The organism is Paraburkholderia graminis, assembly GCF_003330785.1.
Classification (GTDB): domain Bacteria; phylum Pseudomonadota; class Gammaproteobacteria; order Burkholderiales; family Burkholderiaceae; genus Paraburkholderia; species Paraburkholderia graminis.
This window is the reverse complement of record NZ_CP024936.1, coordinates 1-229,904: the sequence shown is the minus strand read 5'-3', so window position 1 is coordinate 229,904 and position 229,904 is coordinate 1. Positions and strand designations below refer to the sequence as shown.

General features: G+C 60.4%; 193 protein-coding genes and 32 pseudogenes (1 of these 225 running past the window's edge). 86 read left to right on the top strand and 139 right to left on the bottom strand.

Annotated elements, in window-relative coordinates:
- The 5 genes and pseudogenes from CUJ91_RS32605 to CUJ91_RS32585 all read left to right on the top strand — a co-directional run.
- Window positions 1–699, top strand: partial view of a xanthine dehydrogenase family protein molybdopterin-binding subunit gene (locus CUJ91_RS32605; RefSeq protein WP_244231173.1) — the 3' portion only. The gene continues 1,743 nt to the left of window position 1, outside the view; only the last 699 of its 2,442 coding nucleotides appear in the window; its start codon lies beyond the left edge, outside the window; the stop codon is at window positions 697–699.
- The gene (locus CUJ91_RS32600; protein WP_114158284.1) at window positions 696–1,556 is read left to right on the top strand and encodes an FAD binding domain-containing protein; all 861 of its coding nucleotides are present in this window, start codon (window positions 696–698) and stop codon (window positions 1,554–1,556) included. Before CUJ91_RS32605 ends, CUJ91_RS32600 begins: the two co-directional genes overlap by 4 nt.
- On the top strand, window positions 1,553–2,020 hold the full coding sequence (locus CUJ91_RS32595; RefSeq protein WP_114158283.1) for a (2Fe-2S)-binding protein: 468 nt from the start codon (window positions 1,553–1,555) through the stop codon (window positions 2,018–2,020). The genes CUJ91_RS32600 and CUJ91_RS32595 overlap by 4 nt, the downstream gene beginning before the upstream one ends.
- A 199-nt stretch (window positions 2,021–2,219) precedes the next feature.
- Window positions 2,220–2,399: pseudogene (locus tag CUJ91_RS32590) on the top strand (type II toxin-antitoxin system Phd/YefM family antitoxin); the annotation flags it as partial.
- Window positions 2,396–2,576: pseudogene (locus CUJ91_RS32585) on the top strand (type II toxin-antitoxin system YoeB family toxin); the annotation flags it as partial. The pseudogenes CUJ91_RS32590 and CUJ91_RS32585, both read left to right, overlap by 4 nt.
- Before the next feature lie 209 nt (window positions 2,577–2,785).
- Here CUJ91_RS32585 and CUJ91_RS32580 read toward each other — a convergent pair.
- Window positions 2,786–3,361 carry a DUF308 domain-containing protein gene (locus CUJ91_RS32580; protein ID WP_114158509.1) on the bottom strand — a complete coding sequence of 192 codons (576 nt, stop codon included), beginning with the start codon at window positions 3,359–3,361 and terminating at the stop codon, window positions 2,786–2,788.
- A gap of 209 nt (window positions 3,362–3,570) precedes the next feature.
- Window positions 3,571–3,834 (bottom strand): hypothetical protein, encoded by a 264-nt coding sequence (locus CUJ91_RS32575; protein ID WP_114158281.1) that lies wholly within the window; start codon window positions 3,832–3,834, stop codon window positions 3,571–3,573.
- Between the two features lie 60 nt (window positions 3,835–3,894).
- Here CUJ91_RS32575 and tnpA (CUJ91_RS32570) point away from each other — a divergent pair, with 60 nt between their 5' ends.
- The 3 genes and pseudogenes from tnpA (CUJ91_RS32570) to tnpC all read left to right on the top strand — a co-directional run.
- Entirely contained in the window at window positions 3,895–4,287 is a 393-nt protein-coding gene (tnpA, locus tag CUJ91_RS32570) for an IS66-like element accessory protein TnpA (RefSeq protein WP_114158280.1), read from the top strand.
- Window positions 4,284–4,622 carry an IS66 family insertion sequence element accessory protein TnpB gene (tnpB, locus tag CUJ91_RS32565; protein WP_161966615.1) on the top strand — a complete coding sequence of 113 codons (339 nt, stop codon included), beginning with the start codon at window positions 4,284–4,286 and terminating at the stop codon, window positions 4,620–4,622. Before tnpA (CUJ91_RS32570) ends, tnpB (CUJ91_RS32565) begins: the two co-directional genes overlap by 4 nt.
- Window positions 4,623–4,685: 63 nt before the next feature.
- A pseudogene (gene tnpC, locus CUJ91_RS32560) lies at window positions 4,686–6,029 on the top strand (IS66 family transposase); the annotation flags it as partial.
- Window positions 6,030–6,149: 120 nt separating this feature from the next.
- Here the strand turns inward: tnpC and CUJ91_RS32555 are convergent.
- Genes CUJ91_RS32555 through CUJ91_RS32545 form a run of 3 tightly spaced genes read right to left on the bottom strand, consistent with a single transcriptional unit; the run spans window position 6,150 to window position 9,318 of the window.
- The gene (locus tag CUJ91_RS32555) at window positions 6,150–7,145 is read right to left on the bottom strand and encodes a tyrosine-type recombinase/integrase (RefSeq protein WP_029971665.1); all 996 of its coding nucleotides are present in this window, start codon (window positions 7,143–7,145) and stop codon (window positions 6,150–6,152) included.
- Window positions 7,142–8,089 carry a tyrosine-type recombinase/integrase gene (locus CUJ91_RS32550; RefSeq protein ID WP_029971664.1) on the bottom strand — a complete coding sequence of 316 codons (948 nt, stop codon included), beginning with the start codon at window positions 8,087–8,089 and terminating at the stop codon, window positions 7,142–7,144. Before CUJ91_RS32550 ends, CUJ91_RS32555 begins: the two co-directional genes overlap by 4 nt.
- Window positions 8,086–9,318 (bottom strand): site-specific integrase, encoded by a 1,233-nt coding sequence (locus CUJ91_RS32545; protein WP_114158279.1) that lies wholly within the window; start codon window positions 9,316–9,318, stop codon window positions 8,086–8,088. Before CUJ91_RS32545 ends, CUJ91_RS32550 begins: the two co-directional genes overlap by 4 nt.
- A 124-nt stretch (window positions 9,319–9,442) precedes the next feature.
- Here CUJ91_RS32545 and CUJ91_RS32540 point away from each other — a divergent pair.
- A pseudogene (locus CUJ91_RS32540) lies at window positions 9,443–9,688 on the top strand (transposase domain-containing protein); the annotation flags it as partial.
- On the opposite strand, the gene CUJ91_RS35035 reads toward CUJ91_RS32540, so the two are convergent.
- Genes CUJ91_RS35035 through CUJ91_RS32525 form a run of 3 tightly spaced genes read right to left on the bottom strand, consistent with a single transcriptional unit; the run spans window position 9,685 to window position 12,399 of the window.
- Complete coding sequence (locus tag CUJ91_RS35035) at window positions 9,685–10,221, bottom strand: EthD family reductase (RefSeq protein WP_244231170.1); 537 nt, start codon at window positions 10,219–10,221, stop codon at window positions 9,685–9,687. The pseudogene CUJ91_RS32540 and the gene CUJ91_RS35035 sit on opposite strands and share 4 nt — an antisense overlap.
- Before the next feature lie 50 nt (window positions 10,222–10,271).
- A complete protein-coding gene (locus CUJ91_RS32530; RefSeq protein ID WP_114158278.1) occupies window positions 10,272–11,753 on the bottom strand; it encodes an MFS transporter in 1,482 nt (493 codons plus the stop codon).
- A gap of 49 nt (window positions 11,754–11,802) precedes the next feature.
- A complete protein-coding gene (locus CUJ91_RS32525) occupies window positions 11,803–12,399 on the bottom strand; it encodes a TetR/AcrR family transcriptional regulator (protein ID WP_114158277.1) in 597 nt (198 codons plus the stop codon).
- Between the two features lie 283 nt (window positions 12,400–12,682).
- Here CUJ91_RS32525 and CUJ91_RS35320 point away from each other — a divergent pair.
- A pseudogene (locus tag CUJ91_RS35320) lies at window positions 12,683–12,994 on the top strand (response regulator transcription factor); the annotation flags it as partial.
- A 218-nt stretch (window positions 12,995–13,212) separates the two neighbouring features.
- Window positions 13,213–13,734 (top strand): thioesterase family protein, encoded by a 522-nt coding sequence (locus CUJ91_RS32515; RefSeq protein ID WP_114158508.1) that lies wholly within the window; start codon window positions 13,213–13,215, stop codon window positions 13,732–13,734.
- A gap of 140 nt (window positions 13,735–13,874) precedes the next feature.
- Here the strand turns inward: CUJ91_RS32515 and CUJ91_RS32510 are convergent, their stop codons facing one another.
- On the bottom strand, window positions 13,875–15,053 hold the full coding sequence (locus tag CUJ91_RS32510) for an SGNH/GDSL hydrolase family protein (protein ID WP_114158507.1): 1,179 nt from the start codon (window positions 15,051–15,053) through the stop codon (window positions 13,875–13,877).
- Between the two features lie 181 nt (window positions 15,054–15,234).
- Between CUJ91_RS32510 and CUJ91_RS32505 the strand changes: the two genes are divergently transcribed.
- The gene (locus CUJ91_RS32505) at window positions 15,235–15,642 is read left to right on the top strand and encodes a RidA family protein (RefSeq protein ID WP_114158276.1); all 408 of its coding nucleotides are present in this window, start codon (window positions 15,235–15,237) and stop codon (window positions 15,640–15,642) included.
- Between the two features lie 155 nt (window positions 15,643–15,797).
- Here the strand turns inward: CUJ91_RS32505 and CUJ91_RS32500 are convergent.
- The 5 genes and pseudogenes from CUJ91_RS32500 to CUJ91_RS32480 all read right to left on the bottom strand — a co-directional run.
- Window positions 15,798–16,247 (bottom strand): annotated as a pseudogene (locus CUJ91_RS32500) (DDE-type integrase/transposase/recombinase); the annotation flags it as partial.
- 632 nt (window positions 16,248–16,879) lie between these two features.
- Window positions 16,880–17,254: a RidA family protein gene (locus CUJ91_RS32495; RefSeq protein ID WP_114158275.1), complete on the bottom strand. Its 375-nt coding sequence runs from the start codon at window positions 17,252–17,254 to the stop codon at window positions 16,880–16,882.
- Window positions 17,255–17,357: 103 nt separating this feature from the next.
- A complete protein-coding gene (locus CUJ91_RS32490; RefSeq protein WP_114158274.1) occupies window positions 17,358–18,569 on the bottom strand; it encodes an amino acid aminotransferase in 1,212 nt (403 codons plus the stop codon).
- A gap of 44 nt (window positions 18,570–18,613) precedes the next feature.
- Window positions 18,614–19,522 carry a tryptophan 2,3-dioxygenase gene (gene kynA / locus CUJ91_RS32485; RefSeq protein ID WP_114158273.1) on the bottom strand — a complete coding sequence of 303 codons (909 nt, stop codon included), beginning with the start codon at window positions 19,520–19,522 and terminating at the stop codon, window positions 18,614–18,616.
- Window positions 19,519–19,698: pseudogene (locus tag CUJ91_RS32480) on the bottom strand (hypothetical protein); the annotation flags it as partial. The gene kynA and the pseudogene CUJ91_RS32480, both read right to left, overlap by 4 nt.
- Before the next feature lie 449 nt (window positions 19,699–20,147).
- Here CUJ91_RS32480 and ltrA point away from each other — a divergent pair.
- A complete protein-coding gene (ltrA, locus tag CUJ91_RS32470; protein ID WP_114158506.1) occupies window positions 20,148–21,416 on the top strand; it encodes a group II intron reverse transcriptase/maturase in 1,269 nt (422 codons plus the stop codon).
- Between the two features lie 481 nt (window positions 21,417–21,897).
- Here ltrA and CUJ91_RS32465 read toward each other — a convergent pair.
- The 6 genes and pseudogenes from CUJ91_RS32465 to CUJ91_RS32440 all read right to left on the bottom strand — a co-directional run.
- A pseudogene (locus CUJ91_RS32465) lies at window positions 21,898–23,313 on the bottom strand (IS1182 family transposase); the annotation flags it as partial.
- A 422-nt stretch (window positions 23,314–23,735) separates the two neighbouring features.
- On the bottom strand, window positions 23,736–23,927 hold the full coding sequence (gene tnpB, locus CUJ91_RS32460; protein ID WP_114158272.1) for an IS66 family insertion sequence element accessory protein TnpB: 192 nt from the start codon (window positions 23,925–23,927) through the stop codon (window positions 23,736–23,738).
- A gap of 11 nt (window positions 23,928–23,938) precedes the next feature.
- The gene (gene tnpA / locus CUJ91_RS32455) at window positions 23,939–24,418 is read right to left on the bottom strand and encodes an IS66-like element accessory protein TnpA (RefSeq protein WP_114158271.1); all 480 of its coding nucleotides are present in this window, start codon (window positions 24,416–24,418) and stop codon (window positions 23,939–23,941) included.
- Between the two features lie 312 nt (window positions 24,419–24,730).
- Complete coding sequence (locus CUJ91_RS32450) at window positions 24,731–26,626, bottom strand: sensor domain-containing diguanylate cyclase (protein ID WP_114158270.1); 1,896 nt, start codon at window positions 26,624–26,626, stop codon at window positions 24,731–24,733.
- Window positions 26,627–26,907: 281 nt separating this feature from the next.
- Window positions 26,908–29,853, bottom strand: coding sequence for a putative bifunctional diguanylate cyclase/phosphodiesterase (locus CUJ91_RS32445; protein WP_114158269.1), 2,946 nt, complete (start codon window positions 29,851–29,853; stop codon window positions 26,908–26,910).
- 113 nt (window positions 29,854–29,966) lie between these two features.
- A complete protein-coding gene (locus CUJ91_RS32440; protein WP_244231165.1) occupies window positions 29,967–30,761 on the bottom strand; it encodes an N-acyl amino acid synthase FeeM domain-containing protein in 795 nt (264 codons plus the stop codon).
- An 805-nt stretch (window positions 30,762–31,566) separates the two neighbouring features.
- Here CUJ91_RS32440 and CUJ91_RS32435 point away from each other — a divergent pair.
- Window positions 31,567–31,901: pseudogene (locus CUJ91_RS32435) on the top strand (DeoR/GlpR transcriptional regulator); the annotation flags it as partial.
- A 242-nt stretch (window positions 31,902–32,143) separates the two neighbouring features.
- On the opposite strand, the gene CUJ91_RS32430 reads toward CUJ91_RS32435, so the two are convergent.
- Window positions 32,144–32,365, bottom strand: coding sequence for a hypothetical protein (locus tag CUJ91_RS32430; RefSeq protein WP_114158268.1), 222 nt, complete (start codon window positions 32,363–32,365; stop codon window positions 32,144–32,146).
- A 346-nt stretch (window positions 32,366–32,711) separates the two neighbouring features.
- Window positions 32,712–33,029, bottom strand: coding sequence for a hypothetical protein (locus tag CUJ91_RS32420; RefSeq protein WP_114158266.1), 318 nt, complete (start codon window positions 33,027–33,029; stop codon window positions 32,712–32,714).
- Window positions 33,030–33,112: 83 nt separating this feature from the next.
- Here CUJ91_RS32420 and imuA point away from each other — a divergent pair, with 83 nt between their 5' ends.
- From imuA to CUJ91_RS32395, 5 genes and pseudogenes are all read left to right on the top strand, one after another.
- Window positions 33,113–33,820 (top strand): translesion DNA synthesis-associated protein ImuA, encoded by a 708-nt coding sequence (gene imuA / locus CUJ91_RS32415; protein WP_114158265.1) that lies wholly within the window; start codon window positions 33,113–33,115, stop codon window positions 33,818–33,820.
- Window positions 33,750–35,231, top strand: a complete 1,482-nt coding sequence (locus tag CUJ91_RS32410) for a Y-family DNA polymerase (protein ID WP_244231163.1) — start codon at window positions 33,750–33,752, stop codon at window positions 35,229–35,231. Before imuA ends, CUJ91_RS32410 begins: the two co-directional genes overlap by 71 nt.
- Window positions 35,232–35,237: 6 nt before the next feature.
- Window positions 35,238–38,386: pseudogene (locus CUJ91_RS32405) on the top strand (error-prone DNA polymerase).
- A gap of 117 nt (window positions 38,387–38,503) precedes the next feature.
- Window positions 38,504–39,466 (top strand): SOS response-associated peptidase family protein, encoded by a 963-nt coding sequence (locus CUJ91_RS32400; protein ID WP_114158264.1) that lies wholly within the window; start codon window positions 38,504–38,506, stop codon window positions 39,464–39,466.
- Window positions 39,467–39,571, top strand: a pseudogene (locus CUJ91_RS32395) (zinc-binding dehydrogenase); the annotation flags it as partial. It lies immediately after the preceding gene.
- Window positions 39,572–39,609: 38 nt separating this feature from the next.
- Here the strand turns inward: CUJ91_RS32395 and CUJ91_RS32390 are convergent.
- From CUJ91_RS32390 to CUJ91_RS32370, 5 genes are all read right to left on the bottom strand, one after another.
- Window positions 39,610–41,886 (bottom strand): xanthine dehydrogenase family protein molybdopterin-binding subunit, encoded by a 2,277-nt coding sequence (locus CUJ91_RS32390; protein ID WP_114158262.1) that lies wholly within the window; start codon window positions 41,884–41,886, stop codon window positions 39,610–39,612.
- Window positions 41,883–42,395 carry a (2Fe-2S)-binding protein gene (locus tag CUJ91_RS32385; protein ID WP_114158261.1) on the bottom strand — a complete coding sequence of 171 codons (513 nt, stop codon included), beginning with the start codon at window positions 42,393–42,395 and terminating at the stop codon, window positions 41,883–41,885. The genes CUJ91_RS32390 and CUJ91_RS32385 overlap by 4 nt, the downstream gene beginning before the upstream one ends.
- On the bottom strand, window positions 42,392–43,666 hold the full coding sequence (locus CUJ91_RS32380; protein ID WP_114158260.1) for a c-type cytochrome: 1,275 nt from the start codon (window positions 43,664–43,666) through the stop codon (window positions 42,392–42,394). The genes CUJ91_RS32385 and CUJ91_RS32380 overlap by 4 nt, the downstream gene beginning before the upstream one ends.
- Window positions 43,667–43,741: 75 nt before the next feature.
- The gene (locus CUJ91_RS32375; protein ID WP_114158259.1) at window positions 43,742–44,902 is read right to left on the bottom strand and encodes an alkene reductase; all 1,161 of its coding nucleotides are present in this window, start codon (window positions 44,900–44,902) and stop codon (window positions 43,742–43,744) included.
- Between the two features lie 155 nt (window positions 44,903–45,057).
- Window positions 45,058–46,272, bottom strand: a complete 1,215-nt coding sequence (locus tag CUJ91_RS32370) for an MFS transporter (RefSeq protein WP_114158258.1) — start codon at window positions 46,270–46,272, stop codon at window positions 45,058–45,060.
- Window positions 46,273–46,404: 132 nt separating this feature from the next.
- Between CUJ91_RS32370 and CUJ91_RS32365 the strand changes: the two genes are divergently transcribed.
- Window positions 46,405–47,325 (top strand): LysR family transcriptional regulator, encoded by a 921-nt coding sequence (locus tag CUJ91_RS32365; RefSeq protein WP_114158257.1) that lies wholly within the window; start codon window positions 46,405–46,407, stop codon window positions 47,323–47,325.
- Between the two features lie 22 nt (window positions 47,326–47,347).
- Here CUJ91_RS32365 and CUJ91_RS32360 read toward each other — a convergent pair whose 3' ends face one another.
- The 8 genes and pseudogenes from CUJ91_RS32360 to CUJ91_RS32325 form a co-directional block, all read right to left on the bottom strand.
- Entirely contained in the window at window positions 47,348–48,466 is a 1,119-nt protein-coding gene (locus tag CUJ91_RS32360) for an amidohydrolase family protein (protein WP_114158256.1), read from the bottom strand.
- Between the two features lie 36 nt (window positions 48,467–48,502).
- Entirely contained in the window at window positions 48,503–50,179 is a 1,677-nt protein-coding gene (locus CUJ91_RS32355) for a cation acetate symporter (RefSeq protein ID WP_114158504.1), read from the bottom strand.
- Between the two features lie 11 nt (window positions 50,180–50,190).
- On the bottom strand, window positions 50,191–50,553 hold the full coding sequence (locus tag CUJ91_RS32350) for a DUF485 domain-containing protein (RefSeq protein WP_425273895.1): 363 nt from the start codon (window positions 50,551–50,553) through the stop codon (window positions 50,191–50,193).
- A 73-nt stretch (window positions 50,554–50,626) separates the two neighbouring features.
- Entirely contained in the window at window positions 50,627–51,853 is a 1,227-nt protein-coding gene (locus CUJ91_RS32345; protein WP_114158255.1) for an FAD binding domain-containing protein, read from the bottom strand.
- Window positions 51,850–52,341 (bottom strand): VOC family protein, encoded by a 492-nt coding sequence (locus CUJ91_RS32340; RefSeq protein ID WP_114158254.1) that lies wholly within the window; start codon window positions 52,339–52,341, stop codon window positions 51,850–51,852. The genes CUJ91_RS32345 and CUJ91_RS32340 overlap by 4 nt, the downstream gene beginning before the upstream one ends.
- A 132-nt stretch (window positions 52,342–52,473) precedes the next feature.
- The gene (locus CUJ91_RS32335; protein ID WP_114158253.1) at window positions 52,474–53,193 is read right to left on the bottom strand and encodes a TetR/AcrR family transcriptional regulator; all 720 of its coding nucleotides are present in this window, start codon (window positions 53,191–53,193) and stop codon (window positions 52,474–52,476) included.
- A gap of 71 nt (window positions 53,194–53,264) precedes the next feature.
- Window positions 53,265–53,464: pseudogene (locus CUJ91_RS32330) on the bottom strand (hypothetical protein); the annotation flags it as partial.
- A gap of 116 nt (window positions 53,465–53,580) precedes the next feature.
- Complete coding sequence (locus tag CUJ91_RS32325) at window positions 53,581–54,252, bottom strand: IS6 family transposase (RefSeq protein WP_114158252.1); 672 nt, start codon at window positions 54,250–54,252, stop codon at window positions 53,581–53,583.
- A 222-nt stretch (window positions 54,253–54,474) separates the two neighbouring features.
- Between CUJ91_RS32325 and hpnJ the strand changes: the two genes are divergently transcribed.
- From hpnJ to CUJ91_RS32310, 3 genes are all read left to right on the top strand, one after another.
- Complete coding sequence (gene hpnJ, locus CUJ91_RS32320) at window positions 54,475–55,896, top strand: hopanoid biosynthesis associated radical SAM protein HpnJ (RefSeq protein WP_006050771.1); 1,422 nt, start codon at window positions 54,475–54,477, stop codon at window positions 55,894–55,896.
- A complete protein-coding gene (hpnI, locus tag CUJ91_RS32315) occupies window positions 55,893–57,065 on the top strand; it encodes a bacteriohopanetetrol glucosamine biosynthesis glycosyltransferase HpnI (protein ID WP_114158251.1) in 1,173 nt (390 codons plus the stop codon). Before hpnJ ends, hpnI (CUJ91_RS32315) begins: the two co-directional genes overlap by 4 nt.
- Before the next feature lie 97 nt (window positions 57,066–57,162).
- Window positions 57,163–58,215: a lysylphosphatidylglycerol synthase domain-containing protein gene (locus CUJ91_RS32310; protein WP_114158250.1), complete on the top strand. Its 1,053-nt coding sequence runs from the start codon at window positions 57,163–57,165 to the stop codon at window positions 58,213–58,215.
- Here CUJ91_RS32310 and CUJ91_RS32305 read toward each other — a convergent pair.
- Entirely contained in the window at window positions 58,212–59,648 is a 1,437-nt protein-coding gene (locus tag CUJ91_RS32305) for an ATP-binding protein (protein WP_114158249.1), read from the bottom strand. The two genes, CUJ91_RS32310 and CUJ91_RS32305, sit on opposite strands and share 4 nt — an antisense overlap.
- Window positions 59,649–60,308, bottom strand: coding sequence for a response regulator (locus CUJ91_RS32300; protein WP_114158248.1), 660 nt, complete (start codon window positions 60,306–60,308; stop codon window positions 59,649–59,651).
- Between the two features lie 357 nt (window positions 60,309–60,665).
- On the opposite strand from CUJ91_RS32300, the gene CUJ91_RS32295 reads away from it, so the two are divergent.
- From CUJ91_RS32295 to hpnK, 3 genes are read left to right on the top strand one after another with little or no spacing between them, the layout of a single operon-like run.
- On the top strand, window positions 60,666–61,016 hold the full coding sequence (locus CUJ91_RS32295) for a hypothetical protein (protein ID WP_029972141.1): 351 nt from the start codon (window positions 60,666–60,668) through the stop codon (window positions 61,014–61,016).
- A 12-nt stretch (window positions 61,017–61,028) separates the two neighbouring features.
- Window positions 61,029–62,360 (top strand): bacteriohopanetetrol glucosamine biosynthesis glycosyltransferase HpnI, encoded by a 1,332-nt coding sequence (hpnI, locus tag CUJ91_RS32290; RefSeq protein WP_114158247.1) that lies wholly within the window; start codon window positions 61,029–61,031, stop codon window positions 62,358–62,360.
- A complete protein-coding gene (gene hpnK, locus CUJ91_RS32285; RefSeq protein ID WP_114158246.1) occupies window positions 62,350–63,177 on the top strand; it encodes a hopanoid biosynthesis-associated protein HpnK in 828 nt (275 codons plus the stop codon). The genes hpnI (CUJ91_RS32290) and hpnK overlap by 11 nt, the downstream gene beginning before the upstream one ends.
- A 62-nt stretch (window positions 63,178–63,239) precedes the next feature.
- On the opposite strand, the pseudogene CUJ91_RS32280 reads toward hpnK, so the two are convergent.
- Window positions 63,240–64,142, bottom strand: a pseudogene (locus tag CUJ91_RS32280) (oleate hydratase); the annotation flags it as partial.
- Here CUJ91_RS32280 and CUJ91_RS32275 point away from each other — a divergent pair.
- Together CUJ91_RS32275 and CUJ91_RS32270 are read left to right on the top strand one after the other, a co-directional pair.
- Window positions 64,119–64,697, top strand: a complete 579-nt coding sequence (locus CUJ91_RS32275) for a hypothetical protein (protein ID WP_244231190.1) — start codon at window positions 64,119–64,121, stop codon at window positions 64,695–64,697. The pseudogene CUJ91_RS32280 and the gene CUJ91_RS32275 overlap by 24 nt on opposite strands.
- A gap of 223 nt (window positions 64,698–64,920) precedes the next feature.
- Window positions 64,921–65,811: a hypothetical protein gene (locus CUJ91_RS32270; protein WP_153067658.1), complete on the top strand. Its 891-nt coding sequence runs from the start codon at window positions 64,921–64,923 to the stop codon at window positions 65,809–65,811.
- A 399-nt stretch (window positions 65,812–66,210) separates the two neighbouring features.
- Here CUJ91_RS32270 and CUJ91_RS32260 read toward each other — a convergent pair whose 3' ends face one another.
- Window positions 66,211–66,690, bottom strand: coding sequence for a 3'-5' exonuclease family protein (locus CUJ91_RS32260; RefSeq protein WP_114158243.1), 480 nt, complete (start codon window positions 66,688–66,690; stop codon window positions 66,211–66,213).
- Window positions 66,691–66,759: 69 nt separating this feature from the next.
- Window positions 66,760–67,032, bottom strand: coding sequence for a hypothetical protein (locus CUJ91_RS32255; protein ID WP_114158242.1), 273 nt, complete (start codon window positions 67,030–67,032; stop codon window positions 66,760–66,762).
- Window positions 67,033–67,645: 613 nt separating this feature from the next.
- Here CUJ91_RS32255 and CUJ91_RS32250 point away from each other — a divergent pair.
- Window positions 67,646–67,801 carry a DUF2964 family protein gene (locus CUJ91_RS32250; RefSeq protein WP_114158502.1) on the top strand — a complete coding sequence of 52 codons (156 nt, stop codon included), beginning with the start codon at window positions 67,646–67,648 and terminating at the stop codon, window positions 67,799–67,801.
- 67 nt (window positions 67,802–67,868) lie between these two features.
- On the opposite strand, the gene CUJ91_RS32245 is transcribed toward CUJ91_RS32250, so the two are convergent.
- On the bottom strand, window positions 67,869–68,243 hold the full coding sequence (locus CUJ91_RS32245; protein WP_114158241.1) for a DUF3564 domain-containing protein: 375 nt from the start codon (window positions 68,241–68,243) through the stop codon (window positions 67,869–67,871).
- Window positions 68,244–68,308: 65 nt separating this feature from the next.
- Window positions 68,309–68,644, bottom strand: a complete 336-nt coding sequence (locus CUJ91_RS32240; RefSeq protein ID WP_208716225.1) for a c-type cytochrome — start codon at window positions 68,642–68,644, stop codon at window positions 68,309–68,311.
- A 165-nt stretch (window positions 68,645–68,809) separates the two neighbouring features.
- On the opposite strand from CUJ91_RS32240, the gene CUJ91_RS32235 reads away from it, so the two are divergent.
- Both CUJ91_RS32235 and CUJ91_RS32230 read left to right on the top strand, forming a co-directional pair.
- Entirely contained in the window at window positions 68,810–69,094 is a 285-nt protein-coding gene (locus CUJ91_RS32235) for a DUF1488 family protein (protein WP_208716223.1), read from the top strand.
- Window positions 69,095–69,149: 55 nt separating this feature from the next.
- Window positions 69,150–70,142, top strand: coding sequence for a zinc-dependent alcohol dehydrogenase family protein (locus tag CUJ91_RS32230; protein ID WP_114158239.1), 993 nt, complete (start codon window positions 69,150–69,152; stop codon window positions 70,140–70,142).
- Here the strand turns inward: CUJ91_RS32230 and fnr are convergent.
- From fnr to CUJ91_RS32195, 7 genes are all read right to left on the bottom strand, one after another.
- Window positions 70,129–70,917 (bottom strand): fumarate/nitrate reduction transcriptional regulator Fnr, encoded by a 789-nt coding sequence (fnr, locus tag CUJ91_RS32225; RefSeq protein WP_114158238.1) that lies wholly within the window; start codon window positions 70,915–70,917, stop codon window positions 70,129–70,131. The genes CUJ91_RS32230 and fnr overlap by 14 nt on opposite strands.
- Window positions 70,910–71,341, bottom strand: a complete 432-nt coding sequence (locus CUJ91_RS32220) for a response regulator (protein WP_114158237.1) — start codon at window positions 71,339–71,341, stop codon at window positions 70,910–70,912. Before CUJ91_RS32220 ends, fnr begins: the two co-directional genes overlap by 8 nt.
- 132 nt (window positions 71,342–71,473) lie before the next feature.
- A complete protein-coding gene (locus tag CUJ91_RS32215; protein ID WP_114158236.1) occupies window positions 71,474–72,124 on the bottom strand; it encodes a response regulator in 651 nt (216 codons plus the stop codon).
- A complete protein-coding gene (locus CUJ91_RS32210; protein ID WP_114158235.1) occupies window positions 72,121–73,467 on the bottom strand; it encodes a PAS domain-containing sensor histidine kinase in 1,347 nt (448 codons plus the stop codon). The genes CUJ91_RS32215 and CUJ91_RS32210 overlap by 4 nt, the downstream gene beginning before the upstream one ends.
- Window positions 73,468–73,669: 202 nt before the next feature.
- Entirely contained in the window at window positions 73,670–74,497 is an 828-nt protein-coding gene (locus CUJ91_RS32205; protein WP_114158234.1) for a universal stress protein, read from the bottom strand.
- Window positions 74,494–75,000 (bottom strand): universal stress protein, encoded by a 507-nt coding sequence (locus tag CUJ91_RS32200; RefSeq protein ID WP_114158233.1) that lies wholly within the window; start codon window positions 74,998–75,000, stop codon window positions 74,494–74,496. Before CUJ91_RS32200 ends, CUJ91_RS32205 begins: the two co-directional genes overlap by 4 nt.
- A gap of 34 nt (window positions 75,001–75,034) precedes the next feature.
- The gene (locus tag CUJ91_RS32195; RefSeq protein ID WP_114158232.1) at window positions 75,035–75,871 is read right to left on the bottom strand and encodes a universal stress protein; all 837 of its coding nucleotides are present in this window, start codon (window positions 75,869–75,871) and stop codon (window positions 75,035–75,037) included.
- 223 nt (window positions 75,872–76,094) lie between these two features.
- Between CUJ91_RS32195 and CUJ91_RS32190 the strand changes: the two genes are divergently transcribed.
- Window positions 76,095–76,610 carry a flavodoxin family protein gene (locus CUJ91_RS32190; RefSeq protein ID WP_114158231.1) on the top strand — a complete coding sequence of 172 codons (516 nt, stop codon included), beginning with the start codon at window positions 76,095–76,097 and terminating at the stop codon, window positions 76,608–76,610.
- Window positions 76,611–76,632: 22 nt separating this feature from the next.
- On the opposite strand, the gene CUJ91_RS32185 is transcribed toward CUJ91_RS32190, so the two are convergent.
- Together CUJ91_RS32185 and CUJ91_RS32180 are read right to left on the bottom strand one after the other, a co-directional pair.
- Window positions 76,633–77,931, bottom strand: coding sequence for an NRAMP family divalent metal transporter (locus tag CUJ91_RS32185; RefSeq protein ID WP_114158230.1), 1,299 nt, complete (start codon window positions 77,929–77,931; stop codon window positions 76,633–76,635).
- Between the two features lie 74 nt (window positions 77,932–78,005).
- A complete protein-coding gene (locus CUJ91_RS32180; RefSeq protein WP_114158229.1) occupies window positions 78,006–79,637 on the bottom strand; it encodes an oleate hydratase in 1,632 nt (543 codons plus the stop codon).
- 231 nt (window positions 79,638–79,868) lie between these two features.
- Between CUJ91_RS32180 and CUJ91_RS32175 the strand changes: the two genes are divergently transcribed.
- The 4 genes and pseudogenes from CUJ91_RS32175 to CUJ91_RS32160 all read left to right on the top strand — a co-directional run bounded on the left by CUJ91_RS32175 (window position 79,869) and on the right by CUJ91_RS32160 (window position 82,875).
- The gene (locus CUJ91_RS32175) at window positions 79,869–80,222 is read left to right on the top strand and encodes a hypothetical protein (RefSeq protein ID WP_082367187.1); all 354 of its coding nucleotides are present in this window, start codon (window positions 79,869–79,871) and stop codon (window positions 80,220–80,222) included.
- 50 nt (window positions 80,223–80,272) lie between these two features.
- Window positions 80,273–80,746, top strand: coding sequence for a universal stress protein (locus CUJ91_RS32170; protein ID WP_114158228.1), 474 nt, complete (start codon window positions 80,273–80,275; stop codon window positions 80,744–80,746).
- Between the two features lie 42 nt (window positions 80,747–80,788).
- On the top strand, window positions 80,789–81,829 hold the full coding sequence (locus CUJ91_RS32165; protein ID WP_114158227.1) for a zinc-dependent alcohol dehydrogenase family protein: 1,041 nt from the start codon (window positions 80,789–80,791) through the stop codon (window positions 81,827–81,829).
- A gap of 51 nt (window positions 81,830–81,880) precedes the next feature.
- Window positions 81,881–82,875 (top strand): annotated as a pseudogene (locus CUJ91_RS32160) (bifunctional enoyl-CoA hydratase/phosphate acetyltransferase).
- A gap of 53 nt (window positions 82,876–82,928) precedes the next feature.
- Here CUJ91_RS32160 and CUJ91_RS32155 read toward each other — a convergent pair.
- Genes CUJ91_RS32155 through CUJ91_RS32140 form a run of 4 tightly spaced genes read right to left on the bottom strand, consistent with a single transcriptional unit; the run spans window position 82,929 to window position 86,447 of the window.
- Entirely contained in the window at window positions 82,929–83,606 is a 678-nt protein-coding gene (locus tag CUJ91_RS32155; RefSeq protein ID WP_114158226.1) for a nitroreductase family protein, read from the bottom strand.
- 30 nt (window positions 83,607–83,636) lie between these two features.
- A complete protein-coding gene (locus CUJ91_RS32150) occupies window positions 83,637–84,671 on the bottom strand; it encodes an Acg family FMN-binding oxidoreductase (protein ID WP_114158225.1) in 1,035 nt (344 codons plus the stop codon).
- A 37-nt stretch (window positions 84,672–84,708) separates the two neighbouring features.
- The gene (locus CUJ91_RS32145) at window positions 84,709–86,157 is read right to left on the bottom strand and encodes an MBL fold metallo-hydrolase RNA specificity domain-containing protein (RefSeq protein ID WP_114158224.1); all 1,449 of its coding nucleotides are present in this window, start codon (window positions 86,155–86,157) and stop codon (window positions 84,709–84,711) included.
- Between the two features lie 50 nt (window positions 86,158–86,207).
- A complete protein-coding gene (locus CUJ91_RS32140) occupies window positions 86,208–86,447 on the bottom strand; it encodes a hypothetical protein (RefSeq protein WP_114158223.1) in 240 nt (79 codons plus the stop codon).
- Between the two features lie 301 nt (window positions 86,448–86,748).
- On the opposite strand from CUJ91_RS32140, the gene CUJ91_RS32135 reads away from it, so the two are divergent.
- Window positions 86,749–87,195 carry a hypothetical protein gene (locus tag CUJ91_RS32135; RefSeq protein WP_114158222.1) on the top strand — a complete coding sequence of 149 codons (447 nt, stop codon included), beginning with the start codon at window positions 86,749–86,751 and terminating at the stop codon, window positions 87,193–87,195.
- A gap of 33 nt (window positions 87,196–87,228) precedes the next feature.
- On the opposite strand, the gene CUJ91_RS32130 is transcribed toward CUJ91_RS32135, so the two are convergent.
- The gene (locus tag CUJ91_RS32130) at window positions 87,229–88,347 is read right to left on the bottom strand and encodes a PAS domain-containing sensor histidine kinase (RefSeq protein WP_244231161.1); all 1,119 of its coding nucleotides are present in this window, start codon (window positions 88,345–88,347) and stop codon (window positions 87,229–87,231) included.
- Window positions 88,348–88,685: 338 nt separating this feature from the next.
- Between CUJ91_RS32130 and CUJ91_RS32125 the strand changes: the two genes are divergently transcribed.
- The 4 genes from CUJ91_RS32125 (at window position 88,686) to CUJ91_RS32110 (ending at window position 91,538) form a co-directional block, all read left to right on the top strand.
- Window positions 88,686–89,432, top strand: coding sequence for a beta-ketoacyl-ACP reductase (locus CUJ91_RS32125; RefSeq protein WP_114158220.1), 747 nt, complete (start codon window positions 88,686–88,688; stop codon window positions 89,430–89,432).
- 582 nt (window positions 89,433–90,014) lie between these two features.
- Window positions 90,015–90,440 (top strand): Hsp20/alpha crystallin family protein, encoded by a 426-nt coding sequence (locus CUJ91_RS32120; RefSeq protein WP_114158219.1) that lies wholly within the window; start codon window positions 90,015–90,017, stop codon window positions 90,438–90,440.
- Window positions 90,441–90,530: 90 nt separating this feature from the next.
- Complete coding sequence (locus tag CUJ91_RS32115) at window positions 90,531–91,181, top strand: BON domain-containing protein (RefSeq protein ID WP_114158218.1); 651 nt, start codon at window positions 90,531–90,533, stop codon at window positions 91,179–91,181.
- A gap of 90 nt (window positions 91,182–91,271) precedes the next feature.
- Window positions 91,272–91,538: a UDP-glucose 4-epimerase gene (locus CUJ91_RS32110; RefSeq protein ID WP_114158217.1), complete on the top strand. Its 267-nt coding sequence runs from the start codon at window positions 91,272–91,274 to the stop codon at window positions 91,536–91,538.
- 36 nt (window positions 91,539–91,574) lie between these two features.
- On the opposite strand, the pseudogene CUJ91_RS35030 reads toward CUJ91_RS32110, so the two are convergent.
- Window positions 91,575–91,718, bottom strand: a pseudogene (locus CUJ91_RS35030) (zinc-dependent alcohol dehydrogenase); the annotation flags it as partial.
- A 527-nt stretch (window positions 91,719–92,245) separates the two neighbouring features.
- Here CUJ91_RS35030 and CUJ91_RS32100 point away from each other — a divergent pair.
- Window positions 92,246–92,494, top strand: coding sequence for a hypothetical protein (locus CUJ91_RS32100; protein WP_114158216.1), 249 nt, complete (start codon window positions 92,246–92,248; stop codon window positions 92,492–92,494).
- Between the two features lie 197 nt (window positions 92,495–92,691).
- Here the strand turns inward: CUJ91_RS32100 and CUJ91_RS32095 are convergent, their stop codons facing one another.
- Window positions 92,692–93,165: a carboxypeptidase regulatory-like domain-containing protein gene (locus tag CUJ91_RS32095; protein WP_114158215.1), complete on the bottom strand. Its 474-nt coding sequence runs from the start codon at window positions 93,163–93,165 to the stop codon at window positions 92,692–92,694.
- Between the two features lie 241 nt (window positions 93,166–93,406).
- Here CUJ91_RS32095 and CUJ91_RS32090 point away from each other — a divergent pair, with 241 nt between their 5' ends.
- Window positions 93,407–93,883, top strand: coding sequence for a CreA family protein (locus tag CUJ91_RS32090; protein WP_114158214.1), 477 nt, complete (start codon window positions 93,407–93,409; stop codon window positions 93,881–93,883).
- A gap of 345 nt (window positions 93,884–94,228) precedes the next feature.
- Here CUJ91_RS32090 and CUJ91_RS32085 read toward each other — a convergent pair whose 3' ends face one another.
- The 4 genes from CUJ91_RS32085 to CUJ91_RS32070 form a co-directional block, all read right to left on the bottom strand.
- Window positions 94,229–94,702, bottom strand: a complete 474-nt coding sequence (locus CUJ91_RS32085) for a hypothetical protein (RefSeq protein WP_114158213.1) — start codon at window positions 94,700–94,702, stop codon at window positions 94,229–94,231.
- A 702-nt stretch (window positions 94,703–95,404) separates the two neighbouring features.
- Window positions 95,405–96,367 carry a universal stress protein gene (locus CUJ91_RS32080; RefSeq protein WP_114158212.1) on the bottom strand — a complete coding sequence of 321 codons (963 nt, stop codon included), beginning with the start codon at window positions 96,365–96,367 and terminating at the stop codon, window positions 95,405–95,407.
- Window positions 96,368–96,598: 231 nt separating this feature from the next.
- Entirely contained in the window at window positions 96,599–97,975 is a 1,377-nt protein-coding gene (locus CUJ91_RS32075) for an ATP-binding protein (protein ID WP_114158211.1), read from the bottom strand.
- Entirely contained in the window at window positions 97,972–98,634 is a 663-nt protein-coding gene (locus CUJ91_RS32070; protein ID WP_114158210.1) for a response regulator, read from the bottom strand. The genes CUJ91_RS32075 and CUJ91_RS32070 overlap by 4 nt, the downstream gene beginning before the upstream one ends.
- Before the next feature lie 213 nt (window positions 98,635–98,847).
- On the opposite strand from CUJ91_RS32070, the gene CUJ91_RS32065 reads away from it, so the two are divergent.
- Complete coding sequence (locus tag CUJ91_RS32065) at window positions 98,848–99,132, top strand: PepSY domain-containing protein (protein WP_114158209.1); 285 nt, start codon at window positions 98,848–98,850, stop codon at window positions 99,130–99,132.
- Window positions 99,129–99,680 carry a cytochrome b/b6 domain-containing protein gene (locus CUJ91_RS32060; RefSeq protein ID WP_114158208.1) on the top strand — a complete coding sequence of 184 codons (552 nt, stop codon included), beginning with the start codon at window positions 99,129–99,131 and terminating at the stop codon, window positions 99,678–99,680. The genes CUJ91_RS32065 and CUJ91_RS32060 overlap by 4 nt, the downstream gene beginning before the upstream one ends.
- Window positions 99,681–99,778: 98 nt before the next feature.
- On the opposite strand, the gene CUJ91_RS32055 is transcribed toward CUJ91_RS32060, so the two are convergent.
- Entirely contained in the window at window positions 99,779–100,399 is a 621-nt protein-coding gene (locus CUJ91_RS32055) for a hypothetical protein (protein ID WP_114158207.1), read from the bottom strand.
- Between the two features lie 31 nt (window positions 100,400–100,430).
- On the bottom strand, window positions 100,431–102,941 hold the full coding sequence (locus tag CUJ91_RS32050) for a cation-translocating P-type ATPase (protein WP_114158206.1): 2,511 nt from the start codon (window positions 102,939–102,941) through the stop codon (window positions 100,431–100,433).
- A gap of 324 nt (window positions 102,942–103,265) precedes the next feature.
- On the opposite strand from CUJ91_RS32050, the gene CUJ91_RS34235 reads away from it, so the two are divergent.
- Window positions 103,266–103,427 carry a hypothetical protein gene (locus CUJ91_RS34235; protein WP_161966614.1) on the top strand — a complete coding sequence of 54 codons (162 nt, stop codon included), beginning with the start codon at window positions 103,266–103,268 and terminating at the stop codon, window positions 103,425–103,427.
- 139 nt (window positions 103,428–103,566) lie between these two features.
- A complete protein-coding gene (locus CUJ91_RS32045) occupies window positions 103,567–104,610 on the top strand; it encodes an ATP-dependent nuclease (protein ID WP_114158205.1) in 1,044 nt (347 codons plus the stop codon).
- Window positions 104,611–105,018: 408 nt separating this feature from the next.
- Here the strand turns inward: CUJ91_RS32045 and CUJ91_RS32040 are convergent, their stop codons facing one another.
- Complete coding sequence (locus tag CUJ91_RS32040) at window positions 105,019–105,699, bottom strand: hypothetical protein (RefSeq protein WP_114158204.1); 681 nt, start codon at window positions 105,697–105,699, stop codon at window positions 105,019–105,021.
- A gap of 617 nt (window positions 105,700–106,316) precedes the next feature.
- Here CUJ91_RS32040 and CUJ91_RS32030 point away from each other — a divergent pair.
- Window positions 106,317–106,610: a CppA family protein gene (locus tag CUJ91_RS32030; protein ID WP_114158202.1), complete on the top strand. Its 294-nt coding sequence runs from the start codon at window positions 106,317–106,319 to the stop codon at window positions 106,608–106,610.
- A 711-nt stretch (window positions 106,611–107,321) separates the two neighbouring features.
- Window positions 107,322–108,371, top strand: coding sequence for a PDDEXK nuclease domain-containing protein (locus tag CUJ91_RS32025; RefSeq protein ID WP_114158201.1), 1,050 nt, complete (start codon window positions 107,322–107,324; stop codon window positions 108,369–108,371).
- Between the two features lie 51 nt (window positions 108,372–108,422).
- On the opposite strand, the gene CUJ91_RS32020 is transcribed toward CUJ91_RS32025, so the two are convergent.
- From CUJ91_RS32020 to CUJ91_RS32010, 3 genes and pseudogenes are all read right to left on the bottom strand, one after another.
- The gene (locus CUJ91_RS32020) at window positions 108,423–108,692 is read right to left on the bottom strand and encodes a DUF1488 family protein (protein ID WP_114158200.1); all 270 of its coding nucleotides are present in this window, start codon (window positions 108,690–108,692) and stop codon (window positions 108,423–108,425) included.
- A gap of 936 nt (window positions 108,693–109,628) precedes the next feature.
- Window positions 109,629–109,844 (bottom strand): annotated as a pseudogene (locus CUJ91_RS32015) (H-NS histone family protein); the annotation flags it as partial.
- Between the two features lie 247 nt (window positions 109,845–110,091).
- A pseudogene (locus tag CUJ91_RS32010) lies at window positions 110,092–110,247 on the bottom strand (IS3 family transposase); the annotation flags it as partial.
- Window positions 110,248–110,320: 73 nt separating this feature from the next.
- Here CUJ91_RS32010 and CUJ91_RS32005 point away from each other — a divergent pair.
- Window positions 110,321–110,737: pseudogene (locus tag CUJ91_RS32005) on the top strand (IS110 family transposase); the annotation flags it as partial.
- Window positions 110,738–110,767: 30 nt separating this feature from the next.
- On the opposite strand, the gene CUJ91_RS34065 reads toward CUJ91_RS32005, so the two are convergent.
- Entirely contained in the window at window positions 110,768–111,109 is a 342-nt protein-coding gene (locus tag CUJ91_RS34065) for a hypothetical protein (RefSeq protein WP_153067657.1), read from the bottom strand.
- 309 nt (window positions 111,110–111,418) lie between these two features.
- On the opposite strand from CUJ91_RS34065, the pseudogene CUJ91_RS32000 reads away from it, so the two are divergent.
- Window positions 111,419–112,579, top strand: a pseudogene (locus tag CUJ91_RS32000) (IS30 family transposase).
- Here the strand turns inward: CUJ91_RS32000 and CUJ91_RS35315 are convergent.
- Entirely contained in the window at window positions 112,555–113,001 is a 447-nt protein-coding gene (locus tag CUJ91_RS35315) for a LysR substrate-binding domain-containing protein (RefSeq protein WP_114158199.1), read from the bottom strand. The pseudogene CUJ91_RS32000 and the gene CUJ91_RS35315 sit on opposite strands and share 25 nt — an antisense overlap.
- On the opposite strand from CUJ91_RS35315, the gene CUJ91_RS31990 reads away from it, so the two are divergent.
- Complete coding sequence (locus tag CUJ91_RS31990) at window positions 112,917–113,432, top strand: GTP-binding protein (RefSeq protein ID WP_114158198.1); 516 nt, start codon at window positions 112,917–112,919, stop codon at window positions 113,430–113,432. The two genes, CUJ91_RS35315 and CUJ91_RS31990, sit on opposite strands and share 85 nt — an antisense overlap.
- Window positions 113,433–113,469: 37 nt before the next feature.
- On the opposite strand, the gene CUJ91_RS31985 is transcribed toward CUJ91_RS31990, so the two are convergent.
- From CUJ91_RS31985 to CUJ91_RS31975, 3 genes are read right to left on the bottom strand one after another with little or no spacing between them, the layout of a single operon-like run.
- On the bottom strand, window positions 113,470–114,429 hold the full coding sequence (locus CUJ91_RS31985) for a dimethyl sulfoxide reductase anchor subunit family protein (RefSeq protein WP_114158197.1): 960 nt from the start codon (window positions 114,427–114,429) through the stop codon (window positions 113,470–113,472).
- Between the two features lie 41 nt (window positions 114,430–114,470).
- Window positions 114,471–115,226 carry a 4Fe-4S dicluster domain-containing protein gene (locus tag CUJ91_RS31980; protein WP_114158196.1) on the bottom strand — a complete coding sequence of 252 codons (756 nt, stop codon included), beginning with the start codon at window positions 115,224–115,226 and terminating at the stop codon, window positions 114,471–114,473.
- A 13-nt stretch (window positions 115,227–115,239) separates the two neighbouring features.
- Window positions 115,240–118,173 (bottom strand): molybdopterin oxidoreductase family protein, encoded by a 2,934-nt coding sequence (locus tag CUJ91_RS31975; RefSeq protein ID WP_114158195.1) that lies wholly within the window; start codon window positions 118,171–118,173, stop codon window positions 115,240–115,242.
- 390 nt (window positions 118,174–118,563) lie between these two features.
- On the opposite strand from CUJ91_RS31975, the gene CUJ91_RS31970 reads away from it, so the two are divergent.
- Both CUJ91_RS31970 and CUJ91_RS31965 read left to right on the top strand, forming a co-directional pair.
- The gene (locus CUJ91_RS31970) at window positions 118,564–119,124 is read left to right on the top strand and encodes an MFS transporter (RefSeq protein ID WP_244231157.1); all 561 of its coding nucleotides are present in this window, start codon (window positions 118,564–118,566) and stop codon (window positions 119,122–119,124) included.
- Window positions 119,125–119,134: 10 nt separating this feature from the next.
- Window positions 119,135–119,535, top strand: a pseudogene (locus CUJ91_RS31965) (transporter substrate-binding domain-containing protein); the annotation flags it as partial.
- 32 nt (window positions 119,536–119,567) lie between these two features.
- Here the strand turns inward: CUJ91_RS31965 and CUJ91_RS35310 are convergent.
- From CUJ91_RS35310 to CUJ91_RS31915, 10 genes and pseudogenes are all read right to left on the bottom strand, one after another.
- Window positions 119,568–121,392: pseudogene (locus CUJ91_RS35310) on the bottom strand (Tn3 family transposase).
- A pseudogene (locus tag CUJ91_RS31955) lies at window positions 121,389–122,993 on the bottom strand (phage integrase family protein). The pseudogenes CUJ91_RS35310 and CUJ91_RS31955 overlap by 4 nt, the downstream one beginning before the upstream one ends.
- Before the next feature lie 478 nt (window positions 122,994–123,471).
- Window positions 123,472–123,858, bottom strand: a complete 387-nt coding sequence (locus tag CUJ91_RS31950; protein WP_114158194.1) for an ACT domain-containing protein — start codon at window positions 123,856–123,858, stop codon at window positions 123,472–123,474.
- Between the two features lie 139 nt (window positions 123,859–123,997).
- A complete protein-coding gene (locus CUJ91_RS31945) occupies window positions 123,998–124,765 on the bottom strand; it encodes an ABC transporter ATP-binding protein (RefSeq protein WP_114158193.1) in 768 nt (255 codons plus the stop codon).
- 4 nt (window positions 124,766–124,769) lie between these two features.
- On the bottom strand, window positions 124,770–125,525 hold the full coding sequence (locus CUJ91_RS31940; RefSeq protein ID WP_114158192.1) for an ABC transporter permease: 756 nt from the start codon (window positions 125,523–125,525) through the stop codon (window positions 124,770–124,772).
- The gene (locus CUJ91_RS31935; protein ID WP_114158191.1) at window positions 125,522–126,211 is read right to left on the bottom strand and encodes an ABC transporter permease; all 690 of its coding nucleotides are present in this window, start codon (window positions 126,209–126,211) and stop codon (window positions 125,522–125,524) included. Before CUJ91_RS31935 ends, CUJ91_RS31940 begins: the two co-directional genes overlap by 4 nt.
- A gap of 75 nt (window positions 126,212–126,286) precedes the next feature.
- Window positions 126,287–127,069, bottom strand: a complete 783-nt coding sequence (locus tag CUJ91_RS31930) for an ABC transporter substrate-binding protein (protein WP_114158190.1) — start codon at window positions 127,067–127,069, stop codon at window positions 126,287–126,289.
- A gap of 251 nt (window positions 127,070–127,320) precedes the next feature.
- Window positions 127,321–128,847, bottom strand: a complete 1,527-nt coding sequence (gene hutH, locus CUJ91_RS31925; RefSeq protein WP_114158189.1) for a histidine ammonia-lyase — start codon at window positions 128,845–128,847, stop codon at window positions 127,321–127,323.
- Window positions 128,844–130,388 carry an amidohydrolase family protein gene (locus CUJ91_RS31920; protein ID WP_114158188.1) on the bottom strand — a complete coding sequence of 515 codons (1,545 nt, stop codon included), beginning with the start codon at window positions 130,386–130,388 and terminating at the stop codon, window positions 128,844–128,846. The genes hutH and CUJ91_RS31920 overlap by 4 nt, the downstream gene beginning before the upstream one ends.
- A 10-nt stretch (window positions 130,389–130,398) precedes the next feature.
- On the bottom strand, window positions 130,399–132,090 hold the full coding sequence (locus CUJ91_RS31915; protein ID WP_114158187.1) for a urocanate hydratase: 1,692 nt from the start codon (window positions 132,088–132,090) through the stop codon (window positions 130,399–130,401).
- Window positions 132,091–132,278: 188 nt separating this feature from the next.
- On the opposite strand from CUJ91_RS31915, the gene CUJ91_RS31910 reads away from it, so the two are divergent.
- The 3 genes from CUJ91_RS31910 to CUJ91_RS31900 all read left to right on the top strand — a co-directional run bounded on the left by CUJ91_RS31910 (window position 132,279) and on the right by CUJ91_RS31900 (window position 135,917).
- Window positions 132,279–133,643: a dihydroorotase gene (locus CUJ91_RS31910; RefSeq protein WP_114158186.1), complete on the top strand. Its 1,365-nt coding sequence runs from the start codon at window positions 132,279–132,281 to the stop codon at window positions 133,641–133,643.
- Entirely contained in the window at window positions 133,643–134,914 is a 1,272-nt protein-coding gene (locus tag CUJ91_RS31905; protein WP_114158185.1) for a Zn-dependent hydrolase, read from the top strand. The genes CUJ91_RS31910 and CUJ91_RS31905 overlap by 1 nt, the downstream gene beginning before the upstream one ends.
- 79 nt (window positions 134,915–134,993) lie before the next feature.
- Complete coding sequence (locus tag CUJ91_RS31900; RefSeq protein WP_114158184.1) at window positions 134,994–135,917, top strand: LysR family transcriptional regulator; 924 nt, start codon at window positions 134,994–134,996, stop codon at window positions 135,915–135,917.
- Between the two features lie 298 nt (window positions 135,918–136,215).
- Here the strand turns inward: CUJ91_RS31900 and CUJ91_RS31895 are convergent.
- Window positions 136,216–137,486: pseudogene (locus CUJ91_RS31895) on the bottom strand (transposase).
- Between the two features lie 358 nt (window positions 137,487–137,844).
- Here CUJ91_RS31895 and CUJ91_RS35005 point away from each other — a divergent pair.
- Entirely contained in the window at window positions 137,845–138,060 is a 216-nt protein-coding gene (locus tag CUJ91_RS35005; protein WP_244231147.1) for a hypothetical protein, read from the top strand.
- 178 nt (window positions 138,061–138,238) lie between these two features.
- Window positions 138,239–138,562 carry an NmrA family NAD(P)-binding protein gene (locus tag CUJ91_RS31880; protein ID WP_279635446.1) on the top strand — a complete coding sequence of 108 codons (324 nt, stop codon included), beginning with the start codon at window positions 138,239–138,241 and terminating at the stop codon, window positions 138,560–138,562.
- A gap of 129 nt (window positions 138,563–138,691) precedes the next feature.
- Here the strand turns inward: CUJ91_RS31880 and CUJ91_RS31875 are convergent, their stop codons facing one another.
- From CUJ91_RS31875 to CUJ91_RS31865, 3 genes are all read right to left on the bottom strand, one after another.
- Window positions 138,692–140,227, bottom strand: coding sequence for a sugar ABC transporter ATP-binding protein (locus tag CUJ91_RS31875; RefSeq protein ID WP_114158181.1), 1,536 nt, complete (start codon window positions 140,225–140,227; stop codon window positions 138,692–138,694).
- Window positions 140,228–140,301: 74 nt separating this feature from the next.
- Window positions 140,302–141,279: a substrate-binding domain-containing protein gene (locus CUJ91_RS31870; RefSeq protein ID WP_114158180.1), complete on the bottom strand. Its 978-nt coding sequence runs from the start codon at window positions 141,277–141,279 to the stop codon at window positions 140,302–140,304.
- 12 nt (window positions 141,280–141,291) lie between these two features.
- Window positions 141,292–142,335 (bottom strand): ABC transporter permease, encoded by a 1,044-nt coding sequence (locus tag CUJ91_RS31865; RefSeq protein ID WP_114158500.1) that lies wholly within the window; start codon window positions 142,333–142,335, stop codon window positions 141,292–141,294.
- A gap of 398 nt (window positions 142,336–142,733) precedes the next feature.
- On the opposite strand from CUJ91_RS31865, the gene CUJ91_RS31860 reads away from it, so the two are divergent.
- A complete protein-coding gene (locus CUJ91_RS31860; RefSeq protein ID WP_114158179.1) occupies window positions 142,734–143,507 on the top strand; it encodes a DeoR/GlpR family DNA-binding transcription regulator in 774 nt (257 codons plus the stop codon).
- A gap of 87 nt (window positions 143,508–143,594) precedes the next feature.
- On the opposite strand, the gene CUJ91_RS31855 is transcribed toward CUJ91_RS31860, so the two are convergent.
- From CUJ91_RS31855 to CUJ91_RS31830, 6 genes are all read right to left on the bottom strand, one after another.
- Complete coding sequence (locus CUJ91_RS31855; RefSeq protein WP_244231145.1) at window positions 143,595–144,299, bottom strand: ribulose-phosphate 3-epimerase; 705 nt, start codon at window positions 144,297–144,299, stop codon at window positions 143,595–143,597.
- A 2-nt stretch (window positions 144,300–144,301) separates the two neighbouring features.
- Window positions 144,302–145,798 carry a xylulokinase gene (gene xylB / locus CUJ91_RS31850; RefSeq protein ID WP_114158177.1) on the bottom strand — a complete coding sequence of 499 codons (1,497 nt, stop codon included), beginning with the start codon at window positions 145,796–145,798 and terminating at the stop codon, window positions 144,302–144,304.
- 30 nt (window positions 145,799–145,828) lie between these two features.
- The gene (locus CUJ91_RS31845; protein WP_114158176.1) at window positions 145,829–146,866 is read right to left on the bottom strand and encodes an NAD(P)-dependent alcohol dehydrogenase; all 1,038 of its coding nucleotides are present in this window, start codon (window positions 146,864–146,866) and stop codon (window positions 145,829–145,831) included.
- Window positions 146,867–146,918: 52 nt separating this feature from the next.
- On the bottom strand, window positions 146,919–147,830 hold the full coding sequence (locus tag CUJ91_RS31840) for a sugar ABC transporter substrate-binding protein (protein ID WP_425273897.1): 912 nt from the start codon (window positions 147,828–147,830) through the stop codon (window positions 146,919–146,921).
- 145 nt (window positions 147,831–147,975) lie between these two features.
- Complete coding sequence (locus CUJ91_RS31835) at window positions 147,976–148,989, bottom strand: ABC transporter permease (protein WP_244231142.1); 1,014 nt, start codon at window positions 148,987–148,989, stop codon at window positions 147,976–147,978.
- Window positions 148,986–150,491, bottom strand: coding sequence for a sugar ABC transporter ATP-binding protein (locus CUJ91_RS31830; protein WP_114158174.1), 1,506 nt, complete (start codon window positions 150,489–150,491; stop codon window positions 148,986–148,988). Before CUJ91_RS31830 ends, CUJ91_RS31835 begins: the two co-directional genes overlap by 4 nt.
- A 450-nt stretch (window positions 150,492–150,941) precedes the next feature.
- On the opposite strand from CUJ91_RS31830, the gene hxlB reads away from it, so the two are divergent.
- Window positions 150,942–151,517 carry a 6-phospho-3-hexuloisomerase gene (hxlB, locus tag CUJ91_RS31825; protein ID WP_153067654.1) on the top strand — a complete coding sequence of 192 codons (576 nt, stop codon included), beginning with the start codon at window positions 150,942–150,944 and terminating at the stop codon, window positions 151,515–151,517.
- Window positions 151,518–151,649: 132 nt separating this feature from the next.
- Here the strand turns inward: hxlB and CUJ91_RS31820 are convergent.
- Window positions 151,650–152,830 (bottom strand): IS3 family transposase gene (locus CUJ91_RS31820; RefSeq protein WP_114158172.1). Its coding sequence is split into 2 segments (ribosomal slippage): window positions 151,650–152,566 and window positions 152,566–152,830, totalling 1,182 coding nucleotides; the frame shifts between segments, so codons are not numbered across the junction.
- 72 nt (window positions 152,831–152,902) lie between these two features.
- Here CUJ91_RS31820 and CUJ91_RS31815 point away from each other — a divergent pair.
- A pseudogene (locus CUJ91_RS31815) lies at window positions 152,903–153,206 on the top strand (type 2 periplasmic-binding domain-containing protein); the annotation flags it as partial.
- 726 nt (window positions 153,207–153,932) lie between these two features.
- Here CUJ91_RS31815 and CUJ91_RS31805 read toward each other — a convergent pair.
- The 5 genes and pseudogenes from CUJ91_RS31805 to CUJ91_RS31785 all read right to left on the bottom strand — a co-directional run bounded on the left by CUJ91_RS31805 (window position 153,933) and on the right by CUJ91_RS31785 (window position 158,871).
- On the bottom strand, window positions 153,933–155,024 hold the full coding sequence (locus CUJ91_RS31805) for a porin (protein WP_114158170.1): 1,092 nt from the start codon (window positions 155,022–155,024) through the stop codon (window positions 153,933–153,935).
- 174 nt (window positions 155,025–155,198) lie between these two features.
- Entirely contained in the window at window positions 155,199–155,921 is a 723-nt protein-coding gene (locus CUJ91_RS31800) for an SDR family NAD(P)-dependent oxidoreductase (RefSeq protein WP_114158169.1), read from the bottom strand.
- Window positions 155,899–157,018 (bottom strand): annotated as a pseudogene (locus tag CUJ91_RS31795) (2,3-butanediol dehydrogenase). The gene CUJ91_RS31800 and the pseudogene CUJ91_RS31795 overlap by 23 nt, the downstream one beginning before the upstream one ends.
- A complete protein-coding gene (locus CUJ91_RS31790; RefSeq protein ID WP_114158168.1) occupies window positions 157,018–158,319 on the bottom strand; it encodes an MFS transporter in 1,302 nt (433 codons plus the stop codon). The pseudogene CUJ91_RS31795 and the gene CUJ91_RS31790 overlap by 1 nt, the downstream one beginning before the upstream one ends.
- Window positions 158,320–158,337: 18 nt before the next feature.
- Window positions 158,338–158,871 carry a 2,4'-dihydroxyacetophenone dioxygenase family protein gene (locus tag CUJ91_RS31785; protein ID WP_114158167.1) on the bottom strand — a complete coding sequence of 178 codons (534 nt, stop codon included), beginning with the start codon at window positions 158,869–158,871 and terminating at the stop codon, window positions 158,338–158,340.
- Between the two features lie 175 nt (window positions 158,872–159,046).
- On the opposite strand from CUJ91_RS31785, the gene CUJ91_RS31780 reads away from it, so the two are divergent.
- Entirely contained in the window at window positions 159,047–160,021 is a 975-nt protein-coding gene (locus CUJ91_RS31780; RefSeq protein ID WP_114158166.1) for a helix-turn-helix domain-containing protein, read from the top strand.
- On the opposite strand, the gene CUJ91_RS34055 is transcribed toward CUJ91_RS31780, so the two are convergent.
- The 4 genes from CUJ91_RS34055 to aldA form a co-directional block, all read right to left on the bottom strand.
- Window positions 160,018–160,551: a hypothetical protein gene (locus tag CUJ91_RS34055; protein ID WP_153067653.1), complete on the bottom strand. Its 534-nt coding sequence runs from the start codon at window positions 160,549–160,551 to the stop codon at window positions 160,018–160,020. The two genes, CUJ91_RS31780 and CUJ91_RS34055, sit on opposite strands and share 4 nt — an antisense overlap.
- Before the next feature lie 645 nt (window positions 160,552–161,196).
- Window positions 161,197–162,213 carry a 4-hydroxy-2-oxovalerate aldolase gene (gene dmpG, locus CUJ91_RS31775; protein WP_114158165.1) on the bottom strand — a complete coding sequence of 339 codons (1,017 nt, stop codon included), beginning with the start codon at window positions 162,211–162,213 and terminating at the stop codon, window positions 161,197–161,199.
- Between the two features lie 11 nt (window positions 162,214–162,224).
- Complete coding sequence (locus tag CUJ91_RS31770; protein WP_114158498.1) at window positions 162,225–163,097, bottom strand: acetaldehyde dehydrogenase (acetylating); 873 nt, start codon at window positions 163,095–163,097, stop codon at window positions 162,225–162,227.
- 217 nt (window positions 163,098–163,314) lie between these two features.
- Entirely contained in the window at window positions 163,315–164,748 is a 1,434-nt protein-coding gene (aldA, locus tag CUJ91_RS31765; protein WP_114158164.1) for an aldehyde dehydrogenase, read from the bottom strand.
- Between the two features lie 444 nt (window positions 164,749–165,192).
- On the opposite strand from aldA, the gene CUJ91_RS31760 reads away from it, so the two are divergent.
- The 6 genes from CUJ91_RS31760 to CUJ91_RS31735 all read left to right on the top strand — a co-directional run bounded on the left by CUJ91_RS31760 (window position 165,193) and on the right by CUJ91_RS31735 (window position 170,590).
- The gene (locus CUJ91_RS31760) at window positions 165,193–166,410 is read left to right on the top strand and encodes an aromatic ring-hydroxylating oxygenase subunit alpha (RefSeq protein WP_114158163.1); all 1,218 of its coding nucleotides are present in this window, start codon (window positions 165,193–165,195) and stop codon (window positions 166,408–166,410) included.
- 46 nt (window positions 166,411–166,456) lie between these two features.
- Window positions 166,457–166,918, top strand: coding sequence for an aromatic-ring-hydroxylating dioxygenase subunit beta (locus CUJ91_RS31755; protein ID WP_114158162.1), 462 nt, complete (start codon window positions 166,457–166,459; stop codon window positions 166,916–166,918).
- A 10-nt stretch (window positions 166,919–166,928) separates the two neighbouring features.
- Window positions 166,929–167,972, top strand: coding sequence for a 2Fe-2S iron-sulfur cluster-binding protein (locus CUJ91_RS31750; protein ID WP_114158161.1), 1,044 nt, complete (start codon window positions 166,929–166,931; stop codon window positions 167,970–167,972).
- A gap of 18 nt (window positions 167,973–167,990) precedes the next feature.
- Window positions 167,991–168,308 (top strand): Rieske (2Fe-2S) protein, encoded by a 318-nt coding sequence (locus CUJ91_RS31745; RefSeq protein WP_114158160.1) that lies wholly within the window; start codon window positions 167,991–167,993, stop codon window positions 168,306–168,308.
- A 110-nt stretch (window positions 168,309–168,418) separates the two neighbouring features.
- Window positions 168,419–169,732 (top strand): MFS transporter, encoded by a 1,314-nt coding sequence (locus tag CUJ91_RS31740; RefSeq protein WP_114158159.1) that lies wholly within the window; start codon window positions 168,419–168,421, stop codon window positions 169,730–169,732.
- Window positions 169,733–169,840: 108 nt separating this feature from the next.
- On the top strand, window positions 169,841–170,590 hold the full coding sequence (locus CUJ91_RS31735) for a TSUP family transporter (protein WP_114158158.1): 750 nt from the start codon (window positions 169,841–169,843) through the stop codon (window positions 170,588–170,590).
- Window positions 170,591–170,896: 306 nt separating this feature from the next.
- On the opposite strand, the gene CUJ91_RS31730 is transcribed toward CUJ91_RS31735, so the two are convergent.
- From CUJ91_RS31730 to CUJ91_RS31720, 3 genes are all read right to left on the bottom strand, one after another.
- Complete coding sequence (locus CUJ91_RS31730) at window positions 170,897–172,822, bottom strand: sigma-54-dependent Fis family transcriptional regulator (RefSeq protein ID WP_161966611.1); 1,926 nt, start codon at window positions 172,820–172,822, stop codon at window positions 170,897–170,899.
- An 875-nt stretch (window positions 172,823–173,697) separates the two neighbouring features.
- Window positions 173,698–174,621: an AraC family transcriptional regulator gene (locus tag CUJ91_RS31725; protein ID WP_114158156.1), complete on the bottom strand. Its 924-nt coding sequence runs from the start codon at window positions 174,619–174,621 to the stop codon at window positions 173,698–173,700.
- 130 nt (window positions 174,622–174,751) lie between these two features.
- Entirely contained in the window at window positions 174,752–175,102 is a 351-nt protein-coding gene (locus tag CUJ91_RS31720; RefSeq protein WP_244231140.1) for a PLP-dependent transferase, read from the bottom strand.
- Between the two features lie 118 nt (window positions 175,103–175,220).
- Here CUJ91_RS31720 and CUJ91_RS34225 point away from each other — a divergent pair, with 118 nt between their 5' ends.
- Entirely contained in the window at window positions 175,221–175,358 is a 138-nt protein-coding gene (locus CUJ91_RS34225; RefSeq protein WP_161966610.1) for a hypothetical protein, read from the top strand.
- Here CUJ91_RS34225 and CUJ91_RS31715 read toward each other — a convergent pair.
- Entirely contained in the window at window positions 175,355–176,125 is a 771-nt protein-coding gene (locus tag CUJ91_RS31715; RefSeq protein WP_114158155.1) for an SDR family NAD(P)-dependent oxidoreductase, read from the bottom strand. The genes CUJ91_RS34225 and CUJ91_RS31715 overlap by 4 nt on opposite strands.
- A 158-nt stretch (window positions 176,126–176,283) precedes the next feature.
- The gene (locus CUJ91_RS31710) at window positions 176,284–176,838 is read right to left on the bottom strand and encodes an OsmC family protein (RefSeq protein WP_114158154.1); all 555 of its coding nucleotides are present in this window, start codon (window positions 176,836–176,838) and stop codon (window positions 176,284–176,286) included.
- A gap of 275 nt (window positions 176,839–177,113) precedes the next feature.
- On the opposite strand from CUJ91_RS31710, the gene CUJ91_RS31705 reads away from it, so the two are divergent.
- The 5 genes from CUJ91_RS31705 (at window position 177,114) to CUJ91_RS31685 (ending at window position 181,755) form a co-directional block, all read left to right on the top strand.
- Window positions 177,114–177,677 carry a TetR/AcrR family transcriptional regulator gene (locus tag CUJ91_RS31705; protein WP_114158153.1) on the top strand — a complete coding sequence of 188 codons (564 nt, stop codon included), beginning with the start codon at window positions 177,114–177,116 and terminating at the stop codon, window positions 177,675–177,677.
- 129 nt (window positions 177,678–177,806) lie between these two features.
- A complete protein-coding gene (locus CUJ91_RS31700; protein WP_114158152.1) occupies window positions 177,807–178,148 on the top strand; it encodes a carboxymuconolactone decarboxylase family protein in 342 nt (113 codons plus the stop codon).
- 68 nt (window positions 178,149–178,216) lie between these two features.
- Window positions 178,217–178,897, top strand: coding sequence for a DsbA family oxidoreductase (locus CUJ91_RS31695; protein WP_114158151.1), 681 nt, complete (start codon window positions 178,217–178,219; stop codon window positions 178,895–178,897).
- 170 nt (window positions 178,898–179,067) lie between these two features.
- On the top strand, window positions 179,068–180,174 hold the full coding sequence (locus tag CUJ91_RS31690) for an alkene reductase (protein WP_208716227.1): 1,107 nt from the start codon (window positions 179,068–179,070) through the stop codon (window positions 180,172–180,174).
- A 372-nt stretch (window positions 180,175–180,546) separates the two neighbouring features.
- On the top strand, window positions 180,547–181,755 hold the full coding sequence (locus tag CUJ91_RS31685) for a MalY/PatB family protein (protein ID WP_114158150.1): 1,209 nt from the start codon (window positions 180,547–180,549) through the stop codon (window positions 181,753–181,755).
- Window positions 181,756–182,412: 657 nt separating this feature from the next.
- Here CUJ91_RS31685 and CUJ91_RS31680 read toward each other — a convergent pair.
- The 11 genes and pseudogenes from CUJ91_RS31680 to CUJ91_RS31630 form a co-directional block, all read right to left on the bottom strand.
- Window positions 182,413–182,796 (bottom strand): VOC family protein, encoded by a 384-nt coding sequence (locus CUJ91_RS31680; protein WP_114158149.1) that lies wholly within the window; start codon window positions 182,794–182,796, stop codon window positions 182,413–182,415.
- Window positions 182,797–182,848: 52 nt separating this feature from the next.
- Window positions 182,849–183,562: pseudogene (locus CUJ91_RS31675) on the bottom strand (alpha/beta hydrolase-fold protein).
- A gap of 15 nt (window positions 183,563–183,577) precedes the next feature.
- Window positions 183,578–184,684 (bottom strand): S-(hydroxymethyl)glutathione dehydrogenase/class III alcohol dehydrogenase, encoded by a 1,107-nt coding sequence (locus CUJ91_RS31670; protein WP_114158148.1) that lies wholly within the window; start codon window positions 184,682–184,684, stop codon window positions 183,578–183,580.
- A 25-nt stretch (window positions 184,685–184,709) separates the two neighbouring features.
- The gene (locus CUJ91_RS31665) at window positions 184,710–185,432 is read right to left on the bottom strand and encodes an enoyl-CoA hydratase/isomerase family protein (protein ID WP_114158147.1); all 723 of its coding nucleotides are present in this window, start codon (window positions 185,430–185,432) and stop codon (window positions 184,710–184,712) included.
- On the bottom strand, window positions 185,429–186,598 hold the full coding sequence (locus CUJ91_RS31660) for a CaiB/BaiF CoA transferase family protein (protein ID WP_114158146.1): 1,170 nt from the start codon (window positions 186,596–186,598) through the stop codon (window positions 185,429–185,431). Before CUJ91_RS31660 ends, CUJ91_RS31665 begins: the two co-directional genes overlap by 4 nt.
- Before the next feature lie 41 nt (window positions 186,599–186,639).
- The gene (locus tag CUJ91_RS31655) at window positions 186,640–188,001 is read right to left on the bottom strand and encodes a TIGR00366 family protein (RefSeq protein ID WP_114158495.1); all 1,362 of its coding nucleotides are present in this window, start codon (window positions 187,999–188,001) and stop codon (window positions 186,640–186,642) included.
- A gap of 184 nt (window positions 188,002–188,185) precedes the next feature.
- Window positions 188,186–189,301 (bottom strand): aromatic ring-hydroxylating dioxygenase subunit alpha, encoded by a 1,116-nt coding sequence (locus tag CUJ91_RS31650; RefSeq protein ID WP_114158145.1) that lies wholly within the window; start codon window positions 189,299–189,301, stop codon window positions 188,186–188,188.
- 82 nt (window positions 189,302–189,383) lie between these two features.
- Window positions 189,384–190,400 (bottom strand): PDR/VanB family oxidoreductase, encoded by a 1,017-nt coding sequence (locus CUJ91_RS31645; protein WP_161966609.1) that lies wholly within the window; start codon window positions 190,398–190,400, stop codon window positions 189,384–189,386.
- A gap of 180 nt (window positions 190,401–190,580) precedes the next feature.
- Complete coding sequence (locus CUJ91_RS31640) at window positions 190,581–191,468, bottom strand: LysR family transcriptional regulator (protein WP_161966608.1); 888 nt, start codon at window positions 191,466–191,468, stop codon at window positions 190,581–190,583.
- A 446-nt stretch (window positions 191,469–191,914) separates the two neighbouring features.
- Complete coding sequence (locus CUJ91_RS31635; protein ID WP_114158142.1) at window positions 191,915–192,754, bottom strand: fumarylacetoacetate hydrolase family protein; 840 nt, start codon at window positions 192,752–192,754, stop codon at window positions 191,915–191,917.
- Between the two features lie 116 nt (window positions 192,755–192,870).
- A complete protein-coding gene (locus CUJ91_RS31630; protein ID WP_114158141.1) occupies window positions 192,871–193,764 on the bottom strand; it encodes a TauD/TfdA dioxygenase family protein in 894 nt (297 codons plus the stop codon).
- A 333-nt stretch (window positions 193,765–194,097) separates the two neighbouring features.
- Here CUJ91_RS31630 and CUJ91_RS31625 point away from each other — a divergent pair, with 333 nt between their 5' ends.
- The 4 genes from CUJ91_RS31625 to CUJ91_RS31610 all read left to right on the top strand — a co-directional run bounded on the left by CUJ91_RS31625 (window position 194,098) and on the right by CUJ91_RS31610 (window position 198,211).
- Entirely contained in the window at window positions 194,098–195,243 is a 1,146-nt protein-coding gene (locus CUJ91_RS31625; RefSeq protein ID WP_114158140.1) for a mandelate racemase/muconate lactonizing enzyme family protein, read from the top strand.
- A gap of 40 nt (window positions 195,244–195,283) precedes the next feature.
- A complete protein-coding gene (locus CUJ91_RS31620; protein WP_114158139.1) occupies window positions 195,284–196,627 on the top strand; it encodes an MFS transporter in 1,344 nt (447 codons plus the stop codon).
- Window positions 196,628–196,662: 35 nt separating this feature from the next.
- Window positions 196,663–197,193: a nuclear transport factor 2 family protein gene (locus CUJ91_RS31615; RefSeq protein ID WP_114158138.1), complete on the top strand. Its 531-nt coding sequence runs from the start codon at window positions 196,663–196,665 to the stop codon at window positions 197,191–197,193.
- A gap of 88 nt (window positions 197,194–197,281) precedes the next feature.
- Window positions 197,282–198,211 carry a LysR family transcriptional regulator gene (locus CUJ91_RS31610; RefSeq protein WP_114158137.1) on the top strand — a complete coding sequence of 310 codons (930 nt, stop codon included), beginning with the start codon at window positions 197,282–197,284 and terminating at the stop codon, window positions 198,209–198,211.
- Between the two features lie 87 nt (window positions 198,212–198,298).
- Here the strand turns inward: CUJ91_RS31610 and CUJ91_RS31605 are convergent, their stop codons facing one another.
- The 13 genes and pseudogenes from CUJ91_RS31605 to CUJ91_RS31545 all read right to left on the bottom strand — a co-directional run bounded on the left by CUJ91_RS31605 (window position 198,299) and on the right by CUJ91_RS31545 (window position 214,182).
- Window positions 198,299–199,153: an IS4 family transposase gene (locus CUJ91_RS31605; RefSeq protein WP_114158494.1), complete on the bottom strand. Its 855-nt coding sequence runs from the start codon at window positions 199,151–199,153 to the stop codon at window positions 198,299–198,301.
- Window positions 199,154–199,434: 281 nt separating this feature from the next.
- Window positions 199,435–199,569 carry a class I SAM-dependent methyltransferase gene (locus CUJ91_RS35000; protein ID WP_341868944.1) on the bottom strand — a complete coding sequence of 45 codons (135 nt, stop codon included), beginning with the start codon at window positions 199,567–199,569 and terminating at the stop codon, window positions 199,435–199,437.
- A 540-nt stretch (window positions 199,570–200,109) separates the two neighbouring features.
- Window positions 200,110–201,134, bottom strand: a pseudogene (locus tag CUJ91_RS31595) (IS110 family RNA-guided transposase).
- A 109-nt stretch (window positions 201,135–201,243) separates the two neighbouring features.
- On the bottom strand, window positions 201,244–202,434 hold the full coding sequence (locus CUJ91_RS31590) for a M20 aminoacylase family protein (protein WP_114158136.1): 1,191 nt from the start codon (window positions 202,432–202,434) through the stop codon (window positions 201,244–201,246).
- A 97-nt stretch (window positions 202,435–202,531) separates the two neighbouring features.
- Window positions 202,532–203,989 (bottom strand): aldehyde dehydrogenase family protein, encoded by a 1,458-nt coding sequence (locus CUJ91_RS31585; RefSeq protein ID WP_114158135.1) that lies wholly within the window; start codon window positions 203,987–203,989, stop codon window positions 202,532–202,534.
- Window positions 203,986–205,263 carry an NAD(P)/FAD-dependent oxidoreductase gene (locus CUJ91_RS31580; RefSeq protein ID WP_114158493.1) on the bottom strand — a complete coding sequence of 426 codons (1,278 nt, stop codon included), beginning with the start codon at window positions 205,261–205,263 and terminating at the stop codon, window positions 203,986–203,988. Before CUJ91_RS31580 ends, CUJ91_RS31585 begins: the two co-directional genes overlap by 4 nt.
- An 86-nt stretch (window positions 205,264–205,349) precedes the next feature.
- Complete coding sequence (locus CUJ91_RS31575) at window positions 205,350–206,018, bottom strand: haloacid dehalogenase type II (protein ID WP_114158134.1); 669 nt, start codon at window positions 206,016–206,018, stop codon at window positions 205,350–205,352.
- A gap of 99 nt (window positions 206,019–206,117) precedes the next feature.
- Complete coding sequence (locus CUJ91_RS31570; RefSeq protein ID WP_114158133.1) at window positions 206,118–207,443, bottom strand: NAD(P)/FAD-dependent oxidoreductase; 1,326 nt, start codon at window positions 207,441–207,443, stop codon at window positions 206,118–206,120.
- Window positions 207,444–207,718: 275 nt separating this feature from the next.
- A complete protein-coding gene (locus CUJ91_RS31565; protein ID WP_114158132.1) occupies window positions 207,719–209,596 on the bottom strand; it encodes an ABC transporter ATP-binding protein in 1,878 nt (625 codons plus the stop codon).
- Complete coding sequence (locus CUJ91_RS31560) at window positions 209,593–210,504, bottom strand: ABC transporter permease (RefSeq protein ID WP_114158131.1); 912 nt, start codon at window positions 210,502–210,504, stop codon at window positions 209,593–209,595. Before CUJ91_RS31560 ends, CUJ91_RS31565 begins: the two co-directional genes overlap by 4 nt.
- Window positions 210,501–211,454: an ABC transporter permease gene (locus tag CUJ91_RS31555; protein ID WP_114158130.1), complete on the bottom strand. Its 954-nt coding sequence runs from the start codon at window positions 211,452–211,454 to the stop codon at window positions 210,501–210,503. Before CUJ91_RS31555 ends, CUJ91_RS31560 begins: the two co-directional genes overlap by 4 nt.
- A gap of 146 nt (window positions 211,455–211,600) precedes the next feature.
- Window positions 211,601–213,178, bottom strand: a complete 1,578-nt coding sequence (locus CUJ91_RS31550; RefSeq protein WP_114158129.1) for an ABC transporter substrate-binding protein — start codon at window positions 213,176–213,178, stop codon at window positions 211,601–211,603.
- A gap of 107 nt (window positions 213,179–213,285) precedes the next feature.
- Window positions 213,286–214,182, bottom strand: a complete 897-nt coding sequence (locus CUJ91_RS31545; RefSeq protein WP_114158492.1) for a GNAT family N-acetyltransferase — start codon at window positions 214,180–214,182, stop codon at window positions 213,286–213,288.
- 341 nt (window positions 214,183–214,523) lie between these two features.
- On the opposite strand from CUJ91_RS31545, the gene CUJ91_RS31540 reads away from it, so the two are divergent.
- The 6 genes and pseudogenes from CUJ91_RS31540 to CUJ91_RS31515 all read left to right on the top strand — a co-directional run bounded on the left by CUJ91_RS31540 (window position 214,524) and on the right by CUJ91_RS31515 (window position 220,479).
- Window positions 214,524–215,492, top strand: a complete 969-nt coding sequence (locus tag CUJ91_RS31540; protein ID WP_114158128.1) for a LysR substrate-binding domain-containing protein — start codon at window positions 214,524–214,526, stop codon at window positions 215,490–215,492.
- A gap of 140 nt (window positions 215,493–215,632) precedes the next feature.
- Window positions 215,633–216,037 (top strand): annotated as a pseudogene (locus tag CUJ91_RS31535) (type IV secretory system conjugative DNA transfer family protein); the annotation flags it as partial.
- 300 nt (window positions 216,038–216,337) lie between these two features.
- Window positions 216,338–217,468, top strand: a complete 1,131-nt coding sequence (locus CUJ91_RS31530) for a DSD1 family PLP-dependent enzyme (RefSeq protein ID WP_114158126.1) — start codon at window positions 216,338–216,340, stop codon at window positions 217,466–217,468.
- A 141-nt stretch (window positions 217,469–217,609) separates the two neighbouring features.
- Window positions 217,610–219,010 (top strand): aminotransferase class III-fold pyridoxal phosphate-dependent enzyme, encoded by a 1,401-nt coding sequence (locus CUJ91_RS31525; protein ID WP_114158125.1) that lies wholly within the window; start codon window positions 217,610–217,612, stop codon window positions 219,008–219,010.
- Window positions 218,997–219,224, top strand: coding sequence for an Lrp/AsnC ligand binding domain-containing protein (locus CUJ91_RS31520; RefSeq protein ID WP_244231134.1), 228 nt, complete (start codon window positions 218,997–218,999; stop codon window positions 219,222–219,224). The genes CUJ91_RS31525 and CUJ91_RS31520 overlap by 14 nt, the downstream gene beginning before the upstream one ends.
- A gap of 282 nt (window positions 219,225–219,506) precedes the next feature.
- A pseudogene (locus CUJ91_RS31515) lies at window positions 219,507–220,479 on the top strand (ornithine cyclodeaminase family protein).
- A 156-nt stretch (window positions 220,480–220,635) separates the two neighbouring features.
- On the opposite strand, the pseudogene CUJ91_RS31510 reads toward CUJ91_RS31515, so the two are convergent.
- The 4 genes and pseudogenes from CUJ91_RS31510 to CUJ91_RS31495 form a co-directional block, all read right to left on the bottom strand.
- A pseudogene (locus CUJ91_RS31510) lies at window positions 220,636–222,072 on the bottom strand (NAD-dependent succinate-semialdehyde dehydrogenase).
- Between the two features lie 358 nt (window positions 222,073–222,430).
- Window positions 222,431–224,005: an ABC transporter substrate-binding protein gene (locus tag CUJ91_RS31505; RefSeq protein ID WP_114158123.1), complete on the bottom strand. Its 1,575-nt coding sequence runs from the start codon at window positions 224,003–224,005 to the stop codon at window positions 222,431–222,433.
- 149 nt (window positions 224,006–224,154) lie between these two features.
- Complete coding sequence (locus tag CUJ91_RS31500) at window positions 224,155–225,219, bottom strand: NAD(P)-dependent alcohol dehydrogenase (protein ID WP_114158122.1); 1,065 nt, start codon at window positions 225,217–225,219, stop codon at window positions 224,155–224,157.
- Window positions 225,220–225,275: 56 nt separating this feature from the next.
- On the bottom strand, window positions 225,276–225,620 hold the full coding sequence (locus tag CUJ91_RS31495) for a cupin domain-containing protein (protein ID WP_425273896.1): 345 nt from the start codon (window positions 225,618–225,620) through the stop codon (window positions 225,276–225,278).
- Between the two features lie 224 nt (window positions 225,621–225,844).
- Here CUJ91_RS31495 and CUJ91_RS34995 point away from each other — a divergent pair.
- Window positions 225,845–226,144: pseudogene (locus CUJ91_RS34995) on the top strand (IS5/IS1182 family transposase); the annotation flags it as partial.
- 180 nt (window positions 226,145–226,324) lie between these two features.
- On the opposite strand, the pseudogene CUJ91_RS31485 reads toward CUJ91_RS34995, so the two are convergent.
- From CUJ91_RS31485 to CUJ91_RS31475, 3 genes and pseudogenes are all read right to left on the bottom strand, one after another.
- A pseudogene (locus tag CUJ91_RS31485) lies at window positions 226,325–226,726 on the bottom strand (beta/alpha barrel domain-containing protein); the annotation flags it as partial.
- A 144-nt stretch (window positions 226,727–226,870) separates the two neighbouring features.
- Complete coding sequence (locus CUJ91_RS31480) at window positions 226,871–228,481, bottom strand: aldehyde dehydrogenase (NADP(+)) (RefSeq protein ID WP_114158121.1); 1,611 nt, start codon at window positions 228,479–228,481, stop codon at window positions 226,871–226,873.
- A gap of 67 nt (window positions 228,482–228,548) precedes the next feature.
- The gene (locus CUJ91_RS31475) at window positions 228,549–229,904 is read right to left on the bottom strand and encodes an MFS transporter (protein ID WP_114158120.1); all 1,356 of its coding nucleotides are present in this window, start codon (window positions 229,902–229,904) and stop codon (window positions 228,549–228,551) included.

Here is a 229,904-nt window from a genome sequence, read left to right as displayed (position 1 = left end):
CTTGCGCAGTGCGCCGCCAACATCCTCGGCGGCGATGCCGAGGGCATCGTGCTGCGAGACGGCCACGCATGGCGCGAAGCCGATGGCGCGAAGATTTCAGTGGCCGAACTTGCGCTCAGCGCGCATCTGCGGCCGTTCACGGTTGCCGCCGGCGTGACTTTGCCGCTCGAAGTCACCCGTAGTTTCGCGCCTAAGAACGTGCGGGTGGAACCGGACGCGCAGGGCCGCATCGCCACCTATCCGACTTTTTCGTACTCCGTCCACGTCGTGGCACTGCAGCTCGACATGGCGACGGGCAACAGCAAGCTGCTCGACTATGCCGTCGTGCACGACTGCGGCGCGATGGTCAACCCGGCGTTGGTCGAGGCCCAGCTCAGAGGAGCGGTCGTGATGGGGATCGGCGCGGCGCTTTGGGAACAGATCAAGTTCAACGGCGAGCATCGCATGATCACGGATCGTTTCAAAAGCTACCTGTTGCCGCGTGCCGACGACCTGCCGCCGATCCGCGTCGGCCATCGGATCACGCTCAACCCGTTTCATCCTCTCGGCATGAAAGGCGCCGGCGAATCGGGCGTCGGCGGCGCGCTTGCGGCCGTCAGCAATGCCGTGGCGGACGCCCTCGGGGATGACGGGTGCGTGAAGCATGTACCGGCGACGCCCGCCCGCGTGATGGCATCCTTGATGGAGCGCTGCGCGTGATCGGACATCGCTTCGAATTTCATCGGCCTCGCGATGTCGGCGAGGCCACTGCGTTGCTCGCCAACTTCGGCGCTGATGTTTCGGTGCTTGGCGGCGGCACGATGCTGATACCGTCGATGTCGGCAAATCTGGTGCTTCCCGCGCATGTGATGAGCCTGGCCTCGCTGAGCCTCGACGACGTAACGCTGGAAGACGCACATCTGCGCATCGGTTCAATGGCGACCTACGCGACGCTGCTCGCCTCGCCGCTTGTCGCGCGCCATGCTCCACTTCTCGCGACGATGGCGGCGCAGGTAACCGGCGGCGCGTCCATCGTCAATCAGGGCACGCTGGGCGGATCCGTGAGCTACGCGAACCCGTCCTCGGATGCGCCGGGCTGCCTTTGCGCACTGGAGGCAAGGTTCGAGCTGCGCTCGGTGCAAGGCGTGCGATACGTTCCCGCTCGCGAATTTTTCGTGGATGCCTTCCGTACCGCGAAACGCGACGATGAGTTTCTGGCCAGCATTCTTTTGCCACTCGACTCGACCCTCGTTGCCTGCCGCTATCAGAAATACAAGGCGAGTTCCAGTTCCTGGCCTATCGTCACGGTGGCCTGCTCGATGCATCGCGGCGAGCAGGAGAGCGTGCGGATTGCGGTCGGCGCGGCGGGTCGCCGGCCCGCTTATCGCCACTTCATTATCGACGAGTCAGCGTCTTGCCAGATCGATGACTTCGTTGAGCGAGCGGCGGCAGGCGTGCTGGATCTCGTCGGAGAAGGGTGGAGCGATGAATTGGCCGATGCCGAATATCGGCGCGCCGTCGTGCCGGGCGTTGTGAAGAGGCATCTGCGAGACTTACTCATGGAAAGACAGACATGAAAGCCGACATCGAAGTCCAGCTCACGCTCAACGGCCAGCCGCATAGGGCGCTGGCGGATTCCCGGCTGCTGCTGGTCGAACTGATCCGCGATACGCTCGATTCGAAAGGTACACGCGTCGGCTGTCTCACCGGCGATTGCGGAGCATGCACGGTGTTGCTCGATGGCGAAGTGAGAAAGTCCTGTCTCATACTGGCCGCGTCGATTGTGGGAAACGACGTGCGGACCATCGAAGGATGCGACGGGATAGAGAAGCTCCAGGAAGCTTTCATCGCGGAGAACAGCTTTCAGTGCGGCTTCTGCACGAGCGGCATGCTCATCGCGGCAGCCGACTTGCTGAAGCGCAATCCGTCGCCGAGTCACGACGAGATTCGACATGCCATTAGCGGCAATCTGTGTCGATGTACCGGCTACGAAAGCATCGTCAATGCGATCTGGCGCGCCGCGCATGGGGGGCCCACGTAGGCGCATCGACTCGTGCATGCAGCGGTAGCGAAGAGGCCGTCTTCCACCGTTCGCAAGTAGAAACGGATTGACCGCACGTGAACGACTCCAATCGCGTGCCCGGTTTCATTCACGCGAAATTGGATGCCGGTGCGTTGCCGTTCTCGCGCGCTATTTCGCCGCTTCAGGCGTTTGATATCAACCGTAAAGCCTTTCAAGGCTTATTACCCGCCGCGATGCGCCCAATGCGGTTGTTATGTCTCAGGAGCACTACGATAGCTTGGTGGAAACGGTCCATCTTCTTCGCTCCCCGGCATACGTAGCTCATCTGGAGCGCTCCATCGCACAGGCACGCGCGGGCAAGGTAAAGCGCCGTAAGCTGGTTGATGACACCGAATGAGCGGCGCGTTGAAGATCATGTGGACCGCCGAGGCGTGGGACGATTACGTCTATTGGCAGGACCAAAACGAAAAGACGCTGAAGCGCATCAATCGAATTATCGTGGACGTGCAGGGCTCGCCGTTGGAAGGTATCGGCAAACCCGACCCGCTAATGGCCAAATTTGACCGGTTTTTGGGTCGCGTGCCGCGACCACTACTGATAGACAGAGAAAAGCGGATGGGCCCACTGAAAGGGCGTCGCGTTGCCGACGACAATCCAGTCGTGACGCGGCGTTTCTTCTCGCTGGCTATCCGCGCTCGGACCGTACGCCGGAAGGAGGGTGGGTAGCCAATGGGAGGGTTTCTGGACGCTTCGTCAATGCGTACAGCAAGCGAATTCCCAGCATCACGAATTGCTGTGCCGCATTGGCCGCACCTGCAGCCAGATGGTCGATACCAGGAAATAGAGGGCGCCGATCGCCGCGTAGGCTGCGATCTTCACGATCGCGGGCGGCACGGAAGCGTGGCTTTGGACAATGAAAAACAAGCCGGCCAGCGCCGACTGCGCACCGCTCAGGACCATCGCCCACTGTGCGCCCACATGCTTCCAACGACGCACGGCGGTGCCGAGTTGAAGCGCACCGGAGAGCATCGCCCAGATGCCGAACACCGTGAGTACCGCGTGCATGCCCGCATTCAACGCCGTAAATACCGCCAGGGTTGCGGCCGCGCTAATCGCGACGTTGACCGCCTGCGTACGGTTGGCCGCCGCCCCGCCGCTGCGAGCCAGGTCAGCGAAATTGGCGAGCGCGTCCCAAGCCGGATAAACGACTAACAGAATCGCCGCGCAGGCCGCACTCTGCCGCCCGACGGAAAACGCAATCGCGACCCAGATCAGCGAGAATATTGCCCTGGAAAAGTAGTACCGTTTCAGCCAGCCGCCGTCGGCGGGGGAATGAAATTCGGGGAGGCGGTTGATCATTTGCATTCCTTTGTACTTCGAATCGTCGTTCCGGCCGACGCGCACGGGCGGGGCCGCCATGCGAATGCGGCTCTGACCGGATATCCAGGGCGTCGAGTATCTCAATCGTCGGGGCCTGCCGCTATCGGTCGGATGTCCGATGGCGAAGGTTCGCTGCTGCCTGAACCGATGCAGGGTATCCCGCGCATCGACAATGACGGTTGTACCGTTCAGGGCGGCCCGTCGTTCTCCTGTTCCAGGCGATCCGGCGCAGGCGCGTCGATGTCCGCCGATCGGTCACCCAGCGCCACGATCGCGAAGTAGACGGCACCCATCGCTTCGCACGAGAGCAGCGCGCCGGCCAGTGCCGTTTGCGCGCCGTCGGAGATCGTTCGCCATGACGTGCCGGCGCCCTGCCGGCGACCCACAGCGATGCCGATCCGAAAGAGCCCCGACAGTACGGCGAACACGCCGAACGGTAAGCGCCCGGTCATCTCATCTTGAGTTGCGTTGAAAGTCTTGGGAGCATCGTGTGCACTTAATTAGGTGGACACGTGAACACTATTGAAGAAGGAGCGACGCCTGGCCGTCGACGACGTCGGCGCTACAGCGTCGAGTTCAAGGCTCAGGTAGTGGCAGCTTGCCAGGGGCCCGGGGTATCGCTCGCGGCCATCGCATTGCGCCACAAGCTGAACGCGAATCTGCTTCGACGGTGGGTCGACCAGGCCGAAACGAACGAATGTGTGCTGGTGGCGCGTCGCGACGTGGCAGCGCCATTGACAGCGGCGACGGCACCGGAATTCGTACCGTTGCCTCTTGAGACGCGAAGCACGCGTACAGCGGAGATTCGCGTCGAGGTTCGTCGCGCAGACCAGTCGATAACGGTTAGCTGGCCAAGCTCGGAGGCAGCGCAATGCGCTGCCTGGCTGCGCGAGTGGCTTGCATGATCCGCATTGACCAGGTGTGGCTGGCAGTTGACCCGCTGGACATGCGGGCCGGCTTTGATACGGCACTGGGTCGGGTGATCACCGTGTTTGGCGCCGCGCATCCGCACCATGCTTACCTGTTCGCCAACCGGCGAGCCAACCGCCTGAAGGTGCTGGTTCACGACGGGATCGGCATCTGGCTTGCCGCACGGCGGCTCAACGAGGGGCAGTTCGTCTGGCCGCGCGCTGGTAGCGAGCCAAAGCAACACGCGCTCACGCAGGAACAGCTGGCCGGTCTAGTGGTGGGTTTGCCGTGGCAGCGTATCGGCGCGGACGGTGTAATCCGTGTCGTTTGAAAATGCCCGGGATGTAAACGGTTGCGCTTTCGCGCCCTCCGAGGTTCTGGCAGACTCGTCTGCATGGACCTGCCAGCCGACCTCAACGCTCTTAGCCCGGAACAGTTGCGTGCGCTCGCCACACGACTGATTGCGCGCGTCGAGGACCGGGACAGGGAGATTGAGGAGAGGACCCGGGAGGTCGGTGAGAAGGACCGGGAGCTACGGTACCGTCAGACCCGCATCGACCAGTTGACCCACGAGATATCGATTCTCAGACGCCATCAGTTTGGCAGGCGCAGCGAGCAGCTCAGCAGCGATCAGATGAACCTGCTGGATGAGGCGATTGACGCAGATCTCGCCGCCATTGAAGTTGAGCTCGACCAACTTCAGCCACAAGCCACAGCCGAGCCTCTACCCCAGCAACCGAAGCGTGCAGCGCTGCCGGCGCAATTGCCGCGCACAGAGATTCGCCATGAGCCGCATAGCACCGTATGCCAGTGTGGCTGCGAGCGCGTGCGTATCGGTGAGGACATCAGCGAGAAGCTGGACTACACGCCGGGCGTGTTCACCGTTGAGCGGCATATCCGTGGCAAGTGGGTGTGCAGAAACTGCGAAACACTGATGCAGGCCGCGGTGCCTGCGCACGTCATCGACAAGGGCATTCCGACCTCGGGGCTGCTGGCGTCAGTGCTGGTTGCCAAGTACGCTGACCACCTTCCCCTGTATCGTCAGGAGCATATCTTTGCGAGAGCGGGCGTCGCGATACCGCGCTCGACTTTGGGCGCATGGGTCGGTACGTGCGGCGTGCAGCTACAACCGCTGGTCGACGCGCTGCATGAAGAAATCCTGCAGCAGGGTGTGCTGCATGCGGATGAGACGCCGGTACAGATGCTCAGTCCCGGCAAAGGCAAGACACATCGCGCTTATCTGTGGGCGTATACACCGACGCACTACAGTGAGCTGCGCGCCGTGGTCTACGACTTCGCCGACAGCCGTGCAGGCGAACATGCTCGCGCGTTCCTCGCTGGCTGGCACGGCAAACTGGTATGCGACGACTATAGTGGGTACAAGGCTGGATTCCAGCAGGGCATCACTGAAATTGGATGTGCGGCCCACGCGAGACGCAAGTTCTTCGATCTGCACGCCAATCACAGCAGCCAGATCGCCGCGCAGGCGCTGCCGTTCTTCGCTGCGCTTTACGACATCGAGCGCGACGCTGCAGTGCTGCAAGCTGAGGAGCGCCACAAGCTTCGACAGAGTCGGGCCAAACCGGTCTGTGACGCACTTTACGAATGGATGATGGCACAGCGCAAGCTGGTCTCGGAAGGTTCGGCGATTGCCAGAGCGCTGGATTACAGTCTTAAACGATGGGAAGCGTTGACCCGCTATCTCGATGACGGCCACGTGCCTATAGATAACAACTGGTGTCATGCCGCTAGCGGCATGAATGACGTTATGCCGACTCCTCGATTATGCCGCGTCATGAGTCCACGGACACAACGGTTGGCGGATCTCTATTCCCGGTCGCTCCGGTTGTCGGCATTATCAGAGAGCCTCCAGGAAGGCGAGCAACGGATCTGGAGGTTTGTAGCGTGTCGGTGCAAGACCACTCGCCGTCGCGTGCGCGAGCGCGCGTTCCTTGAGTTGCATGTCGGCGTGCAAATAGATCTGAGTAGTCTCGGAGGACTCGTGACCGAGCCAGAGCGCGATCACGGTCAGGTCGACGCCGTGATGCATCAGGCTCATCGCGGCCGTGTGCCGAAGCGTATGAGGCGTTATTGATTTCTTCTTCAGCGAGGGGCACGAGAGGCGCGCGATTTCGGCGTTACGCGACACGAGTTGCTGAAGAGCATCGGCACTGAGATGACCACCGCGCGAACTGGGGAAGACCGGATCGCCTGGTTCGCCTGGTTGATACAGCAGCCACTGTTTCAGGACGGCAACTACATCCGGTCGCAGCGGAGTACATCTCATCTTTCTGCCTTTGCCGAGGCAACGAACGTGGGCGCCTGTGCCGAGCGTCACATCCTGACGCCGGAGTGCGGTCAATTCGCTATTGCGCAGGCCCGTTTGAACCGCTACAAGAAGCAGCGTTCGGTCGCGGTTGCCGATCCAGTTTCGTACGTCAGGCGCCCCTACCAGAGCGGCGGCCTCGCTCTCGGTCAGAAACTCAACCGGGCCGTGCTCGCAGCGTTTGGATGGGATTGCAAGAATACGCTGACACTGCAGAAACAACGCAGGCTCGCTGACTGCGACGAACCGGAAGAAGGCATGCACGGCAGCAAGCCGCGTGTTGCGTGTGCGCACCGAATTGCCTCTGCCATGTTCGAGGTGCTGCAGGAATTGCTCGATCAACGACACGTCGAAGTCCTCGATTCGCAGCTTTGACGGCGCGCGCCCGATATGCTTCGTGGCGAACGCCAGCAGCAGCCGGAACGTGTCCCGGTAACTTGCCACCGTATGCGAACTCAGACCTTGCTGCTCGAGCAGGCGCTGGGTGAAGAAGCGCTGAACGAGGGCTGGGAGGCTGGCGGCGCTCACGGCCGTTCTCCCGGACAGTCCCTGTCGAGATAGGCTGCCGCGAGTTCAAGCAACTCAGGAACCGCTTCGATGTACCAGTACGTAAGGCCGATGTTGACATGCCCGAGGTATGCGGCAAGTTTCGGCAATTCCCGACTCACGTCCAGACCGGCGCGATACCATTCGACCAGCCTTCCAGTCGCGAAGCTATGCCGGAAGTCCTGGAGGCGCGGGCCGTAACCATCGCGCCCGTCCTCTGTCGCCGATCGCAGACCAACAGCGCGCGACATTCTGACGAACATGCTTCGTGCAGTGCCTGCCTTCAGTCGCTTGCCGCGCTCACTAACCAGGAACGCCTCGCTCAATCGTACAGGACAGAGTTGATCGCGTTTCCGGGCATAGTGTTCGAGTGCCACCCTGGAAGACTCTGCTACAGGAACAAAGCGGGATTTGCCGAACTTCGATTCCCGGATGGACAGTATCCCGCTGACGAGGTCAACGTCGCACCGGTCGAGCCGAAGCGCTTCGCCTGGCCTGAGGCCCGTCGCTACAAGCAGCCCTATGAGCGTCGAATAGGTCAGTGCTCGCATGCCGGTTCGGGATCGCAGTTGAGCGGCGCGGGTCATAAGCAGATCAATTTCCTGCTCAGTGTAAATATGCGGGGCGTTGCGCCGTCTTCGGGCACTGAGGAGTCCTGCTGGAGGAATCTGGTTTCGACTGTCAATCACGTTCATCCATCTGGCAAATCCTCTCACTTGAGAGAGGCGCCGCCCCCACGTGGCGCGTTCGACGAGTACGGGCGTCGTCGCCCAGCGCAGAGCCAGATCGGTTGTAATGAACTCGGCGCCTTCGCGTTCCAGCAGATCAACGAAATGACCGAGTGCCAATGCAGGCTCATAGAATGACGCCCCGAGAGCACGGCGGACTGCCACATACCGGGCGAGAGACTCGCGAATCGCAGTCATATTGCACCTCCCGCTGTGGGCCACGAACGCGCGACCCCGCGCAGGTCCTCAAACGCGACCTTTGCGTAGATCGCGGTACTGTCCTGTGAGCGATGCCGCAAGACCTCGGCTATTTCCGCCATCGACGCACCGTGACGAATCATCGTCGTCGCCAGACCGTGACGAAACAGATGTGCGGCACCACGGCACGCGGGGCGGAAACCTGCACGTGCGAAGGCCTGACAAACAATCTTGCCAATCGCCGCCGGTCCCGCCAGACCAACCCGGGGTGCCAATCTGCGAAGGAATACGTGCCGCGATGCACCTGCTCCGCGACCATCGCGGAGATAAGTAGCGATTGCTTCTCCGACCTCCGATGGCAGGGGGACGTGCTCCACCATCTGCCCCTTGCCATGAACGACGAGTTCCCCCGAACGCCACTGAATGTCGTCGAGCTGCATGGCAACTATTTCTCCGGCACGTAGACCGAGCCGCGCCAACAACAGCAGGATTGCGTAGTCGCGGCGCCCAGTCGGAGTCGACCGGTCTGCAGATGCAATGAGCGCTTCTTGCTGCTCAGGCGTGAGGAACATCGGTACCGTTGACTGTCGCCACTTACGAACCGAGGGCACTGATTCATACAGGTCTCGGATCGTATCGCCGCGCAGAAAGAGGAAATGGCAGAACGAGCGAAGCGCAACTGCCATCAGCCGCGTGTACTCCGCCGATCGACCTTTGCTGTAGGCAAGGAAATGATCTCGGATCGTTACGGCGTCAAATGCATCGGGCAAAACACTTCCGTCGCCGGCCGAGTGGCTGTCGAGAAAGTCGCGAATGAACGGACCGTAGACGAGCAGAGAGTTCTTCGCGAGTCCACGATCCTGCCTCAGATGGTCCAGGTATCGGCGATAAATGCGCGCAATCTCGGACTGGCCGCCCAATGTCGGCGAACACACAATGGCTTCCGCGCGCAGATAGGCAAGAAACTGCCCTAAGGTGGGACGCGCACGCTGGACGCGGTCTCGTGAAGCGTCGATCATGCGATTCAAAAAACGAGCCGTGACAGACTCATCGAGATCGATCAGGTCAATGTTCCTGTTCTTCATCCACCCAGAGAACGCGCACAGGACTCTTCGTTTCTTGCGAAGCGATACCTCGGAATAGTGTGCCGTCCGTAGACGATCAAGAAATGCATCGATGTGATGGGCCGGCAGCCCGCCGGATTCGCTGACTGTGCGTGTTGCATTCATCTGATCTCTCCTGGCCAGCGCGTTAGCCAGCCTGAGAAATCATATGTTTATGCCGACGCAGCGATCATGAAAGGCCATACCCACCGCCACGCGCATGCATGACGCGGCATAATCGAGGAGTCGGCATAATTGGGTCGAAAATCAGATACGTCCGTGGGCCATCGGAAGGGCGAACTGGTTGTTCGCCGGTTCGCTTCGAGCCGGCCAACGAGCCGCAGCCATCATGAGTTTGCTACGTTCAGCGCAACTGAATGGGCACGAACCACACGCCTATCTGAAAGACATCCTGACGCGACTGCCAACCCACAGGGCTAGCGATATCGCAGCCTTGCTGCCTCATCGCTGGCAGCCAGCCGTTGCTATCCGCTAGTTCAATTCGTCAAGATGTGTTTGCTGGCCGCTTACGCCGAACGCCCGGGGCAGGCCGCTCGCCAATGCAACGATGAAGCGCTGATATTCCAACATGGCAGTCGTCGTCGTGGTTCGGTCACTCGAATGATGGTTGCCTATCCTGGCATCAGGCTGTTTGCGCGGTCCATCGGACAAATGACCGGTGGAGCCGGCCGGAACTGATGCATGACGGCGCGCGACCGTCGTTACTACGCGCGCGACCACGTCCGTGATGTGCCGATCGGGCTCGATATCGGTGAACGCGTCGATGTCGGCCATGACGTCCGCCGCCTCCGCGGACGCGAACGCGGCGTCCAGCGCGGCTCGGTTCGCGAAACGGCACATCGCCACGACGATCAGCTCGCTGTCCTCTCCTGCCGGGAAGAAAGCATCGACATATTCGAGCCCGTACCGCTTCCAGGATTTTTCCACCAGCGGAAGGTGTTGCTCGACGTAATAACGGGAATCGAACCGCGTGCCCGCGGCTCGGCGATAGGAAACGACGAAATACATAAGAATCCTCCAGGTCGGCCCGATGCAACGATGAGTGTCGAGACGGGCGACTACGGCCGATTGCGTTCAGGGCCGAAGCCCGGCCGGGCGGCCGCCCGCCCCGAGGTCGGTGCGGCGGGCGCGCGTGCGAGCGAGATGCTCAGCGCGGCGCCGGCGGCGAGGAACAACGAGATCGAGAGAAGCGCGACGATGAACGCGTGGGCAATGGCGGCCGGATCCTCGCGCGTGCCGAGGACCGTATAGAAAATTCCGCCGATGATCGCGACGCTGAGCGACGTGCTGACCTGTAGCGTCGAACTGGCGATGCCGGCGATCATGCCGGATAGCGCCGGTGCGACGCGCCCGGTCACCATGCGCATCAGCGTGGGCAGCGCAAGCCCCTGTCCGAAACCGGTGACGAACAGCACAGCGGCAAGCGGCACGGCGGCGAGCGGCATACCGATCGGCGTGGCATCGATCAACCACGCGAGGCCGACGAGCCCGACGACCTCCAGCGCCATGCCGAACGGATTGACGTAAGCGCCAATGAAACGTGCGCAGAACGGAGTCGACAACGGGCCGAGCAGGAAGCCCACGCCGAACGGCAAGAACACGAGGCCCGCGCTGAGCGCGTCGACATGCAATGCATTCTGCAGATACACCGAGAACAGCAGGAAGAACGCGCCGATCGCGTACAGCAGCAGCGCGATGAGCAACGCCCGTCCCAGCCCCGGCGCGCGCAGCGCGGCCGGATCGAGCAGCGGTGCGCCGCCGCGGCTGCCCAGCCTGCGCTCGTAGTGCCAGAAGAACCCGGCGAGGGCCGGTGCCGCGATCAGCGACACCCATGCCCATACGGGCCAGCCGGCTTCGCGGCCCTCGATCAGCGGCACGATCAGCGCGCCCAGCGTCAGCATCGACAGCGCAGTGCCGCCGAGGTCGAGCTTGCGCGCATGCTGCGCACGCGTTTCCTTCAACAGGGGAATGCCGAACAGCACGACCAGAATCGACAGGGGCAGGTTGACGAGGAAGATCGTGCGCCACCCCAGGCTGAACAGGTTCAGCGAGATCAAGATTCCGCCCAACGCCTGCCCGATCACGGCGGCGAGGCCAAACACCGCGCCATACAAGCTGAGTGCGAGCGGCTTTTCCGCTTCCGGGAAAATCGCCTGGATCGAAGCGAGCGCCTGTGGCGCCATGATCGCGGCCGTCACGCCCTGCAACGCGCGACCGACGATGAGCGTCCACGGCGAGCTCGCGAGGCCGCACAGCGTCGAAGCCGTCGCAAAGCCGATCAACCCGAGAAAGAACATGCGGCCGCGGCCGAACAGGTCGCCCAACCGCCCGCCGGTGATCAGCGTCACCGCGTACAGGCCGGCATATGACGAAATGACCAGTTGCTCGGCCGATGATGAAGCGCCCAGCTCCGCGCGGATCGACGGCAGCGCGACGTTGATGATGAAGAAGTCTAGGGGCGGAAGGAACGCGCCGACGAGCAGGACAGAAAACATGGCCCAGCGACGGGGGTCGGGCGAGACGGGATCATTTCGTGACATGAACGGCTCTCCATACGGAACCAATCGGTTCCAAAGTGAGTAAAAAAACTTAGTCGAGGAGGCGCATGGTGCGGTCGACCAGCGTGAGCATGTCGCGCTCGGGCACGCCGGTTTTCCCCAACACGCGCATGCCCTCGATCTGGCAAACGAGCAACCGCGCCAGCACCTGTTCGTCCTGCTCGGCGATCTCGCCGCTCGCCTGGCCGCGGACGATCGCGCCCGCATAAAGCTGCTGCAGGCGCCGGAACATGCGCCCCGTGCGCTCCGCGACATCCGCGTCGCGCGCGGCCAGTTCGGTGGTCATTGCGACTACGAGGCACCCTCGCCGGCCCGCCTCGCCGACGGACAGGTGCGCATAGCGCAGCAGCGAGTCGCGAATCGCATCCTTCACCGGGCCGGGTTGCGACAGGATGTCTGCGGTTGCCTTGAGCCCGTCGGCCATGTACAGGTCGAGCGCTGCCAGCAGCAGCGTCTTCTTGTCGCCAAAGGCCTTGTAGAGACTGCCGCGCGACAAGCCGGTGCCAGCCATCAGGTCGGGCAGGGACGCGCCTTCATATCCGCGATCCCAGAAGACGTCCATCGCGTCGCGCGCGGCATTGCCAAGTTCGAATTCGCGGGGGCGGCCCACGCCAGCTGGATTTGCCATCGGTCGGTGTCGTAAACGATGCGGTGCTTGAAAGTGGAACCGATTATATGGACCGATCAGTTCCGATGTCAATGCGTGTCGGCAGGGTGCGGCCTTGCTCGCGAGCGCACCTTCATTGATCAGTCGCATGTCGGCCGTGGCGTCGGCGAGCCGGGCAGGCCGCAGCGTGGCGGAGGGCCATGGGTGCTGCCCCATTTGTTCGACGCGGTACGCGTTCGGGAGGCCGGGCAGCGCGCTCGCTTCCGCGCGTCGTTCGCCGACGGCAAGTTGATGCTGCCGCTCGGACGCCGCCAGGAAGATCTTGCGCAAGGAGGTCGAGCGCGGAAGGCTGAGCGACGAAGCAGTCGACGCGATCGTGGCGCAGGCGCCTGCGAGCGGACGGTCCGCGAAACGCGCCACGCATAGAGCGCGCCTGTCGGCGCGGAGATGGACGTGCTGCTTGTGATCTCGCGCAGCGCGAGTAAAGGACGCAGCGCGCGAGCTGGCAATGAGCCCAAGCACCGTGCGCACCCACGTCGAGAGCATGTTTGGCAAGCTCGATTGCTCGACTCGCGCGGCAGCCACGCTTAAAGCGTCGGCGATGGGGCTGTCGTAGCGATAAGCCCTGGCTGGTCGGGCCATATAGTGATTCGGCGATGTCGCCGTCGGGCGCGGACGGCGAGCGTCGGGCAGTCACTCGAACAGTATCGGTCATCCGACCGATAGGCGCGTGGTGGCTCGTCGCATAACGTGGAGCGCTTCGATTTCTTCCTGTTCGGTGCAGATCCCGTGATGCGCGCGCTTTTGCGACGGCACCGTCAAAACCCGTCACTCATGAATCTACTGCTGCGTTTGTGCCTTACGTTATTGCTGAGTCGGCGTCGGCAGCGATTGCACGTCCTCGACACCTGCGTCACGCCGTTCCGCGTGTGGCCCAACGATCTCGATGTGCTGCGCCACATGACCAATGGCCGATACTTCGCCATTCTCGATCTGGGGCGAATCGATCTGTTGCTCCGCTCGCGGGTCTGGCAACGCGTCAATGCGCAAAGGTGGTATCCCGTCGTCACGCTCGAGACAATACGGTTTCATCGATCGCTGCATCTGTGGGAACGTTACGACGTCACAACGCGTGTGATCGGTTGGGACGAAAAGCATGTGTTTCTGGAGCAAGGGTTCAGCCGTAGCGGCACCAAGGTCGCGCTCGGCGTCGTGCGAACGAGGTTCCTGAAACGCGGCGGAGCCAGCGTGCCGACCAACGAACTACTGGCGTGGATCGGCGTGAACCAGCCATCGCCCGATCTGCCCGAATGGGTCGTCCGATGGAGTCAGGCCGAGGTCGGGATGGATAGATGATGGTTGGTTGCAACTGCCGCATGCGCCGCCGTCGGCTACGAAAGCCCTTCGCACGTCCGCCGACGCGACGGTGTGCTGGAAGCAAGCGCCGAACTTGTGACTGTCCGATCGCAGCGCCTTTCCGAACGTCACCGTATCGATCACTGAACAGAAAGAAGGCCGCCACTGCCAAACGCGAGCTTGGCGAACCGCTCGCCGATGCGGCGGTGTGCAGTCCCATCCGGGTGCAGTTGATCGGGCAGCGGCAGATCGGCGAAATCCTGTTTTCCATAGAGTTCAAGTCCGTCAAGGTAGCGTAGATGTGGGTCGTTCGCCGCGCGCTGCTGGACAATGCGTTTCAACTCATCCCGGATGACGGTTAGCGTAAGCTTTCCGGCCTTGCGTTCGGCTGGATTACCCGTCGCCCGGAACACAATCTTTCCTGCAGCCAGCGCATTCATATCGAACGCTCCAGGACCCGGCGTATCCTCGTGAATCGGGCAATAGAGCGGCGAGATGACCAGCAGCGGCACGTCTGGGTGACCTTCCCGGATGATGTCGAGAAAACCGTGCACAGCTGGCGTGAAAGCGCGCAGCCGCATCAGATCCGTATTGACCAGGTTGATGCCGATCTTGAGGCTGATCACGTCGGCAGGCGTGTCGCGCATCGTTCGGGCGGTGAAGGGGTCCAGTAGCGCGCTACCGCCGAATCCAAGATTGACCAGATCCACGTCGCCAAGGGAAGCAGCAAGCGCGGGCCAGATCGAAGTCGGGCTATCTCCGTTGGAGCCATGACTGATGGAGCTGCCGTGATGCAGCCAGATTTTTCTCCCCTCGTCGGCGATGGGCTTCACGCTGGCGTTGGAGCGTAGCGCGACAAGCTCCGTGATTTCGTTGTGCGGCAGCCAGATCTCGACTTTCTTGTCATGGCCAGGCAGGCCTGAAAACCGTAGGGTGGTCGGCGGCCCTGACTGCTTCGAAACGGTGCCGCTGACCATGTCGATGGTCACGGTGTCGCCACCGGCCGCGCTGTTTTGATGGATGAGGCGGCCGTCGACCAGCAGGTCATACACACCGGGTGGCCGCGGCGGTACGCCCGCAAACGTGTAGCGCGTCGGCATGACATCGATTTCGATTTCTGTCGCCCGAGTGCGAAACACCACTCGTACACCCGAGGGCTGCGACTCGGCCATTGCCAACTGAGGGTCCGAGCATTGAGCGCGCGCTCGAGCAGGCAGGCGGTGCGGCATCACCCCCCGTCCGGTTTGCTCGAGTTCGAGGGCGCCACGCCAGAACTCGTGGCTAATGGGCCTGGCAATCAAGGTGCCCTGATCGAACATCATGTGATTGATTGCATGGAGAACATGCAATCTTACTCTGCTGCGACGCCTGACCTCACAAGACCTCATAGCGGACGCTCGCGACAGCTGGCCGCTTTGGCTGGGGTTTGACTAGGTCACGCTTATAGTTACGTTTCCTCGAACACCGAATCGCCCATCACTATCACGAAGGAAAGCTTGAATGACCGACCGAGAAATCATTGTTCCCCACGGAATGGAGCGGATCGTTGAACGCGCGGGGTATGCGCCAGCGGTCAAGGTAGGAACATTTGTTTTTTGCGCCGGGCAAGTCGGGCGTACACGAGAGCTTGAGGTCATCCACGATCCTGAGGCACAGTTCCTCGCGGCCTGGGAGAATCTAAAGACACTTCTCGATGCGGCAGCCTGTACATTTGATGACGTGGTCGAGATGACGACCTACCACGTACAAATGAGCGTACACATGTCGGTCTTCCGCGAGGTGAAGAACCGCGTTTTTCCGCGAGGCAAGTGTGTTTGGACCGCGATCGGCGTATCAGAGCTTGCGCACCCAGGTTTGTTGGCCGAAATCAGGTGTCTGGCGATACAACGAAGCGTGGCTGACGCGTAGCCGTCGGCTAGGTTTGAGTGCCGTCGTCTGGTGCTAATTTTTTAATGTATCAGTCGGGTCGACACCGGTCCGATGGCCGATCGCGTCGGGACGTGGTAGCGGGGCACTGTCAACTTGGCTGACTTCGTCGATGACGATCCATAACGCACTGCGGCTCAGAAGCCAGACGACGGAGTTTGGGTGACGTTAGTAAATTCGCGCCACGCGACAAACCGGGCCGCGAGGTGTTTGCGATAGAGAGAAGCGCGCAGCAAATGTCGTTTCAGTGCGAAGTGCTGCCGGATCGGACCGAAGCTCGACAGGAAGGCCTGCGTACGCTTCGGGTCGCGAAAGCCTCGCATGCGCCGCTCGCGCTCCCTTGTGGGCTGATGGCTATTCTCCGCCCGGTTGTTGACACGGGCCGCAGCCTTGACGAACACATGCTTCACGTTGAGCATCTCCGAGATGGCGGCTTTCGCCGCCGGATAGCTGCGCAATTGATCGGTGACGATCTTGCGGGGCACGGGGTTTGAACGCAGCAGCCGCCTGAAGAAACGATTGGCTGCGGCTTTGTCGCGCCGCTTTCGCAGCAAGATGTCGAGTTCGGCGCCGTGCTCGTCGACTGCTGTTGGTGTTCAGAAATGCCGCTAGCCATGTTCACAGGAATGCTAGCGGCCAAAACGCCGCATGGTTTGCTGCGTAAGGCGGTGCGTCCGGTCAGCCCCATTCGACGCCTGTAGCGACGGTACAACAATCGTAATGATGCTTGCTCAGTACGCTGCTAGCGCGGCATCGGTGCTGGATATTAAGTTTCACGGTCGACGCGATCCGAAAGGCACTTTTCACGGGTGGAGTTCAGTATCGTTACCGCCCGCATGCTGTCAGGAAGCGCTTCCGCGGTTTCTAACTTGGTTTAAGGAGCGGTAACTTTAACTCTTGTGCAAAGAGCTATTTCGATTAGCACGTATGGTAGTGTTCGGCCGCGGCCAGATTCCGCGAACGTTTCCTGTTCGAAAAGCGGTGCTATGGCTGCAAGGTTTAGCGCGATGCTCGAAGTGATTTATCAGCATATGCAAGGCACGCTAGCATAATTAATGGACATGCTAGCGGTGCTAAGAACGCTGGCTAGCGCCAATTCTGAACTCCAACACCTGCATTGCCGACGCCGCGGCTTCTCCAGGGGCTCTTCGGCGTGCCCGGCAAACGGAGTTGCGCCGGGCGCTATAAGGTGTCGGACGATGTCATGCCATCGCCGGCGTCATTGGGCGTTCACGTAGGCAACAATTTCGATTTTCATCGCCGGATGGACGAAGCCCGCGACGACCACGCTCGAGCGGTTCGGATAAGGCATCGCGAAGTAGGTGCGATAGACGGCGTCGATGATCGGCATGTGGCTTGCGTCGATCATGTAGATCAGCACTTGCGCGACGTCGTCCATGGTCCTGCCGGCGGCTTCCACGGCGAGACGCAGATTGTCGAAGGTCAGCTTCGCCTGGGCTTCGATATCCGCGTCGGCGATCTTGCCGTCGGCGGTGACCGGGCCGTGTGCGGTGAAGAAGAGGCCGGGCGTCTTGACCATCCAGGAGAAAGGCTGATTGAGCGGCGCAAGGCCGGTGTCGATTACGGTGCGCATGTCAGGTCCGATTGCGAAAGCGTGGTGAGTTGAAATGAAGTGAAGTGAGGTGAGTTGAGTTGAGTTAAGGGCAGGCCGGGCGGGCCTGCCGGAACGAAGAGGCTCAGGCCGCAACGGTGCGGCGCGTCACGACATCGGCAAACGACTGCGCGACGTAACCGATATTCGCTTTGTTGAGCCCGGCGACGCAGATGCGGCCCGAGCGGATCAGATAGATCGAGTTCGTTTCGCGCAATGCGTCCACTTCGGCCGCGCTCAAGCCGGTGTAGCTGAACATCCCGCGCTGCTCGGTCAGATAGCGGAAATCCACCTGCGGCGCGGCGGCTTCGAGCGCTTCGCGCAACGCGCCGCGCATCGTCTTCATCCGGCTTCGCATGGTGCCGAGTTCGGCGCGCCACAGCGACGCCAGCGTCGGATTGGTCAGCGTCGCGGCGACAATGCGCGCGCCGAACGCCGGTGGGCTCGAATACACCTGGCGCACCAGCGACTTCATCTGACCCAGCACGCGCGCGGCGGTCGGCGCGTCGGCGCAGACGATCGACAACCCCCCAACGCGTTCGCCGTACAGCGAGAAATTCTTCGAAAACGAATTGCTGACGATGACCTGCAAACCCGCGTCGACCAGCTTGCGCACGAGCGTAGCATCTTCATCGAGGCCGTCGCCGAAGCCCTGATAAGCCATGTCCACAAACGGCAGCAGGTTGCGGCGTTTGAGCAGCGCGACGAGTTCGTCGAACTGCGCGACGCCCAGGTCGCAGCCGGTCGGGTTGTGGCAGGAAGGCTGCAATAGCACCACGCCGCCGGCCGGCAGCGTGCCCAGCGTCGCGAGCATCGCGTCGGATTTCACGGCGTTGTTGTGCGCGTCGTAATACGGATAGGTGTGCACCTTCAGACCGGCCGATTCGAGCAGCACGCGGTGGTTGTCCCACGTCGGGTCGCTGATCCAGACCTCGGTGGCCGGCAGAAATGCGTTGATGAAACGCGCGGCCAGATAGATCGCGCCGGAGCCGCCAACCGACTGGATCGTCGCGATCCGCGCGTCGCGCAGCGCCGCAGACGTGGCGCCGAATACCAGTTCCTGTACCGCTTGACGGTAAGCGGCGTCGCCTTCCATCGGCAGATAGGTATGGGGTTTCGGCTCGGCGTTCAACTGGTCGGCGGCATGACGCACGCTCCTCATCACGGGGATGCGGCCATCCTCGTCGTAGTACAGGCCGATGCCGAGGTTGGTCTTGTGCGCATTGCTGTCACGCGAGAACGACTCCATCAGCGACAGGATGGGATCGCCCGGATAGTCGGGTATGTGTGCAAACATGATTGGAAATAAGAATGAAGTGGAAGGGCGTGAGCGCGACGCGCTCAGAGCTGCGTGCGCAAGGCCCACAATTCGGGGAACAGCACGACGTCGAGCATCTTGCGCAGATAGCCGACGCCGTCGGTGCCGCCGGTGCCGCGCTTGAAGCCGATCACGCGTTCGACGGTCGTCACGTGCCTGAAGCGCCATTGCCTGAACGCATCTTCGAGATCGACCAGTTTTTCACCGAGCTGATACAGGTCCCAGTGCGCCTCGGGATCGCGATAGACGGTGAGCCATGCCGCCTCGACCGACGCGTCGTGACCAGCCGGCGTCGACACGTCGCGCGCGAGACGCGCCGGGTCGATCGCGATGCCGCGGCGCGTCATCAACTGCAGCGCTTCGTCGTAAATGGACGGCGTGCGCAGCGCGGTTTCCATCAGCTTCATATGCTCCGCGCGATGCGCATGCGGCTTCAGCATCGCGGCATTCTTGTTGCCGAGAATGAACTCGATCTCGCGATACTGATGCGACTGGAAGCCCGACGACGCCCCGAGATACGGACGCATCGACGTGTATTCGGGCGGCGTCATTGTGGCGAGGACGTTCCATGCCTGCACCAGCTGATCCATGATCCGCGACACGCGCGCGAGCATCTTGAACGCGGGCGCGATCCGGTCCGCGCGGATCGAATGGCGCGCGGCACGCAGTTCGTGCAGCATCAGTTTCATCCACAACTCGCTGGTCTGATGCTGGACGATGAACAGCATTTCGTTGTGGTCGGGCGACAGCGGGTGCTGCGCGCTCAAGACCTGGTCGAGGCCGAGATAGTCGCCGTAGCTCATCGACTTCGAGAAATCCAGTTGCGCATCGTGCCAGCCGTCACCGGGTGCTGCCTGAGGTACGGGCTGGGATGCGGCTTCAGGTGCCGCTTTGGGTGCCGCGGGCGGCGAGCCCGCATACGGGCAACTCATGATGTGTACTCCATATCGTGCGATTCAAGGGAAAGTGGTCCGCGCAACACCGCGCGAACCGGGCTCGCGTCGAGCGCGGCAAATCGCAGCGGCAACGCGATCAGTTCGTAAAAGCCCTCGGCAACGGCGTCGAGCACGATGCCTTCCAGAATGTGCATCCGGTGCGCGTACACACGAGGTAACGAAACGGTTGAAGCCTTCGGTGATGCGTGTCACGAATTGGTGGCAGCGCGAGTGTGCAGGCCGTAACGCGAGTGAACGCCGAGCAAACCTCGAAAAGGTCGATGCGCAGGCCGACCCGGCAACCCTATCGGGGAAGGCTGATACGGCTGGGTGAATGAGCAGGCTGGACGCCCAGTCGCTGCGCCGGGGTAGTGGCGACAGCATGTACACAAGGAAAGCGTACGCAACACGGGAAGTCCCTCGGCGTGGTCAGGGATGACCAACCGGACGCCCGTGAGGGACAGGCCGGGCGCCTTGGGATGACGGAGAGGCCCGTAGTACCGATGAAGCCGGGTAACGCTGGTGGAGGGAAGGGGCGTCAGTTCAAGACAAACGCAACAAGTAGTGAGGGACCTGGAGATTGGGCAACCTATCAACTCCGATCAGTGTTCAGAAGCTGCAGATGGCGTTACACGCGAAAGCGAAGGCAGAAGCCGGGTATCGCTTCTATGCGCTGTACGACAAGATCTACCGCGAGGATTTGCTGGCGCATGCGTATGCCCAGTGCCGTTCGAACAAGGGCGCGCCGGGTGTCGATCGGCAAGACTTCGCGGAGGTCGAAGCGTATGGGGTGCAGAAGTGGCTCGGCGAACTGGCGCTTGCGCTCAGGCAGGAGAGTTACCGGCCGGACCCTATCAGAAGAGTGTTTATCCCGAAGGCCAATGGCAAGCTGAGGCCACTGGGCATCTCGACCTTGCGAGATCGGGTGTGCATGACAGCAGCGATGCTGCTGCTCGAACCGATCTTCGAAGCGGACCTTCCACAAGAGCAATACGCTTATCGCGCGGGGCGAAACGCCCAGCAAGCGGTGATCGAGGTGGAAGAGCGACTGCATCGAGGGCAAACGGACGTCGTTGACGCCGACCTTGCGGACTACTTCGGAAGTATTCCACACGCCGAATTGATGCTGTCGCTCGCGCGGCGCATCGTTGATCGGCGCGTGCTGCATCTGATCCGGATGTGGCTGGAATGCCCCGTTGAAGAAACCGATAACCGAGGTCGGAAGAAACGCACCACGGAGGCCCGGGATAGCAGACGTGGCATTCCGCAAGGCTCACCCATCTCACCACTGCTGGCGAATATTTATATGCGCCGGTTTGTGCTGGCATGGAAGAAGCTCGGACTTCAGCGCAGTCTTGGTAGTCGAATCGTGACCTACGCGGATGATCTGGTGATCCTGTGCAAGACGGGTAAGGCTGAGGAAGCCTTGCTGCGTCTGCGCGAGATCATGGGGAAGCTGAAGTTGACGGTCAACGAGGAGAAGACACGAATCTGCAAGGTGCCGGAAGGCGAATTCGACTTCCTGGGCTACACGTTTGGGCGGTTGTACTCTGCGACGACAGGGCAGGCCCGTATGGGCATGCGGCCGTCGAAGAAGAGTATTCGGCGTATGGTTGAGAAGATTCATGCGATGACCGCTCTTAAGACAGTGTGGCAAGAGACCACGGAACTGGTGGGCAAGTTGAACCGCACGCTACGCGGCTGGGCGAACTACTTCAATGTAGGCACGGACAGACGCGCGTATCGGGCGCTCGACAACTACACCGCTACGCGGTTGCGTCGGTGGTTACGCAACAAGTACAAGGTTAGACGTCGCAGGGGCGGGACTTATCCATCCCAGCACCTCTACGGGCACTTCGGTCTCGTGCGTCTGACTGGTCCCTGGTTGTGAACCTGCCGTGTACGAAGGCGTGCTGTCTTGTCCGAGAGCCGGATGCGGGAGATCTGCATGTCCGGTTCGACGAGCGGGATGTGGAAACGGAGTTAGGGCGAGGTTATTAGGGCACCGCCGAACGAAAGAGGCGGCAACAGACAAACCGAACCTACTGCTACCGCGCCACATCTCGACTCTACCGGAAGTACGCGCTGACGACTGTCCGCCCCCGGGCCGCGAGATTCCACTGGCCGCTTTCCGGCGATGAAATTGAAGAGCGGGCTGACGCAGCCCGACCCAGGTCGTGTAAAAACGCAAGGCGGACTCAATGACGACTTCACGCGATGAGCCGCAGGCGTCAGCGGCCCAATGTGGCATGTGTGACGGTTATGGGCGCTTTGCCTTCTTTGTGAGAGGAAGGGGTACTCAGGCGCGGTAATGCGCCCCGGCGCGACCTCCGTGGTGCAAGCTTATCCTCAGGCTCGCATCTTTTGCATCTCGCCGCCGTGCCGAGGATCGCCATGACGCGCCTGAGGTTGTATGCAAGGACATGAAGGCTCATCTCGGTGCTGACATGCTCGCGTGTTTTCATAAGGAAGTGCGCCGCGCCCATCCAGAATTTCAGCGTGCCAAACGGGTGCTCGACGGTCTGACGGCGTACGCGCATCATTTGTGGCTTATGGTCGAGCCGTTGCTGCATCGCTTCGACGACGGACTCATGTTCCCAGCGCTTTATCCGGCGAGCCTGCTTGCCTGATGTGCATTGTTTTCTAATGGCGCAGGTAGAACAGGCCGAGCTCGAATAGCAATGCAGCGTCATACCATGCTCGATGTTTGTGAAACGCCAGTTGAGCCGCTGCTGGGCCGGGCAAAGATACTCGTCATCTTTGGCAATGTAGATAAAATCCTGCTTGCCGAAATATCCGTCAGCGTTCTTGCCCGAAGTCAACGGTTTGGGAACGAAGGTCGTAATGCCCGCCTCATGACATTGCAGGACTTCTTCGCTCTTGAAGTAGCCCCGGTCGGCAACAACAGTCAGATCCTTGATGCCGGTAGCCGCCCGTGCCTGGCTGGCCATGTTCGTCAACTGGCTGCGATCGTTGCCGACGTTGGTGACCTCGTGTGCGACGATCAGATGATGCGTGTCATCAACGGCCGTCTGAACGTTATAGCCAACCATTCCCGTTCCCCGACCGCTGGTAGCCATTGAGCGTGCGTCTGGATCGGTCAGGGAAACCTGTCCATCTGGCGACTCGCGCAATCGCTGCTCCATCGCCTTGAGGTCCTGCATCTGCTGCCTGAGCTTGGCGATCTTGTCGCTGATCCGACTCGTCTTCGCCTCGGCAACATCGGATTGAGTCCGGTCTGCAGTCTCCATCGCGGAAAGATATCGGGCGATGCTCTCATCGATCTGCTGCAGGCGCGCCTTGACCTTCGCGCTCGTAAAGTTGCGATCGCGATTGTTCACGGCTTTGAACTTGCTGCCGTCGATGGCCACTATCGACTTTGAGAAGAGGTCCAGGTTACGGCATAGCACGATGAACTGGCTGCAGACATTGCGGATTGCCTTGCCGTTGCTGCGGCGGAAGTCGGCGATGGTCTTGAAGTCCGGCGAAAGGCGGCCCGTTAGCCACATAAGCTCAATATTGCGTTGAGTCTCACGCTCCAGACGCCGACTGGACTGAATGCGATTCAGATAGCCGTAGATATAAATCTTGAGCAGTACAGATGGATGATACGAGGGCCGCCCCGTAGCTGCGGGCGCGGTTCCGTCGAAGCCGAGATCATGGAGATCAAGCTCATCGACAAAGACGTCGACTACGCGCACCGGATTGTCCTCGGAGACATAGTCTTCGAGATACTCGGGTAGCAGGACAGCCTGCTTACGGTCTTCGCCTTCAACGAATCGCTTCATGTGGCCGCCCGATCTGAACGCGTTACTTCAGTTTAGGCGATCAGCATGCGTTTTCACACAGGCTGGACCCACTTTCGCCTTTCGAACCTGCGCGGTCGCAATGGCCGCTTCCAAGGAGCAAGGGTCATCCGTCCCCGCATTACTCGGCAGTCCATCGGCCAACCCCAGTCGGCGTCCATCAATGCCGCAACGTCTGCCAAAACGGAGTGGCAGGCCTTCGAAATACGTCAGCTTTCTCCGTCCGCGTGACATCATGATCCCCGCAGGTTCCCGCGATCGCATGCAGAGCAACAGCATCGTGCGGCGCTTTTCAGTCAAGATAGGAGAGGAACTCTTTTCTCGAGGTGATTCCTGGTACCTCCCTGTTGATCCCATCTTCCGCAATTACGCCGATAAGCTTGCCGTCCTCTGCCACGACGGGACTACCGATCACGGGACGCTGCGACCCTGAATCTAATACCATAAAAGCCGTTACGGTCCCACAGCAGCATCTTGATGCGGTCGCGCCGCTGATTGCTGAACACATAAACCGCAGGCGCGAATGGATCGAGCTTCATTGACTGCTCGACGATGGCTGCGAGACCGTTGATGGTCAACGGCGTCGCGATGTACATAGACCTTCAGTTCATCGTCCAGGCGGAACATCGCACCGTCCTAGCGTCTCGATCATGGCCGATAGCAACGGCGCGTCATTGCCGCTGCATTCAAACCGGAGTGTGACGCCGTTGGGCATCTGCACCATCAACCGCGCCGAGGTCATCGCGGGTGACGACGTCCTTGCTGCGGGGGTGTGGCGGTGTGCCTTCGCGGATGCGGGCGCGACCACCTCTTCGTGACTATCGACTTCGACTACCGGAACGAAAGCTGTGCCAGTCGGCGCCGGCTGTAGGGACGTGCCAGCCAGTCGCTGCTGATGCAGCTTGATCCATTTGCGCAGCAAGTTGGCGTTGACCCCATGCTCGAGTGCGAACCCGGCGACCGAAGCACTCGGCTCAAGACATGCTTCCACCAACTTCTGTTTGGTTTGCCGGTCATATCGGCGCTTACCGTCCCGACCAACGTTGACGACCTTCAGGCCCGTCATTTCTGAGTGTTCTTCTGTCATGAAAGGTGTCCACTGATTTGGAAACAGTGAACATAGCCTGCACGCTCAGGTCAAACAGTTCCAGACGTCCATTTCTGCGCGCTTACGATGAACTGGCCGTGACTCGTGGCAGGGCAGGGTGCCGCGAAAAATCATGCGCGGGCATTGTAGCGGGGCGGCATCAACGCTCGTCGCCTAATGTCAAAGGTTGCGAGGTAGGCGTAGATTTTCTAGGCGTTAGACGCGCAGAAAACGTATTAGCTGCTGGCGCAAGCAACAGTTCAAAGATCTGTCGGCGAGGTACATGAAGCGTGAAGCTAACGTCTCTATCCGTCACACATATTGCATTTCGCCAACACGGTTTCTTCCGAGGCGTTTGGCTGTGTACAGCGCCGAATCGGCTTTTTCGAAGAGATCGATACTGTTGACCGGCTGTCCAAGGGCTGTCTGCGCGACGCCGATGCTCAGCGTTACTATGCCAAGGGGACTTCCATCGTGTGCCAGGGCCATCTCCTCGACAGCGGCTCGAATTCTCTCTGCAGTATCGACCGACTCCGCGTATCGGCAATAGTCAAGCAAGACGACGAACTCTTCGCCTCCATAGCGAGCCAGTGTATCGCCATTTCTTATGGCAGCTTCTATGCACCTGCCCACCTTCCTGAGACATTCGTCGCCCGCTTGGTGGCCGTACCGGTCGTTGTACGCTTTGAAGTAATCAACGTCGGCGAACAGGACGGCTACGTTTCGGACGTCAGCGCCCACTGATACCGACTGCAATAGATCATTGAGTTTGCTATCAAGATAGCGTCTGTTTCTCAGGCCGGTGAGGCTATCGACAAACGCCAGATCTTTCAGCCGTTGTTCTTCGGCGCTGCGACGTTGCTCTGACAAAACATAGGTATCGATATCCCTGACCGTAAATGCGAGTGTCGCTGGGTTGTCGGACACGCTAGCTGGCATTGCGGCGACGAAGCTACGAACCCATACGTACGAATTGTCGGCGCGGCGGAGTCTGTACTGGACTGATGCCTCTGCGGATGTTGTACTTGCCCATGTGATCGTAGACCTCAATTTGTGACAATCGTCTTCATGAACAAGGTCTACTATTTCTCTGGCAAGCAGCGTCTCTGGATCGTATCCCAAGACGCTTTTTGCTCGAGGAGAGACGTACTGAAACAGCCCTTCGGCGGACAACTGCACCACTACTTCTTCTGAATGTTCGGCCAACTGGCGAAATCGTCGCTCGCTCGCTGCGAGCAGTGCTATAAGCGCGGTACGCTGAGTTTGCAGGACCGTGACAGGCAGGACTATCGACAGTGCTGCGATTGTAAACAGCTGAAGCGCAAGCACGCGGTCCTGCATCGTAGGGAAGGGAAATAGCCATAGTGGCCCAGTGCCATGCACCGTTAATGGCACAGCGATGGCTATGAACAGCAGCGTTCCTAGAAGTACGGTCGATAATTCAGCGTGAAAGGCAAGCAGGGCGAGCGGTGGAAGCATCCAGTACAACGATGGATAGCTGGTCTGGGAAAACACCAGAACGGTCACGCACGCGACCATTGCAAGGAGCCATGGCGATTTCTTTCGGTTCTCTCTGTTGAGCAGGCTTCGCCACTCTCCTGAAAGCAATACAAGCGTCACTGGGGTGAAGATTAAGATGCCCAAAGAATCGGATATCGCCCAGTTTGAGAACGACGAAAACGGGTGACTGGTGAAAATTCCTTGCAGTAGCAGCGCAGCGACGATTCCTGAGAGGGTGGGAGCAGCGATGCATGCGCCAAACACGAAACGCAGTAACGTCGCAGGCCGGAGCAGATCCCTCGCAGTCTTTACGTTTGGAAGAACCAGCGCGGCAAAAGATGTTTCGACCATCCCGGCAACGGTGAATGACAGCGCAACGTAAAGGGTCTCGTCGCCTACCAGGTTGGCAAGAAGCATACCTATGGCGGCACCGAACAGGAAGACGGGTTTCTGCCGCCGGGCGAGCAATAGTGTATGGCCAACGAGATAGCCGTCGACAATCCAGATGGCGACGATCTCCCCGGCCATTGTCTTTAGCTGACCGCTAATAATTAGCAGCACAAAGCCCGCAGCAAGCCCGGCCACGCCGACATTCAAAGTCCGCGCAAGTTGTCGGCAACTGACCAATCGCCGCGTAACTTCGCATGCGGACAGCAGCTTTGCAATACTGGCTATCACGCGGAAGGCTTTTGTTTTCGTTACCCCCATCTGATTTCCTTTCGGTCGTCTCGGCCATAGGTGGTCCGCCAGCAATACGGTATATCGACCTCTGTCGCTAAAACTTGAAGCTCGATTGTCTTCGAACTAACGAAATGCGATGTATGGACCGGCTGCCCCCGAGGCGTAGAGAGCCGGGCGACATCAATGCAGCAACGCTCGCGCCGGACGCGAGCGGGTCCGCTCGAGCGCTATTCATTGCCGACAGCCGCGGGCCGATATGCGTTGGGCGCAGAGCGACCGCAGGAGTGCATTGGTCCGCGTTGACAGCCTCAAATCGCAGTCACGCGTTTGTGGCTCAGAGTGATGCGTTGGCCCTGCGGAGAATCCTCGGCCGCCAAGTAACGCTTTACATCGGCGTCCGAAACGAAGCTCGCGGCGGAGGAGGCCGCGAGAATGTTGTAAGCTTCCTGCGGTTTAGCGATTGCAAAGCCCTGCACGTAGTCGACGCCCAACTCCTTGAGCGCCTGCAAAGTTTGTAGATCTTCGACCCATTCGGCGATGCTGCGCATGCCGAGATTACGCGCGAGGGAAATGATCGCTTCCACGATTGCGATGTCGGCCGGGTGGTTACACATAGTGCGCACAAACTCGCCGTCGATTTTGAGTGCATCTACTGACAGCTTTTTCAGGTACCGCAATGATGTCTGACCTGCCCCGAAATCGTCGATGGCAATCTTTGCGCCCATGTCGTGCACACGGCCGATGAAGCGCTCTGTATGCTCCAGGTCGTGCAGCGCGACGCTTTCAGTGATTTCGATGCACAAGTAATGGACGATGTCCTTGTACTGTGAAAATAGCGCGAAGAGTTCGTCGAGGAAATGTTCGTCATTAAGCGATCCTCCGCTGAGGTTCACGCAGACGAAGCGAGTCGTCGATAGTGACGCGCGGTTCTCGCTTAACCACGCAAGCGTCGTCGAGAGTACCCAGCGGTCTATCGCGACAATGGTGCCGGAGTCCTCGGCGGCGGCAATCAGTTTTCCGGCGGTCGCCACGGCGCCGTCTGGAGTGCGTAGGCGCAGGAGCACCTCAAAGTCTAACGCTTCTGTCGGTGTATGCATCGACATGATCGGTTGCATGACCAGGAACAGTCCCTCGGGCAGCCGGCTCTGTCCCAGCTCTTCAACCAGACTGATCTCGGCGGCGCGTTCCTTGAAAGCTGGCGCACCCTTTGGCAGTGCGACGAGGCGTGCATTTCCGCCGCGTTTTGCGGCCCGGCAAGCGCGATCGGCATGAGCAAGAGCGTCCGGAGCCCGTTCATCTTGCGAGCATTCAACTACGCCGATTGATCCCCGCACCTGAAACGCCCGCGTATCGACCTGGACTGGCGCAGAGTTAAGGGCTGTGACGAGCTCCCGGCACCGCTCTATTGCAAGCTCGATGTCCATGTCCGCTAGCACACACACAAACTCATCGCCGCCAATGCGCCCAATGCGAACCTGCGGGCCCAGCCGCTCGACCAGGCGCGCAGCAACGTGCCGTAGTATTTCGTCGCCAGTGCCATGGCCGAACAGGTCGTTGAAAAGCTTAAACCGGTCGAGATCCAGATACGCAAGTGCCCATGGTTTGCCTTCGCTGCACTGCCAGTCGATAGCGTGCTCGATGCCGCGGCGGTTCAGGAGGCCGGTGAGAGGGTCATGCCAGGCTAAAAAGTGCAGTCGCTCCACAGCTTTGGACCGATCGGTCACGTCTTCCAGCGAGCCCTCGATGAAACCGTTGGCACGGATTGCCCGCAGCGAATAGCGCCGCGCATCGGTCACAGCACCTGCCGCGCCTTCGATCTCGATCGATGCTGAGTCGTCGCGCTGCAGGAGTTCGCTAAGGTCGCGCTCGGCAGTGCCGGCAAAGTAGTCGGTCCAGCGGTACTTAGAGTAGTCCTCCTGAGGCAGGCCGAGCATCGAGTGCAGCGCCGGATTTGCGCGAATGAAACGGCCTTCTCCATTCAGCGTAAACAGCCCGATTGGAGTAAGGTCATACGTGTTGCGCAGCTCTATCTCCATTTGCCGCCGACTCGCGCGTTCTTCGCGCATGCGTTCCGCTATAGCAAATGCGCACAGCACGCTTGACGACAATGCCGTTACTACTGGGCTGTGAGTCCCTGCGAGCGTTTTCAGGCCAAACGCGGCGGCGAGGACTTCCGACAACGTGGCGAACAGGACAATACCCATGGACGCGACGTACCAGAGGACGGTACGCGACCGTGCTTTGATGACCAGTTGGACCAAGAAGTAGGTCAACACCAGTATGCAAAAGCTGGCGCTCGCCCACAGCACCGGAATGAAATGCTGGTAACTCAGTGTGAATGCCGCGGCCATAAGCAGACAGCCGCCGTACCGCACAGCGTTCAAGCTCCATCGCAGGCCGATTACTTTGAGCTCGCGACGGAATAACTCAACGAACAAAGTGGTCGTCAGTAGGTAATATGCAGCGAATGTAAATTCTCGCACCGACGCAATATGATCGGACGGGATAACACGGCCGAGCCATTCAGTATCGAAGCCCATGGCGTTGGCCGTCAACCGCAGATTGCCGACCAACCACGCGGCAAAGATCACGTAGGTCCATTCACGGTTGATGATTGCCGTAACGAACACAAATATTGCAAGCGTTAGGAGGCCACCTGTAAGCAGCGACGCTCCCTCGTGGAAATCCAGAGTTGTTGCCTCGAGCTTGTCTCCACTCAGGGCCGACGCAGTGATGTACGCGGGTCCTGAGAAGCTACCTTTGCAGAGGATCGACGCATCCGGCGCACTTTCCTCTAGCTTCAGGACGAAGCCCGCCTTGTTAAAGCGCATTGCGCCGCTCGTGCTCTGTCGGTTTCCTGCGCCTAGCAGCGTAATAGTGGGGGCTGTCCGCCAGCAGGATACCGTCTGGGCATGACGCGATGGCAGGTCGATGAACGTGGCACCCGCGCGGGCGTCAGCGGGCAGGTTCAGCGCGAACCAGAAGGGCGTTTCCGATAGATGCGTGCTGAAACGCGCAGTGGTCGGCGCATTTCGAAGGCGTGCCATGGCGGCCGTGGGTGACAGTGCTCCAGACGGGTCTGCAACCACGGGAAAGCTCAGCGGGACGGTCCCGGAGGTGTCAAACTGGTGCGGCGCCCAAAGGAGGACTGCGACGCTCCCAAGCCCAATTACAAATGGCGCGACGTAGACTGAGAATCGCTGGAAAGCCCAAGCGGTCAGTCGGTCCCAAAACACCCTTCTAACGGTTATCATTTGCCGCTTTTCCCCGATGACTTCAGTGCCGCGCTCGTTTTAAAACCTGCTACTGTGGTGACGCCGCCAATTTGTAGCGACCACCCGGTCTTCTCCGGGCGGTCAGTTCTCTGTTACTCGCTGGCCAGCTCTCGCGAATTATATGCGGCGTTGTAGATCGCCCCACCCGACTGCGCGTGGCTGCCTTTTTCGTCCCGCGCTGCTGTTACGCTCACGTCGATATCAATGTGATCAGTCTCGAAGAAGAACCCAACGAACGGATGGTTGACCTTCGTCCAACGTTGACGGACTAACGTAACCGGTTTCGCCATTACCCGGTGTGCCAACCCACCAACGTGCGTCATTGGCAGGAATTCATTGCGGCCGTAAACGTCGTCGAACAGCATCGCTTCATATTCCCGGTCAAGCGGTGAACGCGCCGTGATCAACATCCAGTCGATCCTCTGGTGGGCGCAATAGAGGTAGAACGCCTTGCACAGCGCAACCTTTACCATTCGGCCGATCGCACCGCGCGTCACTCCCAGCCGTGTCGCCTCAGCGAGCCGGGCCTGACTTAGCCAATCGGGCAAGCGGACGGACTGTTCCAAGGCAAGCGGACCGAATTCATTCGTCTGGACCCGCATGGTCCCCAGGGGCCCCCCATCAAGCCGCGATTGCGCGAGCAGTACCACCGTCCCGGGCATGGCGTCCGCCGCCTCGACGCCCATCGTTTCAGCGAACTCGGGCAAGTGACGGCCATACGCGGCACGGCGCATCTCGACGGCCTTGGCGAGTTCAGCCTGGTTGCTTGCCACCTTTATCGTAAACGGCAACCTTTCCTTTTTCTTGATAGGGCTTTGCGCAAGGCCTCCCTCGACTGACGTGTAACCAATATTTTGCGTCAAAAGCACTGAATCGATGCGATCCATATCTAACCCCAAGTGATTGTTAAGAGAATATGTCGCGATGAAGCGTCAAGTCGCGTCAGCGCGACAAACTAGATTCTCACGAACTAGCACGGGTGATCTGTGCGCTCAGGTCGATTCGGCGGGTTTTTCAGCATCGGTGATCCCACTCGAGAGATTGCGCGTTGTTTTTTGGGGCCGTTCGACGAGCGAAATGCGCCTTTGTTTGGCGGTTCATCCAGGATCTATCAGCACTGCGTGATCACCCGGTTAGTTTTGGCTGTTTCTAGGACCGACGTTTACCTGTCTCCAGGGGATCGCGTTCTACGTCGTGCCGCTTCCAGGCGGTGGCTATAATTCAGCCGCCAGTTCTCAGTTCTCAGTTCTCAGTTCTCAATGCTTAGGCAAACTTCGTGCGGCGCACCGATGCGATCGCTACGCAGCGTGCTGCAGAACGGGTTTTAGAGGGTGTTGGGCCGGTGTCAGCTAGGCCAGGGGCGATGACTTCCTCTTGGAGTCATGTTGCGTCCAACCGGGAGTAACGGTGACAGGTGTTAGGTTCCGTCATGGCGAGATTTCAAGGCGCTAGACGTCCTGTCGTACGACAGTGAGTCTTTTCGCAGCAAGCCAAAGCGAGCGTGCGCGGTAAGGATGTTGGGCCTGCTTTTTGAGAGAAGCGGCTGGCCACTGCGGCTCGAGAAGGGAAATTCGGAAATCTTTGTAGCATCGACTCATCGGAGTACCTCCGGTTCATGAAAGTCCTGACAGTCGTCATCCACCGGCTACTGGCCGTGGTCATGCTAGATCGTGAGCGGAGCGCCTTACCGATCATCTGGCGCTGACCGGAAATGATCTTCGGAACTCAAGCATTAGCACGCGGGCCCGCTGGCCGAACTTTCGCTGAGCCGTTTGAGCGTGGAACAAGGCATTTCTGGAGCCGACGGCTTCGTTGCCGGTCTCGGGCTTTGGGAGGCCAGGGTGGAGCAAGCATATTTCGAGGACCGCATCATCCGGCGCGCGGCGCAGGTCATTGTGCTCGCAGACGCCGACAAGCTTGGCTGCTCGCGGCAGCAGTATTGGACTGCCCTTGAGCGCGACTGGCGGCTTAGCACGTCGCGTGTCCTGGGCGAGCAGTGTCTTACGCCGTTCAGCGCGTGGTGGTAGACGCGCCGAACTCGAGAGCGTGCCGCTTATTGCGACGCCCGCGCGAAGCGGCGGCTCTAGGTAAGACCGCCGCTTGAGACTGAGCCCCAGGCGGTCGTCTATATATGAGCCAAGCCGTGCAGCAGCAACTCGAGCAGGGAACCGGAACTGGAGTCGCCGCGGTTGTGCGCCCGTCGCGTTTGGACTTTGTCTGCGACAGAGCAGGGTTGATGCGCGGGAGTTATGCATGCCATGTGACCGGCTTACTCATTTGCATCGAGCCAGGCGCGGGCCCAGCCCAGGCCCGCAAGCTGAGCGTCCTCTTCACTTTCAAAATCGCCCAAGACGCCCGACACCTGAATTAGCTTTCCGCCACGGGTGATGGTCCCGCTCGCTGCATAACGAGCTGGCCGATGGTCACCGTTGTTTTCCTCAACGATGGCGTGCCCCCATACGTCATAGCCGCGGTACTTCTGCGATTGCATTAGCGGACGACGTGAGCGGAAGCCGCGTGGCCTTTCACGCGAAGCACGTTGCCTTCCGGCGTGGTTTGCCGCGGAATCTCTGACATGTCCGGTTCGTCCTTGCGCAGGGTTTTTTGCGCGTTGCCCTGCTTCGCCACGAGCCGTGGAGCAGTTGCTATCGCGCGCGGCGAACGCACCTTCTTCGCGTGCAAGGCCACGTGACGTCGGACTGCGAGCCTGTGTGAAGTACCGGCCCGGTGGGGGGCAGTCGCGCGCGCCTCGGGCGGATTCCAAACTTCCGAATAGGTGCCGGCCCCGAAAGCCGTCGGCGCAAACGCCGCGGTCAGTAACGCAAGTCCAAGTTTTCTCACAATTTCCCCTTGCCCGCTTCTCGCTGCTGCCACTGTTTGCAAGCCACCGCCTGGTTGAGGCATCTGCCGTGGCAGCCTGCGCAATAGTGGCGGTCCCGAATGGCTTCGGTGACTTGCCATGCATTTGCGGCGAGCGGACTCGCTGTCCCAACGGTATGGCCGTTCTCGGCGGCGTAAAACGTCGCCTCGCCCGCCTTGCCACGACGAATCGCCTCGTTGATTTCCTGCTCGCCGAACGCTGATTTTAGCTGCGCCACAAACGCCGCAATTTCCGGCATCGGATGGCTGACGGGTTCACGCACACGCATATCCACCCGTCCCGCTCCCGAAAAAAGTGCCTGTTCGCCGCTACGGAAATCCGTGTAGGATACTGTACATCCATACAGGTTTTCTCGCAATGACATCCCCCTTGCCGTCCCCCGAAGCGATACACCCGTCCCTGTGGCGGGCGTCGCAGCTCGCGCGGGGCCGGGGCCGCGTGGTCGATACCGGCTATCCGGCGCTCTCAGGCGAACTGCCCGGGGGCGGCTGGCCGGTCGGTGCGCTCGTGGACCTGCTGGTGCAGCAACCGGGTGTGGGTGAACTGCGGCTGCTGCGGCCCGCGCTGAGTGCCGTAGACGACCGGCCCGTTGCATTCCTGCAGCCGCCGCATACGCCGGACGGCCTGGGACTTAGCTACATCGGTCTGTCGCTGGAGCAGGTGCTGCGCGTGAAGGCGCAGAAAACCGCGGATGCGCTCTGGTCTGCGGAACAGATTCTCCGCGCGGGAAGCTGCGGTGCGCTGATTTTCTGGGCGCAGTACGCGCAGGCTTCATCGCTGCGGCGCCTGCATCTGGCGGCGCAGTCGTCGGAAACGCTATTCGTCATGGTGCGCCCGCTTGCGAGCGCACAGGACGCGTCGCCGGCGCTCCTGCGCCTGGCGCTCAAACCATCGGCCGACGGCCTGACCGTCGACATCGTGAAACGACGAGGGCCCTCGCGCACGGAGCCTCTGTCGATTCCCCTTCAACCCACTCCTGTTCTGCTGTCACGACATGCGCGTCTTTCTCGCCGCTCACCTGCCGAAGTTGCCGCTCGAAGTCTTCAGACCGAGGTGGTCGCCTGAGCCGCTTCACGGCAGCGTCGTGCTCGAGAAGGACAAGGTCGTCATCGCGGACGGCGTCGCGCGCGCGGCAGGCGTGCGGCTGGGGATGAAGCGCGGCGGCGTGCTGACGCTCTCGCCGGACACGGAAATGCACGAGCGCGACTTCGCCCGCGAGCGGGCGGTGCAGCGCGATGTCGGCATTGCGCTGATGCGCTTTTCGCCCGAAGTCACGCTGCTCGATGAAGCGACCGTGGTGGTCGAGGTCGGCGCGAGCCTGCGCCTCTTTGGCGGACTGCTCGCGCTGTGCCGCGAAGCCAAGGCGCTGCTCGCCACGCTCGGTCTCACCGCGCGCATCAGTGCCGCACCAACCGGCCAAGGCGCGTGGCTGCTGGCCCGCCATGCGAAAGGGCATGGTGCGCGGCGCGTGCTCAAGCTCTCCACGCTTGAGCAGCGGCTGGCCAGTCTGCCCATGGTCGCGGTTCCCGAGGTGCGGCAGTTCGCCGACTGGTTTAGCGGGCTCGGCTGCGAAACCATCGCCGACATCCGCCGGCTGCCGCGCGCCGGACTGCAGCGGCGCTGTGGCGAACACCTGCTCGATTCGCTCGACCGCGCGTTTGGCACCGCGCCGGAACTGTTCGACTGGCTGGAACTGCCGCCCACGTTTTCCGCGCGCATCGAGATGCCGGACCGGCTCGAACACGCGGACGGTGCAGTCTTCGGCGCACACCGGCTTATCGTGCAACTGTGCGGGTGGCTCTGCGCAAAGCAGCTCGCAGTGAGCGCGGTGCACCTGTCGCTCGAGCACGAGCGCGGGCGTGACGCCATCGAACCGACCAGCATCGAGATTGCACTGGGTGAGCCCACCTGGCGCGAAGAGCACCTCGTGAGGCTGCTCAAGGAGCGGCTGCATCGCATCGAGCTCACCGCGCCGGTTATCGCATTGCGTCTGGACGCATCAAAGGTCGAGTCCGCGGCGCCAGCGTCCGACACGCTTTTCCCCGAGCCGGGGGGCTCGAAGGAAGACCACGCACGGCTACTCGAATTACTCGTCGCGCGGCTCGGTGAAGACAATGTACTGCGGCCGGCGCCAAGCGCTGACCATCGCCCGGAAGTCGCCAACGCATGGGTGCCGGTCACCCAAACCGCAAAGGCCGTGGTCATCCCGGAAGGCCTGCCGCGACCGACGTGGATGCTCGATACGCCGGTGCGCCTGCTGATGCGCCAGCACCGCCCGTTCTATGGTTCGCCGCTGCGCACGGTGTCACCGGGCGAGCGCATCGAGGCGGGCTGGTTCGATGGCGAACTGGTCACACGCGACTACTTCGTCGCGCAGGCCGACGACCAGAGCTGCTACTGGATTTACCGCGAACGTGTCAGCAGCCGCGACGCGGAAGAGGAACCGCGCTGGTTCCTGCACGGCCTATTCGGATGAAGCGCCGTGGACACCACCTTCACCGTGCTGCCGGCGTACGCCGAGCTTTTCTGCCTGTCGAACTTCTCGTTCCTGCGCGGTGCCTCGCACGCGGAGGAACTCGCTGAGCGCGCCGCGCAACTCGGGTATTCGGCGCTCGCGATTACCGACGAATGTTCGCTCGCTGGTGTCGTGCGGGCGCACGTTGCGGCGAAAGAAGCGAAGCTGCCGTTTATCGTCGGCTCATACTTCCGTCTGGTGAACGCGGACGGCTCGCCGGCATTCGGACTCATCCTTCTTGCCAGAAATCGCGAAGGATATGGCAACCTCTCCGAGCTCATCACGCTCGCCCGCACGCGCGCGCCGAAGGGCGAATACCGGCTCACGCCACAAGACCTGTCGCGGCCCGACAAGGAATACCGGCACCTGCTGGGCGTGCCGGATTGCCTGGCTATTCTGGTACCGAGCTTCGCCGCAAAGGAAGACGTGCTCGACGCGCAGGTCGAATGGCTGGACGAGACATTTCCGGGGCGCGCATGGGTCGGTCTCGTGCTGCATCAGCGCGCCATGGACGACATTCACCGTGGCGCGGTGGAGTTCGTCGCGCGCAACCGCGACGTGCCGGTGGTCGCACTCGGCGAAGTGCTGATGCACGTGCGCTCGAGGAAACCCCTGCAGGACACCATCACCGCCATCCGGGTCGGCAAGCCGGTTCATGAATGCGGCTACGACCTCGCGCCCAATGCCGAGCAGCATCTGCGCTCGCGCTTGCGGCTCGCCAATCTGTATTCACCGGATGCGCTTGCCGCAACGGTCGACATTGCCGCGCGCTGCACGTTCTCCCTGGACGAATTGCGCTACGAGTATCCGGACGAACTCGTGCCGCCCGGATTCACGCCGGGCGCCTATCTGCGACAGGAGACGTACATCGGCGCACAGCGGCGCTTTCCGTCGGGCATTCCGCATCACGTGCAGGAGCAGATTGAGCACGAGCTTGAACTGATTGGCGACCTGCAGTACGAGCCGTATTTTCTGACGGTCTACGACCTGGTCCGCTTCGCGCGCAGTCAGCATATCCTGTGTCAGGGGCGAGGGTCGGCGGCCAATTCCGCAGTGTGCTACTGCCTCGGTGTCCGGAGGTGGACCCCGCACGCGGCAACATGCTTTTCGAGCGCTTCATCTCGAAAGAGCGCGGGGAGCCGCCTGACATCGACGTCGACTTCGAGCATCAGCGGCGCGAAGAAGTGATTCAGTACATCTATCGCAAGTACGGTCGCGACCGCGCGGCGATTGCCGCTGCGGTTTCGACGTATCGTGCGCGTGGCGTCTTGCGCGAAACGGGTAAGGCGCTCGGTGTCGATATGCAGATAGTCGATGCGGTCGCCAAGTCGCATCACTGGTTCGATAACAGTGCGGACCTGCTCAAGCGCTTCGAGGAGTGCGGATTGAATCCAGACACGCCGCTCATCCGCGCGTGGGCGTCGCTCGCCGCACAGCTCTATGGCTTTCCGCGGCACCTGTCGCAGCACTCAGGCGGCTTCGTCATCAGCCGGGGCAAGCTCACGCGGCTGGTTCCGGTTGAGAATGCCGCGATGCCCGAGCGTAGCGTCATCCAGTGGGACAAGGACGACCTCGAATCGCTTGGACTGCTGAAGATTGATGTACTCGCGCTTGGCATGCTCTCAGCCATTCGTCGCACGCTCGACCTCGTGTCGGAGCAGCGCGGTGAGCGCTTCGAGATGCAGGACATTCCCGCGGAAGACAAGGCCACCTACGACATGATTTCGGCCGCCGACACGGTCGGCGTCTTCCAGATTGAATCGCGCGCGCAGATGTCGATGCTGCCACGCATGCGACCGCGCACCTTTTACGACCTCGTGATTGAAGTGGCCATCGTGCGGCCGGGTCCGATTCAGGGCGGAGCGGTTCATCCTTATCTGCGCCGCCGCCAGGGCTTTGAGCCGGTCACCTATCCGAGCGATGCTCTGAAGACCGCACTGGGCCGCACGCTCGGCGTGCCGATTTTCCAGGAGCAGGTGATGCAGGTCGCTATTCTCGCCGCGGGCTTCACCGCGGGCGAGGCAGACCAGCTGCGGCGCGCAATGGCCGCGTGGAAGCGTAAGGGTGGCCTCGGAAAATACTATGACCGCATCGTGCTTGGGATGCAGGAGCGGGGTTATGACCTTGCGTTTGCCGAAGCCATCTTCGAACAGATAAAGGGCTTCGGCGAGTATGGTTTTCCGGAAAGCCATGCGGCGAGTTTCGCGCTGCTCGTGTACGCGAGCAGTTGGCTGAAATGTCACGAGCCTGAGGCATTTCTCGCCGCGATGCTCAACAGCCAGCCGATGGGCTTTTATTCACCGTCGCAACTCGTGCAGGATGCGCAGCGCCACGGCGTCAAGGTGCTGCCGGTCAATGTGACCATTAGTGGATGGAATTCGTCCCTCGAACCTATGGCCGGCGAGAAGCGGCCCGCAGTGCGCCTGGGTCTCTCACTTCTGCGGGGCATGAAGGAAGGCACGGCCGAGCGGATTGAAAACTCGCGCGCGGTGCGGCCTTTCGCGAGCGTAAAGGACCTCGCGCGCCGCGCGACGCTCGACCGTCGGGACCTGCATATTCTCGCGGACGCGAATGCGCTCGCCGCGCTTGCCGGCAATCGGCGCGAGGCGCTGTGGCAGTCGGTGGCCGCCGTCCCTGAGAAGGACATGCTGGCCGCCGCGGCCGTCGAGGACGAAACGCCGGAACTCGGCGCGCCCTCGGAAGCGAACGACATTTTCGCGGACTATCGCTCGGTGGGCCTGACGCTCGGTCGTCATCCGCTGGAACTGTTGCGCCCGCAGTTGCTCGCCAATCGCCTCATGCCCGCGGCCACGTTGCGCACCTACCGGGACGGCCGGCTCGCGCGGGGCTGTGGTCTCGTCACCGTGCGCCAGCGGCCGGGCACGGCCAAGGGCGTGGTGTTCGTCACGCTCGAAGACGAAACGGGTAACGTGAACGTCATCATCTGGCCGACACTGCTCGAGAAGCAGCGCAAGGAAGCGCTCAGTGCGTCGCTGCTGGCGGTCTATGGGGTCTGGCAGTGTCAGGGCGAGGTGCGGCATCTGGTAGCGCAGCGGCTTGTCGACATGTCGCATCTGCTGGGCGGCCTGCATTCTGTCAGCAGGAATTTCTGCTGACGCTTGACCGCTTCATGCGGTTGCCGACGCCGACCGCCGGCGAGCAGTAAAGGTGTAGATTCCAGCTAGGGGCACTTCATCAGCCGCCCACTCATGTGATGGATACCGGAGGAACTGATGTGCTACTCGGCCCAGATAGTCGCGGACTACCGAAAATTTGTGCGGACCTTCGGCGCCATCATGGACATTCATGAGTTTGCGCGCCTGCTTTTTGAGCGAGCCGAAGACATCAGCAAGGCGAAGGTACCGAAGGCCATGGAGGCCGCATTCGCGCAACCAGAGAACGAAGCGGAACGAGAAATCGCTACCCTCATCGGCCGGTTCAATGCCGCACAGGCGACAAAGCTCGAGCAGGAGCTGTTCAAACAGCGCAAGCGGCTGGCCGATGCCGAGCGCGCTCTGGAGACCAAAGTTACGAAGGCGGCCAGCGAAAGTCGCCGCATAGCAACCGACAAGATTGCCTGGGCCAAAGCCAGAATTGACGACCTCCAGCGCACGGAGCCTGAACCGCGTGACTCGCGCATTTTCCCAGGTTACTACGCGCCTGTGATGATTTCAGAAAATGGAAAGCGCGTCGTCAAGCCGATGCGTTATCAATGCCGCATTGCTGGTAAGCCGGCGTCTTACGATAAGAAATTCCCCGGAACCTATAACGCCCGCAGGGACAGCCTGCAAGGATTCTGGAAACCGTGCTTTGGACATACCCACGGCATTCTGCTGGTCGAGGTCTTTTACGAGAACGTGAGCAAAGCTAAATTTGAAGGCACGCTTCTCGAGACGCACGAGCGCGACGAGAACGTAGTTCTCGAATTCCGTCCGGCAAACGGCGAACTAATGCACGTGGCTTGCCTCTGGTCGCGATGGACTGCGCCCGGTCACCAAGACTTACTCTCGTTCGCCGCCATCACCGACGAGCCCCCACCGGAGATTGCAGCTGCCGGTCACGACCGGTGCATCATCCCCATCAAGCCCGAAAACGTCGACGCCTGGCTCAACCCTGACCCGTCGAACCTGGAGGCAATGTACGCGATACTGGACGACAGGGACCGGCCATACTATGCGCATCGGCTGGCCGCCTGACTCCAGCCGGTGATCGACAAGGTCTTCCCGCTCGAACAGATTGTCGACGCTCATCGCTATCTGGAGTCGAACCAGCAGTTCGGGAAGATTGTTGTCACCGTGTGAGGCTTCTTGGCGGAGCTTGAGAGAAGGGATGGAGCGGTTCACGACCTCAAGCTCTCGCCGGCCAGCGGCATGTCCCGCAAGCGTTTGCCCGTAGCGTCGAACAATGCATTGCCGAGGGCGCCCGCGGTCGGCCCCATCGACGCTTCCGCTGCGCCCAGAAACGGCGCGCCCGGCCGGTCGATCAGGTGCACGTTTACGCTGCGCGGGACGGCGGAAAATCGCAGGATCGGATAACTGCTCCAGTCGAAGCTGCGAATTCTGTTCGTATCGAACTGCAATTGTTCGTATAGCGTCCAGCTTGCCGACTGGATCACGCCGCCTTCGATCTGGTTTCGAATCCCATCAGGATTGACGATCTGCCCCGCGTCGACGGCTGCTTCGGCGTGTTCGAGAATCACCTGGCCGGTTTCCGGCACCACCGAGACTTCGACCGCGATCGCGACATACGCCATCAGGTTCTTGTACCTGGCGAAAGCAAAGCCGACGCCGTGATTACGTTTGCGAGGCGGGCGGGGCCAGCCGAACTTTTCGGCGGCCAGCCTGATCACATCCCGCGCGCGCGGGTCCTGCATATGCCTGAGCCGGAACTCGACCGGGTCGGCGCCAGCCGCGGCGGCCAACTCGTCCATGAACGTCTCTATTGAGAAGACGTTCATGTGAGCGCCGAGCGAGCGCATCGCCGACGTGTGCAGCGGCATCGTCGGCGAGAAGTTGTTCATGACGTGCATGTTCGGCAACGTGTACAGCGGAATACCGTTGCGATCGCCGCCGCCTTCCGGCTGCACCATCGGCACGGAAGGCGCGGGTGCGAACGGCTTCTCGAGCAACTGCGCGGGAATCAGCCGGCCGGCGTTGACGATCCGCTCGTTATGCGAACTGCTCCACAGCGCATAGTTCCAGTCGACGATGTTCCCGCCTGCGTCGAGCGACGCCTTGACCTCGGTGACCATCGCGGGTGTGTAGTGATCCCAGGTATGTTCCTGTTCGCGCATCCACTGCACGCGCACCGGCTTGCCTTCCATTTCACGCGCGATCAGTGCTGCGTGCGCGGCGACATCGTCGGCGCCGTTGTGACCGTAACAGCCGGAGCCTTCCACGTGGATGCAGCGAATGCTGTCCTTCGGCATCGACAGCATCTCGGCCAGGCCATCGTGCAACGGATACACGCCTTGTGAATGGGTCCACACGGTCATCGCACCGTCCTTGAACAGCGCGAGAGCGCATGACGGCCCAATCGAGCCGTGCATCATGTAGCGCCTGGTGTATGTCGCGCCGAGCGTTTTGACAGCCGTTGCCGTTGCGCTGTGCGTGTTGGCGATTTCAATGTGCTGTGTGCAGAGGGTTGCGAGATCGCGATGAACCGTGGCCGGGTCCGGCAGCGCGCGGCCGGCGCTCCACTGGCTGTTCGCGGCCAGCGCCCGCTGCGCCTGCACGGCCTGCCATTCGCCGTTGGCGACCACGGCGAGCATGCTGCCGTTTCTCACCACCTTCACGACGCCCGGCATCTTCAGAACATCTGCCGTGTTGGCTTGCAATAGCCGCGCTTCATAGACGGGCGGCATCACGACGCGCGCGTGCACCATGCCGGGCATCAGCATGTCCTGTACGTAGCTGACGCCGCCCGTCACCTTGCGCGGAATGTCCACGCGCGGCAACGACGTGCCGATGACGTGGAAAGCCGCGGGATTGGTCAGCGGCGAAACAGGCGCAGCCATGCGATGCAAATCGACGAGGCCGACGGCTTCGCCGTAAGTCATGCTGCGGCCGTCGGGAGCCTTGATGATCGAATCGCGCACGGTGAGAATATTGCTACGGATGCCGAAACGTTTCGCGGTGGCATCCATGAGCAACCCGCGCACTTGTGCTGACGCGTTGAGCAGCGCGCTGCCGCTGTCGGCGATCGTGTGGCTGCCGGCGGTCAGGCCTTCGTCGGGCGACGCGCCCGTGTCGGCGGTGAGGAACGTAATGAGCGCGGGCGCCATGGCCAGTTCCTCGGCGGCAATCTGGAGCAGTGCGGTGCGCACGCCGGTGCCCAATTCCACTTTGCCGGTGTACACCGTGACCTTCCCCTTGCGGTCGATCCCGATCCACGAGTCCAGGTACGGGTTCGTCTTCAGACTGCCCGCCAGCGCCTGGGTCGCCTTGCCGATGTGCACGGCGGCGCCTTCGTCGGCGATCACTTCCTGCGCCAGCGCTTTCACGCCGGGCAACATGCTGAAGCTCACGACGAGCGCGCTGCCCAGCATGAAGCGGCGGCGGCTTTCGTCGACGGATTCGTCGACGGATTCGTCGATGTGTTCGTCGTGGCGGCTCATTGCGCGCCTCCGTGACTCGCCGCGAGTGGCGGGTTTTCGCGCGGCGCGTCCGCGGCCTGCAAATGCGCGACTTCGCGGATCGCGGCGAGTATTCGTGTGTGCGTGCCGCAACGGCACAGGTTCGGCTCCATGTGCTCGATCAGTTCCCGCTCGGTAGGACGCGGATTGCGATCGAGCAGCGCCTGTGCGCGCATGATCATGCCGGCGATGCAGTAGCCGCACTGCACCGCCTGATGCTCGATGAACGCTTTCTGCAGCGGACCGGGATGCTCGATCGTGCCGAGACCTTCGATGGTGCGCACCGGCTTTTTGCCGATCGATCCAACCGGAATCAGACAGGAAAACGCCGCCGCGCCATCGACGATCACGGTGCACGCGCCGCATTGGCCGAGGCCGCAACCGAACTTCGCGCCGTGCAATTGCAGATCGTTACGCAGCGCGTAGAGCAGCGGTGTCGAAGGATCGATGTCGAGCGCGTGCTGCACGCCGTTGACAGTGAGATTGATCATCGCGCGTTGTTCTCCTTTCTGACCTTCACCACCACCGCTTCGACGTCCGTCCACGGGCCGCGCTGCGAATAGGCGCTGCGAATGTAGGACGCGAGATCGGCGATCTGCTGGTCGTCGTAGATGTGATCGAAAGCGGGCATGTAGTTCATGCTGTCCTCGCCGTGCCATCCGTTGCCGCTCAATATCATCTGGATCGCGTTGCGCGGCGTTGCCGCGTTGATGGCGGTGCTGAATGCGAGCGTGGGGCGTTCGCCGATCGACTGCATCGGCGCAGCCGGGCCGTGGCATTGGGCACAGGACGCGGCGAAGAGGGTCGCGCCGCGTTGCGCTTCGGGCGAACCGACAGTAGACGCGACCGGCGTCGCCATGGTCTGCGGCTTCTGGATCGACAGAAGATAGGTGGCGATCGAGCGCACGTCGGCTTCCGGGACGGTCGCGAGATCGCGCGTGACGGGCAGCATCGGGCCGGCCGCTGCACCGTGCTCGCTGGCCCTGCCGGTACGCAGATAAGTGACGAGCTGTTCCTTCGTCCACGGTTTCGGCGCTGCGCCGAGTGCGTTCAGCGCAGGCGCTTCCCATCCGTCGACGATGTCACCATCGAACGCCTGACCCGACTTCTCGCCGCCGATCGCATTGAGTGGCGAGTGACACGACGCGCAGTGGCCGAGGCCATCCACGAGCAGCTTGCCGCGATTCCATTCGGCGTCTTTCGATGCGTCGGGCGGTTGCTCGCCGGGGTGCAGGAACAGCACATTCCAGAAGGCGAGCAAAGGACGGAAATTCAGCGGGAACATCAACTGGTTCGCGGGCGGCGTCGCATCGACCGGTTCGCGTGTCATCAGATACGCATAGGCCGCCGCGATGTCGTCGTCGGAGATACGCGTGAAGTGCACATACGGAAACGCGGGATACAAAAGATGCCCGTCGCGAGCGACGCCGTGACGCGTCGCGCGCGTGAACGCCTCGAGCGACCAGGCGCCGATGCCGGTTCTCACATCCGGCGTGATGTTGGTCGCGTAGATCGTGCCGAACGGCGTGGCGAGCGGCAAGCCGCCCGCGAACGGCTTGCCGCCCTTTGCCGTGTGACACACGATGCAGTCGCCGAGCGCGACGACGCGCGCGCCCGCTAGCTTCGTGCGGGCGTCGAAAGCGTCCTGCGCGGGAGGGCTGACGGGCGCGATCGCCGGCTTCCACATCAGCAGCAAAGCGACGGCGAACGCGGCCATGATCGCCATGCCGCCTGCCGCCAGCAATCCAGACTTGCGGGTCATTCGCATACCTTTCATCGAGGGGTTATGTCGAACAGGCGGCGCGCGCTGTACTGCGCGTCGAGGCAACGAGCGATGTCATGCCTGAGCCGCGCGCGGCTCGGCTCGCGCATCGGTTGGCGCATGGCCAGTTGCGCTGCCGCCGAACGGATAGTCGATGTAGCCGGCGGCGTCGCCGCCATACCAGCCCGTGGCCTTCGGCGCCGCCAGCGGCGAGCCTGTGCCAATGCGTTCGACCAGATCGGGATTCGCGATATAGGCGCGGGCGAACGCCACGAGGTCCGCGTCGCCTTCGCGGATCAATGCTTCGGCGGCATTCACGGAAATACCGCCGTTGACCATCAGCGTGCCGGAATACACGCGCCGCAGGCGTCCGATGATGCGCGGCAAATCCGGCTGCCCGCTCCAGCCGTTCGTATCCGCCGCGTGGACATACGCGACGCCGAATTCGCCGAGCATCTTGCCGACGTAATCGTAGGTGCCGTCGGGGTCCGCGTCGCGCACATTGTTGTAGTGCGCATAAGGCGAGATGCGCACGCCAACGCGCTCGAGCGGCATGACCGAGCCAATCTCCGTGATGATCTCGCGCAGAAATTTTGCGCGGTTCGCCACCGAGCCGCCGTAACGGTCGTCGCGCGTGTTGATGGTCGACGAGAGGAATTGATGCGGCAGATAGCCGTTCGCCGCATGCACTTCCACGCCGTCGAAACCCGCCGCGATCGCGTTGGCCGCGCCCTGTTTGAAGGCGTCGACGGTGAGCCTGATCTCGTCGAGCGACATGGCGCGCGACGGCGTTGCGTGGATCTTCGTGTACTGGCCGTTGTGCAGTTGCGCCCACACTTGCAACTGTTCTAGGTCGTCATTCACGCCCGAAGGCGAGAGCGGCGCGTCGCCGCCGAGCAGCGCGAACGAGCTGACGCGCCCGCCGTGCCACAACTGCATGAAGATGCGCCCGCCCTCGGCGTGCACCTGGCTCGTGACTCTACGCCAGCCTTCGATCTGCTCTGCGGTGAAGATGCCCGGCGTCAGGTCGAACGCCGCGGAAGCCGCGTTGACGTTGGTCGCTTCGCTGACGATCAATCCCGCCGACGCACGTTGCGCGTAGTAACTCGCCATCAATTCGGTGGGCCGCCCTTGCGACGGTGCCCGCGAGCGGGTCATCGGCGCCATCGCGACGCGATTCGGCAAGTGCAGACCCGACAGATCGTAACCGTCGAGCAAAGGTGAAAGTGAGGACATGGTCGTTTTCCTTGGCGATCGATGGCGTCGTTCAGGCCGGGCGCAATGCTGAGAAGCGTATCGTCCAGCCCATGAGAATTCCTGAATTCACGCTGAATTGTTGTTAACGAAGGCGGGGAGGCGGTGTACTGCCCCCTTCAAAGCGCAGTGCGACATCAGCAATGGCGCGCAGCGTGTGGGCGGCTGATCATCAGGTAATGAGCGAGTGCGATCAGCGGAAAGGCCGTGGCGACCGCGGCCACGAGCGGCCAGCCGCCGTGTTCATAGAGCGGACTCGCGAGCGCCGAACCCAATGCGCCGCCGACAAAGATGCTCGTCATGTAGAGCGCGTTCAGCCTGTTGCGGCTCGTCGCATCGAGCGCGTAGATCTCGCGTTGGCCCAACACCATGTTCATCTGCACCGCGAAGTCGAGCACGACGCCGGTCGCGACAAGGCCGGCCACGCCCCACGCCGGATGGATCAACGTAGGTGCGTAGGCCAGCGCGCCGACCACCAGCGCGATCAGCGTCGCGCGAACCGTGTGGCCGGCGTCGGCGAGGCGGCCCGCCACCGGCGCGGAGGTCGCGCCGATTGCACCGACCAGCGCGAAGATGCCGATCTGCGTTTGGCTGAGACCGAAATGGCGCGTCAGCTCGACGGGAATCGCGGTCCAGAAGAGGCTAAACGACGCGAACATCAATGCCTGGTATAACGAACGATGACGCAGTACGGGCATCGTGCGCACGAGGTGGCCCAGCGAGCTGATCAGTTCGAAGTACGTGGCCTGGTGATCCGGCTGGCGGCGCGGAATGGTTAGCGCGAGCACGGTCGTCACTATCGCCATCAGCACGGCGGCGGAGCCAAACACGGCGCGCCAGCCGAAGTGTCCGGCGAGCACGCTCGAGATCGGACGCGACAGCAGAATGCCGAGCAGCAGGCCGCTCATGATCGTGCCGACCACCTTGCCGCGCGATTCGTCAGGTGCCAAATGCGCAGCGAGCGGAATCAGGATCTGCACGGCAACCGAACTGAAGCCGACCAGCAGCGAGATGACGAGAAACGCGCCTGGCTGATGCGCGAATGCGGCGGCGGCGAGACTCGCGATCGACACGAGCGCCGTGGCGATCATCAGCTTGCGGTTTTCCAGCAGATCGCCGAGGGGCACGAGAAAGAACAGGCCGAACGCATAGCCGATTTGCGTGAGCGACACGATCAGGCTCGCCGTGCCGCCCGACATGTGGATTTCCGGCGCGATCAGTTCGGTGATCGGCTGTGCGTAGTACAGGTTGGCGACGATGGCGCCGCAGCAGAACGCGAACAGCGCGATCAGACCGTTTGTCAGCTTGATGGGACTGCTGGCGCGCGCCGTGGCGGAGGCTGGGGTTGACATGACGACTCCCGGAAGTAAAGAGAAGCGGAAACGCAATGCATGCAGCTTATGCGTTGCGTTTCTGTTGCGGAATGGGGCTAAAATGCAAGCCAGCGTTGCGTTCTACGCAACCAAACCGCCAACTGCGTAACCATGGACAAATTTCTCGCCGTCAAAACCTTGCTCGAAGTGGCCGACGCGGGCGGCTTCTCGAAGGCCGCGCAACGCCTCGGGGTTGCGACTTCGTCGGTCACGCGCCTGATGGATTCGCTCGAATCGTCGCTCGGCACCGCGCTTTTGACCCGCACGCCGCGCATGGTCAGCCTCACCGACGCGGGCACTGCCTACGTCGAACAGGTGTCCAAGGTGCTCGACGATCTGGCCGAGGCCGACGAGAGCGTTTTTGACAGCGGCGCGTCGCCGGTCGGCGCGCTTCGCATTTCGGTGCCGTCCACCTACAGCCGGTTATGCCTCGCGCCGCATCTCGCGGCTTTTCTCGCCGAGCATCCGCGCGTGTTTCTCGACGTGGTGGTCGGCGACCAGTTCGTCGACCTCGCGGTTGACCGGATCGACGTCGCGATCCGCATCGGCTTTGCCGAGCGCGACGCCAATCTGATCGTGAAAAAGCTCGCGGACAATCCGCGCCATGTCGTTGTCAGCCACGACTACCTGCAACGCAGCGGCACGCCGGAATCCCCCGCCGATCTCGCCGCGCATGAGTGCGTGCGGTTCGCCTATGGCGGCGGCTACCGCACGCGCCAGGTTTGGACCTTCCAGTGCGACGGCGCCGAGCAGCGCGTCGACGTGCGCGGCCATCTGCTTTCCAACAATCTCGACATACTGTTCGAAGCCGTGATGGCCGGGCGGGGAATCGCGCTGCTGCCCCAATGGCTGGTGGCCGCGGAGATTCGCAGCGGGCGTCTGCTGCGCCTCTTCGAGCGATTCGACGCGCGGCCGCATTCGGGCGACGCGGTCGTGTATGCCGCCTATCTGCCGAATCGCCGCCAGTCCAGCAAGGTGCGCGCGCTGGTGCAGTTTCTTGAACGGCGGCTGGATGCTTCGTTCGAAGGTTGATCGCGCACGGCCTTTGTCCATTTCAGATTTTTAGCAACCGCGCCGCGTTGCCGCCGATAACCAGGCTCTTCTGCTCGGGCGGCAGGCCAAGACCATCGACGAACGCCACCGGCTGCGCGTAGCCCATGTCGAAACAGTAGTCGCTGCCGAGCACGAGCCGATCCACGCCGATGTTGCGGATAAGGAAGTCGAGAACCGGACCTGAATGCGAGACCGTGTCGTAATTGAAGCGGCGCAAGTAGCTGCTGGGCTTTTGCGCGAGGCGCCGTGTTTCGGGGCGCACGGTCCAGCCTGCGTCGATGCGGCCCATCAGAATGGGCAGCGCGCCGCCCGCGTGAGGCAATGTAACGTTGAGCCGCGGATGCCGGTCCATCACTCCGCCGAGGATCAGATGCGAGCCCGCAATCGCGGTGTCGAAGGGATTGCCGAGCAGGTTGCTCAGATAGAAGTCGCCGAGCCGCGCACCGCCGACTGTCTGCTGTGGATGCAGGAATACCGGCAAGTCGAGTTGTTCGATGCGCGCAAACACGAGCTCGAATAGCGGATCGTCCAGATCGCGATTGTTGATGTTGGTCCCCATGTACACGCCGCGCACGCCGGGTAATTCGGACGCGCGTTCGAGTTCGTCGATGGCATCGTGCGGGTTTAACATCGGGAGGGTCGCGAGCACCACGAAGCGGTCTGGATGCCTGACGTGTATCGCGGAGGCCGCTGCGTTCCATGTTCTCGCGAGCTTTGCGTTGAAGGCGCGGTCGGCCCAATACGCCATGGGCACGCTCAACGAAAGTGCTTGCACGTCGACGCCCGATGCGTTCATGTCGGCGAGCCGTTCATCGACGTTGATGAACTTGAGCGGCAACGGCCCGAGGCCGCCGGCCGGCGTCTGGAAGGTGAAACTCGTGGCATCGCAAGTGAATTTGCCGCCGTACTTCGCGCCCTCGCTGTCCAACAACTCGCAATAGCTCTCGGGGTAGTAGTGCGCGTGAATGTCGATCGACTTGCCCACGCCCTTTGCCGCAGTCGCGGCGCGGTTTGCAGCGGTGGCACCGGCCGGCACGCCCGAAGCAAGGCCGGCTGCGAGCGCGCCCATCGTGGCGAGCATGCGGCGGCGCCGCGGCGAGATACAGCAGTTGCAATCCATGAGTCCGTCTCCGTTATAGATTTTGAGTGCCCGCTATCAGCCGCGCTTCGCCATGCCGAGTTCGCAGTCGACCAACTGATTGTGGTAAAGCGCGCGTTCCCGCGAGGCGCGCGGCGAGTTGTCGGTGACCGAGAAAAAAACCACGCCGGCGAACGCGACGATCATCGAGAAGAGCGCAGGGTATTCATACGGATAGATCGCCTGCGCGTGGCCGAGTACCTGGACCCATACAGTGGGGCTCAGCACGGTCAGCGTCACCGCGGAGACGAGGCCGAGCGAGCCGCCGATGACCGCGCCGCGGGTCGTCAGACCGCGCCAGTAGATGGAAAGCAGCAGCACGGGGAAATTGGAGCTCGCCGCTATCGAGAACGTCAGGCTCACGATGAACGCAATGTTCTGTTTCTCGAATGCGATGCCGAGCAGGATCGACAGTACGCCGAGCACGAGCGTGGTGATGCGCGAGACTTTTAGTTCTTCGCGATCGCTAGCCGCGCCCCGGCGCATGACGTTCGCATACAGATCGTGCGAAACCGCCGACGAGCCGGCGAGCGTCAAGCCCGCGACGACGGCGAGAATCGTCGAGAACGCGACTGCGCAAATGAAGCCGAGAAACAGATTGCCGCCGACTGCGTGCGCGAGATGGATCGCCACCATGTTGACGCCGCCGATTACCGCGCCCGACGTCCTGTGGTATTGCGGATCGGTTGCGACCAGCGCAATCGTGCCGAAGCCGATGACGATGATCAGCGCGTAGCCGATGCCCACGATCCCCGTCGCGTAAAGGATGCTTTTGCGGGCCGCTTTGGCGTCGCTGACGGTGAAGAAGCGCATCAGGATATGCGGCAATCCGGCCGTGCCGAAAATCAGCGCGAGCCCGAGCGACACCGCCGAGATCGGATCGGATACGAGACCGCCCGGGCTCATGATCGCAGCATGTTTCGGGTGCGCGAGGATCGCCTGTGAGAACAGCGCGTTCATGCTGAACCCGAAGCGGTTCAGCACCATGAACGCCATGAACGCAGCTCCCGCCAGCAGCAGCACCGCCTTGATGATCTGAATCCACGTGGTCGCGAGCATGCCGCCAAAGAACACGTACACCACCATCAACACGCCGACCATCACGACGGCTGCCGTGTAGTTGAAGCCGAAGAGCAATTCGACGAGCTTGCCGGCGCCGACCATCTGCGAGACGAGGTAGAGCAGCACGATCACGATGGAGCTCGATGCGGCGAACGCACGAATCGGCCGCTGCTGCAGACGGTACGACACCACGTCCGCGAGCGTGTAGCGGCCGAGATTGCGCAGCGGCTCGGCGATCAAAAAGAGAATGACCGGCCAACTCGCCAGAAACCCGACTGAATAGATGAGCCCGTCATAGCCGCTCATGAAAACAAGTGCCGAAATGCCGAGCAGCGAAGCCGCCGACATATAGTCCCCGGCGATCGCCCAACCGTTCTGGAAGGCTGTGATCTTGCCGCCCGCCGCATAGTGATCGGAGACGCTGTTGTTTCTTTTCGCGGCCCAGCGCGTAATGAACAGGGTCGACGCGACAAACAGCAGAAACATGCCGATGGCGATCGGATTATGCGAGCGGACACGCGTCGTTGTGTCGGCTGCTGTTGCTGCTGCTGCGGGTAGGGCCGTTACGATGCCGATGGCGGTGAGCGTGACGAGGGCATAAAGCGGCTTCGCGACTCGTCGATCGCACTGCATTGAAATGCGCTTCATTGCCGTGCTCCCTGGCGGATTTCGTTTGCCGCGCGGTCATGCAAGGTGTTGGCGCGCGCAACGTAGACCGCGACCAGTCCGAATGTGAAAACGAACATGCCGAAGCCGGCCGGAATTCCCCACGTCATCGGATAGCCGCGCGCAATCTGATGGCCCAGCAACACTGGTGCGAAAGCGAGCGTGAGAGTAAAGGCGAAGTACACAACCAGCATCAGGATGGTCAGCATCCACGAGAACCTGCGACGCTTATATACGAGCGCACGAAAGCGCGGATCGTTCAGCAGCGGATGGACTGCGAGCGGCGGATCGGCGGCGGGTTGCCGCGCGTTGATCGTGTAAGTCGGCGCGCCTTGTTCCACATTTATCTCCTTCAGGAAGGCTTTTTCCGATGCGGTGGCCAGCTATGGCGGTCACCGCTGCGGCAACGGATTGTCAGAAGCGCGCGGGCACGGCGGTCTCTCGCATCACCGCCTCGGGTGTGCGGTAACGCTCCGCCATTTCACGGTCCACATCGTTCTTCAATTGCGCCTGCATGTAGGCGCCCAGATGGCGCGCGTGCTGAACGATCGCCGAGCCTGCCTCGGTGCGTTCGCGGCTGTAGTCGACCAGTGCGTCGCGCACACTGTTGTCGTTCGTGTTCAGCGCCTTGACGAGTGCCACCGCGTCGCTCGCCGCCTTGGTCACGCCCATACCGCAATGCGGGCGCGCGACGAATGCGGCGTCACCGAGCAACGCTATCCGGCCGAACGCCATGTGCGGCACCTCGAGATCGAAGATCGGCTGGAATAGCGGTTGAACTGCTTTTGTCACAACCTCGCCGAATTGCGGGGCGAGTAGCGCGAGCGCCGCATCTTCCATGTCCGTGAGCACTTCGCGCCGAATCAACGTCGGCGGAATACCGCCTGGCCAGTGCTTGCCTGTTGCATCGGTCAACAGGTTCGGCAACTCCCTGGCCTCGCTCGTTGCGCGATACCAGACGAAGTTGTAGCGGCGTTCGCCTGGCGCCGTGCTGTTGCTCCGGCCCGCAACCGGATAACCGAGAATCTGCTCGCGAGGCGGCAGGCAGAAGGCGAACTTGTCGAATAGCGCCTCCCTTGTTTCTGGAGATAGCGACGTCTCCTCGACGAGACCGCGCCACGCCACGTAACCGGCGTACTGCAGCCTGGCGTCGGGCAGCAGGCGTTCGCGGATCGACGACTTGAAACCGTCGGCGGCAATCACGAGGTCGGCATGCAGCACGGAACCGTCGGCGAGCGTGACGGTCGTCTGAAGCGGGCCGTCCTCCACCGAGGCGACGAGGCCGCCGGCGTGGTAGTGCACGTCCGGCAGCGCGGCGCGCAGCACGTGATACATCTTGGCCCACGCGGTCAGCGTTTGCGGCAGACGGCGCTTGGACAGCACAGCGCCGCTCTGCGCGAACGTCACGCGCGACTCGACCTTGACGCCGATCGAATCGTCGCAGGCGATTCCCGCGGCGGTCATTGCGTCGAACAGTTCGGGGTGCGTGACAATGCCGGCTCCGCGCCCCGCCAGTTCGTCTGGCACACGCTCGAATACGTCGACGTGCCAGCCGTGGCGAACCAGCAGATTGGCGGCGAAAAGCCCACCCAGCGAGCCGCCGACGATGATCGCCCGCATGCGGGAAGGAGTGTGACTCATGACCGTTCTCCAGCGTGGTTCGAGTCTTGCGCGAGAGCCGCTCCGGCTTCGCCTAGGCGGCCGATTTCTTCAGCGGGATAGTTGAGTTCGATGGTCACGCCGGACGGGTCCGCGATGAACACCTGATGCAGACCGAGAGACGGCACCGTGCGATCGCGCCAGACGATGCCTTCTGCCTTCAGCGTGTTCCACATTGCCTCGACGCCGGTGGCGAGAAACGCAATGTGATCGACCGTGCCGGTTCCGCTGGCAGGCAGCGCCTTGTCGCCGAGATAGGCGTTGAGCCCCGCCGCGTTGTTCGCGTCGACGCCGATCAGATGGACCGTGCCGAACTCGGCTTCATCGCCGCCCTTGTAAAGCCAGGTGCCCGGAAAGTCGAAAGGCGGCCGATAGCCTTGCCGAAAACCGAGCACTCGTTCGTAAAAGCGGCACGATCGCGCAAGATCCGCCGTGCGGATCGAATAGTGAGCAAGCTTTGCAATAGGCATGTGCGACTCCGGAAACTTAATTTATCTATCGATTAGTGATCGGTTGATAAATTGTAGGCGAAGCGATGTCGCGGAGAAAAGCTCCGTAGCGCAGGTGTTTACCCTGGAGAAGAGGAGGGTTACCGCTCGATGTCAGAGCCTGGAGCCAGGCTTGGCGCGCGCCGTTTGCGTGGACGCGTGCTCCAGCGCCGCCGGCACGCCATGAAGGAATGCGTCGACCTGGCGGGCAATGTGATCGTCGATGTCGTGAGTGACGGGCAGGCCGTAAATCCACTTGCGCACGCCGAGATAGAAGATGCTCGCGTGCAGACTCCAGATCAGTTCAAGATCCATTTCGCGCTGCTGCGCGCCCGCAGGCGCCGGGAGGTTATACGCGGAACGGATTTCCGCCATGACCGGCAAGAACACACGCTCACGCAAGCGCGCGAGATATTTGGAGTTGATGCCTTCGCGCGTCAAGCCGGCGAAGATAAAGATGCGAATCCACTCGCGCCGCAAGATCACGGTGGAATACGACGAGTAGAACCTGACCATGCGCTCCTGAATCGGAATCGTGCGGTCTCTGATGAGCACTTCCCAACTCGTGTCCCATTGATAGACCTCTTCGTACACGCGGTCGATCAACGCTTCCTTGCTCGGAAAGTAGCGGTACAAAAGCGGCTGGGTCACGCCTAGTTGGCGCGCCAGTTCGCGCGTGCTGCCCGAAAAGCCGTGGGTCGCGAAGTGCTCGACGGCTTTCAACACGATCTGGCGTTCCCGCACCTCGGGAGCGAGGCGACGCGTGACAAGCTTTTCGTTGTCTTGCGGTTCGCTTTTCGATGCTGTCCCGGCCGTTGGTGCTTTTCTCGGCATGGCTTCTGGCAAGGCGAAATAGGATGGCACGCATCATACACGGCATCGCAGGCGTGACGCTCATATCGCCATCAACAGTTGTATTTCGCACTGGCCAGCACGGTCCGCTCGTTGCCGAACACGACACTGCATACGACTGGCAACCGCTCACATAACGGCGGTCGAATACGTTCGCCACATTCAGTGCGAGCCGCCAGTCGCGAGTGTCGTAATGCAATGCGGCGTCGTAAAGCGTATAGCTTGCAATCGTCAGCGAGTTGTCCGGTGCGCCCGGCTCTGTCAAGTTGGCGGGCGCAGGCTACCTGTGTGGATAAAGAGCAGTTGTCCTTATCAGATGACTTCCTTTGCGGCAGTTACAGTCCAGCCATGCTATGTGGCGAAGCGTTCCTAGAGTATGGCGCGATGACATGCCGCGTTCATTTGATGCCGGGGCAACGCGAAGTGCTGCCGGATCATGCCGAAGCATGAGAGAAACGCCTGCGTGCGACGCGCATCGCGACAGCCGCACATCTGGCGTTCGCGCCTGCGGGTCGGCTGGTGGCTGTTCTCGGCACGGTTGTTCACGCGTGCCGCTGCCTTGACGAAAACGTGCTTCACATGAGCGAGCTCGGGAATGTCAGCCTTCGCCGCCGGATAGCTGCGCAGCTGGTCAGTAACGATCTTGCGCGGCACCGAGTTTGAACGCAGCACCCTCCGAAAGAAGCGCTTTGCCGCAGCCTTGTCGCGCCGCTTTTGCACTAGCACGTCGAGTTCGGCACCATGCTCGTCGACCGCTCGCCACAACAGATACGGCTCGCCGCGCAGCCTCACGAACATCTCGTCCAGATGCCATGTGCTGCCCGGCTTGCGCCGCGCCGCCTTGACGCACTGTGCGAATCCAGCGCCGAACTTGTCGCACCAGCAACGGATCGTTTCGTACGTGACCGCGACACCACGCTCGAGCAACAACTCCTCGATGTCGCGCAGGCTCAGGCTGAACCGGAAATACCAGCGAACCGCGCAGCTGATGACAACGGCAGGGAAGCGGTGGTCGTGATAGAGCGATTTTGTCTTCTTCATCACTTCATTCTACCGCCGCCTCCCCATTGACCTGACAGTGCCTTCCCGAACGCTGACCGTGCCCGGACATCGTCGCGCGAAGCATTCTGTTTAAGGTTTCCTTCAGCTTTGCTCCGTACTATCTGCGCGAGTCTGCCGTCGCGCTCGCCATCCCCGAGTTCCAGTTCCGACAGGCTCCCGACAGAAAACCGAAAGCGTCCTTTCAGGCTTGCTGGAGCGTCCATGAAAACTCTGTTCTTGCAGGCGCCGTCGTATGACGGCTTCGATGGCGGCGCCGGCTCGCGTTATCAGGCGAAGCGCGAAGTCCGCTCGTTCTGGTATCCGACCTGGCTTGCGCAACCCGCCGCGCTCGTGCCCGACAGCCGCGTGCTCGATGCACCCGCCGACGGCCTGTCCGTCGACGCAACGCTCGACATCGCGCAGCACTACGATCTGGTCGTCATTCATACGAGCACGCCGTCGTTTCCCACTGACGCCCTCTTCGCCGAAGACCTGAAGAAGCGCAAGCCCTCGCTTGTGATCGGCATGGTCGGCGCGAAGGTGGCTGTCGATCCGCACAATTCGCTGACGGCGAGCGAGGCAATCGACTTCGTCTGCCGCGAGGAATTCGACTTCACCTGCCAGGAAGTCGCCGCGGGCAAACCGTTCGCGCAGATTCTGGGCCTCAGCTATCGTGCCGCCGACGGCTCGATCGAGCACAACGCAGCGCGCCCGATCCTCGAGAACATGGACGAGTTGCCGTTCGTCGCGCCCGTCTACAAGCGCGATCTGAAGATCGACAACTACTTCATCGGCTATCTGAAGCATCCTTACGTGTCGATTTATACGGGGCGCGGCTGCCGCTCGAAATGCACGTTCTGTCTGTGGCCGCAGACGGTGGGCGGACACCGCTATCGCACGCGTTCGGTCGAGAACGTGCTGGCTGAAGTGAAGTGGATTCGCGACAACATGCCCGAAGTGAAGGAGATCATGTTTGACGACGACACCTTCACCGACTTCAAGCCGCGCGTCGAGGAAATCGCCCGCGGTCTCGGCAAGCTCGGCGTGACGTGGTCGTGCAACGCGAAAGCGAACGTGCCGTATTCCACGCTGAAAATCATGAAGGAAAACGGCCTGCGTTTGCTGCTGGTCGGCTACGAGTCCGGCGACGATCAGATCCTGCTGAACATCAGGAAGGGTTTGCGCACCGACATCGCGCGGCGTTTCAGCGACGACTGCCGCAAGCTCGGCATCAAGATTCACGGCACCTTCATTCTCGGCTTGCCCGGAGAAACGCAGCAGACCATTCAGAAGACCATCGACTACGCGAAAGAGATCAATCCGCACACGATTCAGGTGTCGCTCGCGGCGCCGTATCCGGGCACGCGGCTGTACGACCAGGCGGTCGAAAACGGCTGGCTCGAAGAGAACAAGGTAATAAACCTCGTGAGCAAGGAAGGCGTGCAACTTGCGGCCATCGGCTATCCGCATCTGTCGCGCGAGGAGATTTATCACCAGCTGGAAAACTTCTACAAGCGCTTCTATTTTCGTCCGTCGAAGATCTGGGAAATCGTGCGCGAGATGCTGACCAGTTGGGACATGATGAAACGGCGCTTGCGCGAAGGCGTCGAGTTCTTCCGCTTTCTGCGCGCACACGAGGCGTGAACGGCGCGCATTGGGCCGCCACGGTTTTCGTTCATGCGTGCGCTTATCTCTGCGCTGCATGCGCACTGTTCGGCATCGGCTACACGACGATTGCGAGCATGCTGATCGGGCGGTTTTTCGCGCGGCCTGTCGCGGAGCCCGCCAGCTTTCCGCCGGTGACAGTCGTGAAGCCGCTGCACGGCAGCGAGTGGGCGCTGCTTAGCAATCTGTCGAGCTTCTGCGAGCAGAACTATCCGGGCCCGGTGCAGTTTCTGTTCGGCGTGCATGACCCGGCGGACCCCGCATTGCAAGCCGTCGAAAGCCTCAAGCGCCTGCATCCACTCGCGGATATCACCGTGGTTGTGGACGCGCGTCTCTATGGCCCCAATCGCAAGATCAGCAACATCATCAATATGATGCCGCACGCGCGGCACGATCTGCTCGTGTTCGCCGATAGCGACGTTGGCGTCGGGCCGGACTATCTGCGCCATATCGTCGGCGAACTGGAGAAGCCCGGCGTGGGACTCGTGACCTGCGTGTATCGGGCGCAGCCCGATCCCGGTTTTTGGCCTCGCCTGTCCGCGACCGCGACGCACTATCAGTTTCTGCCCGGCGTCGTCACCGGTCTTGCGCTCGGGCTGGCGCGGCCGTGCTTTGGACAGACCATTGCAATGCGGCGCGGCACGCTGGAGAAGATCGGCGGCTTTCTGCCGTTCGTCCGTCATCTCGCCGAAGACCACGCGATAGGCGAGGCAGTGCGCGCAATCGGCGAGACAGTGGCGATTCCGCCGCTTGCCATTTCGCACGCTTGCGCGGAGGCGAGCGCGGCGCAATTGTTTGCGCATGAATTGCGCTGGAGCCGGACAATTCGCAGCGTCGATCCGACAGGTCATGTTGGCTCCGCGTTGATGCATCCGCTGCCGTTGGCGTTGCTTGCTATCGGCTTGTCGAGCGACGCGCCGTGGGCCTGGCTAATCGCGGCGCTTGCATTGTCCGCGCGTTTCGCACTGAAGGTCAGCGCCGATCGCGCATTGCGGCAGGCGCATGGCGGCGCCTGGATGCTGCCGATATGGGATATCGTGTCGTTTGCGATCTTTGTCGCGAGCTTCTGGAGTTCGCGGGTGGTCTGGCGCGGGTTTAGCTTCGACGTCGATGGCGACGGCCTGCTGTCGTCCGCGCAGGACGAATGACGACGAGAGGAGTTTAGGCGGCGATGATGCGCACGTCTTCCGAACGGCGCGATGAGCGGCAAGCCCGTCGCGCAACGAACGCGCGAAAGGTGTCCGCATGATGAAGCATCTCGGGCGCGTGGCCGCACTGGCGGGACTGGCTGCGTCGCTGTGGCTCGTGTGGCGGGACAACCCGGTCGCGGTGCTCGGCGCGCTGCGCGCCGCGGGCGCGGGGCTTGTGCTCGCGGCACTCGCACATGTTTTGCCGATGCTCGCCAATGCCTGCGACTGGCGCTCGCTGATTCGCGGCGCGAACCGGCCGCGCGTGCTCGACATGCTGCATCTCGTGTGGGTGCGCGAATCGGTCAATAGCATGCTGCCGGTCGCGCGCATCGGCGGAGAAGTGGTGTCGTTCCGCATGCTCAGGCGCTTGGGCGTGCGGCCTTCCACGGCGGTGGCGAGCATCATCGCCGATATGCAGTTGACGGTGATCAGCCAGTTGCTGTTCACGATGGTTGGCATTGGTTTTCTGTTTGCGCACGCGCATTCGGGCACGCTGCGGCTCGCGGGGCAACTTGCGTGGGGCGTGGTCGTGCTGACGCCGCTTCTCGTTTTGTTCGCGCTCGTGCAGCACGCGAGTCCGTTCGGACGCATGACGCGCGCGCTCAATCACATCACGAGCGGCAAGCTAGCCGCACTCGTTGGACAGTCCGCGCAAATCGATCTGGCGATCAAGCTGATCTGGCGGCGTCGCGCCGTCGTGCTGCGCTATCTGTTCTTCTGGCAGCCGCTGCAGTGCCTGCTGACGTCGCTGGAAATCTGGCTCGCGCTGTATTTTCTCGGCGCGCACGTCACGCTGGTTGAGGCCGTCGTGATCGAGTCGTTGATCCAGGCCATCAGCAGCGCGGCCTTCTTCGTGCCGGGCGGCCTCGGCGTGCAGGAGGGCGGTTTTATATTGATCGGCGGCGCCTTGGGCCTCGATCCGTCGACCTGTCTCGCGCTTGCCGGAGCGCGGCGCATTCGCGATCTGCTGATGTTCGTGCCGGGGCTGATTGCATGGCAGTTCGCGGAAGGCGCGAACCGCGCGCCCTTGCGCCGTCAGGCGCAGCGGAACCCGCAACGGGCGGAACTCGCGGACACCCGCGTCGCCTGCGATACGAACCGCCGCTAGGCCGCGGGCTTCAGTCGCTCGTCAGGCGCGGCGCCAGAGGCGGGAAACGATACTTCGACGGCGAGTCCGCGGCTCTCGAGGCCGGGCCCGAAGCGCACGGTCGCGCCAAAGTGTTCGGCAATGCGCGCGACAATCGAGAGGCCAAGCCCGCTGCCGGTCGCCTGGTTGCCGGTGGCGCGAAAGAACCGGCTGGTCAGACGCGCGACATCTGCCGAGGCCACACCGGGGCCGTCGTCGCGCACGGTCACGACAACGCGATTATCGAGCGGCTCGGTCGTGCGCTTGACCGCAATTTCGATGTTGCCGCCCTCGCTGCCGTACTTGATTGCGTTGTCCACCAAATTGTCGAACAGGATACCGATCAGCACCGGCTCCGCATTGATCTCGGCCTGCATGTCGCAGTCGAGCATCGCGCGCATGTTTTTTTGCTGCAGGTTGCCGGCGTTGGCCAGCACGGCATCCTTGGCGAGCGCGCCAGGCGCGAGCGGTGCCGTCGACAGTTTTTCATGCATGTCCAGACGTGCAAGCAGCAGCAATTGCTCGGCGAGCCGCGCGCTGCGATCCACGCCTTGCACGACGCGCTCCATCGCGAGTCGCTGCCGCGCCGGGTCGCGCTCGGCGAGCGCAACCTGTGCCTGAACCTTGATGGCGGCCAGCGGCGTCTTCAGCTCGTGCGCGGCGTCGGCGGTAAACGCGCGTTCACGTTCGAGCGAATGGTGCAGACGCGAGAGCAGCAGATTGAGCGCGTCGACGAGCGGGCGCACCTCGGTCGGCGCATCGCCGATTTCGACAGGCTCGAGGCGGTTGATATGTCGCGAGCGGATTGCATCCGACAGCACGCGCAGCGGCGCAAGGCTCCAGCCGATGCTGAACCACACGAGCAGCGCGAGGACCGGCAGTGCAATCAGGGCAGGGCGCGCGATACGGCTCGCCACTCCGCTGACCAGATCGCTGCGCGTATTGGCCTGCTCGAATACGCGGACAGTGTGGCCGAGCGCCGTGCCGCGCAGCGTGAACGAGTGATACGTCTGACCGTCCAGCACGACGTCTTGCGTGCCCGTGACCGCCGGCAGCGGCAGGTCCCATGCACCGAGCACGCGCAGGGCAGGGCTGCCGGCAATCACGTCGCCGTCGCGCGTGCGCACCTGAAAGAGCGCGTCGCGCGGCAGCGAGTCGTCATCGTCGTTATCGCTCGCACTGGTCGCGCCGCCTCTCTCTTCCTCGCGCACGTCGATGTGCGCGTTGGCAAGCGTGGCGAGGTTGGCCTGATCGAGAAGCGCGAGAATCTGCGCGACTTCCGCGAGGCGGGCTTCTTCCCATTCGCCGACTTCCTGCGTGGCCTGACGATAACTCGATGCAAGCGCAATCGCCCAGACCGCCGCGATGCTGCCGAGCACGAGCAGCATGAGCCGCCTGCGGATGGACGCGCTCATTTACTCTTTCTCCACCACGTAGCCGATATTGCGCACGGTTCGGATGAGCTTTGCGCCGAGCTTTCTGCGAAGGTTCGAGATGTGCACCTCGATTGCATTGCTTTCGATTTCCTGCTGCCAGCCATACAGGCTTTCTTCGAGCCGCGAGCGCGACTGCGGAATGCCCTGGTTGGTCAGCAATTGCAGCAGGATTGCCCATTCGCGCGACGTGAGCGGCACCCGCGTGCCGGCAAGCTGGGCCGTTTGCGCCGCGGGGTTCACCGTGAGATCGCCATAGCGGATCAACTCGACGCTGCGGCCCTGCGCGCGGCGAAGCAAGGCGCGGCAACGGGCCGTCAGTTCCGTGAGCTCGAAGGGCTTGCCGAGGTAATCGTCCGCGCCGGCCTCCAGACCGCTGACGCGGTCCACCACCGTGCCGCGTGCCGTCAGCACAACCACGGGCACGTCGTTGCCGGCGTCGCGGATTCGCTTGAGCAGATCCATGCCGGATACGCGCGGCAAGCCGAGATCGAGTACGACCAGCGCGTAGCTCGTGGTGTCGAGCGCGAGGCCTGCTTTATGGCCGTCGCGCGCCCAGTCGACCGTGAAACCCGCCTGACGCAGACCCGCTTCGACCCCGCAACCGATCAGGTCGTCGTCTTCAACCAGTAGTACACGCATGGGACGCAAATTCCGTTGAGTGTTGTGATGATGATTGCGATGCATCGCGGAAAAGCGGCGCTGGAGTCCGCAGTTTAAACCGCGCTGCTCATGGCGGGTTCTACTGCGGTCTGCTTAAGGTTTCCTTCAGCTTGAATCGCTACTATCGCCCATCAACAGCTTACTGTCTTGTGAGTGACAGGAGCGTGCGGCGTTGTGTCGATTTGCGAGTTTGGCTCGACACGGTTCCAGTACATCGATGGAATGCATGGCGACCGCGGTGACGGTTTTATCGGCTGCGACGATCGTGTCCTGAAGCAGGCGCCGGTTCACCGCAAGAAGCCGTGCATGCTTTTCATCGCGCTACGAGACGAAGCCATGAAGCCAGTCACCGCCGATATGTTGCGCGCGCACCTAATGGTCGCTTCGCTCACGGCTGTCGCCGCCGACCTGCTCGCGTGCGTGACGGTCTTCGTGGATCCCGGCGCCGAGCATCTGTTTGTGTCAGCGGCTTTCCGGCTCTCTTCTATCGCGGTGATGGCCGGCGGCGTCATGGTCGCGCGCCAGTTCGCGCAAGCCGCATTCCGGGCCGCCGTCGCAGACCGCCATGCGAGCGTTGCGTCTGTCTGCAGCAGGCCGATCGATCTCGCGTCGGATTGCCCGCGGTTGTGGCTCGTCGTGCTGCATCTGCGTCTCACGGGGAAGCCGTTCGTCTTGAGCAAACGCTGACGGAGCGCGGCAATGGCATCGCATGCATTACCGGTATCCGAATGGCTTCTGCTTGCCGGCTGCGTCGGCGCGTCGCTGTATGCCGTGGTGGCTGCGCTCGCGCTGCCGTTCTTCGGGCCGCGCGGCGGCATGCGTTCACTCGATCCGTTTGCGCCGGTGCGCGTGAGCGTGCTCAAGCCCTTGTGCGGCGTCGAGCCGCGTCTGTATGAAAACCTGCGAAGCTTCTGCGAGCAGCGCCTCGCGCATTTCCAACTGGTGTTCGGTGTGGGTTCTGCCGACGATCCCGCGATTGCCGTGGTGCGCCGTTTGCAAGCCGCGTATCCGATGCTCGACATCGAACTCGTGATCGACGCGCGCGTGCATGGCAGCAATCTGAAAGTGAGTAATCTGATCAATATGGCCGAGCGCGCGCGGCATGACGTGATCGTGATTGCCGATAGCGATATCGCCGTCGAAGCCGATTATCTCCGCGCCGTCGCGGCGCCGCTGGCCGATCCTTCTGTCGGCGTTGTCACCTGTCTGTATGTCGCGCACGGCGTGAGCGGTTTCTGGTCGCGGGTGGGCGCGCTCTTCGTCAATGAATGGTTCGGACCGTCGGTGCGCGTCGCGCATATGGTCCGATCGCGCCGCTTCGGTTTCGGTGCCACGCTTGCTTTGCGGCGCGAGACACTCGAACGCATCGGTGGCTTCGGGCGCCTGAAGAACTGTCTCGCGGACGATTACTGGCTCGCCGAACACGTGCGCGCCCTCGGTTTGCGAACCGTGCTGTCGCGAATGATGGTCGCCACCGACGTCACCGAAACAACGTTCACCGGGCTCTGGCAACGCGAGACGCGCTGGTTGCGCACAATACGCTCCGTGAATCCGCTCGGCTTTGCCTTCCTCTTCATGACGTTTGCTACGCCGTGGCTCGTTGCCGGCGTCTGGCTCACGACCTGTCTTGTGGCAAGTCAGCAAGGTGCCCTGCATGGCTGGCCGGCGTATTTGACCGCGGTCAATATGGCCGCGGGCCTGGCCGCGCGCGTCGTGCTGCACGCGCGGGCAGTGCGTCAGCAACAGGCATTGCATCGCGGGTTGACGGACGGGGCAGGGGACGCGTTGTCGGCCGCTTTATCGTCCGCTTCATCGGACACATTATCGGACGCATTCGGCCGTGCTTTCTGGCGTGATCTGCCGCTCGTTCCATTGCGCGACAGCTTGCTGTTCGTGCAGTGGATCGCCAGCGCCTTCGGCTCTCATGTCATGTGGCGAGGCGCCAGAGTGCCGGTTGGAACTTCGCGTTCCGCGTCGCGCGGGGCGCAGTCGCCGTTGATGGATACCATCGAGGCGTCCGATGGCCGCTAAGCCGCGCGCACTCATCGTAACCGCCGACGACTTCGGCCTGCATTCGCGAGTGAACGCAGCTGTCGAGCAGGCTCATGTCAGCGGTGTGCTTACGGCCGCAAGCCTGATGGTCGGTGCACCCGCATCGAGCGACGCAATCGCGCGCGCCCGCGCGATGCCGCATTTGCGCGTCGGCCTGCATCTGGTACTCGCCGACGGCGACCCCGTCATGCCGCGCGCGGGCATCGCCGCATTGCTCGACGAGCAGGGGCGCTTCGGCAGCAATATGGTGCGCGACGGGATACGCTTTTTCTTCCTGCCGCACGTGCGCAAACAGCTTGCCCGGGAAATTCGCGCGCAGTTCGAGGCGTTCGCCGACAGCGGGCTCACGCTCGATCATGTCAACACGCACAAGCACTTTCATCTGCATCCGACGGTGCTCGATTTGATCCTCGAAATTGGGAGCGAATTCGGCATGAAGGCGATGCGCTTACCGTTCGAAGTCAATGCGCCATTGTGGTTGCGCCCCTGGATCGCGAGGGTGAGGGCGCGACTCGACGACGCCGGAATTCTCCATAACGATTATGTTGTCGGCGTGGCCGACAGCGGGCAAATGGATGAGCGTGCGTGGCTTGCAGCGCTTGCTGCTTTGCCGGATGGCGTGGGCGAGATCTATTGCCATCCTGCTGTTGCAGGGGAGTGCGCATTGACTTGCGCTATGCACGCGTATCGGCATGCGGACGAATTGAAGGCGCTGCTCTCGACGGACGTGGCCCTCGCGATTCGACGCCTTGGCGCGAAGACCGGTGGATTCGCCGACGTGTTGAGCGGCCTCTAGGCAAACTGAAATCCGCTTCCCACTTACCACGAGCAAATGCCGCGCCGCTGCTGTCGTGCTGGGTTGAACGCCGCAGCGCGATTCGTCGCGCCGAGGCTCGGCCCTGCGGTCATCGAGCCCAGCGTGACGATGACCTTGTCGTTTTCGCCGACCGGAATTTCTGCGCGCCCGTTACCGTGTTCACAGACGATGCCGGCAACGCGGTTCAGTTCGCCCGTTTCGTCACACCGCAGATCGAGCACTCGCGTGCCGGTGCGAAACTCCACGCCGTATTCGTCCAGCCATTTGCGCAGCGGCCGAACCATGGAGTCGTACTGGTTGTAGACCGTGCGCATGGTGCCGTGCAACTGGTTGAAGCCCGGCGTCATATGCGCGAAGCGCAGCAGGTAGCGACGGAACTCGGCAGCGCTGTGCCAGGGCTGAAAGGCGAACGTCGTGCACCACATGATCCAGAAGTTCGTCTCGAAGAAATCGCGCTCGAAATGGTCCGAGATGCGGCTGTTGCCGAGCAGTGCCTCGGGCTCGAGCGAGAGACGGCCAAGCGTCAGCAGATGCGTCTCGGCGAGCCCGTACGCAGGTGCGTCCTCACGTTTGCCGTCGCGCACGAGCCGCGCTTTCGACGACGTGCGCAGCGTCTCGTTCCAGTCGAAGATTTCCTTCGTCACGCTGCTGCGGCCGTCGAGGGTAGGAATCGAGTCGAACAGATCGTAGGTGCACAGGTACTTGCTTTCCAGCATGCGGCCGCCGCGCACGACGTAACCATCCTGTGGCGTACCCGCGCCGTCGAGGCTGCCGCCGGCCTTGCCGAGGGCTTCCAGAATCGTGATGCGGCAGCCGGGCACATCGGCGTCGCGGATCAGAAAGGCAGCGGCCGCAAGCGACGCAATGCCGCCGCCGACAAGATAGAAATGGCGGCGGCCAGTCGCTTCGTCGCGAGCCTGATGTGTCAGCGCACCCACATCGATGAAGCGCAGGACTTGACGTTCCGAGAGTGGAAATGGCTGGTCGGGCTGCAAAATGAACTGGATTACGAGGGCTACCTGCTTAGTGTGTTCTCGGTTGGCTCGCACCAGTTGGGCTACCGCCATGAGTATATGGCCGTCACTGGTAACGCTCACGTTGCCGCGCGTTTCATGGCTGCACACGCGCGCTTTCACGGCCTGTGTTCGTCGGACGAACTGTCTTACGTCCTCAACGGCTACGACGTCGATTCAGAGTGGCCCGCAGGCAGCAGCGTTTCGTACCTTGAATATTTTGCGCCGGCGGACTTTGCGGCCCGGCGACGACTGGCCGACTGCGTCGAACACCTGTGGGAGGCATTGGTGGAGCTCTCGCCGGATTCTGCCAGGCGACATCTGGAGTTTCCAATGCAGCACATCGCAACCGCGACGGAGTCGGTACTCTTCCAACTGGCCAGAGGTGGAGGCTGGGAAAGGGCAACTGCGTACGAGAACTGGCTGCGCGAACTCGCCAAGGCCAATTTTTCTGACCGTATGCGGATCATCTCGAACGGGCTATGAGATGCGAGCATATCCGTCCGTCAACTGGTGGCCCGGCAACCTACGTTCGCATGAATCCAAGGCTTGTTTCGCGGCGCGGTTTCGGGATCTTAACGGTATTAGCTCGCGGAGATGTCTCGAGTTCCTGGACCTTGGTCCGCTAGAAGGCGCACCGGCGGACGCCGGCGAGGTCGAGAGGCTGTCATCAATACTGTGCGAGCCGGCTCAAGATGTTGAGTCAATTTTGCAGCCTTCCATCCGGTTCGTCGGGTGCGGCCGATATGCTCCTCCGCCAAACACGCGTGATCGTCAGTTCATCCGTTATTGCGAAGCATGCGCCAACCTGGGCTATCACAGCTACCTGCACGAGGCCGAGTGGCTTGCGAGGTGTCCGTTCCATTTATGTGAGTTGAAAGAGGCGCTGATCAAAGCCTATACCGGCAGCATCATGAGGCGGCATTTGGACGCGCTTGGCGTTCTGATGCGCAAACACTGCCAGTCCTGGCCTCGCTGCGACAGTTCCCTTGCGTCCTCTAGCGGCGAACATCTGACCGCGCTAGGAGACTGGGTGGTTTTTGCCACCCGCGCTGCCGCGTGTCTTTCAAGCGCAGAGGTGTGGTGCTCGGCACCTGAGGGGGAGTTTGGGACGTTGTCACTGGCGCAGGCCTTTGGGCAGCTGCGCGCCATTACGCCGATGCCAGAGGCGATCGAGACGTTGTTGACAGAAGCCGGAGGCAAATGGCGCATGCGTAGCCGTCTGTTCGCTGCGGAAGCGAAACTAGAGCTTGAGCGCCTCAATGCCCTAGGCCTGAGATTCCCGCGCGTCCTGGAGGTCTATCGAGGCATCTCGGCGTTTGCCGCGAATCCGCCGTCGTTCGTCACCTGTCTGAACGCAGTCAAAGATTCACTCAGGGCCCGACACGGCAACTGTCATTGTGAATGGGGCCTTTTTCGCGGAGGATGGGAGCTTCATTGGATCAAGGTTTATCCTGACGAACAGCCGTACTTGTCAACGCCCTGTCCGTTTGAGTTCGCGCTCGCCGAGCTCGAAGGAGGATGGGGAGGTCTGGGGGCAGGCGCTGACTGGCCGAAGGGCCGTTCAAGAACAGGTACGGCTAATGTATCTGGTGCGTGAGATGTACGCTGCGGGTCTCGTTCAATACACAGCCAACGCGGAAGTGTCCGCCGAGGGGTACCTGCACATCGGACAGGACCTTCCGTCCTGCTGCCTATGGGTCGACGACTCGCCACTGACGGAGTTGCTGGACACTGCCTCGACATGGGAAATCGAGTCCGCCCACAGCGCAATATCTACCTGGCTCGACAACATTGAGCGAGGGGCTCAACCTGGGCATCGCGAAGATCCGAAATATTGCGTGCGGCTGGGGCAGACCGCTGATGGCTTACGTCTCGTTCGCTGGATTGGCGTGCCACTGGATTGACCACGACTTCGGGCACAAATCCAACCGCTAGCGAAAGCGAAGTGCCCCGGATCTTTCTGGTCGGAATGCGCCGGCTGCTTCTAGAACGTCTCTCAGATGAAAGCATGCGCGTTTGCGCGGGCATCATGCAGGGCATGGTGTTCACTGTACTCCGCAAAGTACGCAGCCAGCCGCCTGGCGTCCCGGCGCATAAGGATGTTTTCAGCCTTCCATCCAGGGGGAAGTGGACCACCGAGCAGATCCGCGAGGAGCGTGAAATCACCTTCATAATCATAGCAAAGTACGGGCTTGGGCCTGACAGGTATGCTATAGAGCCAGGCCGACAGTTGACGTTTGAGATCGTCCAGTGGCATCGAACGGTCAGGGAACTGACCCAACTGCGGCAGCACAATTTCGCGCACGAAGTCACTACAAAGCGATGTTTCAAAGTCGGAACGCTCAGCGTAAAACTCCTGGCCGTCTTCCCCTACGATCGCGACGCTGATCAGTTGGCAGGAGTCGAACGACGTGAATTCGGTATCGAGAAAGTAGCGGGTCTTCCACGGGCTCCGAGGAAAGTTTGTCTTCTGCATGGCATTGATCCGGTCCTGACCCAGCGATTATAAGCTCGCATGGATAGTCGCATGCACGCGTTCGTTCTCTCATGTCGCAATTGCGTCCGGACCGAGATTCGCTAAGGTTGACATCGCGGGCTGCAGCACTTTCCTGAACGGCGCCTGGCAATTGCCTTCGACTAGCATCCACACGTTGTCGTTCGGATAGAGTGCAGCAATGTCGCACTGTTCCCTCTCACATAGCGGACGGACCGAATAGTACAGCGCGCCAACCGGATTACTCGACGGCTGCAGCTGAAAGCTTTGGATAACTACATAGCGGTCGTCGACGCTAAATTGTCCGCCATCACCAAATTGCATGTGCTGCCATTCCAATGAGCGACGCCCGCAGCACTCTGCGTCTCGTGTTGGTTTCCGATTGCCGCGATCGCCGCGCCCGTAGCAGAGGCGATGTGAAAGACCGGGAAGGGTACAAGCCGTGAGAACGGTGGCTTTTTCGGCGGTTGTTACTGTCCAGATTTTTTGCCAGCCACATTCACCAATTATGCTAGCGACCGGACGCTGGTGAGCGGCGCAAAATGAAGCCGGGCACCGGTGCCGACCGGTCGCGCTCCCATTACAGTCGAGCAACGCGCACCCGTCCGAATAAAATCTAAGACGTGCTCTGCGTCTCGCAGGAGCCGTGAATCATGACTTCCAACCAAAGCGCACCATCGTTTCCGTTCAGCCGACCCTGAGCCCACTCACACGGCGAGGCGGACCGACTATCTGTTCTCGGATTGGCTGCTTTCTTGCCATATGCTAAGGCGCCGTCGAAGATGTGGCGCAACGCGTCGCACCGTCGTCGATGTTGGGCTTGACCTCGATCGAGTGCACCCAAATCTTCTGACCGATGATGTCGTTACCGATTTAGTCATCGCCCTGGAGGACACCATGACCCACTCGGACAGCAGAATCCGCCCTATTTTCTGCGATCGCCGTTTTTGCAGCGCTTGCGGGCATCGCGGCGTCGATCCGCGGCTCGCTCTTCGATGAGCCGTCCTTTTTCCGTTACGGCGTTGCCGCTGCGGTGGGAGGCGTGGCGTGCTTCGTGCTGCTGCTTAACCCTACGCGCAGCGGCGAGACATGACCGCTTGGGGCCTACCGAGCAATCCCTATCGACAGCTGTGCCTCGAAGCATCGCCGACTTCAGCGATTCAAGCGTCGTCGCCGTCAGCGAACAGACCATGCTCGGGCGCTGTCTGCTCATGATCGATACATTGCACATGCCAGTGTCCAGTCATCAGCGTGCGTCCGCGCTTCGCACACCACTGGGCGCGACCGGTCTCGCCTTCGAAGGGACCATCGCAACCGTTCAGGTCCAACCCTTCCAGAACGCAAAGGGGTGTGCTGTCATTCGGGCCACATACGAGCGTATTCCCGCAATCCATGTGCAGCAGACCCCACTCCGGCAGTTCCAGCCCGAGATGACCCTCGCGGGACCATTTCCGCGAGTCCTTGTCCAGCCAGAGGATGGCAAAAGCCATCGGATGTTCACAATTGAATGTGTCGAGATGAACTGTGAGGCGCATGACAATCTCCGAACGTAGCGGCGGTCAACTGACCCGGACATGTGAATCGCCGCTTTCAAGGGCAATCATTGACTCAGTACCCATTGCACCAGCGTGTGTGCGTCCTCGGCGGATATTGGGCCGCCGCGATCGGCAGGCAGCGGCATTGCCATGTCTCCCCAATGAGCTTTGCCTCCTAGCCGCAACTTGTGCTCAAGCATGAACTGCGCGTTAGGCAGATCGCGGTAGCGGGCTGCGATCTGCTCGAACGATGGCGCGAGGAAAGGCGCGTCGCGTGTATGACAGAACATGCAGCGATGCTGATCCACCAGCGCGGCCGGCTCGGGCTCGGCCTGCGCGGCGGGGGCAAACAGCACGAACGCGGCACATGCCAGACGGCAGTTGCGGCTTAAGGCGTTCATGGCACGCGCTCCTGTGCGAGGGAATGAGTTCAGTGTACGGTCGGGCGTTGCGCTGCGATTGACCTCGATCAACCGGAGCACAGCGCGTGAGTTTGACTGGCTGCGGCTAGAAACTATGCTGATGACAGGCACGCGGCGCACAGACCGCACACGCCATACAATCAGGTGGCTGTCATGAAGATCCATTTTCCCGATGAATGCCCTGAGTACTGCGCGCGCGATTTCGTCGTCGCGTTTCCTGCGGAAGTGGACGACACCCGCGTACAGTGCGCGATTTCCGCGGAGGCATTGGAGGATCACTTTGGAGCCGCATCAGTGCGCGAAGAGGATTTGCTCACCGCGTTCGAATCGAATCGACGTCGTATTGAGCGCGCGACAAGAAATGTGCTCAACGAGATCGGAGCAAAGCCCGTTCTGATGCACAGTGGTTACTTCCGGTTTTGCGACTGAATCCCGCGGCTTCGCGGAACGACACGGGTCGTCGGTGAAAAACGGGGGAAGTTCTGTGCGCGCAATGGTGTTCGACGGTGACTCACCGATCCTGAGTGAAGACGACGTACCGGATCCTAGGCCCGGTAGTGGACAGATGCTGATTGACGTTCACGCGTGCGGCGTGTGCCGCACGGACCTTCACCTGGTTGATCGCGAGCTTGATCGTCCCAAGCGGCCCGTTATCCCTGGCCATGAGATCGTCGGCACGGTAGCGGAGATGGGCGCGGGCGTGACGGGTTTCGCAGTTGGCGATCGCGTGGGCGTGCCGTGGGTTGGTTATACGTGTGGGCATTGCCGCTACTGCCTCTCGGCACGCGAGAATCTCTGCGATGAAGGCGGCTTCACCGGTTATTCGATCGACGGTGGCTACGCTGAACGCACTGTCGCCGACAGCCGTTATTGTTTTCATCTGCCGGCGCAATACACCGATATCGAGGCGGCGCCATTGTTATGTGCGGGTCTTATCGGCTATCGCACCTTGAGCATGGCGGGCGACGCGCGGAGCATCGGCATTTACGGTTTCGGTGCCGCGGCGCATATCGTCGCGCAGGTGGCGCTTCATCAACAGCGTACGGTGTACGCATTCACCCGGCCCGGCGATCAGGCGGCGCAGCAACTCGCGCTACGGCTGGGCGCGGCGTGGGCGGGCGGCAGCGACGAGGCGCCGCCTCGCGAGCTGGACGCGGCGTTGCTGTTTGCGCCGGTCGGCGCGCTCGTTCCCCAGGCTTTGCAGGCAGTCGTGAAAGGCGGCGTCGTGGTTTGCGGCGGGATCCATATGAGCGATGTTCCGTCGTTTCCGTATTCGTTTCTGTGGGGCGAACGGCGCCTGGTGTCAGTCGCAAATCTGACCCGTGACGATGGGGTCGCCTTCATGCGCATTGCGGGCGAGACGCGGCTCACGCTCGAAACCACGACTTATGCGTTGAAGGATGCCAATCGCGCGCTCGCCGATCTGCGTGACGGGCGCCTGACAGGCGCAGCAGTGCTGGCCGTCAAACCCGGATAAGGCCGTCGTGATCGAGAATCCGGATGTCCTTGCCATGCGCGTCGAGTAAGCCGTCGCGCTGGAAGCGCGACAGCATCCGGCTCACCGTTTCGAGCTTGATGCCGAGATAGCTGCCAATTTCCTCGCGTGTCATGCGCAGGTGGAATTCCGCCGGCGAATAGCCGCGCTTTCTGAGGCGCTCCGAGAGATTCAGCAGGAACGTCGCCACGCGTTGTTCCGCCGACATCGTGCCGAGCAGCATCATCTGCGACGATTCACGCACGATCTCGCTGCCCATCATGCGATGCACGTGCTGCTGAACGGCCTTCACTTCGCGACACATCGTCTCTAGCAGATGGAATGGGATGATGCAGAGCTTGCTGTCTTCGAGCGCAATGGCATCGCAGCTGTGATGACCGGAGCATACGCCGTCGAGTCCAAGCGAATCGCCGGCGAGATGAAAGCCCGTCACATGCGCGCGGCCGTCGCGGTGCATGACGACAGTCTTGAACGACCCTGCGCGCACCGCATAAATGCTTTGAAACGAATCGTTCGCGCGGAAGATCGTCTCACCCTGCCGGATGGTTCGCGACGGGTAGATGAGCGCTTCGATTCTCTGCAATTCATCGGGCGTCAGGCCTTGCGGCATGCACATCGGGCGCATCGAGCACGACGAGCAACGCAGGGCGCCCTTGCGTGGTGCGCGGTCGGCGGCTGCTGCTTGCACCCGCGCGGGTGCAACTTGCAGCGGGATGAAGTTGCGAGAGCTGACCGGATAGGCGGCAACGTCAGACATGATGTGCTCCTGATGGAAGAAAGGCGCGCGCATGATGTTCGCTGGCGATCCGCTGGATCGTGCTTCGCGCAAGTTCGAATTCGCGAGTCTTGTCGAAAAAGTAGTGCGCGCCGTTTGTCAGGCACGCGCGCCGGAACCAGGTGCCGGAACGGTTGGTCAGCACCATCGCGATCACGTGCGGCATGCGTTGCGCGAGCAAGGCCAGCAACTCCATGCCGGTGCCGCCGTTCAGGTGCAACTCCGTCACTACCAGATGAGCTGCGGCGGCCTCGATCCCCGCGAACGCCGCACTGGGTTCCTCGGCTTCGCCGACGATTTCCACGCCGTCGAGCGCGCCGAACAGCGCGGCCATACGGCGCCGTACGGGGAACGCATCGTCGACGAGAAAAACACGCAGGGCGGGGCGATTGAGGCTTGAGTTCATGCCTCGAAGTATCGGCCGCGCCATCTCAAAATAAAATCGGCGCTGAGCTAACTTCGTGTAGGCGAGTGCGAAGGTCTGTAGGGCGTTTCCTACATCAGGCGTCGTAGCCCGCAAGTGGGGCGGCGGAGACGGTCAGATACCGTCCTCTTCGTCATCGACCAGTTTGTGGCGGATCGCATAGCGCACCAGCGCGGCTTCGTGCGGCATCTGCATTTTCTCGAGGATGCGCATCTTGTAGGTGCTGATGGTCTTCGCGCTGACGCACAACTCGGTCGCGATCTCCGTGATGGTCTGGCCGGCGGCAATGCGCTTGAGAACGTCGAATTCACGGTCCGACAGGCGCTGATGCGGCAGCAGGTCGACGGGCTCGTTCAGGCTCTGCGCGAAGCGCTCGGCCATCGCAAGGCTCACGTAGACGCCGCCCGCTGCCACCTTCGTCACGGCCGCCACAAGCTCCGCGCTCGCGCTTTCCTTGGTCAGATAGCCGGACGCGCCGGCCTTGAACGCGCGTACGGCGTATTGCTGCTCGGCATGCATGGTCAGCACGAGGATACGCAGCGACGGCTTTTCATCCTTGATCTGTTTGATCAGTTCGACGCCGTTGCGGCCCGGCATCGACAGATCGAGCACCAGCACGTCTGCTGCACACGCGCGAATCAGTGCGACGGTGCTCGCGCTGTCGCTCGCTTCGCCCACCACGTCAAAGCCGCTTGCGCCCTTGAGAATATGACGCAGACCGTCACGCACGAGCGCATGATCGTCGGCGAGCAAGACCCTGGTCATGATTGCGACTCCTGCATCTGCACCGCCTGGACCGGTATCGTGACGCTCAACACAAAGCCGTTGCCTCGCGCCGTTTGAACGCCGACGGCGCCGCCGAGCATATGGGCGCGTTCGCGAATGCCGAGCAGGCCAAACGACTTGCCCACCGGTTCTTGGTCACGATGCACGCCCTTGCCGTTGTCGGCGATGCGCAACACAACACTCTGATCGCTGGCGCGCAGGCTGAGTGTAACGAGCGTGGCGTCGGCATGGCGCGCCACGTTGGTCAGCGCTTCCTGCACGATACGGAACAGCGCGGTCGCGCCTGCGGGGCTGAAACGTGCGTCGCCGGTTTCGATGTCACGCTCGACGTCGATGCCATAGCGGTTCGTGAAGTCGTTCGCGAGCCATTCGACTGCGGGTATCAGTCCGAGGTCGTCGAGCATCACCGGCCGCAGATCGGCGGCAATGCGGCGAACCGACGCCACGGTCGCGTCGATAAGACGGCGCATGCCCTGCAAATGGTCGCGCACCAGCTCGCTTGCGGAGCCGTTAAGCGCTTCTTCAACCGACGAGATGTCCATTTTCAGTGCGGTCAGCTGCTGGCCAAGGTCGTCGTGCAACTCGCGTGCGATGCGCGTCTTTTCGTCTTCGCGGATCTTCTGCAGATTGGCGGACAGTTCGCGCAGTTCCTCGCGCGCCTGCTGCTGCGCCTGTTCGGCTTTCACGCGTTCGGTGACGTCACGCAGCATGACGGTGTAAAGCCTGGCGCCACCGTCGTGAATCTGCGAGATGGAGGCCTCGATCGGGAATTCCTCGCCGTTTGCGCGCAAGCCGCAGAGCACACGTTGCCGGCCCATCTGGCGGTCGGACACGCCCGTCACGCCGAACTGTTCGACATGCCGGGCGTGCGCCGCGCGAAACCGCTCGGGGATAAAGCGCACGAGCGGCGCGCCGATCGCGTCCATGGCCGAGCAGCCGAAAATCTGTTCGGCCATCGGATTGAACAGCACGACACGCTGCTGTTCGTCGATGGTGATGATCGCTTCCATCGACGAACGGATGATCGCCATCATGCGCGCTTCGTTCACGCCGGACAGGTTGATTGCGGCATTTGCATCACTGTGCGCGGAAAAGGCTTCGCGACGAGCGCGCACAAGTATGAACGCGCTCGTCGCGACGAGCAACGCGGCGGCGATACAGATGAACAGCACCGGATCGAACCAGCGCCGCGCGGCCAGCATCACCGCCAGTGCCGCGGCAAAGGCTGCTGCTGCCGCGAGTACAGGCCGCGCCGCCAACCAGCTCAACCGCTCGTGCGACACCGCGGTGCGCGGCGTGGGCGTCTGACCGCTGACGGACATTTGCGCCTCTTCGAATGACTGCAGACAAGAATCGGTTGCGCTGCAAGACGCCGCCGCCGCAGGCAGGTGCTTCGCTTTTTGGGGGGCTGGTCCGCCCTCCGGTGAACGCTGGGCCAGCCGCGCGCAAACCTGATAGCTGCGCTTATTGTCCGCGAAACGCCGGATTCGTGCCAGTGCCGCGCCGCCGGCGGATGTCTGCAGTTCAATGTGACATGAGTACCGGCGCGGTCATCGACTGAAGCATGGTGCGCGTGACGCCGCCGAGGATGCGTTCCTGCGCGCGCGCGTGACCATAGGCGCCGATCACCAGAAGGTCGATGTGGCGGTCGGCCAGTGTGTTGAGCAGCGTCGTGCCGGCGTGGGCGTTGGATACGCTGGGTATGGCGGCGAAGCCGGCCTCGACGCCGTGCCGATCGAGCCAGGCGGCCACGTCGATGCCGGCCGGCTCGCGATGGTGCGCATCTCGCTCCATCGTTAGGACCGTCACGAAGCTGGCGCGACGGATCAGCGGCAAGGCATCCATCGCGGCGCGCGCGCTTTCGCGGCCGCCGTCCCACGCGATCATCACGTTATCCATACGGGAGCGCACGGTGCCCGCATACGGCAGGACGATTGCAGGCCGTCCGGCGCCGATGATCATATCGTCCAGAAAATGGCGCGCGACGAACGCGTTGCGATCGTCGGGATCGTCCTGGCCGAGGATCAGCAGGTCGGCATGACGCGCATGCATGATGGCCGTGGGCGTAGGGGCGCCGTCCGGCGCGCGCCACTCGGCGCTCACCGCGGCGCGCGCGGCGGCCGCAACGAAGCGCGCATGTGCGTTTGTCTTGTTGGCACTGCGTTGCGCCTCGCGGCTGCGCGACCAGATGTCCTCGCCGTCCATCAACAGCGGGTCCGCCGGCGCCTCGCAAACCGCGTATAGACAGATGAGGTGGGCGTCGTGGCGTGCGACGGTTTCCAGCGCATAGTCCAGTCTTGCCGCGCTGCGCGCGCTGTCGTCCAGGTGCACGGGCAGGGTTTTGCAGTTCATGACGGCTCCTTGACCGGTTTGCCCTGGCCTTGGACGACGCTAGTGGCGGAGGATGCACAGTGAGAGGAAATCAGCAGTACCGGGCAGGTGGCAATGCGCAGAAAGCGCTCGGCGACGCTGCCGAGCATCAGCCGCTGTACGCCGCGCCGGCCATGCGTGCCCATCACGACGACGTCCGCGTCGAATTCCTGCGCGGCGGCCAGGATGCGATGCGCAATATCGTCAGCGGCCAGTTCGGTTTCGACAAGGCGTGGTGGTCCTTTGACGCCGGATGCGGCCATCAGCGCAGCGGCGTCGGCGAGCGCGCGCTTGCCGTCCTCGACGAGCGCATTGCGCACATACGAGGGATCGTAGCCGGGCACGTCGTAGGTCAGCAGCGGCACGTCCACGACGAAAAGTGGCTGCAGTCTCGCGTCGGACTCGCGCGCCAGGTCAAGGGCGGCGGCGAGCGCCCGCGCCGAGGTTTCGCTGCCATCGACGGCAACCAGAATTTTTTTGTACATGGCGAACACTCCTGAAAAGATAAGAAGCCGGCGCTCAATGCGACATCAGTACCGGCACGGTCATCGACTTGAGGATCGTGCGCGTCGCGCCGCCCATCACCAGTTCGCGCCAGCGCGCATGACCATATCCGCCCATCACCAGCAGGTCGGCTCCTGCGTCGGCCACTTGCGAGAGCAGCACCTCGCCGATCGAGCCATCGGCTCCTGTTTCGATGTCGACCACATCGACATGCGCACCATGCCGCGCGATCACGGTGGCGATGTCCGCGCCGGGAATGCGAAGGCTTCCGCCGTCTCGCATGCCGTTGACGGTGAGAATCGTGGTGCTTTTTGCCGCGCGCATGAACGGCAACGCGTCATGCACGGCGCGCGTGGCTTCGCGGCTGCCGTCCCACGCCACCAGGATCCGGCTGCCCGTCGTCTGCTCATTGCGGGCATACGGCACGAGCAGTACCGGACGACCGCTCGACAGAATCAGGTTCTCGGGAAACAGGTCGCCGACATACGATTCGGCGTCGCCTGGATTGTCCTGACCGGCGACGATGAGATCCGCGCAGCGGCCAAGTCGCGGCACGGCAAAGCTAGCGGATTCGTCGACGGCAATCCATTCACCTTCTACTTCCGCACGCCGGAGTTCCGCATGGAATAGCCGCTGGAGCGCCGCGCTCCGCTCCGCGCGTCGCTCTTCATGCTCGCGGTAGTACTCGGCCGTACCGGCCATCACGTACAACGATCGCGGGTCGGGCGAGAACACCGCGAATACGCCGGTCAGATGCGCGCCGAACTGTTTAGCGAGAGACAGCGCGGTTTCTAGCCGCGGATGGGCGGTCGGGCTCGTGTCGAGGTGCACAACGATAGTCTTGTAGCTCATGGCGGGCGCTCCGAAAGGAATGAGTAACGACGCTGGGACAGGTGAGCTTGAGTCTAGGAATGATCGCGCCGGTCTCGTTGATGCAGATCAACGGCGGCACAGGCGCGGTGCGTCGCGGCGTGGGTTGACCTGCGTCATGAGCACGCCCGCGCCGGCCTCTATGCTCGGGACATACATGGCACGCGAGTGCGCGCCATTGCGCTTTTCATCAAAGGAGCGAGTCATGTCCGAGCCACGCGTTCTCATCGTCTTTTTCTCGCGTACTGGCACCACCCGCAGGCTTGCTGGCGCGCTCGCAGGCATGTTGTCCGCCGACGTCGAGGAAATCTGCGACTTCACCGAGCGTCGCGGAGCGTTGGGGTATCTGCGCTGTGTTATCGACTCATGGCGGAAGCGGCCGGCCGAAATCGTCCCGGCGGGGCTCGATCCGTCGCAGTACGATCTCGTGCTGGTCGGGACGCCGGTCTGGGCGGGCGCGGTGTCGGCACCGGTGCGCGCGTACCTGCTGCAAAACCGCTCGAGGTTTCGCCATGTCGGATTCTTTTGCACCTTCGGGGGCCTTGGCGCGGGGACGGCTTTCGGCGAAATGCGCGCGCTTGCAGGCAAGGCGCCCGTCGCGCAATGCAAGGTGCGGGCTGCTCAGGTTCAGCGGGGCGTGCGGACCCCGGCGCTCGAATCGTTCGCGGGCGTACTGGAACGTCACCTCGCCCACTACGTGGCGCTGGAATGGAGTTGCTGATTGTCGCGGGTCGCCGGCTTGTCTAGCGCGGCAGCAACATCATTAGCGCCGCCGCGCCCATCACCGCTGCCGCGATCCAGCCCAGCACGATAAGCGGCCGGCTTGCGGTGAAATCGCCCATCACCGCGCGCCTCGTGACCAGCAGCAGAATCACGACCATCAGCGGTACGGCCACTACGCCGTTGATCACAGCACTAACGAGCAGCGCTTTCATCGGACTGATCGATGAAAACTGGATTCCGAGCGAGGCCAGCACGCTCACGGCGATGATGCCGTAAAAGCCGCGCGCGTCGCGCAGCTTGCGCTCGAGCCCCTCCGGCCACCCCAGCGCCTCAGTCAACGCATAGGCGCCCGAACCGGCAAGCACTGGGACACCTATGAATCCCACGCCGAGTATGCCGAGCGAGAAGAGCAGATAAGCGAAGTCGCCCGCGAGAGGCCGCAATGCGCTCGCGGCCTGGGCGGCCGTGGCGATGTCCGTGACGCCGGCAGCATGCAGCGTGACAGCGGTGGCGAGCATGATGAACCACGCGGTGACGTTCGAATAGAGCATGCCGCTCCAGGTGTCCCAACTGATACGCCGCATTTCCGCAGGCGCCTCGCGCGCGTCGTCCGCGAGCGGCGCGCTGTTCGCATGGGCGCGCATGTCCTCGACTTCTTCCGACGCCTGCCAGAAGAACAGGTACGGGCTGATCGTCGTACCGAATACGGCGACCACCATCGCCGCGGCATCCGCATTGACATCGAAGCGCGGCCACAGGGTGCGCAGCGCCACCTCGCGCCACGGCACATGAACGACGAACAGCACCGCCGCGTAGGCAAGCAGCGAAACGGTCAGCCATTTTAGAAAAATCACGTAGCGATGGTAGGGCACGAAGATCTGCAACAGCAGTGTGGCCAATACAAAGCACACGGTCATCACGTGACGGTCGATGCCACTGACGAGTTGCGCGACTTCGCCCATCGCGGCGACATCGGCGGCGATGTTGAGCGTGTTGGCCACCAGCAATAGCAGCACCACGCCATAAAGCACGACGGGCGGAAAAGCCTCCTTGATGTTGGCGGCGAGGCCCTTGCCGGTCACGCGGCCCAGGTCCGCGCACATCGACTGGACGGCGGCCATCAGCGGAAACGCAAGCGGCATGGTCCACAGCATGTTCAGCCCGAATTGCGCGCCGGCCTGCGAATAGGTGGCGATGCCGCTCGGGTCGTCGTCGGCGACACCCGTGATGAGGCCGGGCCCGACGCGCGCAAGTGGATGCTCCTTGAGCCGCGCGAATATCGTGCGCTGCTGTTTCAGCGGTGTTGCGTCGAGCTCCAAGGCGTTCCCCTTAAGCAGGCGTGTGCTTCATCGCGAGTCATAGCCTCGGCACGCGGTGCACAAATGTCGGTCCGTTAGTGGCTGCGTAAAGCGGAAGCCGCGCCGTACACCACGCGCGGATCGTGGTGACCTTTGTACACAGCCGGGGCGGCCCGATCCAGGCCAAGCAGTGTGCAGACTGCGGTCTGCGCCGAGCGAACCGAATATTCGACGGTGAACACGACGTCATTCGGCAACTCGCAAAACTGTCCGACGAACGCAAGATTCGTCCAGCCCTCGGGCACGACTTGCGGCCGGTCGCCGCGCTTGCGGGGCAGGAACTGGCTCGTGATGTACGGCATCAGGCACGGAATGCAGATGGCGTCGTCGAGAATGCGCTGAGCCTGCGCCTCGATGTGCAAATGGCCGAGAAGCTCCGTCACGATCTCGCGGCCCGTGCATTCGGCCATCGGTTTGGCGACGAAATTGCCCGGCCGGTCGACGAAAAGCCCATAACCCCAGAACACTTGCACGTCCTTCGGCTGACCCATGAAATGCGGCTGATGCGGCAGCACGATCGACATGAGCCAGCTCGATTGCGGGAACGTAATCAGTCCGCCTTCGCCCGGCACATTGCCGGTCAGATCGCGGATCAGGCGAAATAACGCAGGATCGTGCAGTGTCGCGGTAAACGAAAGCCAGCGCGATTCGTCGACGTGATCGGCGAATACCGAAGGATGACCGAACTCGCCGCGTCCGGCCGCGATGGTTTTCCAGAGCGCCCAAGCGCCGCTGCTGTCGTGCTGATCGAACGCCGCAGCGCGATGCGTGGCGCCGAGGCTCGATCCTGCGGTCATCGAGCCGAGCGTGACGATGACCTTGTCGTTTTCGCCGACCGGAATTTCCGCGCGGCCGTTACCGTGTTCGCAGACGATGCCGGCGACGCGGTTCAGTTCGCCACTCTCGTCATACCGCAGATCGAGCACTCGCGTGCCGGTGCAAAATTCCACGCCGTGTTCGTCGAGCCATTTGCGCAGCGGCCGCACCATCGAGTCGTACTGGTTGTAGACCGTGCGCATGATGCCGTGCAACTGGTTAAAGCCCGGCGTCATATGCGCGAAGCGCAGCAGGTAGCGGCGGAACTCGGCAGCGCTGTGCCAGGGCTGGAAGGCAAAGGTCGTGCACCACATGATCCAGAAGTTGGTCTCGAAGAAATCGCGCTCGAAATGGTCCGAGATGCGACTGTCACCGAGCAGTGCTTCCGGTTCGAGCGCAAGACGGCCAAGCGTCAGCAGGTGTGTCTCGGCGAGCCCGTACACAGGTGCGTCCTCACGTTTGCCGTCGCGCACGAGCCGCGCTTTGGACGACGTGCGAAGCGTCTCGTTCCAGTCGAAGATTTCCTTCGTCACGCTGCTGCGGCCGTCGAGCGTAGGAATCGAGTCGAACAGATCATAGGTGCACAGGTACTTGCTTTCCAGCATGCGGCCGCCGCGCACGACGTAACCATCCTGTGGCGTACCCGCGCCGTCGAGACTGCCGCCGGCCTTGCCGAGGGCTTCCAGAATCGTGATGCGGCAGCCGGGCACATCGGCGTCGCGGATCAGAAAGGCAGCGGCCGCGAGCGACGCAATGCCGCCGCCGACAAGATAGAAATGGCCGCGGCCAGTCGCTTCGTCGCGAGCCTGATGTGTCAGCGCATCCACGCCGGCATGGTGGGATTGGTTCATTTGATGGTCTCGCAGGGTAATGGCCGTGAACGTACAGACCATACCCGCGAAGTGCGGAGGCACGTTGCGCTGGATCAACGGCGCGCACGGTGGCGCGGCCCTGTGAGCTCGTTGATGCAGGTCAATCGTCAGATAGGGATACGCGCTCATGATCCTCTCATCGACTTGCTGGTCCACGTGGCTTTTGCTGCCGCAACGGTCGACGGAAAGTGCAGTTTGCGCGGAGGTTGTATGGGAATCGATATGCAGATCGTCTACCTCGGATTTGCGGGGTCCGCGCAAATCGAGTCTGAGGCGGCCGCCCAGTTGGTGCGTCTCGAGCGGTTCGGCGGATGCATCTCCGGATGCCATCTGGCACTGGAAGCCATACGCGAGCGTGCCCCGCACGACGTAGCGGGCGCGCGCGGCGACATGCCTGAGAACCTTCGAGACGAACGCCTGTTCGACGCGCGCCTCGACCTCGTGCTGCGCACCGGAGAACTCGTTCCCATCGAACACCGGCAAAGCTCCGATCCCGATGAAGCGGTGCAGGCAGCCTTCGACGCGGCGCAGCGGTTTCTCGAGCGCCATGTCGCTCGCGCCTGATTTGCAACGTCACTTTTAACATCACGATCAAGCTTTTTCAGGAGGCAGATATGTACGCGAATATTGTGGTTGCGCTCGACGGCAGCGATGCAGCGAAGCGCGCGCTCAGCGAAGCGATTCAGTTGGCGAAGCTCTCGCGCGGCAAGCTGACCGCCGTCTACGTGCTGGATCAGTCGGCGGCATTCACCTATGCAGGTGCCTGCGATCCGCATCTTCTGACCGACGCTGCGCGGCAGGTCGGAACCACGCTGCTGCATGGCGCGCTGGCCCAGATGCGCGAGCTGAACGTCGTGGGCGACACGGAGATCGTGGAAACCCAGGGCATCGCCGAAGACATCGCCGGCGCGTTGCTGCGCTGCGCACAGAGGCGCGGCGCGGACCTTGTCGTGATGGGCACGCACGGACGGCGCGGATTCCGGCGCATGGTGATCGGCAGTGTTGCGGAGCGTTTCCTTCGCTGTGCGACATGCCCCGTTCTGCTGGTTCGCGAGCCCGCCGACGCGAAGCCCGAGGCGCCGCTTTGACGCGATCTGGCCGCTAATCTCCTCGACTATTGGAGTCATCTCGTGAAAGCACTGGTTTATCACGGCGCCGGGCAAAAATCTCTCGACGAGCGGCCGATGCCGCAACTCGCGTCCCCCACCGACGCCATCGTCAAGGTCACGCGCACGACGATCTGCGGCACCGACCTGCATATCCTGAAGGGCGACGTCCCCACCTGCGAGCCGGGCCGCATTCTCGGCCATGAAGGAGTGGGAATCGTCTATCAGGTTGGCGCTGCCGTCAGCACGCTGAAAGAGGGCGATCCTGTGCTTATCTCGTGCATTTCGTCGTGTGGCAAGTGCGACTACTGCCGGCGCGGAATGTACTCGCACTGCGCGACGGGCGGATGGATTCTTGGCAACCGGATCGACGGCACGCAAGCGGAGTACGTGCGCATTCCTCACGCGGAAACAAGCCTGTACCGCATTCCCGCAGGCGCGGACGAAGAGGCGCTAGTGATGCTTTCCGACATCCTGCCGACCGGCTTTGAATGCGGTGTTCTCAACGGCAAGGTTGAACCGGGAAGCACGGTGGCGATTGTCGGCGCGGGGCCGATCGGGCTCGCGTCGCTGCTTACCGCGCAGTTCTATTCGCCGGCGCAGATAGTGATGATCGACCGCGACCCTTACCGTCTGGAGGTGGCGTCGCGCTTCGGGGCGACGGCGTGCATCGATAGCGGCGTCGACGATCCGGTGGCAAAGCTCATGAAGCTCACCGCCGGAACGGGCGCGGATTGCGTGATCGAGGCCGTGGGTGTGCCCGAGACTTTCGAGTTATGCCAGGCGCTGGTGGCGCCTGGCGGCGTCATCGCCAACGTCGGCGTGCATGGCGTGAAGGCGGATCTGCATCTGGAATCGCTGTGGGATCGCAACATCTCGATCACGACGCGTCTCGTCGATACGGTCAGTACGCCGATGCTGCTGAAGACCGTGCGTGCCGGCCGGCTCGACGCCGCGAGCCTGATCACGCATCGCTTCAAGCTCGACGATGTACTGAAAGCCTACGAGACGTTCGGCGATGCGGCCCGATCGCATGCATTGAAGGTCATCATAGAAACGGCTTAAGGACTCGTGCAAAGGAGGCAGGGTGTCCAACATGCAAAAGGCATTTCCAGGATGAACGCATATCCGGCAGCCGCCATTCCGGTGGCGGGTTCGTTTCCCGGGCTCATGCAGGGTCTGCACGGCGAACCGTCGCCCCTGCTGCGGCTAGCGCTCGAGCGCGGTCGTGTGCGCATGGCGGTGGTGCATCCGTGCGACGTCCGAGCCTTGCCGCGCTGAGCGCGGCCTGGGGGGCCGGCCTGATAGATCCGGTGATCGTGGGGCCGCGTGAGCGTATCAAGGCGTTGGCGACGGCCGCACGCATCGATCTCGCCGGCATCGAAATCGACGATGTACCGCACAGTCATGCGGCAGCGGCGCGCGCCGTGGAACTCGCGGATCGTGGCCAGGTGCAGGCGCTGATGAAAGGCAGCCTGCATACGGACGAACTGATGTCCGCTGTCGTCCGGCCGGAATCCGGCTTGCGCACAGGCAAGCGGATATCGCATTGTTTCCTGGTGCAACTGCCGTCGTATCAGCATCCGTTCATGATCACGGACGCTGCGGTCAACGTGGCACCCGACCTGGAACAGAAGCGCGGCATCGTGCAGAACGCCATCGACCTTGCGCACGCGCTCGGCCTCGCGCTTCCACGAGTCGCGATTCTCGGCGCCGTTGAAACCGTCAATCCGCAGATGCGTTCGACGCTCGATGCGGCAGCGCTGTCAAAAATGGCCGACCGCGGACAGTTGAGCGGCGGGCTCGTCGACGGGCCGCTCGCCTTCGACAACGCCATTTCAGTCAGAGCCGCACGTCTGAAGGGAATCGCGTCGCCCGTGGCCGGGCGCGCCGATATTCTGGTGGTCCCCGATCTCGAGGTCGGCAACATGCTCGTCAAACAACTGGAATTCCTGAGCGGAGCGGCCAGTGCCGGCATCGTCCTCGGCGCGAAGGTGCCCATCGTATTGACGAGCCGCGCCGACAGCGTATCGGCGCGCATTGCCTCGTGCGCGCTGGCGGTGCTGCTTGCTCAGCAGGATGGCAGTGCAAACTGTGCGCGTTCCGCCTGAGCGAGGGCAAGCATTATGTGAAACGTTTCTGGCGCGCGGGATAGCGTCGAGGCCTAGCCCGCGTTTTGCAAATCGGTTGTATCGAAGTGGCCGACGCTTTGCACAAGGACAGGTACGCTGTCGCGCGACAGGCGCATTTCGGCACCCAGGGTGCTGCGGTTCAGCCAGCTTCTCGCCGCCACCGCCAATCCAGCAGCGGCACAAAACAGATAGACGTTCTGCACGATGGCGCCTGCGCTTGCATAGGCAAACGGCTCGCGTTGGGACGGCGCGATGTCCTGCATGCGGGCAAGGTCGGCGACATACACCAGCTCGACGGGCGCCTCGCCGACGAAATCCTGATAGCCGGTCAACGCACGCAGATCGGCTGCGATCACGAGGTCGAGGCAATGCTGCAGCGGATCGTAGCGATACATGCCGCGCGCGAGCGCCACATAGACGTGGATTTCGTGGAGTGCGAGAACGGAAGGCGCGGTGCGTCTGTCGTTTCCTTCAGGATCTTTTCGGTTCACGCCGTTGGCGGCCCACAGCATCTGCCCGAGCGTTGCGTCGTCGAGCCCGGTCTCGGCGAAGCGTCGCGTCGTGCGCCGTTTCGACAAGGCGTCCATGATGGGCATGCCGCCGCTCAGCGCGGGCTGTGGCAGCGCGATGCGCGGTGCCGCCTCGCCATGCACGGGGCGTGCCTCCGTCGCGTTGGGTGTTGTGGTGCCGAGTCTGAAATAGTGCTTCATAGCAAGCCTCGTCGGACAGGCGTTTAACCTTCAGGACACGACGTCGGCGAGCGGCCGGCGCGGTGAATGGACCGCAGGGCGTTTAGCGCGGCCGACGCGCAACACCAGCTGCGGTACAGCGTCCATTCCCAGCAGGGCGCGCAACTGCTCGCGCAGGGCGCTCACTTCGATCGGCTGATTCAGATAGGACGCCGTGACGCCAGCATTGGCCGCGACCAGCAACAGCCGCTCAAGCGCCTGGCCGGCTGCGAGCCACGCAGGCATGTCGTCCGTCGACGTCGCGAGGCAGACGAGAAGCGGCGACCCTTCAGCGAGTGCATGGTGCGCGGCGGCAAGCCCGCCACCCAGATCGAACGTGCGGACGACCGAGGCTAGGAGCGGCGCGGCGAGATCGAGCAGCGCGGTCATGCCTGCGGACAGCGCGGGCATGCCGTCTTCCCGGCGTCGCGGGTGAATCCAGGTGGCCAGCTCGCGACAAAAACGCGGGTCGTCGAACTGGATGCGGTCGGCCGCGGCGACGAGTTCGGCAACTTTCTCCCGCACCGGCGCGCTCGAGATGCAGACGGCATCCGCACCCTCGGCGTCGGCGGCGTCGACGACTTCTTGGAGGACGCCCGAGGGAAGCGGCTCATCCCTGAAGAGTTCACGAGTGGTCACGCGCTGACGGATCGCCGGGAACAGCAAGGTGAGCGCCGCGTCGCAATGACCTTCGCGGACGACCTGCACGTGTGCCAGCACGTCCGGATCGAGGCGCGAAGGAAACAGCGTGATGGCGTATGCGAGCCCGAAGTGACTGAGCGCGACGCGCAGGTTGAAGAGCGCTGCGCCGCAACTGATGATCAACTCCCGATCGAACGGATCGACCACCGGCAACGCCCGTAACCGGTCGGCGCAGAGCGTCACGCTGTCGCCATCGACGATGAAATGCCACGGCTGCGTGTTGTGACTGGACGGCGCCAGCACTGCGTAGCGTAGCGCGAATCGCAGCTTTTCGTGGGTGCCCGCGGTGCTGTCCAGTTCACGTTCGTCGACCGACCAGGCGGCCGTCTGCAGCAATGCGCTCATGTCGTGGTCTCCTTTACGAACTCATGTCCTCACTGTGTCAGGGGACGCCATAGGCGGATTGATCTGGATCAGCCGGCATAGAGTGGGCGACGCCGGCACACGACGTTGCGGCCAGCTCGTCGGCGGCTCCCGGCAATTCGACCGTTTGAAGGTAAATCGGCACTTCGCAGCGCCACTGATAGGTCTCTTCGATGTGACGTCGCATCGCGTCGGCGGCCGCCGGCTCGCCGTGGGTGACGAAGGTGCGCTGCGGCGGCTCGGGTATCGAGCGCAGCCAGGAAAGCAACTCGGCATAATCGGCGTGGGCCGATAGCGACGAGAGGTTCGCCACCGATGCGCGTACCCGCACATACTCACCGTGAATCTTTATCTCCTGCGCGCCGGCAGCGAGCGCCGCGCCGCGCGTGCCGGCCGCCTGATAGCCGACCAGCGCAATCGTGTTGCGGTAATCGGGAGCGAACGCCTTCAGGTGATGTACCACCCGTCCACCAGTCGCCATACCGCTGCCCGCAATGACTACCATCGGGCCATGCCGCCCCAGAATCGCCTTCGATTCGTCGACGGTTCGCACCATCTGTGCAGCGTGGCTTATTGCGTGAGCCTCGGTCGAGCTCACGCGGTGTTCGCGCACGTGACGCCCGTAAAGCTGCGTGACGCTCGTCGCCATGGGGCTATCGAGAAACACCGGCACGTTTGCCATCCTGCCGGCCGCTTTCAGTTGCGCAATGTGGTGAAGAATCGATTGCGCCCGTCCAACTGCGAAACACGGAATCACGACAATGCCGCCGCGCCGGAACGTCCTCGTAAAGACTTCGGCAAGTTCGGCGGCAGGATCGGTCTTCTCGTGAAGCCGGTCGCCGTAGGTCGACTCGACCACCAGATAGTCCGCATGCGCAAGCGGCATGGGCGCGCGCATGATCGGGTCGTCCGGCCGGCCGATGTCGCCCGAAAAAGCAATGACCTTGCCCTCGACGCAGAGCACCACGCTGGCCGCGCCGAGGATGTGGCCAGCGGGCAACAACCGGAAGCATGCCTGCTCCTTCAGTTGTTTCGGGACGTCGAAGTCACGCGGTTCCAGCAGTTCCAGCGCGTGTTCGGCGTCTTCAACGGTGTAAAGGGGCAGCGCGGGATGATGTTTTGACCGACCGTGCCGGTTCGCGTAGGCAGCTTCTTCTTCCTGCAGTCGTGCGCTGTCGCGCAACATGATCTCGCAAAGATCGCGAGTGCCGCGAGTGCAGTAGACCGGTCCGCGATAGCCCATGCGAGTCAGTACCGGCAGGTAGCCGCAGTGATCCAGATGGGCATGGGTGAGGATCACCGCGTCCAGAGTGCCGACGTCGACAGGCAACGGGTTCCAGTTGCGCAGGCGCAGATTTTTGGTGCCTTGAAACAGACCGCAGTCAACCAGGATTCGTAGCCCCGCGCCTTCCAGCAGGTACCTGGAACCAGTGACGGTTTCCGCCGCACCGAGAAAGGTCAGTTTCATTTCTCATACCTCGCAGTCGAGCGATAGCCGCGCGTGGCCAGCAATCGTATTCAGCGCACCGACGCTCCCGCGCATGTGTCGCTCAGTGCTTGCGCAAAACGTCGAAACGCCTGCAACGAGCCGGCAACGCTTTGATACTTCTGCCGGCCAATCTGGCCGTCGAGCGTGACGAGCATGCCGGCGTCGCGGGCAAGCGTGAGAATCCGGCCGATGTCATCGTCGCTGTCTGCTGCGTCGCGCAGCGGGCTGTCGGTCGGCGTATTGCCGGCATACGGGGCGGTGTTTGACATGGTGGTCTCCCGGTGAAGATTGCTCTTGTGGTGAGTTCAGTAAAGGCGATGGGACTGACCAGGTAAATCAGATGTCGCTGACACCGCAGTCAGTTTTCAAGTGCTCGTGTCAGCGGTTCCCTACACCGGCACGCGTAACGGATGTCAGGGAATGTTCCGGGTCGCGGGTACGGTACGCCGACGACAGACGATGATCCAGGTCAAATCCGCAGGGGCGTCCTCGCCTTACTTTTAAGGCGAGCAAGTGGTTTGCGCGGTACGTCGTACCGGAGACCGGAAACCGGTGAGGGGCGGGGTAGATATGAAAAAGGTATGGGTGCCGGTTACTGGGCTGCTGATCATGACGTTGGTGGGCTGCAGTACGCAAGGGTCCACCGCGGCATACCGCGACATGGAAATCGCACTCGGAAACGCGCGCGAGTCGGCGCGCGTCGATTGCCCGACCCAGGCCGACTGCGAGCGCTTGTGGCGGCGCACCGAAATATATGTGACGCAACGCTCTGCGACGGCGATCCGCCGTTCCGATGACTCGAAGATCGAAACGGCCGAGCCGCACACGTTCGGCGCCGTATATGTATGGGCAACCCGAACGACTGCAGGCAACGGCGTGTGGACGATTCGGGTCAGAGGCATGTGCCGCGGCATGTATCGGGCGGACGGCACGCCGGGCTTGCTGTACAGAACTTGCGCTGAACAGGTTCGCGCGGTCGAAACCGGCTTTCGTACTTTTATCGGCGCGTCATCATGATCTTGCTGACGAGATGAACTTGCGCTGTCGCACTCAGGCGGGCGGCGCCGTACCAAGACGAATTGCACCGAGCGGGATACACGCGGCGATTCTGAAGCCCATGCCAGGTGCGCTGTCGATCGTCAGCGTGCCGCGCAATTGACGCACCCGCTCACGCATCCCGAGCAAACCAAAAGAGCCGCGTCCAGAAGCGTCCTGCACCGCGGCTCCGCAGCCATTGTCCTCGACACAAAGCCTGCACGCATTGACGTCGTTCGACATGTCGATAGTCACTTCGCTTGCCTGCGCGTGTCGCGCCACATTCGTTAGCGCTTCCTGCACGATGCGGTAGAGCGCGGCGGACGCAAACGGTGTCAGCTCCATATCGTCGGTATCAATGTGCAGAATGACGTTTACATGAAAGCGCTGGGTGAAATCGTCGGTCAACCACTCGAGCGCCGCGCCAAGTCCGAGGTCATCGAGCATCGGCGGCCGGAGATTCGCGGCGATACGTCGCAGCGAGGTCAGCATGCTGTCGATCTGACGTTGTAGCGCGTTTCTTGCGCCGGGCATCGCTGGGTCTCCCCCAGGCACTATCTGTTGCTCCAGCGCGGCGACGCCCATTTTCAGCGCGCTGAGCTGCTGGCCGAGATCGTCATGCAGCTCACGCGCAATGCGCCGTTGCTCTTCCTCGCGTGCCGCTTGCATCTGCGTCGACAGTTCGTCTGCATGCTCCAGTTCGGCGAGCCGCATACGTTCGCTCATGTCGCGTGTAATTTTGGCGAAACCGAGTAGGGCGCCTGAAAGATCGTATACGGCCGTGATTGTGACGTCGGCCCAGAATCGCGAGCCGTCGCGCCGTACCCGCCAGCCTTGATCTTCCGCACGGCCCTCTGCCATGGCTAGCGCGAGTTCGCGCCCCGGTTTGCCAGCGGCAACGTCTTCTGGTGTATAGAAGATCGAAAAATGCCGGCCGATTATCTGTTCGGGGGTGTAGCCCTTGATCTTGTGTGCGCCGCTGTTCCAACTGGCCACGTGTCCTGTGGCGTCCAGCATGAAAATCGCGTAGTCCTGCACGGCGTCGATCAACAACTGATAACGGTCCTCGACCGGTACGTCCGAATCATTGGCCGCATTGGATCTGAACTTTCCACTGTTCCAGTCGAGAATCACCGGTCTCTCCAATAGAGGCTGCGAATTGCGAACTGTCACCGAACGATCCGTCGTGTTCTGCATGAACCGGAACGATCAGTTTACGCCCGTTGCTCCATTTGTGCCCGCCTATCACGAGTTCCATTTCCGTGCGTAACCAGCGTCGGACGCCCTGGCCGGGCTCCAGATCTGGCGTGAGCGACGCTCTGATTGATAAAGGTCAACCGGCTACGGACGGCCGCGCCTACATTGGACCCATCATTGCCGCGCACGGGTTCGCCGCAGTTTGTCGCTAAATCCGTGGCGAGCGCTTCATCACGTCAGGAGGTTGATCATGGCACCACAACGGGGGAAACATCATGCCGGCTAAGCGCGTTGCTTTTGTTACAGGCGGCATGGGCGGGCTGGGTGCCGCCATCAGCCGGCGTCTTCAGGATGCAGGCATGGTCGTCGCCATGTCGCATTCGGAACGAAACGACCACGTTGCCACCTGGCTTATGCGCGAGCGTGAGGCGGGGCGCCACTTCGTTGCATACGAGGCTGACGTGTCCAGCTTCGACTCGTGCGCGCACTGCGCCGAACGGGTACTCGCCGAATTCGGCACGGTGGACGTTCTCGTGAATAACGCGGGTATCACTCGCGATTCGAGCTTTGAGAAGATGACAAAGGAAGACTGGGACAAGGTGCTGCGCACCGATCTCGATTCCATGTTCAACATGACCAAGCCGCTGCTCGTCGGGATGGTCAAGCAGAACTTCGGGCGGGTCGTCAATGTCAGTTCGGTGAACGGCGCGCGGGGCGCGTTCGGACAAACCAATTACGCGGCGGCGAAAGCGGGTATTCACGGCTTCACGATGTCGCTTGCACTGGAGACAGCGCGGCACGGCGTAACTGTCAACACGGTCTCGCCCGGCTACCTTGCCACGGCGATGACCGCGGGCGTCCCCCAGGACGTGATCGAAACAAGAATTCTGCCGCAGATTCCAATGGGCCGTCTCGGGCAACCGGACGAAGTTGCAGCGCTGGTGGCTTTTCTCTGTTCCGACGATGCTGGGTTCGTCACGGGCGCCGATTTCGCGATCAATGGTGGCATGCACATGCGATGAGTAACGGCAATTCAACAAGCTTTAGGAGACCTTCGGGGAATACGTCTGCCCGTCCGGGTGAAAGCATTGCCGTCCTTCGTGCGGTTGCCGAAAGAATTGTTTGCAGCCCCAACACGCCGACAGCCCATACGAAAAGATGGACCGTGCCACGCACGCTGCCATCGCCGCGACTACCGCTCGGGCTTCCTGGCCGCGCTGTGGCTCGCCGCGCAAGATGGCCGATCCATCTTTCTATTTCACCGGGAAGAACTTCGCCTCGATTCCCGGAATTTAGCAGGCCTTACGTGGTGGCCGACGTCGCGGAGCGTGGTGTTGGCGACGCGCCAGGCAGCTACGTTCTCGAGCCGTAATGCCTTCCAAAAACTGACCTTTCGATGCGACTCACTTGACGCACGTCAACCGGTGGTCGACAGCCGAGCCTAAAGTCATTCATACAGCGTGCCCCGTACTGTAACCGGACGCGAGCCAATGCGACGCATGGGAGCACACTGCAGCGCGTTTGCCGCCAGCAACTGTCATGCAGGCGACCCGCGCAACGCGGTCCTTTTTCCTAATGTCATTGACCAGGCCAGGAGCACGACGATGAGCAACTTGACACGATTTGATCCCTTTCCGCTGGAACCCATGTCCGAACTCTTTCAGGGACTGTTCCGTCCCATGCGCGCCGCGGGCGGCGAGCCACTTGCCGATATCAAGGTCGATGTAACCGAGAGCGACAGCGGATACACCGTGAAGGCAGAATTGCCCGGAGTCGACAAGAAAGATATCGACGTGAAGATCGATGGCAACCTCGTCTCGATCAGCGCAAAAGTCGAACGCAATCAGGAAATAAAAGAGGGCGAACGGGTGATTCGCCGCGAGCGATACGCGGGCGCCGTCAGCCGCGCTTTCTCGCTTGCAAGCGAAGTCGACGAGGGTTCTGCGGCGGCGGAATACAAAGATGGCGTGCTCTCGCTGACGCTGCCAAAAAAGGCGCCGTCTGAGCGCAAGCGTCTGCAGGTCAACTAAGGTAAATCAACCGATCCCGATGTCGCAGTGCTCGCGGCAGCATTGCGCGCGCGGTGACAAGCGCGGCATTACGCCAACAAGGAGCATGCAATGAAGTCGGACTTCGAATTGAAACGCCAGGTCGAGGAGGAATTGGCCTGGGAGCCCGCAGTCGAGATCACGGACATCGGCGTCGAAGTACGCGACCGCGTCGTGACGCTGTCGGGTCATCCCGCCAGCTATGCGGAAAAACTCGCGGCCGAAAAAGCCGCGCAGCGTGTAGCCGGCGTGAAAGCCGTGGTCGTCGAGATGAACATTCGCTTGCCGCACACGGACGTGCGGACGGACGAGGAGATTGCCAACGCTGTTCGCTCGATGTTGCGCTGGACGGTCGGCCTGAGCGAAGAGGCGGTCAAGGTACAGGTCGAGAAAGGCTGGGTGACGCTGCGCGGCGAGGTAGACCGAGCGTTTCAGAGCCATGTCGCCACCCGCACCATTTCGCACATGCGCAGCGTCACGGGCGTTTCAAATCTGATTCGTATCGGTGGCAAGGCCGCCGCGCAGGATATCGGTGAGCAGATCGGCAAGGCGTTGCAGCGTCACGCCGAGCGCGAGGCGAAGCACATCGAGATCAGGGTGCACGAAGGAACGGTCACGCTCACGGGCAAGGTCGACTCGGTAGGCGAGCGCTCCGCCGTGCGCGGTGCTGCGTGGGCGGCGCCGGGTGTGCATGCGGTCGTCGACAACCTGACGGTGGCATAGACACGCCTCTGCCTGTCGGCGCAGGACCGGTGCCGCTGACGCGTCCCGGCCCGCTCATTTCACCAAACTCCCAGCAACGAGGAGCGATTCATGACGATTTCGGGCAACGTGGGCAACGTCGACTGGTCGGTTGCTGCAACCACACATCGCACGGCGGGCGGATTCGACTGCTCGATACAGCTCAGCCATCACACGCCGCAGGGCGTGTTCAAACACAGGTTCATGCACAGCAGTATTTTTCCGACGGAGCGCGAAGCGATACTGGCGGGGCTGGGCGAGGGGATGGACTGGATCCGGCTCAAGATGGCGAATACGCTTTCCGTGCATGCTGGCCAGTGTCCGGTTGAGCCTGAGTGAGCTCCATCGTGGCCGCGCATTACGCTCAGTCGAGCGCACCGTCGAAAAGATCCACGTAAAAAAATCGCCCGGCGACAAACCGTTCGGCGCCAAAGTGCCGCCACCGCGCACCATGCCGAGCGCCTGTGCAAAAGCGCGGCGTAAGACGGCGGTCAGAAGCACGCCGTGCGTCCCGCCTATTCGCGCTGGATAGCGGCTCCGGTTGCAATTGATAGCGTTGACGGTCTTCCTCCTGCCGGGCGGATATGGGCGAGGTCGCGATCAGCGTGATTGATTGGCACGATGTGATTAGCCTGTCCGGTTATGGAAGGTGATAGCGCAGGGGGCCGATGTGAGGGATGCTCCATCACTGCGTTACGCATCCCTCGAGGCGACGATTCACTGCTTCTGTGCGGTCAGCATAGGGGTATCTCCGCGCTGGCGATTGATCCCGATCAATTCCGCACGTGGCGACCGCCTGCCTTTCGATGCCCGGGCAGGTCCTGCAAGTTGAGTTGAATCAGCCTCGCGACGACGCAGGCTCGATCCGGTCATCTGCATCGGTAACCGCAAACGCACGTAAGAAAATTCCTACTGCGCAACGTCGACGACTACAACCGATTCAAGCGCCGCTGATTTAATTTCAACGGCTTTGCTCTCAATAATGTACTCAACAGGACGGCTGAACGACGCTCAGTCACCGTTGGAGACCGACCGAGGAGCACGAGATGAACCGCGATAACGTTTCCCTCAGAGCGCTTGTCGACAAATGGCTCGCGCCGACGCAGTCGGTTCCGGCCCGCATCACCCAGGTTGGCCGTTTAGGTTGCACCGGCGCGCGCTACGTCCGTCTGGAAGGTCAGGTATCGAAGAGGCCATTGAGTATTGTGTTCTTCCGGCACAGTGTCGGCGCGTGGGACGTCTTTCCGCCGGCACCGGCGGCGGCTGCGATGGGTGCGCGACTCTTTGCTAGTTGATGCTCAGTCAGTGCTCGCATCGCCGGGAACCATTCGGCTTAACAAGACGATGCTCGAACGACTGCAACGGCACATTTCGCCCGTATGGATTGTCGATGCAGGTCAAGCATGAGACGGCGCGAGCATCGAAGATAAGAAGGATCCGGCCGCGATGCGATTGCATAGGGTTGCCACTTGATTGCATGCTCCACATGTCGTCAGGGGCGCTCCATAGCCGAACAGCCTTTGCAGGTTCGTGGCGCGCCATGCGTGTCCGCGTCTTCCCAGTAGAAGCGCAATTCATTCGCGCCGCTTGAGGGCACCACGATCTTTCGGGTTTGTGCAACGTGATCTGCTTTGGCTGCAATCTGGTAAGCGCCGGCAGGCAGTGCTACAAAGAGGAAAGGGCCCTCGGTGCGGACGGCTAATACCAGCCGGCCGGATTTCGACGTGATCGTGACGTCGACATCGGACAGATAGCTGCCTGCCTTCGATGCGAGTGTCATGCGAAGGTTGTACCGGTGTGCAGCGGAGCGGAACGCCGCTACTTCGTCTTCCCCCACACCGCCGGTTATAAACGAAACTCCATTCTGGGACGCGGGCCGCGAAACAGATTGCGCTAGCGCATCGACCTGCACGCTGGCAGATATGAGGAAAGCAAGCAGGAGCGAGGAGCGGATAGTTCTGAACATGACGGGCCTCATATCGAATGGTCGGGCGATTCGCGCGGCGAACCCCGTTTATTGACGCTTCCATACGGCGTGCCCTCCGCCAAACCGGTTGTGCTGACGACATCGCCATCTTCAGAATGAGGCTCGGTCGACACATGGGCGTTGACTTGCGTCAAGCGGCTCACTTTCCATTGGCATAGCCTGAAATCATCGCGGCGCAGCGCGAGGCAAGATGCGGCGATGGAGAACCAGGAGGCGGACAATGAAACAGCGGGTTCGAGGACGACTGAGCATCGCGGGGGCGCTGTTGATCTTTTCGCCGCCCGCTGCGCTGGCAGATGAACTTACATCAATTGAGACCCACAGCCAGCGTTATGGAAACCACATCGCTATTTCCGCCTACAGCGACCCTCTTGTGAAAGGCGTGACCTGCTATGTCGCGGAATCGCATTCGGACGACGCTTTTGGAGGGGGACGGATATCGCACGCAGCGGATCTGACGGCGTCATGTCATCAGACAGGTGAGCTCAAGCTTGCGGCCGTAGTTCCAGCCCAGGCAAAAGTGTTCGCGGCCCAACAGAACCCGATTTTTAACTCCCTGCATATTGTTCGGATAGTCGACCGTGAGCGACACGCGCTCGTGTACTTTAGCTACTCGGAAGACGAGGCTGCGGGAGACTTGCCGGGCCGCCTGTATGTGATCCGGTTACCGGGGAATCTCCGGATACCGAAAAGATAGTGCATTCAAGGCGGGACTTTATGGTGAACCTTCGTGTCACACCAGCGCGGGCCACTCGCCGTTCAGTTGATCGATATCTGGCGATGGAACCCCTCCATTTCGCCGCGTTGCAAAGCGCAGTGCCGGGCCAGGCAATGTCACCAACACAGCCGCCGTCCGGTAGCGAAACGCTTCGTCGATGCCTGCGTCTTTCAAGGCCCCGATCAGCGCCGCAACAGGCGTCAAAGTGCGCGGGATCCGCTTAGCCGGGACGAACAGCACCTAGGTGGCAATCGTAATTTGCCCATTCGGTAACCGGAATTCGAACTGAGGGTTCTGACGGCTGTTGGGGGGCAGCTTACGGGTTCATAGGCCTCCACCATTGTGTGTGATGAGTGGTGGCAGACCCAGTCTCATCTGCGACTGTCGATACGCAGAGATGAATTGCGAATCACTGTTCCTCACTCGCGTCAGCCAGTAGTCGAGGTCTTTCTGACACCCATCACTATCGATATCCGCAAAGCACTGTGATTCCGCTGGCATCTGCATCGCCGCCCAATGAAACGCGAAGATCGTTTGTCGGTCGGCGAGCGCAAGCCTGAGGCTGCGCTTGTCGCCTTCCGTCAACCATTCTGTAATGGCGGAAGACAGCGTTGCTTCCGTCTCTTCGGGCGTGTAAGCGAATACGTGTTGGCCACCCTGCCGTGCGCTGCGCAAGTCACTGGTGGCGACCGCAACGACGAACGCGGTCGCCCGCGAGCTGCTAGATGTACCCAGCGGCGCACCGAACGTCACCCCTAGCCAGGCAAAGAGAGCGACCAGGGCAGCAGCGTACTTCATGTCGGCGACGTCCAGGGAAGCGTGAAATTGACAGTGGTGGTGGACCTGATACTCACAGATGCCTGCTCGGACCCGTCGCAGTTACATCGGGGAAGGCACGCAGACCAACAACCCTCGATCGCAGATCCAGTCAGCAACTCTACCGTGGCCTTGTGAAAGTGGCAATGCGCGCTAACTCAGCCACTTTAATGCGGTCATTTCGCATGGCGTACGCTCGTCCATGTGACAAGAAGTGCCGGCGCAAACGAGCTTGAGTGTCTGTTCACAGCGCCGAGCGTCGCCGTGAACGAGAAACGAATCTCTTGTGTGCAAACCGTGGGGCCCCTGCAATCCGAAAAATCTCATCGATTCATTCGCTGATCAGCGAAGCACGAAGCCTGGGCCAGAGTCGCGAATCAATAGTACGGACTGCAGATAGCGGACTGCTGTCTGGCCGCGCCTGTAAATGCAAAATGCAGACGGAGGGAGCTGGCGCAATGCCGGGCTCCAATTGCCGTGGGCCGGGATGTCGCCACCCGCCGTCGTCACCCGCTGTCGTCACCGAAAACGCTTTAGCTGAAGGTTTGCTTAAGGCGCTGCAGGGGGGTTGTGCTGCTGCCGACATACGCGTCCACGCGTCTGATAACCATCGATCTGATGTCCAAAGAGAGCGGATTTGCCTCTTCTCGGTCTTCGCGGCAGGTCGTCAGATCGTTTATTGGGCTATTTCGCGCTGCGTTGGCCGCGCGACGGCGCCAGAAGCAACGGCGTGCGAGCGAGGCGAGCAGTACGAGCGGCGACACTGCCGAGGAACCAGCGCGCGACGCCGCGCCGTCCATGTGTGCCGACGACCAGCAGATCCGCATGCCAGCGTTCGGCGTCGCGCACAATGGTGTGCGGCACGTCGTCGCTGACCGGTTCGGTTTTGACGAGCGCGGTCTCCGCGTGGTTGGACAGTTCTGCGAACGCGCTCGCGGCCGCGGCGAGCGCCGCGTGCCCCTCTTCGATAAACGCTTCCTGCAGGACGTGGATCGGCACGAAGTCGGTCAGCCGCACCGCGCGGTCGACCACGTAGATGGCGCGAAGGCGGGAGTCAGGTCGAGCGAACCGAAGCCCGAAGTGCAACGCGTCGAGCGACGCGGCGCTGCCGTCGAGCGCAAAGAGAATCCGTTGCGGCGACGGCCCGATATCCGCTTCGTAGCCGGCGGGCACGACGAGGATTGAACAAGGTGCCTGGGTAGTGACGAATTCCGATACCGTTCCTTCGATCCAGCGCAGTATGCCGTGATGCTGGCGGGCACCCATGACGAGCAGGTCCGCTTTCCACTCAGTAGCGGCATCTATCAGCGCATTCGCCGGATAACCGCCTTGCCGGGAAGTTTCGATGACGTCCGATTCGATGTCGATGCCGGCATCCGCAAATACACTTGTTGCTCGTGCCACGGCGTTTGCTGCATCGCGTGCCAGTTCGGTACGCGCGAGTTGCAGTTGGGCATCCGTCATGGAACCCAGCGGCAAGAGGGTGCGGGGATTCTCAGCGACGCTGACCACGCGAATCCGGCCGCCCACCAGTGACATGTGACACACGTATTCGACCGCGCGCGCAGACTGCGGGGAATCGTCCACGGCGACCAGGATTCGCCTGATTTCGTATGGTGCGTTGCCGCGCATTTGAGTCGGGCTCATGATCGTGTCTCCGTTTGAGCGTGACGTGCGCCTGCCGGCGTCGATGGACTCATTGTGAACGCGCCGCACCTACTTCGCTTGACATATGTCAAGCGACGGACTCCATGTCTCCCTCCACGCCAAGCGGGCGACAGCGACGCGGATGAGGGCGGCGCCGCCCCGCAGGAGGCCTGTGCCAAGGGGAGAGTGAAGAACGAGGCGCCGCCTGGCTAACGGGAGGCCTCACGCCAACTATGGCAGGTTATGGCGCGAAGCAGGCGGGAGCCGGATCTCGACGCCTAACCCCCGGCCGTCAATTCCCGTCGTATAAGTCAGCTTCCCGCCGAGATGGTCCACGATTCGCGCGACGATCGACAGTCCCAATCCGGTTCCGCTCTGACGGGCGTCTGCGGCGCGAAAGAATCGGTCGCTCAGACGCACTCGGTCTTGCTCCGTCACGCCTCGGCCGTTGTCTCGCACGAGCAGTAGCGTGCCCTCCGGCGTCTGGCGGGTGACGATTTCGACGCGACCGCCTGCCTCCGCGTATTTGATGGCGTTGTCCACCAGATTGTCCAGCATGATGCGCACGAATGCAGGCGGCGCTTCGATCGTCACATACGCGTCGCCGGACACGCTTAACTCAAGGCCTTTGGACAAAGCATCGGCCTCGCGCGCAGCGATGCATTCGCGTGCCACGGTGTCGAGTTGCACGTCTACCGCTGCTGCAGGAATGCGTTCATCAAGTCTCGCAAGCAACAGAAGCTGTTCCGCCAGGTGCGTGCTTCTGTCCACGGCCTCGACGACCCGCTGCATCGCGAGGCGCTGTTTTGCAGGGTCGCGAGTAGTAAGCGCGACCTGCGCCTGAACCTTGATTGCGGCGAGCGGGGACTTCAGTTCGTGGGCGGCGTCTGCGGTAAAGGCCCGCTCGCGATCGAGCGACGCGTGAAGCCGCGACAGCAGGACATTCAGTGCGTCGACGAGCGGAGAGACTTCGGCCGGCGTGCCTTGCAGATCTATCGTTTCCAGATTGTCGACGTTCCTCGCAGCGATTGCTCGGGAGAGAATTTTTAGCGGCGCAAGGCTACTGCCTATCGCCGCCCAGATGACGAGGGCGAGGACCGGTAGCGCGAATGCGAGCGGCCTGGCGATGCGCCTGGCGACGCCAGCGCCCAGATCCGCCCGACCATCGCTACGTTCGAAGACACGCACGCTGCGATCATGGAGTGCGTCGCGGAGCTGGTAGACGTTCCATTCCGGCACGCCCGCCGTTGCGCTGTTTCCGGCGTCCTTGCCTGGCGCTGACGGCGCAGCCGTAGGCGGCACCCCGGGCAACCCCGGGCTCTTAGCGAGCACCTGGCCATTAAGGTCGCGCACTTCGTACAGCAGGCGGCGTGACACGTCATCGTCGCCGTCGTCGTCGGAAACGTGCGAGCTTTCGTCAACGAGCGCCAACAGATCGTGCACGTCGACGAGCGCCAGCGTGCGAGCCGCTTGCTCGATTCGCGCGTCGTCCCATTCACCGGCCTCATGAATAGCCTGGCGGTAACTCGAGATGAGCGCTAAGGCCCACACAAGCGCGACGCTGACGAGCACTAGCAGCGTCAGGCGCTGACGAATCGAGGTTGTCACGATGCCTTCTCCATCACATAGCCGACACCTCTGATCGTCTTGATGATTCCGTGTCCGAGCTTTTTGCGCAGGTTGGAAATATGTACTTCGACGGCATTGCTCTCGACTTCTTCCTGCCAGCCATAAAGGTTTTCCTCGATGCGGGCGCGCGAGAGAGGGGTGCCCTGATGGATCAGCAACTCGATCAATACGGCGCATTCGCGCGAGGTCAACGGCTGACGCAAACCGCCTTGCGTGACGGTGAACGTCGACGGCTCCACGATCAGATCCCGATACTGGATCGTCTCGGTGCTGCGCCCATGCGCGCGACGCAGAAGCGCCCGGCAACGCGCAATCAGTTCGCTCAGGTCGAACGGTTTGCCCAGGTAGTCGTCCGCCCCGGCGGTGAGACCGCCTACCCGGTCCGCAACAGTGTCCCTTGCCGTCATGACGAGAACCGGCGTATCGTCGCGACGGCCTCGCAGCCAATCGAGCAGCTCCGTTCCGGACAGTTTGGGCAGACCGAGATCGAGCACGACCAGTTCGTACTCCGTTGTAGTCAATGCGAGCATCGCCTCGCGACCATCGTGCGCCCAGTCGACCGTCAACCCTGCGTCACATAGTCCTTCTTCGACACCGCTTCCAATTAATTCGTCGTCTTCTACCAGCAACACACGCATCTCACTGAACTCCCGAAGGCATGGGGTGGCCAATCAAGTCTCCCGCACGCGGGTCCATTTGATCATCGGTTTGGACTACTAGTCTAGTTGGGCGAAACTCACACACGCAAAGCTTATTTCCTTAAGATTCCCTTCAGGGTGGCGTCGCAGCATGCGGTCTGTGAGTCGGGAGAACAGACCGATTTACAAGCCAACTGACTAATGGAGTCTCAAATGCAAAAGATCAATGTTCGCCTTTGCGCGGCAGTCGCCGTTGCCGCAATCGCACTGCCGTTGTCCGCCCAGGCCACCGGGTCATGTACCACTGAGCCGAAAGCGAAATGGATGCAGGACAAGGACATTTCCAAACAATTGGAGAAGCAGGGCTACCAGGTGAAGCGGGTCAAGACTGAAGGCAATTGTTACGAGGTCTACGCGCTCGACAAGTCAGGCAATCGCCGCGAGATCGTCGTCAATCCGGTGAACGGCAAGGTTGTGAGCGAGGAGGTCAACGAATGAGTCGCGTGAACGCAGGCACAGGCGAAGCGTCCAGCTTCACGCCAGTGTGGGACCTGTTTGTCCGTGTTTTCCATTGGAGCGTTGCCGTCACATTCGGCGCAGCTTATGCGTCGAGCGACGACGGGGGCACTGTCCATCACATCCTCGGGTATGCGGTCCTTGCGCTGGTGGCATTGCGCATCGCGTGGGGTTTCGTGGGGAGTTACCATGCCCGCTTTGCCAACTTCGTGCCGGGTCCGCGCAGGTTCGCTCAATATACGAAGGCGATGTTGGCCGGCCGCGAGCGGCGCTACCTCGGACACAACCCCGCAGGCGGAGCGATGATCATTGCTCTTCTCGTTCTGCTCACCGCGACGGGCGCGACCGGATGGCTGCTTACGACGAACGCATTTTGGGGTTCGGAGGCGGTCGAAGCACTCCATGAAGCGTGCGCCAACGCAGTACTCGTATGCGTTGCACTTCACGTCGGCGGCGTTTTGCTCGCGAGCTGGCGCCATCGGGAAAATCTGGTTGGTGCGATGCTGACCGGCCGCAAGCGCAATGATTGATGAACTCGCCGGCCGATACCGTCGTGTCAGCCGGCGCATCGCAGCGCGGAATGTCTTCGGATAGAACATGCCTGTCGCGCGGAATCCGGTTGCGTCAGTCAGGTACGAGCGTTTTGAGCCGGTGTGTCGCGCTTGAAACGGAGCTTGTGCTCATTAATTGCAAAGCTCCAGTCGATTCGCATCAGCGCGAAAACGAGACATAGCAAAGCCAGTTGGGTGGCAATGAAATAGGCGCCCAGATACCCTCCCTCGAGATCGAATTCGGGGTCGAGGTACGAGTGTGCGACCTGCGCAAAGTGTGTCCAGACTGCATAGCTCGCGAGGCGTCCGCAGAAGAACGGCACGCCGATGAGCCACAGTCTCAGACCGGTCAGCCCATAGGCGATGAACAGATAGTTCGACGGGAACGGACTGAAAGCGTACAGCAGCAGCGCCCCGGCCGTCACCGCCTTCTTTCTTTGCAGCCATACCTTTATCACGTCGATGTTTTGCCGGTCAGCTTCGCGCATCAGATGGCCGCGAACGAGCCATGTCGAGCATCGCGCAAGAATCAGACGTCCTATTGTGGCGGCGGACGCAGCCACTATGGCAAGCACGAACGGGTCCGCGTCCGGCTGCTTGAATCCTATCCACGACATCGCCATCCACGTGGGTGGGGCGAAGGCCGGAATGACGTTGAGCAGCAGAATGGCCACGAACAGTGCCGCGATTGTGATCACGAGAACGTCTCCGATTTTTGTATCTGCACCGTCAGTTGTTTAGCAATGCAACCAGTCCAAACAGCTGCGCGAGAGCTGGCACTGTCATCAGAAGCAGAAGTGCAGCTCCCGTTGCGCACAGAACAATCAGGAGGTAGCGATTGCGCTCAGGCGAATTGACGCGGCCTTCCGCGCGCGGCAACGCACGGATTACAAAGATCAAAGCGACATTGCCCGCTACGAGCGAAACGAATGCAACTGTGCGGGCAAAGGGCGACGGGTAGCCATGGGTCAGCAGCCAACCGTACAAGCCCACCAACATCATGGCGCCCACCGCACCTGCGGTCGCTCCTTTGACAAGTGTCCAGTTCGACAGCAGCCTTGCGCCGATGGGGCGTGGCGGCAAGCGCATCAGGTCCGCGCGTTCGGGCTCGTTCTCAAACACGACCGAGCAGACCGGGTTGATGATCAGTTCCAGAAAGATGATATGAACGGGTGCAAGCAGCGGCGGCCAGCCGACGAAAACCGGAATCATGACCGCGGCGATCATCGGAATGTGAACGGCGACTGTATAGCTGATTGCCTGCACGAGATTGGCGTAGATACGTCTTCCGAGCCGGATCGCCGACACGATCGGCGCGAAGTCGTCGCGCAGCAGGACCAGCGATGCGACCTCGCGCGCAACTTCGGCGCCGCGCAGCCCCATCGCAATGCCGATATGCGCCGCCTTCAGCGCGGGCGCGTCGTTCACACCGTCGCCCGTCATCGCGACCACGTGGCCGCTTTCGCGGAAAGCGTTGACTAGCTGCAGCTTCTGCTCCGGTTTGACGCGCGCGAATGTGTTGACGCGCTGAATGGCATCGCGAAGCTGTGCATCGTCCATCGAGGCCACTTCCTGGCCCGTCACGATCCGTGCGCTGTCGATGCCGACTTCGGTCGCAATAGCCCGCGCCGTCGACAGATAGTCTCCGGTGATCATCACCACACGGATGCCGGCTGCCTGGCATTGCGCAATAGCACCTGCGACTTCCGGGCGGACCGGATCGAGCAGACCGACCAGCCCCACGAAAGAGAACGCGAAGTCATGCTGCGTTTGCGGCCAGTCGGGACGTGAGTGCCGTGCTTTGGCCACCCCCAGCACGCGTAGCCCGCCGGACGCCATCTGCGCGGCGTGATCGAGGACAGTCCGCGTTTCATGCTCGCTCAGGTGACATAAATCACAGACTGCCTCGGGGGCCCCTTTGCAGGCCACGGCCTGATGGTCGAGCTCCGGCGAATGCCAGGCGTGGGACATAGCCGGCAACCCGGGTGTCAGCGCGTACTCGTGCACGAGCGACCATTCCGGGTGGATGCGCCCCGTGCCGGCGAGCCCAATCCGGCCTGTTTCGTGAAACGCGCGCTCCATTGGGTCGACCGGCTCGATTTCGCTTGCAAGCACCAGACATTCGATGAGTTCGTGATACGCCTCATCAATGCGCTGCATGTCCGGCTCGATGACTTGCCGCTTTCCCTGTGCAAAGAGCATGCGCACGGACATACGGTTTTGCGTCAGTGTGCCGGTCTTGTCGACGCACAGCACGGACGTCTGCCCGAGGGTTTCTATCGCACTCATGCGGCGCGTCAGCACGCCCTCGTTAGCAATGCGGCGGGCTCCCAGTGCCATGAACACGGTGAGGATCACGGGAATTTCTTCGGGAAGAATGCCCATGGCCAGAGTGATCCCGGCGAGCACCCCCGGAAGCCATTCGCCCGAGCGCCAACGATAAGCCACGACGAGCAGCAGGCACAATGCGGCCGCAGCCACCGCAACGCGGTTGACGAACGTTCTCGTCTCCAGTTGCAACGGTGAGCGCGCTTCCGTTATGCCGCTCAATGACTTGCCAATGCGACCGAGCATCGTATTCTGCCCGGTCGCAGTCACTATCATCTGTCCCTGACCCTGCACCACCATTGATCCGAAATAGAGCTCCCCGGAAGACTGCTGTTCGGCGGATGCATCGAAGCTTGCGACGGACTTGTTCACCGAGACCGACTCGCCCGTCATGAGCGACTCGTCCACGCTCAGTTCGTGAGCTTCGGTCACCGTCCCGTCGGCCGGGACGCGAGCACCTTCGTCGACGAAAACTACGTCGCCTGGCACCAGTTCACCGGCGGAAACGAGTTGCCGCCGACCGTCACGGAGTACCTGAGCACGCGGCGCCGACAGTTCGCGAAGAGAGTCGAGTACCCGAGCGGTACGATGGCTCTGAAAGACGGTCAGCAACACAATTGCGCCGACAAACGCGAGAAGCGCCAGCGCCTCCGACACATCGCCCAGCACAAAGTAGATGCCGGTCGCGCCGAGGAGCAGAAGAAACATCGGCTCGCTTAGTACTTCCTTGAGTGTCTGCCACCACGTGCGGCGCGCTTTTGAGTCTACGAGGTTACGGCCGAAACGGGCGCGCTGCTCTGCCACCTGCGCGTTCGACAACCCACGCTGGGTATCGACGCGCTCGACCGGCGATGCGTGTTCGATATCGGCAGAGACAACATCTGGGGCGGACTCAACGGGAATAGTATGCATGCTGGTGTCAATTCCATTACGCATGTTGTGCAAGGCGACGACCTGTGGCCACACAGGCCACCGCAGCTGCGATTTTCTGTAGCCGGGACAAGAGTGCTCAATCAGCTGGCGAACGGTGCCGCGTAACCCGCGAACCATTTTCAGAATGACGCCGGCCGAACACGCGGGGGTTGACCTGCGTCAACCAATTGACATCGGGGTGACACAGATTCCCGTCCGTGACCGGTTGTTGCGACGTCGCACCATTCCACGCAACAGACGCTGCCAGCGAGGACGAGTGCATCCAGCATGTTGTGTCCGGTGTGAGGCGGAACAGGAGGGCCCATGAAAAATGCCTCGATGCAATCAGCAGCCAGCGAGCTCGTCATACGCTTACCCGGCGACGAAACGGAGCACGCGGCGCTGATCGTGTCCGCTCACGGAGCAACGCGCCATCCTGCCTGCAAAGGCCCGTTCGCGATGGTCATGCACCTCAGCACATCCTAAAGAGGGCCAACAAGCCGATCGTCGACAACCGCGCGCGGATCGCTGACAATCCGAATTCCGCGGCCCGGCTCAGTGACACCCCGGCGCCTTTGCAACAACACGATGCGTCTCTGAAGAGAGTGGCGATGGAGGAGGAGGGGTGATTCGCAAAATTAAGATTCGAGGTTACCGCATCCATAAGGACCTGACGGTTGAACCGAACCGGAAATTCAACCTGGTCGTTGGAGCTAACGAGTCTGGCAAATCAACACTCATGGAGGCTGTCACTCTTGCGCTCACGGGTCGGATCAACGGCCGGAGCGTCTGGGAAGAGCTGAATCCGCATTGGTTTAACACGGCCGTTGTGGAAGAGTTCGTCAGCAAGAGGAGCAGCGGTGTCCCGGTCGGGTTTCCGGAGATACTGATTGAGCTGTCTTTCGAGGACCTTCCCGAACTGCAGAGCCTGTGCGGCGCGATTAACTCGCATGTACCGACAACCGCTTGCCCCGGCGTGACCATGCGGATATCGGCGAATCCCGAGTACGCGACAGAACTGGAGCAATGGGCCAAGTCGCCAACATCTCTTCTGCCGGTGGAGTACTACCGTTGTGAGTGGCGATCGTTTGCAGACAAGGAGTTGACGGCGCGGCCGAAAGCCCTGGCTACGGCAGTCATTAACTCGCACACCGTCCGAACGTCGTCCGGGATTGACTATCACCTGCGGCAGATCCTTGGCGATCAACTCGAGCCCGCTGAGCGAGCACAGATTTCGCTCGAATACCGCCGCGTAAAGGCCTCGATGTCAAAGACTGCATTGAACGCTGTGAATACCAGGATGAGTTCCACGCACGCAACCTTGCACAGCCGGCCGATTGCGCTGGCAATGGACCAAAGCGCGAGAACGTCGTGGGAAAGTGTTGTCACTCCGCACGTTGATGACGTGCCGTTCAGCATGTCCGGTCAGGGGCAGCAATCGGCGATCAAGATCTCGCTGGCGATGACCCGTCATGCCGGACGCGCCAGGTTTGTCATGATTGAAGAACCCGAAAACCATTTGACGCATACACAAACCCATCTGGCCGCATCGCGCCGTCAACAGACTGCATCGCGACATCCATGTAGTACCCGAACCACTGGCACCAGTCATAGTCAGGGCTCGAAAGGTCATCGTAAATGCCGAGACGACTGGCAACGGAGCCATTGAGATTCCAGAACCGGAGCGGCCGCGGAAAGCGCAGTTCAGCGATGATGCCGTGCTGTACCGCGAACGGGTCCAAGTAGAACGTCCCCGGTCGTGTCACGTCATTTTTGCAGAACTGCGCCTCCCAGATCGCCGTTTCGGCCACGTGCGCAGCGTACAACCACCAGAACGGCATTTCGTTGCCGCCAGCAAACAGTTCGGGCGGCGGTCCGAAGCGGTACGCTCGCGCCACGCCGATCGGCAGGACACTCTCAGGTAGATACGCAGCGCGGTATAGCTGCGCCTCACCGCCGACCGCGAAAGGCTCGTTGGTGAGGCACTCCTTCAGTTGCACTGGCGAGGGCAAGCGCTCGCGCAGGTACGACGGTGGTTCGACGGTTGATTTTCTGTTGTCGCTCATTGGATAGCCGTTCAAGCGGCCATGCTTGCTCCCGGGCCGTTGATCAACGCAAGGACCTTGCGCAGACGCTCGTTTGCGGGCAGTTGCAGGAGTCTTTGCTGACTCGGATGCAGGGACGCGCGTGTCTCGAACGGGGCACCAGCCAATAGCTCTGCCGGCGCCAGTTCGTTCAGCGCGTCCTGCGCCGTAACCAGGAAAGCATGGACCTCAGTTCTCAACGCCCCCCGAAGGGCGAGAAGCACAGGCGGCAACAGTTCAGGCACCGGTCCAGCGAATTGCCACGCGGGAAATTCACGACCGTTACTCTGGCCTGACGGCACGACGCAGTAGAACTTGTTCGCTTCGACATAGCGATACAGGCTCGCGAGCGACATGCGCACCTTGCGCTGCTCGATCACCTCCGAAGGCTTCAGGTTGACAACAGGCAACGAGGAGCGGGCTTCAGATTCGTCGGCGTCACCGGACGCCAGAATCGTCGCGAAGCGCTCTTCCAGGACATGTCGCAGCAAGTCACGGATCGAACTGTCCGCAAGCTCCGGGACTTTCACCCGCAATGTCCCTTCGATATCGGAAGCAAACGACTCGGCGACATCCCGAACCAGCTGACGCGCATCGCCCGCGTAATTGCCGGTAAGCGCAGCACGGATCTTGAGAGCCGACGCGTCGTTTCGTTCTTTCGTTAGCTGTGTCATGAAAGCCTCCTTCAGGCAATGTGCGGGGGGGCGCCCAACGGGGTGAGCCGCTTCGCGATTGCTTTTGCACTGCCAGTTGTCGGCTCACCACTAACCGCGGGCGTGGATCTGAGCCTCAAAAGCGCTCGCCCGCGGAGTTCGCCGAGCCATCGACTGAGGACAGCCGCGCGCAACAGCGATGAGTCACGGCCCCACGCCGTCCGCGCTTTACTGTCGGTTAGTCCGTCGGGTCCGACAATTTTGTCGAGGTATCGGCGTAGACGAGCTTCCAGTATCCGCTCGTACACGGTGTCCCCGGACAAGTTTCCAACCAGAATCACCTTGTTCACCGAGGCGCTTTTCACTTGCGCCACAGCGCCCAGCTTGCGAAACGCGCGGGCTTCGGACGGAGTCACTGCGGTAATCTCATCATCCCAATTCAACATTCAGCGTCTCTCGAAACAGTCCATCCGACGAGGATACACCAAGTTTTCTCATTTTTCGCATTTTTCTTATGTGTCGCAAGTCGCCTTGTAGTCCTGACGCTTTAGCTTCCTGTCGACACCGGCGGACTTGAAAGTCCCGTCGAACCTGTATATATATACAGTATTGACTCATATGCAGTTCCGGAGGATGTCATGGAACATCTGGTGCGCGTACAGAATGAACGGGACCGCCGTACACTCGCGTGGCTGCGCGGACACGTCGGCGACGCGGCGATCGAGGCGGCAGCACAGCGGTATGCTGGTCCGGCAAAACCGTATCTGTCGACGGTGTGCCGCATGCTTGGGGTGACGGCGCCACGGTTCGACGGACCGCGTCGGCGGGTAGCGAGCGCGACGGCCGAGCAGTCACTGGCCACGATCCGGGAGATCCTGGCTGCCCGAAGCGGCCGGCGATCGCCGATACCCGAGGCGCTGCGGCGCGCGTGAAAAACCTTTGCCCGCCGGCGAGTGCAGTAAGTGCAGTGACTATCATGGAGAGGTGGTCGGTGCTCACGGGCACGTATCCACACACGGAGCAGAAACGGCTGGCGGGCAAACTGGCCGCCCGTCGCAGCTCCGCCACGACCGGCACGCGCCACGCGGGCCGTTTTTTTGAGGCGGTTTAATCCTGATAAGTCGTATTATCAGGATGGCGGTTAATGCCTTAAGGTCGGGGCCGTTCGTTCGCGTAATTTCGTTCCCGCTCTGGGCCACTTGTAGCAGCGGGCAGACATGTCCGCAACAAGTTTGCTTCAAGAGGTTTTGCAGAAAATTGTTCCAGACCAACGCTTGAGGCGATTTATGACTTTTCGGGCAGGCCCCAAGTGCAGTGCCCAATTGAATACCGACGAAAGTTGTCTCGTTTGACGGTACCTCGTGCGCTGACGGGGAAGCTGGGCTCGCGATATCGCACGGGGCTTGTTCGACCTCTGGAGGCACAAATTTTTGCAAGAAACGGGAACAGTTTTCCGCAAACCAACGAGACGACCACCCAATCCCTTGCTCCTGCTTCCAAATTTGACATAACATAATTTATCAACAATTTTGACAGGGTTCGACGCTATAATCGATATGCCGTTACCGGCTCCGCCTTGCCCATTGCCGGTCTCGCCATGATAATTTCTGCTCCGAGCGCGCTCATCAACGCCCACCGAACGAATGACCAAAGATCCAGACACTCCCGTGTGGGCAGAGGACTATCGCCACTGGTTCGCCGAACTCAAGCAGCGCGTCGAGCGCGCGCGGCAGCGCGCGGTAGCCAGCGCGAATCGCGAACTGGTTACGCTTTACTGGCAGATCGGCCGCGACATTCTTGACAGGCAGCAACAACAGGGCTGGGGCGCGGGCGTTGTCGACCGGCTCGCGCACGATCTCAAGGTGGCGTTCCCAGACATGCGTGGCTTCTCACCGCGGAACCTCAAGTACATGCGTGCGCTCGCGCAAGCCTTTCCGCAGCCGGAATTTGTGCAACAACCCGTTGCACAATTACCGTGGTCGCACGTCGTGACGCTGCTCGACAAGCTGGACGACTCCGCGCTGCGGCTCTGGTATGCGGGAAAATCGCTTGAGCACGGCTGGTCACGCACTGTGCTTACCATGCAGATTGAGACCGCCGCCCACGTCCGTACCGGCAAGGCTGTGACGAATTTTCCCGACCGGCTGCCTCCGGCGCAGTCGGATCTCGCACGCGACGTCCTCAAGGATCCTTATATCTTCGACTTCCTTGGCCTGACCGAAAGCGCACAGGAGCGTGACATCGAGCGTGCGCTGACCCAGCACATCACACGTTTCTTGCTTGAACTGGGCGCAGGGTTCGCTTTCGTAGGGCGTCAGTACCGGCTGGAGGTAGGTGGTGACGAGTTTTTTATCGATCTACTTTTCTACCACCTCAAGCTGCGTTGCTACGTCGTTGTCGAACTGAAAACGACGCCGTTCAAACCGGAGTACGCAGGCCAGCTGAACTTCTACCTTTCGGCGATCGACGCGCAGGTGAAGGCTCAGGAGGACCAGCCGACCATCGGTCTGCTGCTGTGCAAGGAAAAGAACCGGCTCGTGGCGGAATATGCGTTGCGCGGCGTAGCCAAGCCAATGGGTGTCGCCGAATACCAGTTCATGCGCGAAGTACCGGAATCACTGGAGACGGATTTACCCACCATTGACCAGATCGAGGCGGAATTGCGGCCCGATCTTCCTGACCCAGGCACGTAATATTTGTCGGCGGCCGGCCCTCCTCTCTGCCTACCGCAAGGCAACCGTCGGTTACCTGGCCATAAAGTCGTTCGCGGTCAGCCACAGCGGCTCGTCAGGTCGCGCCAGTGATTTTCTTTGTGCAACTGCGACGATGCGGTTGCGACCGTTTTCAAATGCTCTGAGCGTACGCGCCGGGTCAGCGCTATGCGGTAACCAGAAACAATCTTCGAGTGCGTCACGCGCAATTGCGCCTTCGACCTCGCGGCCGCGAATCGACAGCATGAAAACCACGGCGCGTCCGTCCGGCGAGACGGCGGGCGCGCGATTAAGAACTTCCATGACGTACCTCGACTATATAATTCGCGGTCTTTTCATATGTATGGCGCCGCTCATCAATCAATCTACCAGAAGTTGAAAGCAGCGCGATCGTCGATTTCGCAACGGCCCAGCCTAACCGTTATCCGCTATTGCTAACCCGCGTGGCAACGTTCGTTTGGCAAACTTTGAGGCGCGCCGCGCGTTGATGACTGCGTTCGGTTTTGCATGTGTAACGGGTGCAGACGGAGTTGCACACAGGAAGCCAACATTCTTTTCTATGGTGAGCTTTTTCGGGAACGAGGATATGCCACCGCGGGACGAGTAGTCCGGTTGTTGCAAATCCCTACTTTCGACAGCATGTGCCTGCGTCGCTTCAGCAACGTATTCGACAATCCCGAATGCTCTCTGGGACAAGCGCCGTAAATGGCACGCTGCAGGAACCAGCCCAATGAGTTGTGCGTTTGCATGACCGCGGCGGCACGCAACCAGCGCAAGGTGGTTCGCGAGGAACTGTTCGCTTGATGGCCCTGCGCCTTGAGGACCTGCCTCATTGCGAGGCCGATGCCGGATCCTGCACCGGTAATGACGTATGTTCTGAGGGTGTTAGATATGCTGAGTTCTGCATTTAAAATAGGCCGCAAGGGCAAACCAGCACATCCATTGGCGCGTAACCGTGGACGGCTTGCATTCGAAAAGATACCGGTTTCACTGAGTGAGATGAAGGCGGTTCTGGTGCTCAACAGTGCGGACAACTTGTCCGGATACAGGCACCCTTTGTGCGATTCGAATGTCTAGAGTTCGTTACAACGGGCTCTGGTGTCGAAACTGCAGATCGATGCGGCCACCGCCTTCCACTGAAATCACGCGGCCATTCACGGCAGAGGATTTCAAGCGATTCTGCGAGCGACGTGGAGCGGTGTTCACGCGAATTCATGGTGTCCCCAATGACTGCTTCACCGCGACCGCGACCGGTCTTTTGCCGGCCGCGGTTGGGCCATCGATTAGAAACTTGCTGCGGTCCTTCGCGTTAGCAATCCAAGCCGGCGGCCGTGCACGCCCACTCCAGGTCGCGCCGGTCTTGGGGTCACGATAGAGGGCCGGCTGCGGGCCTCTAACGTAGTTTCCCGCCTTCGCTGATTTTCTGGCAGCAGGAGCGGAAGACACGGCGTTACCTTTAGTTTTGCTCTACAGCTACGGACTCCCATATTCCTTCGGCATGGACGGTTTGCCCTGACCAGATAGTCCGATGGCAGCCCGGCGGCGCCGGTTCCGGGCTCGCGGGAAAGACGGGATATTGCGACGTGTAGAAATCGTGGTTGTGGGCGTCTGGATTAAGCAACGTTTCCAGGCCCTTCCAGTGAGCCTTTCGCTATACCGGGCAACTCCTCGATATGCATCTGCTGCGGCTGCTCCTTGCAGCTACCAGCTCCGTGTCGTCGGTCTGTCGGGCACGGCGGCCGTCCAGCCAGTCCGGGGAGCGGGCTTTTCTGACTGCCAGAGCAGAGCGCGCTACGCCGAGAACGTCGCAGACCGTTTTCATTGGTCGTCCCCGGGCAGTAAGGGCGAGCGCGCAATCCAGTAATAGGATGGTCCGCTCCTCTCCTCGGGGCATAATCGACGCTGACGCCGGCCCTTTTCGGAGGTGTGTCATGAGTCAATCCAGTTCCACCATTGTCGCCCGCACGGGTATTGATATCGGGAAGTCGGTCTTCCATGTCGTCGGTCTGGATGCGAAAGGCAAGCCAGTATTCAAGGGCCGATTCAATCGTGAACGGCTATTGGAGTTCCTTGCTCGCGCGTCTTCGACCATCGTTGGTATGGAAGCTTGTCCCGGTAGCAACTGGCTCGCACGCAAAGCGGCCGCCCAAGGACATCAGGTTCGCATCGTCCCCGCGCAGTTCGTCAAGCCCTTCGTCAAGTCCAACAAGACCGATATCGTCGATGCGGAAGCCATCGCTGAAGCGATTTCCCGTCCTACCATGCGCTTTACCCAGCCCAAGACCGAAGCTCAGCTCGATCTGCAGGCTCTCCATCGAGTCAGGCAACGCCTGGTGTCCTGCAAGACGGCCAACCTAACGGTGTCCGAGTGTCCTGAGTTACAGGGTCAACTCCAATGCTGCTGAACGGAACCGAAAAACAGGCATTGGAACGGGCGCAACTCGCAGGTTACGTCTACGCGACGACCAAGAGAGCACTTTCACGATGATCCGGCGCAGCGCTATCAGCGCAGATTGGGCCGAATCGTGAATACCGCTGAATGCACTTGCGCCCGGACTCGTCAAAACTGAATTGCTTTTGCGACCTTTCAAGGACCCCGATAAAAAGCGTGCAGTCAGCGCAGGCACACCCATGCCACTCGGTGGTCCGTACGAGCCCGCTGCAGCTGCCAAATTCCTCGCCTGGCGCGCCAGCGAAAAGAACAGCCAGACGATTTTCATTGACGGTGGCGCCGATGCGGTGATCCGCGGTGATTCGGTCTGGAAAATCGCTGGACGGTGTATGCCGCGCGTTAGGAGCAAGCCTGTCAGGCAATCGCCGCGACACGCACTGTTCTCATCCGCTCTTAACGGCCCTCGCGAGCGGCACGTGCTCGCTGATGAAATCTATGAACGCTCGTAGCTTCGGCGTGATATGTCTGCCGGACGACCACAACAGCTGGAAAGTGTTGTGGTCGGTCGTGTATTCCTGGCGGATTCAACCGGTCGATGCAACACACTAGAGTCTACGTAGGCAGTGGAGGTGTTGCAATGAAACAGAGGCCGAGGATCTACTATTCTGAGATCAGAAGGCACTGATGTGGGACCGTTGGCGCAAAGGCGAAACAATTCATCAGATTGCCAGACTGTTCGATCGGGGCCACTCTTCAATACAGCGGATACTCGCGGAGGCCGGCGGCATCGAGCCACCACAAAGGCATCGCGCACTGAAGGCATTGACGCTTGCCGAACGCGAGGAAGTTTCTCGCTGCCTGGTAGCCCGATTGTCGATTCGGGCTATTGCAGCCAGGCTGGGACGTGCTCCTTCCACGATCAGCCGCGAGTTGCAGCGCAACGGAGGCATGCAAGATTACCGAGCGAGTCAGGCGGACGCGCTCGCCTGGGATCGGGCACGTCGCCCGAAGGTTTGCAAATTGGTGAGAAACCAGACGCTGGCGCGAGTCGTCGCTGCAAAGCTGAAGCTGCATTGGTCTCCTGAACAGATTTCTGGTTGGCTCAAGCATGTATATGCCGTCAACAAGGACCATCTGGTGTCACACGAGACGATCTATCGGAGCCTTTACATTCAAGCTCGCGGCGCCCTGAAAAAGGGAATTGCTTGAACACTTGCGGCGCTGTCGGGTCATGCGCCGGTCCCGGCATCACACATTGAAAACTGAAGACCGCACGAACATTCGCGACGCTGTATCGATCAGCGAACGCCCCGCTACAGCGGAGGATCGCGCAATACCCGGACACTGGGAAGGCGACTTGCTGTTTGGCAACGCTACGGGCCAGATTGCAACTCTCGTCGAACGTCAAAGTCGATTCGTGATGCTGGTAAAACTAGCCAGCAAGGACTCTGAGGCTGTGGTCAACGCGCTGATACGACACGCCAGCAAGTTACCTCGGGAACTATATAAATCACTGACTTGGGACAAAGGCTCGGAAATGGCCGATCACAATCGTTTTACCGTGGCTACCGACATCAAGGTCTATTTCTGCGATCCACAGCATCCCTGGCAACGCGGCTCGAACGAAAACACGAATGGGCTTCTGAGGCAGTACTTCCCTAAGGGCACCGATCTCTCCGTCTATTCACAGGCTAGACTTGATGTCGTAGCTAGGCGGCTCAACGAACGTCCCGGAAAAACACTAAACTTCGACACACCGGCTGAGCGATTTCATCAAACCGTTGCATCGACCGGTTGAATCCGCCCCTCAAGAACGGTCACCAGCCTGCCGTCAACGAGGGCGTCACGAACCGTGAAGTCCGACATGTAGGCAATGCCGAAACCTTCCAGCGCAAAGCACAAGCGCGCCTCGTTGGTATTGCATGTCACCGTTGTGGACAGTTGCGCTTCGACTTCGTCGGTATCGCGCCGCAGTAGCCAGACCTGCAGTTTGCCGGTGTTCGGTATGCGGAATTGAATGCAGGCGTGTTCGGCGAGTTCCCTTGGATGCACGGGCTTCCCACTCGTTCGAAATAGGCCGGCGCGCCAACGAGCAAGGATCCGGAAATGCGCAGTCGCCGTGACGTCAACCGGGAATGTTCGACATCGCCGGTGCAACAGCCATTGTGCTGAACAGAATGGACTTGCTCGACGAGCCTTCGAGGGAAGCGACGGTCGCACGTGTTGAAGAACTGGCCAGTCACTGCGTCATGCTGCAGGCGACGCGCGGTGCGATACGGCTCGGCGTGATTTTCGATCAGAACGTACGGCACGCGAGGCGCGACAGCAGCGGCGCGCCACCGACGGGCACGCCTCCTCCGTTGGACGTGACCAGCTTCTCGTTCGTCACCGGCGCGCGCCTCGATCGAACTAGGCTAAAAGGAGCGCTTCGAGGTTTGTCCGCGAAACTGTTGCGAGCAAAGGGCTTCGTGCATGTGGCAGGCGGCGGCGCATTGCACGAGTTGCATGTCGTCGGCAGCCGCGTGGTAATGAGCGCGCGCCTGGATCGAACGTCTGCGGAATCTTCCATCGTTTTTATCGGCAAATTCAGCGGCGAAGTCGAATTGAGGGCAAGGGCCGCGTTGCAAGCGGCCGAAGTAGATCAGTCGTAGAAATTTTGCACCGTGGAATATCCACGGCGCAATGTCTTCAGGATGCCTGCCGATAGTAGAGATTCTGGGGATGCCGCGCCTCAGCAAAGAAAAACCACCGCTCGGCGACGAGCCCCGCATACTGAATCAAAGCGGCCGCGCACAGCAGCCACAGCGAGATGGTGGCCGATGGCACGGCGCCGCCCAACGCGATCAGCGCGAACGGCAACGCAAAGGCGGCCACGAGAAACGTGATCTTGATGCGTCGCAATGTCTGCGCGGTCCGTCCGTGAAAGAACTCACGCAAATTGAACGCGCCCGCGGTAAAGCCGCGGGACTTCTGCACCACATTCGCCCCCTTGATGCCCGTTGCGCTTTGCACAGTCGATTTCGGCCGCAAGCGCGCATTGCGCCGTAAAGACGCGACACGGCTCGCACAACCCGCCAGCGTCAGCACGCACGCGCATCCGGCAAGCACGGCGACAAGCGCGGGCGCGAGCCAGGCCGCGCAGGCCGTCGCGACGGTGGAGCCGGAGGCGCAACCGAGCAGCACGAAGTTCACCAGCGTAAGCGGCGTCGCCCATTCCTGCAGGAAGCGCAGGCACGCATAGATCATTGCGGTGCACACGAACAGCGCGGCGCCCGCGAGCACGCAAAGCGAACCGATCGCGAATGACCACGGCGATCCGAGCCAGTGCGCGATGCCGTAAGCGAACGTGCCGCCAAGAAAGACCGGCAGACACAGACATTCACGCGACAGCCAGGACGTACGCCACATCGCAATCGCTCGCCACGCGCGCTCGGGATGCCCGAGATGGAAAAACGACGCAAGCAGCCCCAATGCGCCAAGCAGTACGGACAGCGCGGCGCCGACCACAAAAAACATCTGTGACGGCAGCGCGCCCGCCGCGATCAACTCGAGCCGAGCCGCAAGTTCGACGCCGAAGAGCGCGATCAGCAAGCCCTGCGCGGCGCCGCTTAGCGTGGTCAGAAAAACAACTGAGAATGCCGGTTTCATAGTGTTTGCCTTGGGCAAGGTATCTGAACAATGTTCCCGCGTCAGATGCGTTTCGCCGCGCTCACGAGGTTCAGCATCCCGCGTTCGAGTTGGGACTCGATCGGATCGGCAGACGACAGCGGCACGCCAGCGGCCTCGGCTTCGGTGGAACCGCATGAACACGAACTGCTCGCGCAACCGCCGGTCTTTTGCCGCGGGAGGTAATGATTCGCGGGACGTGTGTCCCATTCCGGCATCAACTGATAACCGCCGCGCTCGCGAATCGCTTTCGACACGACCGACTCCGGATCGTGAATGTCCCCGAACAATCGCGCCGACGTCGGGCAGGCCAGCACGCACGCCGGCTTGCGATCCCGTTCGGGCAACGCTTCATTGTTGATGCGGTCCGAGCACAGCGTGCACTTGGTCATCTCCTTGCGTTCTTCGTCGATCTCGCGCGCGCCGTAGGGACACGCCCACGCGCAGTACTTGCAGCCGATGCAGCGGTCGTAATCGACCAGCACGAGCCCGTCTTCCTTGCGCTTGTAGCTCGCGCCGGTCGGACAGACAGGCACGCACGGCGGGTCTTCGCAATGCAGACACGACTTCGGAAAATGGATCGTGTCGGTGAGCGGATATTCGCCCGCCTCGAAGGTCTGCACGCGATTGAAGAACGTGCCCGACGGATCGTCGTCGTAAGGGCGGAAATCCGCGAGGCTGCCGGCCTCACCCGACGTGTTCCATTCCTTGCAGCTCGTCACGCAGGCATGGCATCCCACGCAGACGTTCAGATCGATTACCAGCGCCATCTGGGTCATCGCACGCTCCTTCTCATTTGGTCTTGACCGCACTGCGCAAACGCGCCGCAAATTCGCCCCGCCCGGCGAAATACGCCTGCACAACGCGTTGAACCACGCCGGTCGAACCGGGCAAGGCTTGCATCGGCGCGAATTGCGGCAGCGTGTGGTCGGCGTCCGCTTCGGCCGGATAGACGCGCACGCGCACGTCGTACCATGCGGCCTGACCGGTGATCGGGTCGGAGTTCGACACACGCGAACGATCGGGCGTGCTGCCATTCTTCACGTCCGGCAACTCGTCGGTGATCAGATGGTTGAGCAGAAAACCATGTTGCGATTCGTTCGCGCCGGGGCCGAGATTCCACGCGCCGGCCGCCTTGCCGATCGCGTTCCAGGTCCATACGGTGCCGGGCTCGACGGCTTCGCTATAGCGCGCCATGCAGCGGACCTTGCCCCACTGCGATTCCACGTAGATCCACCCGCCGTCGTCGATGCCCTGCTCGCGCGCCATCAACGGATTCATGAACAGGTAGTTCTCCCCATGAATCTGCCGCAACCATGCGTTTTGCGAGTCCCACGAGTGATACATGGCCATTGGGCGCTGCGTGATGGCCGCGAGCGGGAATTGCTGGAGGTCCGTGGCGCCGAATTCGAGCGGCGCGTACCAGAACGGCAACGGATCGAAATAACGCTCGACGCGTGCACGCAAATTGTCGGGCGGCTGACGGCCTTTCGTCTTGCCTTGAGCCGCCAGCCGGAACTTCTGCATCACCTCCGAGTAGAGCTGAATCACTATTGGCTCGCCGAACTTGCGGAAACCTTTCTCCACCGCCCACTGCAGATAAGGTCCGTTGCAGCCGCGCATATATTGCAGCGATTCAGGCAGCGCGTAGTGATAGACGCAGTTGTGTTTCGCGTACTCTTCCCACTGCCGTGGATTCGGCTCGCCCACGAGCGCCTTGTCACCGTCCTTGCCGCGCCAGCCGATCAGGAAGCCGACGCCCGACTCCGGTGCGGTTTGAAAATTAACGATGAAGTCGGGGTAATCGCGGAACTTGCGGCCCCCCGCGGGCGTAGTGAAGGCAGGCAGTTTCAGTCTGCCGGCCAGCTCGATCAGTACTTCCTGGAATGGCTTGCATTCGCCGGTTGGCGGCACGACCGGCACCCGCACCGAATCCACCGGACCGTCGAATTCGGAAATGGGCCGGTCGAGCACCGACATGGCGTCGTGTCGTTCCAGGTACGTCGTGTCAGGCAATATCAGGTCCGCAAATGCGGTCATCTCCGACTGGAACGCGTCGCACACGACAAGAAACGGAATCTTGTAGTCGCCGCTCTCGTGTTTGTCCACGAGCATCTTGCGGACTTCCACTGTATTCATCGATGAATTCCATGCCATGTTGGCCATGAAAATCATCAGCGTGTCGATTGGATACGGGTCTCCACGCCAGGCATTCGTAATCACGCTATGCATCAGCCCGTGAACGGCGAGCGGAAATTCCCACGAGAACGCCTTGTCGATGCGTACCGGCTCGCCGGCAGCGTCGATAAACAGGTCCTCGGGCGCGGCGGGCCAGCCGAGCGGCCCTGTTGCGAGTGGCGTGTTCGGCTGCACCGCATCGGGGCTGTTCGGCGGTTTGGCCGATGGCGGCACCGCGCGCGGATACGGCGATTTGTGGCGGAAGCCGCCAGGCCGGTCGATCGTCCCGAGCAGCGACATCAATACGGCCAGCGCGCGAATCGACTGAAAGCCGTTTGAGTGCGCGGCGAGCCCGCGCATCGCGTGAAAAGCGATCGGGTTGCCGGTGACGCTCTCATGCTGCTCGCCCCAGGCGTCGGTCCATTGGATCGGCAAGGTGATCTTGTGATCGCGCGCCGTTTGCGCCATTTCGGCTGCGAGCCGGCTGATCGTATCGGCGGCAATGCCGGTGATCTCGGCCGCCCACTCCGGCGTGCAGTCGGCGACGCGTTCACGCAGCAATGCGAACGATGGCGTCACCGGCGTACCGTCGTCGAGGGTATAGCGGCCCGTCAACGCCGGCACCGCGCCAGGCGTGTGATGCCTCACCGCGCGCTGCGTGTTCGTGTCCCACCACAGCCGGTTTTGCGGAAACAGCGGGTTGCCTTCGGGGAGCGCGGGATCGGCCACGAAGAGGCCGAATGCATCGCCTTCGCCGTTCATGTTCAGCAGTTCAGCAGCGTTCGTATAGCGGGTGACGAATTCGTCGTCGTAAGCGTTGGCTTTAAGCAGTTCGTGGATCAACGCCATGAACAACGCGCCGTCGGTGCCCGGACGGATCGGCACCCATTCGTCGGCGATCGCAGCATATCCGGTGCGAACCGGATTGATCGCGATGAACCGGCCACCCGCACGCTTGAATCTGGAAATTGCGATCTTCAGCGGATTTGAATGGTGATCCTCGGCAGTCCCAATCATGAAGAACAGCTTCGCACGGTCGAGATCTGGCCCGCCGAATTCCCAGAACGATCCGCCGATCGTATAGATCATGCCCGCTGCCATATTCGACGAACAGAACCCGCCGTGCGCCGCGTAATTCGGTGTCCCGAATTGCTTGGCGAAGAGACCGGTCAGTGCCTGCATCTGGTCGCGCCCGGTGAAAAGCGCGAATTTTTTTGGGTCGGTGGCGCGAAGATGGGCGAGGCGCTGTTCGAGCGTGTCGAATGCCACCTCCCACGACACCGGTTCAAACTCGCCACTGCCGCGCTCGGAACCGGGCTTACGCATCAGAGGCTGCGTCAGGCGGGCCGGCGAGTACTGTTTCATGATGCCCGACGAACCCTTCGCGCAAATCACTCCCTGGTTCAGCGGATGGTCCGGATTGCCGTCGATATAGCGGACTTCGCCGTCCCGCAGATGCACCCGAATACCGCATCGGCACGCGCACATGTAACAGGTCGTCGTCTTGACATCGAGCGTTTCATTCTGGGTGCGGGCGTGGTGTTCCATAAGCCTCCCTCGGCTGAGTGCTTACCAGCGTATAGGGGCTCAACGCAAAATAAAAATCGCCATTCCGGACGAAATGTATCGGCTTTCCGGATACTTTCCGCCAACGAGCGATGTTGTCCGCTCAGGCCGCATAACGCCTCGTTTAGTGCAAACGGGCACTAGCGCTCCGCTGAAGTAAGTCAGCCTGACAAACAAGTAGCCGATCCTGAGCAAGCGCAAAGGCTCGGACGGGTCAATCCGATGGTCGGCATTCTGACCGTAGGTGCTCACGAACATGGGATCGAATACGAGCCCTTCGAGACTGCACGCAATATTGAATAACTGGCGGATCGCCTTGGTTACAGATACATCATTTTCTTCTTTCTGACATGGTTTCCGAGCTTTCTGACGATGGCCCGCCATTTGAGCCTCAAGAGTATGAGCCTCGCGACGGTGCCGTGGTTGCTGGAGTTCATCGGTTATGGCTTGAGCGGTGTGCTGTCCGACCTTATTTTTCGCCGCACGGGCAATGCGTTGTGTGCCGGCAAACGGGTACTGATCGTATGCCTCGGGACCGCGGGAGTTTGCGTTACGCTGGCCGGCGCGGTGGCCACGACAGTCAGCGCGCTGCTGCTGCTGACGGCCATTGTCGTGTTCGCGCTATATCTCAGCGGTAGCACCTACTGGGCGCTGATTCAGGACACGATCCCGGGTCGAGGCTCGCCAGCGTCGGCGGATGCGTGCACGCCATTCAAACTGCGCAGGCATCGTCGGCCCGGCTGCAATCGGATTTCTCGTCGAGCAAAGTCATACATTCTTCAGCGCGTTCGTCCTCGCCGGCGGCATTGCGCTTGCCAGCGCGCTCGCCGTGGCGATACTGCTGCGGCCGCGTTCGTCGACGAAGTTTCAGTCGAGCAACGCGCGGGTCTGCGGCTGAACGCTCATGCTCATCCACGAATTCCAATCTCCTGACACTCTCACCATGAAACCCGATCTATCCGTCATTCGCGAGTTCGCACCTACCGGCAAGCTGCGCGCATCGATCAATCTTGGCAACTCTATTCTCGCGGGCAGGACACGTCCGGCGCACCGACCGGTGTTTCGGTCGACCTCGCGCGAGCCTTGGCAGCAACCCTCGGGGTGGACCTCGAACTCATGGTTTGCGAATCGGCGGGCAAGTCTGCCCAGGCGGTCGGCGAGGAACGAGCGGACGTCGGCTTCCCCGCCGTGGACCCCGGACGAGGAGAAACCATCGCGTTCACCGAGCCATACGTTTTGATCGAAGGCTACTACCTGGTCCGCGATGCTTCGCCGATTCGCCGCAACGAGGACGTCGATCAGCGGGCCGTCCGTGCGGCCGTCGGCGAGCGAAAGAGCCCTGACCGGGATTAGTTAAAAATCCGCCGCATCTCAGACTAAGCTGCTGATTTAAATGCAAAATCGATGGTCGAATCTAGCGGTGGAACGGGGCGCTGGAGATCCAGTAGATAGTCCCCGAACCGGTTAATGTGCTGCCGCCGGTACGGCGACAGCACCTTGATCACCTCGGCGTCGACCGGATGCCCCTTCTCCTGCAGTTCCTTTAGCTTGCGCGACATCCACTGCACGTTGTGCAGGATCACCATGTTCGCGACGAGGTGGTTGTACTTGATTACCTTGCGCTGCTCGTGCCGGACGTTTTCGGCGATGACGCCTTCGCCGCCGAACATTAGCCACTGCGCGAAGTCGTTGAACTGCTCACGCCGGAATTCCTCATCAGTGACCTGATGCACCCGATAATCGTCGAAACGATCACTACCTTCGACGTAAAGATCGCCGCATTTAGCTCCCGCATGATCTGGCTGAAGACCCCAGCTCGAAGAACCGGCGGTGCAGCATCCGGCTATCCCGGCCGTGCGGGAACACCGCGCGCCCCCATTTTTCCGGAAGCCAGTCTAGCGGCAGGTTCGCGAGGTCGTTCTCCGTCAGCAGCAGGTATTCGCGGTGCGCGTCTCGAAAGCCTTCTAGCCACGCGAGTGCGACCAGTACCGCACGGTCCTGCGAACTCGATCGCAGCGGCAGCCCGTCCAGACACTGGAACAGCAGCGCGCGCGGGTTGCGGTATGGCACGAGCATGAATGGCAGGTCGAACTGCCCGGCATAGGCGATGTGCTCGTTACACTGCGCGAGCGCCTCCGCCGGGTCGCCGAGCGTCCGCGGATTTTCGGCAACCGTTCGCGTTCCGATACCTCTTCACCCTGAAGGATCTGCAGGACGTCCCGAAACTGGCCGACCAGTCCCTCGAGTACGTTGGTGTGTTCGAGCTGATATTTTCGCAGACGGACCTTCGCGTAGGACTCCAACTTGCGCACCACCTTGATGAAGATCTCGGCGACGTCATCGAGCGCCTTCTGCAATTGCGCCTGGATAAACAGCACAGCAAGCACATGACGCTTCGCGGCCTTGAGCGAACGCAGTTCCGAGACGTCGAGCGTCCGCGCTTCGGTGACTAGTTGAGCCCGCTTGCTGACAGAGAGGATCGCGGGGCGGCTCCGGCAAGCCTTCCGCCAGTTTCCTGATCCCGTTGATATGTTTGAGGAAGCTGGCGATCGCCCGCGCGGCGGGTCGCTTCGGCTCCTGTTTCAGATCGTCCCGACCGGATTTGCCGGCCTTGACGACGAGAAGCGCGTCGATGCGTTCGACGAGTGCTGCTTCGAGTGCGCCGGTGATGGCCTCATAGATCGCTTCGTTGAGATCGTTACGCGCCTGCTTGGCGATGCGCTGCAGCGTCGCCAGCGGCGGTAGCTCGTACCGGCGCCGGACCAGTTCCTCGATCAGCACGTTGATGATATCGGGCAGTTCGATCTTTGTCCGGGCTTCCGCCGACGCCAGTTCGGCAAGCGACGCCGCCTCATTCGCATCGAACGCCCGGATATCGAGCCAGCCGCGCAGCAGCTTCTGGTGACGGATGCGGGCGCCCGACACGTCATACCGTGCGATCGCCGTCCGGGACAGGACGCGGGCCCGCATCGACGTCCGGATGTGATCGATAGTGGCGGGCGGTACTCCACGAGCATCGGGAAGTAACCGAGACGCTGCAGCAGCTCAGCTGCACCAGATCAATACGGCAGAGGCTTCCTGCCGGGATTGCCCGCGCACGAAGCGGATTTCCGCGGCGCTCGGCGTGAATGCCGCTTTCAGCTCCGTCGCGCCCGGCTCCGCAGGCAGCACCAGATAGATGGTCTCCTGGACAGTCATCACGTTGGCTGCCGCCGTGCAAAGATCTGCTCGATCTGCCGGGTACGCTGAACTTCGTCGTCGTCCAGGTAGATCGAGGTCGTTGTGATCGACGCGTGACGCAGATTGTCGCGCGCTGCAGCTTGTCGGCGAGTGCCGGGTGGTCGGCCCGAATTGCGTGGGCGGTGGTCCGGAAGAACCGGCGCAGCACCTCCCTCAGGCGCGGCGTGGTGATGCCGCCGGGTTCGTCGAGGTGGCCGAGCAGTGGCGTATCGGGTGACCAGCGTGCGGGGCTCACGGGCAGACCGCGCTGCATCAGGTACTGGTCCAGCGCAAATCGAGCGAGCGGCGGCAGCACCACCTTGCCGGCCTTCGCACCCTTGCCGGTGAGGTGAAGCCACCGCTCGCCGCGCGTGCCGGTCATGATGCCGCCGAGTGTAACGCTGACCAGTTCGCCGGCGCGCAGGCCGGTCGCGTAACCGAAATCGAGCAGGAAGCGCAGACGCTGTGCGGCGGGAACCGCCCAGCCATACGACCATTCGAGGCCATCGGCAATCGTGCGGATCAACTCCCACTCTCCGGCCGTAAAGGCGCGCGAGATGTCCAGCTCACCATTGCGCTGCGCGCCGCGCACCCTGAGGCCGGCGAACGGATTCGCGAGCACGTAGCGCTGTTCGATCAGCCAGCGAAACATTGCACTCAGAACCGACAGCGCATAGGCGATGGAATCTGGCGATAGCGCGCCCGTGAACGGCCGCCACTCGGACGACGATCGCGGGCGCGCCGGCGCGACCCACCGGGCGCGGGGTGTGGGATGGCGCAGGAAGGCGCGATAGGCGGTCGCATCCTCGCTCGTGGGCGACGACAGCGCGCGGCCGCGCTCGGCAATCGCCCACAGCAGCAGGCGCTCGGCTTCCCGGCGATAGGCTCGCTGCGTTTCGGCGGCTTCGTGCCGGTCGAGCCAGGCGCTGATCGCCTGATAGTCGTTATCGGCCTCGAGCGCGCACATCGGCTTCGGTGCGCGGAAGGCGCCGCGCGAGCCGTCGACGTCATGTGGCACGCGGATGTTTTCCCACGGCACCACGGGTTCCGGCGTCGCCACCACGATCAGCGCGCGGGCGCGTTCGGTGAGCGCCGGGTGGGCGGCAAAGAACGTTTCAATATGCCGTGCGCTGCGCACACCGAGTCCGGGAATCGTACGCCACCAGCGCCAGCGACGAGGGATGCGCACGGTCAGATCAGCCAGCGTCCGGATGCCATGCTGATGCAGCACGGGAGCAACACGGGCTGGCAGCCAGACATCGACCGTATCGCTCACCTGCGGTTGCGGAATCGCAAGCGTCGGCAGGATGTCCAGCGCCCGGGTCGCCGCCTTGCGGTGTCGGGTCCGTTCGCGCGCCGCGCACTGGAACAGCTGGGCCAGATCGGCGCGATGCCGGCTGAGGGCGAAACCGGCGAGCTGCCGACGAATCCGGCCAATCACGCCGCGCGCCGACTGGCCGCCTACGAGCGCCAGCGGGCAGTAGCGCTCGACCGCCTCGCGCGAACCGACGCCCGCGTCACGCGCGCAGCACAGACAGGGACGCGGTGTCGGGAAAGGATGGTGGCGACGGAACGTTCGGCATCCAGGGATTATAGGCAACGTGATGGCAGCGGAGCTGCGGGTCAGGTGCAGCACGTTTCCCGAAACGGGAGTTTGATCCAGAAATGTGGCCCGATCGATAATAGGAGTTAGCGATAGGGATGCATGGAAATTCGTCGGTGTGTCAACCGTCAGTTCGATTCACACATCGCACCATCGGGTGAAATGTCGTCGTCCCGACGCTCGCCTGAAATGATTGCGTGCGAGCGCTGCAATATCTCGTCCGCCGTAAGGAACTCGTTGTAACCAAGTTCAGGATGCGCGTGAAGATCTCGACGAAAAGCATTAAATGGCCCCATCGACTGGGATAAACGCGGATTGGGGGGAGGTCGAATTGTCAGTCATTGGACGATTTATAGGCTTAGCGCCAGGGTCGACGTTTCAAAAAAGCGGATGGACCACGTCGCCATGGCGAGCGCTATGTTGGCGTCGGGCGATTAGGCCAACGCTGTGGACAGCAGTTAGGCGACTACTGTGTGCCCCGCAGCCTCAAGGAGTCTGGTAGCCTTTTCAAAGTCGGTTCGCTTGAGCAGCATACAATCTGCGTCGAAGGTGGAAACCACAAAGATGCCAAGGCCATTCTCTGAAAGCGGCTTGATGACGGACAGCACAATCCCCGTCTCACCGAACGCAAAAGGTCCGATAAATTTAATGCAAACCCATTCTAGATCAACTCGAGTATCGGACGGAACACGCTCTTGCCGGCAAACGATCGAGAGTTCATCGCCGTTGCGTGAGATCGAGACGAACCCTTCTCCGTCTGCCCATGTAGGAATAGGCGAATCCCCGTTGAGCCTCGATATGCAATACGTACCTTCCATTACTTGTAGCTTGATATTTTTAGTCATGTTTTTTCTCTGTTGTGCGACCGGCGGATGCCGGTCATGGTTATAGGTGGATTATGAAAATCCGTGGACGCAATAAAAAGAAAGGGCGCTACCCGAAAACCACTGGGCTCGGATAGGCTGCGGCAGAGTGCGGTAAGAGCTATTTTACGTTGCAAGACAGAAACTGCTTGAGTCGCTCGCTTGTTGGGTGCCCAAAAACATCGTCCGGCTTACCCTCTTCTTCTATCCTGCCGTTGTGGAGAAAGATACCGTGGGTTGATGCGTGTCGGGCGAAACCCATCTCGTGAGTGACCACGATCATTGTTCTGCCCTCTTCGGCGAGCTTTTGCATGATCCGCAGCACTTCGCCAACCAGCTCAGGATCAAGCGCCGAAGTGGGTTCGTCGAAAAGCAACGCGTCCGGCTCCATCGCCAGTGCCCGGGCAATTGCTACACGCTGCTGTTGGCCACCAGACAAATGCGCCGGATAGCTTTTATGAACTTTCGAATCAAGGCCCACTTTCGCGAGATAGTGCCGCGCTTTCGTCTCCGCTTCCGAGCGCGTGATGCCGAGCACATGCATAGGCGCCACGCAAAGATTTTCGACGATGTTCAGGTGCGACCACAGGTTGAAATGCTGGAACACCATGGCAAGCCGGGTCCGAAGCGCTCGCAGCGTTTTGCGGTCAGGCAGAGTGGCTCTCATACCGTTGTTAGCTTGCATGGAAATGTTGAGATCCCCCAGTTGCACACGACCTTGGTCGGGCGTCTCCAGGAAGTTGATGCATCGCAAAAACGTGCTCTTTCCGGAGCCACTCGATCCAATGATGCTCACCACGTCGCCCGCGTTCGCCGTGATCGAAACGCCTTTGAGGACTTCGTTGTTGCCGTAGCTTTTGTGGATGCCGGTAACGTCCAGGGTATGCATGATGTCAAGCCTTGCTTGGAAGGGTTGAGAGCAACGCCACATCGGCTTTCGCCTGTCGCGGACCCAGATGGTCGAGCCAGCGAATTTCCGCACGCCTAAACCCGGCAATGAGGACCAGTGAAATCGCCAAATATAAGATTGCCGCCAGCGTAAAGACCTGAAACGACGCATAAGTCGCGGCGTTCGCGTCGCGCGCCACTTTTAAGATGTCCGGGACCGTAGCCGTAAAGGCGACCGTGGTTCCATGAAGCATGAAGATAGCTTCGTTGCTCAAAGTGGGTAGAGCGCGGCGGAATGCGGAGGGCAAAATCAGGCGAGTGTAGAGTGTGCGTGGCGACATGCCAAAAGCACGCGCCGCCTCCACTTCTCCGGCTGGCGTCGCCCTGATTGCCCCAGCGAGAATCTCCGTGACATAGGCGCATTCGTTAAGAATGAACGCGAGAATCGTGCAGTTATAGCTGCTGCGAAAAAAGCTATTCGTAAACTCGTGTTGCTGCACTAGATCGAGGCTATAAATGCCTGTGTAAATGATCAGCAACTGGACATACAGAGGCGTGCCGCGAAACACATACGTGTACAACCAGACCGGTGCATTCAGGTATCGGTTTGAAGACGCACGGACAATGGCAAGCGGAATCGCCAGAAGAAATCCTCCTACAGTGGAGACCAACAAAAGAAAGAGGGTTACTGCGACGCCGCTATAGCCTTGCCCATCAGTCCAGAGGAACGCGCGCCAGTATTGTTGGGCGATATCGATCATAGTCCGGCCCCCCTGGTTCCCAAGGAATAGCGTCGGCTAAGCTGTCGGAGCAAAATCCCGGACAACGATGCCCAGAAGAGATACAGGCTGGCTGCGAGCAGCATAAACAACAGCACGTGATAAGTGCCCTTGCCGGCATCCACTGCGGCCTTCACCACATCGCTTAGGCCAATAATGGAGACGAGCGCAGTCGACTTGACGAGGACCTGCCAGTTGTTGCTTATCCCTGGGAGCGCGAAGCGCATCATTAGCGGGAACGTGACCAGTCTGAAAGTCTGAGAACCGGTCATGCCGAAACTGGTGGCGGCTTCACGTTGTCCGCAATCCACTGACGTAAATGCACCTCGGAACGTTTCTGCAAAGTACGCGCCGTAGATGAAGCCCAGCGTCGTGACACCCGCGGCGAACGGATTGATCTGGATCAACTCGACACCGCAGCGATCGGTCAACCAGTTCAGACCGCGCTGGATACCATAGAACAGGAGCAGCATGAGCACAAGGTCGGGCACGCCCCGAATAAGCGTTGTATAAAGTCTGGCCACAAAGATCGCAGCCGGACGGCCGCTCAGTTTCGCTCCTGCAGTGGCTAGACCCAGCAGGAATGCAATAACGAGCGCCCACAGCGATAGTTGCACAGACGTCCACGCACCTCGCGCGATAAGTGGAAGATAGGCTTGCCAGGACATGATGAACCCCCTCAAAAACGCAACCCTTCGGACCGGACCTGCAACCCGCGCTATGTTGAGCGCGGAACGACGCCCTTAGTCACTGTAGACATCAAAATCGAAGTATTTTTTCTCGATCCGCTGGAAGGTTCCGTCCGCGTGCATATCGTGCAAAGCGCGGTTAATCTTGTCACGTAACTCGACGTCGTCTTTTCGAAGCCCCACGGCCGTAGCGCCATCACCAAGGACCCTGGTATCTCTAAGCACGGGGCCCGCAAAAGCGAAGTCTTTGCCTCGGGGGGTCGTAAGAAAGGCCACGTTGGCCTGGACCTCATCCTGAAACGAAGCATCAAGACGCCCAGCCGTCAGATCGGCGTAAACCTGATCCTGCGATTGATATGCCTGGATGTGTGCGCCTGCGGGCTGCCAGTAAGTGCGTGCAAACGTCTCCTGGATCGTGCCCTGCTCAACCCCGACCGTTTTGCCCTTGAGTCCTTGCTCGGTCGGCGTGATCCCGCTTGTACGACGCGCGACGAGTCGAGACGGCAAACTGAATAGCTTGTCGCTAAAGCTGATCTCCTTCTTCCGTTGCTCGGTCACCGACAAGGACGAGAGCACGCCGTCGAATTTCCGGCTCAGTAATGCCGGAATCAATCCATCGAAGCTCATGTCAACAAACTCGCAACGCGCGTTCAGACGCCGGCAGATTTCGGAGCCTAGATCGATATCAAAACCGGTCGGCTTACCTTCGGGATCCTTGAACTCGAGTGGCGGGTAACTGGCGTCCACACCGAAGCGAATCACGGCCGCATCGCTGGCCATACTTACGCTTGAATGAAGGACCAGTAGGGTCATCGCCGCCACAAAAAATCTCTTCATGATCTTCCTTTAGTCGTTAGGGTTGTTGCCACCCTCTGCCTATAAACCGGCATTCGGACGGAGCGGGTGGAAGAATTATTTGAGCGTCAAAAAGGGTCGATCAAGCCAGGATATGGAAACTTTACTTGCCTGACGGTGCGGGCAACGTAAGCACGCCGAGTGCCTCATTAAAGCGAGCGCAGGCGTTCACACCGCGGTCCGTCGGTGTGAACGCTGTGTAGCGATTGGGGATGGCCCAAAGGCCGGTCAGATCAACTGAAAAATGATGCGAGTCCCGTCTGTTGAACTAGCTCGCCACTGCGAATCGACTGAGCGATGCTCGCCATGTCTGGTGCAATCGGACGGTCTTCCGACATGAAGGGCACCCGTGCACGAATGGCGTCGAAGGCACTCTTCAAGGGCGGCGAACAGCAATCGCCGCCACGCAGGTCTAGCGCCTGCGCCGCGCACAATGCTTCAATTGAAAGTATTCCCCGCAGCGTGTCGTTCATCTCCAGCAGGCGACGCGCGCCATGAGTCGCCATCGAGACATGATCCTCCTGGTTGCCTGCGGTCGGAATGGTGTCAATGGACGCCGGGTGCGCACGCTGCTTATTCTCCGATGCCATCGCAGCGGCAGATATATGCGCGGTCATGTAGCCAGAATTCAGGCCGGCGTCGGGCGTGAGCATCGCTGGTAGACCCGAGAACGATGGGTCCAGCAAGAGGTTGCAGCGCCGCTCGGACAGGTTACCTATTTCAGTGATGGCAATGGCGAGCATGTCTGCAGCAAACGCGACCGGCTCAGCGTGAAAGTTGCCTCCGGAGATTACTTCACCCGTGTCAGTGAAGATGAGTGGGTTGTCCGAAGCCGCATTGCTCTCTATCTCGAGTGTCGCGCTGGCGTTGCGGATGAGGTCGAGACATGCACCGAGCACTTGCGGTTGACAGCGAATACTGTATGGATCCTGAACTTTGCCGGACGATTCGCTAATGGCACGCATCGGACCATTGTCGAGGAGCGTTTTCATCGTACGCCCCACCTCGATCTGTCCAGGTTGGCCACGAAGCGCCTGGATGCGCGGGTCAAACGGACTCGCCAATCCCGCAATCGCCTCTGTTGCGAGGCACCCAATGGCCATTGCCGCCGTGAACGATTTTTCCAATGCAAACAGTCCGCACAGGGCTAGCGCAGTGGACACTTGAGTTCCATTCATCAGCGCAAGCCCCTCTTTTGGCGCGAGCGATATGGGTGCGAGGCCCGCACGCGCCAGCGCCTGTGCCCCGGAGAGCACTTCGCCTTGGTACACGGCCTCGCCACCACCGGTGAGCACAGCGCTCATATGCGCGAGCGGTGCGAGATCGCCCGACGCGCCGACCGAGCCTTGCGCGGGAATCACCGGCACCACGCCGCGCTCGAGCATTTGTTCAAGCAAATGAACGGTGCGCAACTTCGCACCCGAAGCACCGCGGCCAAGGCTTGCGATTTTCAGCGCCATCGCAAGCCGTACTACGTTCGCGTCGAGGGGTGGCCCGTAGCCGGTCATGTGCGACATGACGAGGTTCTGCTGGAGCTTGGACAGATCCGCATCGCTAATGCGCACGTGCGCGAGCTTACCAAAACCAGTGTTGAGGCCATAGACCGGTTTGCCGGCCCGCACTAGTTGCTCAACCATTTCAGCCGCGCTTTCAACACTCCCTTGCGCACTTTGATGTAGCCGCGCTGCATCGCCTGAGAGCACGGCACGCCAGATGCCAAGCTGCGTGTGGCCGGGAGAAATTTCGACGATCGAGTTCATATGCTTGTCCAGTTGAAGGGGGTATGTTTTTGAATGAGCGGCGCCGGGTCCAACAGCGCCCGATGGCGACTTAGCCATGGTTGCATCAACGGGTCAGCAAGGCAGTCCCTATAAGCCGCCTCGAGAAATGGCCTCAGGTGAGCCGCCGCTGCTTCGCCCTCCTGGATGCGCTGTTGCACGAAGGGCATGTGCTCGTCCAGTTCGGCGAGCATGGCGCTTTCGTCAACACGCGTGATCCGCCCGTTGTCCACCCGCTTTTGGCCGGCAACGTAGACCTCGCGAATAGACTGCCCCTGCTCGCAGAACACGAGTTGTGTGAGTGGATCATTGAGCGGCAGGAAAGCATTGCTCGATAGATCCAGCAGAACGAAGTCGGCCTGCATTCCGACGCGGATGCTGCCGATTGTCGTCTGCCCGATTGAACGTGCGCCGCCAGCGGTTGCCATTGAGAATGCCTGTGACGCGTCAATGCCAGCCTCCAGGCTTGCGTCCCCCGTGCCGCTGACCAACGCGGCGAGACGCATTGCATCGAGCATGGAATTCAGGTCATTGCCATTGTTGTTGTCCGTTCCGAGCCCGACGGCAATACCCCGGCGCAGCATCTCGCTGACAGGCGCAATACCGCTTGCAAGCTTCAGGTTGCAGGCAGGATTATGGATGACGCTCGCATCCGCGCCGGCGATCAAGTCGAGTTCACTTTCGCTCAGCCAGACACCATGTGCCAGCACGCTATGGTGATCAAGTAGACCATGGCAATTCAAGTATTCCACCATCGGCATGCCGTAGTTCTTGCTTGCGGTGAGCGCCTGTATTCGCGTCTCAAGCACGTGCAACAGCACTGGACGGTCGTGTTTTCTTGCAAGTTCGCAGGTCTTCTCGAGAAATGCCGTCGAGCACCGCTGAGGAGCGGAAGGCGAAAAAACAAAGCGCACCCGGCCCTTCCATTCCTGCGCAAGCTCCTCCCAGAACCCGAGCGTCCAGTCGCCAGTCTGTACGGGGCATGTTGATCCCGCATTGGCGGCCAGGTGCCGGTCAAGATAGGGAATGGAGTCACGAAATGCGCGATCGCCCCATGCAACGCTCACGTCCGCACGCATGCCGAGATCGGTGTATGCCTGGAACGCAGCAGACACGACTTCAGGATCGGTACAACCGCCGAAATGAATGTCATCGACGACCGTCGTAATACCGTTCCGAAGCATCTCCGTACCGTTTAACAAGGTTCGCAGGTATACCTCCCGCGCCGTCCATGCGCGCGGACGCGTGGGTGGGTTGTACAAGCTCATCCAAATCTCGAGCGGCAAACCGGAGAAGCGGCCCTTGTCAAACCGGTCGTGAGAATGGTGATGCGCGTTAATCAGACCGGGAATCATCAACAGCCGGCGGCCGTTGGTGCGCTCATCTATGCGTACCGTGCTTAGATCGATTTTCGGCGCAATAGCGACGAAGCGGTCCGTGTCGATCAATACATCCATGGTTTGCGGCGGGCAGCCTGACATTCCCGCCACCAGGACCTGTTCTATGAGGTGCAGTTGTCCCATGACCGACCTCTTATTCACGCACGCGCGTGGCTTCCGGGGTCCACCATAGCGGCACCTGGATTGAATCGGTGGTGAGCCGGCCTCGGCCCTCCGCCACAGCGCGGGCAACCGGATATCCGGCCTGCGCGAGCCGCACAATGCCAATACCGGCGTCCGTGGTGAGGCTTGCGTCCAGACGCAGATCCGCCTCTTCGCTGCCATCGGCGATCATGGTGACGCCGGTATGCGCGGACACGCCCATCGTACCGTTAGCCTGAATAGACACCAGATCCGCCATGCCTGCGGTGTTCAACAGCGCGTTCAGGTAAGGCCAGTCCGAAATGGCGTCAGAGCCGTCTCGCATTTTTTCGGTTTCGAATGCGGGATTGGCAATCGAACCGCAATCGAGGTTGTCACGCGAGAACGCAACCGGCCCTTGTACTTCGCCAGTGCGAACCAGTGCATTGACGGCAAGCCCAAACGCCTTGCGCTGCCCAAAACCGAGAAAGCAGATACGTGCGGGCAATCCTTCGAGTGGCAAACGCGTGCGTGCCAACTTGATCCAGCGGGTCACCAGTGGGTCATCGTGGAACATGTCGAGGGCAAGCTCGTCGAGACGACGCTGGTCGCTGACTTCTCCGGACACGCAGGTCCAGCGGAACGGCCCGCGACCTTCAAGGAACATTGGTCGCACGTACTCGGCGATACAGCCCGGATACGCATAGGCTTCCTCTGGCGACAAGCCGGCGTCGACGCTCTCTTTGCGCACGAAGGTGCCGTATTCGAACACGACGGCCCCGGCCTTTTGGAGCCGGGTCATCGCGCGAACGATTCGGATCATTGAGGCACGTGAACGGGCAAGATAGGCGTCACGATCAGTCACAAGGAGATCAAGCGCTTCGGCCACCTCCATTCCGGCGGGAACGAGAGCGAACGGATCGTGGCACGGGCACATTTCAGTGACAATGTCGGGCACCCAGCCGCTTTGCCCGATGTCGTCGAGTGCATCGATTAAATTGGCACGCACCACGATCGACAGCGAACGCCGCTCGCTCTTCGCTTCTTCCGCAAGACGAATCGCGTCCGCCAGCGAGTCAACGCGCACGTCCGCATAACCGGCCGCAAGGCGTTCGCAAATAGTTTCCTCACGCACTTCGACTACCACACTCACGCCACCGTGCATGCTCATTGCGAGCGGCTGTGAGCGGCCCATGCCGCCTAGTCCTGCGCTGAAAAATATCCGCCCGGCGAGGCTGCCGCCAAAGTGCCGCTCCGCAATCACACCCAACGTCTCAAAGGTCCCCTCGATCACCCCTTGACTGCCAATGTACTGCCAAGGGCCCGCGGTGTAGGACGCAAACGCGATCAGGTTTTTTTCCTTTGCGTCGTAGAACTTAGGCCAGGTCGCCTGGATCAGGTTGCTGTTCGCCATCACAACACGGGGCGCCAGGCGGTGCGTCCTGAAGACAGCGACAGGCATGCCGGATTGCATGGCGAGCGTCTCGTCGTTTTCCAGATTCTTGAGTGCGTGCACGATCGCGTCGTAGCTTTCCCAGTTGCGCGCCGCCTGCCCGATCCCGCCATACACGATAAGACGAGACGGGTCCTCGGCGTTTTCCAGGTTGTTTTCCAGCATCCGCAGGATCGTTTCTTGGCGCCAGCCCTTGCAGCGAAGAACAGGGCCACGCTGAGCGGTGATTCGGGTTCCGGTCTGCTGAGTCATTGCGAAAGGTCTCTCGTTGAATAACTGTCGATTTCTGCTGCACAAGGAGCAGTTCAGCGAATTATTCGGCTAGCTCCCTCGGGGAACCATGCGATAAGCGGAAAGTGAACTTGTTCGTTCCATCATGGTTGTTGCCATTTTTGCGGGGGACACTTCGTCCATCGTCAGTAAAGACAAAGGACTAGGTGATGGGCGATTTCGACCTGATAGTGCGCGGGCGGCTGGTTGATGCTCGCGAAATTGTTGAAGACGGCTGGCTTGCCGTACGCGACGGCCGGTTTGTCATGCGTGGCGCGGGCACCCCACCAGCTGGCCGTGACACGCTGGATGCGCGTGGGCAATGGGTCATACCCGGCGTGATCGATGGGCAAGTCCACGCGGGTAGCCAAGCAAACCAGGAGGGTCTGGGTCGAGCATCAAATGCCGCGGCTGCCGGGGGCATCACAGTGATGGTCGACATGCCTTACGACGACCCCGAGCCCGTGGCCAGCCGCTCCCAACTTGACGCCAAGATCGCTGAAGCGGAGCGTGATTGCGTGGTGGACGTCGCACTATTCGGCACGCTTAACGAAAAGCACGGGCTTGCGGCAGCGGCGGGTCTCATAGAGGGCGGTGTGTGCGCGTTCAAGTTTTCGACCTTCGAGGCGAGCCCGGGCCGGTTCCCCCGTGTCGAGGAAGACGTGCTCTTCGAGGCATTCCGCATGATCGGTCCGTCAGGCCTTGCGTGCGGCGTGCACAATCAAATGCAGGAGTTGACCCGCAAAAACGTGCGACGCTTGACGGAAGCGGGTGACACCGGCTGGGACGCTTTCCTGCGAGCGCATACACCGCTGATCGAGAATCTTGCGACCGCGCTGATCTACGAGATCGGCGCCGAAACCGGCGCGCGTGCACACGCCGTGCATGTCTCGACGGCGCGCGGTTTTGAGTTGTGCAACCTCTATCGAGGCGCGGGACACGCGTCGAGCATCGAAACCTGTGTCCAGTACCTGATGCTGAACCACGAGGACCATACGCGCAGATTCGGTGCGCGTGCCAAGCACTATCCGCCAATCCGGCCGCGTGCGGAGACAGAACTCCTCTGGCGTCACGTCGCGAACGGCGACTGCACCTTTGTTTCATCCGATCACGTCAGTTGGGGACTTGAGCGCAAGCAAAATACCAACGTATTCTTGAATGCGTCGGGTGGCCCGGGTCTCGAAACGCTACTTCCAGCGCTTTGGACGGGCTGTGAGCAGCACGGCATCGACTTGCGCATGGTTGCGCGCCTGCTGTGCGATGGTCCGGCCCACCACTTCCTGATCGATAAACAAAAAGGCGGTTTCGAAGCCGGCCACGATGCAGACCTTGTCATTCTCGATCCGCGCGTGCACGCATACGATCCTTCGCGCAGCCTGTCAGCGGTGCAATGGAGCGCGTTCGACGGCATGCAATTTAACGTAGAAGTGGTTTCGACGTTCTGTCGGGGACGACTCGTCTATAACAGAGGTCAAATTTGTGGTTCACCTGGTGATGGCCGTTTTGTACGCCCCACCCTCAAGACTGAAAACTAATGAACACGACATCCAGCCATCTGCCACTTGATCTAGATCGACTCTGGGCGCGCATGGAAACACTCGCCGGCTTTGTCCGGACCGACGTTCCCTGGACTCGCCGTGCGTTCAGCGACGAATTCCTGCGCGCTCGCGATTGGCTCCGGAGCGAATTTACTGCCGCGGGCCTGACGGTCGAACTTGACGCCGGCGGCAACCTGATCGGCCGGCGCGCGGGAAGCGAGCCCGCACTCGCGCCGTTGGTCAGCGGTTCTCATTGCGACACCGTGGTTGCAGGTGGGCGCTTCGACGGAATCATTGGTGTACTGGCAGCGCTCGAAGTCGCTCATGCGCTCAAGGACGCGAAGATATCGCTGCGCCATTCGCTGGAGGTCATCGACTTTCTTTCCGAAGAGCCTAGCGACTACGGCGTGTCTTGCGTCGGCAGCCGCGCGCTATGCGGCAAACTGGGCAGCGACATGCTGTGCGCGCGCAATCATGAAGGCGAAACCTTGCGCGAAGCGATGCTGCGCATCGGCGCACGTCCCGACGATCTCGACGCTGCCTTGCGGGACTCGGAGAGCGTCGCCGCCTTTGTCGAGTTGCACATAGAACAGGGGCCCGTACTGGAAAGCCGCAGTTTGCCGATCGGCGTAGTCACCAATATTGTCGGGATTCGGCGCGTGGCGATCTCCGTTACCGGGCAGCCAGATCACGCCGGCACGACCCCCATGGATCTTCGCCGTGATGCCCTCGTGGGCGCAGCCCGTCTTATCGAAACGACTCACAGGATGGCGAGCACGCTAAGCGGCCGCCCCTACTATGTGGTGGCGACCGTAGGCCGCATCGCCGTAGAGCCGAACGTGCCGAACGCGGTACCGGCGCGAGTCGATATGGTGTTGGAAGTGCGTAGTGACGCGACCGATGTGCTCCAGAATTTCCCCGGGAATCTCATGCGCGAAACGCAAGCCCATTTGCAAACGCTCAGGCTTGATGCAACACTCGTCGACCTGACCTCGGGCACTCCAACGGACTGCTCGAACGTGGTGATCGAGTGTGTCGAGCAGGCGGCCGGCCATCTGGGTTATGAAAGCGTTAGAATGCCAAGTGGTGCTGGCCACGACGCGGCTTTCATGAAGAACGTCGGGCCCATGGGCATGATTTTCGTGCCGTGCCTAGACGGGCGTAGCCATTGCCCCGAAGAATGGCTCGACCCGAATCAGTTGCTCGACGGCACTCGCGTGCTGGCAGAGACGTTGCTCCTGTTAGATCGCGTCCTCGACGTAAGTTAAGCGTTTACTGGACTACGGCAATTGCGATAGCCAAGCGTCGTTGCCGTGACCACCGCTGTAGTCAGGACCCATTTCGTTGATGACTTTACCGATCCCGCCACTGCACGATATTGACATTAAGCACTTGCGGCTCTTCAAGGCCGTTGTGGAGTGCGGTGGGCTTTCAGTTGCGGAAGAGGCAACCGGTCTTGGCACCTCGGCAATCAGCAAGCAGCTTTCCGATCTCGAGACCCGGGTCGGCTGCCAGCTTTGTGTGCGTGGGCGCAGCGGTTTTCAACTTACCGCGGAGGGTCAGGTCGCCTACGCCGCTACGTTGCGCCTACTGGACGCTATCGACGAGTTTCGTGAGGTGCTGGGAACAGCGAAGAACGAGATTCGCGGCGAACTGTCGATTTGGCTCATTGACCACAGCGCCTTCACGCCAGCAAACCCGGTGTCCATGGCAATCGGTGCATTTTGCGAGCGCTATCCGCAGGTAACCCTTAGTCTCAACGTCGCATCACCTGACCTCGTGGAGCGCGCGGTAGCGGAAAAAAAAGCTGCGCTTGGCATCACGATATGCAAGTCGAATCTGCCATCGCTCAACTATCAGGTTGTGACCTCCGAGAGCGCGTCGATGTATTGCGGACGCGGTCACGCTGCTTTCGGTGCGGACGAACACCGCGCCAGGCAATTGGTTGAAGACAGCGCGTCCTATGTGCGCAGAGGCTATCTTGTGAACGAAACGGTGCCTCTTTCGCTATCGGGAAGGGCACGAACGTTGTCGCATCATGTTGAGGGAACGCTGCAACTACTACTTTGTGGCCAGTTCGTTGGCATTGTGCCCGATCACATTGCTGAGCCTTGGGTAGAGCGAGGTAAGTTGTATCGGCTGCCGGTGCCTGAGTGGACGTCTGAGCGCCCCGTATTCTGCGTCACGCGAGAAAGCCTTGGCGTGATTCGCACGGCTGACCTGATGCAAGCGCTGATCGTGGAAACCTTTCAAAGAACAACGCTCATGTGAGCGGTACCGAGCCGGATGGCTTAGATGCGCGTGGCAGCAAGCTCCCGACCCGAAGGAAGTGAGTCATCCATCACATCAGAGCCGAGGCAGTACCCGTTCGAAGACCTATGCGGTTCATTCGCCGCGCTAGGAGTGCGTCGGATTTGAGGTGAGTCGTGAATCCGGGCACTAGATGATGACTGGGTCCGCGCGGGTTTGCGGACTCATCTCAGTCGTAAAAGCTCTACGAAAGGTATTTGAGAGTGGATTGGGAAGGTAATCTGGGCGATAGCGGCGGGCAAAGCGCCCGCTTATCGCCCTACGCGCCTCGCAATACGTTCATCCGCTTGATGTTCCTCGCGAGCGCGACCAGCGACCATCCCGCGCTGACGCTGGACAGCCCGCGCAGCGAGAACTGGCGGAGTCCCATCACGTGCTTGATGATTCCGAACACCGGTTCGACCGTGTTCTTGCGTAGCCCGTACAGTCCCTGACCTGCCTTCGTCTTGAGTCGGTGTGTCCTCCTGATGAGAGGATCGGTGCTTTCAGGGGGCGCCGGATCGTCGGCAAAGCGTTCCATCAAAGGTCGATGATGAGCGTCGCGCCGGATCGCGATCAGCGGGCTGAGTTCCGCTGCCTCGCAGGTGGTGACGTTAGCCGCAATGAAGTAACCGGCATCGGCAGCAACAATCAGGCTGGCCCAATTGCCCGGGCAGCGCCCCCAGCACGTCGACCATCGGTGCGATCTGGCGCTTGTGTTGCCACCGCTGGACACCGGCATGATGCGCGACTCTTCGTCTGTCAGGTTGATCTGGTCACGTTCCCTGGCACCGCCCTGCGGCGGCTTCGTGTCCTTGCCACGGGGCTTCCTGCCGTCTTTGCGCTGCGCCTCGCTACGCGCAACCTTCGCTTCATACTCGTGCTGTTCCTGCTCGAAGCGTTCCTGTCCCCGCGCCTCGATCTTCGCCTTCGCTTCGGCCAGCGCCTTCAGCCGCGCTTCGCGCCGTGCGATCTCCACCGGTACATCCATCCCGTCTGGCAGACTCTCCCGATCGGCGTTTCCGGCCAGCTCCATCAACTGCTGCACTTCTTCGCGCAATTGCGTCTCGATCCGGCCGATGTGCCCGTGCGACAACGCGCGGTGTCTGCTCGCGTCGCCTTCACCATGATGCCGTCCAGCGCAATCCGGCCCAGCTTGACCAGCTTCATCTCCTTCGCGACCAGCAGCACCCGCACGAACAGCTTCTCTATCTGGCTCGCGAACCGCTCGCGAAAGGTGGCCAGCGTGTCATGGTCCGGGTGCGTGTTTGCCGCAATGTAGCTGAACGCCACCGAGTCATAGGTTGCCCGCTCAATCTTGCGGCTCGAGAACTCCCCGGTCGCATACCCGTACACCGGCAAACCCAGCAGCACCTCGGGATGATGCGCTGCCTTGCCTCGTCCCGGATACGCCCTGCCCAGATCCGAAAGATCCAGCTGCTCGATGACTTCCACTACGAACCGCGCCAGATGGTCTTCCGGCAACCAGTCCTTCCCCGACGGCGGCAACAGATAACCCGTTTGACGATCAACGGGCACGAAGCGACTCATCTATGGGTTCTCTAAGCGGACTTGTTGATTCATTAACGCCCGGCTCCGTCCGCCTGATGATCGCCTATCCCGAAAATCCGACAGCCTCCTACTAGCGGCTACATCTGTCGGATAGTCGAATCAAGGTGCCCATATGCGCGCTGCACGCGCGAACTACTCCCGCATCAACTGCATAAGTACCCTTGTCGCTGCCGAAAGCGGCGCATCTTAGCAATGGCTGAACGCTAATATTTCAGAGAGCGGAGGATGAATAGGTATCCTACCAAATTTCTCTTTCATGGGCGAGACGATGAAGAATCGGCCGCGAGGCAATCACATCATCCAGTCTCGGAGCTGCCAGCTCGAATCCCGTCGACTCGTGGCCAATCTCAACGATCGAATTCAGAATTACGCCGGCCTCCTGCGTGCGTGCATGAAGCGTAGCCCCGATCGAATCCGAAAGATCGCGCGGCAGTACGGCATCAGCTATCTGCCGCTGATGATCGTGCAGGATCAAAAGGTCTTCGAGAAACACGCTGCGCAGGCTTGGCATTTCCAGTCTGAAAGTTTCATGGGTCGAATTTGCCAGCGGTAACGTGATGAACGACGCGCTTGTTATCCGACTCGCAGCAGATCGCCTCGAGCGGCGTGGCGCCGCTGGTTCCGCTGTGGTCGCGCACGCACGGCGCTCAGGTTGAAGTGAAGGCGCTGTCCGCGATCAATCCCATGGCGCTGCTGCTGAACGAAAAAGCGACGGACACCCAGCACCCAAGGTGTCATTGGGCGCGGAGCTGGCTGTTGGCAACATGGACGACGCGGCCTCGATGCGCAAGGCACTGTCCGGCGTGTCTGCGGCGTTCTCGGTTCAAAATTTCCCGGATAAGGGCGGGGTCGAGGCCGAAGAGCGTCGCGGCAAGGCCTTTGCCGATTCGGTTAAGGCCGAAAATGTCCCGTTCTTGGTTTATCCATCAGCCGAAGGCGTCGAACGTGAGAGCGTTCTCGTGCACTACCACAGCGAATGGGCTATGGAGCAACACATTGTCAAACTTGGTTTGACCCGGACGCATTCGCTGACGGCTCAAAGTTCGCAGCGTTAAATGGTCATGGTGACCCGCATACGGGCCGACGACGCCCGCGTTCCGACCAACACCAAACGCCCCGGCTTCATCTACCTGAATCTGTCGAACACCTTTTTTGGCGATTCGCACCACTTCGAGCGAACGTCTTTACAGCATGCTTGTAGTTCCACTCCAAGCGGCTTTGCGTAGGCCTGCGATACTCAGTTCGTCGGAAGCGACAGCAAGACCATTGCAACGCCCTCGGTGAAATACAAGAACGCGGTCGGCAATCTCGAGGAGCTCTTCTTCTTCACTGGAGACGACTACCACACAGCGCCCCTCTGCGGCCATGCGTCGAATAATTGCGTAGATGTCAGCCTTGGCGCCTATGTCGACGCCTTTCGTTGGCTCGTCAAGCAGAACAAGTTGGGCGTCTTGGCCAACTACCCGCGCAAGCAACACCTTTTGCTGATTGCCTCCCGAAAGCGATTTGATTGGCCCGCGAAGGTCACCCCGGGCGTTCATCTGGGTGAGTATCTGCCTTGCGCTCTGTGCCGCCCTGTTATGGTCCACAAGCGCGCGCTTTCGAAAGCGCCCCAGAATAGGCAGCGTGGCATTTGAGAAACTTGACATGAGCGGGATGATGCCGTCCTTTTTGCGCTCTTCGGTCAAGTAACCCACACCTTGACTGATTGCGTGTGCCGGACTGCCAGCCCGATAAGATTTCCCCTGCAACCGGACCTGTCCGCCGAGCACCTTTTCCAAGCCGTATAACGTACGGCAGAATCGGGTGCGACCCGCCCCGGCAAGCCCGTATATGCCGACGACTTCTCCAGGCCATGCCTGCAATGACACGTCGCGCAAGCGTTCCGTGCAAAGGCTCCGCACATCAAGAAATGGCATTGACGCCGCATCCGGTTGTTTGCGGATAGTACGTTCGCTTTCATTGAGCGTCGACCCTGCATCCCCGACGATGGCATTGATAATATCCTGCTTCGCGATGTTGCTCTTGGCGTGGTAAATCACCTTGCCGCCGCACATGACGGTCGCTTCGTCACACACGCCGAGCACCTCGTCCAGCTTGTGCGACACCAACACAACCCCAATGTTTTTCTCCTTGGCAATTTGCCGCACCGACTGCAGAAGTCCTTCAGCCTGCGTTCCCTCGAGCGCCGTGGTCGGCTCGTCCAGAAAGAGGAACCGTGCATCCCTGTCGAGATTCGCCACAACCTCGAGCATCTGCTTAGCAGGGTGAGAGAGGTCCCTCACCAGGCTGGAAGGCTGCACCTTCAACTTATAGTCTTGCAGAACCTGACCGGTATGCTCTTTCATGGCCACATCGTCCAGCACCCCGTTCTTCCTCAGCTCGCGTCCGAGAAAGAGATTTTGCCAAACCGTCATCCCGGGAATAACGCGAAGTTCCTGATAAACGCAGGCGATTCCCTGCCGCAATGCATCTCGCGGTGAAGTGAGAGAGACGGATTCGTCGCCAACGAATAGTTCACCGGAATCCTGCCGGTTGACCCCGGCAAGAATCTTCAGCAATGTCGACTTACCGGCGCCGTTGTGGCCAAACAGGCCGTGGATTTTCCCTGGCACCACATCGAAGTCGACACCATGCAGCACAGGCACGCCTGCGAAGGATACCTTGATGTCGCGCGCCCGGTAACGTCGGTTGCTGTCACGTCGACTGCTGTCACTCATCGCTCAATTCCCTTTTCCATTGCACATCTGGGGAGTTGTGTGGCTTGTCACCGCGACGGATGATCCGGCGCTTTTCAGTAAGCCTGGCTGACCACCTGTTCAGCATTCGCCTTGTCTACGAGCAACGGAGGGCTGTTCACCATGGCCGCCGGTACCTTGCCCGCAAACTGCTGGCTGACGCTGTCCACCAGCAACGCTGCGAGTCTCACCGGCTCCTGAATCGCGCCGGCCCGCAGTATGTCGCCCGATTGAATCTGCTTCACCCCTTCCTTATCCACGAAAGCGTAGAGCTTCACCTTGTCCTTCATGTCCAACTGCTTGATCGCGGCGAGTGCACCCAGCGCCGAAGGTTCGGTATCCGAATATACAACGGTCATAGTCGGGTTTCCCTGAAGCATTTCAGTAGTCACCTTCAGGGACGTTGTTTCTTCCACTTTCCCATTGACGAGAGCGACAACCTTGAGGTTTGGATTGGACGCAATAGCCAGCTTGAACCCTTCATCACGTGCGTTGGCTGCTATGGACGTCGGCTCACCAACAATGCCTATGACGGCATTGCCTTTATCACCCAAATCCATCAACAGTTGCCGACCAATGAACACGCCACCAGCCTTTTGATCGGTCTGCACACCTTGCACGATGTGAGCACCTTGTTGCTTCATGCCGTCGGTGTCCGGCAGGATATTGATGGCGAAAGCGGGGATATTCGCATGGTTCAGTTCCGAAATAACGGACACACATGGCCCCGAACTGACGCAATTGACAGCGACCGCGTCTGCTTTCTTCTGTATGAAGCTCTGTACTTCTGAGAGCTCTCGAGCGTCATCGTTGTCAGCGATCGATACCTCTACGTGCATGCCCTTGGCTGCACCGCTCTCCTCAAAGCTCTTTTTCATTGCAACATAATACGGGTTGGTCAGATTCGGGAGAACCACACCAAGGGTTCTCGTTCCGCTCGATGCGTGTTCGCCTGAATCCCGATTGCAACTGGAAAGACCTAACGCAAGGACGGAGCTGATGAAGCCGATTGCCACTACGCGATTGTTTAGCATGTGATTTACCTTTTAAGACGTGCGCTTCAGTGAGTCTTCTTGCTGGGTCAACTTCCGCTCTTTCCGAGACTTCAACCAAGGGAAACTAAGCCGCCTGGATGACCGGAACGTATCCAATGTCACGCCAACCAGAATGATCAGACCGATGACCAATGGTTGCCAGTAAGCACTTACGTTCAGCACGTTCATCAGGTTCGAGATTGCGGCTATGAGCATTGCTCCAATCATCGCGCCCACGATACTGCCGCTTCCGCCGAAGAGACTGACCCCGCCGACAACTGCTCCGGCGATGGAGAAGAACAATTCATCGCCTCGACCTGCGGTCGGATATCCGGTCATCAAGCGCGAGCCATAGATGAGACCCCCGCACGCGGCGCAGAGGCCGGAAACTGAATAGACAAACAAAGTGACGCGCGGCACGCTGATTCCCGATAACCGGGCCGCATCGGCGTTACCGCCGACTGCATAAATGTGCGTCCCCGTGACCGTCCGCTTCAGTAGCAATGCCGCGACAAAAATTGCCACAAGCAACGCAAGCACAGGAAACGGAACCCCGAACGGACGCGACTGGCCAATCAAGCCGTATCCAATCTGTGTGACCCGGATGGATTCGGCGCCGGTAATGATTTGCGGGATCGAAGCCGCAACGCCCATGGTTGCAAACGTCACGATGAAGGGAGGCACGCCGGTGCGTTCGATGATCCAGCCGTTGACCGTTCCCGCGAAGGCGCCAATCACCAAGACGAGCGGCACCGCCAGTTGCCATGGCAAGCCGAGACTTTGCATCAGCAACGCGGCCACGACACACGTCATCGCAACGATGGATCCGCACGAGAGGTCAATCCCGCCAGTTAGAAGAACGAACGATTGGCCAAGACAGAGAAAACCGATGACAGCGCCATTCAGCAATAGCACCATCATGTTCGAAAGAGTGAGGAAGTTCGGCGTAGCGATGAAGCCGCCCAACATGACTATAAGAAATACGACTGCAATTCCTGCTTCGCTCGGCAGCTTGAACTGACGCTGTCCCGTCCTGAGTGATTCAAGACTATTCATGTTTGTCTCCATTTTTCCCCTCGATTCGGATATGGCGACCCGCTCGCGAGTGACTCAGCCTCTCCTACCAGACACGATGTCGAACCAACGAAATGTTCTACATCGATCACACTCTAGCTCAATAAAGTTATAGTTTCAACTTAACGTTAAAGATATGAACATATCGCATGGAACCGTGACACGCGTTTACATACATTCGCGTGTATAGTCAGCCCATCTCCGGAAACTAGGAGCCCTTGTACCAACGAATTTCTCACCGGAGTGAAGTGTTCGAAGCTGACCTCTTCCCCCGATAGTTGTGCCAGTTTGCTTCCTGATTGAGTTAAAATGTTCGATGTTGAACACCACGTGCTCAAGACGAGACGGCTTCTCACTCTTCACAAAGAATCAGCATTCCTATGGCTAGCAAAGAGCAACGCAGCAACCATATCCTCGAAATGGTTGCTGCCCGGCATTTCATGAGCATTGGCGATCTGGCCAAGGCACTAGACGTTTCTGAAATGACGATTCGACGCGACGTGCGCGACCTGGCAGATGGGGGCGAAGTGCGCACGGTCTATGGCGGCGTCGCCGCGCTAGACAACGGCAGCACAATCGCGAATTACAACGCACAGACCGAACGCTCTCAGCACACTGAAGAAAAACGGCGCATTGCACTGGCAGCGAGCCAGTTGCTGAGCCCTGGTGACGTGGTAATTCTTGATTCCGGGACCACGGTTCAGCAACTGGCCGAGTGCCTTCCAGCCGAGGGCGCGTACACATTCATTTGCTACAGCCTGAACACCATGAATGTGCTCGCGAAGCGAGAGGACACCACGGTCATTTCGCTTGGCGGTGTTCTTTCCTCGAAGTCCTATACGTTCTCCGGGCCTGACGCGCTCCAGGCAATGCAAAGGTATCGTGCGAATAAAGCGTTTATCGGAGCCACCGGATACGAACTCAAGCACGGACTAACCTGCAGCTACGTGGAAGACTGCTCGTGGAAGCAGGCCGCCATGCAATCCAGTGTCGAAAGAATCCTGCTGGTTGACTCATCAAAATTCGGCAAGGTATCTACCTGTAGTTTTGCTGGTGTAGAAAACTTCGACATCGTGATAACCGACGCCGGCATACCCCAGCAATATCGGTACGACCTCGAAGCAAAGGGTCTCAAGGTGCTCGTCACCGACTGACGGTGGCTGCTTTCACACGTCGCCGCTTATACCTCGCGAGCCAAGAACCAACCTGGCCCGCGAAGCGCCCAACTCAAGTCATCGACCCTATTGTGTAGTCGAGACCAAAGAACGACGGAGCTCAGCCAGTTCGCTGAGCCCGGCAGAGGGTGACTCTCTCGAAATGCACAGGCTGCCGGCAACAAACATATCAACCGTGGCTGGAGCGAACTTCCTGATGGTCTCCTTCGAGACGCGCCCATCAATCTCAATGGCCGTATCAACCCCTTGCTGGAGAATCATTTCCCGCAAGGCGAATATCTTTCGTTTTGCGTATGGAACCTGTGTCTCGCCAGGGGATCCGGCGTAGCCCGGGTTGGTGAGCATGAGGAGCACGGTATCGCATCTCTCCAGTACATACTCAAGCATGCTGAGCGGCGTGGAAGGTTTCAGCGCCACACCTGCCCGCACGCCTGCTGCCCGGATACGGTCAAGCATCCGGTCGATATGTGGCTCCGATTCCATCTGGAACGTGAGTTGTTGAACGCCGATATCGAGCAGCGCGTCGATAAAATAATCATGTCGAGCAGCCATGACGTGTACGTCGAAAGCCAGGCCCGTCTTGCGTCGCAGTTGCGCAATGGTTTCAATTCCCAAGGGCATGCTCGGGCTGAAATGTCCGTCGATAACGTCGAGGTGCACGGCGTCCACTCCAGACTCGGCAATGACCTGCGCCTGACGCTCGATATTGCAGAGGTCGAAGGTGATGATCGACGGCACAATCAGACAGGATTTTTTCCAGGCAATATCCACGTTCAGTTTGCCTCGAAATCTTCGTTGGCAATGGTGTTGGTGAAAGCAGCGAACAAGTCCTGATACTGCGCCGCGACGTCCATGCGTGGCTGAGCCGCGCGCGTCTCATCAAGCTCGACGTAACGTTCAGAAACGTCGTATAGGGTTACCGACGCGCCCTTCGCCCGTTGATGCACCGCGAGTGCGAGCAAGGCAGCGGCGAATGCTCCCCCCTCGTCGCACTTGACGCGAATGACGTCGACATTAAAGACGTCGGCCAGTATCTGCCGCCATGCGGCGCTGTTAGTGCCTCCGCCGGTCAGCCGGAACTGCTCTGCGCGAGCGAAGCTCTGCGAAAGCAATTCGTAGCCCCACTTCAATCCGAAAGCGACGGACTCGGCGCCTGCACGCATCAGATTTGCACGCGTCATGTTGTCTGCCGACAGGCCTTTCATCATGCCGCGCGCACGAGGCAGTGCAGGGATACGCTCACCGCTGAAATACGGAAACATCCGCACGCCACCGGCACCGGGGCTGGCCGAGGCAATGAGATTTTCGACCTCGGCAATTTCAACTTCGAAGAGTTGCTGCAGCAACGTAGTAGTCGACGTTGCATTCATGGTCGCGATGGTCGGCAACCACGCGCCATCGAGACCACAGAAGACATAGATACTCGGGTCGACGGACTCCGCCAGTTCATTTGTGTGGATATTCAGAACGCCCGAGGTTCCGAGGCCGAGCGTGGCGCGGCCGGCCGCCACGTTTCCAGTACCCAGGGCGCCCATCACGTTGTCGCCGGAACCGCAGGCCACCAGCGTGCCCGGCGAAAAGCCGAACTCAGCAGCGACCTCCGGGCGTACGGTGCCGATTGGCTCGAGAGGCATGGCGACTCGAGGCAGCGAGCGTTCAAGCCGCCCTGTCGGATCAATCAAGTCTGCCATCTGCCATGACCATGCGCGGGAGAGGACGTCGAAGTAACCTGTTCCGGATGCCTCACCGGCATCTGTTACATATTCACCTGTCAACCAGTAGTTCACGTAGTCATGCGGCAGCAGCACATGCCGCACCCGTTCGTAGGTTTCGGGCTCGTGCTGCCTGACCCATGCGACCTTCGATGCCGTAAAGCCCACCGGAATCGTCGTGCCAATAAGACTGCGAATCCGCTTTTCCCCTCCGGCTGCGTTGAAGAGCTTCTCGCTCGCTGCAGCCGTCTCTGTATCGTTCCACAGCTTCACGTTTCGTACTACCGTGCCGCTTTCATCCAGCATCACCAGCCCGTGCTGTTGCCCCGATACGGCTATTGCCAAGACGTCCGCCGGGCTGCGCGTGGTCTGTGCGAATAACCCTTTCAGCGCTTGCCGCAAGGCGTCAATCCACCATTCTGCCTTCTGTTCCCGACGGCCGTTGGCTTCGGAAATGATTGGATGGCTGGCATGACCGCGGGCCACAAGCGAGCCGGTTTCCGGGTCTAGCAAAACCACCTTGGTACCTTGTGTACCGCAGTCGATGCCAAGATACATTCTGTTCCTCTCTCTACCGGTCCGGATGGCTTACTGACAGTTGATGACAACCTTGATAACGTCCGGCTGCGCGGACGCCGCCAGCTTGAACGCGTTGATGCTGTCTTCGAATGCAAAGCGACGCGAAATCAGCGGCTTGACGTTGATTTGCCCGGATGCAATCAAGGCAACCGAACGCTCGTAGTCGTTCGCGTAGCGGAAGATCGAAACGGTCTCGATTTCCTTGACTTGCATCGCGACAATGTCCATTGGCACCAGGTCTTGCGGCATGCCGACAAACACAATCTTTCCGGCCGGCCGCAGGCAGTGCGGCGCGGCACCAATCGCCGCCGGGCTGCCGCTGCAGTCGACGAACAGGTCCGCGCCATTCCGGAAGTGCTGCAGGACAAACTGCTTGAGGTCACCCTCCGTCGCGTTGAACGTGATGAGACGGTCACCGTAGTGCTTCGCCAGGAAGTCGAGTTTCTCCTGCTTCACGTCGGAGATGATGACACGGCTGCAACCGGACGCAAGCAAGGCGAGCGCCATACACGCGCCAATCGTACCGGCGCCGGAAACTACCGCGGTATCCCCCGGAGAAATCCCCACCTTGCGGGCGACGTGCACACCGGAAGTAAGCGGCTCGGCCAGAACCGCTTCCTCCAGGCTGACGTTGTCCGGCAGCTTGAATGTGAGACTGGCGGGGTGAACGACCGACTCGCGCAGCACGCCGTGAATGGGCGGCGTTGCCCAGAACCGGATGCTCGGGTCGAGGTGGTACATGCCCTGCATGGCTGCTTGCGAGTTCGGGTCGAAGATGCCAGGCTCCATTGCCACCCGGTCGCCAATCTTCAGGTGTTTGACCGCGCTGCCAACTTCGGCGATAACGCCGCTCGCTTCATGTCCGAGGACCATCGGCTCCCTGACCACGAAGTCACCAATGCGACCATGCTTGTAGTAGTGAACGTCGCTCCCGCACACACCAACGTAGGCAATCCTGATGCGAACGTCGTTGCGGCCAAGCTCTTCTTCGATTGCAATATCGCGAATCTGGAGCTTGTCTTTTTCTTCAAGGACCAAGGCTTTCATGTCAATCCCTTTCAGTTGATGAATACACCTGCACCTGGCTGATGCGAATCCGTTACTTGATGTCACCAAGCTTCTTGTGGAGTGCGATGCAACTTTCGACGTTCTGCTTCGTGTACAGCTCCGTCCCTTCCACCTCGTGCAGATTGGTCTGCTTGCCCGTGAGAATGCCATGCGCCATTGCCATGGACTTCTGAGCCAGTTCGTCCGCGCTTTGCAGCGCGGTCGACGTCATGTTCCCGTCTTTGATCAGCAGGCATGCCTCTGCCGTTCCGTCGGTGCCATATACCAACGGGAAGGGCGTCATTCCCGAACCCTTAAGCGCTTCCACAGCCCCTGCCGCCATGTTGTCGTTCATCGAAATCACAGCATCAATCTTGGGGTTCGCCTGAATCCAGTCTTCCATCAACTGCATCGCTTCGTCCTTGTTCCAGTTCGCGGTCTGCTCGGCGACGATCTTGACGTCGGGGCGCTTGGCAAAGAATTCCTTCTGCCACGCGTCACGACGGCCCATAGAGTGCGGGTTACCCGGCGGTCCGATGAGAACGACAACCTTCGCATTCTTGGGCACTTGCGTCAGTGCAAGTTTCGCGTTGACCTGGCCCAGAAGGTACGGGCTTGAGTCGACGGACGGTATCGAGTCGTCCTCGAACTTCGGATTAGTCGCGACGAACTTCATGCCATTTTTCATCGCGTTCTTGACCGGACCCACCTGGACCGCGGGGTCGTATGGCTGGATAATCACCAGGTCGTACTTGTTCGTGACGGCGTTCTCTATGTTCGACTGCATCACTGGATTCTGGCTTTGGCCGTCAAATACCGTCAACGCAATGTCCGGGTACTTCTTCGCTTCCTTGACCATCGAATTGGCCAGCCATGCTGCGAATGAATCGCTTTGCGCGCGTGCGAGATAAGCGACGCGATACTTTGGAGTCTGTGCGGTTGCAGCGCCACTCGAAGCGAACATGCCCAGCGCCAACGCGCATACCATCAGTTTTTTAAACTTCATTTTTCTGTCTCCTTAGGGTTACGACGTTGTACGTACTTCGTTTAATCGATCAAATCCAACACTGTCCGGTTTCCTATTCTTTATAACCGGCCTCCCCAAACCATCAACTAGCAGCCGCCTTCGCCGGTTCCGGCTTCGCGGCGTTACCGCTTTTCTTCTTCTTTCCCTGTTTTGAGGAAATGTCGTACGCGACGGCGAGCACGATGATGCCGCCCTTGATGATCTGCTGCAGATAAGATTGAATGCCGAGCAGGTTCATGATGTTCCCAAGGAAACCCATGATGAATGCACCCGCCAGCGTTCCAATCGCCGTCCCAATGCCGCCTGAGAAGCTGGTGCCGCCAATGATTGTGGCGGTCATCGCATCGAACTCGAAGCCGATGCCTGCGTTGGGCAGGCCCGCATTGACCCGCGACATGTAGAGCACGCCGGCGAGTCCGACGAGTGCCCCGTTCAACAGGAAGGCCATCATTTTGATGCGGCTGATTCGGACGCCCGACGCTCTCGCTGCTTCCTGGTTTCCGCCAATAGCGTAGATGTAGCGACCGAGCCGCGTATGGTTCAGCACATACCAGGTCAGCACTGCAATCAGTACGAGGAAGATGACCGGCGACGGAACTCCCAAGACCGCCCCCTGTCCCCAACTGGCAAATTTATCCAGTTCGTAGATGTTCTGGCCACTCGTCATCATCAGCGCCGCGCCGCGCGCCGCCGTTTGCATTGCGAGCGTCGCGATGAAGGCCGGCGTGTTGAAGCGCGTGACAATCCAGCCATTCACCAGCCCGCACGCTGAGCCAATCGCGATTCCGACCAACATGGAAGGCACGAACAAACCCGTAGCCTTGAAGAACATCACGGACAGCAGCCCGGAAAGCGCGAGTACGGAGCCTGCCGAAAGGTCGATAAGGCCGCAAATGATTAACAGCGTCTGCCCGAAGGCCAAGATCGTCGTAATCGAAATCTGCCGGGAAATATTCAGGAAATTGGTCGTGGAAAGGAAGACGGGACTGATGATCGAGCTCACCACGATCATCGCGATGAGAATCAGATAGATGCTGTACCTGCCGTTTGCCAGCAAAGTCCAGCGACTAGAAGTATTACGTGTAGCTGTGCTCAATTTTCGTCTCCACCCATTGTTGCCAGGCGCATGATTCCTTCCTGGCTGAATTCAGGCCCGTTCAACTCTCCCCTGATCCGCCCGCTGGCCATCACGTAAATGCGGTCGCAGATGGCGGTCAATTCCGACAGCTCGGACGAGATGACAATGACCGCTCTTCCTTCCTGGGCCAGTTCGAAGATAATTTTGTAGATTTCAAATTTTGCACCGACGTCGATGCCGCGCGTCGGTTCGTCGAGAATCAGGATGTCCGGCTCGCAAAGCATCCACTTCGCGAGCATCACCTTTTGCTGGTTCCCCCCGCTGAGCAACCCGATTTGCGTGTTGAAACCCGGTGCCTTGACCTTCATCCGCTCGCTGGCCCCATCGATCAATCGCTTCTCGGTTTTCGCGTCCCGATAGCCTCGCCTGAAGAACTTCTTGAGCGAGACGAGACCGGTGTTCTCGGTGATACTGCGCATCGGCACAATGCCGTAGCGCTTCCGGTCTTCAGATAGCATCGCGATCTTGAGTCGAATCGCATCCTGAACCGTCCGGATGCGAACCTGCTCCCCGTGCACGAGAACTTCTCCCGTGGTGTACGCGTCAAGGCCGAATACCGTACGAACCACTTCAGTGCGTCCCGCTCCCATCAGTCCGGCCAGGCCGATGATTTCTCCCTTGCGGACATTGAAGCTGACGTTCGAAAATCGCTCGTCGTCGCCGAGCCCCTTGACCTCGAGCGCCGTGGCGCCCACCTTGGGCTCCGGCTTTGGCGGATACACGTTATCGAGCTTCCGGCCAACCATCATCTGGATGATTGTTTCGATATCAATCTCGGTGGCACGCCGCGTCGCAACGTGGCTGCCGTCCCGGATGACGGAGATGTCGTCGGCAATCCGGTAGAGTTCTTCGAAGCGGTGGGAGATATAGACAATGCCCGCGCCCTTTGCTCTCAGTTCATCGATTTTCTTGAAGAGGACGTCTACCTCTTTCGATGTGATGGCGGAAGTCGGCTCATCGAAAATGATGATGTTCGCCTCGCGCGAAACCGCCTTCATGATCTCGAGCATCTGGAGGTCCGACAGGCTCAGCTCCTTGAGCTTCGTGTCGAGACGGTAGTGCAGACCCTCTCGCTCAAGCAGCGCCTTCGCATCCGCATAGAGCTTTTTCCAGTCAATCGAACCGAAACGCGTTCTTGGCTCGTCGCCCAGAAACAGCGATTGCGCGACAGTGATTTCGGGAATGTAGTTGAGTTCCTGCGTGACCATCGAGATCTTCATTCGCCGCGCGGTCAACGGGCTGTCAACCGCGACCTTCTCGCCATTGACGAATATCTCGCCGGCGTCCGGCTGGTAAATGCCGCTGACGATTTTCATCAGGGTCGACTTGCCCGCGCCGTTTTCGCCGCAAATCACGTGTACCGAACCCTTCCGAACCGTGAAGCTCATGTCCTTCAGAGCGATTACGCCCGGAAATCGCTTCTCGATTCCGCGCAACTCCAGAATTGGTGCGTCTCCCATCTTCATCGCCTTATATCTGCGTACAAGGAAAGGCTGAAAGCCCGCTCGGCAAGGAGCATTTGTGCAAAAGCTCAGGCAGGGGCGCATCTCGCATCGCGCCGTTGCTCAACCATGAACACACTCTACACGCCAAGAGTTTGACATGCAACATCGATGGTTTATCTTTACCAATCAAGATATGCGCTCTTCTGGCTCCCGTGGCTATGGGGTTTGATACCGCATGAAGGGTGTAGCGCCGTTTCCGTTAAGTTTCAGTAGACGCGGGTTCGAGAATTCAGCGTCTAAACAGCAGAGTATACCTCGAAGAAAATGGTGTACCTGCACCATCAGCTTAGGATGATGTTATAGTTGGCTCAACGGTTTGATGTTTTTCCCGTCCGACGGGTGGAGCTGCAAGACGAGAAGACCAAGTCCCGGGCGCCGGACACCATCAACTTGACGCGAGCGACCATGACCGATTTGACGCAACTGGAGATACCGAGCCTGATGAGCGACATCCTTGGTCAGATCCAAGGCTCCTTGCAGGGGGTGAGTTTCTCTGAGCTTGGCGCACTTGTAGCAGAAATTGAGCGTGCGCCGAGGGTGTTCTGCCTGGGCGCCGGCAGGTCCGGAATCCTTCTGCAGGCGTTCTGCATGAGGCTTTGTCACTTGGGATTCGAAGCCTACATGGCAGGCGGATTGCCCTGCCCACCTGTTGGGGCTGACGACCTAATCATCGTGGCGTCAGGATCAGGAGAAACGCGCAGTGTCTCCGCAGTGCTTGAACAGGGGCGCTCGGCGGGCGCAAGGGTTGCACTTTTCACTGCACGGCGCTCAGGCGCCCGCTCAATGGCGGCAGACGTAGTCGTGATAATTCCGGCGCCCAGCGGCTTGGTGAATCACGAACATCCGCAGAACCTTCAACCGATGCGAACCCTGTTTGAACAGGCCTTCTTCCTCCTATGCGAGGCGATCGTGTGTTGGCTGAAAATAAAGAAGGGCATAGGCGAGGAAGAAATGGCTCAGAGGCACGCGAATCTTGAGTGATGCAACGTGGAAATCCTGCAGATTGGCAGCAGAACGGACGGCATGCCGACGGTTGATCGGTCTGATATGCGCGGGTCGGGTACCGCATGACAATGAGCTTCCCTCGGTTTTTCGCCTTCCAGAGGCCCGGGGTTATGCGGCCGTATCCTTTGTCCGCTGAGCCGCAAGCCAGTCTTGCATGAACTGGGTTGGCGACATGAAGCCAAGCGATGAATGACGACGACTGCGGTTATAAAACACTTCAATGTATTCGAACAAGTCCGCCACGGCTTCGCGATGCGTGCGGTACTTCGTGCCGTGTACCCGCTCGTTCTTCAGGCTGTTGAAGAAGCTTTCCGTCGGCGCGTTATCCCAGCAATTTCCTTTGCGGCTCATCGAGCAGCGCATCCCGTAGGAGGCCAGCTTGCGCTGGAATTCATGGCTCGCGTATTGGCTGCCACGGTCCGAGTGATGCAGTGCACCGGGCGCAGGTCGGCGGCGGAACCATGCCATCGTCAATGCGTCGGTCACGAGGTCCGCCGTCATGCGCGGCTTGACGGACCAGCCCACGACCTCCCGGTTGAACAGGTCCAGCGTAACCGCCAGATACAGCCAGCCTTCGTCGGTCCAGATATACGTGATGTCCGATGTGAACACCTGGTTAGGCTCGTCCGGCGTGAACTGCCGGTTCAACACGTTCGGCGCGACCGGAAACTGGTGCCGGGAATCAGTTGTCACGCGATAACGGCGCTTATGGCGGGCTCGGATACCGTTGGTGCTCATCAGCCGTTCCACACGTGCTTTGCTGGCCGGAAAGCCGCGAGAGCGCACCTCGTCGGTCATGCGTGGCGAACCGTAGGCACCTTTGAACTTGGCATGAATCGTTCGAATCAACGTGAGCAACTGGGCATCGGTCAGTCGCTGCCGCTCGGGTGTGCCGCCGCGCTTCCAGGCGCGATAGCCATTGACGCTTACTCCAAGGACCTCGCACAGCGCCGACAGTGGATAGTGCCGGCACTGCGTGTCAATCCAGGCGAACTTCACAGGAGGTCCTTCGCGAAGAACGCCGTCGCTTTTTTTGCGATTTCGAGCTCCATCTGCAAGCGCTTGTTCTCCGCTCGCAGGCGCGAGAGTTCCATCTGTTCTGCCGTGACGACCTTCGCTCCGGGGCCGTTCAGCTTGCCCGTCTCGGAAGCCTTGAGCCAGTTGCGCAAAGTCTGCATCGACATGCCTAGCTCGCGAGCCACGGCGCTTATGCCTTGCCCGTCCTTGACTCGTTGCACGGCGGCTTCCTTGAACTCCGCCGTGTACACCTGGTGCGGTACCTTGAACATTTCTTCTTTCCCTCCTTTCGGTCGAGTTTATACGCGACCTGCTGGAAGGCGAAATTTCAGGGGAAGCTCAATGCGCAAATCGTCCGCGAACTGACGTCCCGGACAGTCGTCCAAACCTTCCTGGAGCAGGGCCTCGAGGTTGCGGCTGGCGTCAAGCAGCAACTCGACGCAGACGCACGTCAAGCGCGTGGCCTGCGTTTTGCTCGATAAGGGGTTCATGGTGGTCGGTCTGGCAATGGGTTTGCCGAAGAGCCGTGAGCCAGCGGCCGCAAATGCATTGGGGGCTTTCGTAGAGGAAGCGAAGGCATCCGGGCTCGTCGCGCAGTCACTCGCACGCCACAACATCGTCGACGCGTCGATTGCGCCCGCTGCATAACCGAAGCCACGCAGGCGGCCGGCCGCCATCCCTTGCACATCCGGACCTTCTGTCGCGCAGCAGTGACGTGCACGGCGGTCCACATAGCTAGTACTGTCTTTGATACAGTCGAGGCGGTACCCGGCGCCGGACTCCCGCCCGATGGCGAACCCTGGATTGCGCGCCGGCTAGTCTTCTTCCTGCCTGTGCGACTGCTCTCACGCGCGTTCCGCCTGCACTTCCACAAACCGCTCGAAGTGTCCCACCGGCATTGCCAGCGGCAGTACACCGGGCTCGCTGACGCCGCCACCTTGCCCGGTAGCTTTCGCCCCTATGTACCTGCGAATGGGTGCTCTACCTCCCCATCCGATCCCGATAGCGACGCGCGGGGGGTGTCTCTCACAAAAGTTATCTCACAGGATACGCGGCTCGTACTCGCACGACAGGTGATCGACGCTTTGACTGCAAACGCGAGAAGGCAGCGCCGCCCTTTTTTGTTGTATCTCACAGCTCTCCTGGCGGGAACAACAAGGCAACGTCGCTACGTAGAGTTTTTGCGTGTGGAAGATCTGTGGGCGAAGTCGCAAGGACAGCGGACGATCGAATGCTCCGACTAGGCCTTCATCTCCACAATCCTTAATGCAACAGAACCCTCATCGCGAGGATCACGCGCGACCTGCTCCCGCGCGCCATCCATTTGCCATCGACCGACCGGAACGGGCCGGCTCGATGGCCGTTTTCAAGAATCTAGAATCGCGTACTGATACCGACCCGCGCAACCGACTGCGACACACCGCTCGAGGCGCCATCCGGATCCATCACGCCGTTGATCTGCGCATAGCTGCCGCTGCTCGCGCGCTGACAAACGCCCGCCACATAAACCATCGTGCGCTTCGACAGCAAGTACCGCACGGCAGCTGATATCTGGTGCGCATGCGCGTTGGCGAGCGTGTCGTTGCCCTTCATGTATGTATAGCTTGCTCCGATCACCCAGGCGGGCGATGCGTACCACGCAAAGCCGCCTTCCGCCGACCACACGGCAGCGCCGTTCGATGCGTTGCGTACGGTCGTCATCAGCGCCTTGCCCGTCATGGCGCCGATCGTATAGTGGGCACCCACGCCCCAGTTGCGCACGCTGGTCGGCGGCAGCCCCGTCGACGCGCCGTATTTCTCGTTGGTATAGGCTGCACCGGCGCCGAACGGGCCGTTGTCGTAGCTCGCGCCGACGCTGATCGCGTTGTTCGCGCCGATCGTCCCCGCAACGTTGCCGAAACCGTACAGCGCGCCGAAGGTCAGACCCGCCAGCGACGGGCTCGTGTACTTGACGGAGTTCGCGACGCGATTGCTGCCCGCGACGCGATCCCAGTCGAATGCACCGGTCGGGTTGTTCGGGAGCGCGAGCTTGTCGAAAGGCCCATTGCGGAAGCCATAGAGCCCGGCGACATCCTGCGCGATCTCGTTGCCGCTGGCGGCGAGCGCATCGACCATGAACTCGTACTGGTTGCCGAGCGTGAGCTTGCCGTAGCTGTCGTTCTCCACCCCGACGTAGGCCTGCCGCGCAAACAACCCGCCGCCGATGATCGAGCCGTTGGCGAGCGAATACTGGTTGACGAGCCGGAAGATCGCACGCGTGCCCGTGCCGAGATCCTCCTTGCCTTCGAAACCGAGCAGGTTCGGAAAGAAGATGTTGTCGTCGAATTGCGCGTTTCCGTGGCCGCCTTCGTTGCTGACATAGCTGATGCCGACGTCCATCAATCCGAACATCGTGACGCTGCTCTGCGCGAACGACGCGATCGGAATCGCGCAGGCCGCGAGTGCCAAAATGGTCTTTTTCGTCATCTCCAATGTGCTCCTCACATGTTTCCGATCAGGTCGGATTTTTTTTTTTGCACTACTGATTGATATGAATAAGCCGGAAACGGAATGATCCGATCAGATGCGGATGCAACCGAAGCGGACTCCGTTGTGCACGGCGCATTGGGAGCGACTGCCTGCCCGCCAACACGCCGAGCGCTAGACCGTCGAATACCCGCCGTCGACCGGTACGACCGCACCGGTAACGAACGACGCGCCGGGCGAGCACAGGAACAGGATCACGTCCGCGACTTCGTCGGCTGCGCCCCAGCGCCCGAGCGGCGTGCGCTCGAGGATCTGCCGCGACGCCTGCGTGTCAGCCTTCAGCACGGCGCTGAGCGGCGTGTCGATCCAACCGGGCGCGACTGCGTTTACGCGAATGCCGCGATCGGCCCACGCCTGCGCGAGCGAGCGCGTGAGCTGAGCGATCCCGCCCTTGCTCGCGCTGTACGCGGGCCGGTCCTTGCTGCCGAAGTACGTGTACATCGATGCGACGTTCACGATGCTGCCGCCGCATGCCGACAGCGCCGGCAATGCGGCGTCGGAGGCACGCATCACCGACGTCAGGTTTACGTTCAATACGAGCTCGAACTGGTCCATCCGGTATTCGTTAGCGTGCCGGCTGATGCCGACGCCGTTGACCAGCACGTCAAGTCGGGGCAGCGCGGCGATCGTGCCCGTCAGCGCACCGCTGTCAGTCACGTTCAGTTCGATGCACCGGATGCGCTCATGCACGGGCGCATGCGGGCCGTTGGCATCGAGCCCGAGCGCGACGACCGATGCGCCGGCTTCCGCGAGCCGCAACGCGGTGCGCGCGCCGATGCCCGATGTGCCGCCCGTTACGACGGCAGTCCTGCCTTCAAACGTGAACAGCCGATTCATTTTCGATACTCCCGACAGTGTGCGCGGCGGGCGGACCGCTGCGCGGTGGAAACCAGGATCTTGATCTGCGTGCGGTCCGTGAGCAGCGCGTCGAAGCCGTCGGCGACCGCGTCCTCGAGCGAGACGGTGCGCGTGACAATCGACGTGAGGTCGAGCGCGCCGGAGCCGATCAGCCGCAACAGGTCTTCGTACACGTGCCGGTAGCCGACGCTGGCCGTGAAGGTCAGCTCCTGGTTGACCGCGTGGAATGCATCGAAGCCCGCATGCGGCATCAGGCCGACCATCACGACACGGCCGCCCTTGCGCAGCGCCTGCATGGCCGACTCGAATGTGACCGGCAGGCCGGCCGCCTCGAAACTGACATCCACGCCGAGTCCGCCGGAAGCTGCGTGGATCGCGTGGCGCAACGCGGATTCGTCGAATGAGCGCCCGTCGAACACGTGCGTTGCGCCGAGGCGCCCGGCTGCCGCGAGACGTTCCGGCGACACGTCAACCGCAACGATGGTCGTGGCGCCCTGGAGCTTTGCGAGCGTGATCAGCAGCAGGCCGATCGGCCCAAGGCCGAACACCGCGCAGGTGTCGCCGAGCCGCAGCCCGCCGCGCCGCAGCGCGTGCAGTGCGACGGCAGCCGGCTCGATCACTGCGGCCTGTTCGAGACTGACGTCATCGGGCAGCCGGTACAACATGTAGGCCGGCACGACCGCGAAGTCAGCCATCCCGCCGTCGCCCATCAGCCCGGCGAAGCCCATTGACGCGCATAGGTTGTACGAGCCCGAGCGGCAGTACGCGCATCGGTGACAGCGATACTCGGGCTCGACCGCAACGCGGTCGCCCTGGACCAGCGTCGTCACGCCCGTGCCGACTTCGACGACGGTACCGCAGAACTCATGACCGAGCGTCAGCGGCGCGGTGCAACCCGATAGTGGATGCGGGGTCTCGACCGGAATCGCATGGGGCCCGTCCGCGTATTCGTGCAGGTCGCTTCCGCAGATGCCGCAATAGGCGACCGCGATGCACACCTCGCCTGGCCCAGCGCGCGGCGTGTCGAGGTCGACCAGGCGAATATCGCGCGGGCCATGCCATTGAAGTGCGCGCATCAGCGTCCTCCGACGTTTTGCGTATCGAGGCGGGCAGCTGCGCAGGCAAGCGCGCGCCTGCGCAGCACGGCGGGCGCAGTTTCGACGAGGGCGAACGACAGCACGCACGCGAGGATCGCGCCGACAGCCGACATCCACATGGCGAACTGCAGACCGTACTTGTCCGCCGCGAAGCCCGCGACGGTCGGCGCGACGAAGCCGCCCATCAATTCGCCCGCGCCCATGATCAGCCCGAGCGCGCCGGCGATCGCGCGTGGCCGGACCGTTTCCGCCGGGATCGTCGCCATGAACAGCGTGAAGCAGCCGAGGCCCGTGTACGTGACGAACACGAGCGTGCCCAGCGCCCAGACCGAATCGCCATGGATCAACACGATCGGGCAGACGGCGGCGATCAGCGCGAACGCGATCATCGTCGGCTTGCGGCCGATCCGGTCGGAGATCGCAGGCACCGCAAAACCCCAAAGCACCCATGCGGCGCCGAGGCAGGTCATCACGACGCCCATACCGGACGGGGACAGGTGGCGGTTCTCGACGAGGAAAACCGGCGCGAACGAGATGATCACGACGAACCACGTGAGGAAGCAGCAGCTGATCAGCACGCACAGCAGGATGTTGCGTTCCTTCAGCAACGCCCAGCGGCTGACCGTCGTGCCTCCCGCAGCCTGTGTGGCCGCGCCTTCGGCCTGCGCGTGCCGTACGCCGCCGGGCGGCACTTCGCGAACCCAGCGCCAGATGCAGAACGCGATCAGCAAGCCGGGAATGCACGACACGTAGAACGCCTCTCGCCAGCCGTATGCGGTCGCCATCCCGATCACTACTGGCGGGCCGATCATCGCGCCAAGCAGGCCGGCGGCCGAGCCCTGGAGCAGGCCCATGTTCATCCCGCGGCGGCTCGGCGTCGAGCTCTCGACCATCAGCGATTGTGACAACGGCAGCACGGGCCCCTCAGCGATCCCCATCAGCGCGCGAAACGCGATCAGGCTCACGAAGCCGGCAACGAGCCCCGACAGCGCAGAGCAGATGGAAAAGCCAAGCACCGCCGCGATCAACAGCGGCTTGCGGGTACCGCGCGCGTCGGACCACGCGCCGGTCGCGGCGCCGGACAGCGCCCACGTGAGCGAAAGCGCGGACGACACCATGCCAAGCTGCGCATTCGTCAGGTGCAGTTCGGCGGACATGAGCGGAAAAAGGAACGATAGCGCCAGGCGGTCAAAGAACACGAAACCGAACGTCATGAACAGAATCAGAAGCAGCCTGTTCTCGTACGTCCACGCGAGCTTGGGGGCGGAATGGGATGTCATGGCGGGCCTCGTCGCGCGTCAGCGGAACAGCTTTTCGATCGCTTGCGCGCCGAGGCCGACCTTCTCGTAATGCGCCTTGCACATCGCGATGTACGAGTGCACGTCGAAATAGCCGTCGGGGTTGCCTTCTTCGTCGAGCCAGATCAGCGGCCCCTTGACGATGAAGAACGCGCGCATTGGCTCCGGATGGTCGAATGCGACGAGCGTGTGGCCTTCGCCGGGCGTCTCGTACACGAAATCGCCCTTCGTCGCGATCCAATCGTGTTCCAGGTAGCCCCATTTGCCGGACAGCGTGTAGGCGAACACCTCATGCGGGTGATAGTGCCGGTTCACGAGGCCCGCTTCCTTTGCCATCAGGATGTCGCACCATTTGTTCTGCGACGGCGAGATCCACAGCGGCCGCGACGAAACCGTTTCAGTAAACGGAACGTAATATCGCTCGTCTTCGGTGGCCGCGTTCGGGATGTAGGCTTCGGGCAGCGCATCGGGCTTGAACGGATTGGCAATCGGGGGGATGTTTCGCCAGAATTCGGTTACGGCTTTGTCGACCACGGTGTGTCTCCTTGTGTTTGAGTGTCGTGGCTCGACTTTAGCCAGCCGGTGCGCACCGCTCTTGACTGGGCTGGACGAATTGCTTGATCGGGCAGGACATTGCACTGCACCGGGCGCCTGACGAACCACTCCCAATCCGTGCAGATCCGCACGACAGGCGCCACCTGGAGGCGACGTGACGAATGATTTGACCGTTTTTTCACGCACGCGAGGCTCGACGGCCGGCGTGCCCGCGCGCGACCGGATGGCCTACTGGGACGCAATATGTGCGGCGACGCTGGTCGGCCTACGCTGCTCGTCATTGTCGTCACGCGGCCTCGAGGTTGAAAAGATTAGCCTCGCCCTGCCCGACCTCGGCATCGCCGACATCAGCGGCCAGGATCATCTGATCGAGCGCAGCCCGGCGCTTGTGCGCCAGTTGCCGAAGGAGTCGCTGTTTGCGTGCCAGATTCTGAGCGGCAGCGCGTACTTCATCCAGCGCGACAGGTGTCTGCTCGCGCAAACCGGCGACGTCGTCGTCTACGACACACGCGTGCCTTACCTGTACGGCTTCCTGACGCCAATGCGGCAGCTGCTGATCGACATCCCGATCACGACGCTCGACGACCGGCTTGATGCGGAACTGGCCGCACTACCGCTGCGCATTGCGTCGAAGCCGGGTGCCGGCGCAATGCTCGGCGTGACACTGCGCGCGAGCATCGAGCGTTTTATGCAGGATCCCGTCAAGCGCGACGCAGCGCGATTCTCCGAGCACACGCGCACGCTGGTCGCGGAACTCATTGATGCAGAAGTAAACGGCGCGAATGCATCGCGCGCGTCGCTGTCGTATCTGCTGACCGCGAAGCAGTACATCGCAACGCATCTCGGCGACCCGGAACTTGCGCCGCAGGCCGTCGCTGATGCAGTCGGATTGTCGTTACGGCACCTGGGCCGGCTGTTTGCCGCCGAAGGCGAGTCGATCACACAGCGCATCTGGTCCGAGCGGCTGTCTCATGCCCACCGAGAGTTGACGGATGCGCGGCTGCGCAAGGCAAGCGTCGGCGAGATTGCGTTTCGATGGGGTTTCTCGAGCCAGGCACACTTCAGCCGCGCGATTCGCGAGCGCTATGGCGCGTCGCCGGTCGCACTGCGCGACGCGTCGCGCGTCTAACGCGCACCGCTCAGGTTCCGGTGTCTAGCAGCGCGCGGGCACACCGCGCACACCCGCTGCAGGCGGGTTTCATCCGGCGTACGCGTCGACCAGGCCTGGCCGAATTCGCGGCCGATGCCGGACTGCTTGATCCGTCGAATGGCATCGCGGGATCGAACTGCCGGCACTTCCCCGTTGTGCGTAGAGGCGCGATGCGGGCGCGCAACGGCATTGCGCCGCTGTTTTTCCCGGTCGACTGTTCGCCATGAACAGCGGTGGATGATGCTCGATTGGCCGAGAGGACCGATATGACTTTCGGCGTCACTCGGATCGGTATGCGTTTTTCGTCTGATGGCCGACGAATACGCGAAGGGCGTAACAGTAGTTTTCGATGATGGATCGATCTGATATTCGCCCGTGTTGGCGTTGGCTGAGTAGCGAATTCCATGCGATAACAGGCAGGACTTCAGCCGCAGGCGGGCCTGTCTAATATCTGCTTTGATCGGCTCCTTGCGAAAGTCCCAGACCCAGACAGCGCTATCGCGGTTCACGCTGGCGTCCGCGTTGGAGATCGCCGGGGGGTGCCTTGTGGGCATCATACGGCTCTGGCAGCAATGCTAATCCGAGTCTGGGTCCTCCCGTCAAACCAGCCGTTGACTCACGGAGTCATACTGCCTGGACCGCCCGCGCGGTGCGGCATCCAGTCCGACGCAAGAGCTCCCGCAGAGACCGGTCACGCGGCTATATGTTGGCGAATGAGGCAATCCCCCCGTTCTTCGGGATCCGAATCATAACCTCCAGCAAACGCCAGTCATTGCACCAGCGTGTGATCGGCGGCATGCGAATGCGTCATGTTTGCTTCCCAAGCCGCGGGACACGAGCCTGCGCATCGGGCATGAACTCGCCCGGTTTCTCGGTCGCTGGCCTGAAGCCGCCACCGCCGATATCCGCTGTTTACTTTGGTCATGACTGGGTCGAGGGCTACGACGGTCCTCAGAAGGAGGGCCGCGCCTGACGATGCCGCACACGCGACCTCATGTTGATTTCCATTCGCCGCTCAGCTCCACGTAGCAGCATCCGCTCGGGCGCGAGTTCTATAGTGTCTTCCCGGTCGGGAGAGCCCGCTCGCGGTCATGTTTCTGGTCTCGATCGGCGCAAGACTCATCGATCGCCATCAGCGCCAAATCGAGTGGTGGCTATGCAGGCTCTTGCAGCTGGGAGCGCATACCCTTGGCGATCTCCTCGACAACATCTTCTTGGGCAGCTACCACCCGACGCTTTCCGAGTTCGATCACTAGCTGCCGAGCATCAACGCCGTAACGACTTGCGGCTCGCTCTACTGGATGTACATATCCCCCGTAGACGTTTGCGTATCCCATCAAAATTGAGTTGTTGGTGATCGACGGCATTGGATGCGGTGCGACCAACTTCTCGAAGACTGATGCTGCGTCCATGATACCAAGAAGCTCCGCGTTAACATCATGGCCCGCGCGCTTGAGCATAGCCACCGTTGCTTCCGTTTGAGCGTTACCGGCGCCGCCCCCAAACCCCTTCAGGCTGCCGTCAATGTAAGTCGCCCCCTCATCTATCGCAGCGAGGATATTGCCGTTGGCGAGCCCTAGGTTATTGTGCGGATGGAACCCGATTGGGATCTTCACGGCCTTACGGACAGACCTGATCCGCTCTGCCACTTCTGAAGGCACAAGATGCCCCTGTGACTCAGCGAGGTTGATGTACTCGGCACCGTAGGACTCGAGTTTGCTTGCCTCCTCTGCAAGGCGTTCCGGGCTCGCCATTCCCATTGAGATAAGGTATCCCACCGTGAACATTCCTAGGTCTTTCGCGCGCCGAAGGTGCTGCTCGGTGATATCCGCCTCTGTGCAATGAGAACCAATCCGTGCAACACGTACGCCGATCTCGTAGGCGCGTTCAAGGTCCGCAAACAAACCAAAACCGGGGATCATCAAGATGCCAATCTTCGCGTGGCGTACTGCCTTGCAGGCGGCGACTAGCAGCTCGTCGTCCGACGCAGCGGCTCGCCCGACGTGAATTGAGCCTCCACCGAGACCGTCGCCGTGTCCCACCTCAATAATGTCGATGCCGGCCTCATCAAGCGCTTTCGCCGTTTCTGCGACGATTTCAGGGGTGAACTGATGACTGTATGTGTGGTTACCGTCACGCAATGTGACGTCTACGAAGGTGATGTGTGCCATGAGCGTGTCTCTCAGTGAGTTTTGCGTTTCGCAACCTGCTCTGCCACCGCGACCGCAGCTGCAGTAATGATGTCGAGGTTTCCGGAGTACGGCGGCAGAAAATCACCGGCGCCTTCGACTTCGAGCCCTACCATGAAATGATCATCGCGTCTGAATGGATCGACGACTACCTTGTAACCCGGCACGTAAGACTGCACTTTGCTGGCGATTCTCGCGACCGCATCGCGCACGTCGTGGTCAGCGATGTCATGTTCCGGCTGCACGTACACCGTGTTGCGCATAATGATCGAGGGCTTGGCCGGATTGATTACAACCATCGCCTTCGATCGCTCAGCACCGCCCAGTTCTCGGAGGGCTTTCTGCGTTGTTAGCGTGAATTCTTCGATGTTCTGACGGGTGCCAGGACCAGCGCTGTCGCTAGAGATGGTTGCGACAATCTCCGCATACTTGATTCTGGAAAGCTGACTTATAGCGAATACGATAGGAACCGTAGCTTGCGCCGCACACGAGATTAGATTCATGTTAGGTGCGTCCTGCAGCGACTCCAGATTGATGCACGGAACCACACTTGGACCAACCTTAGCGGGAGTCAGATCAATCGCCGTTATGCCGGCCTCTTGGAACAGGGGGGCGTTGCTTCGGTGGACGCGCGCCGACGTAGCTTCAAAAACGACTCTTATCTCGGGCTCCCGCAGGATAGCCGCTACTCCGTCGGTTGATGTCTTGTATCCAAGGCTTCGAGCCAAGGCGAGTCCCTCGGACGCAGGGTCAACGCCGGCGACTAGGCGAAGGTCAAGAAGAGGATTGCGTCGAATCTTGAACATCAGATCAGACCCAATATTGCCCGAGCCGAGGATGGCAACAGGCATGCGTCGAATTTGCATAGACGTCATAAGTTATCCTAATATCTCGGGATGCTTTGAGCCTCAACCACGGATCAATGCTCCACGGTTTCCGTGAGGCGGATCGTCGAAAGTAAGACGTCCCGGCTCGCGATGAGAGATCACCATCGATTTTTAATGCTGAAATTAAGGCCACTGGAAAGCCGCGCCCAACCGCAAAATCTAGGCGTTCGCGCGACTCTTAGTTTCCCGGTAGGTCTCAACCTGCTTGCATGTAGACGGTTTGAGTCTCCATATATTCGTAAAGCCCGTGCTTGCCGTCCGCACCGCCAATTCCGGATTTTCTGCGACCGGCGTGGAATCCTTGCATCGCTTCGAAATGCTCGCGATTCACATAGGTCTCCCCGAACTTAAGGTCGCGGCACGCGCGCATTGCCGCATTCAGATCGCGAGTGAAGATCGAAGATGTAAGCCCGTAGTCTGAGTCGTTAGAGTAAGCAATCGCCTCGTCGAGCGAATCAACCGTTTGAATTGGCAGGACCGGGCCGAACGTTTCTGTCCGCATGATATCCATGTCATGATTGCAGTCAGCGAGAACCGTTGGCTCGTAGTGGTTACCCACGGCCCGGTCAGCTACTTTCCCACCGAGAACAACTTGAGCTCCTTCTGAGCGAGCTCGATCGACGGCGGACGAGACCTTCGAAAGCTGCGCCGCGCTCACAAGTGGACCCATGCCCACCGTACGGTCGGCAAGCGGATCGCCGAACGTCGTCGATTTCATCAGGGCGACGACCTTCTCTGTGAAGGCACCGGCTACAGATCGCTCAACGTAGACGCGCTCCGCGCAATTGCAGACTTGTCCGGAGTTCAGTATGCGGGATTGATATACGGCGTTTGCTGCGAGGTCCAGATCGGCACTGGCAAGCACGATTGCAGGAGCCTTGCCACCCAGTTCGAGGTTGACGCGGGTTAGGTTTTCAGCCGCTGCACGCATGATATGCACTCCGGTACCAACGCTTCCTGTGAAGGATACGAGGTTGACGTCACGGTGACCAGCGAGCAGCGCGCCGGTATCACGTCCACCGCCGACCAAATTAAACACACCCGCTGGCAGATCACATTCGGCAACTAACTTCGCGAACTCAAAGGCATTTATTGGCGTCTCCTCGCTTGGCTTAACGACAATTGTATTACCCGCAACCAAGGCCGGCGCGAGTTTGCGCGCGATCAGGAAAAAGGGGAAATTCCATGGAAGGATGCCTGCCACTACACCGATGGGCTTGCGGAAGAGGAGAATGGTTTCATTGACACGATCGCTGGTCAGGATCTCGCCCTCGATCCTCCTCGCCCACTCAGCCATATAGTCGATATAGTCCGCAGTGAAGTCGACCTCTATTTGCGCAAGGCTCAAGACCTTGCCTTGCTCCATCGTGATGAGCTGCGCTAGGCGCTCGCGGTGCTCGCGAACTTTGCCAGCGATTCTACGGAGGTAGCCTGCCCGTTCGATGGCTGGTGTATGTTCCCAGCCGTCCTGGGCTTTACGAGCCGCACTGACAGCAGCATTTACTGCTGTGTGGTCGGAGTCGGGTACCTCTCCGATCGTCTCGTTGGTAGCCGGATTCAGAACCGTCAGTTTCGAAGACGAGGCAGCCGCGAACACCCCATCAATAAAGTTCCGGTGGTCGTTAGACATTCATGTTCCTTTGAGGTCGCGTTAGTCATAACAGTTGTCCACGCGCTGCACCGCTTAACTCTGTTACGCGGTGCAACGCGGCCGAGACGACGGGGCGATGCCTGTCACGTACGGCTATCCGGCCATTTGCAAGTTCTGCGCCATCCAAGAAATCAGATCGTCTTCTCAGGCCACGTCGTCTCCCGGAATCAGGGTTTCCACTGCAGGACAGCCGCAGTCGCGGTAACCACTGTTACCAAACGACACAGCCAGTGGGCCAAGGCCTGGATCGAATTGACCCACCGGTGGCTACCGTTCGCTTGTGCCCCCGGCGAACAGGCCGGAAGCGTCCGCTCGATCGTTCAATTCGCCGCGTTGCATAGGTGATTGTCCTGACAGACGCGAAACTGGCATAGAAACTGTAGAAGTACCGGGCATTCGACCCACAACACTCAAGGAGTCAAAATGTCGCGCAACGGTACAGAATGGACTCGCCGGCCCTCCATTAGCCAATCGCAATTCGTCGATCCGCGGATCTACACGGATGAAGCGATCTTTCGTGACGAACAACGGTTGATCTTCGACAAATGTTGGCTGATTGCCTGCCACGAAAGCGAGGTGCCCAATCCGTTTGACTACCGCCTGTACGAGCACCCCGGTGGTCACAATATGATCATCATCCGCGACGAGGAAGGTCTTGTTCACGCATTCAACAACATCTGCCCTCACAGAGGAAATTTGCTGCTGCATGAGGCCGCGGGATCAATCAAGGGCGCAAGTGCCTCTGGAGGCCCGAAGCGCATAACTTGCATCTTCCATGCTTGGGCATTTGATGCGAAGGGAAACTGCGTCGACATTCCGCGGGAGAAAGAGGGATATCAGGATCGAGTCGCAAAATGTGACTACAGCCTTCGCGAGTATAAATCCGAAGTCGCTCATGGTGGATTTGTATGGGTAAATGTCGACGATTCAGCGGCGCCACTTAGCGAGTATTTGGCCGGTGCGCTTGATCCGTTGGCGGAGATGCTTGCTCAGCCGCTCGAGGTCTTTCACTATCATCGAGCGGTCGTTGATGGAAACTATAAACTGTGGCACGACACGAATCTCGAGCTCTATCACGACTATATGCATTATCACAACCGGGTTACCGGGATGCTACAACCGGGCTACTTTGATCGTGAATTCGTCACTTACGACGGGGGACACGCCCGAGTAACTGATATGACGTTGAAGTATGACGCGATGAAGGGGCATGAGACTCAGAAACTCGGCTGGCCCGGACTTGAGGCAAATCGGTGGGCACTCGTCGATCTCTTCCCGGGAGCAACGTTTAACATCCGAGCTCCCGCGTTTCGCATCGACACCGTCCTGCCTCTTGGTCCGAACAAGCTCTGCATTGAGTATCGCGGCTTGGGTTTGAAATCCGACACGACCGAGGAGCGAGCGGCGCGCGTCAGGATGCATAACTCCATCTGGGGACCATTCGGGCGGAACCTTCCCGAAGATCTAATGGGCGCGTACGGCCAAGGCCTCGCACTTTCTGACCGAACGGAGGCACCTGTCATCCTTCATGCTCGCGTTGAAGATAACAAGATCCATGATGAGGTCGGAATGCGCCATTTCTACAAAGAGTGGAGTCGTCGTATGGGCCGAGGTTCGTCTGACCCATTCAACCAGATGTGACTTGATGGCGGTAGTCGCTTCTCTCAACAGAAACCAAGGAACTCTAATGGAAACTGAAAACGCCATCCGGGCACTCATCGCGAAAAGCTGCCTCGCACTGGATTCCAATGATTACAAGGGGTACCTGACGTTGTGCAGTGAAAATTTTCAATACTACATTACGACGTACAGTCCTGAGATTCGAAAAAACATGGTGTGGTTGGAGAAAGATAAACCGGACCTGAAAAATCTTTTTGATCTCCTGCCAAAGCAAAATATGGACAGAACGCCTCTTACTCGCCATTTTTCCATATTTACCGTGAGTCCCGGTCCGAAGGAAGACAGGGTGGAGGTAATGTCTGCCTTGCAGGTGTACAGAACTGAGCACCAGGGCGGCACGACGTCGCTTGTTGCGGTCGGTAAGTATCTCGACGAAGTTGAACTTGGAGCCGAGGGGCCTCTATTGATAAAACGAGAGGTCCGGCTCGACACGCGCATGCTAGGAAAAGGGTATCACGTACCGTTTTAGAGAACTGATCATGAAGATTACGATTCACTCGCGAAATGGACCACATGATTTCGACACTGATGGTCAAAACTCCCTTTTGATCGCAGGCCTGGCTAAGGGCATTAGCCTGCCGTATGCATGTGCAAGCGGGACGTGCGGTACCTGCAGTGCTCGGCTCCGTTCCGGAGACTATATTGACCGTTGGGATTCCGCTCCTGGCAAAAAGAAAGTGGCGAAGGAAGACGAGATCCTCCTTTGTCAGTGCTCACCAGTGGGAGACTGCGAACTCGAGTTCAAACAGACGATTCCGGATCTTGATGCTGACGAGTATGTTCCACTTGTGCTTGATGCAAGCCTGAAAAGCTGGACCATGCTGACATCTGATGTGGCGTCTTGGGAATTGGACTTAGCTCAACCATTGGACTATCGGGCAGGACAGTTCGTTCTACTATCGATGAACGGCGTTCCAGGTGCACGGGCATATTCGATCGTTAATTATGAACCGGGTTCGACTCGTATTGAGCTGCTAGTCAAGAAAAAACCGGGAGGAGGCTTCTCAGAGGAACTCTTTCGGTCGAGTCCTGTTGGCTGCACGTTTCAGTTGATAGGCCCACTGGGGCGATCGGTGTTCAAGCCGGAAATGGGAAAGGATCTGCTTTGCATCGCGGGCGGCAGCGGAATCGCCGGAATGATGTCGATCCTTTCTTATGCAGACGAGATAGGTTACTTCAGCGAACGTTCCGGGGACATTTTCTTTGGTGTTCGAACGATGAAAGACGCGTTTTTCCTGGATCGCCTAGACCGCATGGCACTTGCTTCGAGCCGGCTTAACATTTTTGTGTGCTTGTCGGACGAGACTGTTCCTTCCGATTCCGTCTGTGTTGAAAAGTATCGTGGGCTGCATTTTGCGCACGGTTTCGTTAGTGAGGTCGCAATCAAGGAAATGAAGGGGCGACTGGGAAATGCCCACGCGTTTGTCGCTGGGCCGCCTCCCGCCGTCGATGCCGCGATGCGATGCTTAGTCATTCAGGGGAAACTGAGTCCGACTCATATCTCCTGCGACAAATTTGACTGAAGGGGCTGGGAGGTTCAGATGGCACGGCATTTTATCTGTAAAAGCCAGGATATCGTCGAAAACGGGATGACAGCGTTTGATATCCCAGGAAACCGCACTGTACTTATGTTGAAGTTCGAGGAAAGGATCTTCGCATGTGACAACGTCTGTCCGCATCAGGAGGTACATCTTGATGAAGGCATGTTTGACGACGGCATCCTCACATGTCATCAGCATCTTTGGCAGTGGAACGTGGCTACCGGAGAGCCGGTCGGGCTTGCGGAGTGTCCGCTGAGGACCTACCGGGTTGAGGTGGATGATGATTCAGTGTACGTCGATCCTGACGTTGTTCCTTGAAGCCAACGGCACGAATGTGACTGTCAGGAAATCTCGTAGTTACCGATAGCTTTGACGATGGTACGGCTAGTGTGCGCTCCGCACCATCGGCCAGGAGGAGACAAAACATCATGATTAATAGGCACGATAAAGACATTCCGGTGACTCCGGCTCGTGTTTCAACGGCGAGCATGGTGGGAACCATTATGGAGTGGTACGACTTTTTCCTTTACGGATTTACGGCAGCACTAGTCTTCGGACAGCTTTTCTTCCCGTCGTATTCTGCTGTTGCCGGTACGCTCGCATCATTCGGAACGTTGGCCGTTGGGTTCATTGCTCGTCCACTTGGCGGTGTCCTCTTCGGTCACTTTGGCGACAGAATTGGCAGAAAAACTATGCTGATTACGACACTCACGTTGATGGGTGGGGCCACGTTTGCGATCGGGTTGCTGCCCACGTATAACTCTATCGGGATATGGTCCCCCATCCTGCTCACTTTATGCCGCTTCTTGCAGGGCATTGCTCTGGGCGGGGAATGGGGGGGGGCGGTCCTCATGGCTGTCGAGTATTCTCCTGCCGATCGACGCGGTTTTTATGGGAGCATAGTTCAGATGGGGGCGACCATAGGCCTATCAGTTGCCACTGCTGTGCTTTTCGCGGCCTCATACCTCCTCCCAAAAGAGACTTTTTTGGCATGGGGCTGGAGAGTTCCCTTCTTGCTGAGCATAGTCATGTTGTTGTCGGGTCTTTATATCCGAATGAAGGTCACCGAAACGCCCGCTTTCCGTAAAATCCAAGCCGCGGGCAAAATTGTCAAGTTTCCGGTAGTGGAGGTTCTCCAAAACCATCCCGGCGCAGTAATGTACACGGCGTTTATTTACCTCGGAGCGATTACGGTGCCGTTTTATACGGTGTGGGTATTCCTGACATACTATGCTACATCTGTCCTGAAACTGGACAGGTCCATGGTTTTACTTGGAGTATTCTTCATCAACGTTGCGCTGACGTTCTTGATCGTGGGCGCGGGCGTATTATCAGACCGCATCGGGCGGAAAAAGATGTTCGCGACTGGATTTTTATTTCTTGCCGCGATAGCCTTTCCTTTGTTCTCCATCGCCAATCTTGGTACGGTCATGTGGTTGTGGCTTTCCATGTTGCTAATGGCTGTTCCACTTTGGGTTATGTGGGGTGCACTGCCCGCATATTTCACTGAGATATTTCCCGAGCAACTACGATACACCGGCATATCTTTGGGAAGTCAAATTGCAACGATTGTCGGTGGTTTGGTTCCGCTTTTTGCTACCGCGGTCCTGCCTTTGTATGGGACATGGCCGATCTCGATGCTGATCATAGTGATGGAGATTCTTGGGATTGGCGGTTTGATTGCCCTCGACCGCCGGCAGTCTCGCACCAACGAAGCGAGGGCCGGAGCCAATGCCGTATAGATAGTGCCAGGGGAAAGCGCGGTGCATTGCCAGCAGTGCGCCCATCCACTTCAGTGGTGGCCACTGCAATCGCATTGAATTGCGGCAGCGCACTCGGAACGGATCGCCATGAGTACATTTTCGCTTGTCCTATTTCTGCTGATTGTGGCTATTGGAAGCTACCTTCAGGCGTTCACCGGCTTCGCCCTGGGGATATTTGTTCTTGGGTCGGCAGTGATATTTCAACTTGTCAAGCTAGAAACCGCGGCAACAGCTATTAACATTATGACGTTAGTAAACACAGCCTTGGCTTTGCGCGGAAACGTCAAGCGCCTTAACCGGAGGATGGCGTTCCAAACTTTGGTTGGCGTACTCCCCGGAGTGCCAATTGGCATATGGTTACTCCAGAGCTTAAACGCCCGGAGCACACAATCGCTGCATCTGTGTCTCGGGGTCGTTGTGTTCCTCGGGGGTGCCATGTTGTCTTTCAAGCCACGGCCGAGGGCAATTCCGTCCACTCCGCGGAGTTTTCTGGTTGCAGGAGGGCTAGGGGGAATTCTCGGAGGACTGTTTAGCATTCCAGGACCGCCGATTATCTATCAGTTTTATATACAGCCGCTCGCGATCAATGAAGTACGGCTTACTCTTCTTGGCGTCTTCGGTGTCGTTTCGCTGGTACGTATATTGGTGTTGGCGATCGGTGGATCAGTCGGTTTTTATTCAATCTACTTGGGTATATTGTCTTTACCTGTCGTGGCGCTTGTTACAGCGCTGTTTATAAGGTTTCCTCCAACAATTTCAGAAGATGCATGTAGACGGATCGCGTTCAGCCTTCTGGCGAGTATGGGGATATGTATTATCTGGCTCGGACTCAGATAAGAAGGCGACTGCTGTTGGCACCCGAGCATGCCCGCTGACTGTTGAGACGCCGGGACCAGATCCCCTTATGTGTAGACAGCAGCACTTGACTCGACAGACAGTGTCAGTTCATTTCCTCATTCCCGACTTGATAGCCGCCTTTGCGGGGCGACGAGAAGGTCAAGCCCGAGGCCGCGAAGCGGTGCGCCGGAGGCGCAGGCTTGAGGTTCGACTTGCCCCGGGAAACCATTCCCATGGTCGGGAGTGGACGATATCTTCGCTGACATTGTCTGGCCGGTCGAGTACCGGCTAATACACCTTATGAAATTAGTGCCGTCCGTTGGACGTGTCCTCGGACAGGGTTTCCATTTTCCGGTATAGCGTTTTCCGGCTGATACCCAGGCTTCGCGCTGCCTGAGACACATTGCCATGCGCTGCAGCAACCGCTCGACGGATAGCGTCTTTTTCTACCTCAGCCAATCGGCAGTTGCCCGCTTGGTCCGCAACCAGGGCTTCGGAATTGCTCGCAATTTCGCTGCCACAAAGCGTTAGCTCGTCAGGCAAGTGTTCTAGCCTCAGTTGGTTGCCGCCTTGAAGTATCACAAGGGCAGTGCGCAGGACCATCTGCAACTGGCGAATATTGCCCGGCCAGGAATATGCGAGAAGCGCGAGGCGCGCGGCCGATGCTATGTCAATCTTGCGGCCCCGGGATTCGGTCGCAATGAGAGCGTCGATCAGTTTATCGATGTCCTTGCGTTCTCGCAGCGGCGGAAGAACCACGCGGAGTCCATTGAGCCGATAGAAGAGATCCTCCCTAAAGCGACCCGATGCGACCTCCAAAGTCATTGATCGGTGTGTTGCGCAAACAATCGAAACATCTACAGGCGTGCTGCGTGTGCTTCCCAAAGGCGTGACCTGCCGGTCCTGAAGGACCCTTAACAGGCGGCCCTGCAACGCCAAGGGCATGTCACCGATTTCATCGAGAAACAACGTTCCGCCGTCGGCCTGCAAGATCTTGCCCGGAAACCCCTTGCGCTTTGCCCCGGTAAACGCGCCTTCTTCGTACCCGAAGAGCTCGGATTCTATCAATCCTTCGGGGATCGCGGCGCAGTTGACCGCTACAAACGGACCGTTGTGTCGGGGCCCAGAGTTGTGGAAGGCAGCTGTAAAGACTTCCTTCCCAACGCCAGATTCCCCCTCAATAAGCAGCGGGATGTCTGAACCAAGAATCATCGACGACTTCTGAATTGCGCGTTGCATTTGGGGATCGCCCAAATCCAGATCGTTAAGCCGTAGATGCGCCCGTCCCACAGAGGTATCTGCATGGGCAGTGTTCACTTTGCCGACAGCCGACGATCCGCCAGTAGTACATTCGAGACTTGGCGTGGCGCTTACTACCAATGTGACGTCGCGGCCGTCTTTCAGCGTTGTTGTGAACTGACTACCTCGTTTACCGGTGGACAATTCCACGAAGCGTTCCCACGAAAGGGAAAATCCGAATAGGTCTCCGAAACGCTTCGCTTGCGCATCATGCGTATCAATGTTGAAGATGCTTCGCGCCGCGCTGTTTGATCCAATCAACCTACCGTCGCGCCCGAAAGCCACTATTCCTTGCTTGATCGTCGCTATGTTTCCTGCGACCGGATGAAAACTGACGACGATCTCATCCGTCGTCTCCGCCATGAGCATCCGATTTTCTATGAGAATCGCGACCGTTCGAATAAGCGGAAGCGTATGAGTTGCTGCTTTGAAACCATAGGCGGCGAGAACGCCGACCAGCTCCCCTGCCCGATCGAAGATCGGTGCGCCGGAACCGCTAAGGGCTCGAAGTTGCTCTAGATAATGCTGTTCAGTGTCTACGGTCACCGGGGCTCGGACGGCAAGACATGTTCCTACAGCATTGTTCCCCGCAGTGAATTCCGCCCAGTTGCTTCCAACAACGAACAGGCGGCCAGGTTCACTTGAAATGAAATCGCTATCCCCTTTGCCACAAACGATCGTCCCGTGTGCGTTACTAAGTAAAACAACGGTGCCGGAACCGGAAATCTGCTCGAACGTGTTTTCGACGGAGGACTGGGCATGCTTGAGGAGCTTCCCACTTGCTGACTTGAGCGACTCAATTTCGGAACGAGAGACGGCAGTTCCATGCAGCTGGCGCGTCTCTGTCAGCCCCCCGGCAGCGCAGCGCTGCCAGGAAGCTCGCACGGCTTGTATTGCCGAGGCGCCTTTGGAAAGGAAGGGCTCGTACGACACATCTGTCTCCATTTCATTAATTCGGAAGTACTTGTCGGACAGTTCATCCTCAGTACATTTAGCTTCCGACTCTCATGGTCTCAATACATCGCCCCTTGCTCCTGCTGGCACCGCGGACGGGCGCTCGCCAAGTGCGCCGCTACAACCGTCTGGAACCGAATTCACCAATCCGGAGCAGATCCCCTGTCAGCGGCCTCCAGGGCCTTTGATCCCATCGTTCTCAGCCCGCGACGGCAGAAGTTCAACGCCTGACTTCGTTGCGGCGAAAGATTAGCATCATCATCGACCTTCGCGAGTACCAGGGGGTATAAGTGTTTCCCCAGATGACCTGATGCGCGTGCGCGCATGAACATCTAGAGCGACCACTCACCCAGGCCGGCCGCCAGTTTATCGCGCGCGCGGCACCGGTAGGCGGGCGCTGTATTCGCGCATGAGAAGGGGGCTGGTCGACGTCGCATCGGGGGGCGGCACTTCGCTTTCGCGGCGGTGCCCTCGGTGAACGACGTGCGGTTGGTGACAATCCGACGCCGCTTGCGGCCGAATGCCTGCCGACGACGCCGCGATTGCCCCCCGCCGACGGCAATCCTCGCGTACCCCGCGGAATCCACTCCACAGGAAAGGCTGCGCGTTCGGCGCATAACATGAGATGTCGGCATGCTTGGCGATTAACAGCGTCCAACTATCGATTGGTCCAGGGAAATCACCTACGATGCGGCGGTGCCAGCCGCAGCAGAAAATCGGGAGTCTCAAGACGCAATGTCGGCGCTAGCTGTACGTTTGCCGATTCGAAAAAGTGCTGACATCGACCGTACCCGGTGCCCGACAAGGGCGCGCACGATGCCCATGGCTGCCTCGAAAGCGAGCCGGCGGCCAAGTTATCGCTTCAACCTGCAATTTGTCCCTGTCTCCGGTTCAAAGCCGGCCTGCTTCTCACGACCGATAGCGACCATGTCATTCGCCAGTTTCTGCGCCGCGATCTCTAGGCGCAAGCGCGCAAGATAGTGCAGCGGTGGCTCGCCCAATAAGTCTGTGAAGCGCTGCACGAGCGCGGCAGGCGAGAGGCCCGTCTTTTGCGCGAGCTGTTCAGCTGTCCATCCATGCGCGGGGTTCCCGTGCAACATCGCGAGCGCGCGGCCAACGAAACGATCGCCTACGCCCGCGAGCCAGCCCTTCCGGTCGGCCGGCAGCGCGTCGATGTAGCGCCGTAATGCGGCCACAAAGAACAGCTCCGACAGCCGGGCGAGCGCAACCGCGCTTCCTGGGCTCCATTCGGCCGCTTCTGTAGCAGCAAGCCCAAAGATCCATTCGAGCCACGAGGAACGTGGATCGTTACGCAGGTCGGACTTGAAGACGCCGGGCAGCCCCAGAAGTATCGGGTTCGTGATCGTATCGTGACAGCCAAAAAAGCCGCAGATCAGACGGGTTTGCGCCGTGCGGCCGCTGGACCCCGATTTAACCGGTTCGCCCGGCGCGCAACCCGGGTAAGCCGGCAAATTTCCCGCGGACTCCTGCACCGCTTCGCGCGAGTTGCCGATCAGATGCGCCTGGCCGCGCGGCAGGACAACGAATTCTCCGGCATCGGCCCGGATAGCATCAGCCGGATCGTCGACGGGGCAAACCCAGCAGCTTCCCTGGATCACAAGGTAATAGGGGGCGACGCATCCTGCTGGCCGCGGAAAAGTCGCGCACTGGGCTCGCTGCAGCGGCCAAACAATACGCCAGGGCGCACACAAATCGCCGCACAGGTAGACGGCCGCTTCGAGCTGTGCACGGTGAAGGACGTCAGAAAGTGCATCCATGAAATCGCCTCATCAGTACAGTATTGGCGCTGTGCCAGACATCTGTCCAGCAGCAGGACGACTCGAAAACCAAACCCCCGGCTTCAGCATTCCAGGCGGCACGTCATTACCCGATCGCAACGCGACCCGTTCATGCATGCGCGCTGAAGTGTTCGAGTCCGCGCTTCAGATCATCGATCAGGTCGTCCGGGTTCTCAAGTCCGATGTGCAAACGGATCAGGTGACCTTTGCCCGTCCATGTGGTCGCGCTACGCATCTTGCCTGGATCGACGTGCATGGCCAGACTTTCAAAGCCGCCCCACGAATATCCGATGGCGAAAAAGGACAGTTCATTGAGCATGCTGCTAGCCTCAGCGTCCGTATGGATACCGCTGTCCACCGCGAGACATTGTCTCGACGTCTGGAAAAACCGCCGTTGGCCCGCCATAGACCGGCGGATTGACAAATCCATGAGAGGCAGGATCAATTCCAGGGTGGGCAATGGTGGTGTCCATTTGCATGGCAACTCTGCGTTCGCTCATTCGCACTCCGATCAGGAGTAGCTTTGCCATGCACTGCCCCGTGAGTAGGCTCGTGGCTGCTCAACCATGGCAAGCCAGATGTTTGCGGTACGCCGGCTCGCGAAGACGCCGGACCACGCGCCTACCGCAATCGACAGACCGGGCGATCTCGGGTGGACCTACGCGTGTGCTGCTGCCGGCATGAAGGCAGCGCACGCGGGTGACGGCTGGCTTTAACTGCGTACCGCCATTACACCGGCGTCCACATCCCAGATGGCGCCGGTCACCCACGACGTCTTCTCGGAGAGCAGAAACACGATGGTATTTGCAACGTCTTCAGGTCTGCCGACGCGGCCGAGCGGATGGAACGACTCCAGCGCCTTCATGGCATCGGCAATGTCTTCTTTCTCCATGAAGCCTTCGTAGATGGAGGTCTGCACGATGGCCGGGGAGACTGCGTTGACGCGAATCCCGGAATCGGCCAGTTCGATGGCGAGATTTCGCGTGAAGGCGTGAAGGCCGGCTTTTGCCATCGAATACGCGGAGGCCGGCGAGCCGCCGAGCGCTGCCTGTGCTCCGATGGATCCGACGTTGACAATCGCACCATGGTGCCCGGCCGCCTGCATGTTCCTGACCACGTCCCGCGTAATGAAGAAGGTCGCGCGGTTGAGCGACAGGTACATGTCGTAATCGGACTCTTCATGGTCAATGAAGGATTTGGGCGCGAAAATCCCGGCCGAATTGACCATCAGCGAGATATCGCGATGATTCGCGTTGATCTCCTCGCGGATAGCGTTCATGCCTTGTTCAGTCATCAGGTCCGCCGCAATCACCGATACGGGGCCGAACTGGCTCAGTTCCGCGCGCACCGCTTCGGCTTTTTCCTTTCTACTACCCGTTAATACGACGCTGCCACCGCTTTCTAGCACCTGTCTGGCTGTCTCCAGTCCGATACCGCTAGTGCCACCAACGACAAGAAGTTTCTTACCGGTAAATTCGTTCATTTGATGCTCCGAGATTCAGGATTGGATCCGCATGCCAGGCTACGACGCGCTGCATGAACCGCGCACCCACGGCCTCCGCCTTGCGGTGGCCCGTGCTTCGATATGTCCCGCCACGAGCGCGGGACATCAGCGAGGCAAGCCGATAGCGCACGTTGTGGCTATCCTTCGCGAACTTCCAGCGTCGGCACCATACGGATCGCCTTCGAGAAATTGGCGAGGTTGACTGAGGTTCTGGTCACAATCCTGTGCAGTTCCTCTACCCGTTCACGCGACGCGTCGGTGTGCAGGCGAACGACATAGCTCACTTCGTCGTAACCGGGGTTGACGGTTTCGTCGAGACCCAGGAAGCCGCGGAGATCCAGTTCGCCGTCAGTTTCGATTTCAAGGCTGTGAACCGTAATACCCATCGCAGCAGCGTTCACAACGTACCCCACTGTGAGGCAGGCATTGAGCGCGGCCATAAGCAGCTCCTGAGGGTTAGGCGCGCTGTTCTTGCCCAACAACTCGGTCGGCTCGTCCGCGGCGATTTCAAAATGCCGCTGGTGGGTCACCCCGCCCAACGTGTAGTGACTGACGGTCGCCACAGATCGGGTCTGGTGCTCCCATTTCGTGTTGACGTTGAAGCGCGCGTTGCGCTTTGAGACGTCGCCAGCCACTTCCTGCACAAACTGCTGCAAAGCCGGTACGTCGATCCCATTGGGGTGAGTGCTCATTACGGTTCTCCTGGAAGCGCTTTCGCGCAGAAATGTCCAAAGTGCCGAGAGAGCCTACCATCTAGTTGGTCTGCAGAGCAAGAAGTTTTTCGTCCCACTGACGCGCCACGTGAAGCCCGGAAGTCTGGTGAACTGCACAAGGCGAGGTATCAGCCAACGTGCCGTTGCGAAGCCGCGTCCCACACTTGACAACGACCCAACTAGTAGGTAGACTGCTGTTTCGTTGAGGCAGTCAATAGGCTCGACACCGAAAATGGCGATATGCCGGGGGATGTATGGCAGCAGGAACGCGTGACGCGCTGGTACGGGCGGCAGAAAATCTGATGAGAACGAGAGGCTATGCGGCGTTCAGCTACGCGGATCTGGTAGGGACCGTCGGTATCCGCAAGGCTAGCATTCACCACCATTTCCCCACAAAGGAGGATTTGGGAATTGCCATTGTCGAGGCATATGTCGCGCGAGTCGTGGAGGCGTTTGAGCGGATAGAGCGGGAAAACAGTGGCCTGTGGGGCAGATTGAACGGCTTCTTTGAAACGTTTCGCGCCAGCAGTGACGGAACCTTACTGCCTTTGTGCGGTGCCCTTGCTGCCGAAATGACGGCTCTACCGCCAGAGCTGCAAAAGCTCACGCACCGGTTCTTCGATCTGCAATTGCGCTGGCTGGCGAAGGTTATCGACAAGGGCATCGCTGATGGCGAAATTCCAGCCGGCGCGGGTAGCAGACAGAAGGCGTATCAGGTTTTGAGCGTGCTCGAAGGGGCCAGCTTCGTTGACTGGGCCATGAAGGAAGGCGAGTCGCTCGACAGCAGCATTATTCGGCTCATTGTCGCCGCGTCATGATCAGCCACCGCCTGCCGTTAGCTGTGTTGCGCGTCTGAATTTCCCGGGAACCATCTTCACCGCTGAACATGGTTCTTTTATTTGCACCTTTACACTACCAACTGGTTGGTAGTTATCTGGAGAGAAACCATGCTGAACTGGACTGAAACAATCGCAGCCGTCACCCGCCGCGTGCATGAGCTGGCCCGCTATACGCCGGACACGGTCAAAGGAATCGCCATGCTTGGCGGCGCCGGGGCCAAGACCGGTCACCTTGACCCAAAGACGCGGGAGCTGATTGCACTGGCGGTTGCGGTCACCACGCGCTGTGACGGCTGTATCGCATTCCATGCAGCTGAAGCTAAAAAGCTGGGTGTCACTACCGAAGAAGTTGCAGAAGCGCTCGGTGTTGCCATCAATCTCAACGCTGGCGCTGCGGTGGTCTATAGCACGCATGTTCTCGACGCTATGGACCACCTCGGTCGTCAGTAAGTATCCAGTCCGGCGCTAACTCTCTGGGCGGAGCGTTGGTAAGCGCAATCTCTAGCTGAGGATGAAACATGAAGCGGGTCAATGTAGAAGTGTGGTCGGACTTTGTCTGCCCGTGGTGCTGGATCGCCAAACGGCGCCTGGAAAAAGCGGCGATGGGCGTGGCGGACCGGATCGAGGTTGTCGTCACACCGAGGTCCTATCGTCTCGCCAAAGGCATGGCTCCGGCCGGCTTTACAGACGCGCTTTACGCGAAATTCGGCGATCGGGTGGCGGCCGGGAGGATGATGGACGCGGTGGCCTCGGCCGGTGCCGGAGAGGGCCTGACCTACCGATTCGAGACCATGCGCTTTGGCGACACGACGGATGCGCAATTACTGGTCAAAAGCATCAGAACACCAGAGGACCGTCAACGGATGATCGAACGGATCTACCGGGCCGCCACTACCGATGGTGTCGACATCTTCGACAGAACCGCGCTTCTCAATCTTGCGAAAGGCAGCGGCTTTCCCGGCGCATCGTTCAGCTTCGATGATCGTGAAATCGCCTCGGAGGTCGCGCGAGATGAAATGGAGGCGAACCGTATCGCCAACGGTGTGCCCCTGTTTGTCTTCAACAAGAGTTTTCATCTTTCGGGCGCCCGTGAAGTAGGCGTGTTCGAGAAGGCGCTGCTCGACGCGGCCGGTAACGTACCGGACGAGACAGACGACACGCAGGCTGTGATCTGCAGCATTGATGGTTGCACAGGTTAGACACGCAATGCATCCGTAACTGCGATCAACTCCTCTGGCGGTCCGCTGCCCAGGACTGCTTGAGGAATCTCTGAACTGAAGAGGCTGGAAATCGATTGCCATCCAGTTCATTTTCCGATCAACCCGAGATTCAACCAGCGCGCTGGCGCACTTTCATTTTGAGCGACATGATGAGTAAATTGTTTACGCCCTACGATCTCTCCGGTACACCGCTAGCCAATCGTGTTGTCATGGCACCGATGACGCGAACGCGCACGCCCGATAACATCCCTACGGACCTGACGGCGCTCTACTACGCGCAGCGTGCTTCTGCCGGGCTGATCATCACCGAAGGTCTGCCAGTCTCCGAGGAGGGCCGCGGCTATCTGTATACGCCAGGCCTGTACACCGACGAGCAGACGGAAGGATGGCGCAAGGTGACCGACGCCGTGCATGAAAAGGGTGGCAAGATCTTCGCCCAGCTCTGGCATGTTGGTCGCCTGTCCCACGTTTCCATCCAGCCAGGCAATGCGGCACCGGTGTCTGCAGGCGAGGTGCCAGCGACCACGACCATGGTCTACGCGTGGGCCGAACCAGGCAAGGAAGGCCCTGTCCTGCCAAGCACGCCGCGTGCGTTGACCACGGTCGAAGTACAGCGCGTCATTCAGGACTTCGTCGCATCCGCGCGTCGGGCGATGGAGGCAGGCTTTGACGGCGTCGAAGTGATGGCGGCCAATGCCTTCCTATTCGACCAGTTTCTCAGCAGTGTACTGAACACCCGCACCGACCAGTATGGCGGTTCCATCGCTAATCGCCAGCGCTTTTTGCTGGAGACGATCGACGCCCTGGCCGACGCAATTGGCGCAGAAAAGGTGGGGGTGCGGGTCTCACCGTTCGGCCGCATCTACGATATGCAACCCTTCGAAGGTGAGGCCGATGCGTGGGCGAGCATGGCGTCGGCCCTGAACGAAAGGAACTTGGCTTTCGTGCATCTGAACTATCAGACGACCGTTTCGGCTGCAGGCACACCGGATGGCTTTGGTGCCGCCTTCCGCAAGGCCTACCAGGGCACGCTGATCGGCGCCGGTGGCTTCACTCAGAACCTGGCCGAAGCCGAACTGGCGAAGGGAGAACTGGACCTGATCGCGTTCGGCACGGCCTATATCTCCAACCCCGATCTGGTGGAACGGATGAAAAACGGCTGGCCGCTCACAGAACCCGACCGTTCGACCTTTTATGGCGTTGTCGGCGCAAAGGGCTACACCGACTATCCGGCTTTCGAGCAGGAACTCGCGTAACCCGGCCGACATGCCAAGGTATGAGTCCGGCCCCGCTGTCGGTACGGCGGGGCCGGACAGCTTGCAGAGAAAGTATTCGAACCAACTTCTCGTGGTCGTTCGAAGTGCTTGCTGCAGGCGTTTAGAGGCATCGACAAAACCTGCGAAGTCTTACCGACCGCGGACTGATCAAATCAGTCCGGTCCACGCATCGCATATGGTTGGATGCCACACTCAAACCTCCCAATCGACGTCGATACGAACCTTCGAAGCTGTTGAGCGTCAGGGGACGAAAGGTCAAGCGGACATGTCGTTATACGCGGGTGCGAAGGGCCAACAGCTGCATCGCACGAGGCTCGTCGAACGCTTGATCTCGTACATGGAGAATTTGGTATGGCCTACGATTTTGATCGCTTGATCTCGCGCAGCGACACGAATGCTCTTGCGGAGGAAGGCTTCTCAAACTATCTGTTTGGAGCCGATGCGCCCGCACCCGCGCTCGAGGTGCCAAAAGAAAATCTGATCTCGATGTGGGTGGCGGACATGCAGTTTGCCGCGCCGAATGCGGCCATCGACGCCATGATCGAGCGCATTGAACATCCCATCTTCGGCTACACGGCCGACCTCGACGAGCAGCTCTATCAGGCCTTCCATTTCTGGTGCTCGCAGCGATATGGCTGGCAGTTCGCTCGCGAGGAAATGCAGATCTCGCTCGGCGTCATACCAGCACTCTTTGCGCTCGTAGAATATGTGTGCCGCCCCGGCGACAAGGTGCTTAGCCTGACGCCGACCTATGGGTACTTCAAGCACGCGGCGATTCAGCGCGATCGCGAATTCGTGACGTCGCGCATGCTCATATCCGACGACGGCGCGTATGCGATCGACTTCGACGACTTTGAAGCGAAAGTTAGCGATCCGGCAGTGAAGCTCTTTTTTCTTTGCCACCCTCACAATCCGACCGGCCGTATCTGGACAGACGACGAACTGCGCCGAATGGGCGAGCTCTGTATCGCAAACGGTGTGAAGGTCGTTTCCGACGAAATCCATTGCGACCTTCTCAGAACCGGCAATGCGCATATGCCGATGGCGAAGCTGTTCCCAGGCAGCCCGGACATCATCACCTGCATGGCCGTGAGCAAAACATTCAATCTGGCGGGAATGATGATCGCGACCGTCATCATCCCGGATCCGGAATTGCGCTCGGAATGGAAACGGCGCCACTACCCGTTCGTGAATCCCCTCAGTCTTGCTGCCGCCACTGGCGCGTATCGTAATGGCGCTCCGTGGTTGGACGCGCTGCGACTCTATTTGGACGAGAACTTCGCACTGACTCAGCTCTTTTTGAGCGATCACTTGCCGAAGGCAAAATTTCGCGTTCCGGAGGCGACCTATCTGGCATGGATAGACCTGCGGGCCTATTTCGACAGGCCGGTCAACCTCACGCGATTCTTTCTTGAAAAGGCAGGGGTCATCCTCGAAGGCGGAGAGATGTTCGTCGAAAACGGCGATTGCAGAGTGCGACTCAATCTCGCGTGCCCCCGTGCACAGGTTCGGCTATCTCTCGAAAAAATCCGCGATGCGATTGTAAGGCACCACGGCTGAATTGGACCGCAACGAAGGGGGGTGTCTCAGGACCGATCTGCTGCAGGCTGGCAGCCGGCCAGCTGAGATACCCACGATCCTGCCGACGCGCACCGTCGGTCTGATGGATGCGGCGGGAGGGAAATCGCCCCTTTCGGCATGCCGGGCTTGTCGTCCCGCAACTGCTTGCCCGGTGGCGACACTGTCCATTTTCCCTAGAATCCAGATTGCCCGTCCGGATCGATGGATCGCGTTCGAAAGACCCTCCGCTTTCGGCGGAGACACGGTGGTCGCCTTCCAAACGTTGCGGAGTCGGAGCAGCCGGTCACGGCGGCACGCACTTCGATGCAATCGGGCAAGTCGTCGGCCAGAGCCGACGTTCGTGCATTGACCGTGCTATGCCTGCTCCCCGCTCTACATCAGCCATTCGTCGTCGGCACCAAAATTTAAGGCCTGTTGTAAATCGCAAAAAAATGCACGTCTGTTGCCGCGCGCGCCCATGCACCAGCCTAAAGCCTCCCTCCACCATAAGACACAGACATACAGAAGATCTTCCGAGAAGCTTCTTAAAGAAGTCGCGTTGCGGCGCACCACCCACCAGGGCTGATGACGAGACGGACAATGCTGTCGAGCGCCGGCGGCGCATACATAAATGCCTCGCCGGCGCCGACAGGACGCTCAGACCGCCTTGAAGCAATACACCGCAAGTTTGTTACCGTCCATATCGCGCACATAGGCCGCATATGCGTTTGGTGCCCATCCGCGCGGACCGGCCGCGCCTTCGCCACGAGCGCCGGCATCCAGGGCCGTGGCGTAGAACGCATCCACAGAGGATCGATCGGGCGCTTCGAAAGAAACGGTAACGCCGTTACCTACGGTCGCTTGGTTCCCATCGGCCGGCTTCACTACAAAAAAGGACGGGGTTTCCTTGCCCCAGATCGATCCATTGTCGCCGAGATCGGCAATGCGCTTCAGCCCGATCTTGCTGAGCACCCTGTCGTAAAACGAACGTGCTTTGTCGAGATCGTTTGTCCCTAAAGTCAAGTGAGTAGAGACTGCCATATACGTCTCCTTTGATAGTGAGAGTGGATTGAGTTTGACGAAAAATGCATTGCTAACCTGTTGGGATTCTTTCCTCTGAACGGTACAATTCTGTCGAGAAGATTTTCGCGTGATGAGCGATGTGATCTCCAATGAAAGTCGAGATGAAGTAATACCCGTGGTCGTAGCTCGTATGACGACGCAATGTCAGCGGCTGCCCCACGGCCTGGCAAGCAGCTTCGAACACATCCGGGTTCAACTGCTCGGCGAGGAACTGATCCGCGAGCCTCTGATCGACCAGAATCCCCGCCGAAAACTTGCGCGACACACGCGCGACCAGTTCGCTCGCGTCGTACTGCTTCCACGCATCCAACCGGCAGATTCGCGAGCACCGTTTCGCGCAGTTCGTCCCGCACGTACGAGTACATCCGGTAGTGCTGCGCCCACGGCTGCTGCGTGGCGTCGACGTAAAAGCCCGCGCCCACGCCGAAGTCCCACGCCGCGCTTTCGCCCGGCACGCCCGCATCACGCGGACTGGTGTCCGGCGCGATCAAGGCGATGCCGTGCTGCGGCGCGAAGCGCTGTGCGCCGGCTTAGACCGGGAAGTCTCCTCCGTACACGTGAGACCCGCGAGATAGAACAGCGCGGGTACGTTCGCGTTGGCTTGCAAGGCCTGCGCCGGAAGGTAGATGGAGAAGCGCATCGGCAGGCCGATGGTCTGCGAGTCTTGCCGATAGATGCGCTGCTCGCCGCCATGACAGGCATGCGACGATAAGAGTTCGAGCATGGCGAGGCTCCCCGTTTAGTACAGCACGACCGAGCGGATCGACTCGCCCTTCTTCATCAGATCGAAGCCCTCGTTGATGCGTTCGAGCGGCAGACGGTGCGTGATCAGATCGTCGATATTGATCTTGCCTTCCATGTACCAGTCGACGATCTTCGGCACGTCGGTGCGGCCACGTGCGCCGCCGAACGCCGAGCCCTTCCATTCGCGGCCCGTCACCAGCTGGAACGGACGTGTGCTGATCTCCTCGCCCGCCGCCGCCACGCCGATGATGAACGACTGCCCCCAGCCCTTGTGCGCGCATTCGAGTGCCTGACGCATCACCTTCGTGTTGCCGATGCATTCGAACGAATAGTCGGCGCCGCCATCGGTGAGTTGCACGATGTGATCGACCACGTTCTCGACTTCGTTCGGGTTGATGAAGTGCGTCATGCTGAACTTCTTCGCGAGTTCGACGCGGCCCGGATTGATGTCGACGCCGATGATCTTGTCCGCGCCGACCATCTTCGCACCCTGGATCACATTCAACCCGATGCCGCCGAGACCGAACACCACTACGTTCGCACCCGCTTCGACCTTCGCCGAATACACGACCGCGCCGACGCCGGTCGTCACGCCGCAGCCGATATAGCAGATCTTGTCGAACGGCGCGTCTTCACGCACCTTCGCGACCGCGATTTCCGGCACGACGATATAGTTCGAAAACGTGGACGTGCCCATGTAGTGAAACAGCGGCTTGCCATCCAGTGAGAAGCGTGAGGCGGCGTCGGGCATCAGGCCCTTGCCCTGCGTCGAACGGATTGCCTGGCACAGGTTGGTCTTGCGCGACAGACAGAACTTGCACTGGCGGCATTCCGGCGTGTACAGCGGAATCACGTGATCGCCCTTCTTTAGCGTGCCGACGCCGGGACCGGTATCGACAATCACGCCCGCGCCTTCATGGCCGAGAATCGCCGGGAAGATGCCTTCCGGGTCCGCGCCTGAGAGCGTGTAGTAATCGGTGTGGCAAATGCCCGTGGCCTTCACTTCGATCAGGACTTCACCGGCGCGCGGCCCTTCCAGATCGACTTCCTCGATCGTCAACGGCGCGCCGGCTTTCCATGCGATTGCTGCTTTGGTCTTCATTGGTTACCTTTAAAGAACTGGCGCATTAGCGCTCGCTCATGTACCCGAGGATGCGCGACTTGAGTCCAGGGCGCGACGCGGACCGAACCAGATCGGCGAGATCCTGATCCGGCCGCTCCCTTTCCAGTACGCGATACAGATGCTGTTGCGTCGTCGGATCAAGCAGTGTGGCAACCTGCAGCGCTTCGGCGACTGCATCGGCGCGTCCGTCTGCTTCGACCAGCCTCGTGACGAGGCCAATATCCGCCGCCTCCGTTGCGCTCATCTGCCGGGTCTGTTCGAGAATTTCGCGAGCCTTTGCATAGCCGACGACTTCGGCAAAACGCCGCGTGCCCAGTACAAGGCCGAAGCGCAAGCCTGGCATCCGGAAACTCGCATCGGCCGCGCTATAACGATGCCGGCATGCCGCAAAGAGATCGACACCGGCGCCGAAGTTGCGTCCATGGGCGAACGCAACCGTCAGGCACGGGGACGACGCGACGAGATGGAGCAGTGTCTCAACCCTCACCAGTCGCAATAGCAGGTCTGCGTCGCTCTGGCTATCCAGGTCACCCTGATCGAAGCCCGCACTGAAGTTCCTTCCCACGCCCTGGAATACGAGCATTCTGGCGCCACTCGCATGCGCGTCGCCCACGCCCTGCGACAGCGCTTCGACAAGCGGCGAGTTCAACGCATTCATCTTGTCGGGACGGTTCAACGTGAACGTCCACGATTGCGCGCTTCTCTCGATTTGGAGTTGGTCCGTCATTGTTTCTCCACTGCATGGCGCACGGTGATACCGGCAATGATCTCTTCCGAGTGTTCGCCGAGCCGCGGTGGCGCACGGCGTATTGGCAAGCCGTACCCCGACAGGTTGATCGGCGATGCAAAAGTACGAGTCTCGACGCCGTTGGGCAACGTGAGCGGCTGGACCCACTGCATGTGCTCCACCTGCGGATCGGCGAGCACATCCGAATAGTTGTTGATCGGCGCACAAGGCACGCCGGCCGCTCGAAACCGCTCGAGCCAGAATGGCGCGGGCTCGTCGGCAAAGATTGTCTCAAGCATGAGTCTGAGCTGATCCTGATGACGCGCGCGATGGCTCGGCGTGGTGAAGCGGTCATCGTCGGTCCACTCGGGATGACCGAGCACCCGGCATACAGCGGCCCATAGAGCATTGTTGCCGGCGGCCATGCCGAAGTAGCCGTCACGGCAACGAAACACCTGGTACGGCGCATTGCGCGGATGAGCCGAGCCCATTTTTACCGGATCGCGACCGCTGCCGAAATACTCCGACGTCTGCAACGCGGCAATGCCGAGGGTCGCACCAAGCATCGAGATGTCGATATGCGAACCCCGCCCCGACTGCTCGACGCGCCGCAACTCAGCCGCAATCGAAAATGCGGCATACAAACCCGCAGAAAAATCGGCTAGGGGCACACCGCATTTGACCGGCGCACCGCCCGGCTCGCCAGTGATGCTCATGATGCCGCTCATCGCCTGCAAGGTTAGATCGAAACCACCTTCCTGACATCGCGGCCCACTTTGTCCATACGCAGAAATGGAGCAATACAGCAGGCGAGGATTGATGCCTGAAAATGCGGCATAGCCAAGGCCTAACCGGTCCATAACACCTGGGCGGTTGTTCTCGATCAGCACATCGGAGTCACCTATCAGCGCTTTGGCAAGACGGACGTCTTCCGCGTCTTTGAGGTTCAGCGTAATCGAACGCTTGTTGCGATTCAAAGAAGCGAAGTTCTCGCTGAATCCGTCCGTGATCGGCGGCCATGAACGCAACGAGTCCCCGCCTTCCGGATGCTCAATCTTGACAACGTCTGCGCCCATGTCGGCCAACAGCATGCCGCAGAACGGCCCCGCTGCCACATTGCATATCTCGATGACTCTCACGCCCTCAAGTGCGAGCTGGTTATTCATTACTATTCCCCTGGAATGTCAGTAGGCGCTCGTGCGCAGAATCACGTACCAGCGAAGATCGGCACGATGAACAGATAGACGAATCCGACAAAGCTCCCGGCCGTCAGAAAGATCACCAGTGTGAAGCCAAGCACCCGCTGCACGCCGACGCCCGCGATTGCTACTACGGGAATGGCCCAGAAAGGTTGGAGCAGGCTGCCCGCCATCTCGCCAGCGGCGATCGCCATGGACGTGCCGGGCAACGATGCGCCTAGATGCATGGCCGCAGGAATGGTGAAAGGCCCTTGAACCGCCCAGTGGCCACCGCCGCTCGGAATGAACAAAGTAATCAACCCCGACGCGAGATAGCTAAGGAACGGCAGCGTAGCCGTCGATGCGACATGGATGTAGGCATTGGCGACCACTTCCGCGAGTCCCGTTGCGGCCATGATTCCCGTGATTCCGCCATAGAACGGATACTGAAGCAGCATCGGACCGGTCACCTTCGCCGCCTCGGTCACCGCGCCGACATAGCGACGTGGGCTTCCATGCAGACACAAGCCCGCCAGCAGAAAAATAAAAATCACAGTGTTGATATCGAGGCTGACGCCATGACGCGTCCACTCAATGGCGAGGTACGCCGCGCCCGCCACGACGAACACCAACGCACACAGACGAGAGCCTTCGAGCATGCCGGCGAATGAGTTTGCTCGCGACGAGTCGCCGAGATCAGGGGTCTTGTCACCGGCTTCGAGCGCATCTTGCCCGGCGGCGATGATGTCGCCCTCTGCAGGCCGCATCAGAATGAAGATGACGGGGATTAGCACCATCGCCGCAAAGCCAGTCAGCAGATTCCACGTTGAAAAAACCGTATGAGACAAAGGCACGACGCTGTGCGTATGCTGCTCCACCAGATTCAGAGGATTGCCCGGAGAAGCAATCGACAACGCGATCGAACTGGATATACCGGTGAACGCCCACAGCACCCAGGAACTGTAGCCCGCTGCGACGAGCCAGGCGAAGTCCACGCGTACGTGCTTTGCCACCTGCTTCGAAAGCATGGCGCCGACCACGAGTCCGAAGCCCCAGTTGAGGAACGTCGCAATTGCACCGACCGTAAACACCAGAATGACAGCCGAACACGGTCCGACTGCAAGCCGGCTGACGCGTTCCAGACCGGACTTGATGATCGGGGCACTCGCTAACGCATAACCGGTCACAAGCACTAGCACCATCTGGGACGCAAACGTGAAGATGCCAAAAATCCCCTTGTACCAGCCGCTTAGAATTACATCTGGTGTGGCTTTCGGCGCGAACGCTATCGCGAATAACGCGGTCATGACGGTCAGCAGGATAACAATCACGAAGGGATCGGGCATCAGTCGTTCGAAGAGGTACACGCACGAACCGACCGCCCTTTGCATCAACGACTTTCCGCCAAGCCGGCCATGCGACGACGGTTGCGATGCGACGCCTAGCGGCGCCGAAGTTTCATGAGTTTTCACGGTTTGTCTCCAGGCAATGAGCCGAGTACTTTTGGTGTGCCGGACGTTCGCTCGCACGTGGCGGGAGCCGGCACCCGCCACGACGTCTACGTGAAACAGCTATTCAGGGCGTGACCGGCTCCTTGACGGCGGTGGGTCTATCGGCTGGCACGATCTGCAACTCTCGCTCTTTACGCTGAAGGCCCATCAGGATCTGGCGGGCGCGACGCAAAGCCTTGTCAGTCTTGAGGAAGAGTTCGGAATATCCGTCATCCGGAAACTCCATCATTGTTTGCTGGCGTTCCAGCGCCCACTGATCCTGTGCGACAACTTCCGGGAACATTTCCGCGACCCGTTGCGCCGTTGGCATCGTCGGGTCGCTCAAGGTTCTGTGCCAGTTCTTGCACGACACGGACCAACGCCAGACAAGATTGCGCTCGTCGACTGGCAAATGGAGATGCAACAGTGTGTATCCGCGCTCCTTGTCTGTTCCGAGGTCACCTGGCGGCGCAACGCGCATCACGACTCGCGTGAGTCCCGGGGTCACCATGCAATGCGTATGAATCCGCTCTACCGTGTCGTACAGAAACCATTCCTTCAAATACGGTGGCTGCTGGTAGCTGTCGACGTGTCGGGTGGTTTTTACATACGTATATCCTTCCCTTTCGCCTTCTTCCAGTTCCACCGGAATCTGGCTGTTCTCCTTGTCGCCGATATTGCCGTCGTGCAAGGGATAGAAATGTGTGATGTCGAGCAGGTTTTCGATCAGCAGAAGATAATTGGCGGGCACGCGCAGTGGGCCTGGGGAACCGATCGAAAGATTCGCAGGATCAAGAATCTCCGGCGTGCGCGGTGGCGCCGCACGTTGTGCCGCTGCGGGGTTGCCCGGCCAAATCCACACCACTCCGTCCTGCTCCTTCACCGGGACCACGCTGAGACGCGCTTGCGAAGGAATTGCCTTATCCGGCTGCGAAGGAATCGCAATACATTGTCCGCTCGTGTCGTAGCACAATCCGTGGTATGCGCACTCCAAACGTCCGCCGTCGAGCAGTTTGCTCTGCGAGAGCGGGAAGCGCTTATGGCAGCAACGGTCGTCGAATGCGACGACTTCACCTTTATCCGAGCGCCACATTACGACCGGCCGTCCGACTAGCTTGTGCCCTTGCAATTCACCCTCGGGAAACTCGGATGAGAAACCAATGGGATACCAGCAATCCTTAACATATTCGAATGTGCTCATGATAAAACCGTCTCCAGTTGGGTTTTTTTGAGCAAGCGCATTGCACTGCGCCGGCTGAATGTGAAGAACCAGAAGCGCTGAACTAAAGGTCGAGAACAATTGACGCGCCCTTTGCGCGACTGCAGCAGATCATGATGAATTCTTTCCGATCGTCCTCGTCAAGCACCGAGTCGCGGTGAAGTGGGTCACCCGAGAGATAACGGGTCATGCATGTGCCGCAATAGCCTTCGCAGCACGAGGTGTCGACTTCGACTCCTTGCAGTTTCAGCGCATCGACAATCGTCTCACCCGGATGCACCGCAAGGCGCTTCTTCGAGCGCGCCAGCTCGACATCGAACGGCTTGTCGGGATCGTCGCCAGCTGTTCGCACCGGCGAGCCCGATGCGGAGAAACGCTCGCAATGGACAGCGTCGCGCGGCCAGTGTCCGCTTGCCGCTTCGATAGCATCCATGAGTCCTGCTGGGCCGCAGTAGTACAAATGCGCACCATCTGGACGGCTTTGCAGGGTCGCGTTCAGATCGAGTCCCTTGTTGGGGTCGCCGTTGTCGTAGTGGATCGACGCTAGCCCGCTGGCAACAAGACCGCACAGTTCCCGCGTGAAAGCGGTTCGTTGCGGCGTGCGGGCGCAATAATGCAAACGAAATGCTTCGCCGCGATGCTGAACTTCGGCGATCATCGACATGAGCGGTGTGATTCCAATCCCGCCAGCGATGAAGATATGTCGGGTCGCTGAATTCGACAGTGCAAAATGATTACGGGGCGCGGACACAGTGACGATCTGCCCGGCACGCAACACATCGTGCATCGCCACTGATCCGCCTCGGCCGAGCGGATCACGCAGCACGGCAATCACATAACGATGACGCTCTGTGGATGGATTGCACAGCGAATACTGGCGAATCGCGCCGTCAGGTAAATGAACGTCAATATGCGAACCCGGGGTAAACGCAGGCAACGGGTCGCTGTCCACGCTAACAAACTCGAATGCATTGATGTCGTCCGCCAGATAGGAGACGGACTGCACGCGCACCTGCAGTTTCGAGGGCGCACTAGAATCCTGGCGCACGAGTGGGCCTTCGTGCAGTACGACTGCATTCATGTCTTCCTCCATATGCTGCTCTGGATGGCAACTTCGGTGCCTCGGATCGTGTCGATCAGCGCGCCGTTGCTTTGGAGAAAGAGTAGATGCGTCGACCTATAAGGACAAACGAGTAATTTTCGAGTGCATACATCAACATTCTTGAACTGATTTGACGCAATGCAACATCTTGCCGGACACCTATTGTCTGTCGAAAGTGCTCACCTCGCGGGCGAGTTCAGCCACGGTCCGGGCCAGCGAGAAGGAGTGTCCCTGGGGAAAAACGGCGACAAACTGGACAGGTTCGAGTCGTGGAGACGTTGTGACGATTTTTAGCCTGCCGCTTTCTATTTCGCCCGCGTAATGTTTTGCTGGCAGGTACGCGACGCCCATACCAGCCATCGTCATTGAAGCCGCCACTGCTACGCTTTTGCAGCGCGCGAGATAACGGCCGCGCACATGTTCATTCTGGAACCAGTCCTCGATCGCCGAATAGTGAAATGACTTCGGCTTCATCCCGATGATCGGGTAGCGCGCCAGCTCTGCCGGGCCGTATACGCGATCCCCCAGCCCCAACGCGGGGCTCGCCATCCACTCGAAGGCAACCGCGCCGAGCGACAACGTCGAGAGCTCTTGTGCACGCGAATGACCGGGCGCAAGGACAAGCTCGAGTTCGGCTTGCGCAAGGCTTTCCATGAGTTCTGCTGTGAGCGCCTCCTCAATTTCAAGGCGTACGTTGGGATAGCGCTCCGCGATGGTGCGTATCAGTTCAGGCAACCACATTGTCGTAATGACTTCGGCGACACCAAAACGCACCGTGCCGAACATCGATTCCGGCGCAGCGATGCGATGCTCGAGTTCTGTCGACAAATCGAGAATTCGGCTGGCGTATTCCATCAGCTCTCGTCCCCTCGGCGTGAGCCGTGCCGTTCTGTGGGTACGATCGAATAGCTCAACGCCAAGCGTGCGCTCGAGTTCGCGCACCCGCATGGACACTGCGGACTGTGTTGCGCACAATCTCTCGGCAGCCGCCGAAAAGCTGCCTAGCGTTACCGTCCAGAAAAAGGTCTCCAGTTGTTGCAAAGTCACGTTTGCCTCCGCACGCTTCGAATCGAGGAGTTCAGCCGGATCATTTCGGGTCAGTGTACGCAGTGGCGCGGCATCCGTAAGCGCTGGAAAATCCTGGTGCTTTGCTAAGGCCGCGTGAGTGTTGCATGCGCGACGGGCTCCTGGATGTCGAGCACCCTCTGGGCGCGGCCAGGTCATCAATGCGTGGTCTCATGCGAGACTTGGCAGCGATAGCCGCACAGCGCTCGGCTGGTTGATGAGTTGGTACGTGCTCACACGACCTCGCCGATAGATGGGCTCACCACCGTTTGCGGTCTGCTACCGAGATCCCGCGATGCTATCGCCGGCCGTAAAGCTTCTGGTCACCCATGTGCACAAATGCCGGAAGCAAACCCGATTCCATCCTTGATGTTCAAAATTAACGCAAAGTAAGCTTCGATAGCACGGGCCGGCGGTGCCTCGAGATATCACACGACCTGTTGACGCTGCGTGCCCAACGGGCCCGCATTCAAAGTCATCACGTCGCCGCGTTTGAGAAATACAGGTTCCGGTTTTATGCCCAAACCGACGCCTTCCGGCGTACCGGTAATCACGATATCACCGGGAAGCAGTGTCATGAATTGGCTTAAATAGGAAACAATCTCGGCGACCGGGAAAATCATGTCGGCCGTATTGCTTTTTTGACGAGTTATCCCGCTAACTGCTAGTTCGAGCGGGATGTTTTGCGGATCTGCCAGTTCGTCAGTGGTAACCAGCCAAGGGCCGATCGGGCCGAATCCGTCAAAACTCTTGCCCTTGCCCCACTGGCCATTTCGTTTGATCTGCCAGTCGCGCTCCGATACGTCGTTGGCCAGGCAATAGCCGGCCACGTGTTTCAGCGCATCGGGCACCGCGACTTTCCGAGCCAGGGTGCCGATCACGAAACCCAGTTCTATCTCCCAATCGCCCGCGAGCGAGCCTTCTGGCAACTCGACCATGTCGTTCGGCCCTGCAAGAGACGTCAGCGCCTTGGTGAATACCACCGGCTCCTTGGGGATCTCGTGGCCGGATTCGGCCGCATGCCGGCGGTAATTAAGGCCGATCGCGACAAACTGGCGGGTGCCAGAAATCGGGGTTCCCAAACGTGTCCCCGCAGGCACCAGCGGCATCTTGCGCAAATCGATTGCTTGGAGCGCGTCAAGCTTTTCCGGAGACATCCATTCGGGCGTGAAATCAGCTACTAACAGAGACAGGTCTCGCAATTGCCCGTCGGCATCGAGTGCGCCGGGTTTCTCGGCCCCAACGGGTCCATGGCGTAAAAGTTTCATAGCAATTTATTCAAGAGGTGAGTGATTGCCGGAGCCGAAGGCCGAACCGGCGTCGGCCCACATTAATCGAGCCACACGCTTCGTATGGAATCGTCTGGCGCGCGGCAACTAACCGCTCAGGCAGCGACCGTCAGGGGTGCGGCAAGGGTCGTGCGGTGCATCAGACGCCTTTGCGGCAGCGCAAAGTCGCCCGTCGCCCGATGAACGGCGGAATAGTTGTCCCACATCACCAAATCGCCCGCGCGCCAGCGGTGGCGATATACCGCCTCGGGGCGGATGATATGTTGCGTCAGAAACTCGATCAGGCTGTCCGATTCATCTTGTGGCAGGCCCAGAATCTCTCGAATCACGCCCTGTACTACATAAAGACATTTCTCGCCGGTAATCGGATGGATACGGACCAGTTTGTGAACGATTTCCCGGTCGATGATGGCTTGTTGGGCATCGACGATCTCCTTGAGATAAACATTATTCTTGGCACGCTCTTCGGTATGACCGACATGCGCTACGTATTTGCGCAGGCTGAAGAGGGCTTCGAGATCCTCGATTTTTCTTTTCACGTCATCCGGTAGGGTGCGGTAGGCATAAGCGGTACTCGCAAAGTAGGTGTCGCCCAGCGGCTCGCCGTTATCCGCATGGGGCACTTCGAGTGCGTAGAGATGTGAACCTCGCGGCGGCGCGGTGGTGTACCACATGTCGCTATGCCAATAGCGGCCCGCGTCTTCCATCCCAATGGGTTTGCCGGCTTCGAGCAGATTGGAAACGATAAAGATTTCCGGGTGATCCTTCTTGTTGAAGCGGTCCAGCGCAAACCGCTCCAATGGTCCGAAACGGCTGCTGAATGCGATTTGTTCGTCAGGTGTGAGTTTCTGGTCTCTTACAACGACGACGCCAAACTTGCGGTAGGCGGCGTCAATGGCAGCGAACGTCGTTTCGTCAAGATTACGAAGGTCCGCGCCTCTGATTTCGTGTCCCAGGGGGGCTGCATTCGGCGTGATGTTGATTGTCATTTTCAATGTCTCCTTGGTTGATCGGCCGGGTAAGGTTAGGTGAAGCCCAAGGAGAGGACAATGTCCAAAACTGTCCACCCGCTATTCAAGTTTGGTATAGGCGGCCGGCGCCTCTTCCGCACCTGGCAACCAATAAAACGCAGCGCCGCACGAGCCTGTTCCTTCGTGACGTTTTCTGACTAGCCGCTGTGCAGAAACGAGTCATCTGGGCACAGTGTCCTCGGGTTATCCTTTCTCCGACTCCGAGAACATACGGGACCATCGGCAAGCCGGTACGGCACGGGTTTCCCCGCGGAAACCTCAGATACAGGCTGCGAGACAACGAAGGAAACCATGAAGATCGAATCCATCCGCCCCGTGCTGCTGCGGGACGATTACCAAGAGCATGAACGCTGGTTTTTCCCCGGTGGCGGTTCGACAGGCTGGAATGCCGCGCTGCTCGAAATACGCACGGACGAAGGTCTCATAGGCATCGGAGAATCCATCGCCGGCTCTACTGCGCCGCTGGCTTTTCTCGGCATGGTCAAACAACTGGAGCCTTTGTTGATCGGTGCCGATGTACTCGACCGAGCCACGCTGCTGAGCCGTCTGCGCCGTGCCTCGATTTATTGGGGCACCTCCGGCATGGGTGCCGGGGTGGTGAGTGCGATAGACATCGCAATGTGGGATATCGCCGCTCAAGCGAAGGGTGTGCCGTTAAACGTCTTGCTGGGACCCGGCGCGCGACCTGAGGTACCCCTCTATGTCAGTGCGGGCTTTATGCAGTCCGAAGACGCACTGCGAGACGAGATGCGGCGCTGGGTAGATGCAGATTTTCGCGCGGTGAAGATCCGGGCCTTTGGCACGCCGTCTGAAATTCTTCGCACCGTCGGTGTCGCTCGCCTGGCGCTCGGAGAGGACATTGCATTGATGGTCGACCTGAACGCCAACCTCATGCGATCGCCACTCGATTTCGAAGGCGCCTTGACCGTGGCGAAGGGATTCAAGGAACTGAATATCCGGTTTTTTGAAGAACCCATGAAAAGCGACGACGTGCGGGCTTATGCCGCATTGGTGAACCAGTCGCCCGTCGCCATTGCCGGCGGCGAAAGCTTCAGCTCCGTAGAACAGTTCGAGTTGTTATTTGACCAACGAACTTTCCATCTGGCCCAACCGGACACGACGCATTGCGGAGGCATTACCGCGATGCTGAAAATAGCCGACACTAATCGGCATGGCATGCGACTCGCACCGCATACCTGGGGTTCGGGGGTTGCACTGGCGGCCTGCCTGCACTTGGTGACCGCACACCCGTCCTACGAAGTAGGCGAGTTCTGCGGCGTGACGAATCGCCTTCAGACCGCCTTGCTGGTCGAACCCGTGACAGTCGTGAACGGCAACGTACGGGCACCATCGGTTCCGGGCCTCGGCGTCAGGCTGACCGAGGAGATCGAACGGCGTTACGCGCGCCCGGATGCGCAGTTCGCCCCCACCTACTGACTGCCGCAATCCCACTATCACAACGCTAAAGAGACAAGCCATGAGCATTATAACGTTGGTTTCCACAGACCCCGAATGTGACAAGGTTTATCGCAAGATCGCCTTGCGATTAATCCCATTCCTATTCGTGTGTTACGTCCTTGCCTTTCTGGACCGTATCAACGTGGGATTCGCCCAGCTTCACATGAAACAGGACATAGGCTTGTCCGATGCCGCCTACGGCCTGGGGGCCGGCATTCTTTTTGTCGGATATGTGCTGTTCGAAGTGCCTAGCAATATCTATATGCAGCGTGTCGGAGCCAGAAAAACGATAGCCCGCATCATGTTTTTTTGGGGTCTAACGTCAGCGGCCATGCTTCTGGTGAAGACGCCTACGCAATTCTATATCCTGAGATTCCTTCTAGGCGTGTTCGAGGCGGGTCTGCTGCCTGGCGTGCTAATGTACCTAACCTACTGGTTTCCGAAGCGGATGCATGGCCGCGTGATCGGCCGTTTCATGACTGCCATCGTGGTGGCCGGGCTGATAGGCGGCCCGATCTCAGGCGCCATCCTGTCCCATCCGCCGCAACTGTTTGGACTGGCCGGATGGCAGTGGATGTTTCTGCTGGAAGGTTTGCCAAGCAGCATATTGGGCGTTACTACCTGGTTCTATTTGACCGACCGGCCATCGCAAGCTGCCTGGCTGACCGATTCTGAAAAACAAATGGTTCAGGCCGATCTAGAGGAACAGGAAACATCTCAAATCGGACATTCATCCGCGGGCTGGCACTTCGCACTCAAGGACGTCAAAACCTATATTCTCGCGATCTGCTTTTTCACTGTGCAGTGTGGCGGTTATGCCGGACTTTTTTGGATGCCAATCATTATTCGGGAGACGGGGGTCACCAGTGCCGTCGACATCGGCATCTATTCGATGATTCCCTACGGCATCGCCATCGCGGCCATGCTCTTTTGGGGCACGCACTCCGATCGGAAACTTGAACGCCGCTGGCACTTTGCAAGCACCGTCTATATGGCTGCGGCAGGTTTCGCCATTCTTGCGATGTCCCGTGGACATCTGGCAGGTTCCTTGTTGGGTCTTACTATCGCGACCGCCGCCGTTAGCGCCTCCTACCCGGTCTTCTGGTCCATCGTGCCCGCTTATTTGCCGCCAGTCGCTGTGGGTTTCGGATTCGCTTTCATCAACTCAGTGGGCGCAATGGGTGGTTTTTTCAGCCCGTCCCTCATCGGCTATATCAAGAATGAATCGGGGAATGTCACTTACGCGCTGTATCCCATTATTGCCATGCTGATCGCCGGTGCAACAATGCTTTTGTTCGTGATGCGCCAGCAGAACCAAGGTCTTACGCCTCGGGAGTCCGCGGTGCGTACGCGGGCAGTCTGAATATCGTTCCGCCGGACAACCTTCGCGAAAAAGCCATGACACAAGCCGACGACGAACGAGCCATTAAGGATGTCCTGCTGCGGTGGTGCCGTGCCATCGACCGACTCGACTTGCCGGCGGTCCGCGCACTCTTTCATGCGGACGCCACGGACGACCACGTGTTCTACAGCGGCGGCGTGGAGGGCCTGATCATCGCTTTGGCCAACAGGCACCGGCGCATTCCCTTTTCCTGCCATCAGATCGGGAACTGCCTGATCGAGTATTCCGGTCCCACCATCGCCTTGGTGGAGACCTACGCGAAGGTGACACAACATGTAAGGCAGCACGAGGGCGCCACCGTTGTACAATCGAGTTGGTGCCGTTACATCGACCGGTTCGAGCAGCGGAATGGGCCATGGCGCATCGCCCACCGCCTGCTCGTTATCGACGCGGCCGTCGAATCGACGCTGTGTTCACCCGAAGTATTCGGCATTCTGCCCGCCAACCAAGGCCGGCGGGATCTGTTCGACCCCATTTATTCCGCCCGATCAGCGTTGGGTTTAGGAAACGATCCGGGACTCGCCTAATCCCTCAGGAATCATCGGCTCGCCTTTGGATCTACTTTGCCGTGTCGTCCAATCATGGAGCGCGTGTGTTGCCAAAGATTCCAGGACCATGAAGTCAACTCCCAAGATTTCGCTCGAATTACTCGAACTCTATGTCGCCGTGGTGCGTGACGGCACCATTTCTGCAGCGGCGCGTAAGCTGGCCATTGCGCCTTCGCTCGCGGCGCGAAAAATCGCGGCGCTTGAAAGAGAGCTCAATGCACGGCTCTTTGATCGGACGTCGAAAAAAGTATTGCTGACAGAAGCCGGCATCGCTGCGCATGCCTGGGCAGTGCAGGTGCTGGCGAGTCACGATATTTTAGAAGACGAGTTGTCGCTATCGCAAGGGCAAATCAAGGGCACGTTGACCTTAGTTATCAACGAATATCTGTGCACTGCAATCTTGCCGCCATTTTTAGCTCAGTTTTCCCGGAAATATCCCGATATCAAATTTGTCGTACGCATGACGGACGAACTAGTTTCGTCAAACGACCGAGATTTCGATGTCGCGGTCCATACCGGACGGATTCCCGACTCCAGCCTGCGAGGGTTGCGCATCAAAGACCTCCAGCGCATTCTTTGTGCCTCTCCGCTGTACCTGAAGTCCAACGGTACACCCAGGAGATTGGAAGACCTCGCCACCCATGAATGCCTAGTCCACGTGCAAACGCCCAACGGCCTGTGGACGTTTGAACAGGATGGTGTTCTACTAAAGCAGCAGATTCACCAGTCTGTTATGGCGAACAGCTATTTGCCGTTGATCAAATTTGCTTGCCAAGGTATGGGCATTATAAGAGTAAGTCAAGGGTCTGTAAGGGAACATCTTAATTCGGGCGAACTTGTGCAGATACTTCCCGAGTGCAACTGCGTTCATCCGGACGGAAGCGTGCCGGCTACCTGGGTGCTGTTTCCCGACGGCAGAACACTCGAACGCACACGGGTTTTTGTTAATGAATTTTCGGATTATCTGCGCCAACACGTATCAATTGCGGAAGGCTGATTCAACGCGAACCGGAGAGCGGGCAGGCACGTTTTTGAAAAGACTCCTTCCTACGGAACTTCTGTCAGCGTGTGACGAGGCTTGCAATTACCCACTTCGGTTCAAGGCGACTTCATATCCCGGCTGGATATCGGTAAGGCGTTGCATGCCGCGCCACATAACAGTATTGCCCGGAGGCGGGTCGCTGGCGCGAGCGAGATAACCACCGGGTCGCGCGACCTTGATCAGGTTTCGCAAGAGCGGCGGCGCCTGCGTGGTAAGCGGCGAGTCGGCAACCACACGCTCGAGCAAATGGATTTCGTCTGGTGCGAATGCCGCGTCGAGAGGGGCCTCGGTGCACACCGACTGATCATGGTGAGCCAGAATACGCGCCAGCTCAGGATGCAAAACACTGAGATCCAGGTTCGCAAGTCGGTCGGCGGTGCGCAGCTTCGAGTCTTCGGCCTTGCACCCGGACTTGAGAATTTTGTGGAAGGTTTCAATCTTCCAGCGCATGGCGTACCAGTCGAGCTTCTCGATTGCTTCGGCACGTGATCGGACCGAGAGGTTGGTCAGCAGATTCCATTCGATTCCGGAGCGCGCCGGCGGCACATCACGCTCATGCGCGTGAATTACCGTAAGTTGCAGCGCCGGATAACGATTCTGATTACCGATGGGCGGCAACACTGTCATTTGCTGGTAGCGGACCTCAAGGGTCACTGTCATCGGGTGCCCCTTCGCGTCGCGAATCTTGACACGGTGCACTCCTTTGACCTTAGCCTGTTCCATTTCATCCGCGATGGTGTGCTGCCCATCGCCCGCGAGCCGGTCAACGCAGGTTCGCACAAGAAAGTATGTGCACAGGTCGTGCGCCGTACAAAACAGTTCGCAAATGTCGCTTTCCCGATCGCCAACATGAACGCAACGCACCGGTTCGCCTAGCAGCGCTGTCGACTGACGCATGTTCTCCTCTGCAACCGCAATACATTCATGAAAGACGTCGACAGGACCGTGCGCTTCCGATTGAACCGAGCGCGCTGAAAGCCTTGCGCTCCAAACAATCCATGGTCGAACGATGCAATTGCGGGTTGAACATGAATCTCCCTCCGGTCACGAGAAGCTCGCGCACCCTACGCAGCGTTGCTATCACCTCATCGTCGGTTAAAAGGCACTGAAACGCGCGCCCGGTCATAGTCACCACGTCGAACGAGAAATGGTTCGGTGCACTGACGGCATCGCCTGGATCAATTCCACCTCATTCGCACCCGGCGCTGTCGTGCGTAGTTGATCATAATCGACGAGGGGTCGACAGCGACGACTCTATGACCGGCAGCGGCCAAGCGGAGCGCAAAGGATCCAGTACCACACCCTAAGTCCAAGCGGTGCCGAGGCTGTCTGCCGATTTTCTCCGCATGGAAGGCGTAGTCCCAAATCCCCTGGATTCAGTAGATCATAGAGGGGCTACCAGCGAGGATCGGTATAAAGGACATTTTCAACTTCCCACATGTTCCGGAACTTCCCTGAGATGATATGCAAAGGCGCGTGGTCCAATCTTCCAAGTCGGCTTTGCATTCAATCTTTTGAAATACCATTGTCACGAGCGTAGTGAAACGCAACGGCCATTCATTGATTAAACCACCTCGGAGATTATATGAATCTATGATCGCCCCCGTTTTTGCAATACTGGTTTTTGACGTTGTAGTTGGCTTGCTCGAATCTATCCAGCGTCGTTGTGGGGCAGTTCCCCCGCGCCACGATGAGAGTCGCGCCTGACAATCCTATAAACGCCGGCGGCTTTCGGAAAACCGGTTCATATACCAGGTTCTTTGTCAGGCCGATATGCCGTTCACGTCATCAAATTCCCGCGATCGCAGAACCGGTTGGTAGACTGCGGTAGAACAGGAAGTGACCCAGCAGGATCAGGCCGGCATGGTGGTCGAGCCCGGGTCAAATACGGTATGACGGGTTGCCAGCGCCCAAGCAGTACGAGCAAGCTTGTTGGCCAACGCACACGCCACGACGCTTGAATGCCGCCGCGCGAGCATCGTCCGGACCCACTCGGCCAGTCGTCCGGTGTGCTTGTCCAGACGCTGCAAGTAGGACCTTGCACATTGGACCAGTAGGCGTCGGATAGTCTTGTTTCCCCTCTTGCTTATGCCGAGCAGGTTGGCCCGTCCGCCGGTGCTGTACTGACGGGTACGAGTCCGGTCGACGCTGCAAAATCCCGACTGCCGTCGTACTGTTTGCCATCACCCATCTCGGCAGACAGCAGGCTCGCAGTGACAGGTCCCACTCCCGGAACTGTCATCAGGCGCTGGCCCAGATCGTCTTCGGCAAGCTGGCGGCCCATTTCCTTGTCGACTTCGGCGGTCGGCTCGCTGAGGTATTTGAAGTGAGCGTGCAAACGTTTAAGGATAGCAACCAGTCTCGGTGGCAGCGAATGCTCGGACAGAACGACTGGCAGGCACGTAATGACCGCTTTGCCCGTCGGCAGGCTGATACCAAACTCCGGCAGGAAGCCGTGAATTTGATTGACCGTCCTCACCCGGTCCTGCACCAGAGAATCGCGAACCCGGTGTAGGGCTGAAAGCGTCTGCTGTGCTTCCGTCTTTGGCGTGACAAAGCGCATGGCCGGCCGTACAGCTGCTTCGCAGATAGCCTCGGCGTCCACGAAGTCGTTTTTGTTACTCTTTACGAACGGTCTAACGAAGTGCGGTGAAATGAGTTTGACCGTGTGTCCGAACGCCGTCAGCGTACGAACCATGCAATGTGCACCCGTGCAGGCCTCCATTACCACCGTGCAAGCTTGCTCCTTCACGAAGAATTCGATCAACTGCTTGCGCGTTAGTTTTTTGCGAAGCGTCTGCTTGCCGCTGCAGCTCTGGCCATGCAGATGAAAGGAATGTTTTCCCAGATCGATTCCAACCAGCGTCGTGTCTTGCATGATGGCCTCTTCGCTAGAAAGACCCTATAAGCGTAACCGCTCAGGGGTGGGGGCGACCATCTCATCACGCTGCAGCGCCTTTGCCCAAAAAGTGAATTAGCGCTAAAAACTACCGCTGAAAATAGCGCTGCGCCAACTCGACCCAATAACGGACACCGACCGGCAGAATGTCGTCATTGAAGTCGTAGGTCGGATGATGCAAACCCACCGACGCACGATCGGAATTCGCATTGCCGATCAGCACATAGGTTCCCGGCCGCTCTTCGAGCATGAAGCCAAAGTCCTCGGATGTCATGTTTGGGGGCACGTTGGCGTGCACGCGCGCATCGCCGAAGGTGTCGCGCAGCACGCTCTCGCACAACGCAGTTTCCGCGGGCGTGTTCACGGTCGCCGGATAATACTGGAAGTATTCGACATCGGCGCGCGCGCCATAAGCGGACGCCAGCCCCTCGCACATCGCACGGATCTGACGCTGTAGTTGCTGTTGCAACGTCGACGACAACGTGCGGATCGTTCCGCGCAACTCGGCGGTTTCGGGTATCACGTTATCAGTGTCGCCAGCATGCAGCATGCAAATGGAGATCACGCCGGGATCGACGGGATCCTTGTGACGCGCAGCGATGGTCTGGCATTGCAGCACTATCGAGCATGCGAGGGGAATCGGGTCGAGGCCGAGTTGCGGCTGCGCCGCGTGCGCCCCTTTGCCGGTCACGGTGATACGAAAGCGCGAACCGGCCGCCATGATCGGCCCGGTGCGCAGCCCGAACTGTCCGGCGGGCAGGCCTGGCCAGTTGTGCATACCAAACACGGCCTCCGTCGGAAAGCGCTCGAACAGGCCGTCGTCAATCATCTTGCGCGCGCCGGCGCCACCCTCCTCGCCAGGCTGGAACACGAAATGCACCGAACCCGGCAGTTGAGGCAACGTCTTGAGCACGCGCGAGGCGCCGAGCAGCATCACCGTGTGACCATCGTGGCCGCACGCGTGCATCACGCCCGCATTGCACGAAGCATGCGCGAATGTGTTCGCTTCGTGAATCGGCAGTGCGTCGAGATCCGCGCGCAACACGATGCCGCGCGTCGGGTCTTTCCCCGGCAGGCTCGCCACCACGCCGGTTTTACCGAGACCGCGTACGGTCCGATACCCGAGCGCCTCGAGTTCGGACGCGACGATGTCGGCGGTGCGGTGTTCCTCGAAACGCAATTCCGGATGCGCGTGCAGATCATGGCGCAGCTTCGCCCACTGCGCGTGGTGCGCGACATAAAACGGCAACGACGTATCGGGCTCTATAGCGGTTCCCATGTTTTTCAGTCCGGTTGGAAGCGGGTCATCGCGCTGGAAATCGGGCACGCACAGGCGGACGATGAGCGCCGCGTCGACGCAGCAGCGCCCGCCGCCCTCAAGCGTAGTAGCCGAGAATCGACTTGATCTCCAGATACTCTTCCATGCCTTCGACGCCATACTCGCGCCCATTGCCGGATTGCTTGTAGCCGCCGAACGGCGCCTGCGGATCCCAGGCCGGATAGTTCAAATGCACCTGCCCGGAACCGATGCGCGCCGCCACCGCGCGCGCCGCATTGAGGTCCGTGCCCTGCACGTGCGCGCCGAGTCCGTACACGGTGTCGTTCGCGATCGCGACCGCTTCATCTACACTGTCATAGGCGATGATCGCCAGCACGGGGCCAAAGATCTCCTCACGCGCGATCGCCATATCGGGGCGCACGTCCGAGAAGATCGTCGGACGCGCGAACCAGCCGCGCGCAAAACCCGCTGGCCGACCCGGACCGCCGATGAGCAGCTTCGCGCCCTCACCGATGCCCGTATCGATCATCGTCTGCACACGTTCGAACTGTGCGCGGTTGGCAAGCGGCCCGTGAGTCGTCGCCTCGGCGAACGGATCGCCGACCACCATCGATTCGACCGCGGCAACTGCGAGCCGTTCGGCCTGCTGCAGTAGCCCGCGCGGGACGATCATCCGCGTCGGCGCGCTGCACGACTGCCCCATGTTGCGAAACGCAGCCGCGACCCCGAGCGACACCGCGCGCGGTAGATCCGCATCCGGCAGTACCACGTTCGGCGACTTGCCACCCAGCTCCTGCGCGACACGCTTGACGGTCGGCGCGGCGGCCTGCGCGACGAGCACGCCGGCACGTGTCGAGCCGGTGATCGATACCATATCGACCTGCGGATGCGCGGCGAGCCGCTCGCCCACTTCCGGCCCGGTGCCCGTGACGAGATTGAACACGCCGGCAGGCAGCCCGGCCGCCTCGACGATCTCGGCGAACAGCAGCGCCGAGAGCGGCGACAGTTCGCTCGGCTTCAATACGACCGTGCAGCCGGCCGCAAGCGCCGGGCCGACCTTCGCCGTGATCTGGTAAATCGGCCAGTTCCACGGCGTGATCAGCGCACACACGCCGATCGGCTCGCGCACGATCGCGGTCGTGCCGCGCTGCACGCAAAACAGATACGACGCGAGGTTGTCGCGCGCGACCCGAAGATGCTCAGCGGCGAGCGGCACATGAGCACTGCGCGCATACGAGATCGGCGCGCCCATCTCGATCGTCAATGCCTGCGCGAACGCTTCGGCGCGCTCGCGCATCAGCGTGTGAAGCCGGTCGAGATAAGCGGCGCGCTCCTGCGGAGGGCTCGCCGACCAGCGCGGAAACGCGGTCCGCGCGGCCTGGACCGCGCGCTCGACGTCATACGCGTCGCCAAGCGGTAGTTCGGCAAGCGTGTCGCCCGTCGACGGGCTGACGAGCGGCACGAGCGATGGGCTGCCTGTCGGCGTCCATTCGCCGTTGACGAAGATCTGCTCCAGATGTCCGGAGCGCGTCAGGGAGTCGAGCGGGGAAGTCATTGAGTTGCGTCCTTGAAACGATACCAGGCGCCGACAATCGGCAGAAACCATGGCTTGCCGAAATGACCGGGAATCGCTGGCCACGAGAAATCCTTCCACGGGTTCAGATCCGGACGTCCGTCCATGATGTCGGCCATGCGCGTGCCCATCAACGTGGACATCTGCGTGCCGTGGCCGCTGTAGCCCATCGAATAATAGACGCCGTCGCGCTGTCCCGCGCGCGGCAGGCGGTTCTTCGTCATGTCGACCATGCCGCCCCAGCAATAGTCGATGCGCGTGTCCGCGAGTTCCGGAAACACGCCGGCGAGTTGCTCACGCAGGATCTTGCCGCTTTGCTCGTCGGCGCGCGGACTCGACACCGCGAACTGCGCGCGTCCGCCGAACAGTAGGCGATCATCGGGCGTCGTGCGGAAGAAGTTGACGAAGTTCTTCGTGTCGGTTGCCATGCGCCGGCGCGGCAGCAGGCGATCGAGCAGTTCGACCGGCAGCTTCTCGGTGACGATCAGGAAGGCGCCGACCGGCACGATGCGTCGCCGGATCCACCCGAACGGCCCGACCTGCGAGATGCCACTCGCGATCAGCACCTGCTTGCAACGAATCTCGCCACGCGGCGTACCGATCCAGTAAGTGCCGTTCGATTCGCGGCGCAGTGCGAGCACCGGCGTCTGTTCGAGAATATGCGCGCCGCGGCTTTGCGCTGCGCGCGCGAGCCCGCGCACGTAGCGGCCCACGTGCATGCCCGCGCTCCTGCCGAAGATCAGGCCGCCGTGGTAGCGGTCCGAACCGATCTCATCGCGCAGCTCGGCGCGTGTCACGATGCGCGTGTCGGGATCGACGTTGGCCGCGAGCAACGCCTGGCTGCGCACCAGCTTGTCGAAGTGCTCCGGCTTCGCGGCGAGCTTCAGCTTGCCGCTGCGCACGAAGTCGCAGTTGATCGACTCCTCACGGACCAGCCGCTCGACCGTGTCGACGCCGGCATCGAACGCGCGATAGATTTCGTTGGCGCGCTCGGTGCCGATCAGTTGCGACAGGGTGCCGTAGTCCTGCGCGAAGCCGTTGTTGCACATGCCGCCGTTGCGGCCCGACGCCGCCTGGCCGACGGTCCCGGCCTCGCAGACGACGACGCTCGCGCCATTCTTCGCGAGCGCGAGTGCGGCTGTCGTACCGGTGATGCCGCCGCCGACCACGACCACGTCGCACGAATCGACCGGCAGCCCTGCCGACATGCCGACGAAAGGCTCCGACGTATCGAGCCAGTAAGAGGTGAATTGCATCAGATTCCCTTGTTCCCGAACGGGCCACGCCGGCGCGTCGCGAGCCGCTGGCGCCGTCGCCGTCGCCGTCGCCGGCACGGCCCGCTCTACAGACCGACTACGGCCGCGAGGCCGGAAATATCGCGGATCTCGATGTTGTCGTAGAACGGATTGGCCGGCTCGTGACCGCGGTTAACGAACACCTTGTGCTTCACGCCCATGTCGTGTGCCGACATCAGATCGTAGCGGAACGATGATGACACATGCAGGATGTCTTCCGGACCGCAGCCGAGCGTGTCGAACATGTATTCGAACGCACGCAGACGCGGCTTGTACGCGCCCGCCTGCTGCGCGGTCAGCACCGCATGGAACGGCGCGCCGAGCTTCGCGATGTTGTGCGGGATCTGTTCGTTCATCGAATTGGTGAGCGTGACGAGCGGAAACTCCTTCGCGACCTTCGCGAGCCCTGCCGGCACGTCCACATGCGGGCCCCAGCTCGGGATGCTGTCGGAGATGGCCTGCGCGGCTTCGGCGCGGAACGGCAACCCGAATGCCCTGGCCGTGCGTTCGAGCGCGTTATGCACGATCTGTGCATACGGTTTCCAGTCGCCCATCGCCTCGTCAAAGCGGTACGCGGAAAACAGCTTGTTGAAATGCGCCATCTGCGCAGAGTCCAGTTGCGATCCGTACAACGCCTGTGCAGCTTCGTTCATCTGGAAGTGGATCAGCGTGCCGTGGCAGTCGAAAGTGATGTATTTCGGGCGAAACTGTGTCATTGAATCATCCTCAAGTCAGGTTGCAGCATTCGCGACACGGTCAACGAATGCGGGTTGCGCTTTCAAATCATGCGGCGGTCGAGCCCTCGCGCGTGCCGCTCAGAAGTCGGCCACCCGGCCCCACACCGATTTGTCGAACCGTTCATGCCGGTACGGCGCCGGATCGACAATCGGAGTTTCGCCGGTCACGATATCCGCCACCAGATGTCCGACGCCCGGTCCAATGCCGAAGCCGTGACCGCTCAGACCCGCGGCCAATACGAAGCCGGGAAGCTGCGCCGACTCGCCGATTACCGGCACGCCGTCGGGCGTCATGTCGATATAGCCGGACCACGAGCCCGCGTTCCGTGCGGTACCGATAATCGGGCACAGCGCCGCAGCGCGCCGCCGAATTTCCTTAATGGTCGGCTCGTCGACGCTCGGATCCAGTACGCGCATCTGTTCCATCGGCGTCGGCTCGTCGAGGCGCCAGCGCTTGAGGCCTTCGTGTCCCGAACGGATGCCTTCCGTCGTGCCGAAACTGAGGCTTCGCCAACGGCTCGAAAACATCGGCAGGAAATCGCGCCCATAGCGCAACTTCTGGACCGTGGGGTCGAATTTGGCGATCCCGCTGATCGCAAGTGTGAAGGTGCTGTCGCCGCGGCGCGTGATGGTTATTTCCGATGTGTGCATCGCATCGGGAAGACTGCCTCGGGGCAGCGAGACCGCGGCCACCGATGCCCGGATCGTTGCCTGTGGAAACCGGATGCCCAACTGGCGGCAGAACGTCGAGGCCCATGCGCCGCCCGACAAAACCGCCATCGGCGTCCGAATCACGCCCCGTTCCGTGACCACCCCACAGACGCGGCCTGCCTCCGTTTCAATGCCCCGCGCCGCGCAATTCTGATGAACAGTGCCGCCGAGCTTGCGGATCGCACGCGCGACGGCGGGCGCTGCCCGCCCCGGATCGGCGGTTCCGTCGGTCGGCGCGAATACCCCCCCTTTCCATTCACGCCCCGTTGCGCGGCCCCGTTCCTTCGCTTCGCGGGCACCGAAAATCTCGGTCTTGACGCCCGCCGTCCGCGCAAAATCGCACCAGCGCGTCCAGCGCGCGAGTTCGTTGTCGTCGTTGCTCAGGTACAGCAGGCCGCTGCGTTGAAACCCGGTCGTCTCGCCCGACTCGGCTTCGAACTGTTCCCATAGCCGCAGACTCTCGGTTGCGATCGGCAACTCGCGCGCATCACGATTCTGCTGACGAACCCAGCCCCAGTTGCGGCTCGACTGCTCGCCCCCGACGACGCCCTTCTCGATCAGCGCGACCTTCAAACCCCGTTTCGCGAGAAACCAGGCCGTGAAGACGCCGACGATGCCCGCGCCGATCACTACGACGTCGGCGCTGCTAGGAAGCGGGTCCGTGGTATCAATGCGAGTCAACAGTACGCGCATGTGCGACAACTCCTTTCGGATCAAAGACAGTGAATTTCGTTACGGTCATTATCGACTGGCACCCAGCAGCTTTGTTGAATGGTCAATAAAGTCCGCGTTAAGGCAAATTTAATGCGGAAGCCGTTGTCGCACAGTCGCTCTGGTATCGGGGAGGTATGCATTCGGCTGAAAAACACGGCGGCGGCCTGTCGGCACATATCTGAACCATGTAGCCGCGACGCGCGGGATCAGGGTGGCGCGTCCAATATGAAGCGCGCCACCCTGATCCGAAGCTGCTACGTACCCGCGATCTCCCGCGCAACGCTGCCCAGTTCCGCCTGCAGCGAAGCAAGATCGTCTTCAGTCCGATGACACAGCACCTGCGCGCCGTTGCTGAAGGTCCGCAGCGACGGCGCGGTGCGGTTGCACAGTCCGTCCATGCGCACCGCGCAGCGCGAAAGAAAGGTGCAAAGAGCCGGATCCACCGAAATCTCGCCGATCGGCGCAAGGGGCCGGTGGCAGCGCTCGCTCGCTTCGTCGAGCCAGCCCGCGCGCGGCTCCGGCGCCGACGACACCAGCAGATGCGAATAAGGATGCAGCGGCGCAGTCAATGCATGCTGGTCTCCCGATTCGACCCGATGTCCGGCGTACAGCACGACGATGTCGTCGCTGATGGCCCGGACTTTCGCAATGTCGTGCGTGATGAAAAGGTACGAGACGCCAAGCTGCTTTTGCAGATCACGCAGCAAATCGAGAATCGCCGCGCCGACCACCGTATCGAGCGCCGAGGTCACCTCGTCGCACAGAATCAGGTCGGGCTCCGCCGCGAGCGCACGGGCGAGATTGACCCGCTGCTTCTGACCGCCCGACAGCTCCGTGGTGCGCCGTTGCGCGACAGCTGCCGGCAAGCGCACCAGATCGAGCAACTCGGCAACCCTGCGTCGCGCCTGTGCGGCATTCATCCCGTGGTAGAACGCGAGCGGTCGTGCGAGCGTGCGCTCGACCGTGTGGACGGGGTTCAGTGCGGTGTCGGCATTCTGGAAAACAATCTGGATGCGCCGGAACTGGTCGGGCGTGCGTCCATGCAGACCCCGCGACAACGGTTTGCCGTCGAGCAGCAGGCTCCCGCCCTGCGACGGCACCAGTCCCGCGATGACCTTGGCCAGCGTCGACTTGCCCGAGCCCGATTCGCCGATCACGCCTACCGTCTGACCGCGATGAATCGTCAGATCAAGGTCGTTGAGCACCATCTTCTCAGGCCAGCCTTTTGCACTGCGCCGCCCATAACCGGCGGCGATGCGGCGCATCTCCAGCAAGGGCCGACCGATGGGGTTCGCTTCGTTTGCATCAAGGCCTTGCTTCCGGGGAACCGCAGGCGTCACAGCAGCAACAAGCCTTTGCGTGTACGGATCCGCCGGCGCCTGCAATATCTGCGCGGTCTCGCCGAGTTCGCGAATCAGGCCGTCGCTGAGTACCGCGATCCGGTCCGCCATCTGTCCGACCACGGCGAGATCGTGCGACACGTAGACCGCCGTCATGCCTCGCTCGCGAATCACCGAGCGGAAAGCGCGCAGTACGTCAACTTGGGTCGTCACGTCGAGCGCGGTGGTCGGCTCGTCGAGAATCACGAGTTCGGGATCGACGATCAGCGCCATCGCGGCCATCAGCCGTTGCAACTGCCCGCCCGACACCTGATGCGGATACCGCTCGCCAATCGCGTCCGGCTCGGGCAGCGACAGCGCACGAAACAGTTCGACTGCCTTTTTTCTCGCCTGCTGGCGGGACATCGTTCGATGAATCAGCGCGCTTTCGATTACCTGTTCAAGTATTCTCCGTGACGGGTTGAAGGCCGCCGCCGCACTCTGCGCGATATAGGCGACCCGGCCGCCTCGCAGCGCTTCGAGTCCCCGGGCACTGAGCCCAAGCACGTCGATTTCACCGATACGCACCGAGCCGCCCGCGATCCGGCAGCCCCCTCGCGCGTAACCCATTAGCGACAAGGCGATCGTCGTCTTGCCCGAGCCCGATTCGCCAATCAGCGCCAGTACTTCGCCACGCGCGATATCGAGATCAATGCCGTGCACGATGGTCGTGTCCGGCTGGCCGACGCGGCTCCCCACTACCCGCAGGCCTCGCACAGCAACGTGCACGCCCGGTTGAGAATGGCTGCTCATGCGCGACCTCCACGGGATTTAATGCCGACACGCTGGCCGCGTCGCGGCAATCCGTCGACAAACAGATTGACGCCGATCGTGAGCATCGCGATCGCGATTGCTGGAAAGATCACGACGGGCGTGCCTTCACCGAGCCCGGTCATGTTTTCACGGACGAGCGAACCGAGATCGGCGTACGGCGGCTGCACGCCGAGTCCGAGAAAGCTGAGGCTCGAGAGCAGCAGCACGATGAACGTGAAACGAAGGCCAGTGTCAGTCAGCATCGGATGAATCATGTTTGGCAGCATTTCGACACACGCGATGTACAACACGCTCTCGCCACGTGCCCGCGCAACCTGGACGTATTCGAACGTGCCGATGTTGACTGCGAGCGACCGTGCGATGCGATAGGCGCCGGGCATGAAACTTACTGCCGCAGTCAGGATTAGCAGCGTCAGCGACGAGCCGAGCGCGGCGACGAACATCAGCGCAAACATCTTCGACGGTATCGACGTGAACGCGTCCAGAAACCGGCTGAGTGGTTCGTCGACCGCCGGCCCGCATACGGCAGAAACCAGACCCAACAGCGTGCCGACTATTGCTGACAGCACCGCCGATGCCAGCGCGAGCGACACCGTCAGCCGCGTACCGAGAATGACCCGGCTTAGCATGTCGCGGCCGAGGTAGTCGGTGCCCAATGGCGTCTTTGCGCAGAGCGGTCCGTACAACTCTGTCGAGACGATCGCCCCCACCTGGTGAGGCGCAAGCCCGGGCGCGAACAACGCGATGAAGAGCGCCACGGCCACCATCAGTGCGCCGAGCCAGCCGCCCGCCGACAGGCGCACGCCGCTCAGCCACCTCGAAGACGACGACGGCGCGTGGTCGGTAGCGTCCGCTGTCTCACTGGAACGAGTTCGTGAAAATGTCATGTCCGCAACCTCGGATTGGAAACGATTGCGCACAGATCCGCGATCAGGACCAGCAGCAGATAACCTGCACAGAACAGCAGTGTGCACGCCTGAACGAGTCCGAGGTCGCGATTGCTGACCGCGTCCACCATCAGGCTCGCGAGTCCCGGATAATTAAAGATTGTCTCGACGACGATCACCCCGCCGAGCAGATACGAAAGGCTCAACGCAATCGCATTCGCTATCGGCCCGATCGCGTTCGGCAGGGCGTGCAGCAGGATCACGCGGGTAGGACGCGCGCCCTTCAGGATCGCCATCTCGACATACGATGCACTCAGTTGCTCCAGCACGGCGGCTCGCGTCATGCGTGTCATCTGTGCAATGACGACGGCGCAGAGCGTCATCACCGGCATCGCGTAAGCTCGCAACAGATCGTGCAGGCTGTGTATCTCGCCGCCATAAGACAGCGCCGACAGCCAGCGCAGCTTCACGGCGAGCACCAGCACCGCGACCGTTGCAATCAGGAATTCGGGCGTCGCGATTAGCGACAACGTACCCAGACTGATCACGCGGTCGAGCCAGGTTTCACGATTGACCGCGGCGACGATGCCTGCCGTCACCGCAACCGGAACCGAGACGAGCGATGTAATCGCCGCGAGTTCGAGCGACTTCGGCAAACGTCCTTCGATCAGTTCAGCAACCGGCAGATTGCTTGACGACGACATCCCGAAATCGCCGTGTGCGAGCGCCATCAGCCAGTGGACATACCGCAGCCACGGAGGTTGATCGAGGCCGAACTGATGGCGCAGCGCGGCGACGGTCTCGGCAGTTGCGGATTGACCGAGAGCCGCCTGCGCCGCATCGCCTGGAAGCAGGTTGGTGATCACAAAAATGATCCCCGACACTAGCAACAGTGTCAGTATCGCCGCCCCGATGCGCTGTATAACAAGGACCGCCATGCCGCGATTCATTAGCCACCTCAGTTCACATTGCAAACAGCAGCGAAGACGGTCTTCGCTGCCGCGTCACGCGCCCGTGCCAAACGCATTCGGGCAAAGGACTGCTGCCCTAGCGTCGAGCAACGGCCCATGCTCCGTCGAACGATTGCGCCGCTGCGTTACGCGTTCCACCAGACGTATTCAGCGAACGCGCCACCCATCATTGCCCCGGTCGGGATTGACCCAAGCCCCTGCAGCCGGGTGTCGTACGCATCAAGGAAGCTCAGGAACGCCGGAATACCGATGCCGCCCTGTTCGGATACGATCACCTGCATGTCGCCATACATCTGCTTTCGCTTCGCCTCGTCGGTCTCGGAGCGGGCCGAGACCAGCAGTTGATCGAACTTCGGGTTGTTCCAGCCGCTCTCGTTCCACGGAGCGTTCGACTTGAAGAATTGGCTGAATAGCACGTCGGCGCTCGACCGCGGATTCACGTTGCCGAAGCCGAGCGGATGCTTCATCCAGTGATTCGACCAGTAGCCGTCGGAAGGCACGCGGTTGACGTTCAGGTTGACGCCGACCTTCGTGCCGGCTTGCTGCAGCAGTTCGCCCATTTCGATCGAACCGTTCGCGTCCGTCGTCGCGTAAATCGAGGGCAGCGCGATGCCGAGCGCGCCCGCTTTCTGAAAATGGAACTTCGCCTTGTCCGGGTCATACGGCCGCTGCGGCAACGACGCGTTGAAATATCGATGGTCCGGTTGAATCGGTTGATCGTTCGCGATCACCGCGAAGCCCTGGAACACCGTGCTACGTAATTGCTCTCGATCGAACAGGAATTTCATGCCCTGCACGAAATCCGGGTTGCCTGTGATCGGGTTGTCGCGACGCATGATAAGGTCCGTGTACAGCCCCGACTTCGTCTCCTTCATCGCGTAGCCTTGCGCCGAGCTTATACGGCGCGTCTGACGCGGATTCACCGAGTTGATCAGATGGACGTCGCCCGCGAGCAGCGCGTTGACACGCGCGGCATCATCGCTGATACCGATCAGCTCGATCTGGTCGAGATACGGGCCCGCCCCAGTTCTCCAGTAGCTGTCGCTGCGTACGCCGATCGTCGACACCCCCGGTTTGAACGACTTCAGCCTGTAAGGTCCGGTACCGACGGCTGTCGTGAAGTTCGTCGTGCCGGCCTTCACGATCACCAGTTGCGGCGTAGCCAAAATGACCGGCAAATCCGCATTCGCCGATTCGAGCGTCAGGGTGACTTCGTTAGGGCCGGTTTGTTTCGCGTCAGTGAACTGCTCCGCGAGCACCTTCACCTTGGACGCCGTATTCGGATCTTTGTGACGCATCAGCGAATAGACGACATCTGCGGGCGTCAGCGGCTTTCCATCGTGGAAGGTCACGCCTGGACGCAGCTTGATGACCCACACACGGCCGTCGTGCGTATCAATGCTCTGGGCGAGATTCATCTGCGGCGTCAGCGAGCCATCCAGATGCGTGAGGCTACTGTAGAACGTAAAGCAACGAATGTAGTCAGATCCGGACGACGCCTTTGCCGGATCCAGGGTGTCTGCTGTGGATGACGTGTCGTATGCCACGCGGATTGAACCGCCTTTCTTCGGCGTCGGCGCGGCAAAAGCGCGTGAAGCGGTACCCAACCAGCCACCGCCTGCAACCGCCATCCCGCCCACCGACATCAGTCTAAGCATGTCACGACGGTTGATGCCGCCGTTCCTTCTTGCATCCTCGTTCATGCTGAACTCCTCGGTAATTCATCAATATGGACCGGATGGCCCGGCGACGCCCGTGCGGCACCATCTCGCATGGAGATCAATCTCGTCGCGACACGCCTTCCGACTGATCAGAACATGGCCTGGCTGATCAGGCCGTACCAGCCAAAATCTGGATTGGGTGCGCCGCGATGCGCGTCACCCGGTGCATTGCGCACCATCTTGACGATCGAGTCGGCACACGTGAGACCTTGCGATGTAAGCCAGTCGTTGAGGCTCGAGCCGTCCGGCACGTCAACGCGGATGTATTCGTTCTCACGCCCGGCGAGCCAGTAGCCGATCAGTGCCTTTGCATTGATATCGCCCTCGGAAGCAGCGGCGATCACAGGGCCGACCACGTAACCGCGGCCAAAAAGACGGAACACAGAAAAGCCGGCGATCGCGCCGCTGTATTCGAGTATCACGCACGAGCCGACCTTGAACAGCGCGGTCAGCATCGCCTGCCGTTCGAGGCCCGTCGCAAGTGTGGCTAGCGCCGTGAGTTCCCCGATATCGCCCGGCCTCGCTTCGCGCAAGTTGAAACCTTCCGGCAGCGCAACGGGAAAGGATTCAGTGACGCGTCCCTGATGTTGCTTCAGCATTCCGCAGACGTTGAAGCCGAGCTTCTCGTACAGCGGCTTGCCTTCCGGTGTCGCATGCAGGAACGTGACGCGCGAGCCGGCTTCTTCGATCAGCATTTCCATCAGCTTGCGGCCAATACCGCGCCCCTGATACGCATCCGACACGATCACGAGCCCGAGCGACGCCCGCTCCGGACCGTGCTTCCAGCACAAAGCCGTGCCGATGACCACGCCGTCCAGCTCGGCGACGAAACCGGTGCCGACGTCCAGCGCGAATTGCCAGTCTTCGGGACGATGCGGCCACGATACCGCGAGTGACATCTTCTGCGCAGTAACAATGTCGCCCGACATCATCGGACGGTAGACCGGCGATGCGTTCGCCACGCTCTGATTCACTGCTTCATTCATCTTCGTATGCATACCTTAATGTTCATCGATTGATGCCCACCTGAATTCAGCCGTGCGGGGCAGGCGGCAGCGCCATCTCACTAGACCGATTATCCCCGATCAAAATAAATTTCAATTAACCGCAAACTAACTCACCGTTAAACCAAAGTTAATCAAAGACTGCGTCTCCCGGAGCGATTATTGAGCACTCGAACCACTCCGCGCGCGCTGGCGTATACCCTGCTACCACAACGAGAGTCATAACGTTCACGGTGCGCGCGGCGGCGGAAGTAAGAAAAGGATAAGTTTCCCGATTTTTGGCGTGTTTAATATCTGGTGAACTTTTGATTAAAGGCGGTTTAATGATCGAACTCGACGACATGCGGCTGTTCCGCGCGCTTGGCGGTTCGCGCTCGCTCGCCGCGGCCGCGCGTCTGCTGAATCTGACGCCCCCTGCCGTATCGGTCCGCCTGCAGCGCCTGGAAGAGCGCCTCGGGCTGCAGCTCGCGGTGCGTGAAGCACGTGGCGTGACGCTCACCGACGAAGGTCTGAAGCTGCTCGACGAGTCCATAGACATACTCGAGCGAATCGAATCGATCGCAAGCCGCGTCGCCGAACAGTCGGGCAGCGTCAGCGGTCACCTTCGAATCGTCGCGCCGTTCGGCTTTGGCCGCGCGCACGTCGCGCCACTGGTTCGCCGGTTGCATCTGTCTTACCCGAACCTGGGCGTGTCGCTCGTCCTGGCTGAAAGCCCTTTGTCGGCTGCGTCGGGGGCCGATGTCGTGCTGTCGATCGGGGCGGCCAAGTCGTCGTCATGGGTCAGTCACTTCCTTGCGCCGAACGAACGCTTCCTGTGCGCAAGCCCGGAGTTCGTGCGGCGTATCGAACAGCTGGATCACCCGGCAGACCTTCAACGCTACGAATATCTGACGCTTCGTGAAAACGACGAAGACGTCACGCGATTGCGCTTCATGCCTGCTGGCGACAGCCATAAGCCCGGCGCGAAAGGTATCACCGTCAGATTGTCCGGTGCGCTGTCGTCGAACGACGGCACCGTGATCAGCGAATGGGCCGCGAACGGCCTGGGCGTCATCGAGCGCTCCGAATGGAGTGCCGCTGGATCGATTGCGTCGGGCAAGCTCGTCCGGTTGCTGCCGCAGTGGCGGCTCGAACCCGCGCCGATTCTTGCGCTGCTGCCCTCGCGTCACGCAGTGACGAATCGTCAGCGGCTCTTTCTCGAGGCGGCGAAACGTGCCTTCGATCCCGCACCGTGGCGCCAGGCGGCCGGACTCGATCCCGGTCTAACAACCGGTCTGCCTTCTGTTAGGTAGGGCTGGAAACTGACTTCTCTAGTGGGACCTCCACCCGGGCAGCAGACGGTCGACTATCGACGCTCCGCGCCTGTGCCCGGCAAGGAGCTCGCATTTTTTCACCGGGTCCACGATCGACTGACAGATAGCCAGAGGATGGTATCTTCGACACCGGTGGCGCAATCGCTGGTGGCAGCGGCTTGGTCGCCGTGGTGGTCGCCATCGCCGTGTCGGTGCGGAGCTCGCGGCGGTCGAAGCTGGTCAAGACCTATGACTCGGCACGTTGGACCGAAGCCGCCGACATTCGCAACGCCAGCCTCGACGAGCCTGCGGGCGTGTTCCTGGGCCTGCATCGCGGCCGGTACCTGCGGCACGAAGGCCCGGAACACGTCCTGACCTTCGGGCCCACGCGCTCGGGCAAGGACGTTGGCCTGGTGGTGCACACGCTGTTGAGCTGGCCGGCGTCCGCCGCTACCCAAGAAATCAAGGTCGAGAACTGCCAGATCACTGCCGGCTTGCGTTCGCGCTTCTCGCACTGCCTGCTATACAAGACAAATGCGAAGTCACTCCCATTGTCAAGCGAGCTCGACGCTGGCAATCGAGGCCGTACACCGGTGAACAAATACAACGCAGTGCTGTGCGGCGACCGGACCTATCCCGGTTTCCATCCTCAACACTGCAATCCGCCGCGAAAACACAGATTAGCCAGCCAACGCTGCGCCGTTTGCATTTAACCGGGTTTAACGACCGCTTTATCGTCTGTTAAACACAAGCCGAAAGCTGACTTTTATAGTGGGACCTTCATCCAGGCAGCAGACCGTCGCTTTTCGACGTTCCCGGCCTGTGCCCAGCAAGGAGCTCCCATCTTGAATCTGCAGTCATTGAACACCCCTGCCGCGCTGATCGACGTCGCGCGCATGAACCGCAATATCGCGCGCATGCAGCAACGTCTCAACGCGCTCGGCGTCGCGTTCCGCCCGCACGTGAAGACCAGCAAGTGTCAGCCCGTGGTGCAGGCGCAGATCACCGCCGGTGCGCGCGGCATCACGGTCTCCACGCTGAAGGAAGCCGAACAGTTCTTTGCCGCCGGCATTCGCGATATCGTGTACGCGGTGGGCATTGCCCCCAGCAAGCTGCCGCAGGCGCTCGCGCTGCGCCGGGCCGGCTGCAATCTCAAGCTCGTTACTGACAGCGTCGCGAGCGTCGATGCAATCGTCGCCTTCGGCCGCGAACATGGGGAGATTTTCGAGGTGTGGATCGAAATCGACGTGGACGGTCACCGCTCCGGCATCGAGCCGGAATCCGACTCGCTCCTGCCCGTCGCCTCCGCGCTCGTCGAGGGCGGTATGCGGCTCGGCGGCGTGATCGCGCACGCAGGATCGAGTTACGACTACGATACGCATGAAGCTCTCGTGCGGATCTCCGAGCAGGAACGCGCCGGCGCTGTGCGCGCCGCGGAGCGCCTGCGCGAAGCCGGTCTGCCGTGCGAGGTTGTCAGCATCGGATCGACGCCGACCGCGCTCGCGGCCGAACACCTCGAAGGCGTGACCGAAGTGCGCGCGGGCGTCTATGTGTTTTTCGATCTCGTCATGCATAACGTCGGCGTGAATGAGACTTCCGAAATTGCGCTCAGCGTGCTGACAACCGTCATCGGTCATCAACCGGAAAAAGGTTGGGCGATCGTCGACGCCGGCTGGATGGCGATGAGCCGCGATCGCGGCACGCAGCGGCAAAAGCGTGATTTCGGCTACGGCCTCGTGTGCAGCGAAAACGGCGAGGTGCTCGGCGGCTATCTGATGACGGGCGCGAATCAGGAACACGGTATCGTCTCGCGCAGTGGTACGGCTGACCTCGACATCGAGCGTAGTTTCCCGATCGGCACGCGTCTGCGGATTCTGCCCAACCATGCGTGCGCGACCGGCGCCCAGTATCCCGATTACGTCGCGCTCGCACCGGACGGCGAACTCGAAACGTGGCCCCGTTTTCACGGCTGGTAAGCACGTCAACGCGTGAAGCACGCAGGCATCGACTCGCGTCGTAGCGCCGGACAAGTCGCAATGATTCGCCTCGATGCTGCCCGCCGCCTGCAAGCTCGCCCGGCAGCGAACACCTTAACCGACTACATTCTGAGCCCTCATATGTCTCACTCGCATCTGATCGAAGCCGATCGCCGACATCTCATTCACCCGGTCGTCAACTACCGCTCGCACGAGTCTCGCGGCGTCACCGTACTCGCCTCCGCCCACGGTATGTTCCTGCGCGATGCGTCGGGGAAGGAACTGTTCGACGCGTTCTCCGGGCTCTGGTGTGTCAATACCGGCTACGGTCACGCGAGCATCGTCGAAGCCGCCGCGCGGCAAATGACGAAGCTTCCATATGCGACCGGTTACTTCCACTACGGCTCTGAACCGGCGATCCAACTCGCCGCGTTGCTCGCCGAAAAGAGCCCCACGTCGCTGCAGCGCGTGTATTTCACGCTCGGCGGATCGGATGCGGTCGACTCGGCAATCCGCTTCATCACGCACTATTACAATGGCACGGGCCGTCCCTCAAAGAAGCAGTTCATCGCGCTCGAGCGCGGCTATCACGGCTCGTCGACGACCGGCGCCGGGCTCACCGCACTCCCCGCTTTTCATCGCCATTTCGATCTGCCACTTTCGACGCAGCACCATATTCCCGCGCCATACGCGTATCGCGCCAACTATGCGAACGATGCAGAGCTGATTGGCGCATCCGTTGCCGCACTGGAATCGAAAGTCGTCGAGCTTGGCGCGGACAACGTCGCGGCCTTCTTCTGCGAGCCCGTTCAAGGTTCAGGCGGCGTGATCGTGCCGCCCGTTGGCTGGTTGAAGGCGATGCGCGACGCGTGCCGCCGGCTCGACATCCTGTTCGTCGCAGACGAGGTGATTACCGGTTTCGGCCGTACGGGCCCGCTGTTCGCATGTGACGCGGAGAAGGTCGAGCCGGACCTCATGACGGTTGCGAAGGGACTGACCGCAGGATATGCGCCGATGGGTGCGGTGCTGATGTCGGAGACGGTCTATCGCGGCATCGCCGACGCCGATGCTGTCGCGCCGGTCGGCCATGGTCAGACCTATTCCGCGCATCCGGTGAGCGCGGCAGTCGGACTGGAAGTGATGCGGCTCTATCACGAGGGCAGATTGCTCGCGAACGGTGTCGCGCGCGCGCCACAGTTTGCTGCAGAGCTCGAGGCGCTGCGGGAGCATCCGCTCGTCGGCGATGCGCGTCATCGAGGAATGCTCGGCGCGCTCGAACTGGTTGCCGACAAGGCGAGCAAGCGGCGCTTCGATCCGGCGCTCGGGCTGCCCGAGCGGATCGCAGCCGCGGCCTACGAGAACGGCATCGCATTCCGCGCATTCGCTGACGGCATCCTCGGCTTTGCGCCGGCACTATTGATGAGCGCGGACGAATGCGACATTCTGTTTGCTCGCCTCCGAAAAACGCTCGATGACGTGCTGATGCAAGCGGATGTCCGCGCCGCGGTGCGTGATAAGGCGAGCGCAGATGAGTTCGCATGATAAGAACGGTACGGTCCCGGCTCGCGCCCATGAGTCAGCACGTATCGGATTCGCCAAAGTCACCCTGCGCAGTGATCGTCGGGCGGACACCCTACGCTTCGAAAACGCGATTCGCGAATTAGACGATGTGCTCGAATGCTTCAGAGTCGCCGGTCCATTCGACTATCTGCTGAAGTTCATTGCGGCGGACCAAAGTGGCGTCGCAACGGACTGACGGATGCGCTTGTTGCCGGGGATTTCAGTGTTGCGTCGTGCAGTAGCCGCACGATGACCGATACCGTGTTTGTCAAAACTTTGCCTTGGCCGGCCAGGCTCGTCCGCATTGTCTGATTCATTTTTGACGTATCTCGACGCAAACGCCTGACCGGTTTGCGAGACGGAATACAGCCTTGCAATCGTGTACGGTGCTTTTAGCGCTGTGACGGCTCGGGCCGCAGGCGCGATCGCCGGCCAAATTTTCCAGCGCTTTATCGTTCAAGCATCTTCGTTTTTTGCCATGCCCACTGACGCACACCTTCTCCTGCTTGACAACGAAACCGTCGAGTTCGCGCTGCAAACCGAAAACGTACTTGGCGCGGTTCGTGAAGCGTTCATTCTGCATAGCCAGGGTGCTGGCCGCGTATTTCCAGTCGTGCGGGAAAAGCTCGACGCCGGCGGGGTCTTCGGCATCAAGGCAGGCGACGTCGCCGAACAAAACCTTCTGGGTTTCAAGGCGGCGGGTTTCTGGCCAGCAAACCGCGAGAAAAACGGTGAGCCGCATCAGGCTACGGTAGTGTTGATAGATCCGGCAACCGGCCGACCTCTCGCGATCATGGACGGTAACGCGATTACCACGATGCGCACTGGCGCAGCGGGCGCGCTCGGTCTAAAGACCCTCGCGCGATCCGACAGCACTCGTCTTTGCGTCTTCGGCACTGGCGTGCAGGCACGAATCCAGCTGATGTACGCGCTACGCGCCGTTCCGACGCTGCAAAACGTCCAGTATGTGACACCTACAGGCGAAGCCGAAGAAAGCTTCGAGGCTCTTTTCCGCGACCGTTGCTCGATTCGCATTGCGCAGAACAGAAACGATGCCGTTGCAGCAAGCGACATTGTAATCACCGCCACGCCCGGCATGGAGCCGTTGTTCGACGCCTCAGCCATCCAGCCCGGAATGCATCTGACCTGTGTCGGTGCAGATACTAAGGGAAAGCGCGAGTTGCCTCCAACCGTTCTCGAACGCGCCCGCGTTTTTGTCGACGACGCTCAACAGGCCCGAGCGATCGGCGAGTGTCAGTGGAGCGAAGGCGTTGCATGCACGGAGATTGGCGACCTGCTTGCCGGTGCTTTGAAGTTCGAACGCAATCGCCGTGACATCACCGTCTTCGATATGACCGGCCTTGCCCTTCAGGACCTTACTGTAGCTCGCATGATTTACCAAAGCGCGCTCGCGGGGTCGAAAGGGAACGAGTATTCCCTGGCCGTGGTGACGCAAAAACTGCTTACAAAAGATGGTCGAGCGCCGATCACGTAGCGATCGGTATTGCGAAGTGCCGCAGCTGTGAACGCACCCTCCACGCGCTTCGAATCAAGCGCCGTTTCGTCACGCGAAGCAGGCGCGGCGTTCAGACCGTGCCGTCATCGCATCAATCGAGCTGCCCTTGGCAAACGTACTTGATGTGTAAATACTCGCCGATGCCATGGCGCGATCCTTCGCGGCCGTAGCCTGAGTCTTTGATTCCTCCGAACGGCGCGGCCTCGGAAGCAATAGCGCCCTCGTTCACGCCGACGATGCCGCTCTCGAGTGCATCGGCAAGACGCCAGATACGGCGGATGTCGGTCGAGTAAAAATAGGCGGCAAGACCGAACGGCGTCGCGTTTGCTGCAGCCACTACTTCAGCTTCGTCACGAAAGCGCGTAACCGGCGCAACCGGACCGAAGGTCTCTTCGCGTGAACATTCCATCGACGCGGTGACCTCAGTCAGAACGGTCGGCGCAAAGTAATTGGCGCCGATGCATTGCGCAGACTGCACACGATGACCGCCAGTCATGACCTTGGCACCTCTGGCCAGCGCATCTTTGACGTGGCCTTCGATCTTGTTGACTGCGCGCGCATTGATCATCGGCCCGATCTGCGATTCAGGATCCGTCGGGGGCCGACCTTGAGTGCTGCCACGCGTCGGGTCAGCTTGTCAACGAAGGCATCGTGCACGCCGTTCTGCACGTAGACTCTGTTCGGGCATACGCATGTTTGTCCACTGTTGCGGAACTTTGCTGCCATCAGCCCATCGACCGCCGCGTCGAGATCTGCATCGTCGAACACGATAAACGGCGCGTTGCCGCCTAATTCAAGCGACAGTTTCTTCAGTGTATCCGACGAGCGGCGCGCCAGATGCTTGCCAACCGGTGTCGACCCCGTAAAGGTGATCTTGCGCACGCGTGCATCGTCGAGCCAGACATCGACAATCTCGGGCGTCTGCTCACGCGAAGCGGTCAGAATATTCAGCACGCCGTCCGGAACCCCGGCAAGATTGGCGAGATGCACCAGGGCGAGCGACGTCAGAGGCGTGTCCTCCGCCGGTTTGCAAACGACCGTACAACCGGCCGCCAACGCCGGCGCGATCTTGCGCGCGATCATCGCGGCGGGGAAGTTCCACGGCGTAATTGCGGCGACGACGCCCACCGGCTCACGGAGTGCGAACATGCGTCTGCCAGGCACCGGCCGCAGGAATGATTTCTCCGTCGATCCGTGTTGCTTCTTCGGCGAACCATTCGACGTAGCTCGCTGCATACAGCACCTCGGCCTTTGCTTCCGTGAATGGCTTGCCCTGCTCCTTCGCGATCAGGCGACCGAGGTCCTCGACATTGTCGACGATCGCGGCATGCCATCGCCTGATAATCTGAGCGCGCTTTTTTGCAGGGACTTTGCGCCACGCCGGAAATGCTGCATGCGCAACATCCAGGGCGCGCTTCGCGTCGTCAGCTGCGCTATCCGGTACCGTCGCGAAAAAAGCATCGGTAGCGGGATCGACGACCGGAAAGCTCCGACCGGTCCAGACTGCTGACCCACTCGCCGCCCACATAATTTCTGTCGCGTAGCAGGTCGGTGTTCAGAAGAGGAAGTGGCATCGGTGGCATGGTGGTCATCTGATAGAGGGATTGAAGTTCGGTGTGGTCACTGGTTGATGCAGATACTGCGAGGACGCCTCGCGATAATTTTTCTAATGTCGAGCGACCCCTCATTATCGAGGCCGGACGTCGAGCGTGTTTACCGCACGATTCGCAGACAGCTAATCGGGCGTTAATGGGTGCCTCGATCGTCCTAAAGCGGGTAGCCGAGAAGAAAAGCCGCAACCCTCACTTTTTGGATCGAGTTGCGGGTTCGCCCGAAGTCCAACTACGCAGGAAGTTCCGACTCACAACAAACCGCTTCAGCGTCACTTACGCACTCCACCACGTGTACTCTGCGAACGAATAACCCATCAGAGGCCCGCTCGGAATCGACTCAAGACCGTGAAGGCGATTGTCGTGCGCATCGAGCAGACTGATAAACGCTGGAATACCGATCAACCCGCTATTCGACACGATTTCCTGCATGTCGCCGTACATCTGCTTACGCTTGGCGTCATCCGTTTCCGAGCGCGCCGCAAGGAGCAACTGATCGAATTTCGCATTCGACCAACCAGACTCGTTCCATGCAGCATCCGATCTGAAGAATTGCGTGAACAACGCGTCGACGCTCGCGCGCGGCCCGATATTGCCGAAACTGAGCGGGTGTTTCATCCAGTGATTCGACCAGTAGCCGTCGGAGGGCACGCGATTGATCGACAGATTTAGCCCAATCTTGGAGCCCGACTGCTGAAGCAACTGAGCCATGTCCACCGAACCGTTGGCCGTCGGCGCTGCGTAAATCGGCGGCAAGCTCACACCAAGTGCGCGCGCCTTCGTAAAGTGAAACTTCGCCTTGTCGGGATCGTGCTGCCGTTGGGGCAACGTTGCATTGAAATACCGATGAAACGACGGGACCGGCTGGTCATTGCCGATCATCGAGCAGTCGCGAAATACTGCTGTGCGGATTTGATCACGATCGAACAGATACTTCATTCCCATCACAAAATCTGGATTGCCGGTGATCGTATTGTCCTTGCGCATGATCAGGTCAGAGTACTCGCCCGACTTCGTTTCGAGCAGCGTGTAGCCCGCCGCCGACGAAATGCGTTTGGTTGCCCGCGGGTCGACGTTATCGATCAGATGAACGTCGCCGGCAAGCAACGCGTTCGCTCGCGCAGCGTCGTCTCCGATACCGATCATTTCGACCTGGTCAAGGTACGGGAGGCCCGGTTTCCAGTAATTTGGATTGCGGACCCCCAGAGTCGAAATGCCGGGCTTGAACGATTTGACCTGATAAGGGCCGGTGCCGTTCGCCGAAGTGAAGTCGGTCGCGCCCGCCTTGAGGATCACGAGTTGCGGGGTCGCGAGGATGGTCGGCAGATCCGCGTTCGGCGAAACGAGGATGAGCGTTAGCTCATTCGGACCAGTCGCTATCGCGTCCTTGAACTGATCCGCCAGCGTCTTTACTTTCGACGCGGTGGACGGAAGCTTGTGCCGCATCAGCGACCAGGCAACATCGGCCGGTGTCAGCGGCGAGCCATCGTGAAACGTGACGCCCTTGCGAAGCTTGACGATCCAGGCCGTGCCGTCCTTGCTCTCGATCGACTCCGCGAGATTCATCTGCGGCGTCAGATTGCGATCGAGTTGCGTGAGGCCGCTATAGAACATGAAAAAGCGGATGTAATCAGATCCGGTAGAGCCTTTGGCGGGATCCAGCGTGTCGGAGGTGGACATCGAGTCGTACGCGAGACGAATATTGCCGCCGCGCTTCGGCGCAGACTCGGCGATCGCCAGCCCCGACATCGTGCCAAATCCAGCGCCCACGGCAAGCGCGCCAGCGCCTGCCATCAGACGCATCATCTCCCGCCGGGACATACCTGCAGCTTTGCTAGCGAACTCTTTCATGCGAAGCGCTCCATAAAACGACCAGATGTTCCCAGAACGACACCACGTTCCCCGCGGGCCTCGCGCGAACCTGTGACCAGACAAGGCCACGGGCGGCTGTAAATCGATTGCTTACTTTTCGGACAATTCAGATCTAAGACCGCCGACTGTCATGCGGCGTCGTTCTTCAGCGAGGCCATGTTGATGACAAATCGGTATTTGACGTCGGCCGCCAGCATCCGGTCGAACGCCGCGTCTATCTGCTGAATGTCGATCATTTCGATATCGCAGACGATGCCGTGCTCGCCGCAGAAATCAAGCATCTCCTGTGTCTCCCGAATCCCGCCGATGTACGAGCCAGCGACGGTCCGCCGTTTCATCATCAACGCAGTGGAGTTCAGTGGCGGTTCTATTACGCCAAAGTGGCCAATCATCACCAGCATGCCGGAGGTTTGCAGCGTCGCCACGTACGGGTTGATGTCGTGCTTGTAGGGCACGGTGTCGATGACCAGATCGAAAGAGCCTTTGACGGCAGCCATCTGGTCGCCGTCGGTCGACACAACGACGCTATGTGCGCCCAATGTGCGCGCATCGTCTTCCTTGCCCGCCGTGCGGGTAATGAGCGTCACATCGGTGCCCATTGCGCGCGCGAACTTCAATGCCATATGACCGAGGCCGCCAAGACCGACTACCGCGACGCGCGAGCCCGGCTTTGCGTTCCAGTGACGCAGTGGAGAATACGCGGTGATGCCGGCGCACAACAATGGCGCTGCAGCCTTCAGATCGAGACCCTCCGGCATCTTCAGCACGAATCTATCGCCTACGACGACCTGTTCGGAGAAGCCGCCGTAGGTGCGCAAGCCGTCATGCCTGTCGAGGTTGTTGTAGGTCGAGGTCGCACCTTCGTCGCAATACTGCTCCAACCCGGAGCGGCACGGCCGGCACGCCTGACACGAATCGACCATGCAGCCGACGCCAACGTACTCGCCGACCGCAAAACGTGTAACGTCCGCGCCCGCCGCCGTAACTCGCCCGACGATTTCATGTCCGGGCACCATCGGATACTTGGCGCTGCCCCAGTTATTACGTGCACCATGAAGGTCCGAGTGGCACACACCGTAGTACAGCACCTCGATCACCACGTCGTCGGGCCGCGGACTGCGCCGCTCGAAGCCGAATAGTCGGAGCTGCATATCGGACGAGCGGGCGGCATAGCCGCGAATCGCAATTCCCATGAACCTCCTTCGTGTTGACAATAGTGGCGCGAGCGGACCGTAAGCCCTTGACCAGATCAGAGAATGACGTAGAACTTGCGCATGGTTTCCGGCATTTCCCAGAGGCCTTGCGTGTTGGCTGCGAAGAAGAGCGTATCGCCCGGGGCGAATTCGACGGGCTGCTCGCCGTCGGCCGTAAAGCGCCCATGTCCTTGCAAAATGTGCATGACTTCGGGCTGCATCACGATCCGGCGATAAGACCCGGCCGTGCATTCGAAGATGCCCGTGTTGATCGATTCGGCCCCAGCGACCGCCTGCCGCAGACCACGCATCGCAATGTCCGCGCCGTTAAGCGACGCGATGGTGCCACGGTCTTCCAGGCCGGCAAAAACGCTGCTATTGGGAATGCGAGTGACTTTCACGGGTGCTCCTTCCGTTTGATCCGTTGTGTGGTGGATTTGAGCGACCCGGATCGTGGTGAACAAATCGTTCAAGCGCGCGACTCAACTATAGGAAAGCAAAACCATGCTGGGTTTAATTGACATTAAACGCGCGGTTAATGCAGACTGAACGGCACGGAAGGAGCGCGGGGCGACGGCTGATGCGCCCGTGTGTTGTTCACTTAGACCCCAACAAAATGTCTACGGGGTATCCCAACCGCGTATCCTCCAGCCCGTCCCGACCGGCAATGCCAGCGCAATGTCGAGATGATGCGGCTCACACGGCGTCTAGCGCCAGCTTTCAAGACGATCGTCGACTTTCGCCGCGACAATGGCCCGGCCGTTCGCAACGTATGCCGTCGCTTCGTCAAACTTCGTCGCTGCCTGAAGCTACTATCCGACGACATGTTGGCGGTCGACGACAGCAGGTCTAGGTCAGTGAGCGCCGGGACATAAACTGTAAGGCAGGGAAGTTCGACAAGCGTCAGCAACAGATCGAGGAGAGCTGAAGCCGGATGTAAACGGGCGCTAGGGGCTACGCGCACCGTAGGCTGGTCGTCAGTGGAAGTCTTTGGCGGCAACCGTGACGCCGTAGTGACCGCGCAGATTTTTGCGGCGGGGGAAACAGCGACGGACTCTCGCTCTTCCCGACCGACGGCTTTACTCTGGAAAACCGATGCTGCGTCCATGATCCAGAAAAGGTTCGCGTTCACGTCATGGCCGGCACGTTTGAGCATGGCCACCGCCGACTCCGTCTGAGCGTTACCGGCACCGCCCCCGAATCCCTTCAGACTCCCGTCAATATAAGTTGTGCCCTCATCAATAGCAGCGAGGATGTTGCCGTTTGCGAGCCCCAGGTTGTTGTGCGGATGGAATCCGATCGGAATCTTTAACGCCTTGCGAACAGATCTAATGCGCTCGGCTACTTCTGAGGGCAACAGATGACCTTGTGATTCCGCGAGGTTAATGTACCCAGCGCCGTAGGACTCGAGTTTGCTCGCTTGCTCTGCAAGGCGTTGCGAACTCGTCGCCTCACAAGTCCTTGCCAACAACCGCCCGTGTGGCCAGCAGACACCTGCACCAAGCATGACTGTATGTGAGCCGCCCGCCCCGTCCGATCTCGGTCGGGAACGTATGCCCACGGCGGAGATTCGTCGGCATTCATGCGCCTATCCGCCATCGAGGCCAATGCGCGGCCGCGATGCGCTGGCTCGCGTATCGTGGGCAGTCCCCTAACCCGTGAAATCCCTGCACCGCACTGGCCGCGAAACCTCACCGTCGACGTAGCGCCACAGAGCCAATGAATTGGACTCCTGCACTGCTGACGGCAAAAGAGCATCTGGCAAATCCTGATAGCAGACCGGGCGAAGAAACCGATCAATTGCGGTCGCACCCACCGATGTGAACATGGCATTCGATGTGGACGGGAAGGGACCGCCGTGCACCATCGCATGGCATACCTCGACACCCGTTGGAAAGCCATTTGCGAGGATGCGCCCTGCCTTGCGCTCGAGCACCGGCAGCAGACGCTTTGCTTGCGGATAATCAGCGGCGTCGATCTGCAGCGTCACCGTCAATTGCCCTTCCAGATGCTCGGCGACCTCCAGCAGTTCATCGAAATCATGCGCATGAACCACAATCGACGCCGGGCCGAACATCTCCTCTCCAAGCTCACGCGTAGCAATCAGGTGTTTTGCATCAGTCACGTACAGCGTTGCCTGCGCGGCGTTCGGACGCTCGCCGGCCGGCACGCCTTCGGCCCGCTTTGCGACGCCGTCGATCGTCTCGACCCTGTGCGTCCCACTGCGGTATGCATCGAAAATTCCGGGCGTCAACATTGTTTGCGCCGGCCTGGTCGCGAGCGCCTCGCCTGCCGCCTCGATGAAGCGTTCTAGATCGGGACCATCGATAGCGAGCACAAGCCCCGGGTTCGTGCAGAACTGGCCCGCACCCATCGTCAGCGAATCTGCAAACGCCCTGCCGATTGCTTCGGCACGACTTGCGAGTGCGCCCGGAAACAGGAACACAGGATTGATACTGCTCATCTCGGCATACACCGGAATAGGTTCGGGGCGTGCATTGGCAATTTGCACCAGTGCCAGACCTCCTTGACGCGAACCGGTGAATCCGACCGCTTTGATAACAGGATGCGATACCAACGCCTCGCCGAGCTTGCGGCCCGCGCCGAACAGCAACGAGAAAACGCCCTCGGGCAAGCCTTCCTCCCGCACGGCCGCCTGAATGGCGCGGCCAACGAGTTCTGCGGTACCGAGGTGTGCACCGTGCGCCTTGACGATGACTGGAGCGCCGGCCGCGAATGCCGACGCTGAGTCGCCGCCCGCTACCGAAAAGGCGAGCGGAAAGTTGCTCGCGCCGAAGACCGCCACGGGGCCGAGCGGCATCTTGGCAAGACGCAGGTCTGCACGAGGCATGGGCTGACGCTCGGGCTGTGCGTGGTCAATCGTGGCAGCGAGGAAATGACCGTCGCGCACGACTTTCGCAAACAGTCGAAGCTGGTTCACCGTGCGTCCGCGCTCACCTTGCAGGCGCTGGAAGGGCAAGCCGGTTTCGGCATGCGCTCGCTCGATCAGTTCGTCTCCAATGTCCAGAATGTTATCCGCGATAGCCTCGAGGAAAGCCGCGCGCTTCGCGAGCGGCGCATTCCGATATGTATCGAAGGCTGCGGCCGCGAGCGCAGCCGCCTGTTCGACTTCCTCCGCACCACCCATGCCGAAAGATGGTTCAGCGATGTCCGAATTGGTCGCTGGATTGAACGCGAGTTGGCTGCTCTCGGTTCCACGCACAGTGGAAAAACCGATTAGCATTTCGCCAGTAAGGGTCATTTCGATGTCCTTGGTAAAAGTGCAATCATTCACACACTGCCAGGTTCGGTGCAGCGTGGACTTGTCTTTAACGCGGAGCGACGCCCCCGCTGTCCCGATCCCTGCGAGTCTCTTCGCTTGCACTCTTGCTAACAAATAGCAAAGGCACGATGGCGAGCAGGCACATCACCGCGAGCGCGCAGTAGTGGACGACCCAACCGGCATGACCGATGATGTAACCGGAGACTGGCGATACAAGCATCCCTGCAAGCCCGAAAGCAATTCCGATCATCAGCCCCATGCCCGAGCCGGCGGCCTGTTCCGATGAATCAATCACCATGGCATACGCGACCGGAAACGGCGCGTTGCGGAACAGGCCCCACGCGAGGAGAAACATCCAGGCGCTCGCGGCCGAGTCGATTCGCAACAGAAGCAGCGTGGTCAAGGCACAGGCAATAGCGAGCACAATCAGCGTCGGTTTCCTGCCGATCCGGTCGGAGACCATTCCCCATACCACCTGCCCGATCCATCCCGTCAGTCCCGATACGCCAGAAATCAGCGCTGCCTGAGAGATACTCAGGTGAGCGATCTCGGTCAGGTACGACGTCATAAAGAGGACGATACCCAGTTCGGCTACAAGAAGCATGAAGATCGAAGCGATTGCCAGACCCGTATTGCGATGGCCGAATGCGGCCTTGATTGCCCCCATTGGCCGCTGAAAGTTGCCGCGTTCGCCGACCACGCGTGCTGGGGTCGTCAGATGATTCGCCCGCATCCACGCAAATGCCTTCTCCTGATTACGCCGAGTTCCGATAATCAACTGGGCGACGATCACAACCACGCCAATGAGCGGAATCAGCGAAAACGCGTCGGTCCATTGACCATAGTGCAGCACCAACGCGATCAGGACACCCGAGAGAAACTGCCCGATTGGAAAACCGGTGTGATGTACGCCTACGGCGAAACCACGATTTTCCTTCTGCCACCAGTCGCTCACCAAAGCCACGTTGACCGGCTCTGCTCCTCCGCGGCTTAGCCCCATTGGGATGCGCCAGATCTGGAACCACAGAAAGCTTCCAGACATCAGCGCGGTCAGTAAGCCGCCCACGACGGCGAGGGCGTAAGCGGCGATCCAGGTGTAGCCGCGTCGGTAACCGCTGCCTATCAGATCCGATGCGACACCGAAGCCGACCGCGCCGATCATGGAACCGAAAGCGAAAATAGTGTTGATGAGACCAGCCTGCACGTTTGAAAGGCCATACGTCATTTTGATTGAGGGAAGCACTGCCGGCAGAATCTGCCCGTCGATCGAAATCATCAGGACCGCCAGCGTCGTGATCAACAGCATGGTCCACGACGTCCAGTGCGCCCGCGGCCACCAGGACGTACTGACCGGACTGCACTCGCTGGCAATGTCTCCTGCCAACTCGAACGGCTTTTCCAT

Excerpts from the sequence above, each read along its gene's own strand:
- CUJ91_RS32595 (WP_114158283.1), top strand. The coding sequence starts at position 1,553 with ATGAAAGCCGACATCGAAGTCCAGCTCACGCTCAACGGCCAGCCGCAT.
- CUJ91_RS32580 (WP_114158509.1), bottom strand. The coding sequence starts at position 3,361 with ATGATCAACCGCCTCCCCGAATTTCATTCCCCCGCCGACGGCGGCTGG.
- CUJ91_RS32575 (WP_114158281.1), bottom strand. The coding sequence starts at position 3,834 with ATGACCGGGCGCTTACCGTTCGGCGTGTTCGCCGTACTGTCGGGGCTC.
- tnpB (WP_161966615.1), top strand. The coding sequence starts at position 4,284 with ATGATCCGCATTGACCAGGTGTGGCTGGCAGTTGACCCGCTGGACATG.
- CUJ91_RS32550 (WP_029971664.1), bottom strand. The coding sequence starts at position 8,089 with ATGACTGCGATTCGCGAGTCTCTCGCCCGGTATGTGGCAGTCCGCCGT.
- CUJ91_RS32545 (WP_114158279.1), bottom strand. The coding sequence starts at position 9,318 with ATGAATGCAACACGCACAGTCAGCGAATCCGGCGGGCTGCCGGCCCAT.
- CUJ91_RS35035 (WP_244231170.1), bottom strand. The coding sequence starts at position 10,221 with ATGTATTTCGTCGTTTCCTATCGCCGAGCCGCGGGCACGCGGTTCGAT.
- CUJ91_RS32530 (WP_114158278.1), bottom strand. The coding sequence starts at position 11,753 with ATGTCACGAAATGATCCCGTCTCGCCCGACCCCCGTCGCTGGGCCATG.
- CUJ91_RS32525 (WP_114158277.1), bottom strand. The coding sequence starts at position 12,399 with ATGGCAAATCCAGCTGGCGTGGGCCGCCCCCGCGAATTCGAACTTGGC.
- CUJ91_RS32515 (WP_114158508.1), top strand. The coding sequence starts at position 13,213 with ATGAATCTACTGCTGCGTTTGTGCCTTACGTTATTGCTGAGTCGGCGT.
- CUJ91_RS32510 (WP_114158507.1), bottom strand. The coding sequence starts at position 15,053 with ATGTTCGATCAGGGCACCTTGATTGCCAGGCCCATTAGCCACGAGTTC.
- CUJ91_RS32505 (WP_114158276.1), top strand. The coding sequence starts at position 15,235 with ATGACCGACCGAGAAATCATTGTTCCCCACGGAATGGAGCGGATCGTT.
- CUJ91_RS32495 (WP_114158275.1), bottom strand. The coding sequence starts at position 17,254 with ATGCGCACCGTAATCGACACCGGCCTTGCGCCGCTCAATCAGCCTTTC.
- CUJ91_RS32490 (WP_114158274.1), bottom strand. The coding sequence starts at position 18,569 with ATGTTTGCACACATACCCGACTATCCGGGCGATCCCATCCTGTCGCTG.
- kynA (WP_114158273.1), bottom strand. The coding sequence starts at position 19,522 with ATGAGTTGCCCGTATGCGGGCTCGCCGCCCGCGGCACCCAAAGCGGCA.
- ltrA (WP_114158506.1), top strand. The coding sequence starts at position 20,148 with ATGGCGTTACACGCGAAAGCGAAGGCAGAAGCCGGGTATCGCTTCTAT.
- tnpB (WP_114158272.1), bottom strand. The coding sequence starts at position 23,927 with ATGTACATCGCGACGCCGTTGACCATCAACGGTCTCGCAGCCATCGTC.
- tnpA (WP_114158271.1), bottom strand. The coding sequence starts at position 24,418 with ATGACAGAAGAACACTCAGAAATGACGGGCCTGAAGGTCGTCAACGTT.
- CUJ91_RS32450 (WP_114158270.1), bottom strand. The coding sequence starts at position 26,626 with ATGGGGGTAACGAAAACAAAAGCCTTCCGCGTGATAGCCAGTATTGCA.
- CUJ91_RS32445 (WP_114158269.1), bottom strand. The coding sequence starts at position 29,853 with ATGATAACCGTTAGAAGGGTGTTTTGGGACCGACTGACCGCTTGGGCT.
- CUJ91_RS32440 (WP_244231165.1), bottom strand. The coding sequence starts at position 30,761 with ATGGATCGCATCGATTCAGTGCTTTTGACGCAAAATATTGGTTACACG.
- CUJ91_RS32430 (WP_114158268.1), bottom strand. The coding sequence starts at position 32,365 with ATGCAATCGCAGAAGTACCGCGGCTATGACGTATGGGGGCACGCCATC.
- imuA (WP_114158265.1), top strand. The coding sequence starts at position 33,113 with ATGACATCCCCCTTGCCGTCCCCCGAAGCGATACACCCGTCCCTGTGG.
- CUJ91_RS32410 (WP_244231163.1), top strand. The coding sequence starts at position 33,750 with ATGCGCGTCTTTCTCGCCGCTCACCTGCCGAAGTTGCCGCTCGAAGTC.
- CUJ91_RS32400 (WP_114158264.1), top strand. The coding sequence starts at position 38,504 with ATGTGCTACTCGGCCCAGATAGTCGCGGACTACCGAAAATTTGTGCGG.
- CUJ91_RS32390 (WP_114158262.1), bottom strand. The coding sequence starts at position 41,886 with ATGAGCCGCCACGACGAACACATCGACGAATCCGTCGACGAATCCGTC.
- CUJ91_RS32385 (WP_114158261.1), bottom strand. The coding sequence starts at position 42,395 with ATGATCAATCTCACTGTCAACGGCGTGCAGCACGCGCTCGACATCGAT.
- CUJ91_RS32380 (WP_114158260.1), bottom strand. The coding sequence starts at position 43,666 with ATGACCCGCAAGTCTGGATTGCTGGCGGCAGGCGGCATGGCGATCATG.
- CUJ91_RS32375 (WP_114158259.1), bottom strand. The coding sequence starts at position 44,902 with ATGTCCTCACTTTCACCTTTGCTCGACGGTTACGATCTGTCGGGTCTG.
- CUJ91_RS32370 (WP_114158258.1), bottom strand. The coding sequence starts at position 46,272 with ATGTCAACCCCAGCCTCCGCCACGGCGCGCGCCAGCAGTCCCATCAAG.
- CUJ91_RS32365 (WP_114158257.1), top strand. The coding sequence starts at position 46,405 with ATGGACAAATTTCTCGCCGTCAAAACCTTGCTCGAAGTGGCCGACGCG.
- CUJ91_RS32360 (WP_114158256.1), bottom strand. The coding sequence starts at position 48,466 with ATGGATTGCAACTGCTGTATCTCGCCGCGGCGCCGCCGCATGCTCGCC.
- CUJ91_RS32355 (WP_114158504.1), bottom strand. The coding sequence starts at position 50,179 with ATGCAGTGCGATCGACGAGTCGCGAAGCCGCTTTATGCCCTCGTCACG.
- CUJ91_RS32345 (WP_114158255.1), bottom strand. The coding sequence starts at position 51,853 with ATGAGTCACACTCCTTCCCGCATGCGGGCGATCATCGTCGGCGGCTCG.
- CUJ91_RS32340 (WP_114158254.1), bottom strand. The coding sequence starts at position 52,341 with ATGCCTATTGCAAAGCTTGCTCACTATTCGATCCGCACGGCGGATCTT.
- CUJ91_RS32335 (WP_114158253.1), bottom strand. The coding sequence starts at position 53,193 with ATGCCGAGAAAAGCACCAACGGCCGGGACAGCATCGAAAAGCGAACCG.
- CUJ91_RS32325 (WP_114158252.1), bottom strand. The coding sequence starts at position 54,252 with ATGAAGAAGACAAAATCGCTCTATCACGACCACCGCTTCCCTGCCGTT.
- hpnJ (WP_006050771.1), top strand. The coding sequence starts at position 54,475 with ATGAAAACTCTGTTCTTGCAGGCGCCGTCGTATGACGGCTTCGATGGC.
- CUJ91_RS32310 (WP_114158250.1), top strand. The coding sequence starts at position 57,163 with ATGATGAAGCATCTCGGGCGCGTGGCCGCACTGGCGGGACTGGCTGCG.
- CUJ91_RS32305 (WP_114158249.1), bottom strand. The coding sequence starts at position 59,648 with ATGAGCGCGTCCATCCGCAGGCGGCTCATGCTGCTCGTGCTCGGCAGC.
- CUJ91_RS32300 (WP_114158248.1), bottom strand. The coding sequence starts at position 60,308 with ATGCGTGTACTACTGGTTGAAGACGACGACCTGATCGGTTGCGGGGTC.
- CUJ91_RS32295 (WP_029972141.1), top strand. The coding sequence starts at position 60,666 with ATGAAGCCAGTCACCGCCGATATGTTGCGCGCGCACCTAATGGTCGCT.
- hpnI (WP_114158247.1), top strand. The coding sequence starts at position 61,029 with ATGGCATCGCATGCATTACCGGTATCCGAATGGCTTCTGCTTGCCGGC.
- hpnK (WP_114158246.1), top strand. The coding sequence starts at position 62,350 with ATGGCCGCTAAGCCGCGCGCACTCATCGTAACCGCCGACGACTTCGGC.
- CUJ91_RS32275 (WP_244231190.1), top strand. The coding sequence starts at position 64,119 with ATGTGTCAGCGCACCCACATCGATGAAGCGCAGGACTTGACGTTCCGA.
- CUJ91_RS32260 (WP_114158243.1), bottom strand. The coding sequence starts at position 66,690 with ATGCAGAAGACAAACTTTCCTCGGAGCCCGTGGAAGACCCGCTACTTT.
- CUJ91_RS32255 (WP_114158242.1), bottom strand. The coding sequence starts at position 67,032 with ATGCAATTTGGTGATGGCGGACAATTTAGCGTCGACGACCGCTATGTA.
- CUJ91_RS32245 (WP_114158241.1), bottom strand. The coding sequence starts at position 68,243 with ATGCGCCTCACAGTTCATCTCGACACATTCAATTGTGAACATCCGATG.
- CUJ91_RS32240 (WP_208716225.1), bottom strand. The coding sequence starts at position 68,644 with ATGAACGCCTTAAGCCGCAACTGCCGTCTGGCATGTGCCGCGTTCGTG.
- fnr (WP_114158238.1), bottom strand. The coding sequence starts at position 70,917 with ATGTCTGACGTTGCCGCCTATCCGGTCAGCTCTCGCAACTTCATCCCG.
- CUJ91_RS32220 (WP_114158237.1), bottom strand. The coding sequence starts at position 71,341 with ATGAACTCAAGCCTCAATCGCCCCGCCCTGCGTGTTTTTCTCGTCGAC.
- CUJ91_RS32215 (WP_114158236.1), bottom strand. The coding sequence starts at position 72,124 with ATGACCAGGGTCTTGCTCGCCGACGATCATGCGCTCGTGCGTGACGGT.
- CUJ91_RS32210 (WP_114158235.1), bottom strand. The coding sequence starts at position 73,467 with ATGTCCGTCAGCGGTCAGACGCCCACGCCGCGCACCGCGGTGTCGCAC.
- CUJ91_RS32205 (WP_114158234.1), bottom strand. The coding sequence starts at position 74,497 with ATGAACTGCAAAACCCTGCCCGTGCACCTGGACGACAGCGCGCGCAGC.
- CUJ91_RS32200 (WP_114158233.1), bottom strand. The coding sequence starts at position 75,000 with ATGTACAAAAAAATTCTGGTTGCCGTCGATGGCAGCGAAACCTCGGCG.
- CUJ91_RS32195 (WP_114158232.1), bottom strand. The coding sequence starts at position 75,871 with ATGAGCTACAAGACTATCGTTGTGCACCTCGACACGAGCCCGACCGCC.
- CUJ91_RS32190 (WP_114158231.1), top strand. The coding sequence starts at position 76,095 with ATGTCCGAGCCACGCGTTCTCATCGTCTTTTTCTCGCGTACTGGCACC.
- CUJ91_RS32180 (WP_114158229.1), bottom strand. The coding sequence starts at position 79,637 with ATGAACCAATCCCACCATGCCGGCGTGGATGCGCTGACACATCAGGCT.
- CUJ91_RS32175 (WP_082367187.1), top strand. The coding sequence starts at position 79,869 with ATGGGAATCGATATGCAGATCGTCTACCTCGGATTTGCGGGGTCCGCG.
- CUJ91_RS32170 (WP_114158228.1), top strand. The coding sequence starts at position 80,273 with ATGTACGCGAATATTGTGGTTGCGCTCGACGGCAGCGATGCAGCGAAG.
- CUJ91_RS32155 (WP_114158226.1), bottom strand. The coding sequence starts at position 83,606 with ATGAAGCACTATTTCAGACTCGGCACCACAACACCCAACGCGACGGAG.
- CUJ91_RS32150 (WP_114158225.1), bottom strand. The coding sequence starts at position 84,671 with ATGAGCGCATTGCTGCAGACGGCCGCCTGGTCGGTCGACGAACGTGAA.
- CUJ91_RS32145 (WP_114158224.1), bottom strand. The coding sequence starts at position 86,157 with ATGAAACTGACCTTTCTCGGTGCGGCGGAAACCGTCACTGGTTCCAGG.
- CUJ91_RS32140 (WP_114158223.1), bottom strand. The coding sequence starts at position 86,447 with ATGTCAAACACCGCCCCGTATGCCGGCAATACGCCGACCGACAGCCCG.
- CUJ91_RS32135 (WP_114158222.1), top strand. The coding sequence starts at position 86,749 with ATGAAAAAGGTATGGGTGCCGGTTACTGGGCTGCTGATCATGACGTTG.
- CUJ91_RS32125 (WP_114158220.1), top strand. The coding sequence starts at position 88,686 with ATGCCGGCTAAGCGCGTTGCTTTTGTTACAGGCGGCATGGGCGGGCTG.
- CUJ91_RS32120 (WP_114158219.1), top strand. The coding sequence starts at position 90,015 with ATGAGCAACTTGACACGATTTGATCCCTTTCCGCTGGAACCCATGTCC.
- CUJ91_RS32115 (WP_114158218.1), top strand. The coding sequence starts at position 90,531 with ATGAAGTCGGACTTCGAATTGAAACGCCAGGTCGAGGAGGAATTGGCC.
- CUJ91_RS32110 (WP_114158217.1), top strand. The coding sequence starts at position 91,272 with ATGACGATTTCGGGCAACGTGGGCAACGTCGACTGGTCGGTTGCTGCA.
- CUJ91_RS32100 (WP_114158216.1), top strand. The coding sequence starts at position 92,246 with ATGAACCGCGATAACGTTTCCCTCAGAGCGCTTGTCGACAAATGGCTC.
- CUJ91_RS32095 (WP_114158215.1), bottom strand. The coding sequence starts at position 93,165 with ATGTTCAGAACTATCCGCTCCTCGCTCCTGCTTGCTTTCCTCATATCT.
- CUJ91_RS32090 (WP_114158214.1), top strand. The coding sequence starts at position 93,407 with ATGAAACAGCGGGTTCGAGGACGACTGAGCATCGCGGGGGCGCTGTTG.
- CUJ91_RS32085 (WP_114158213.1), bottom strand. The coding sequence starts at position 94,702 with ATGAAGTACGCTGCTGCCCTGGTCGCTCTCTTTGCCTGGCTAGGGGTG.
- CUJ91_RS32080 (WP_114158212.1), bottom strand. The coding sequence starts at position 96,367 with ATGAGCCCGACTCAAATGCGCGGCAACGCACCATACGAAATCAGGCGA.
- CUJ91_RS32070 (WP_114158210.1), bottom strand. The coding sequence starts at position 98,634 with ATGCGTGTGTTGCTGGTAGAAGACGACGAATTAATTGGAAGCGGTGTC.
- CUJ91_RS32065 (WP_114158209.1), top strand. The coding sequence starts at position 98,848 with ATGCAAAAGATCAATGTTCGCCTTTGCGCGGCAGTCGCCGTTGCCGCA.
- CUJ91_RS32060 (WP_114158208.1), top strand. The coding sequence starts at position 99,129 with ATGAGTCGCGTGAACGCAGGCACAGGCGAAGCGTCCAGCTTCACGCCA.
- CUJ91_RS32050 (WP_114158206.1), bottom strand. The coding sequence starts at position 102,941 with ATGCATACTATTCCCGTTGAGTCCGCCCCAGATGTTGTCTCTGCCGAT.
- CUJ91_RS34235 (WP_161966614.1), top strand. The coding sequence starts at position 103,266 with ATGAAAAATGCCTCGATGCAATCAGCAGCCAGCGAGCTCGTCATACGC.
- CUJ91_RS32040 (WP_114158204.1), bottom strand. The coding sequence starts at position 105,699 with ATGACACAGCTAACGAAAGAACGAAACGACGCGTCGGCTCTCAAGATC.
- CUJ91_RS32030 (WP_114158202.1), top strand. The coding sequence starts at position 106,317 with ATGGAACATCTGGTGCGCGTACAGAATGAACGGGACCGCCGTACACTC.
- CUJ91_RS32025 (WP_114158201.1), top strand. The coding sequence starts at position 107,322 with ATGACCAAAGATCCAGACACTCCCGTGTGGGCAGAGGACTATCGCCAC.
- CUJ91_RS32020 (WP_114158200.1), bottom strand. The coding sequence starts at position 108,692 with ATGGAAGTTCTTAATCGCGCGCCCGCCGTCTCGCCGGACGGACGCGCC.
- CUJ91_RS34065 (WP_153067657.1), bottom strand. The coding sequence starts at position 111,109 with ATGAAAATCGTCTGGCTGTTCTTTTCGCTGGCGCGCCAGGCGAGGAAT.
- CUJ91_RS31990 (WP_114158198.1), top strand. The coding sequence starts at position 112,917 with ATGTTCGACATCGCCGGTGCAACAGCCATTGTGCTGAACAGAATGGAC.
- CUJ91_RS31985 (WP_114158197.1), bottom strand. The coding sequence starts at position 114,429 with ATGAAACCGGCATTCTCAGTTGTTTTTCTGACCACGCTAAGCGGCGCC.
- CUJ91_RS31980 (WP_114158196.1), bottom strand. The coding sequence starts at position 115,226 with ATGACCCAGATGGCGCTGGTAATCGATCTGAACGTCTGCGTGGGATGC.
- CUJ91_RS31975 (WP_114158195.1), bottom strand. The coding sequence starts at position 118,173 with ATGGAACACCACGCCCGCACCCAGAATGAAACGCTCGATGTCAAGACG.
- CUJ91_RS31970 (WP_244231157.1), top strand. The coding sequence starts at position 118,564 with ATGGCCCGCCATTTGAGCCTCAAGAGTATGAGCCTCGCGACGGTGCCG.
- CUJ91_RS31950 (WP_114158194.1), bottom strand. The coding sequence starts at position 123,858 with ATGACTAAAAATATCAAGCTACAAGTAATGGAAGGTACGTATTGCATA.
- CUJ91_RS31945 (WP_114158193.1), bottom strand. The coding sequence starts at position 124,765 with ATGCATACCCTGGACGTTACCGGCATCCACAAAAGCTACGGCAACAAC.
- CUJ91_RS31940 (WP_114158192.1), bottom strand. The coding sequence starts at position 125,525 with ATGATCGATATCGCCCAACAATACTGGCGCGCGTTCCTCTGGACTGAT.
- CUJ91_RS31935 (WP_114158191.1), bottom strand. The coding sequence starts at position 126,211 with ATGTCCTGGCAAGCCTATCTTCCACTTATCGCGCGAGGTGCGTGGACG.
- CUJ91_RS31930 (WP_114158190.1), bottom strand. The coding sequence starts at position 127,069 with ATGAAGAGATTTTTTGTGGCGGCGATGACCCTACTGGTCCTTCATTCA.
- hutH (WP_114158189.1), bottom strand. The coding sequence starts at position 128,847 with ATGAACTCGATCGTCGAAATTTCTCCCGGCCACACGCAGCTTGGCATC.
- CUJ91_RS31920 (WP_114158188.1), bottom strand. The coding sequence starts at position 130,388 with ATGGGACAACTGCACCTCATAGAACAGGTCCTGGTGGCGGGAATGTCA.
- CUJ91_RS31915 (WP_114158187.1), bottom strand. The coding sequence starts at position 132,090 with ATGACTCAGCAGACCGGAACCCGAATCACCGCTCAGCGTGGCCCTGTT.
- CUJ91_RS31910 (WP_114158186.1), top strand. The coding sequence starts at position 132,279 with ATGGGCGATTTCGACCTGATAGTGCGCGGGCGGCTGGTTGATGCTCGC.
- CUJ91_RS31905 (WP_114158185.1), top strand. The coding sequence starts at position 133,643 with ATGAACACGACATCCAGCCATCTGCCACTTGATCTAGATCGACTCTGG.
- CUJ91_RS31900 (WP_114158184.1), top strand. The coding sequence starts at position 134,994 with ATGACTTTACCGATCCCGCCACTGCACGATATTGACATTAAGCACTTG.
- CUJ91_RS31875 (WP_114158181.1), bottom strand. The coding sequence starts at position 140,227 with ATGAGTGACAGCAGTCGACGTGACAGCAACCGACGTTACCGGGCGCGC.
- CUJ91_RS31870 (WP_114158180.1), bottom strand. The coding sequence starts at position 141,279 with ATGCTAAACAATCGCGTAGTGGCAATCGGCTTCATCAGCTCCGTCCTT.
- CUJ91_RS31865 (WP_114158500.1), bottom strand. The coding sequence starts at position 142,335 with ATGAATAGTCTTGAATCACTCAGGACGGGACAGCGTCAGTTCAAGCTG.
- CUJ91_RS31860 (WP_114158179.1), top strand. The coding sequence starts at position 142,734 with ATGGCTAGCAAAGAGCAACGCAGCAACCATATCCTCGAAATGGTTGCT.
- xylB (WP_114158177.1), bottom strand. The coding sequence starts at position 145,798 with ATGTATCTTGGCATCGACTGCGGTACACAAGGTACCAAGGTGGTTTTG.
- CUJ91_RS31845 (WP_114158176.1), bottom strand. The coding sequence starts at position 146,866 with ATGAAAGCCTTGGTCCTTGAAGAAAAAGACAAGCTCCAGATTCGCGAT.
- CUJ91_RS31840 (WP_425273897.1), bottom strand. The coding sequence starts at position 147,830 with ATGTTCGCTTCGAGTGGCGCTGCAACCGCACAGACTCCAAAGTATCGC.
- CUJ91_RS31830 (WP_114158174.1), bottom strand. The coding sequence starts at position 150,491 with ATGGGAGACGCACCAATTCTGGAGTTGCGCGGAATCGAGAAGCGATTT.
- hxlB (WP_153067654.1), top strand. The coding sequence starts at position 150,942 with ATGACCGATTTGACGCAACTGGAGATACCGAGCCTGATGAGCGACATC.
- CUJ91_RS31805 (WP_114158170.1), bottom strand. The coding sequence starts at position 155,024 with ATGACGAAAAAGACCATTTTGGCACTCGCGGCCTGCGCGATTCCGATC.
- CUJ91_RS31800 (WP_114158169.1), bottom strand. The coding sequence starts at position 155,921 with ATGAATCGGCTGTTCACGTTTGAAGGCAGGACTGCCGTCGTAACGGGC.
- CUJ91_RS31790 (WP_114158168.1), bottom strand. The coding sequence starts at position 158,319 with ATGACATCCCATTCCGCCCCCAAGCTCGCGTGGACGTACGAGAACAGG.
- dmpG (WP_114158165.1), bottom strand. The coding sequence starts at position 162,213 with ATGGCACACATCACCTTCGTAGACGTCACATTGCGTGACGGTAACCAC.
- CUJ91_RS31770 (WP_114158498.1), bottom strand. The coding sequence starts at position 163,097 with ATGCAAATTCGACGCATGCCTGTTGCCATCCTCGGCTCGGGCAATATT.
- aldA (WP_114158164.1), bottom strand. The coding sequence starts at position 164,748 with ATGTCTAACGACCACCGGAACTTTATTGATGGGGTGTTCGCGGCTGCC.
- CUJ91_RS31760 (WP_114158163.1), top strand. The coding sequence starts at position 165,193 with ATGTCGCGCAACGGTACAGAATGGACTCGCCGGCCCTCCATTAGCCAA.
- CUJ91_RS31755 (WP_114158162.1), top strand. The coding sequence starts at position 166,457 with ATGGAAACTGAAAACGCCATCCGGGCACTCATCGCGAAAAGCTGCCTC.
- CUJ91_RS31750 (WP_114158161.1), top strand. The coding sequence starts at position 166,929 with ATGAAGATTACGATTCACTCGCGAAATGGACCACATGATTTCGACACT.
- CUJ91_RS31745 (WP_114158160.1), top strand. The coding sequence starts at position 167,991 with ATGGCACGGCATTTTATCTGTAAAAGCCAGGATATCGTCGAAAACGGG.
- CUJ91_RS31740 (WP_114158159.1), top strand. The coding sequence starts at position 168,419 with ATGATTAATAGGCACGATAAAGACATTCCGGTGACTCCGGCTCGTGTT.
- CUJ91_RS31735 (WP_114158158.1), top strand. The coding sequence starts at position 169,841 with ATGAGTACATTTTCGCTTGTCCTATTTCTGCTGATTGTGGCTATTGGA.
- CUJ91_RS31725 (WP_114158156.1), bottom strand. The coding sequence starts at position 174,621 with ATGGATGCACTTTCTGACGTCCTTCACCGTGCACAGCTCGAAGCGGCC.
- CUJ91_RS34225 (WP_161966610.1), top strand. The coding sequence starts at position 175,221 with ATGTTTGCGGTACGCCGGCTCGCGAAGACGCCGGACCACGCGCCTACC.
- CUJ91_RS31715 (WP_114158155.1), bottom strand. The coding sequence starts at position 176,125 with ATGAACGAATTTACCGGTAAGAAACTTCTTGTCGTTGGTGGCACTAGC.
- CUJ91_RS31710 (WP_114158154.1), bottom strand. The coding sequence starts at position 176,838 with ATGAGCACTCACCCCAATGGGATCGACGTACCGGCTTTGCAGCAGTTT.
- CUJ91_RS31705 (WP_114158153.1), top strand. The coding sequence starts at position 177,114 with ATGGCAGCAGGAACGCGTGACGCGCTGGTACGGGCGGCAGAAAATCTG.
- CUJ91_RS31700 (WP_114158152.1), top strand. The coding sequence starts at position 177,807 with ATGCTGAACTGGACTGAAACAATCGCAGCCGTCACCCGCCGCGTGCAT.
- CUJ91_RS31695 (WP_114158151.1), top strand. The coding sequence starts at position 178,217 with ATGAAGCGGGTCAATGTAGAAGTGTGGTCGGACTTTGTCTGCCCGTGG.
- CUJ91_RS31690 (WP_208716227.1), top strand. The coding sequence starts at position 179,068 with ATGAGTAAATTGTTTACGCCCTACGATCTCTCCGGTACACCGCTAGCC.
- CUJ91_RS31685 (WP_114158150.1), top strand. The coding sequence starts at position 180,547 with ATGGCCTACGATTTTGATCGCTTGATCTCGCGCAGCGACACGAATGCT.
- CUJ91_RS31680 (WP_114158149.1), bottom strand. The coding sequence starts at position 182,796 with ATGGCAGTCTCTACTCACTTGACTTTAGGGACAAACGATCTCGACAAA.
- CUJ91_RS31670 (WP_114158148.1), bottom strand. The coding sequence starts at position 184,684 with ATGAAGACCAAAGCAGCAATCGCATGGAAAGCCGGCGCGCCGTTGACG.
- CUJ91_RS31665 (WP_114158147.1), bottom strand. The coding sequence starts at position 185,432 with ATGACGGACCAACTCCAAATCGAGAGAAGCGCGCAATCGTGGACGTTC.
- CUJ91_RS31660 (WP_114158146.1), bottom strand. The coding sequence starts at position 186,598 with ATGAATAACCAGCTCGCACTTGAGGGCGTGAGAGTCATCGAGATATGC.
- CUJ91_RS31655 (WP_114158495.1), bottom strand. The coding sequence starts at position 188,001 with ATGCAAAGGGCGGTCGGTTCGTGCGTGTACCTCTTCGAACGACTGATG.
- CUJ91_RS31650 (WP_114158145.1), bottom strand. The coding sequence starts at position 189,301 with ATGAGCACATTCGAATATGTTAAGGATTGCTGGTATCCCATTGGTTTC.
- CUJ91_RS31645 (WP_161966609.1), bottom strand. The coding sequence starts at position 190,400 with ATGAATGCAGTCGTACTGCACGAAGGCCCACTCGTGCGCCAGGATTCT.
- CUJ91_RS31635 (WP_114158142.1), bottom strand. The coding sequence starts at position 192,754 with ATGAAACTTTTACGCCATGGACCCGTTGGGGCCGAGAAACCCGGCGCA.
- CUJ91_RS31630 (WP_114158141.1), bottom strand. The coding sequence starts at position 193,764 with ATGACAATCAACATCACGCCGAATGCAGCCCCCCTGGGACACGAAATC.
- CUJ91_RS31625 (WP_114158140.1), top strand. The coding sequence starts at position 194,098 with ATGAAGATCGAATCCATCCGCCCCGTGCTGCTGCGGGACGATTACCAA.
- CUJ91_RS31620 (WP_114158139.1), top strand. The coding sequence starts at position 195,284 with ATGAGCATTATAACGTTGGTTTCCACAGACCCCGAATGTGACAAGGTT.
- CUJ91_RS31615 (WP_114158138.1), top strand. The coding sequence starts at position 196,663 with ATGACACAAGCCGACGACGAACGAGCCATTAAGGATGTCCTGCTGCGG.
- CUJ91_RS31610 (WP_114158137.1), top strand. The coding sequence starts at position 197,282 with ATGAAGTCAACTCCCAAGATTTCGCTCGAATTACTCGAACTCTATGTC.
- CUJ91_RS31605 (WP_114158494.1), bottom strand. The coding sequence starts at position 199,153 with ATGCGTCAGTCGACAGCGCTGCTAGGCGAACCGGTGCGTTGCGTTCAT.
- CUJ91_RS31590 (WP_114158136.1), bottom strand. The coding sequence starts at position 202,434 with ATGGGAACCGCTATAGAGCCCGATACGTCGTTGCCGTTTTATGTCGCG.
- CUJ91_RS31585 (WP_114158135.1), bottom strand. The coding sequence starts at position 203,989 with ATGACTTCCCCGCTCGACTCCCTGACGCGCTCCGGACATCTGGAGCAG.
- CUJ91_RS31580 (WP_114158493.1), bottom strand. The coding sequence starts at position 205,263 with ATGCAATTCACCTCTTACTGGCTCGATACGTCGGAGCCTTTCGTCGGC.
- CUJ91_RS31575 (WP_114158134.1), bottom strand. The coding sequence starts at position 206,018 with ATGACACAGTTTCGCCCGAAATACATCACTTTCGACTGCCACGGCACG.
- CUJ91_RS31570 (WP_114158133.1), bottom strand. The coding sequence starts at position 207,443 with ATGCGCGTACTGTTGACTCGCATTGATACCACGGACCCGCTTCCTAGC.
- CUJ91_RS31565 (WP_114158132.1), bottom strand. The coding sequence starts at position 209,596 with ATGAGCAGCCATTCTCAACCGGGCGTGCACGTTGCTGTGCGAGGCCTG.
- CUJ91_RS31560 (WP_114158131.1), bottom strand. The coding sequence starts at position 210,504 with ATGACATTTTCACGAACTCGTTCCAGTGAGACAGCGGACGCTACCGAC.
- CUJ91_RS31555 (WP_114158130.1), bottom strand. The coding sequence starts at position 211,454 with ATGAATCGCGGCATGGCGGTCCTTGTTATACAGCGCATCGGGGCGGCG.
- CUJ91_RS31550 (WP_114158129.1), bottom strand. The coding sequence starts at position 213,178 with ATGAACGAGGATGCAAGAAGGAACGGCGGCATCAACCGTCGTGACATG.
- CUJ91_RS31545 (WP_114158492.1), bottom strand. The coding sequence starts at position 214,182 with ATGAATGAAGCAGTGAATCAGAGCGTGGCGAACGCATCGCCGGTCTAC.
- CUJ91_RS31540 (WP_114158128.1), top strand. The coding sequence starts at position 214,524 with ATGATCGAACTCGACGACATGCGGCTGTTCCGCGCGCTTGGCGGTTCG.
- CUJ91_RS31525 (WP_114158125.1), top strand. The coding sequence starts at position 217,610 with ATGTCTCACTCGCATCTGATCGAAGCCGATCGCCGACATCTCATTCAC.
- CUJ91_RS31520 (WP_244231134.1), top strand. The coding sequence starts at position 218,997 with ATGAGTTCGCATGATAAGAACGGTACGGTCCCGGCTCGCGCCCATGAG.
- CUJ91_RS31505 (WP_114158123.1), bottom strand. The coding sequence starts at position 224,005 with ATGAAAGAGTTCGCTAGCAAAGCTGCAGGTATGTCCCGGCGGGAGATG.
- CUJ91_RS31500 (WP_114158122.1), bottom strand. The coding sequence starts at position 225,219 with ATGGGAATTGCGATTCGCGGCTATGCCGCCCGCTCGTCCGATATGCAG.
- CUJ91_RS31480 (WP_114158121.1), bottom strand. The coding sequence starts at position 228,481 with ATGACCCTTACTGGCGAAATGCTAATCGGTTTTTCCACTGTGCGTGGA.
- CUJ91_RS31475 (WP_114158120.1), bottom strand. The coding sequence starts at position 229,904 with ATGGAAAAGCCGTTCGAGTTGGCAGGAGACATTGCCAGCGAGTGCAGT.